Origin of the sequence: Rhodococcus sp. NyZ502, from assembly GCF_041464245.1 — a bacterium.
In the GTDB taxonomy this organism is placed as follows: Bacteria; Actinomycetota; Actinomycetes; order Mycobacteriales; family Mycobacteriaceae; genus Rhodococcus_F; species Rhodococcus_F qingshengii.
The window spans coordinates 5,830,630-6,061,315 of sequence record NZ_CP167155.1; the positions used below are offsets into that span (position 1 = coordinate 5,830,630).

The 230,686-nt window shown below is 62.3% G+C and carries 219 protein-coding genes and 5 pseudogenes (2 of these 224 running past the window's edge); 122 read left to right on the forward strand and 102 right to left on the reverse strand.

What is annotated here, in order from left to right; translation table 11 throughout:
- Positions 1-590, reverse strand: the 5' portion of a protein-coding gene (locus ACBG85_RS27010) for a GAP family protein (protein WP_007730384.1). Its footprint begins 70 nt before the window's first position; 590 of the gene's 660 nt are visible here — the first part of the coding sequence; it begins with the start codon at positions 588-590; the stop codon falls past the left edge of the window.
- A gap of 258 nt (positions 591-848) precedes the next feature.
- On the opposite strand from ACBG85_RS27010, the gene ACBG85_RS27015 reads away from it, so the two are divergent.
- A complete protein-coding gene (locus ACBG85_RS27015; protein ID WP_003943015.1) occupies positions 849-1,061 on the forward strand; it encodes a hypothetical protein in 213 nt (70 codons plus the stop codon).
- A gap of 95 nt (positions 1,062-1,156) precedes the next feature.
- On the opposite strand, the gene ACBG85_RS27020 is transcribed toward ACBG85_RS27015, so the two are convergent.
- Positions 1,157-1,573, reverse strand: a complete 417-nt coding sequence (locus ACBG85_RS27020) for a hypothetical protein (RefSeq protein ID WP_003943077.1) — start codon at positions 1,571-1,573, stop codon at positions 1,157-1,159.
- A gap of 145 nt (positions 1,574-1,718) precedes the next feature.
- Between ACBG85_RS27020 and ACBG85_RS27025 the strand changes: the two genes are divergently transcribed.
- Complete coding sequence (locus tag ACBG85_RS27025) at positions 1,719-2,192, forward strand: SRPBCC family protein (RefSeq protein WP_064688140.1); 474 nt, start codon at positions 1,719-1,721, stop codon at positions 2,190-2,192.
- Positions 2,193-2,246: 54 nt separating this feature from the next.
- Here ACBG85_RS27025 and ACBG85_RS27030 read toward each other — a convergent pair whose 3' ends face one another.
- On the reverse strand, positions 2,247-2,918 hold the full coding sequence (locus tag ACBG85_RS27030) for a cation transporter (RefSeq protein ID WP_207624041.1): 672 nt from the start codon (positions 2,916-2,918) through the stop codon (positions 2,247-2,249).
- The gene (locus ACBG85_RS27035) at positions 2,918-3,262 is read right to left on the reverse strand and encodes a helix-turn-helix transcriptional regulator (protein WP_007730375.1); all 345 of its coding nucleotides are present in this window, start codon (positions 3,260-3,262) and stop codon (positions 2,918-2,920) included. The genes ACBG85_RS27030 and ACBG85_RS27035 overlap by 1 nt, the downstream gene beginning before the upstream one ends.
- A 124-nt stretch (positions 3,263-3,386) precedes the next feature.
- On the opposite strand from ACBG85_RS27035, the gene ACBG85_RS27040 reads away from it, so the two are divergent.
- Positions 3,387-4,157 carry an acyl-[acyl-carrier-protein] thioesterase gene (locus ACBG85_RS27040; protein ID WP_003943026.1) on the forward strand — a complete coding sequence of 257 codons (771 nt, stop codon included), beginning with the start codon at positions 3,387-3,389 and terminating at the stop codon, positions 4,155-4,157.
- On the opposite strand, the gene ACBG85_RS27045 is transcribed toward ACBG85_RS27040, so the two are convergent.
- The gene (locus ACBG85_RS27045) at positions 4,148-4,744 is read right to left on the reverse strand and encodes a CHAP domain-containing protein (RefSeq protein WP_003943124.1); all 597 of its coding nucleotides are present in this window, start codon (positions 4,742-4,744) and stop codon (positions 4,148-4,150) included. The two genes, ACBG85_RS27040 and ACBG85_RS27045, sit on opposite strands and share 10 nt — an antisense overlap.
- Before the next feature lie 131 nt (positions 4,745-4,875).
- Between ACBG85_RS27045 and ACBG85_RS27050 the strand changes: the two genes are divergently transcribed.
- The 4 genes from ACBG85_RS27050 to ACBG85_RS27065 all read left to right on the forward strand — a co-directional run bounded on the left by ACBG85_RS27050 (position 4,876) and on the right by ACBG85_RS27065 (position 8,076).
- Entirely contained in the window at positions 4,876-5,391 is a 516-nt protein-coding gene (locus tag ACBG85_RS27050) for a toxin-antitoxin system HicB family antitoxin (protein ID WP_007730367.1), read from the forward strand.
- 65 nt (positions 5,392-5,456) lie between these two features.
- A complete protein-coding gene (locus tag ACBG85_RS27055; RefSeq protein ID WP_219467144.1) occupies positions 5,457-6,332 on the forward strand; it encodes a DUF4097 family beta strand repeat-containing protein in 876 nt (291 codons plus the stop codon).
- A gap of 14 nt (positions 6,333-6,346) precedes the next feature.
- Positions 6,347-7,288, forward strand: coding sequence for an ATP-binding cassette domain-containing protein (locus ACBG85_RS27060; protein WP_372025503.1), 942 nt, complete (start codon positions 6,347-6,349; stop codon positions 7,286-7,288).
- Positions 7,285-8,076: an ABC transporter permease gene (locus ACBG85_RS27065; protein ID WP_054780764.1), complete on the forward strand. Its 792-nt coding sequence runs from the start codon at positions 7,285-7,287 to the stop codon at positions 8,074-8,076. The genes ACBG85_RS27060 and ACBG85_RS27065 overlap by 4 nt, the downstream gene beginning before the upstream one ends.
- Here the strand turns inward: ACBG85_RS27065 and ACBG85_RS27070 are convergent.
- Both ACBG85_RS27070 and ACBG85_RS27075 read right to left on the reverse strand, forming a co-directional pair.
- Positions 8,031-8,825 (reverse strand): 2-phosphosulfolactate phosphatase, encoded by a 795-nt coding sequence (locus ACBG85_RS27070; protein ID WP_050655014.1) that lies wholly within the window; start codon positions 8,823-8,825, stop codon positions 8,031-8,033. The genes ACBG85_RS27065 and ACBG85_RS27070 overlap by 46 nt on opposite strands.
- 12 nt (positions 8,826-8,837) lie before the next feature.
- Positions 8,838-9,665, reverse strand: a complete 828-nt coding sequence (locus ACBG85_RS27075) for a transglutaminase domain-containing protein (RefSeq protein ID WP_372025505.1) — start codon at positions 9,663-9,665, stop codon at positions 8,838-8,840.
- Between the two features lie 88 nt (positions 9,666-9,753).
- Here ACBG85_RS27075 and ACBG85_RS27080 point away from each other — a divergent pair, with 88 nt between their 5' ends.
- Positions 9,754-10,767 (forward strand): ABC transporter substrate-binding protein, encoded by a 1,014-nt coding sequence (locus ACBG85_RS27080; protein WP_372025507.1) that lies wholly within the window; start codon positions 9,754-9,756, stop codon positions 10,765-10,767.
- On the opposite strand, the gene ACBG85_RS27085 is transcribed toward ACBG85_RS27080, so the two are convergent.
- Positions 10,742-12,034, reverse strand: a complete 1,293-nt coding sequence (locus tag ACBG85_RS27085; RefSeq protein WP_372025509.1) for an MFS transporter — start codon at positions 12,032-12,034, stop codon at positions 10,742-10,744. The two genes, ACBG85_RS27080 and ACBG85_RS27085, sit on opposite strands and share 26 nt — an antisense overlap.
- Before the next feature lie 132 nt (positions 12,035-12,166).
- Here ACBG85_RS27085 and ACBG85_RS27090 point away from each other — a divergent pair, with 132 nt between their 5' ends.
- The gene (locus ACBG85_RS27090; RefSeq protein ID WP_075834751.1) at positions 12,167-13,288 is read left to right on the forward strand and encodes an endonuclease/exonuclease/phosphatase family protein; all 1,122 of its coding nucleotides are present in this window, start codon (positions 12,167-12,169) and stop codon (positions 13,286-13,288) included.
- On the opposite strand, the gene ACBG85_RS27095 is transcribed toward ACBG85_RS27090, so the two are convergent.
- Positions 13,259-14,338: an alpha/beta fold hydrolase gene (locus ACBG85_RS27095; protein ID WP_054780762.1), complete on the reverse strand. Its 1,080-nt coding sequence runs from the start codon at positions 14,336-14,338 to the stop codon at positions 13,259-13,261. The genes ACBG85_RS27090 and ACBG85_RS27095 overlap by 30 nt on opposite strands.
- A 106-nt stretch (positions 14,339-14,444) precedes the next feature.
- On the opposite strand from ACBG85_RS27095, the gene ACBG85_RS27100 reads away from it, so the two are divergent.
- Complete coding sequence (locus ACBG85_RS27100; protein WP_207624043.1) at positions 14,445-15,047, forward strand: TetR/AcrR family transcriptional regulator; 603 nt, start codon at positions 14,445-14,447, stop codon at positions 15,045-15,047.
- Here the strand turns inward: ACBG85_RS27100 and pip are convergent.
- A complete protein-coding gene (pip, locus tag ACBG85_RS27105) occupies positions 15,035-15,994 on the reverse strand; it encodes a prolyl aminopeptidase (protein WP_007730337.1) in 960 nt (319 codons plus the stop codon). The genes ACBG85_RS27100 and pip overlap by 13 nt on opposite strands.
- Positions 15,995-16,095: 101 nt before the next feature.
- Here pip and ACBG85_RS27110 point away from each other — a divergent pair, with 101 nt between their 5' ends.
- The 10 genes from ACBG85_RS27110 (at position 16,096) to ACBG85_RS27155 (ending at position 31,661) form a co-directional block, all read left to right on the forward strand.
- Positions 16,096-16,554: a hypothetical protein gene (locus ACBG85_RS27110; protein WP_003942982.1), complete on the forward strand. Its 459-nt coding sequence runs from the start codon at positions 16,096-16,098 to the stop codon at positions 16,552-16,554.
- 4 nt (positions 16,555-16,558) lie between these two features.
- Entirely contained in the window at positions 16,559-17,155 is a 597-nt protein-coding gene (locus ACBG85_RS27115) for a hypothetical protein (protein WP_007730333.1), read from the forward strand.
- Positions 17,156-17,239: 84 nt separating this feature from the next.
- Entirely contained in the window at positions 17,240-17,854 is a 615-nt protein-coding gene (locus ACBG85_RS27120) for a TetR/AcrR family transcriptional regulator (protein ID WP_030536169.1), read from the forward strand.
- A 15-nt stretch (positions 17,855-17,869) separates the two neighbouring features.
- The gene (locus ACBG85_RS27125; protein WP_030536170.1) at positions 17,870-18,730 is read left to right on the forward strand and encodes a 3-hydroxyacyl-CoA dehydrogenase; all 861 of its coding nucleotides are present in this window, start codon (positions 17,870-17,872) and stop codon (positions 18,728-18,730) included.
- A gap of 184 nt (positions 18,731-18,914) precedes the next feature.
- A complete protein-coding gene (locus tag ACBG85_RS27130; RefSeq protein ID WP_063315495.1) occupies positions 18,915-19,958 on the forward strand; it encodes a ParB/Srx family N-terminal domain-containing protein in 1,044 nt (347 codons plus the stop codon).
- A 182-nt stretch (positions 19,959-20,140) separates the two neighbouring features.
- Positions 20,141-25,609, forward strand: a complete 5,469-nt coding sequence (locus tag ACBG85_RS27135) for a glutamate synthase-related protein (RefSeq protein ID WP_372025512.1) — start codon at positions 20,141-20,143, stop codon at positions 25,607-25,609.
- A gap of 31 nt (positions 25,610-25,640) precedes the next feature.
- Positions 25,641-27,413, forward strand: a complete 1,773-nt coding sequence (locus tag ACBG85_RS27140; RefSeq protein ID WP_372025514.1) for a sulfite reductase subunit alpha — start codon at positions 25,641-25,643, stop codon at positions 27,411-27,413.
- Positions 27,414-27,459: 46 nt separating this feature from the next.
- Positions 27,460-28,353: a hypothetical protein gene (locus ACBG85_RS27145; protein WP_372025516.1), complete on the forward strand. Its 894-nt coding sequence runs from the start codon at positions 27,460-27,462 to the stop codon at positions 28,351-28,353.
- A gap of 129 nt (positions 28,354-28,482) precedes the next feature.
- Positions 28,483-30,114: an ATP-binding cassette domain-containing protein gene (locus ACBG85_RS27150; protein ID WP_372025518.1), complete on the forward strand. Its 1,632-nt coding sequence runs from the start codon at positions 28,483-28,485 to the stop codon at positions 30,112-30,114.
- Positions 30,114-31,661: an ABC transporter ATP-binding protein gene (locus ACBG85_RS27155; RefSeq protein WP_063315491.1), complete on the forward strand. Its 1,548-nt coding sequence runs from the start codon at positions 30,114-30,116 to the stop codon at positions 31,659-31,661. The genes ACBG85_RS27150 and ACBG85_RS27155 overlap by 1 nt, the downstream gene beginning before the upstream one ends.
- An 11-nt stretch (positions 31,662-31,672) precedes the next feature.
- On the opposite strand, the gene ACBG85_RS27160 is transcribed toward ACBG85_RS27155, so the two are convergent.
- Both ACBG85_RS27160 and ACBG85_RS27165 read right to left on the reverse strand, forming a co-directional pair.
- Positions 31,673-32,260: a sugar O-acetyltransferase gene (locus ACBG85_RS27160; RefSeq protein WP_042451691.1), complete on the reverse strand. Its 588-nt coding sequence runs from the start codon at positions 32,258-32,260 to the stop codon at positions 31,673-31,675.
- Positions 32,261-32,362: 102 nt separating this feature from the next.
- Positions 32,363-33,520, reverse strand: coding sequence for an acetyl-CoA C-acetyltransferase (locus ACBG85_RS27165; RefSeq protein WP_030536178.1), 1,158 nt, complete (start codon positions 33,518-33,520; stop codon positions 32,363-32,365).
- Positions 33,521-34,174: 654 nt separating this feature from the next.
- Here ACBG85_RS27165 and ACBG85_RS27170 point away from each other — a divergent pair.
- Entirely contained in the window at positions 34,175-34,555 is a 381-nt protein-coding gene (locus ACBG85_RS27170; RefSeq protein ID WP_372027922.1) for a hypothetical protein, read from the forward strand.
- A 96-nt stretch (positions 34,556-34,651) separates the two neighbouring features.
- Here the strand turns inward: ACBG85_RS27170 and ACBG85_RS27175 are convergent, their stop codons facing one another.
- Both ACBG85_RS27175 and ACBG85_RS27180 read right to left on the reverse strand, forming a co-directional pair.
- Entirely contained in the window at positions 34,652-35,737 is a 1,086-nt protein-coding gene (locus ACBG85_RS27175; RefSeq protein ID WP_372025521.1) for an ABC transporter substrate-binding protein, read from the reverse strand.
- A 54-nt stretch (positions 35,738-35,791) separates the two neighbouring features.
- Positions 35,792-36,622 carry a siderophore-interacting protein gene (locus ACBG85_RS27180; RefSeq protein ID WP_007730297.1) on the reverse strand — a complete coding sequence of 277 codons (831 nt, stop codon included), beginning with the start codon at positions 36,620-36,622 and terminating at the stop codon, positions 35,792-35,794.
- Between the two features lie 172 nt (positions 36,623-36,794).
- Here ACBG85_RS27180 and ACBG85_RS27185 point away from each other — a divergent pair, with 172 nt between their 5' ends.
- From ACBG85_RS27185 to ACBG85_RS27195, 3 genes are all read left to right on the forward strand, one after another.
- A complete protein-coding gene (locus ACBG85_RS27185) occupies positions 36,795-38,378 on the forward strand; it encodes a helix-turn-helix domain-containing protein (protein WP_372025523.1) in 1,584 nt (527 codons plus the stop codon).
- Positions 38,379-38,535: 157 nt separating this feature from the next.
- Positions 38,536-39,651, forward strand: a complete 1,116-nt coding sequence (locus ACBG85_RS27190) for an agmatine/peptidylarginine deiminase (RefSeq protein WP_372025524.1) — start codon at positions 38,536-38,538, stop codon at positions 39,649-39,651.
- Positions 39,652-39,687: 36 nt separating this feature from the next.
- Positions 39,688-40,260, forward strand: coding sequence for a TetR/AcrR family transcriptional regulator (locus ACBG85_RS27195; protein WP_050654996.1), 573 nt, complete (start codon positions 39,688-39,690; stop codon positions 40,258-40,260).
- A 3-nt stretch (positions 40,261-40,263) separates the two neighbouring features.
- On the opposite strand, the gene ACBG85_RS27200 is transcribed toward ACBG85_RS27195, so the two are convergent.
- Positions 40,264-40,920: a TetR/AcrR family transcriptional regulator gene (locus tag ACBG85_RS27200; protein ID WP_372025526.1), complete on the reverse strand. Its 657-nt coding sequence runs from the start codon at positions 40,918-40,920 to the stop codon at positions 40,264-40,266.
- A 167-nt stretch (positions 40,921-41,087) separates the two neighbouring features.
- On the opposite strand from ACBG85_RS27200, the gene ACBG85_RS27205 reads away from it, so the two are divergent.
- Genes ACBG85_RS27205 through ACBG85_RS27230 form a run of 6 tightly spaced genes read left to right on the forward strand, consistent with a single transcriptional unit; the run spans position 41,088 to position 48,865 of the window.
- On the forward strand, positions 41,088-42,476 hold the full coding sequence (locus ACBG85_RS27205; RefSeq protein WP_372025528.1) for a flavin-containing monooxygenase: 1,389 nt from the start codon (positions 41,088-41,090) through the stop codon (positions 42,474-42,476).
- Positions 42,473-43,627 (forward strand): serine hydrolase domain-containing protein, encoded by a 1,155-nt coding sequence (locus tag ACBG85_RS27210; RefSeq protein WP_372025530.1) that lies wholly within the window; start codon positions 42,473-42,475, stop codon positions 43,625-43,627. The genes ACBG85_RS27205 and ACBG85_RS27210 overlap by 4 nt, the downstream gene beginning before the upstream one ends.
- Positions 43,624-44,664, forward strand: a complete 1,041-nt coding sequence (locus tag ACBG85_RS27215) for an NAD(P)-dependent alcohol dehydrogenase (protein WP_372025531.1) — start codon at positions 43,624-43,626, stop codon at positions 44,662-44,664. The genes ACBG85_RS27210 and ACBG85_RS27215 overlap by 4 nt, the downstream gene beginning before the upstream one ends.
- 19 nt (positions 44,665-44,683) lie before the next feature.
- Positions 44,684-46,345, forward strand: a complete 1,662-nt coding sequence (locus ACBG85_RS27220; protein ID WP_007730286.1) for a class I adenylate-forming enzyme family protein — start codon at positions 44,684-44,686, stop codon at positions 46,343-46,345.
- Positions 46,342-48,087: an amidohydrolase family protein gene (locus ACBG85_RS27225; protein WP_215516170.1), complete on the forward strand. Its 1,746-nt coding sequence runs from the start codon at positions 46,342-46,344 to the stop codon at positions 48,085-48,087. The genes ACBG85_RS27220 and ACBG85_RS27225 overlap by 4 nt, the downstream gene beginning before the upstream one ends.
- Positions 48,077-48,865 carry an SDR family NAD(P)-dependent oxidoreductase gene (locus ACBG85_RS27230; protein WP_054781717.1) on the forward strand — a complete coding sequence of 263 codons (789 nt, stop codon included), beginning with the start codon at positions 48,077-48,079 and terminating at the stop codon, positions 48,863-48,865. The genes ACBG85_RS27225 and ACBG85_RS27230 overlap by 11 nt, the downstream gene beginning before the upstream one ends.
- Before the next feature lies 1 nt (position 48,866).
- Here the strand turns inward: ACBG85_RS27230 and ACBG85_RS27235 are convergent, their stop codons facing one another.
- The 3 genes from ACBG85_RS27235 to ACBG85_RS27245 form a co-directional block, all read right to left on the reverse strand.
- A complete protein-coding gene (locus tag ACBG85_RS27235; protein WP_003943220.1) occupies positions 48,867-49,346 on the reverse strand; it encodes a carboxymuconolactone decarboxylase family protein in 480 nt (159 codons plus the stop codon).
- Positions 49,343-50,467, reverse strand: a complete 1,125-nt coding sequence (locus ACBG85_RS27240; protein ID WP_030536189.1) for a dihydrodipicolinate reductase — start codon at positions 50,465-50,467, stop codon at positions 49,343-49,345. The genes ACBG85_RS27235 and ACBG85_RS27240 overlap by 4 nt, the downstream gene beginning before the upstream one ends.
- 61 nt (positions 50,468-50,528) lie before the next feature.
- Positions 50,529-51,209 (reverse strand): NUDIX hydrolase, encoded by a 681-nt coding sequence (locus tag ACBG85_RS27245; RefSeq protein WP_058038404.1) that lies wholly within the window; start codon positions 51,207-51,209, stop codon positions 50,529-50,531.
- 78 nt (positions 51,210-51,287) lie between these two features.
- Here ACBG85_RS27245 and ACBG85_RS27250 point away from each other — a divergent pair, with 78 nt between their 5' ends.
- From ACBG85_RS27250 to ACBG85_RS27275, 6 genes are all read left to right on the forward strand, one after another.
- Complete coding sequence (locus ACBG85_RS27250) at positions 51,288-53,225, forward strand: O-acetyl-ADP-ribose deacetylase (protein ID WP_372025535.1); 1,938 nt, start codon at positions 51,288-51,290, stop codon at positions 53,223-53,225.
- Positions 53,226-53,493: 268 nt separating this feature from the next.
- The gene (locus ACBG85_RS27255; RefSeq protein WP_063315478.1) at positions 53,494-54,636 is read left to right on the forward strand and encodes an Ig-like domain-containing protein; all 1,143 of its coding nucleotides are present in this window, start codon (positions 53,494-53,496) and stop codon (positions 54,634-54,636) included.
- 29 nt (positions 54,637-54,665) lie between these two features.
- Positions 54,666-56,411 (forward strand): Ig-like domain-containing protein, encoded by a 1,746-nt coding sequence (locus ACBG85_RS27260; protein WP_372025537.1) that lies wholly within the window; start codon positions 54,666-54,668, stop codon positions 56,409-56,411.
- A 104-nt stretch (positions 56,412-56,515) separates the two neighbouring features.
- Positions 56,516-58,639 (forward strand): phosphocholine-specific phospholipase C, encoded by a 2,124-nt coding sequence (locus ACBG85_RS27265; protein WP_372025539.1) that lies wholly within the window; start codon positions 56,516-56,518, stop codon positions 58,637-58,639.
- Between the two features lie 80 nt (positions 58,640-58,719).
- On the forward strand, positions 58,720-60,189 hold the full coding sequence (locus ACBG85_RS27270) for a cellulase family glycosylhydrolase (protein ID WP_372025540.1): 1,470 nt from the start codon (positions 58,720-58,722) through the stop codon (positions 60,187-60,189).
- 83 nt (positions 60,190-60,272) lie between these two features.
- Positions 60,273-61,334 (forward strand): alpha/beta hydrolase, encoded by a 1,062-nt coding sequence (locus ACBG85_RS27275; RefSeq protein WP_372025542.1) that lies wholly within the window; start codon positions 60,273-60,275, stop codon positions 61,332-61,334.
- A gap of 8 nt (positions 61,335-61,342) precedes the next feature.
- Here the strand turns inward: ACBG85_RS27275 and ACBG85_RS27280 are convergent, their stop codons facing one another.
- Positions 61,343-61,669, reverse strand: a complete 327-nt coding sequence (locus ACBG85_RS27280; RefSeq protein WP_019745900.1) for a helix-turn-helix domain-containing protein — start codon at positions 61,667-61,669, stop codon at positions 61,343-61,345.
- A gap of 56 nt (positions 61,670-61,725) precedes the next feature.
- On the opposite strand from ACBG85_RS27280, the gene ACBG85_RS27285 reads away from it, so the two are divergent.
- The gene (locus ACBG85_RS27285; RefSeq protein WP_372025544.1) at positions 61,726-62,610 is read left to right on the forward strand and encodes an SDR family oxidoreductase; all 885 of its coding nucleotides are present in this window, start codon (positions 61,726-61,728) and stop codon (positions 62,608-62,610) included.
- 61 nt (positions 62,611-62,671) lie between these two features.
- Here ACBG85_RS27285 and ACBG85_RS27290 read toward each other — a convergent pair whose 3' ends face one another.
- Together ACBG85_RS27290 and ACBG85_RS27295 are read right to left on the reverse strand one after the other, a co-directional pair.
- Complete coding sequence (locus ACBG85_RS27290) at positions 62,672-62,800, reverse strand: hypothetical protein (RefSeq protein WP_003943237.1); 129 nt, start codon at positions 62,798-62,800, stop codon at positions 62,672-62,674.
- Positions 62,801-62,979: 179 nt separating this feature from the next.
- Complete coding sequence (locus ACBG85_RS27295) at positions 62,980-63,552, reverse strand: TetR/AcrR family transcriptional regulator (protein ID WP_218695656.1); 573 nt, start codon at positions 63,550-63,552, stop codon at positions 62,980-62,982.
- Between the two features lie 53 nt (positions 63,553-63,605).
- On the opposite strand from ACBG85_RS27295, the gene ACBG85_RS27300 reads away from it, so the two are divergent.
- Complete coding sequence (locus tag ACBG85_RS27300; RefSeq protein ID WP_007730272.1) at positions 63,606-64,043, forward strand: DUF2867 domain-containing protein; 438 nt, start codon at positions 63,606-63,608, stop codon at positions 64,041-64,043.
- On the opposite strand, the gene ACBG85_RS27305 is transcribed toward ACBG85_RS27300, so the two are convergent.
- Genes ACBG85_RS27305 through ACBG85_RS27315 form a run of 3 tightly spaced genes read right to left on the reverse strand, consistent with a single transcriptional unit; the run spans position 64,044 to position 67,942 of the window.
- Positions 64,044-65,669, reverse strand: coding sequence for a sodium:proton antiporter (locus ACBG85_RS27305; protein ID WP_054781195.1), 1,626 nt, complete (start codon positions 65,667-65,669; stop codon positions 64,044-64,046). It abuts the gene before it with no gap.
- Between the two features lie 39 nt (positions 65,670-65,708).
- Entirely contained in the window at positions 65,709-66,374 is a 666-nt protein-coding gene (locus ACBG85_RS27310; protein WP_054781194.1) for a YoaK family protein, read from the reverse strand.
- A gap of 14 nt (positions 66,375-66,388) precedes the next feature.
- On the reverse strand, positions 66,389-67,942 hold the full coding sequence (locus tag ACBG85_RS27315; protein WP_003942885.1) for an MBL fold metallo-hydrolase: 1,554 nt from the start codon (positions 67,940-67,942) through the stop codon (positions 66,389-66,391).
- A 244-nt stretch (positions 67,943-68,186) separates the two neighbouring features.
- Between ACBG85_RS27315 and ACBG85_RS27320 the strand changes: the two genes are divergently transcribed.
- The gene (locus ACBG85_RS27320) at positions 68,187-69,164 is read left to right on the forward strand and encodes an ABC transporter substrate-binding protein (RefSeq protein ID WP_003942949.1); all 978 of its coding nucleotides are present in this window, start codon (positions 68,187-68,189) and stop codon (positions 69,162-69,164) included.
- Between the two features lie 33 nt (positions 69,165-69,197).
- Here ACBG85_RS27320 and ACBG85_RS27325 read toward each other — a convergent pair whose 3' ends face one another.
- On the reverse strand, positions 69,198-69,683 hold the full coding sequence (locus tag ACBG85_RS27325; protein WP_042922885.1) for a hypothetical protein: 486 nt from the start codon (positions 69,681-69,683) through the stop codon (positions 69,198-69,200).
- 71 nt (positions 69,684-69,754) lie between these two features.
- A complete protein-coding gene (locus tag ACBG85_RS27330; protein WP_165638464.1) occupies positions 69,755-70,633 on the reverse strand; it encodes an alpha/beta fold hydrolase in 879 nt (292 codons plus the stop codon).
- Positions 70,634-70,747: 114 nt separating this feature from the next.
- On the opposite strand from ACBG85_RS27330, the gene ACBG85_RS27335 reads away from it, so the two are divergent.
- Positions 70,748-72,706, forward strand: a complete 1,959-nt coding sequence (locus ACBG85_RS27335) for a BTAD domain-containing putative transcriptional regulator (protein WP_333822053.1) — start codon at positions 70,748-70,750, stop codon at positions 72,704-72,706.
- A 4-nt stretch (positions 72,707-72,710) separates the two neighbouring features.
- Here ACBG85_RS27335 and ACBG85_RS27340 read toward each other — a convergent pair whose 3' ends face one another.
- The 4 genes from ACBG85_RS27340 to ACBG85_RS27355 all read right to left on the reverse strand — a co-directional run bounded on the left by ACBG85_RS27340 (position 72,711) and on the right by ACBG85_RS27355 (position 77,413).
- Positions 72,711-74,285, reverse strand: a complete 1,575-nt coding sequence (locus ACBG85_RS27340; RefSeq protein ID WP_372025549.1) for a carboxylesterase/lipase family protein — start codon at positions 74,283-74,285, stop codon at positions 72,711-72,713.
- 25 nt (positions 74,286-74,310) lie between these two features.
- Positions 74,311-74,988: a GAP family protein gene (locus ACBG85_RS27345; RefSeq protein WP_003942973.1), complete on the reverse strand. Its 678-nt coding sequence runs from the start codon at positions 74,986-74,988 to the stop codon at positions 74,311-74,313.
- A 74-nt stretch (positions 74,989-75,062) separates the two neighbouring features.
- Complete coding sequence (locus tag ACBG85_RS27350) at positions 75,063-76,757, reverse strand: two-component system, sensor protein (protein ID WP_372025551.1); 1,695 nt, start codon at positions 76,755-76,757, stop codon at positions 75,063-75,065.
- Positions 76,754-77,413 carry a response regulator gene (locus ACBG85_RS27355; protein ID WP_058038412.1) on the reverse strand — a complete coding sequence of 220 codons (660 nt, stop codon included), beginning with the start codon at positions 77,411-77,413 and terminating at the stop codon, positions 76,754-76,756. The genes ACBG85_RS27350 and ACBG85_RS27355 overlap by 4 nt, the downstream gene beginning before the upstream one ends.
- Positions 77,414-77,586: 173 nt before the next feature.
- Here ACBG85_RS27355 and ACBG85_RS27360 point away from each other — a divergent pair, with 173 nt between their 5' ends.
- From ACBG85_RS27360 to ACBG85_RS27370, 3 genes are all read left to right on the forward strand, one after another.
- On the forward strand, positions 77,587-79,032 hold the full coding sequence (locus tag ACBG85_RS27360) for an MFS transporter (protein ID WP_118605927.1): 1,446 nt from the start codon (positions 77,587-77,589) through the stop codon (positions 79,030-79,032).
- Between the two features lie 76 nt (positions 79,033-79,108).
- Positions 79,109-82,504, forward strand: coding sequence for a BTAD domain-containing putative transcriptional regulator (locus tag ACBG85_RS27365; RefSeq protein WP_372025554.1), 3,396 nt, complete (start codon positions 79,109-79,111; stop codon positions 82,502-82,504).
- Between the two features lie 118 nt (positions 82,505-82,622).
- Positions 82,623-84,008 (forward strand): FAD-binding oxidoreductase, encoded by a 1,386-nt coding sequence (locus tag ACBG85_RS27370; RefSeq protein ID WP_372025556.1) that lies wholly within the window; start codon positions 82,623-82,625, stop codon positions 84,006-84,008.
- Here the strand turns inward: ACBG85_RS27370 and ACBG85_RS27375 are convergent.
- Positions 83,989-85,317, reverse strand: coding sequence for a diacylglycerol kinase family protein (locus ACBG85_RS27375; protein WP_136471008.1), 1,329 nt, complete (start codon positions 85,315-85,317; stop codon positions 83,989-83,991). The genes ACBG85_RS27370 and ACBG85_RS27375 overlap by 20 nt on opposite strands.
- A 140-nt stretch (positions 85,318-85,457) precedes the next feature.
- On the opposite strand from ACBG85_RS27375, the gene ACBG85_RS27380 reads away from it, so the two are divergent.
- From ACBG85_RS27380 to ACBG85_RS27395, 4 genes are read left to right on the forward strand one after another with little or no spacing between them, the layout of a single operon-like run.
- Positions 85,458-85,892 carry a hypothetical protein gene (locus ACBG85_RS27380; protein ID WP_054781191.1) on the forward strand — a complete coding sequence of 145 codons (435 nt, stop codon included), beginning with the start codon at positions 85,458-85,460 and terminating at the stop codon, positions 85,890-85,892.
- Entirely contained in the window at positions 85,889-86,152 is a 264-nt protein-coding gene (locus ACBG85_RS27385; RefSeq protein ID WP_007730221.1) for a hypothetical protein, read from the forward strand. Before ACBG85_RS27380 ends, ACBG85_RS27385 begins: the two co-directional genes overlap by 4 nt.
- Positions 86,140-86,784, forward strand: a complete 645-nt coding sequence (locus ACBG85_RS27390) for a TetR/AcrR family transcriptional regulator (protein WP_054188290.1) — start codon at positions 86,140-86,142, stop codon at positions 86,782-86,784. The genes ACBG85_RS27385 and ACBG85_RS27390 overlap by 13 nt, the downstream gene beginning before the upstream one ends.
- A 10-nt stretch (positions 86,785-86,794) precedes the next feature.
- Entirely contained in the window at positions 86,795-87,430 is a 636-nt protein-coding gene (locus tag ACBG85_RS27395) for a DUF5701 family protein (RefSeq protein ID WP_372025559.1), read from the forward strand.
- Here ACBG85_RS27395 and ACBG85_RS27400 read toward each other — a convergent pair.
- Entirely contained in the window at positions 87,427-88,860 is a 1,434-nt protein-coding gene (locus ACBG85_RS27400; RefSeq protein WP_042451664.1) for an amidase, read from the reverse strand. The two genes, ACBG85_RS27395 and ACBG85_RS27400, sit on opposite strands and share 4 nt — an antisense overlap.
- 116 nt (positions 88,861-88,976) lie before the next feature.
- Between ACBG85_RS27400 and ACBG85_RS27405 the strand changes: the two genes are divergently transcribed.
- Genes ACBG85_RS27405 through ACBG85_RS27415 form a run of 3 tightly spaced genes read left to right on the forward strand, consistent with a single transcriptional unit; the run spans position 88,977 to position 91,776 of the window.
- Positions 88,977-89,561 carry a TetR/AcrR family transcriptional regulator gene (locus tag ACBG85_RS27405; protein WP_257230645.1) on the forward strand — a complete coding sequence of 195 codons (585 nt, stop codon included), beginning with the start codon at positions 88,977-88,979 and terminating at the stop codon, positions 89,559-89,561.
- Positions 89,558-90,412, forward strand: a complete 855-nt coding sequence (locus ACBG85_RS27410; RefSeq protein ID WP_042451668.1) for an alpha/beta fold hydrolase — start codon at positions 89,558-89,560, stop codon at positions 90,410-90,412. Before ACBG85_RS27405 ends, ACBG85_RS27410 begins: the two co-directional genes overlap by 4 nt.
- A gap of 59 nt (positions 90,413-90,471) precedes the next feature.
- Entirely contained in the window at positions 90,472-91,776 is a 1,305-nt protein-coding gene (locus tag ACBG85_RS27415; RefSeq protein ID WP_050654971.1) for an HNH endonuclease signature motif containing protein, read from the forward strand.
- An 81-nt stretch (positions 91,777-91,857) separates the two neighbouring features.
- Here the strand turns inward: ACBG85_RS27415 and ACBG85_RS27420 are convergent, their stop codons facing one another.
- The 4 genes from ACBG85_RS27420 to ACBG85_RS27435 all read right to left on the reverse strand — a co-directional run bounded on the left by ACBG85_RS27420 (position 91,858) and on the right by ACBG85_RS27435 (position 95,195).
- Positions 91,858-92,556: a type 1 glutamine amidotransferase domain-containing protein gene (locus tag ACBG85_RS27420; protein WP_030537402.1), complete on the reverse strand. Its 699-nt coding sequence runs from the start codon at positions 92,554-92,556 to the stop codon at positions 91,858-91,860.
- Between the two features lie 138 nt (positions 92,557-92,694).
- On the reverse strand, positions 92,695-94,128 hold the full coding sequence (locus ACBG85_RS27425; RefSeq protein ID WP_372025562.1) for a lipase family protein: 1,434 nt from the start codon (positions 94,126-94,128) through the stop codon (positions 92,695-92,697).
- A gap of 145 nt (positions 94,129-94,273) precedes the next feature.
- Positions 94,274-94,966 (reverse strand): TetR/AcrR family transcriptional regulator, encoded by a 693-nt coding sequence (locus ACBG85_RS27430; RefSeq protein ID WP_080712795.1) that lies wholly within the window; start codon positions 94,964-94,966, stop codon positions 94,274-94,276.
- 58 nt (positions 94,967-95,024) lie between these two features.
- Complete coding sequence (locus ACBG85_RS27435) at positions 95,025-95,195, reverse strand: hypothetical protein (protein WP_167398225.1); 171 nt, start codon at positions 95,193-95,195, stop codon at positions 95,025-95,027.
- A 154-nt stretch (positions 95,196-95,349) separates the two neighbouring features.
- On the opposite strand from ACBG85_RS27435, the gene ACBG85_RS27440 reads away from it, so the two are divergent.
- Positions 95,350-95,763 (forward strand): hypothetical protein, encoded by a 414-nt coding sequence (locus tag ACBG85_RS27440; RefSeq protein WP_042448201.1) that lies wholly within the window; start codon positions 95,350-95,352, stop codon positions 95,761-95,763.
- Between the two features lie 15 nt (positions 95,764-95,778).
- Here the strand turns inward: ACBG85_RS27440 and ACBG85_RS27445 are convergent, their stop codons facing one another.
- The 3 genes from ACBG85_RS27445 to ACBG85_RS27455 form a co-directional block, all read right to left on the reverse strand.
- Entirely contained in the window at positions 95,779-97,053 is a 1,275-nt protein-coding gene (locus ACBG85_RS27445; protein ID WP_042922905.1) for an RNA polymerase sigma factor, read from the reverse strand.
- 3 nt (positions 97,054-97,056) lie between these two features.
- Positions 97,057-97,485 (reverse strand): YciI family protein, encoded by a 429-nt coding sequence (locus ACBG85_RS27450; protein WP_007735729.1) that lies wholly within the window; start codon positions 97,483-97,485, stop codon positions 97,057-97,059.
- A gap of 161 nt (positions 97,486-97,646) precedes the next feature.
- The gene (locus ACBG85_RS27455) at positions 97,647-98,240 is read right to left on the reverse strand and encodes a hypothetical protein (RefSeq protein WP_372025564.1); all 594 of its coding nucleotides are present in this window, start codon (positions 98,238-98,240) and stop codon (positions 97,647-97,649) included.
- Positions 98,241-98,333: 93 nt separating this feature from the next.
- On the opposite strand from ACBG85_RS27455, the gene ACBG85_RS27460 reads away from it, so the two are divergent.
- Together ACBG85_RS27460 and ACBG85_RS27465 are read left to right on the forward strand one after the other, a co-directional pair.
- Positions 98,334-99,305 carry an alpha/beta hydrolase gene (locus ACBG85_RS27460; protein ID WP_065456498.1) on the forward strand — a complete coding sequence of 324 codons (972 nt, stop codon included), beginning with the start codon at positions 98,334-98,336 and terminating at the stop codon, positions 99,303-99,305.
- Between the two features lie 9 nt (positions 99,306-99,314).
- Positions 99,315-100,394: a helix-turn-helix domain-containing protein gene (locus tag ACBG85_RS27465; RefSeq protein WP_228232312.1), complete on the forward strand. Its 1,080-nt coding sequence runs from the start codon at positions 99,315-99,317 to the stop codon at positions 100,392-100,394.
- 22 nt (positions 100,395-100,416) lie between these two features.
- Here ACBG85_RS27465 and ACBG85_RS27470 read toward each other — a convergent pair whose 3' ends face one another.
- Positions 100,417-101,316 (reverse strand): LysR family transcriptional regulator, encoded by a 900-nt coding sequence (locus ACBG85_RS27470; protein WP_372025565.1) that lies wholly within the window; start codon positions 101,314-101,316, stop codon positions 100,417-100,419.
- A gap of 140 nt (positions 101,317-101,456) precedes the next feature.
- Between ACBG85_RS27470 and ACBG85_RS27475 the strand changes: the two genes are divergently transcribed.
- From ACBG85_RS27475 to ACBG85_RS27495, 5 genes are all read left to right on the forward strand, one after another.
- Positions 101,457-102,863 carry an FAD-binding oxidoreductase gene (locus ACBG85_RS27475; RefSeq protein ID WP_063315470.1) on the forward strand — a complete coding sequence of 469 codons (1,407 nt, stop codon included), beginning with the start codon at positions 101,457-101,459 and terminating at the stop codon, positions 102,861-102,863.
- Between the two features lie 14 nt (positions 102,864-102,877).
- Complete coding sequence (locus ACBG85_RS27480; RefSeq protein ID WP_372025567.1) at positions 102,878-103,519, forward strand: histidine phosphatase family protein; 642 nt, start codon at positions 102,878-102,880, stop codon at positions 103,517-103,519.
- Entirely contained in the window at positions 103,519-104,703 is a 1,185-nt protein-coding gene (locus ACBG85_RS27485) for a winged helix DNA-binding domain-containing protein (protein WP_054188303.1), read from the forward strand. The genes ACBG85_RS27480 and ACBG85_RS27485 overlap by 1 nt, the downstream gene beginning before the upstream one ends.
- Positions 104,704-104,836: 133 nt before the next feature.
- The gene (locus ACBG85_RS27490) at positions 104,837-106,312 is read left to right on the forward strand and encodes an aldehyde dehydrogenase (RefSeq protein ID WP_058038427.1); all 1,476 of its coding nucleotides are present in this window, start codon (positions 104,837-104,839) and stop codon (positions 106,310-106,312) included.
- The gene (locus ACBG85_RS27495; RefSeq protein WP_372025570.1) at positions 106,309-107,046 is read left to right on the forward strand and encodes an SDR family oxidoreductase; all 738 of its coding nucleotides are present in this window, start codon (positions 106,309-106,311) and stop codon (positions 107,044-107,046) included. Before ACBG85_RS27490 ends, ACBG85_RS27495 begins: the two co-directional genes overlap by 4 nt.
- Before the next feature lie 82 nt (positions 107,047-107,128).
- Here ACBG85_RS27495 and ACBG85_RS27500 read toward each other — a convergent pair whose 3' ends face one another.
- Positions 107,129-107,770, reverse strand: coding sequence for a TetR/AcrR family transcriptional regulator (locus tag ACBG85_RS27500; RefSeq protein WP_058038428.1), 642 nt, complete (start codon positions 107,768-107,770; stop codon positions 107,129-107,131).
- 293 nt (positions 107,771-108,063) lie between these two features.
- Here ACBG85_RS27500 and ACBG85_RS27505 point away from each other — a divergent pair, with 293 nt between their 5' ends.
- Complete coding sequence (locus tag ACBG85_RS27505; protein ID WP_058038488.1) at positions 108,064-109,413, forward strand: lipase family protein; 1,350 nt, start codon at positions 108,064-108,066, stop codon at positions 109,411-109,413.
- 17 nt (positions 109,414-109,430) lie between these two features.
- Here the strand turns inward: ACBG85_RS27505 and ACBG85_RS27510 are convergent, their stop codons facing one another.
- The 5 genes from ACBG85_RS27510 to fepB are packed head-to-tail and all read right to left on the reverse strand — an operon-like array spanning position 109,431 to position 114,261.
- Complete coding sequence (locus tag ACBG85_RS27510; RefSeq protein WP_064073396.1) at positions 109,431-110,273, reverse strand: siderophore-interacting protein; 843 nt, start codon at positions 110,271-110,273, stop codon at positions 109,431-109,433.
- Between the two features lie 21 nt (positions 110,274-110,294).
- Complete coding sequence (locus tag ACBG85_RS27515) at positions 110,295-111,119, reverse strand: ABC transporter ATP-binding protein (RefSeq protein WP_003943123.1); 825 nt, start codon at positions 111,117-111,119, stop codon at positions 110,295-110,297.
- 25 nt (positions 111,120-111,144) lie between these two features.
- Complete coding sequence (locus tag ACBG85_RS27520; protein WP_234552276.1) at positions 111,145-112,200, reverse strand: iron chelate uptake ABC transporter family permease subunit; 1,056 nt, start codon at positions 112,198-112,200, stop codon at positions 111,145-111,147.
- Entirely contained in the window at positions 112,197-113,243 is a 1,047-nt protein-coding gene (locus tag ACBG85_RS27525) for an iron ABC transporter permease (RefSeq protein WP_234552274.1), read from the reverse strand. The genes ACBG85_RS27520 and ACBG85_RS27525 overlap by 4 nt, the downstream gene beginning before the upstream one ends.
- Before the next feature lie 4 nt (positions 113,244-113,247).
- Positions 113,248-114,261 carry a Fe2+-enterobactin ABC transporter substrate-binding protein gene (fepB, locus tag ACBG85_RS27530; protein ID WP_030537421.1) on the reverse strand — a complete coding sequence of 338 codons (1,014 nt, stop codon included), beginning with the start codon at positions 114,259-114,261 and terminating at the stop codon, positions 113,248-113,250.
- A gap of 141 nt (positions 114,262-114,402) precedes the next feature.
- On the opposite strand from fepB, the gene ACBG85_RS27535 reads away from it, so the two are divergent.
- Positions 114,403-115,983: an AraC family transcriptional regulator gene (locus ACBG85_RS27535; RefSeq protein WP_202426641.1), complete on the forward strand. Its 1,581-nt coding sequence runs from the start codon at positions 114,403-114,405 to the stop codon at positions 115,981-115,983.
- On the opposite strand, the gene ACBG85_RS27540 is transcribed toward ACBG85_RS27535, so the two are convergent.
- Positions 115,971-116,348 (reverse strand): glyoxalase/bleomycin resistance/extradiol dioxygenase family protein, encoded by a 378-nt coding sequence (locus ACBG85_RS27540; RefSeq protein WP_030537422.1) that lies wholly within the window; start codon positions 116,346-116,348, stop codon positions 115,971-115,973. The two genes, ACBG85_RS27535 and ACBG85_RS27540, sit on opposite strands and share 13 nt — an antisense overlap.
- A 100-nt stretch (positions 116,349-116,448) precedes the next feature.
- Here ACBG85_RS27540 and ACBG85_RS27545 point away from each other — a divergent pair, with 100 nt between their 5' ends.
- The 3 genes from ACBG85_RS27545 to ACBG85_RS27555 all read left to right on the forward strand — a co-directional run bounded on the left by ACBG85_RS27545 (position 116,449) and on the right by ACBG85_RS27555 (position 118,059).
- Entirely contained in the window at positions 116,449-117,174 is a 726-nt protein-coding gene (locus tag ACBG85_RS27545) for a TetR/AcrR family transcriptional regulator (protein ID WP_007735703.1), read from the forward strand.
- The gene (locus tag ACBG85_RS27550; RefSeq protein WP_007735701.1) at positions 117,171-117,608 is read left to right on the forward strand and encodes a hypothetical protein; all 438 of its coding nucleotides are present in this window, start codon (positions 117,171-117,173) and stop codon (positions 117,606-117,608) included. Before ACBG85_RS27545 ends, ACBG85_RS27550 begins: the two co-directional genes overlap by 4 nt.
- A 214-nt stretch (positions 117,609-117,822) precedes the next feature.
- Positions 117,823-118,059: a hypothetical protein gene (locus ACBG85_RS27555; RefSeq protein WP_003942917.1), complete on the forward strand. Its 237-nt coding sequence runs from the start codon at positions 117,823-117,825 to the stop codon at positions 118,057-118,059.
- Between the two features lie 7 nt (positions 118,060-118,066).
- Here ACBG85_RS27555 and ACBG85_RS27560 read toward each other — a convergent pair whose 3' ends face one another.
- From ACBG85_RS27560 to ACBG85_RS27570, 3 genes are read right to left on the reverse strand one after another with little or no spacing between them, the layout of a single operon-like run.
- A complete protein-coding gene (locus ACBG85_RS27560; RefSeq protein WP_151098569.1) occupies positions 118,067-119,704 on the reverse strand; it encodes an AMP-binding protein in 1,638 nt (545 codons plus the stop codon).
- A 14-nt stretch (positions 119,705-119,718) separates the two neighbouring features.
- A complete protein-coding gene (locus ACBG85_RS27565) occupies positions 119,719-120,183 on the reverse strand; it encodes a MaoC/PaaZ C-terminal domain-containing protein (protein WP_003943225.1) in 465 nt (154 codons plus the stop codon).
- A 14-nt stretch (positions 120,184-120,197) separates the two neighbouring features.
- Positions 120,198-121,568: an MFS transporter gene (locus ACBG85_RS27570; protein WP_209448088.1), complete on the reverse strand. Its 1,371-nt coding sequence runs from the start codon at positions 121,566-121,568 to the stop codon at positions 120,198-120,200.
- Positions 121,569-121,787: 219 nt separating this feature from the next.
- On the opposite strand from ACBG85_RS27570, the gene ACBG85_RS27575 reads away from it, so the two are divergent.
- Both ACBG85_RS27575 and ACBG85_RS27580 read left to right on the forward strand, forming a co-directional pair.
- Positions 121,788-122,486: a TetR/AcrR family transcriptional regulator gene (locus ACBG85_RS27575; protein ID WP_225320187.1), complete on the forward strand. Its 699-nt coding sequence runs from the start codon at positions 121,788-121,790 to the stop codon at positions 122,484-122,486.
- A 39-nt stretch (positions 122,487-122,525) separates the two neighbouring features.
- Positions 122,526-123,383: a PHP domain-containing protein gene (locus ACBG85_RS27580; protein ID WP_372025573.1), complete on the forward strand. Its 858-nt coding sequence runs from the start codon at positions 122,526-122,528 to the stop codon at positions 123,381-123,383.
- Positions 123,384-123,681: 298 nt separating this feature from the next.
- Here the strand turns inward: ACBG85_RS27580 and ACBG85_RS27585 are convergent, their stop codons facing one another.
- On the reverse strand, positions 123,682-124,209 hold the full coding sequence (locus ACBG85_RS27585) for a CinA family protein (RefSeq protein WP_007735692.1): 528 nt from the start codon (positions 124,207-124,209) through the stop codon (positions 123,682-123,684).
- A 77-nt stretch (positions 124,210-124,286) separates the two neighbouring features.
- Positions 124,287-125,435 carry a glutamate--cysteine ligase gene (locus ACBG85_RS27590; protein ID WP_372025575.1) on the reverse strand — a complete coding sequence of 383 codons (1,149 nt, stop codon included), beginning with the start codon at positions 125,433-125,435 and terminating at the stop codon, positions 124,287-124,289.
- Positions 125,436-125,595: 160 nt separating this feature from the next.
- On the opposite strand from ACBG85_RS27590, the gene ACBG85_RS27595 reads away from it, so the two are divergent.
- On the forward strand, positions 125,596-125,901 hold the full coding sequence (locus ACBG85_RS27595; RefSeq protein ID WP_007735689.1) for a hypothetical protein: 306 nt from the start codon (positions 125,596-125,598) through the stop codon (positions 125,899-125,901).
- A gap of 57 nt (positions 125,902-125,958) precedes the next feature.
- Here ACBG85_RS27595 and ACBG85_RS27600 read toward each other — a convergent pair whose 3' ends face one another.
- The 4 genes from ACBG85_RS27600 to ACBG85_RS27615 all read right to left on the reverse strand — a co-directional run bounded on the left by ACBG85_RS27600 (position 125,959) and on the right by ACBG85_RS27615 (position 129,630).
- Entirely contained in the window at positions 125,959-126,228 is a 270-nt protein-coding gene (locus ACBG85_RS27600; RefSeq protein ID WP_118605858.1) for a Rho termination factor N-terminal domain-containing protein, read from the reverse strand.
- A gap of 87 nt (positions 126,229-126,315) precedes the next feature.
- Positions 126,316-128,484 carry a catalase gene (locus ACBG85_RS27605; RefSeq protein WP_003943216.1) on the reverse strand — a complete coding sequence of 723 codons (2,169 nt, stop codon included), beginning with the start codon at positions 128,482-128,484 and terminating at the stop codon, positions 126,316-126,318.
- A gap of 142 nt (positions 128,485-128,626) precedes the next feature.
- The gene (locus ACBG85_RS27610; RefSeq protein ID WP_003943084.1) at positions 128,627-128,863 is read right to left on the reverse strand and encodes a CsbD family protein; all 237 of its coding nucleotides are present in this window, start codon (positions 128,861-128,863) and stop codon (positions 128,627-128,629) included.
- Between the two features lie 302 nt (positions 128,864-129,165).
- Positions 129,166-129,630: a hypothetical protein gene (locus ACBG85_RS27615; RefSeq protein ID WP_372025577.1), complete on the reverse strand. Its 465-nt coding sequence runs from the start codon at positions 129,628-129,630 to the stop codon at positions 129,166-129,168.
- 281 nt (positions 129,631-129,911) lie between these two features.
- On the opposite strand from ACBG85_RS27615, the gene helR reads away from it, so the two are divergent.
- Entirely contained in the window at positions 129,912-132,134 is a 2,223-nt protein-coding gene (gene helR, locus ACBG85_RS27620) for an RNA polymerase recycling motor ATPase HelR (RefSeq protein WP_372025578.1), read from the forward strand.
- On the opposite strand, the gene ACBG85_RS27625 is transcribed toward helR, so the two are convergent.
- Positions 132,096-132,857 (reverse strand): IclR family transcriptional regulator, encoded by a 762-nt coding sequence (locus tag ACBG85_RS27625; protein WP_003942865.1) that lies wholly within the window; start codon positions 132,855-132,857, stop codon positions 132,096-132,098. The genes helR and ACBG85_RS27625 overlap by 39 nt on opposite strands.
- A 69-nt stretch (positions 132,858-132,926) precedes the next feature.
- Between ACBG85_RS27625 and ACBG85_RS27630 the strand changes: the two genes are divergently transcribed.
- The 5 genes from ACBG85_RS27630 (at position 132,927) to ACBG85_RS27650 (ending at position 137,068) form a co-directional block, all read left to right on the forward strand.
- The gene (locus ACBG85_RS27630; RefSeq protein WP_007735684.1) at positions 132,927-133,754 is read left to right on the forward strand and encodes a 2-keto-4-pentenoate hydratase; all 828 of its coding nucleotides are present in this window, start codon (positions 132,927-132,929) and stop codon (positions 133,752-133,754) included.
- Positions 133,751-134,695, forward strand: coding sequence for an acetaldehyde dehydrogenase (acetylating) (locus ACBG85_RS27635; RefSeq protein ID WP_003943168.1), 945 nt, complete (start codon positions 133,751-133,753; stop codon positions 134,693-134,695). The genes ACBG85_RS27630 and ACBG85_RS27635 overlap by 4 nt, the downstream gene beginning before the upstream one ends.
- Positions 134,692-135,720, forward strand: coding sequence for a 4-hydroxy-2-oxovalerate aldolase (gene dmpG, locus ACBG85_RS27640; protein WP_372025580.1), 1,029 nt, complete (start codon positions 134,692-134,694; stop codon positions 135,718-135,720). The genes ACBG85_RS27635 and dmpG overlap by 4 nt, the downstream gene beginning before the upstream one ends.
- 159 nt (positions 135,721-135,879) lie before the next feature.
- A complete protein-coding gene (locus ACBG85_RS27645) occupies positions 135,880-136,596 on the forward strand; it encodes an NUDIX domain-containing protein (RefSeq protein WP_217018062.1) in 717 nt (238 codons plus the stop codon).
- 19 nt (positions 136,597-136,615) lie between these two features.
- Positions 136,616-137,068, forward strand: coding sequence for a DUF6389 family protein (locus tag ACBG85_RS27650; protein WP_217018065.1), 453 nt, complete (start codon positions 136,616-136,618; stop codon positions 137,066-137,068).
- A 97-nt stretch (positions 137,069-137,165) separates the two neighbouring features.
- Here the strand turns inward: ACBG85_RS27650 and ACBG85_RS27655 are convergent, their stop codons facing one another.
- Entirely contained in the window at positions 137,166-137,660 is a 495-nt protein-coding gene (locus ACBG85_RS27655; protein WP_217018071.1) for a DinB family protein, read from the reverse strand.
- 133 nt (positions 137,661-137,793) lie between these two features.
- Positions 137,794-138,288: a hypothetical protein gene (locus ACBG85_RS27660; protein WP_217018072.1), complete on the reverse strand. Its 495-nt coding sequence runs from the start codon at positions 138,286-138,288 to the stop codon at positions 137,794-137,796.
- A gap of 108 nt (positions 138,289-138,396) precedes the next feature.
- Between ACBG85_RS27660 and ACBG85_RS27665 the strand changes: the two genes are divergently transcribed.
- On the forward strand, positions 138,397-138,753 hold the full coding sequence (locus tag ACBG85_RS27665) for a VOC family protein (protein WP_037130490.1): 357 nt from the start codon (positions 138,397-138,399) through the stop codon (positions 138,751-138,753).
- An 11-nt stretch (positions 138,754-138,764) separates the two neighbouring features.
- Here the strand turns inward: ACBG85_RS27665 and ACBG85_RS27670 are convergent, their stop codons facing one another.
- From ACBG85_RS27670 to ACBG85_RS27685, 4 genes are all read right to left on the reverse strand, one after another.
- Positions 138,765-139,799: a HEAT repeat domain-containing protein gene (locus ACBG85_RS27670; protein ID WP_372025582.1), complete on the reverse strand. Its 1,035-nt coding sequence runs from the start codon at positions 139,797-139,799 to the stop codon at positions 138,765-138,767.
- Positions 139,800-139,812: 13 nt separating this feature from the next.
- Positions 139,813-140,478: a HEAT repeat domain-containing protein gene (locus ACBG85_RS27675; protein WP_172827070.1), complete on the reverse strand. Its 666-nt coding sequence runs from the start codon at positions 140,476-140,478 to the stop codon at positions 139,813-139,815.
- A gap of 82 nt (positions 140,479-140,560) precedes the next feature.
- Complete coding sequence (locus ACBG85_RS27680; RefSeq protein WP_003943264.1) at positions 140,561-141,031, reverse strand: DUF2269 family protein; 471 nt, start codon at positions 141,029-141,031, stop codon at positions 140,561-140,563.
- A gap of 34 nt (positions 141,032-141,065) precedes the next feature.
- Entirely contained in the window at positions 141,066-141,740 is a 675-nt protein-coding gene (locus ACBG85_RS27685) for a DJ-1/PfpI family protein (RefSeq protein WP_081558639.1), read from the reverse strand.
- A 205-nt stretch (positions 141,741-141,945) separates the two neighbouring features.
- On the opposite strand from ACBG85_RS27685, the gene ACBG85_RS27690 reads away from it, so the two are divergent.
- Positions 141,946-142,890 carry a GlxA family transcriptional regulator gene (locus tag ACBG85_RS27690; RefSeq protein WP_372025584.1) on the forward strand — a complete coding sequence of 315 codons (945 nt, stop codon included), beginning with the start codon at positions 141,946-141,948 and terminating at the stop codon, positions 142,888-142,890.
- 8 nt (positions 142,891-142,898) lie between these two features.
- Here the strand turns inward: ACBG85_RS27690 and ACBG85_RS27695 are convergent, their stop codons facing one another.
- The gene (locus tag ACBG85_RS27695) at positions 142,899-144,014 is read right to left on the reverse strand and encodes an ABC transporter substrate-binding protein (RefSeq protein ID WP_230691780.1); all 1,116 of its coding nucleotides are present in this window, start codon (positions 144,012-144,014) and stop codon (positions 142,899-142,901) included.
- Between the two features lie 99 nt (positions 144,015-144,113).
- Entirely contained in the window at positions 144,114-144,785 is a 672-nt protein-coding gene (locus tag ACBG85_RS27700; protein ID WP_030537444.1) for a DNA alkylation repair protein, read from the reverse strand.
- A 146-nt stretch (positions 144,786-144,931) separates the two neighbouring features.
- On the opposite strand from ACBG85_RS27700, the gene ACBG85_RS27705 reads away from it, so the two are divergent.
- Together ACBG85_RS27705 and ACBG85_RS27710 are read left to right on the forward strand one after the other, a co-directional pair.
- On the forward strand, positions 144,932-146,278 hold the full coding sequence (locus ACBG85_RS27705; RefSeq protein ID WP_007735660.1) for an APC family permease: 1,347 nt from the start codon (positions 144,932-144,934) through the stop codon (positions 146,276-146,278).
- Positions 146,279-146,303: 25 nt separating this feature from the next.
- On the forward strand, positions 146,304-146,672 hold the full coding sequence (locus ACBG85_RS27710) for a hypothetical protein (protein WP_007735659.1): 369 nt from the start codon (positions 146,304-146,306) through the stop codon (positions 146,670-146,672).
- Positions 146,673-146,722: 50 nt separating this feature from the next.
- Here the strand turns inward: ACBG85_RS27710 and ACBG85_RS27715 are convergent, their stop codons facing one another.
- Together ACBG85_RS27715 and ACBG85_RS27720 are read right to left on the reverse strand one after the other, a co-directional pair.
- Positions 146,723-147,427 carry an SDR family oxidoreductase gene (locus ACBG85_RS27715; RefSeq protein WP_042448150.1) on the reverse strand — a complete coding sequence of 235 codons (705 nt, stop codon included), beginning with the start codon at positions 147,425-147,427 and terminating at the stop codon, positions 146,723-146,725.
- A gap of 108 nt (positions 147,428-147,535) precedes the next feature.
- Positions 147,536-148,870 carry an aminotransferase class I/II-fold pyridoxal phosphate-dependent enzyme gene (locus tag ACBG85_RS27720; RefSeq protein WP_231915169.1) on the reverse strand — a complete coding sequence of 445 codons (1,335 nt, stop codon included), beginning with the start codon at positions 148,868-148,870 and terminating at the stop codon, positions 147,536-147,538.
- 79 nt (positions 148,871-148,949) lie between these two features.
- Here ACBG85_RS27720 and ACBG85_RS27725 point away from each other — a divergent pair, with 79 nt between their 5' ends.
- Positions 148,950-149,576 (forward strand): FMN-binding negative transcriptional regulator, encoded by a 627-nt coding sequence (locus ACBG85_RS27725; protein ID WP_047889521.1) that lies wholly within the window; start codon positions 148,950-148,952, stop codon positions 149,574-149,576.
- Positions 149,577-149,615: 39 nt separating this feature from the next.
- On the opposite strand, the gene ACBG85_RS27730 is transcribed toward ACBG85_RS27725, so the two are convergent.
- Positions 149,616-150,512 (reverse strand): SDR family oxidoreductase, encoded by an 897-nt coding sequence (locus tag ACBG85_RS27730; protein ID WP_007735622.1) that lies wholly within the window; start codon positions 150,510-150,512, stop codon positions 149,616-149,618.
- Positions 150,513-150,795: 283 nt separating this feature from the next.
- Here ACBG85_RS27730 and ACBG85_RS27735 point away from each other — a divergent pair, with 283 nt between their 5' ends.
- Positions 150,796-151,761, forward strand: coding sequence for a hypothetical protein (locus ACBG85_RS27735; RefSeq protein WP_064074403.1), 966 nt, complete (start codon positions 150,796-150,798; stop codon positions 151,759-151,761).
- A gap of 94 nt (positions 151,762-151,855) precedes the next feature.
- Here the strand turns inward: ACBG85_RS27735 and ACBG85_RS27740 are convergent, their stop codons facing one another.
- Positions 151,856-152,464: a TetR/AcrR family transcriptional regulator gene (locus tag ACBG85_RS27740; protein WP_007735618.1), complete on the reverse strand. Its 609-nt coding sequence runs from the start codon at positions 152,462-152,464 to the stop codon at positions 151,856-151,858.
- 77 nt (positions 152,465-152,541) lie between these two features.
- Here ACBG85_RS27740 and ACBG85_RS27745 point away from each other — a divergent pair, with 77 nt between their 5' ends.
- Positions 152,542-153,225 (forward strand): SDR family oxidoreductase, encoded by a 684-nt coding sequence (locus ACBG85_RS27745; RefSeq protein ID WP_007735616.1) that lies wholly within the window; start codon positions 152,542-152,544, stop codon positions 153,223-153,225.
- Positions 153,226-153,250: 25 nt separating this feature from the next.
- Here ACBG85_RS27745 and ACBG85_RS27750 read toward each other — a convergent pair whose 3' ends face one another.
- The gene (locus ACBG85_RS27750) at positions 153,251-153,655 is read right to left on the reverse strand and encodes a DUF4259 domain-containing protein (RefSeq protein ID WP_372025588.1); all 405 of its coding nucleotides are present in this window, start codon (positions 153,653-153,655) and stop codon (positions 153,251-153,253) included.
- 109 nt (positions 153,656-153,764) lie between these two features.
- Positions 153,765-154,850 (reverse strand): sorbosone dehydrogenase family protein, encoded by a 1,086-nt coding sequence (locus ACBG85_RS27755; protein ID WP_064074402.1) that lies wholly within the window; start codon positions 154,848-154,850, stop codon positions 153,765-153,767.
- A 178-nt stretch (positions 154,851-155,028) separates the two neighbouring features.
- On the opposite strand from ACBG85_RS27755, the gene ACBG85_RS27760 reads away from it, so the two are divergent.
- The gene (locus tag ACBG85_RS27760; RefSeq protein ID WP_372025590.1) at positions 155,029-156,237 is read left to right on the forward strand and encodes an MFS transporter; all 1,209 of its coding nucleotides are present in this window, start codon (positions 155,029-155,031) and stop codon (positions 156,235-156,237) included.
- A gap of 27 nt (positions 156,238-156,264) precedes the next feature.
- Here the strand turns inward: ACBG85_RS27760 and ACBG85_RS27765 are convergent, their stop codons facing one another.
- Positions 156,265-157,161: a helix-turn-helix transcriptional regulator gene (locus ACBG85_RS27765; protein ID WP_372025592.1), complete on the reverse strand. Its 897-nt coding sequence runs from the start codon at positions 157,159-157,161 to the stop codon at positions 156,265-156,267.
- A gap of 134 nt (positions 157,162-157,295) precedes the next feature.
- Here ACBG85_RS27765 and ACBG85_RS27770 point away from each other — a divergent pair, with 134 nt between their 5' ends.
- From ACBG85_RS27770 to ACBG85_RS27780, 3 genes are all read left to right on the forward strand, one after another.
- The gene (locus ACBG85_RS27770; RefSeq protein ID WP_372025593.1) at positions 157,296-158,318 is read left to right on the forward strand and encodes a zinc-dependent alcohol dehydrogenase family protein; all 1,023 of its coding nucleotides are present in this window, start codon (positions 157,296-157,298) and stop codon (positions 158,316-158,318) included.
- Between the two features lie 397 nt (positions 158,319-158,715).
- Positions 158,716-160,551: an acyl-CoA dehydrogenase gene (locus tag ACBG85_RS27775; RefSeq protein WP_193594772.1), complete on the forward strand. Its 1,836-nt coding sequence runs from the start codon at positions 158,716-158,718 to the stop codon at positions 160,549-160,551.
- Between the two features lie 26 nt (positions 160,552-160,577).
- Positions 160,578-161,057 (forward strand): hypothetical protein, encoded by a 480-nt coding sequence (locus ACBG85_RS27780; RefSeq protein ID WP_372025595.1) that lies wholly within the window; start codon positions 160,578-160,580, stop codon positions 161,055-161,057.
- Positions 161,058-161,075: 18 nt separating this feature from the next.
- Here the strand turns inward: ACBG85_RS27780 and ACBG85_RS27785 are convergent, their stop codons facing one another.
- From ACBG85_RS27785 to ACBG85_RS27795, 3 genes are read right to left on the reverse strand one after another with little or no spacing between them, the layout of a single operon-like run.
- Positions 161,076-161,780, reverse strand: coding sequence for a hypothetical protein (locus ACBG85_RS27785; RefSeq protein WP_372025596.1), 705 nt, complete (start codon positions 161,778-161,780; stop codon positions 161,076-161,078).
- The gene (locus ACBG85_RS27790; protein ID WP_372025598.1) at positions 161,777-162,805 is read right to left on the reverse strand and encodes an NAD(P)H-dependent flavin oxidoreductase; all 1,029 of its coding nucleotides are present in this window, start codon (positions 162,803-162,805) and stop codon (positions 161,777-161,779) included. Before ACBG85_RS27790 ends, ACBG85_RS27785 begins: the two co-directional genes overlap by 4 nt.
- 45 nt (positions 162,806-162,850) lie before the next feature.
- A complete protein-coding gene (locus tag ACBG85_RS27795; RefSeq protein ID WP_372025600.1) occupies positions 162,851-164,053 on the reverse strand; it encodes a YbfB/YjiJ family MFS transporter in 1,203 nt (400 codons plus the stop codon).
- A 95-nt stretch (positions 164,054-164,148) separates the two neighbouring features.
- Here ACBG85_RS27795 and ACBG85_RS27800 point away from each other — a divergent pair, with 95 nt between their 5' ends.
- The 3 genes from ACBG85_RS27800 to ACBG85_RS27810 all read left to right on the forward strand — a co-directional run bounded on the left by ACBG85_RS27800 (position 164,149) and on the right by ACBG85_RS27810 (position 166,286).
- Positions 164,149-165,069, forward strand: coding sequence for a LysR family transcriptional regulator (locus tag ACBG85_RS27800; protein ID WP_166502836.1), 921 nt, complete (start codon positions 164,149-164,151; stop codon positions 165,067-165,069).
- Positions 165,066-165,752 carry a hypothetical protein gene (locus tag ACBG85_RS27805; protein WP_372025602.1) on the forward strand — a complete coding sequence of 229 codons (687 nt, stop codon included), beginning with the start codon at positions 165,066-165,068 and terminating at the stop codon, positions 165,750-165,752. Before ACBG85_RS27800 ends, ACBG85_RS27805 begins: the two co-directional genes overlap by 4 nt.
- Before the next feature lie 96 nt (positions 165,753-165,848).
- The gene (locus tag ACBG85_RS27810; protein ID WP_007735601.1) at positions 165,849-166,286 is read left to right on the forward strand and encodes an SRPBCC family protein; all 438 of its coding nucleotides are present in this window, start codon (positions 165,849-165,851) and stop codon (positions 166,284-166,286) included.
- Between the two features lie 21 nt (positions 166,287-166,307).
- On the opposite strand, the gene ACBG85_RS27815 is transcribed toward ACBG85_RS27810, so the two are convergent.
- Positions 166,308-166,772, reverse strand: coding sequence for a hypothetical protein (locus ACBG85_RS27815; RefSeq protein WP_030537166.1), 465 nt, complete (start codon positions 166,770-166,772; stop codon positions 166,308-166,310).
- Between the two features lie 141 nt (positions 166,773-166,913).
- Positions 166,914-167,540 (reverse strand): class I SAM-dependent methyltransferase, encoded by a 627-nt coding sequence (locus ACBG85_RS27820; protein ID WP_209910478.1) that lies wholly within the window; start codon positions 167,538-167,540, stop codon positions 166,914-166,916.
- A gap of 105 nt (positions 167,541-167,645) precedes the next feature.
- On the opposite strand from ACBG85_RS27820, the gene ACBG85_RS27825 reads away from it, so the two are divergent.
- Positions 167,646-167,894: a DUF3253 domain-containing protein gene (locus tag ACBG85_RS27825; RefSeq protein WP_328599594.1), complete on the forward strand. Its 249-nt coding sequence runs from the start codon at positions 167,646-167,648 to the stop codon at positions 167,892-167,894.
- Positions 167,895-167,936: 42 nt separating this feature from the next.
- On the opposite strand, the gene ACBG85_RS27830 is transcribed toward ACBG85_RS27825, so the two are convergent.
- From ACBG85_RS27830 to ACBG85_RS27855, 6 genes are all read right to left on the reverse strand, one after another.
- The gene (locus ACBG85_RS27830) at positions 167,937-168,803 is read right to left on the reverse strand and encodes an NmrA family NAD(P)-binding protein (RefSeq protein ID WP_372025604.1); all 867 of its coding nucleotides are present in this window, start codon (positions 168,801-168,803) and stop codon (positions 167,937-167,939) included.
- 54 nt (positions 168,804-168,857) lie between these two features.
- Positions 168,858-169,076, reverse strand: coding sequence for a hypothetical protein (locus ACBG85_RS27835; RefSeq protein ID WP_372025605.1), 219 nt, complete (start codon positions 169,074-169,076; stop codon positions 168,858-168,860).
- Positions 169,016-169,357 (reverse strand): hypothetical protein, encoded by a 342-nt coding sequence (locus ACBG85_RS27840; RefSeq protein WP_372025607.1) that lies wholly within the window; start codon positions 169,355-169,357, stop codon positions 169,016-169,018. Before ACBG85_RS27840 ends, ACBG85_RS27835 begins: the two co-directional genes overlap by 61 nt.
- A gap of 122 nt (positions 169,358-169,479) precedes the next feature.
- Entirely contained in the window at positions 169,480-169,998 is a 519-nt protein-coding gene (locus ACBG85_RS27845) for a MarR family winged helix-turn-helix transcriptional regulator (RefSeq protein ID WP_003943230.1), read from the reverse strand.
- A gap of 54 nt (positions 169,999-170,052) precedes the next feature.
- On the reverse strand, positions 170,053-171,513 hold the full coding sequence (locus ACBG85_RS27850; RefSeq protein WP_372025609.1) for an amidase: 1,461 nt from the start codon (positions 171,511-171,513) through the stop codon (positions 170,053-170,055).
- A 38-nt stretch (positions 171,514-171,551) separates the two neighbouring features.
- Positions 171,552-172,778, reverse strand: a complete 1,227-nt coding sequence (locus tag ACBG85_RS27855) for an MFS transporter (RefSeq protein ID WP_372025611.1) — start codon at positions 172,776-172,778, stop codon at positions 171,552-171,554.
- Positions 172,779-172,897: 119 nt separating this feature from the next.
- Here ACBG85_RS27855 and ACBG85_RS27860 point away from each other — a divergent pair, with 119 nt between their 5' ends.
- Positions 172,898-173,797: a LysR family transcriptional regulator gene (locus ACBG85_RS27860; RefSeq protein WP_007735591.1), complete on the forward strand. Its 900-nt coding sequence runs from the start codon at positions 172,898-172,900 to the stop codon at positions 173,795-173,797.
- Between the two features lie 67 nt (positions 173,798-173,864).
- On the forward strand, positions 173,865-174,353 hold the full coding sequence (locus ACBG85_RS27865; RefSeq protein ID WP_311094119.1) for a hypothetical protein: 489 nt from the start codon (positions 173,865-173,867) through the stop codon (positions 174,351-174,353).
- Between the two features lie 63 nt (positions 174,354-174,416).
- On the opposite strand, the gene ACBG85_RS27870 is transcribed toward ACBG85_RS27865, so the two are convergent.
- From ACBG85_RS27870 to ACBG85_RS27880, 3 genes are all read right to left on the reverse strand, one after another.
- Complete coding sequence (locus tag ACBG85_RS27870) at positions 174,417-175,277, reverse strand: acetylxylan esterase (protein WP_021346076.1); 861 nt, start codon at positions 175,275-175,277, stop codon at positions 174,417-174,419.
- 186 nt (positions 175,278-175,463) lie between these two features.
- Positions 175,464-176,390, reverse strand: coding sequence for a LysR family transcriptional regulator (locus tag ACBG85_RS27875; RefSeq protein WP_054188345.1), 927 nt, complete (start codon positions 176,388-176,390; stop codon positions 175,464-175,466).
- On the reverse strand, positions 176,387-177,277 hold the full coding sequence (locus ACBG85_RS27880; RefSeq protein ID WP_007735587.1) for a LysR family transcriptional regulator: 891 nt from the start codon (positions 177,275-177,277) through the stop codon (positions 176,387-176,389). The genes ACBG85_RS27875 and ACBG85_RS27880 overlap by 4 nt, the downstream gene beginning before the upstream one ends.
- A gap of 234 nt (positions 177,278-177,511) precedes the next feature.
- Here ACBG85_RS27880 and ACBG85_RS27885 point away from each other — a divergent pair, with 234 nt between their 5' ends.
- From ACBG85_RS27885 to ACBG85_RS27910, 6 genes are all read left to right on the forward strand, one after another.
- Positions 177,512-178,384, forward strand: a complete 873-nt coding sequence (locus ACBG85_RS27885) for an ABC transporter permease (RefSeq protein ID WP_007735586.1) — start codon at positions 177,512-177,514, stop codon at positions 178,382-178,384.
- 11 nt (positions 178,385-178,395) lie between these two features.
- The gene (locus tag ACBG85_RS27890; protein ID WP_037126877.1) at positions 178,396-179,169 is read left to right on the forward strand and encodes an ABC transporter ATP-binding protein; all 774 of its coding nucleotides are present in this window, start codon (positions 178,396-178,398) and stop codon (positions 179,167-179,169) included.
- 90 nt (positions 179,170-179,259) lie between these two features.
- Positions 179,260-180,216, forward strand: coding sequence for an ABC transporter substrate-binding protein (locus ACBG85_RS27895; RefSeq protein ID WP_219467264.1), 957 nt, complete (start codon positions 179,260-179,262; stop codon positions 180,214-180,216).
- A gap of 50 nt (positions 180,217-180,266) precedes the next feature.
- Positions 180,267-181,364 carry a hypothetical protein gene (locus ACBG85_RS27900; protein WP_372025614.1) on the forward strand — a complete coding sequence of 366 codons (1,098 nt, stop codon included), beginning with the start codon at positions 180,267-180,269 and terminating at the stop codon, positions 181,362-181,364.
- Positions 181,361-182,497, forward strand: a complete 1,137-nt coding sequence (locus tag ACBG85_RS27905) for a CaiB/BaiF CoA transferase family protein (RefSeq protein ID WP_372025615.1) — start codon at positions 181,361-181,363, stop codon at positions 182,495-182,497. The genes ACBG85_RS27900 and ACBG85_RS27905 overlap by 4 nt, the downstream gene beginning before the upstream one ends.
- Positions 182,498-182,577: 80 nt before the next feature.
- The gene (locus ACBG85_RS27910) at positions 182,578-183,561 is read left to right on the forward strand and encodes an NAD(P)H-dependent flavin oxidoreductase (protein WP_372025617.1); all 984 of its coding nucleotides are present in this window, start codon (positions 182,578-182,580) and stop codon (positions 183,559-183,561) included.
- Between the two features lie 1,003 nt (positions 183,562-184,564).
- Here the strand turns inward: ACBG85_RS27910 and ACBG85_RS27915 are convergent.
- Positions 184,565-185,257, reverse strand: a complete 693-nt coding sequence (locus ACBG85_RS27915; RefSeq protein ID WP_081558664.1) for a type 1 glutamine amidotransferase domain-containing protein — start codon at positions 185,255-185,257, stop codon at positions 184,565-184,567.
- 35 nt (positions 185,258-185,292) lie between these two features.
- Complete coding sequence (locus ACBG85_RS27920; RefSeq protein WP_058039359.1) at positions 185,293-185,868, reverse strand: TetR/AcrR family transcriptional regulator; 576 nt, start codon at positions 185,866-185,868, stop codon at positions 185,293-185,295.
- Between the two features lie 61 nt (positions 185,869-185,929).
- On the opposite strand from ACBG85_RS27920, the gene ACBG85_RS27925 reads away from it, so the two are divergent.
- The 7 genes from ACBG85_RS27925 (at position 185,930) to ACBG85_RS27955 (ending at position 193,564) form a co-directional block, all read left to right on the forward strand.
- Positions 185,930-187,222, forward strand: coding sequence for an NADH:flavin oxidoreductase/NADH oxidase family protein (locus tag ACBG85_RS27925; protein ID WP_058039358.1), 1,293 nt, complete (start codon positions 185,930-185,932; stop codon positions 187,220-187,222).
- A 125-nt stretch (positions 187,223-187,347) separates the two neighbouring features.
- Complete coding sequence (locus ACBG85_RS27930) at positions 187,348-188,259, forward strand: acetoacetate decarboxylase family protein (RefSeq protein WP_063316908.1); 912 nt, start codon at positions 187,348-187,350, stop codon at positions 188,257-188,259.
- Positions 188,260-188,297: 38 nt separating this feature from the next.
- A complete protein-coding gene (locus ACBG85_RS27935; protein ID WP_063316909.1) occupies positions 188,298-189,890 on the forward strand; it encodes a succinic semialdehyde dehydrogenase in 1,593 nt (530 codons plus the stop codon).
- A gap of 70 nt (positions 189,891-189,960) precedes the next feature.
- Positions 189,961-190,932, forward strand: a complete 972-nt coding sequence (locus ACBG85_RS27940; protein ID WP_063316933.1) for an NAD(P)H-quinone oxidoreductase — start codon at positions 189,961-189,963, stop codon at positions 190,930-190,932.
- A 95-nt stretch (positions 190,933-191,027) separates the two neighbouring features.
- Positions 191,028-191,465 carry a nitroreductase/quinone reductase family protein gene (locus ACBG85_RS27945; protein WP_054800725.1) on the forward strand — a complete coding sequence of 146 codons (438 nt, stop codon included), beginning with the start codon at positions 191,028-191,030 and terminating at the stop codon, positions 191,463-191,465.
- 68 nt (positions 191,466-191,533) lie between these two features.
- Positions 191,534-192,289, forward strand: a complete 756-nt coding sequence (locus ACBG85_RS27950) for an alpha/beta fold hydrolase (RefSeq protein WP_267933022.1) — start codon at positions 191,534-191,536, stop codon at positions 192,287-192,289.
- Positions 192,290-192,589: 300 nt separating this feature from the next.
- On the forward strand, positions 192,590-193,564 hold the full coding sequence (locus tag ACBG85_RS27955) for an alpha/beta hydrolase (protein WP_372025620.1): 975 nt from the start codon (positions 192,590-192,592) through the stop codon (positions 193,562-193,564).
- Positions 193,565-194,063: 499 nt separating this feature from the next.
- Here ACBG85_RS27955 and ACBG85_RS27960 read toward each other — a convergent pair whose 3' ends face one another.
- Positions 194,064-194,771, reverse strand: coding sequence for a DedA family protein (locus ACBG85_RS27960; protein ID WP_064074382.1), 708 nt, complete (start codon positions 194,769-194,771; stop codon positions 194,064-194,066).
- Positions 194,755-195,369, reverse strand: a complete 615-nt coding sequence (locus ACBG85_RS27965) for a class I SAM-dependent methyltransferase (RefSeq protein WP_064074416.1) — start codon at positions 195,367-195,369, stop codon at positions 194,755-194,757. The genes ACBG85_RS27960 and ACBG85_RS27965 overlap by 17 nt, the downstream gene beginning before the upstream one ends.
- A gap of 950 nt (positions 195,370-196,319) precedes the next feature.
- Between ACBG85_RS27965 and ACBG85_RS27970 the strand changes: the two genes are divergently transcribed.
- Complete coding sequence (locus tag ACBG85_RS27970) at positions 196,320-196,958, forward strand: cysteine hydrolase family protein (protein WP_372025622.1); 639 nt, start codon at positions 196,320-196,322, stop codon at positions 196,956-196,958.
- Here the strand turns inward: ACBG85_RS27970 and ACBG85_RS27975 are convergent.
- From ACBG85_RS27975 to ACBG85_RS27985, 3 genes and pseudogenes are all read right to left on the reverse strand, one after another.
- A pseudogene (locus tag ACBG85_RS27975) lies at positions 196,935-197,438 on the reverse strand (transposase); the annotation flags it as partial. The gene ACBG85_RS27970 and the pseudogene ACBG85_RS27975 sit on opposite strands and share 24 nt — an antisense overlap.
- Before the next feature lie 165 nt (positions 197,439-197,603).
- Positions 197,604-198,062, reverse strand: a pseudogene (locus ACBG85_RS27980) (IS110 family transposase); the annotation flags it as partial.
- A 270-nt stretch (positions 198,063-198,332) separates the two neighbouring features.
- Entirely contained in the window at positions 198,333-199,259 is a 927-nt protein-coding gene (locus tag ACBG85_RS27985) for a LacI family DNA-binding transcriptional regulator (protein WP_064074381.1), read from the reverse strand.
- 119 nt (positions 199,260-199,378) lie between these two features.
- Between ACBG85_RS27985 and ACBG85_RS27990 the strand changes: the two genes are divergently transcribed.
- Positions 199,379-200,824: an MFS transporter gene (locus tag ACBG85_RS27990; protein ID WP_197486166.1), complete on the forward strand. Its 1,446-nt coding sequence runs from the start codon at positions 199,379-199,381 to the stop codon at positions 200,822-200,824.
- Positions 200,825-202,291: 1,467 nt separating this feature from the next.
- Here the strand turns inward: ACBG85_RS27990 and ACBG85_RS27995 are convergent.
- Positions 202,292-202,588 (reverse strand): putative quinol monooxygenase, encoded by a 297-nt coding sequence (locus ACBG85_RS27995; RefSeq protein WP_020971354.1) that lies wholly within the window; start codon positions 202,586-202,588, stop codon positions 202,292-202,294.
- A 349-nt stretch (positions 202,589-202,937) separates the two neighbouring features.
- Between ACBG85_RS27995 and ACBG85_RS28000 the strand changes: the two genes are divergently transcribed.
- The 14 genes and pseudogenes from ACBG85_RS28000 to ACBG85_RS28065 all read left to right on the forward strand — a co-directional run bounded on the left by ACBG85_RS28000 (position 202,938) and on the right by ACBG85_RS28065 (position 217,140).
- The gene (locus tag ACBG85_RS28000) at positions 202,938-204,077 is read left to right on the forward strand and encodes a glutathione-independent formaldehyde dehydrogenase (protein ID WP_030537139.1); all 1,140 of its coding nucleotides are present in this window, start codon (positions 202,938-202,940) and stop codon (positions 204,075-204,077) included.
- Between the two features lie 85 nt (positions 204,078-204,162).
- Positions 204,163-204,294 (forward strand): annotated as a pseudogene (locus ACBG85_RS28005) (DJ-1/PfpI family protein); the annotation flags it as partial.
- Positions 204,291-204,704, forward strand: coding sequence for a heme-binding protein (locus ACBG85_RS28010; RefSeq protein WP_064074379.1), 414 nt, complete (start codon positions 204,291-204,293; stop codon positions 204,702-204,704). The pseudogene ACBG85_RS28005 and the gene ACBG85_RS28010, both read left to right, overlap by 4 nt.
- 1,054 nt (positions 204,705-205,758) lie before the next feature.
- Positions 205,759-207,632, forward strand: a pseudogene (gene dnaK, locus ACBG85_RS28015) (molecular chaperone DnaK).
- A gap of 8 nt (positions 207,633-207,640) precedes the next feature.
- Positions 207,641-208,165 (forward strand): nucleotide exchange factor GrpE, encoded by a 525-nt coding sequence (locus tag ACBG85_RS28020; protein WP_007735553.1) that lies wholly within the window; start codon positions 207,641-207,643, stop codon positions 208,163-208,165.
- Positions 208,166-208,171: 6 nt separating this feature from the next.
- Positions 208,172-209,077 carry a DnaJ C-terminal domain-containing protein gene (locus tag ACBG85_RS28025; RefSeq protein WP_007735552.1) on the forward strand — a complete coding sequence of 302 codons (906 nt, stop codon included), beginning with the start codon at positions 208,172-208,174 and terminating at the stop codon, positions 209,075-209,077.
- Positions 209,074-209,403, forward strand: a complete 330-nt coding sequence (locus ACBG85_RS28030; protein ID WP_020971358.1) for a chaperone modulator CbpM — start codon at positions 209,074-209,076, stop codon at positions 209,401-209,403. The genes ACBG85_RS28025 and ACBG85_RS28030 overlap by 4 nt, the downstream gene beginning before the upstream one ends.
- Positions 209,385-212,018, forward strand: coding sequence for an ATP-dependent chaperone ClpB (gene clpB, locus ACBG85_RS28035; RefSeq protein WP_054188357.1), 2,634 nt, complete (start codon positions 209,385-209,387; stop codon positions 212,016-212,018). Before ACBG85_RS28030 ends, clpB begins: the two co-directional genes overlap by 19 nt.
- Before the next feature lie 16 nt (positions 212,019-212,034).
- Positions 212,035-212,487, forward strand: coding sequence for a thioredoxin (gene trxA, locus ACBG85_RS28040; RefSeq protein ID WP_007735549.1), 453 nt, complete (start codon positions 212,035-212,037; stop codon positions 212,485-212,487).
- The gene (locus tag ACBG85_RS28045) at positions 212,484-212,750 is read left to right on the forward strand and encodes a UBP-type zinc finger domain-containing protein (RefSeq protein WP_007735548.1); all 267 of its coding nucleotides are present in this window, start codon (positions 212,484-212,486) and stop codon (positions 212,748-212,750) included. Before trxA ends, ACBG85_RS28045 begins: the two co-directional genes overlap by 4 nt.
- Positions 212,728-214,455 (forward strand): FAD-dependent oxidoreductase, encoded by a 1,728-nt coding sequence (locus ACBG85_RS28050; protein ID WP_081558672.1) that lies wholly within the window; start codon positions 212,728-212,730, stop codon positions 214,453-214,455. Before ACBG85_RS28045 ends, ACBG85_RS28050 begins: the two co-directional genes overlap by 23 nt.
- A gap of 13 nt (positions 214,456-214,468) precedes the next feature.
- Positions 214,469-214,909 (forward strand): DUF1931 family protein, encoded by a 441-nt coding sequence (locus tag ACBG85_RS28055; protein WP_024487875.1) that lies wholly within the window; start codon positions 214,469-214,471, stop codon positions 214,907-214,909.
- A 1,254-nt stretch (positions 214,910-216,163) separates the two neighbouring features.
- Positions 216,164-216,625, forward strand: coding sequence for an Hsp20/alpha crystallin family protein (locus ACBG85_RS28060; RefSeq protein ID WP_047272442.1), 462 nt, complete (start codon positions 216,164-216,166; stop codon positions 216,623-216,625).
- 164 nt (positions 216,626-216,789) lie between these two features.
- The gene (locus ACBG85_RS28065; RefSeq protein WP_039973505.1) at positions 216,790-217,140 is read left to right on the forward strand and encodes a hypothetical protein; all 351 of its coding nucleotides are present in this window, start codon (positions 216,790-216,792) and stop codon (positions 217,138-217,140) included.
- 98 nt (positions 217,141-217,238) lie between these two features.
- On the opposite strand, the gene dnaB is transcribed toward ACBG85_RS28065, so the two are convergent.
- From dnaB to rpsF, 5 genes are all read right to left on the reverse strand, one after another.
- Entirely contained in the window at positions 217,239-219,896 is a 2,658-nt protein-coding gene (gene dnaB / locus ACBG85_RS28070) for a replicative DNA helicase (protein ID WP_372025627.1), read from the reverse strand.
- Positions 219,897-220,404: 508 nt separating this feature from the next.
- Complete coding sequence (gene rplI, locus ACBG85_RS28075) at positions 220,405-220,860, reverse strand: 50S ribosomal protein L9 (RefSeq protein WP_007735531.1); 456 nt, start codon at positions 220,858-220,860, stop codon at positions 220,405-220,407.
- A gap of 18 nt (positions 220,861-220,878) precedes the next feature.
- Entirely contained in the window at positions 220,879-221,121 is a 243-nt protein-coding gene (gene rpsR / locus ACBG85_RS28080) for a 30S ribosomal protein S18 (RefSeq protein WP_003941245.1), read from the reverse strand.
- A gap of 39 nt (positions 221,122-221,160) precedes the next feature.
- Entirely contained in the window at positions 221,161-221,685 is a 525-nt protein-coding gene (locus ACBG85_RS28085; RefSeq protein ID WP_003941248.1) for a single-stranded DNA-binding protein, read from the reverse strand.
- A gap of 64 nt (positions 221,686-221,749) precedes the next feature.
- The gene (gene rpsF, locus ACBG85_RS28090; protein ID WP_003941237.1) at positions 221,750-222,037 is read right to left on the reverse strand and encodes a 30S ribosomal protein S6; all 288 of its coding nucleotides are present in this window, start codon (positions 222,035-222,037) and stop codon (positions 221,750-221,752) included.
- A gap of 210 nt (positions 222,038-222,247) precedes the next feature.
- Here rpsF and ACBG85_RS28095 point away from each other — a divergent pair, with 210 nt between their 5' ends.
- From ACBG85_RS28095 to ACBG85_RS28105, 3 genes are read left to right on the forward strand one after another with little or no spacing between them, the layout of a single operon-like run.
- A complete protein-coding gene (locus ACBG85_RS28095) occupies positions 222,248-223,603 on the forward strand; it encodes a glycosyltransferase family 87 protein (RefSeq protein WP_193594740.1) in 1,356 nt (451 codons plus the stop codon).
- Positions 223,603-224,187 (forward strand): GNAT family protein, encoded by a 585-nt coding sequence (locus ACBG85_RS28100; RefSeq protein ID WP_311094127.1) that lies wholly within the window; start codon positions 223,603-223,605, stop codon positions 224,185-224,187. The genes ACBG85_RS28095 and ACBG85_RS28100 overlap by 1 nt, the downstream gene beginning before the upstream one ends.
- Positions 224,188-224,232: 45 nt before the next feature.
- Entirely contained in the window at positions 224,233-225,012 is a 780-nt protein-coding gene (locus tag ACBG85_RS28105) for a DUF4190 domain-containing protein (RefSeq protein ID WP_372025630.1), read from the forward strand.
- Positions 225,013-225,018: 6 nt separating this feature from the next.
- Here the strand turns inward: ACBG85_RS28105 and ACBG85_RS28110 are convergent, their stop codons facing one another.
- A complete protein-coding gene (locus tag ACBG85_RS28110) occupies positions 225,019-227,136 on the reverse strand; it encodes a WD40 repeat domain-containing protein (protein ID WP_372027924.1) in 2,118 nt (705 codons plus the stop codon).
- 330 nt (positions 227,137-227,466) lie between these two features.
- Positions 227,467-228,966 (reverse strand): annotated as a pseudogene (locus ACBG85_RS28115) (helix-turn-helix domain-containing protein); the annotation flags it as partial.
- 81 nt (positions 228,967-229,047) lie between these two features.
- Here ACBG85_RS28115 and ACBG85_RS28120 point away from each other — a divergent pair.
- Positions 229,048-229,347 carry a LuxR C-terminal-related transcriptional regulator gene (locus tag ACBG85_RS28120; RefSeq protein ID WP_003941253.1) on the forward strand — a complete coding sequence of 100 codons (300 nt, stop codon included), beginning with the start codon at positions 229,048-229,050 and terminating at the stop codon, positions 229,345-229,347.
- A gap of 2 nt (positions 229,348-229,349) precedes the next feature.
- Here ACBG85_RS28120 and ACBG85_RS28125 read toward each other — a convergent pair whose 3' ends face one another.
- A protein-coding gene (locus ACBG85_RS28125; RefSeq protein ID WP_030537124.1) for a glycosyltransferase family 87 protein crosses the window boundary here: on the reverse strand, positions 229,350-230,686 show its 3' portion. 241 nt of this gene lie beyond the right edge of the window; only the last 1,337 of its 1,578 coding nucleotides appear in the window; its start codon lies off the right edge, out of view — the gene reads right to left on this strand; it ends in the stop codon at positions 229,350-229,352.

Below are 230,686 nucleotides of genomic sequence, written 5' to 3' on the forward strand. Positions count from 1 at the left end.
GCGTTGTTTTCCTGCAACCACACCTTCAGCTTGGCCAGCGGACCACGCAGTCGCTCCGCGGCAACGAGGTAGCCGATCACGGGCACGCACACTGTGCAGGCCGCGATGATCGTGAAAACCAGAATGGCGACAACAACTTCTCCGGAGCCCAATGACGCGGATCCGATCGAGATTCCGGCCGCGATACACATCATCAGATTCTTCGGATTGATCGCAGCCAGAGCGAAGCCCAAGCCGAGGCCTTTGACAGCGGTCATGTCATCGATGGCGTGCATCCACTTCGGGGTTTCGTGCTCGCCTCCGCGTCCGCGCCATTGCTTGACTCCGAACGCAAGAAGCAATACACCCAACGCCAGCTTGATCCACGACACTGTCGCTGACGGATCACCTTCGGAGTCACCGAGCTTGCTGGACAGAAGCACGAAGATCACGGTGGCGACGACGATTCCCAGTATCCAGCCCAGCGCGAACCCGACGCTCGTGCTGCCGGCACGCTTGGACAACAACATCAAGATTGCCGCGATGATCGGGATCGGCGATACCGCAACGCCGACCGCGAGGGGTAACAGATCCCCGATGACAGATCCCATGCCGACCTCTTCTCTCTCCCGGTCGACACTAGGGGTGGCGACTCTACGGAGCCTCACACAAAAGGGATGAACGGACCCGCGACGACATTCACCCGTAGGGGATGACGCCCCGAGCGCGTACGGGAGTAAGACTGGATCCCACGGATGCGGAGTCCTGGATCGGGCAGCGACGCCGATTGCACTTGACGACATGCGATTTCGAGGCTCGGAGCGCTGCCTTCTCGAACCTCATGGCCCTACGAAATGGAGCGGATACTGATGAATGCTCCCACTCGGTATCAATTCCTCATCGACGGCGAAGTGTCGGACCGCGTCAAGGCCGCATTTCCTGAACTCAGTGTCGCCAGTGCCGCCGGCGGGTTCACCAGTTTGTACGGACCCGTCGCGGACCACACGGCTATGCGGAGCATCATGGCCCGTCTCGATTCCCTCGGCCTGACCGTCGCCGAAATGCGTCGACTCCCAGACTGATCCGAGCCACACCCTGTCGAAATGTCCCACGCACGAGCGATGGTCCCGACCGAGTCGACTCGGTCGGGACCAACTGCTCTCGGGTTGTTCGGTGCCTAGACTCTGTCCCTGTCCCAGGTCGCGACCGCCCAGATCACAACGACATCGAGCGCGATGACCAGGATCGACCACAGTGGGTAATACGGCATCCACAAGAAGTTGGCGATGATCGAGAGCGACGCAATGACGATTGCCGCCGCCCTGGCCCACACTGCACCGGTGAAGAGGCCGAGGGCCACCACGATCCCGATGATGCCCAAGATGATGTGGATCCAACCCCACGTCGTGATGTCGAACTTGTACGTGTAGTTGATACCCACGACAAACAGATTGTTGTCGGCAACGGCCGCGATGCCCTGAAGCAGAGCGACAATGCCTGCGGTGAGCAGCAGAATTGCTGCTGCAAACGTCGTACCTACCGCGAAACCCTGCCGGACAGGGTGATTCGCGGGTTCCCGCGGTGGAGCAGTCATCAGCGTTCCTTTCGACAGAATGCACTTCCCTTACTCAGTCTCGAGGGGCTGGAAGGCGAAAACATCACCCGTCGCGGATGAACCGCAGGTCACCGACCCGTACCCGTTTGCCGGGATCGCAAACCAATGTTGGCAGACTGGCACTGTGCAACACACCGTAGTCGTGATCACCGATATCTATGCTCCACCGGCGGTGATCTTCGATCTCGAACTCGACATGGACGAACACTCGGCCTCGCTCCGCGCAACAGATGAGGTGGCAGTCCCGAGTACGGGTAGATCGACGCTGGGAGAGGGCGACGAGGTGTCGTTCACTGCTCGGCATCTCGGGTGGAGATTCTCGATGACAAGCCGGATCACGCAGTACAACCGTCCGTACTCGTTCACAGACGAGCAGGTCCGCGGCCCGTTTGCCGCAATGCGGCACGAGCATGTCTTCGACGTTCAGCCGGGTGGGTGGACGCGGATGCATGACCGCTTCACGGTTACGGCCCCCTTCGGGGCGCTCGGACACCTGGCGCTGAGGTTGGCTGTCGGCCCGTATCTGCGGCGCCTTCTCGAGCAACGCGCCGCGCACATCAAGGGCCGCGCAGAAGTCGGCACGCCTTTCATCGAGTGAACACCCGCTCTGACGCACCGCAGCGAGTGCTCACTCGACAAAACCTGTGTTCACTCAGCAGCAGTCGCACTCGTCACCGCTCTCGGGCACAGCCACAACCGGGCAGCACGGATCGCCCTTCCACGCGTTGATGCCTTCTTTCACCGCGATGACGGCGATGACCAGTGCAGCAATCGGATCCGCCCACGACCAGCCGAGTACCGAATTGAGCAGCAAACCGACCAGCAAGACCGCAGAAAGGTAGGTACAGAGGAGCGTCTGCTTCGAATCCGCGACCGCCGACAGCGAACCCAACTCCCGACCGGCTCGGCGTTGCGCATAGGACAGGGCCGGCATGATCGCCAAACTCACCGCAGCCAAGAGTATTCCGACGCTCGTGTGCTGAGCTTCCCCCAGACCGAACAGCGACCGAATCGCGTCGAACGAGACATACGCAGCGAGCCCGAAGAACGAGAATGCGATCACTCGCAGTGCCGCCTTCTCACGGCTCGTCGGATCCGGCGCCGAGAACTGCCAGGCAACAGCTGCCGCCGAGGACACTTCGATCACCGAATCGAGGCCGAAACCGAACAGTGCTGCGGACGACACCCGTGTGCCCTCCGCCAGCGCGATGATCGCTTCGACGACGTTGTAGCTGATCGTGATCGCCACGAAGATGCGAATTCTTCTCGACAAGAGCGCACGCCGGTAAGTCGAGAGCCCGACACCGTCAACGGGCGCAACCATCAGCAGCACCCCTCTGATTCGCTGTCCGGGCAGTACGACGGATCCACCGCGAGTACGACCCCGAGCAGGTCGTCGAGGGCCCGACCGATATGTACATCGGCGAGTTCGTATCTGGTCCGGCGCCCTTCCGGGACGGCCACCACCAAGCCACAACCGCGCAGGCACGCCAGATGGTTGGACAGCTTCTGCCTGGTCACAGCCAGCGTTTCAGCGAGGTCGGACGGATACCGCGGTGCGGTCTTCAGTTCGAGCAGTATCCGTGTCCGAGTCTCGTCGGACAGTGCATGCCCGAACCTCGCAAGCACCGCCACGTTGGTCACCACATCTACGCCCTCGATATCCATACGTGCGACAGTACATCGAAAACTGGATTCAGAAAACGATGAACTCCGATGGTTCAAGATCCCACCATCGGGTAACGCAAGCGTGAAGCCACCCAACCAAGCGAACACCGGGAGCCCACATCCGATGAACCGTACAAAAGTCGACGACCACGTAGCGATGGCCGAACTACCGACAACCGGAAGCATCTTCCAGGCCTCGTGGCCGGTGCGTACGGGTGACATCCACACCGACAAACAACTGCGCCTCGACGCGATCGCGCGCTACCTCCAAGACGCGGGCTTCGACAATCTCGTCGACCGCGGCGCCATGGATACACACCCGCTGTGGATGGTACGAAGAACGGTGATCGATGTACTCGAACCGGTCGTCTGGCCGGATCGAGTTCATCTGCAGCGCTGGTGTTCAGGCCTGTCGAACAAGTGGTGTTCGATGCGAGTTCGCATCAGATCCGATGGCGGCGGGTTGATCGAAACCGAGGCGTTCTGGATCAACATCGACCCGAAGACGGGAATGCCGGCATCCATCAGTGAGAAGTTCACCGCCGCCCTGGCATCAACGGCCGTGGACCAGCATCTTCACTGGCGTCGGTGGATCGACCCGACCCCGGACACGACGCCGTCAGCGGATACGCCGTTCCCGTTGCGCTCGAGCGATTTCGACCCCTTCGATCACGTGAACAACGCAATCTACTGGCAGCCCGTGGAAGATGCGCTGCCCGACAGATTACGAAGCGGGCCCTTTCGCGCGATCCTCGAGTACACCCAGCCCATCAAGAGAGGTGAGCAGGTGAGCGTGCGAACCGGCACGAACACGCTGCACATCGACGCAGGCGACGAGGCACGTGCGTCGGCGCGGTGGTTCGCCTTGTCTCCGAAGAGCAACGATCAGGGGTGAAGTTTTCCGAATCCCACGACGGCAGAGTCGGATTGCCAGTCCAGATCATGAACCCGCACCTTGCCGAACTCGTTGCCGCCAACCGTGATCGCAGAGTTGCCGTCCACTGCCACAACGATGTTGGTGTGCTGACCGACCCATCTCGAACTGTCGTAGATCACCACATCACCCACATTCGGGGTGTACCCGCTGCCGTTCTCGGCGTACGCGCCGATCCCTTGGTAATACTCCTGCAAGGTGTACACCCCCGGGATGCGCCAACTTCCGGAGTTCGGGTTGGACAACGGTCGACCCGCTTCCCTCATGATCCAGCTGACGAAGTCGGCGCACCACTCTTCGTCGATGCCGTCGGAATAGAAGGTGCCCGGACGGTCCTGCTCATGCTCGGATTGCAGTAGCTCGAGCACCCGACCTTGATCCGACGTGAGCGCACTCGCGTCCACCGCCGGGAACTCAGCCGTGTCCCAGGGCAGGTACCGCGATGGTGCGACCGCGACGACCACCACCCCAACCACGATCACGACGCCGAGCACCCCGGCAATCCAGAGCACGATGCGGCGTCGGCGGTTCGATTCGGCAGGACTCACCCCTACGAGTGTGCCAGCCTGCCGCGGACCGAATCGCCAACCACCCCGATGACCTGGCAATTCTCACCAAATTCACACGAATGTGCCACCAAACTATTGCGGTGGCACCAAAGTGGTGCCATAGTGATGCCATGGACTTGACACCGTACGTAGACAACCTTCGCCACGAACTCGCGGTGGCGGCCGAAGCAGGCGGAGAAGACGCAAAGGCACTCGCCGATCGTTTGACCGCACCGCTGGAATCAGCAGTGCGACTCACCCTTCTCGACGCATTGTCTGCGGCAGCCGCCGAGATCACGCGTGACCTCGCCCCGGGTTCGGTGGACCTGCGCCTGCGGGGACGCGAACCCGAATTCGTGGTGGCACCAGCCATCAGTGAACCGGTTCCAGCCCCCGTCGAAGAGGACCCGACTCCGGCACCGCGCCCCGTCACGGAGTCCGACGACGCCTCGATGACTCGAATCAACCTGCGGCTGGGGCAAGACCTCAAAGACCGGATCGAGGCGGCGGCCCGGGAAGCCGGTATCTCCGTCAACGCGTGGCTGGTTCGCTCGGCTGCAACGGCTCTGGAAGGCGGCGCGAACAGAAGCACTCCGAGACAGCGCACGTCCCAAGGTTCCGAAAGCTTCAGCGGCTGGGTGCACTGACACCGGCTTCATCTTTCGCACCACCCTCTTTCATCAACCGAGACAACCTCATCGGGAGTATCACCATGCCTACATTCAGCACACCTGACCCCATCACCTTGAACTTCGACGTGGCAGTCGCACACATCCGGATCACGGCGAGCAGCCGCAACGACACTGTCGTGGAAGTGTTGCCCAGCAACTCGTCTCGCGAGGTCGACGTTCGAGTCGCCGAACAAACACGCGTCGAATTCGCAGGTGGCCGGCTGCAGATCAAGACTCCGAAACAGCGCGGCCTCGGCATCTTCGGGAAGACAGGATCTGTGGACATCTCCGTTCAGCTTCCCTCCGGCTCGGAACTCGAAGGCACTGCCGCAGTTGCCAACCTCCGTAGCGAAGGCACTCTCGGACGATCACGGGTGAAGGTTTCCGCGGGCGATTGCACACTGGAAACCACCGGGCCGCTCAACGTCAGCACCGGGGCCGGCGCGATCATCGTCGAGCACGTGGCCGGTGACATCGACACGAGCACCGGGTCCGGAAGCATCCGCATCGGCCGCGTCGACGGCAACGCGGAGGTCAAGAACTCCAACGGCGACATCAACATCGGCACGATCACCGGCGCACTGAAGGCGAAGACCGCCAACGGCAGTGTCGCCGTCGAGCACGCCGAATCCGACGCGAGCGCCGCAACCGCCAACGGCGACATCCGTTTCGAGACCATCGAGAGTGGAGTCGTATCCGCCAAGACGGCCGCCGGGCGAATCCATATCGGCGTTCGATCCGGAACCGCCGCACGATTCGACGCTCATACGTCCTTCGGCCGCGTCGACAACCAGATGAATGCCACGCACGGACCGGCTTCGACCGAACGCCGGGTAGACGTCCGGGCGCACACCAGCTACGGCGACATCGTCATTCGACGTTCGGAGCCTCGAGAAGAATCCAACAAGAAGATCTAGCGAAAGGAACGCTGATGTCCCGTAAACCAGCCATCACCGCGACGGGCCTGAAGAAGGCCTACGACGACAAGACGGTACTGGACGGAATCGACATCTCCGTCGACCGCGGAACCGTCTTTGCGCTCCTCGGCCCCAACGGCGCCGGCAAGACCACCATCGTGGAAATTCTCTCGACCCTCGTTCCGGCAGACGGCGGCAACATCCGCATCGCCGGGTACAACCCTTCCGACGATCCCGACGCGGTGCGTTCGCGCATCGGCGTCACCGGGCAGTTCTCAGCGGTCGACGACTATCTGTCCGGTGAGGAAAACCTTCTCCTCATGGCCGACCTGCACCATCTCGGCAAGGGCGAACGTCGAACGCGCACTGAAGAACTCCTGAAGAAGTTCGATCTGATCGACTCCGCGGACAAGCTGGCGTCGACCTACTCGGGCGGCATGCGTCGACGGCTCGACCTGGCAATGACGTTGATCGGGCGGCCGGAGATCATCTTCCTGGACGAACCCACCACCGGTCTCGACCCCCGGAGCCGACGCACCATGTGGCAGATCATCCGGGAGTTGGTCGAGGGCGGTGTCACCATCTTCCTCACGACCCAGTACCTCGAGGAAGCTGATCAACTGGCCGACCACATCGCCGTCCTCGATCAGGGACGGATCGTCGCCCAAGGTACGGCAGCGGAACTCAAACGGCACATCCCCGGCGGCCACATTCGTCTTCACTTCTTCGACCGAGATCAGCTCGATTCTGCTGCAGCTGTTTTCGACGAATCATCACGTGACGATGCCGCCTATGTCCTCCAGGTCCCCAGCGACGGGGGTGTCCGCTCGCTGCGCTCTCTTCTCGACCAACTCGACGCTCACTCGATCGACGTCAAGGAACTCTCCGTGCACACACCCGACCTGGACGACGTGTTCCTGACTCTGACCGCCACCGAAAGGACCGACGCGCGATGACCACCATGACGCTTGCCTATCAGGACTCGAAAACCATGCTGCGTCGCAGCATTCGACACATCCTTCGATATCCGTCGATGACGGTGATGCTCGTCGGAATGCCAGTCGTTTTCCTACTGCTGTTCGTCTACGTGCTCGGCGGAACGCTCGGGAACGGCCTCGGCCCCGGCGGTGGCGGTCGAGCCGAGTACGTCAATTACGTTGCACCGGCGATCATTCTGATGACCGTGGCATCAGCGGCACAAGGTACTGCCATCTCCGTCGCAACCGATATGACCGCCGGGATCATTGCACGATTCCGAACGATGGCGATCACGCGCACGTCCGTCCTGACCGGTCACGTTCTCGGCAGCCTCCTTCAGACGATCGTGAGCCTCGTTGTCGTCATCGCCGTAGCGATAGCCGTCGGCTTCCGGCCCACTGCAGGCTTCGTGGAGTGGGCCGCGACGTTTGCACTCCTCGTCCTGGTCTCCATCGCCATGATCTGGTTGTCGGTCGCCTTCGGCCTCGTCAGCAAGAGTGTCGAGACGGCCAGCAACCTTCCAATGGTGTTGATCCTCTTGCCGTTCCTGGGAAGCGGCTTTGTCCCCACCGACTCGATGCCGACCGTGTTGCGATGGTTTGCCGAGTATCAGCCGTTCACTCCGATCATCGAGACTCTTCGAGGACTTCTTCTCGGCGAAGCCATCGGGAACAACGCGATACTCGCGATCGGATGGTGCGTCGCAATCACCTTCCTCTCCTACCTCTGGGCGCGGAGTTTGTTCAACCGACGCCCGGTGCGCTGACCTCGAAACACACGATCTTCGAGAACAGGTACGGTGTCGCTGTCGTCGAGTTCCGAGGCGATGGCGACGTCGTGTGGAAACCCCATGACGATCAACTCGCGCCCTGAGGCGCAGTCCCGTAACCGTTCCTCGTACGAATCCGACACCGCCGTCCAGGCAGTCGCCGCCATCTGCGCCTCGGGCGATGGGGACCCTTCCCAACCAGTCGCGGTCAACGCCGTGACAACCGCACCGGCGCCCCACAGATCCTCCACCGCCGGACGCAACTCTCCACCGGGCCACTTTTCACCGGACGCGACTATCGCAACCCTCGATCTCGAACCATGTTCGTGCACAATCCAATCCGCGACGGCGGAAGCGTTCCTCAACGAAGCGCCGACACACACCGCAACCTGAGATGCCAACGCAAACGCGATAGTCGACCCGTTCGGCGACGGCAGCACCAGCCGACTCGACACCTCGGCTTCGCGAATCGTCTTGGGAGACAGACTGATCTGACCCTCCGCGGCTACGCTCCGCCTCACCGCCAGGACCGCATCGGCATCACGCGCGTAATCGACCGCGCGCTCGTCGTTCCAGGAAAAGGGAAGTACGTCGATTCCCGCGTCGGCGGCAACGCTCAGCGTCGTCGTGAACGAGAGAACGTCTACCACCACTGCCACATCGACGCCGGCAGCAATCGCTTCGGCGCCGCGCAACCCCCAGTCGAATCGAAGTCCGTAATCGAGTTGGCGATGCTCCGGATTCATCGCACCAGCATCTCAGAAACGAATCAGCTTGTCCGGCACGCGCAAGTCATCGTGCTCGTACAGTGCTCGCACGGCAACGGGATCGTCGGCGGCGCACACCGCGGCGACATCGTCCAACAGTAGGTCGTAGTCGGCGCCTGTCTTTCCGTCGTAGGCGTCCGTCATACGACCCCACTCGTCCCACGGCAGAGTTTCGACCTTGTTCATCGCGGCGAGATCCTTCACAGCGTTGCCTCGGATCTCGGCCGGCCCCCAGTTCTCGGTGCCGTACACCCCGAACTGGGACGCGTCGATCTCGCCGCGTCGATATGCCAGCCACGCCTCACCACCACTGAGGAATTCTCCCGGCTGCAGGTTATGGGCGTGAGGAAGGACGTTTTGTCCGAGGATCTCGGAATCGATGCGGATCCACCGCTTGCCGGCGTCGTCCCAGTACTCGGTGATCCAGTGGTCCACGCCCTGTCCCGGTTGAAAGTAGGTGGCAAAACCACAGCGGACGCGAGCGGCAATTCCGCGATAGCGCAGAAACGCACAACTCAAAACAGCAAAGTGCCGACAGGTTCCGACGAGCCGCTTGTCGGGTTCTCGGGCGGAGGTCACCGGTGCCGGATCGAGCGCAAGCAGGCGTTGGAGCAGAACGCTTACCGGCCGGATTTGGTTTTCGTCGAATCGGTCGGCAGGCAGATTCAGCGACTGAGCATCGGTGGGTTGGACCACCAGGTACGGCACTACCCGGCATATTTTCACGGGGTCGGTGGAGAGCGACTCGAGGGCGAGCATGTCCACCCCGTCGATGCGGGTGAACGGTCCTGCTGATGTGTAGTCGAGAACCGCCGTCATGGGCGGAGGTTAACAAACACTGCCGACACAGCAACTCCACTATGGTTAGGGTCCCATAACCATGAAACCCGAGGTTGCCGTGAACCCTATGTTGAGCCGCCGTGCCATGCTGTCCGTCACCTTCGCAACAGCAGCCGGTTTCGCCCTTGCTGCCTGTGGCGACAGCGCGAAGGACGAATCCACTCCCGGCACCGAAGGTGCTCACGCCGAGGCCAACGCCTTCCCGGTGACGATCGACCACAAGTTCGGCTCCACCACCATCGAGCAGGCACCCAGCCGCATCGCAGCGGTCGGTATCGGCGACGCGGACGTTTTGCTTTCCCTCGGGCTGACGCCCGTCCTGGTCCCGGTGTGGAAGGGATCGACCGACGACGGAATCGGCGTCTGGGCCGACTCCGCAGTCCAGGGCGCCGAGCCGACGCCATTGGCCAACGCCACCACCGATTTCGACATCGAAACGATCGTGGCTGCAGCGCCTGACCTGATCATCGCCGTCAACAACGCGATCGACGAGGATCTGTACAAGCAGCTCAGCGCCATCGCGCCGACGGTGCTGCACGCCGCCGATCAGACGGATTGGGTTCTGCCCTGGCAGGAAGTCACGACCCGCATCGGTACGGCTGTGGGCGTTCCCGCGCAGGCAAAGAAGGCGGTCCAGGAAGTCGAAGACCTCATCGTTCGCACCCGCGCGGAGAACCCCCAGTTCGAAGGCAAGACAGCAGCTCTCGTCATTCGCTGGAGCGACGGAAATCTGCGAGCGTTCAGCCCCGAGGCAGCGCGGGCTCAGCTGCTCACGCAATTGGGATTCACGGCGCCTGCCGCACTGAAGGATCGGTTCGCGGGCAAGCTGAACTACGAGATCTCCGCCGAGAACTACGACCTCCTCGAGTGCGACTACCTGCTCTTCGACAACTACGAGAAGGCTCGCGCCGAGATGGAGTCGCAGCCGGCGTTCACCAATCTGAACGTGGTCGAGACCGGAGGCCTGATCAGCTTGGACCCCATCGTCAGTGACGCGGTGTCCATGCCGAACCCACTCACCATTCCGTTTGTGCTGGAAGATTTCGTCGCAAAGATCAATCAGACGATCGCTGGTCGATAACTTTCGTTCGGCCTGACCACACCCACAACACCACAGCCGACACGGCCACGCAGAGCGCAACGATCACCCATGGTGACGCCGGCGCTGCGTGGCCGTTGTCGACGAGGTCGTACACGAATCCGACTCCCACGGTTCCCAGGAGCGCGAGCAGACCGCCGATCGTGTTGAGCATGCCGAAGTGCGCTCCGAGGTTGCTTTCACGACCGAGGATCGCGATGGTGTCTCGCATCGGCGGCACCATCAACATCTGTCCCAGGTGCAGCAGCCCGATCCACACCGCCAGACCGACTATCTGCGTCGACGCCGAAGCTGCAGAGTCGACGCCGGTGACCAGCGGAACCAGGAACGACACCGAAATGAGCACAAGCCCGAAGGTGATCGCGCGCCGATGCCCGATGCGGTGGGCAACCGCGACCGTCGGTCCCTGCCCGACGATCACCAACACCGCCGCGCCCACGTAAAACCATCCCAGCGCCGACTGCGAACCGATTCCGCGCTCGAGCTGTTCCGGAAGCATCAGGTACAGCTGGCTGTACGCAACCAGCTGAAAACTGCAGAGCGTCGCGAAGAGCAGAAAGTTGTTGTTGGTCAGGACACTTCGCCAGACGTCGCGCAGCGTATAGGTCGACACCGGGCCGTCGTGGGCATCGCCCGGTCGGGGGAACCAGATGAAGAACCCGACCCACATGATCGCGAAGAGCAACGCGGCGCTCGACGCCATCCACGAGAACGGAAACATCAGGAGAGCAGCTCCCAGCGCCGGACCGATCACTGTTCCCAGGCGGCTGCACATCTGTTCCACTGCAAACAAATCGGTACGACGCATAACTCCGGCGGACTCGAGTTCGCGTCCGTACTCCGCGTTGGCCGACTCCACTGCGGGCGCGAAGAGCGCGGCAGCAAAGCCGACCAGGAGCACGCCGACGATCACGGCGCTCATGCTTTCTGCCAGACCGAGCATCAGAAAACCGACTACACGAACGGCTATGCCCAGCAGGATGATCGGACGCTTGCCGAACCTGTCGGCGAGGCTTCCACCGATGAAGAACATGCCCTGCTGACTGAACATCCGCAATCCGAGGACGAGGCCGACAATCCAGGCCGCAAATCCGAGGTCCTCCGAAAGGTGCACCGCCAGAAAGGGGACAACCAGATAGAACCCGATGTTGAACAGCACCATCGAGAGGAGGAGCAGCTTCACCACCGGCGGCAGGACACGAACCTTCGCGAAGGTCTTGTTACCGGGGAAACGCTCACTGAGTACCACGATCAGAAGACTATTGCCCGCACGGCGTTCTGTGGAAATCTGCCATTTTACAATTGGTTAACTGTCCGTTTAGGTAGCGATGGTAATCATCTTCCGGGGGTTCGAGCACACGACAACGAGAGCCGGGATTTGATGAATGGATTGACGCGCCGCCAGATGGTCAAGGCGATGGCGGTAGCCGCGGGCACAGTCACCGCGAGCGCATTTACATTGGGTGCCAATACCTCCGTCGCGGGGGCGAGCCCCGCGCAGGAGATCAAAGTGCTCTCCCTCAACACCTGGCACGGCGGAACCAAGATCAACGGTGGCCTGCAGCTGATCGCCGACATGATCATCTCGACACAGGCGTCGATAGTTCTCCTGTCGGAAGCCGGCACTGCGACAACTGCATTGGCCGACATGCTGACCAAATCAGGAACCACCTTCTACGGAGCAGCGTCCTCCGACGTGGGGATTCTCTCCAAGTTTCCGATCGAGGAAACAGCCGACCTGAACTCGATGATCAAGGCAGTCGTGACGGTCGACGGCAAACAAATCGCTGCTTACTCGGCACATCTGGCCTACACGTCCTACGCGACGTATCTACCGCGCGGATACGGCGCGGGTGTTCCCAAGCCCGGAGAGTTCTCCGAGTTCGGCTGGAACAAGATGCCGTCCGGTCCGGTCACGGACCCCGAGACGGTTCAGCGCGTGAACATCAATTCGGGACGACCCAAGGCAATTTCGACGTTCGTCGACGATGCGGCAAAAGAACGGGCCAAGGGCAGATCCGTCATCCTCGGTGGCGATTTCAACGAACCGTCGGCCCTGGATTGGACCGACGGCACGCGAAATCTGTTCGACCACAACGGTGTAGTCGTTCCTTGGGAATCCACCCGCCTGCTCGACCAAGCCGGATTCGTCGACGCTTACCGCAGTAAGTACCCGAACCCGGCCACACACCCGGGCTTCACCTGGCCGTCCGACAATCCCGACGTCGACACCTCACAGCTCACCTGGGCACCCGAGGCAGACGAACGCGATCGGATCGACTACATCTTCGCCGATCGCGCTTCCGACCTGAAGTTGGGATCTGTCGGGATCATCGGCCCGCGAAAGACGATCGTGCACAACAAAAGAGTGGAGGAGAACTCCCAGGACAACTTCATCGCTTCACCGACGCCGTGGCCGACCGATCACAAGGCCGTTCTTGCGACGTATCGTTTTGCCAGCTTCGGCGGCGGATCATCTACCGGTTCGTGGAGCGGTTCCTGACAGGGCATCTCGTAGCCAGTCGATCATCATCGGCGTCAACTCGGGCAGCTTGGTCACTGCGCAGTGCCCCGCATCCGGGATGACGTGTACCTGCGTGTTCGGGCGCTCCTCGAAGAGAGTGGTGTCCGAGAGCGGGATGTGAACGTCGTCGGCCCCGTTGACCACAAGCATCGGGGTCCGGCCGTCGTCGGCGGTCATCAAGACACTGCGATCGAAAGCACGCAGACCCTGTACCAGCGCCTCTTTGGTTGCCGGGGCATCGAAACCCAGTGCGTTTCCGACGATGTCGCCCATGCCGTAGACCAGGCGCTCGGCGTTCGCGGTCTCGAACGCGCCCTTGACCGGGGCGCCGATGTTGATCACCGCATCGACGGCGCCGGTCAACCCCGAGCGCACGGCGAAGTTGCCACCGAAGGAGACTCCCAGGTGCGCCACCTGCCCGTTGCCGAGAGCGCGAGCCGTCGATACGAGCCCGTCGATCACCTCGTCACCGAAAGCATCGAGAGGAACCGGTGATTCACCAGTTCCCGGCTGGTCGAAAGCGACAACAGTCACCCCGGCGTTCTTCGCGAACGCACTGACCAACGGATGCATGTCCATCTTCCAGCCGTCGACGCCGCCGCTGAGCAACAGGACGGGTGCATCCTCGTACCTCCCGTCCACGGAGAGAATGTGCACCGGTAGCTCGATCTCGCCGGATCGGTAGGGCAGGGACAGGATTCGACGCTCGAACTCGAGCCCGAATCCCGGTGCTGCCTTGACGTATTCGTCCACCTGATTCTGCAGGGCCCGGCGCCGCGAATCGTTGGCCAGGACGGGGAACTTGGCGATTCCGTAGATCATCGCCGCGAGTGAATGATTGCCGGCCGCGGAGTACTTTGCTGCCAACGCCGACCACTCGTACGACCAACCACCCGGCGCGTCGGCCCAGGTCGAGTGGATGGACGCGCGCAGTTCCTCGAGATCCGAGACGGGGAGCCCGAAGCTCAGAAACTGTCCTGTGCGCTCTTCGAAGAGGCCTCGGTGATCGACAGGAAATTCGTATGACATGGGAAAACACCCCTCAATTCATCTCTAATGCAACGATCAGTTGCATTAGCTCAGTGAACCACGTGCCTCCAGCTAACACAACACCTTGTTGCGATAAGGTTGACTCATGACTTCGACACCACAACGGCCCGGAGGGCGTAGTGCCAGGGTGCGCGAGGCCGTCCTGGCAGCCACGGCGGCCGAATTGTCCGAACGCGGATTCGCCGCGATGACCATCGAGGACATAGCCACCCGCTCCGGAGTCCACAAGACCACGATCTACCGGCGGTGGAGCACGCTGTCCCAGTTGGTGGCCGACGCGGCCGTCGAGGTATCGGCAACCACCGTCCCCATCCCGGATACCGGTTCCATCGAATCCGACCTGCGCGAGATGGCCAGATCGATAGTCGCACTGGTGACCAGCGAGTCAGGCGGCGCGTTGGTGGCTGCACTGTTCTCCGATGCGGTCCGCACGCCCGAGGTCGCGAGACTCAAGCGCGAGTTCTATTCCGCACGTTACGAACTGGCAGACATCGTCGTTCGCCGAGCAGTCGAGCGCGGGGAGATCTCCGAGCAGGTCTCGGCCGCTGATCTTCTGGCGGCCGTCGCCGCACCCATCTACTATCGCCTGCTGGTCGCCGATCTACCCGTCGACCAGTCGGTTGCCGATCGTGCTGCTGCCGGCGCGCTCGCTGCGGCCCGCGCCGGGGCACTCGATCAGGCCGAATGAGCCAGTGAATTCAGCGCTTCCACGATTGCCTCGTTGAATCCGCTGCCGCCATGCCCGGCGCCGTCGAGTACCACCAACTCACTACCCGGCCAACGCCGGTGGATCGCCCAGGCAGTGTCGAGTGGCCCGGAAATGTCATACCGTCCGTGCACGAGAATCGCGGGAATCTCAGCGAGACGGTCCATTCCGTCCAATATCTGATTCGGCGCCAGGAAGCAGTCGTTACCCCAGTAATGCGTAACCAGCCTGGTCATCACCCGGCGGAAGTCCGGATTCTGGTATCGAACACTCGGAGTCCACCCCGGCATCAGCGACACGTGCACGTCTTCCCAACGGCACCACTGCAACGCGGCATTCTCGCGCACAACAGGATCCGGATCGGCAAGCAGTCGCGCGTACGCCGCGGGGAGGTTTCCGTCACGCTCGTCCACCGGCAACGGCGCCACGAACTCTTCCCATTCACGCGGAAATACCCGGCCCATGGCACGGGTGATCCACTCGATTTCGACCCTCGTCCCGCCGGTGATCGCGCCCAGGGCCATCGCTTGCACCCGCGCGGGAAACGCCTGCGCGTACACCAGACCCAAACTCACGCCCCAGGAAAGTCCCGTCACGATCCATCGCTCGATACCGAGATGCTCACGAAGACGCTCGATGTCTTCCACAATGTGCGCCGTGGTGTTCACGGTCAGATCGACGTCCGGACTGCTCGCTAGCGGAAGACTGCGCCCACAGCCTCGCTGATCGAACAGAACTGCGCGAAAGACTTCGGGATCGAAGAAACGCCTGGCGCCGACAGTGCATCCCGAACCGGGACCGCCGTGGAGGTAGAGAACCGGAATGCCCGCAGGATTGCCGACTGTCTCCCAGTACAGACTCTGACCATCCGCCACTTCCAACAGACCGGACTCGTACGGTTCGACGGGCGGGTACAGGACAGCAGTCATAGGCGGTGATTCTTCCATCAAGCTGCCTACTCGAGTAGGCAGCACGCGGCCGAGCAATGGCCTAGCGTGGACGGGACACCACTGCGACGGGAGTACACCAGATGCGTGATGGGTTCAGGTTGCCGGGATACGGCGGCGCCGCAGTCTTCCTTCGCAGTCATGCGGTTCCCGCCACTGTCTTCGAATCCGACGTACCCACACTCGTTTTCGACGTCGGGCTGCTCAGCCCCGACCGCTTCAATCAGTATCTCAGCCGACATACGGACGACGGATTCGTCGAACGGCTGGCGGCGTTCTTCTTTCACGCGGCCGCAGACTTCCATCCCGAGAAATCGCTTCCGGCGTTCACCGACGAACGACTCGGGCTGATGATCTCGGTCTGTTCCAGCACCGATCGAGAGGTGGAACTCGACTTCTCACTCGCCGAAGATCCCGAATCGGAGGACACCGAACGCGACGAGATGACCTTCGAGACAAGCCGAGTCGTCCTCGCGACCTCGGCGCAGACGGTTTCTCGACTGACCGGTGGAGTAACCACCCACTTCGACGGGGAGTTGTAGAGACATGGGTTTTCTCTTCGAGGTTCTCGATTTTCCCGAAGGCAGTCGGATGACCGATCTGTGGAACAACACATGGGCTGAGCCGGCAATGGGCGAGGAGATTGCCTCCGGCCACTTCATTCATCTGGGCGACGATCAACACGTCGACGTGGAGACCGATTTTCTCAGTAGCCACCTACCGTTCAACGTGGCAGGCTTCGGTGGAGTCTTTCCCGACGGCAAACCTTGGATGTTCGTCATGCAGAAGGCGCCGGCGGACCTCGCGACCAGGCTTCGCGGCGAGGACGATCCGCACTCACTTCTGCGCGGATCACTCGACCGCGCCATGTCTTTCAACCCTGATGCACTGGTGGCCGAGGAATTGTCCTGGAGGCACGCCGATCTGGTGAAGGTGTACGAGGAAGAGGGAATCCCTGCGGTATCCGTCGCGGGTTGGTCGGTTGCGGATCTCCTGCGTGGCCTCTTGGCGCAGTGTTGCAACGTCGAACTTGCCGCCGTCGTCGCCGGATACCCAGAGTGCGCCTATCCCGAATCGGCGCATGCGTGCGAAGCGGACGTGTTCTCAGACGTGTTCGCCGGTTGGGTCAGCGGACTGCGGTGATGTGACGGAGGAGACTCCACCCTCCCGATATTTCGGAGTAGACTCATTTATGAGCGTGATCCGAAATGGAACGAGGTGAGCGGGATGACGAAGCCGGACCAAGAGCTGGGCCGTCGCGAACGCAACAAACTCGAGAAGCAGACACGCATCTTCGACGCCGCTGCCGAACTGTTCGCGGAAAAGGGCTACAGCGCAGTCACAACTCAAGAAATTGCCGACCGCGCCGATGTAGCCGGCGGCACTCTCTTTCGTTACGCCGCAAGCAAAGCCGAGTTGCTGCTCATGGTGTACAACGCGGAATACCGCAAGCAGATCGAATTGGGAGAAGAGCGTGAAGCCAAGTCGACCGGCACAGAAGATCGTGTGCTCGAGCTGGTTTCACCCCTGCTGATCGCAAGTCGCCGAAACGACGAGAACACCGGCATCTACCAACGCGAGGTGTTGTTCGGTGAGCCCAGCGAGTGTTTCCGGGCCGAAGGCCTGGAACTCTCGCAGCGCCTGCAAACGCGGATTGCGCAAATCTTGCACGAGGCACACCCCAACCACACCACCCGAACCACCACTGCAGCGCGAACGATTTCCAACGTGCTGCACTTCGAAATAGCCCGCGCGGCATTGGACCGGATCACGGCTGACGAACTCACGAACATCGTTGCCGCACAGGTCCGATTGACGCTTGCCGGACTACCCACCGAATAGGATTGAGGATCGAAAATGACTGAACTGAAGCAGATCACCGTTCTGGGTACCGGAGTTCTCGGCTCACAGATCGCCTATCAGACCGCCTATCACGGCTTCGACGTCGTCGCGTACGACATCAACGCCGAGGTCATCGAAAAGGCCAAGGCTCGGTTCGACTCGTTGGCCGCGGCCTACAAGGCCGAGAACGTCGAGGGTGCCAAGGAAGGCAAGGCTGACGAAGCGCTGCAACGTATTACGTACTCGTACGATCTAGGCGAAGCCGTCGCCAAGGCCGACCTGGTCATCGAGGCAATTCCCGAGGACATCGCCATCAAGCGCGACACCTACGAGAAGCTTGCCACGGTTGCTCCTGAGCACACGGTGTTCGCTACCAACTCCTCGACGCTGCTGCCGAGCGATCTCAAGGAGTTCACCGGCCGCCCCGAGAAGTTCCTCGCACTGCACTTCGCAAATCACGTGTGGGTCAACAACACTGCCGAGGTCATGGGCACCGAGTCCACCGACCCCGCCGTGTACCGCGAGGTCGTCGAGTTCGCGAAGAACATCGGCATGGTGCCGATCGAACTCAAGAAGGAGAAGGCGGGCTACGTACTCAACTCGCTCCTGGTCCCGCTCCTCAACGCGGCCTCCGACCTGCTGATCGACGGCATCGCCGATCCCGACATGGTCGACAAGACGTGGCGTATCGGCACCGGAGCCCCGTTCGGCCCCTTCCAGATCATGGACGTCGTCGGGTTGACCACCGTCTACAACATCTCCTCCCAGGGCGGCGAGAAGCAGCGCGAATTCGCCGACTACATCAAGAAGAACTACATCGACGAGGGCAAGCTCGGCGTTGCTGTCGGCGAGGGCTTCTACAACTACAAGGGCTGATCAATTGCAAGGCTGATCAACTGCAGGGCTGATCAACCAACAGGCTCACCGCGCGGTGGTTACGACGTGAATTCACGTGGTAGCCACCGCGCGGACGTCTGTTGTCAGTAAGTCCGAAACCACCCTGAGCGATTGTGACGCAAGCTTCTTCACGTGCGAACCCATCATCAGGAGAGATCCCCACATGCGTCGTTCCGCCATCTCGGCACTCACAACACTGGCACTGCTCGGCGCCGGAACATTGGTCAGCACTCCCGCTGTCGCCGCTCCCCTCGCGTGTGGCGGAATCTCCACCGGTTCGTTCTCAGGCTCCGCCGGCGGATCGGAGTACCTGTGCGCCAAGGAAGGTGATCTCCTGGACGTGCGCATCGGCGACGTTCACGCGACACAACCGTCACTCGGCTACGACGAGGTGTACTACAAGCTCGGGCGATACACGCTCGGAAAAGACACGATCAACAAGAAGTTCGACGACTGGTGTGAGGCGAACGGCCAGATCCAGGCCGCGACCGCTACTGCGGCGTCGACGCTGAAGGACCCGTCGTCCTTCACCTGCCAGATTCCAGTGGGTCAGGAAACCGTCGAGAGCATCGCGCCCATGAAGACCGTGGTCGTCGGACCCCGCGGCGATCTCTACCTGACCGACGGTCACCACACCCTCACGTCCTTCATCGAGACGGCCGACGGCGGTCCCGACCTTCACGTGAGACTGCGGGTTCTCGGCAACCTCAGCGGCTTGAGTGAAGGTGCCTTCTGGACCGAGATGGAGAAGAACAAGTGGGTCTGGTCGCGTGACGTCGACGGAAACCAGGTACCAGTCCAGGCTCTGCCGAAGAGCGTCGGCCTGGCCAACTTCGCCGACGACAAGTACCGCAGCTTGATGTACTTCTCCCGCGACATCGGATTCGCCGCAGGCACGATTCCGTTCCAGGAGTTCTACTGGGGCGCCTGGGTCCGCGACACCGCGCCCGTCGACCTCACCAACTGGAATCGCGATGATCTCTCCAGCTACCTGGGCACCGTGAAGTCGGTGACCAAAGCACAGACAGCGTTGACAGGCGATGCCGTCGTCGACAGCGGATTCACTGCCACCGATCTTGGCGTCCTGTCGGCCTGGAACGACGGCAAAGCCGAGTCCAAGGGCGAGTTCGCAAAGCTGTCCAAGCCGTACACAGACGACAAGCCGGGCAAGATCGCCTACGCACTTGCCTACAAAGCAACCCTCTGACCTGCTCAGATCCAAGTCACACCAAGCAGACTTGACTAAGGTAAGCCTCTACTCAGTAGTCTGAACCCATTCGGGTGCCGCTTCATCGAAGCAGCGACGCCCTGCCCTGACGGAATACATGCCGTCGTATCTGCCCGGTCGAACAATCTCCGGGCAACCAGGACAGGGAGAAGGTTGCTGCAGTGAGCACGTCCATCGTCGGTTTGTACGACCCCGCAGATGACAAGAGCAGTTGCGGGGTCGGGTTCATCACGCGCAAGGACGGCGTGCAGACCCACGATGTCCTGATCAAGGGCCGCGAAGCGCTCTGCTCGGTTCCGCACCGCGGCGGTATGTCCTCCGAGGGCGTCGGCGACGGCGGCGGCGTCTCGGTGGACCTCTCCCTCCGGTTCTTCCGCAAGGTAACCGGGCGCTCCGACCTTCGCGCCGGACGCTTCTGCGTCGGCAACTTCTTCCTTCCGGACGACGACGCCCAGCACGCTCGCGCTGCCGCCCTGGTCGAACGTGAACTTCTCGATCGCGGTTTCACCACTCTCGCAGTGCGCGACGTCCCGGTCGACAACTCGGCGATTCGGCCGGCCGCGATCGCGCATCAACTTCCGGTCAGGCAGTGGATTTTCGAGGTGCCCACTCCTCGCCCCGAGCCTGCGGTAGTCGATCGCCTCGTGCACGAAGCTCTGCTCGCCATCGAGGCAATCGCGTACAACACCCCTGCACTACGCGGGTTGTACCCACTCTCGCTCAGCGCGCGAACTCAGGTTCTCAAGGGTCGCTTGAACTCCGACGAAGTGATCCCGTACTTCCGCGACCTGGTCGACCCCGATCACGCCGTGCACACGATGTACTTCCATACGCGGTTCTCGACCAACACGGACCCGCATCCCACGATGGCGCAGCCGTTCCGGTTCATGGCTCACAACGGAGAACTGAACACGGACAAGAAGAATCGGCTCTCCGAAGCTGCTGTCGCCAGTGCAAAACGACGTGCGATCGTCCGTCCGCCCGGCCAGTCCGACAGTTGCCGACTCGATCAGACCCTGGAAGCACGCGTCATCGAGGACAGTGTCGACCTGGTGACGGCTGTGGTCTCGATGATGCCGCCGGCCTGGGAAAACGACACCACTCTCTCCCCCGCAGTGCGTGCGATGTTCGAGTACTTCTCGCTGTACGAGGAGAAGAACGACGGACCGGCAGCGCTGGTGTTCGGCGACGGCACCATCATCGGTGCGCGCCTGGATCGCCTCGGTCTGCGTCCACTACGCACGATCGAGACGCACGACTACGTGTGCGCATTCTCCGAAGCCGGACAGATCGCGTTCGCACCCGAGACGGTGATTCACCGTGGCCGCGTCGAGGCCGGCGGAATGTTGTACTTCGATCATCGCGATCGCCATACCTACACTGCCCGCGAAGCTCTGGAAAAGATTGCCGCTCAGCGCGACTACCAGTCGTTGCTGGAGCAATCGCGAATCCTGATCGAAGACATTCCCGCCGTGCCAGCGGAGAAAGTCAGCTCCCCGACCCGTTACAACGGCACCTTCGAGATACATCAGCGCTACATGGCGTACTCCCTGGATCAGGAAAGTTTCAAATTCCTGATGGATCCGATGCTCACGCACGGAGCCGAAAAGGTCTCCGCCATGGGTTACGGCAACGCCATCAACGCATTCAGCGACCGCGAAGGCGGCGTGGCTCGTTACTTTTCGCAGCGATTCGCCCAGGTCACCAACCCTCCCCTCGACAGCATCCGGGAAGCGGACGGTATGACTCTCAGGGTTGCATTGGGTGCGAAGATGTCCCCCGGACAGGGCAAGCAGATCGTCATCGCCTCGCCGATCCTCGGGCACCTGGACATGCTCAAGATCCGCGAACAGAACCACACTCCGCACCGCCGCTTCGAAATGCTCTACCCCGCCGAGGGTGACGCGCAGGCAATGGTCGACGCGATGACCGCGCTCGGCAACGCTGTTGTAGCCTTCGCGGCCGAACAGGGCGGAATCGCAGTCCTGACCGACCGCCACGTATCTCACGAGCGCGCAACACTTCCCGCGATCATGGTCGTCGGAGCATTGAACCAACGCCTCATCGACGCGGGCCTGCGATTGCGCGTCTCTCTCATCGTGGAGAGCGGCCAGATCGAGTCCTCACACCACGTTGCGGCCGCACTCGGTTTCGGCGCTTCCGCCGTCTACCCGCTGTCCGTTCAGTTGCGAGCCGAGGAGAAGTTCGCCGCTGACCCGGATGCCGCGTTCCGACGCTTCGCGAAGGCCGCCGAGAAGTCCCTGATGAAGACGATGGGACGCGTCGGTCTGTGCACCGTCGAAAGCTACATCGGCGGAGAATTTTTCGAACCCAACTTCCTCGATACGTCCGACCCTGTTCTGCGCCAGTGGTTCCCCAACATGAAGTCACCGGTGGGTGGCGTCGGTTTCGACACCGTCGCGGTGACCTCGAAGCAGTGGCACGAGCGTGCGAGCGCAGTCGGGGGCGAGAAGGATCTGCCACTGCTCGGCCTGTTCAAGGAGCGTGCAGACGGCGCAGGGCATTCGTTCGGTACCACCGCGGTCCGTAAGTACGTCGAACTCACCGAGGAGAAGATCGCGTTCGACAGTCCCTCCGGAACAGAACAATTCGAGGCTCTACGTCTACTGCCGCTCGGACGGCTCGACGACGCCTTCCGCCTCGACGCCGGGGCATACCGGGCGACGAGCTTCGACCGGTTGACCACCGAGCAGATCGACGACTTCGACATCACCGCCGGGTACCGGGACTTTTCCACTGTGATGGCTGCGGAACGATCGCGTCGTCCCGCCGCGTTGCGCGATGTCATCTCCGTGCCCGGTGATGTCACATTTGCGGTGACAACAGCCGAGTTCACCGACCAGATCAGCCGATTCTCGGTGCGCGGCAATAGGACGATCGTGATGCGTGGAATCCGGTGTGAATCTGCCGCGGACGGCCGGTACACACTTCGCCTAGACGGTCCACTGGCCGACGACACCGCTCGGGTGGTAGCACTCGGCGATGCTCTTTCCGTCGCCTTTGCCGACGACGTCACCATCGAGGCCACCGACCCGGATCTGGTGCTGAATGCAACCGGTATTGCGGCAGAGTTCCTGTCCAAGCTGAGGGTCGCACCGGCAGGTGTACCTCTCTCCGAGGTACAGAGTGCAAGCGACATCACCCCGAAGTTGGCGTCGGGTGCCATGAGCCATGGCGCACTGAACGCTCCGGCGCACGAAGCCGTCGCGCACGGCACGAACATGGTCGGTGCGATGTCCAACAGCGGCGAAGGCGGCGAACACCTTTCGCGCTACGACACGATTCGTGCATCGCGCATCAAGCAGTTTGCATCCGGACGCTTCGGAATCTGGGCGGGCTACCTCGCCGATCCGATGCTCGAAGAGATCGAGATCAAACTCGGCCAAGGCGCAAAACCCGGTGAGGGCGGGCAGCTTCCGGCCGCCAAGGTCACCGTCGACATCGCTGCCGCCCGCGGCGGAACGCCCGGGGTCGAACTGGTTTCGCCGCCGCCTCACCACGACACGTACTCCATCGAGGACCTCGCTCAGCTCATCCACGACTGCAAGGCAGCTCGCATTCGGGTGATCGTGAAGTTGGTGTCCTCGGAAGGAATCGGCACCATCGCCGTCGGTGTCGCCAAGGCCGGCGCCGACGTCATCAACGTCGCCGGAAATACCGGTGGCACCGGCGCCGCTTCGGTGACCAGCCTCAAGTACGCGGGCCGTGCGGCCGAGGTCGGTATCGCCGAGGTCCATCAAGCTCTGTGTGCCAACGGCCTTCGCCAGAAAGTCGTTCTGCGATGCTCGGGCGCGCATCAGACCGGCAGCGACATCATCACTTCCGCCCTACTCGGCGCAGACAGCTTCGAGTTCGGTACGTCGGCGCTGATGATGATGGGCTGCGTCATGGCCAAGAACTGCAACATCAAGTGCCCCGCCGGTCTGACCACCAACCCGGAACTGTTCGACGGCGATCCCCGCGCGATGGCGCAGTACCTTCTCAACATCGCTCACGAAACTCGGGAACTGCTCGCGAATCTGGGAATGCGATCCCTTCAGGAAGCGCGGGGTCGAACGGATCTCCTGCATCTGCTCGATCACCCGTCCATCGTCGGCAATCTGAAGCTGGACGCGATGTTCGAGTCCGCTCCGAACATCACCATCGACAATCCTGTGTACCTCGAACGTGAGTACGCGCTCGACGAGAAGATCATGGACGAGGTTCGTACGGTGTTCTTCAACCGTGGCGAGGCCTCGGTCGCCGTGTCCGGACCTGAATTCGCCGAAGGTGCACTGCACCTGGGTAACCGGAACAAGAGCGTCGGTGGTCAGTTGGCGATCGACCTCGAACGCGAGCTCAACTACGGAGCGCCCGGCCTTCTCGCTCCGGGAGTACTGACCGACGAGCGTGGGCGTCGCTACCTGGCGCCGGGCAGCGTGCGCGTCCTGACGACCGGATCTGCGGGCCTGTCGTTCGGCGCATTCTGCAACGACGGCATGCACCTGGAACACACCGGGACATGTAACGACGGCGTAGGAAAGAGCATGAGCGGCGGCGTGATTGCCGTGCGCAGCCCAGGCGGCGGCTCCAGTGACGCCGGTGGAAACGTGTTGATCGGCAACTTCGCGCTCTTCGGCGCCACCGGTGGACGAGTGTTCGTCGAAGGTGAAGCAGGCGATCGCTTCGCAGTTCGCAACTCCGGCGCCAGTGCTGTCGTAGAAGGTGTCGGAGACTTCGCCGGCGAGTACATGACTAACGGTGCTGTCGTGAATCTCGGCGAGTTCGGCAAGGGTGTCGGCAACGGCATGAGCGGCGGGTTCTTCTACCAGTACGACCCTCGCGGCGAACTGGCACTGCGAGCAAGTACGGATTCCGTACTGCTGGGTTCGATCACCGCTGCGACCGATCCTCTGGCCGCCGTCCACAACCACGCGGTACAACTCCTGCTCGAACTGCATGTGGAAGCAACGGGATCCGCGCTCGGAACCCGACTACTCGAGAACTGGGAAGTCGAACAGCACTCGTTCGTCTACGCCATGCCCAAGGCATTGATGCTTTACCAGGACAGCGATGCAATCCTGGCTGCGAAGTCGCACAAAGAGCTTCTCGAAGAATTGGCGTCCGCCATCGCAGCACGTCAGGTCCGCACGTTCAAACTCGCAGTGCGCGATGGGCGCCCTGCACTGAACGGAGCAGTCCCTGCCTACGGCGAGACCGATACGGCGACGATGTATGCGCTGCTCAGTGAGTACACCGTGCTTCACTTCGCGCAACAACTCGCCACCGCCCGCACGCCGGGTGCGTCCGGACCCGACGATCCAGCAGTGCAGAAGGCGGCCCGAAACCTGGTGCTGACCGAGGACTTCGCCCTCGTCCAGCACTTGGTCAAGTACTCGAAAGAGATTCTCGCCGGCTACGACGACGAACAGTTGGCTGCGTTGATTGCAGCCAAGCGCGTCGACGACTACAAACAGGCGCTGAGCCTGCGCAACGTGTTGGCCATGGACAGCCCGGCGACGTACGGGTGGATTCTGTTTCAAGACAACAAGAATCGGGACAAGCTCGGATCACTGCCGAACTTCGACGAACTGTTCGCTTCGCGCACGATCCCCGACCTGGTGTCCTGACCTCCTCCCCCGAACGTAGGTGAGCTTCAAAATGGAAATCCCGTACATCCCCGAATACGCACCGTTCAACGGCGACCAACGCGCGTGGCTTTCCGGATTCCTGGCCGGTCTACACTCACGAACTTTCATGCCCGGTCAAACCGGTGCTGCAACAGCGACAGTGGAGAGAACTGCCGGCGCAGCAGTGCACATCCTCTACGGAAGCCAGACCGGCAACGCGGAGTCCGTGGCCGAAGACGCGGCCGCAGCTGCTCGTGCCCACGGTCTCGAACCACTTGTCGCGAGTCTGGACACCGTGGATATCAATGCACTTTCCGCCATGCGCCGGGTGCTCGTCATCACCTCCACCTACGGCGAGGGCGAGATGCCCGACAACGCGCAGCTGTTCTGGGATGCAGTCGAATCCGAGAGCGCACCCAGATTGGACGGTCTCTACTTCGGCGTGCTCGCGCTCGGCGACACCAGCTACGACGGCTACTGCCAGTCGGGCAAGAACATCGACGCCCGCTTCGAAGCGCTCGGCGGGACCCGGGTTGTCGACCGCACCGATTGCGACGTCGACTACGAGGATCCGGCGGCCGAGTGGATCGTTCGGGCCGTCGCTGCGGTGGCCGGTGTCGACGGTGATGCGGGGGCCGCTGCCTCGCCGGTTGCGCCCGCTCAGACGAAGACCAAGTCCCAGTGGACTCGCAAGAACCCCTATCCTGCAACCGTCCTCGCCAACCGGCTGTTGTCCGGCGAGGACTCAGCCAAGGAAGTCCGCCACTTCACCTTTGCGCTCGGCGAGGACGGTCTGGACTACGAGGCCGGAGATGGATTGGGCATCCGCCCGATCAACGACCCCGCCCTCGTCGAGGCGATCATCCATCAGCTCGGTGTCAGCGGCGATTACGTGGTTACCGCGAAAGACGGCTCGTCCGCACCGTTGGACCAGGTGTTGACCAGCGACTACGAGATCTCGATTCCCTCGCGCGATTTGATCGAAGACATCGCCCGACGCAGCGGCGACGCCGAACTGCGGCACATTCTCGACACGGAAGATCGGGAAGCGCTCGATGCGTGGCTGTGGGGCAAGGACGTTCTCGATCTCCTCCAGTTGGACAACAGCATTCGCCTGAATCCCGAGGATCTGCTTACACTTCTTCGCCCGCTGCAACATCGGGTCTATTCGATCTCCTCCAGCCCGCTGGCCCACGACGGCACCGTGCATCTGACGGTAGCGAGTGTGCGCTACCGCTCGGGCGAGCGGGATCGCGGCGGCGTCTGCTCGACGTACCTGGCGGACCGCGTCGGCGAGGGAGATCGGGTCGGAGTTTTTGTCTCCAAGAACAATTCGTTCCGCCTACCCGCCGATGACGCTGTTCCCGTCGTGATGATCGGCCCCGGAACCGGCATCGCACCCTTCCGCGCTTTCCTGCACGAGCGTCGCGCGCGCAACGCGTCGGGGCAGAATTGGCTGTTCTTCGGCGATCAGCATCAGTCGAGCGACTTCATCTACGAGGACGAGTTGAACGGGCTGACCCGTGACGGTGTCCTGACTCGCCTCGATCTGGCCTTCTCGCGCGATCAGTCCGAGAAGATCTACGTCCAGACTCGTATGCGCGAGCAGGGCCGAGACTTGTTCGACTGGCTCGAAAACGGTGCGCACGTGTACGTCTGCGGCGACGCCACTCGGATGGCAAAGGACGTCGACGACGCATTGCACGAGGTCGTCGCCGAGCACGGTGGGTTGGATGCGGACGCCGCCGAGGATTACGTCAACAACCTCAAACGATCGAAGCGGTACCTAAGGGATGTCTACTGAGATGTGCCCGCACCGTGGCGAATGTCGTTGCGCAGCTTTGGCACGCATGTCGGACCTGGACGCACTGCTTGCGCGTCCGGGGTTCCGTGGTGGACTGATCGACACCGCACCTGACGTAGTCGGCAAAATGTTGCCGCTCTTGGACGACACGGTAGCAATCACCGTCGCAGGCCCGGTGGCTGTCAACGACTCGGGCAAGTACTCCGTTCCGACAGTTCCCGGCGATCCGTTGGTCTGCGCGCCCGGGCTCGTCGCTCTGCGTTTGAACGTTGCCTCCCTCGGCTCGGTGGTGACCACTGAAGCAGAGCAGCACATACCGCCGACGCTCCGCATGTTCGACATCCACGGATCAAGTTCACACACCACGTATTTGACCCCGGCCTCGGATCGTCTCGCCTTCGAAGCGATGCGAACTGCGCCGAGCACTGCGAGGGAAACAAGCCCTCCCATCCAGACATCGAATACGCCCGCATTCTGGGCCGAAGCCGATCAGCTGACACAGCTCGACTTCATCCTCGCGGACGGCGGCAGCGAACGTCGTAGTGGCCTGGTCGCTCTGGGCGCCCTCGGTTACCGGCGAGTCGATCCTCACCTCATGGCTGCCGGGATGGAGCACCTGTCCTACCACCAACTGCCCGTCACGACCGTCGTCGCCGGGAACGGATGCCTGCAGATCCACCGTGGTGACCTCGACGCCGCAGCCATGTTCGGCGGGACATTGACTCTAGCCTCGGACACCTGCCGGACGGTGATCGACCTGAATGGTGTCTCGGAGTGCTGGCTGACCCGCACCCACGGCGTTCACGGCCTGACCAGCTCGATCGAGATGTACGACTTCCGCCGCAAATGCGTGGCAGTCTTCACCCAAACGGGTCCAACCGAACCCGCAGTCATGGGCGTGTGGGAAGACGTCATGAGTTCCATCTCGGCCGCATCCTGACACCGACAGATGCTGGGCGAGTGTAAGAAATCGGCGTACGGCGATAACCATATGGAGCCATCGACCCCTAACCTTAGGTCTCGGTCATTTGTCGTGCCTGCACCCTGGCGCTGATTCAAGGAGTTATCCATGCCCCGCCCTCTCGTCGAACCGTCGCTGGTCCCGGCCTTGCGCCCGGCGCTGCCTGCATTGGCTGCCGGGGTCGTCGCGGCCGCAGCGTCGGGGGTCGCGATGCTCGGGGCGCTCTGGTGCGTCGTGCAACTCATCGGTGAACCGTCGATGAGCTGGGCCGGGTGGGCATGTGGGCTGTGGCTCACCGGGGTAACGCTCGCTGCCACGTCGTCGTGGCTCTCGCATCACGCCGAGTCACTCTTCGAGGCCAGGCTTCGACGCCAGCTCGCAGCCCACCTCGTTCGCCTACCGGCAAGCACGCTGTCCCGCTACAGCGGAGACGCACTGCGGAGGCTCGTTTCGGACGACATCTCGGCGCTGCACCATATGACTGCGCACCTACCGGCCGAGTTCGCCACACTCATCGTGGTCCCCGCGGTCACGATCGCGGCGTTGGTTGCCTCAGCCGGCCCCGTGGCGCTTCTCGCTCTGGCTCCCGGCATCGTGGCAGCTCTGTTCTACCTGGTCGTGATCCCCCGAATGGCCGCTCGGCACAGCGCCGAAAGTGCAGATGTCATGGGCGACATCGTGACTGCCGTGGACGACTATGCCCGCGGCATCCGCGTCTGCCGGATCTACGGCGCGCAGACCGGCGCTGCCGCCGACTATGCAGAATCGACAGCACGGTTCACCCGGGGAATGCAGGAGCGCGTTCGACTCGTGGCTACCCCTGCGGCCGTCGCCGTTGCCCTCATGCAGGCGACGGCGACGTTCGCGATCGCCTATGCCGTCGGATTCCACTGGGATGCAACGACGTTGGCCGCCACCATTCTCTTCAGCCTCGCAATCGTGACACCGGCCCTGCGGCTCGGGCACGGCCTCGACTACGTCGCTGCTGGACGCTCTGCTGCGGGCCGGCTCGCCGCTGCCCTGGACGAACCCACCCTCCCTGCCGGTGAAGCGCCAACCGTTCCGGCCTCGAGTCCCTCCGATCGACTGGAGATCGTCAACCTGACTGTCACGATCGCGGACCGCAGAGTCGTCGACGACGTCACGCATGCATTCCGCCCAGCCACGATCACTGCGATCACGGGACCGAGTGGAGCAGGCAAGACGACGCTCCTGAAAGCATTGGCCGGCTTCGAGATCCCGGAACTGGGTACCGTCCGCTACGCAGGTCGTAGCATCACCGCGATCGACGAGAACCTGCGGCCACAGTCCGTTCTGCTCACACCCCAGGGCGCAGACGTGTTACCTGCCACGGTGCGCGAGAACATCGCGCTGGCCGCCCCCGATGCAACGGACGCGGAATACACCGCCGCACTACGCCGGGCACAGATCGACGTCAGCCTCGACGCCCACGCCACTTCACTCTCCGGAGGAGAACGTCAGCGCGTCGGGCTTGCTCGGGTGTTCCTCTCGCCCGCAGCAGTACTGCTGCTCGACGAGCCGACCAGTGCACTCGACGATCGCACGGCCGCCGAACTGCTGAAGGAATTGCGACACCTCGCACATGACGAAGGAAAGACGATTGTGATCGTCACCCACGACCCCGCTCTTGCAGACGATGCCGACGATCGACTCGACCTCGGCGGTCGAAACGTGAACGACGCTGCCTCGCACAGTGCAGCCCTGACTGGAGCCGAATAATGAACAGCGCCAATGTAGCCCGACGACGCTTGATCACCATCGGACTCGGTTGGGTGTCCGTTGCTGTCCTCGAGGCGATCGCGTACACCACCCTCGCGCTCTCGATCGCTGATCACCGGTCGCCGGTTCTCGTCCTGGCCACGGCCACCATCGCTCTCTTCGTGACCGTCCTGGTCTCGCGGGGCGGTTACTTCACCGGGGCTCGACTCGTGGGCGATCTCTACGACGCTCTCGGCGACGCCTTCGCCCGTGCGAAACTGTCCTGGTTCACCGACGACAACCGGGCACTGCTCGCCACCGTCGCCGGGCGCGGAATCCCGTCGCTGATGAGTGTTCCCGCGCACCAACTTCAGACCTTCCTGGTTGCACCGCTGATCCCGCTGCTCCTGCTTCCTGGGATCGCGGTCGTCGCGGGGCCAGGCGTCATGCTGCTCGTCGGTGGACTGCTCGCCGTGTCGCTCGTCGCTCAGACGCTGGCCCAACGTGCGCTCAGCCGAGCGGACGAGCGCCGACACGAAGCCGAGCTCGCAGCAACTCAGTCGACACTCGAGCTCACCGACCACCTCGAATTACTGCGCACAGCAGCCGGTCCCACACGTTCCGTCGAACGAATCGAGCGAAGCTGGCGGAATCAGGAAGCCGCGCTTGCACGGACAAATCTCGCCGCGGCACCAGCGACATTCATCTCGGCGATCGCCACCATTGTGCCGCTGGCAGGTGCAGTGATTTTCCTCGCCGCCACCGGATTCGACGATCCCGCAGCCGCTCTCGCGCTTGTCATCCTCACCGCCCGCGCCGCTGCGCCGCTCGACGAACTCGCCCTGGCCGGAATCGGAGTCAACGAGCTGCGCGCAACGGTTCGCGACTACCGCACAGCGACTTCGGCTCCCGCACTGGCCGAGCCCGCACCCTGGGACGCCGCGCGCCCTGTTGGAACGGACATCGAGGTCGCCGGGGTAGATCACGCTCCGGTTCTGCGTGGCATCACCGCGGAGATCCCCGCGGGTGAGCGAGTTCTCGTCGCAGGACGCTCGGGTACGGGGAAGAGCACACTTCTCGGGCTGCTCATGCGCTTCGACGATCCGGACCAAGGCAGCGTCACTCTGGGCGGAGTTTCACTGCGCGACTTGCCCTACGACGACCTGGCGGCACACATCGGCTACGTGCCGCAGGACCCACTCGTGTTCTCGGGCACCCTCGGGGAGAACATCGGACTTGGAAGACCGGGCGCTACCGAAACCGAGATCGAGGACGCCGCCAGGCGCGCTGCCCTCGGCGCCGTTCTCGACCGCTCGACGCTCGGCATTCATCAGGACATCGGACACCAGGGTGCCGCTCTCTCCGGTGGCGAACGTCAGCGGGTGGCGATCGCTCGCGCCTTCCTCAAAGACGCTCCCGTCCTGGTTCTCGACGAAGCCACCTCGGCCCTCGACGAGGCCACCGAGCGCCGTATCGCCGGCGCCGTGCGGGAATTGGCGGCCACCGTCTTCGTCGTCACCCACCGCGACCCCGCCATCTGGGAGCCCACCCGCACGATCACCCTCTGACATCGCATGCCCTAGTGCTCGCGTTGCAGTCCCTCAACTTCGGCAGGTGTCCGACGGATAACCCTTGCCGGCGATCCAGCAGCAACGACGTGATCAGGAATGTCATGCAAGACCACACTTCCCGCGCCGATCACGGCGTTGTGACCGATCGAAACTCCTGCACCGACAGTGACTGAGGCGCCGAGCCACGTGTTCTCACCGATGACGATCGGAGCAGCCCGCTCCCATCCCTCGCGGCGCCGTCGATGATCATCGACAGGGTGCAACGCTGTCATCAGCTGGGCTCCAGGCCCGATCCTCACGTCCGCGCCGATTGTGATCAGCGCATCATCCATGAAGAACCCGTTCGCGTTGACGAATGCGTTGGCTCCGAGCCGAATGTTGTGTCCGTAGCTGCATTGGAACCGCGGCACCACCAAAGCTCCGTCACCTACCTCACCAAAAAGGCTGGCGAGAGCCCGTGAGCGGACAGCGTCGTCGTCCGCCGCAGCCCCATTGAACGAGTCGAGTCGACGCCAACACTCAAGCCGCCGTTCCCGCAGCTCGTCATCATCGAGATACCACTCACCACGAGCAAGACGATCCGCCTGTTCTCCCACACTCGGATCGTCGCACACCGCGCCACGGCACCCCTGTTGGGCGCGTTGCACCCGACAAAGCGCTACAACAGAAGGTTTTCCATGCCGCCCAATTTCGCGAGCTCAGCTCAGCCGCTCGATGATGGTGACGTTCGCGGTCCCACCACCCTCACACATGGTTTGGAGACCGTACCGTCCATCAATGCGGTCCAACTCGTGCAACATCGTGGCGAACAACTTGGTGCCAGTGGCCCCAAGGGGGTGGCCCAATGCGATTCCACCACCGTTGGGATTGACCCGGGAGGGATCTGCACCCGTCTCGATCAACCAGCTCAGAACTACCGAAGCGAATGCCTCGTTCATTTCTACGGTATCCATCTGGCCGATCGCCATGCCGGATTTCGCCAGTGCATACTTCGTCGCGGGTATCGGCGCCGAGAGCTGCAGCATCGGATCGTCGCCGCGCACGCTCATATGATGAATGCGCGCACGTGGCTTCAATCCATGAACCTCGAGCGCCTTCTCGGAGACAATCAGGGCCGCTGATGCGCCGTCACAGATCTGCGAAGCCACAGCAGCCGTCAGCAACGAGCCATCCCTCAATGCGGGCAGTGCAGCCATCTGCTCCATGGATGTCTCTCGTGGGCATTCGTCAACGACGCATTGGCCCAATGACACTGTCTCACGCTCGAATCGGCCGTCTGTGATGGCAGCACGGGCACGCTGATGCGATTGCAGTGCCCACTCCTCCATGTCTTCACGGCTGATACCCCATTTCTTGGCAATCAGGTCGGCGCCGACGAACTGTGAGATTTCGGCCTCACCGAATCGTGCTGCCCACCCCCGGGACTTACTGAAGGGCGTGTCGAATCCGTACTCGTTGCCGGCACGCATTGCCGCCGAGATAGGAATCGAGGACATGTTCTGCACACCGCCGACAAGCACCACATCTTGGGTCCCGCTCATGACCGCTTGCGCTGCGAAGTGGACGGCTTGCTGTGAAGATCCGCATTGTCTGTCGACTGTCGTTCCTGGGATGTCCAAGGGTAGGCCTGCTGAAAGCCAGGCGGTGCGGGCAATGTTGCCCGATTGCGGCCCGATAGCGTCGACACAACCGAAGATCACATCGTCGACGGCCATCGGGTCCAGTCGAGTGCGGTCGAGAATCGATGTGATCACGTGGGCCCCCATGTCCGCTGGGTGCTCTCCTGCGAGCGAGCCGTGCCGTTTACCCACCGGAGTGCGGAGCGCATCGACGACATAAGCCTGAGGTGCAACCATACGAACTCCTTCGAAATCGAGCTTTGTCGGGCTTTCGATGTCGCACACACTCTAGCGATCAAGCATTTGTTTGGTAGATGAAACGTGATTTCGAGACCCGCAGCTACCGACACAGGATTGGTCTCCGCACTTCTATCCAACGAAATCCACTGCTGTCGCAATCATTCGACAGTTAGAGGCTCGACCCCCAAACGCGGCTTGGCTGCCCACGCCGCAGACCCCTCACGCCAGCGTGAAACCGCGAAAGATGCGAGAACAGCTGCGGGAGTGCATCTTCGAGCGGAACGAGCGCATCATCCATATCCATTGCCTTCCCTGAGAAATCGTTCAGCCCGCCTTGCGAACAACACCAGCTTTGTCGAGCTACACCGCAAGCCGGCTGGCCGATGGCTGGAAAGTTAGTACTTTCGGTGGAGCCCAGCACGATTGGGCTATTCACCGCCCAATACAGGCTTCGTATACCGATACGCGTTGCAGGACAACGATTCTACAAACGCTCACGCACTCAGCGATTCATGAACCGCCGCTGGCTCGAAAACTGGATCCCCTTGCGGTAATTGCGCTCCGGGTAGAGCATGGGCACCACACCGTCTTCGATTACCGGAGGTTACCGTGACGAATCTCGTACGCCGACTATCTGCCTGCGTATCCATAGTGGCCGTATCGGTTCTCGCGCCCGCAACCGTTGCCTCCGCTGCGGTCACCGTTCCGTTCCAAATCAACCCGGCGCCGTTCGGGAACCCAAACGGCAGCTTCGACGCACCCCCTGTCCACTGTGTGGCGGTAGTCGGCGAACAACCTGGCACGGTGACGATCACCGGCGCCAAAGACGAGCGGTGGGGTTGCATGCTTTCGACGGAAGTGCGCTGGATGAACCTCTCGACAGGAGCCTCCGGCACCGGTCGGCTTTCTGGCGACAACCAAGGAACCCCGGGAGAGGCAACCCTGCAGACTGGAGCCGGGCAAGTTGCCGTCGCCATATTGCCTGCCGCCGGACCTGTCACCCCGGGTTTCGCAACCTTCTTCGTCCCATAGGCAACCCTCAAACCCGGGACACCTGCTGTACGAACGACCCGTCGCCACACAATCGTGTGGCGACGGGTGAGGGCTTTCCGTTCTCCAGTTGTACGCCTACAGCTTCGCGCTGATGAGCGGCACGATATGTTCAGCCGCCCAGATCGTTCCGATCGGGCCACCGCTCGTGATTGCCCACAGAACGTCGCCACCGTCGGCGGTGCGAGGAGGCAGAGCGACCCAACGACCGGAGGACACCGCTCCCAGCGCTTGGAAGAGCTTCCCGCCGGTCAGCTTGTCGAAATCCTCCTCGCTGCCGGCGGCACTGCGGCCGATCAGCAGGAAGTCCGCATCGATGTTCTCGAGAAGTTCCTCGCCGACAGTGCTTTGGGTGACGAACTCCTGTGCACGCGGGTTCTCGGCAAAACCGAGCTCGCCCAAGAAAGTTGCCGGAGCCGAATCGGGCGCTGAAAGGTACTGCAGCCCATTGCCGGTTCCGTAGAAGATCGCCCAGGTTGCGGTCAGGCCAGTGAGTTCAGGGTTCTCCTGACGCACCTTCGCAAAATACCGATCATGGTCCGCCACGATCTTTTCGGCTGCCTTCGAGAGGTCGAGTGTCTCGCCGAGTACGCGGATCGATTCCTTCCACGGCACGAGCATCCGCGACTTCGTGTCGGGGCTCGTCACCACCGGTGCGATGGAGGACAAACGTTCGTAGTAATCGCCCATCGACAAACCACCCAGGCCGTCGGCCCAGCCGACGGCGACGATGAGGTCAGGTTCGCTCGCGGCGATCGCTTCGACGGGAAGTGTGCCGCCCATCGCGAACTCGAAGGTGTCGAGATCCTCTGCGCCGTAAGGCAGCAAGTACGACTGGGAAGCCGACTCCTTGACCATCGACGAGGAGAGAACGGGTTTGACGCCGAGCGCGAGGAGCATTTCCGTGTCGACGGCATTGGGGACGATTGCGGCAACCCGCTCCGGGCGCTTCTCGAGAATACTTGTACCATATGGCGATTCCAGGGTCAGCGGGTAAGTAGTCGTTCCTTCCGCAGCGGGAAGGGCGTTCCCCTCCGAACCGGGAGTGGACGCCGTTTTCGAGTTTTCGGCCGAGGCCGAGCACCCGGACACAAGGAGCGCTGCGGCGAGCGCGGCCCCGATCAGTCCGATGATCCGTGATCGTCTGGTGCGCAGGACTGTCATTTCTGCCTTTCGGTGTTATCGAGCGCTTCGGTCTTACCGAGCGATGGAGCCGGGTCAGGAATCTGTGCGCACTGTGTCGCTGCGTTTCCAGTAGCCGGTGAAATCGATGTCGGTCTTCGCAATTCCTCGATCACGAATCAAATGACGCCGAAGCGAGCGAATCGTCGCCTGTTCGCCTGCAAGCCAAGCGAATACGCGTCCGTCAGGCCATTCGACAGCACTGACCGCGTCGAGCAACAAAGAAGTAGTGCCGGGCTCCGCCCCCTCGCGTGGCAACCACGTGACACTCACCCCGGGCAACTCGCGCACCGATTGAATGTGAGCCGAGTCCGCAATTTCGACGAACACATGCCCCCTGGCATCGGCAGGCAATTCCTCGAGCAGACGTGCGATCGCAGGTAGCGCCGTCTCGTCACCGACGACGAGCAGATACTCGCAATCTTCCGGGAGTCCCTGCGATACAGAGGGACCCGCGATGTGCATTCGGTCGCCAGGGCCGGCGTCGCGCGCCCAGGTGGTAGCAACTCCACCGCCGTGAACGACGAAATCGACGTCAAGTTCCCTTGTTCGCGGATCGTAACGGCGCACGGTGTACGCGCGGGCAAGTGGACGGCGTCCCGCTGCGAAAGTCACAGTGCCGTCGACTATCACCGGCAAGACCGGATCGGTTTCGCCAGGATAGGCGAACAACAATCGGAGGTCGTCGTCGAAGCCGGTGCTGACGAAGGCGGGCTCGGCAAAGCCGTCGGCGTTTGTGAAGGTGTCGAGCTGCGCTCCGGTGAGCGTCACTCTCCGCATGCCCGGCGTCACGTCTGTCACCCGACGTACCTCGAGTTCACGCAAGGTGACTGAGTACGCCGTTGTCGGACGGGTGTTTCGGGGCACGGAAAGACTCCTCGGAAGCGCACAGACGGGGGGGTCGACCCACGCTCGATCACGGCGGAAGGGCCATTGAATAAAGCTAGCCTCCCCTAATCGGTTACGGTTATCCGTGCGTGCCGACTTCTTACACTCATCGGTGGCTGCGTGAGAAAGCATCTGAATCGGGAGGGCATACGTGGGACCACGGTTGGTGTTCTCCGCGGGCGAAGTCCCCGAGATCCCCGCGTCCCGACTCTCCTTGATCGCGAATGCACGTGAGCCACTGCTCTTCTGGGTACACACCGGACACGCGGAACTACAGATTGGCGACCGCACCCGCAGCGTGACCGCTGGGGCGGCAACCTGGGTGCCCGCGGGAATCGCCTACAGCATCCGAGTCGACCCGGGAGCGGTCGCGTTTCCCATTCCGATGCCCGCTGCCGACCTGCCGCCCACGTTGAACCGGATCATCGATTTCGAGATCCCGGCAGCCTGGCAGGACTGGCTCGTCCACCAGTTCGCGCACAACTTGGGATTTCTGCGCGGTGGGGCGACTGTGGGGGCCGGACTACTCGAGCTTGTCGCGGGGGCCCATTCCAACGACGCCGACGCTTCGGTGTCGTACGCCCCACCGAATTTGCCACGCTCGGCCGAGACCCTCGAGATCGCTCGCACGCTTCTACGGACGCCAGCCGACGACACGGAGCTTTCCCAGTTCGCCCGGCAACTCAAGATCGGCGTCCGCACCCTGCAGCGCCGATTCACGGAGGAGACGGGGTTGCCTTTCGCGCGTTGGCGCACCTCGGCCCGGATCGCGGCAGCAATCGCATACCTGAACTCCGGCCGCGAAATCGGATGGACGGGTGGGCAGGTCGGATTCGCGACGCCCGCGGGATTCACCCGTGCCTTCCGTGAACACACCGGTGTGACACCCAGTGACTACACACGTGCAAACCAAGGCTCAGCGCCGATCCATGAGAACGAGACCTTGGCACAGAGCGTCGCACTCTTGTCCGAGGAAGGCGCCCACTCAGGCTCGGCGCCGATACCGCCGACGATTCCTGCAAGCGGAACGTGGGCCAGGGTCAACAACTTTCACGTCGTCGTCTGGATCTACCGAGGCTCCGCCCGGGTCACTTTCGGCGACCGAACCTGGAATCTGAGGCGGGGCGACGCGATGTGGCTTCCCGCGGGAGTACGCAACAGCGTCGAGATCGCGGAGGGTTCGCTTCTACTTCCGCTCGGATCCCAGCCTGGCGACTCTCCCGTCACTGCACCGCCGCCACGAGTGCTGCACTTCGCGCGCGAAGCGGAGGCGTATCTGTTGCACACGGTCGTTGCGAATTACACCCTTCTGCGCCCCGAAATCCATGACCCAGCGAGGATCTCGAGGCTGATCCGAAACAGCGCGGCGACGCGGACACCCGGCGGCCGAACCGATCCTGTCGAAACGATCCTTACCGCACTCCGCGCGGACCCCACCGATTCGCGCACGCTGCCGGAGTGGAGCGCTCGACTCGGCGTCGACGAGGGCCTGCTCCACAAACGCTTCGTAGCGGCCACCGGCCAGAGCTTCCCGCGCTGGCGCGGTCAGTTGCGGATGACCCTCGCCCGCGCTTATCTCCAGGAGGGCTTCTCGGCCGGAGAGACCGCCCGTCGACTCGGCTACGCGCACGCGTCCGGATTCACCAAGGTCTTCATCGGTGCCCACGGCATGTCGCCCCGGGACTACCAGCGCCGCGGATGGCGGGGAACGGTCGAAGGACTCATCGACTCGTGACCTTCCGACGGATGAGTCCTTCGATCCGTCGTGTCGCCCGCCGAAACGGTCTCGAACTGGCACTACTTCCTTGACTAAATTTTCAGTCAAGGTTTACGCTCCATGCAAGCAGGACGCGGACCGGGCGCGCACGCACACAGCACAAGGAGTCACCGCAATGCAAAGACGTCGGTTCATTCAGGCAGCCGCCGCTGCGCTCAGTGGCCTCTTTTTGGCAGGTTGCGGCGATTCCGACTCAGCCTCGGGCGGGAGCAATGGAGACGACGATCTTCGCGAGTGGGTGATGCCGGAAGAGGGTGATCCACATAAGCGCACCTGGATGGCGTTCGGTACCAGCGAAGCGATCTGGGGAGCAGCCCTCCTGCCCGAGGTCCAGCGCAACCTCGCGACGATCGCGCAGACCATCGCGCAGTTCGAGCCCGTCTCGATGCTTGTTCGTTCCGAGCAACTGGACTTGGCTCGCTCCCTCGTCGGCCCATCGGTCGAACTGATCGCCGCGCCTCTCGACGATCTCTGGATGCGCGACACCGGCCCCGTATTCGTGAAAGGCAACGGGACCAAAGCGGGTATCGATTTCAACTTCAACGGTTGGGGCGAGAAGCAGGATTTTGATCAGGACGGCCAGGTCGCAGCCTTCGTTGCCGCCCGTGCGGGAGTCGAATCATTGCCTACCGACCTGATCCTCGAAGGCGGCGGCATCGAGGTCGACGGCGAAGGCACAGCCATCATCACCGAAAGCTGTGTACTCAACAACAACCGCAACCCGGGATGGTCGAAGTCGGACGTCGAAGCCGAACTCGGCCCCCTGCTCGGTCTCGACAAGATCATCTGGCTACCGGGAATCGCCGGCAAGGACATCACGGACGGCCACACGGACTTCTACGCCCGTTTCGCACGCCCAGGTGTCGTGGTCGCAGGCCTCGACACAGACCCGGAGTCGTTCGACCACGACGTGACCGCACGTCACCTCGAGATTCTCCAGAACGCGACCGACGCACAGGGACGGAAGCTGGAAGTGGTGGTCCTCGAGGCGCCGGTCGCGATCAGGCCCGACTTCGAATCGGACGATTTCGCAGCCGGATATATCAACTTCTACGTATGCAATGGGGCGGTCATCGCACCCGAGTTCGGTGACCCCGAGGCCGACCAGGCCGCCAGAAGCGAATTGGAGCGCCTCTTCCCCGACCGCCGTGTCGTGCAGATCAACATCGACGCCATCGCCGCGGGTGGTGGCGGCATTCACTGCACCACCCAGCAGGAACCCGCGGACTAGAAACCTGTCCCGACCACCCTCGTAGAATTCGGACTCGTGTCGAACCGCCAAACGCAAATCTTGGAAGCAGCAGTCCGCGTCATTGCCCAACACGGCGTACGCGGGCTGAGGGTGGAGACGCTCGCTGCCGAGGCCGGAGTGTCGACGGCACTCATCTACTACCACTTCCAAAACCGCGCAGGTGTGCTGCGCCGGGCCCTCGATCACATCAACGATCGCGCCGCGCTGTACACCGAAAGCGCCTTCACGGAGACAGACCCTCGTGCGCAGCTCGAGCAGATGCTCCTGCTGGAGTTTCAGAATGCCCCGAAGATTCGAGAGAACAGCATCGCCTGGGGTGAACTCCGAGCAAGCGCAGTCTTCGCCGACGAGCTGCGCGAACCGCTACGCACCACGACGCAAGAGTGGGCCGACGACGTCGAATCTTTGATCCGCCAAGCGCAGGATGCCGGGCTCGCTGATCCGAAGGCAAGCCCGGCCGACGCCGCCGAGCGACTCACCGCCCTGGTCGAGGGTCTGAGTGAACGCTGGCTGAGCGGCTCGATCCCCATCGAACGAGCCCGAGAACTGCTCACCGGTGCGATCGGCGTGGAGATCGATCCGAGCTAGCCTCTACCGCTCGCCGACGCCCTTCGATTCCGGAGACAGAGCCGGGAACCAGATGTCGGTCAGAACTTCGGCCGCCTGCATCCGAGTCACGTCGATCGTCCCCTGCACGGCCCAGCGTGTGAAAAATCGCTCCAGCTGGCTCACAAGCAATTCGACGCGCAACCTCGCCTCGTCATGCTGTTCCACCGGCCACCGACCCAGATACTTGGGCATGGCATTCGGTAGTTCGGTCATACCGTCTCTCGCTGTCTCGCGGAACTCCGGTTCGAGTGCCACGGCCTCGTCCCAGGCCGGCAGCAGGCGTTTGTTCTCGTCGAACCAGTCGAAGGCACGCTCCAACCAAGCCGTGAATTCCCCGCGAGAGTTCGTGTCGAGGACCCGATCGAGATCGATGTAGAAAGCGAACGCACTCGCCGCCATCCCGGCCGCGCCGATCGTCTTGAGCATCTCCACTTTGCTGGCGAAATGCACGTAGAACGTGGCTCTACTGCATCCGACGACCGAGGCGATGTCATCGACCGTCACGGCCGCGTATCCCCGTTCCTCGAACAGAGTGCGTGCGGCGTCCACGAGTTTGGCCCGCGTCGCTCGTTTCTGCTCGTCGCGAAGGGTTCCCCGCCTGTTCTTCGGGCCATCGGTAGTCGTGCTCACGTCGCCCACCTTGCTCGCATTTCGACTTCCTGGCAAATCACCGACTCACCGTCATCAAAAAACATTGCGTCATTCATTGACACATCGTCAGCGAATGGCGCACTATGACTCAAGTCACTTCTCGGGCTTCGATTCTTCTTCGCGCACGCCCGAGACAGAACAGAAAGCGATGGCGAATGAGCCCCTCCCCCTTGCCGAGCGTGTGCATCATCGGCGCCGGGCCCACCGGAATCACGACGGCCAAGCGAATGAAGGAATTCGGAATACCCTTCGACTGCTACGAAGCGTCCGACGAGGTCGGCGGAAACTGGTACTACAAGAATCCCAACGGGATGTCGGCCTGCTACCAGAGCCTGCACATCGACACGTCGAAGTGGCGCTTGGCATTCGAGGACTTCCCGGTCTCTGCCGACCTTCCCGACTTCCCGCACCACTCCGAACTCTTCCAGTACTTCAAGGACTACGTCGAGCACTTCGGACTGCGTGAGTCGATCATCTTCAACACCAGTGTTGTTGCCGCAGAGCGTGATGCAAACGGACTGTGGACCATCACGCGCTCGGACGGCGAAGTCCGTACCTACGACGTCCTGATGGTCTGCAATGGTCACCACTGGGATCCCAACATCCCGGACTACCCCGGCGAGTTCGACGGCGTCCTCATGCACAGCCACAGCTACAACGACCCGTTCGATCCGATCGACATGCGCGGCAAGAAAGTAGTCGTGGTCGGAATGGGGAACTCCGGCTTGGACATTGCTTCCGAACTGGGGCAGAGATACCTCGCCGACAAGCTCATCGTCTCGGCGCGCCGCGGCGTGTGGGTGTTGCCGAAATACCTGGGCGGCGTGCCGGGAGACAAACTGATCACCCCGCCCTGGATGCCTCGGGGGCTGCGCCTGTTCCTGAGTCGTCGATTCCTCGGCAAGAACCTGGGAACCATGGAGGGCTACGGACTACCCAAGCCAGATCACCGCCCCTTCGAGGCACATCCGTCAGCCAGTGGCGAGTTCCTCGGACGCGCCGGGTCAGGCGACATCACCTTCAAGCCGGCGATCACCAAACTCGACGGAAAGCAGGTTCATTTCGCCGACGGCACCGCCGAGGACGTCGACGTGGTCATCTGCGCCACCGGCTACAACATCAGCTTCCCCTTCTTCAGTGATCCGAATCTGCTGCCGGACAGGGACAACCGATTCCCACTGTTCAAACGAATGATGAAGCCCGGAATCGACAACCTCTTCTTCATGGGACTCGCGCAGCCCATGCCGACGCTCGTCAACTTCGCCGAGCAGCAGAGCAAGCTCGTCGCGGCCTACCTCACCGGTAAATACCAACTGCCGTCTGCGAACGAGATGCAGGAGATCACCAAGGCCGACGAGGCGTACTTCCTCGCCCCCTATTACAAGTCGCCGCGGCACACCATCCAGCTCGAGTTCGATCCCTACGTCCGCAACATGAACAAGGAAATCGCCAAGGGCACCAAGCGTGCTGCGGCCTCCGGAAACAAGCTACCTGTTGCAGCGCGTGCAGCAGCACACGAACTCGAGAAGGCGGATCGCGCATGAGTCTGGTGAACGGTCACTGCGACAACGAGTTCGACGCCGTCCGCACCGCCTTCGAGGCTCAACTCGAATCCGGTGAAGAACTCGGCGGCTCCGTTGCCATCACCGTCGACGGAGAATCCGTGGTCGATCTCTGGGGCGGGTACGCCGACGAATCCCGTACCACTCCATGGGGCAGCGACACCATCGTCAACACGTTCTCCATCACCAAGACCATGACGGCCCTGTGTGCGCTCCTGCTGGTCGAACGCGGCCAATTGGACGTGTACCAGAAAGTTGCTCACTACTGGCCCGAATTTGCGGCAAACGGTAAGGAAGACATCGAAGTTCGCCACCTCCTGTCGCATACGTCTGGCGTCTCCGGTTGGGAGCGCCCGATCGAACTGACGGACATCTACGACCTCGAGGCGTCCACCGCTCGCCTCGCTACCCAGAAGCCTTGGTGGACCCCGGGTACGGCGTCGGGCTATCACGCGATCAACTACGGCCATCTCGTCGGTGAGGTCATTCGTCGCATCGACGGGCGAACTCTCGGCAGGTTCTTTGCCGAAGAGCTTTCCGGTCCACTGGGAGCCGACTTCCATATCGGCACGTCCGCAGAGCATTTCGGTCGAATCGCCACCATGGTTCCGCCGCCCGCGTTGGAGTTCGACCTGTCCACGCTCGACCAGGACAGCATCTTCATCAAGACCCTGACCTGCCCACTGCTCGACTACCCCGAGGTCAACACCGCACCCTGGCGGGAAGCCGAGATCGGCGCAGTCAACGGCCACGGCAACGCACGTTCTATCGCTCGGGTCCAATCCCTGATCTCGAACGGTGGTGTGCTCGACGGCCGGAAGCTGCTCTCGCAGAGCACCATCGACCTGATTTTCGAGATCCAAGCCGACGGTATCGATCTCGGGATCATGACACCACTCAAGTTCGGCATCGGCTACGGACTGCCACATCCGGTTACCGCGCCACTGATTCCCGACGGACGCGCCTGCTGGTGGGCAGGTATCGGCGGCTCGATGCTGGTCAACGATCTGGACCGACGGATGACCTTCGCCTACGTCATGAACAAGATGGCACCGGGTCTGATCGGATCCGACCGCAGCAACGCCTACCTGAGCGCCGCATACAACTCCGAGGTCAGCGAGGTCAGTTCATGAAGGCAGCCCAGCTCATGGGGCCCGGGCTCCTGGAAATCAACGACGTGCCGGTCCCGGAGATCGGTCCGTCGGAACTACTGATTCGGGTGGGCGCAGCGGGAATCTGCCACTCCGATCTCCATCTCCTGCACTTTCCGTACAAGATGCGCGAAGAACCGCTGACGATCGGCCACGAAATTGCCGGAACGATCGAAGCCGTCGGGAGTGGCGTCGACGGCCGTTCCGTCGGAGAGCGTGGCGTCGTCTACCTCTGTTGGTCATGTGGACAGTGCCGAGAATGCATGAGCAGCAACGAGAATACGTGCCTCGCCGCTGGACGCACCGCGATGCCGCCCTGCCCCGGGCTTGGTCCCGAAGGCGGGATGGCCGAGTACGTCAAGATCCCGGCTCGCTCATTCGTACCCATCGGAGACCTCGACTTCCTGCAGGCCGCACCTCTCGCCGATGCGGCACTGACGAGCTACCACGCCATTCGCGGTGCCCGCGAACATCTCCAGCCCGGTGCCACCGCCGTCGTGATCGGCGTCGGCGGACTCGGTCACGTTGCAGTACAGATACTTCGCGCAATCAGTGCCGTGCGCATCATCGCCGTCGATGTCGGACAGGATCAACTCGATCTCGCCAAACGTTGCGGCGCCGACATCACGCTCGAATCGGGACCGGACACCGCACAGCACATCCTCGACCTCACGTCGGCCAGAGGCGCAGAAGTCATCTTCGACTTCGTCGGTATCGACGCAACTGCACAGATGTCTGTTCAAGCGGTTGCGCCGAACGGCGCGTATCGCATGGTAGGTCTCGGAGGCGGAAACCCCGGAATCACTGCCGAAGCTGCCGGCGGACCAGGCTGGCCGTGGGGCGCATCGATCCGGAAGTCGTACGGCGGCACCAGAAACGACCTCGTCGATTCCATCGCCCTGGCACAGGCCGGTCTGGTAACGGTAGAAGTAGCCCGCTTCGACCTCGCTGATGCCCGCGACGCACTCGACCGTCTCGAACACGGCAAGGTCACCGGACGCGCAGTGCTCGTACCCTAATCTTCGAAAGGCACTTCACGTGACTACTTCCGCTGATACACAAGCATTCATCGCGTCCGTCATGGCCGGGCTGACCGGCCCCGGTGGTCCTTTCGAGATGCAAGTCGAGGATGTACTGGGCAGTTCGATGCCCGTCATGAAGAACCGCGACAAGGCACTCGGCGACGTGCTCGCTGCATCCTTCGACTACGGATCACGCGACTATCTGGTGACCAAGGACCGACGCTTCAGCTACCTCGAGCACGGCGAGGCCGTAGCAGCATTGGCGACGGCGCTGCGCGAGCGGTATGGCGTCCGCAAGGGTGATCGGGTCGGCATACTTGCTGCCAATACGCCGGAATGGGTGATGACCTTCTGGGCGGCTCAGTCCCTCGGTGCCATCGCCGTCGGATTCAACTCGTGGTGGGTGGCCCGCGAGGTGGCGTACGGCATCGATCACACCACCCCCACAGTGGTGATCGCCGACGCCAAACGCGCGCAGATTCTTTCCGAACTGAACACCGATGTTCCCGTACTCACGATGGAAGAAGATCTACCTACCTTGATGGAGAAGTATTCGGGATCGACACTGCCCCGTACTTCCGTCAACGAGGACGATCCGGCCGTCATCCTGTACACGAGCGGAACCAGCGGCCGCCCCAAGGGGGCTGTTCACAGTCACCGAAACGTGTTGGCCGTCATCGACTACCACCGCTACAGCGATCGCCTCGCTGCGGCGTTCACCGGCAAACCCAGCGACGGCCGACCGAGTGACTTGCGGTATCTGCTGACCGCGCCGCTGTTTCACATTGCAAGCCTGCATAACCTGGCGATCCCACGACTCGCGACGGGCGGAGCGGTGGTCATCCATCAGGGCGCCTTCGACGTCGACGAAGTCCTTTCCCTCGTCGAACGCGAGAAGGTCACAAACTGGGCGGTGGTCCCCACCATGGCAACCCGTCTCCTCGAGTACGGCAGTCTCGAGAAGTACGACCTGACCTCACTGAGCGCCTTTGCGCTCGCGTCTGCGCCGTCATCTCCGGCCTTGCAGGACCGACTGCGCGCACGCCTGCCTTTTGCGCAGCACACCTTGGTCGACAGCTACGGGCTCACCGAATCCTCCACCGGCATTTCAGTTGCCACACCACCGGAACTTGCCGCGTTCCCCGGAACTCTCGGCCGGCCGATCATCGGGGTGAGCGTGGAGGTGCGCGACCCCTTCGGTGTTGCAGTCCCCGACGGCGAGGAAGGTGAGATCTGTGCGCGCAGCGCCTATGTGATGTTGGGGTACTGGAACGACGAGACCGCGACTGCAGCCGCTATCGGTCCTGATCGATGGCTCCGAACCGGCGACTTCGGAGTGTTCGAGGACGGCCGGCTCCGCCTGACGGGTCGCCGATCCGACCTGATCCTGCGCGGCGGCGAGAACGTCTATCCTCTCGAAATCGAGCAGACCATCGACGAGCATCCCGCCGTACTCGAATGCGCTGTGATCGGCATTGATTCGGCAGACCTCGGCCAAGAAGTTGCAGCCGTCGTCGTTTTGCGGAGTGAGGGAGCCGCCGGCGAAGAAGAACTACGCGACTATGTCGCCGAACGACTGGCTTACTTCAAGGTGCCGGTGAAGTGGAAACTGAGCACAACTCCTCTGCCCCGCAACGCAACCGGAAAAACGATACGTGCAAAGGTGGTTCTCTCATGACCTACGACGCCGTGATCAACAACGGTCTGTGGTTCGACGGCACCGGGGCCAAACCAGCTGTCCGCAATCTGGGTATCCGCGATGGGTTGGTTACTGCCATCTCCCTCGATCCACTCGACGAAACCGACTGTCCCCGTGTAATCGACGCGAGGCGCAAGTGGGTGATCCCGGGCATCGTGGACATCCACACTCACTACGACGTCGAGATCCTCGAAGGCCCGGCGCTGAGCGAATCTCTCAGACACGGGGTCACGTCGATCTTTGTCGGATCGTGTTCCCTGTCCACCATTCACGCCAGCCCCTCCGACGCGGGTGATCTCTTCGGCAGAGTAGAGGCAATTCCGCGTAAGCACGTCGTCGACGCACTCAACCGTGCCAAGACCTGGAACTCTGCGAGCGAGTATGTTGCTGCACTAGAGGCGCTTCCGCTAGGTCCCAACATTGCAGCCTTCATCGGACACTCCGATATGCGGGCCGCCGAGATGGGACTGGATCGTGCTACCAGGAAGGACGTCCATCCCACAGACGCCGAACTCGCGTCGATGGAAGCACAGTTGACCGAAGCTCTCGACGCAGGATTCGTCGGGATGTCCAGTCAGCAATTGTTGTTCGACAAACTCGACGGCGAGACCTGCCGCTCACGCACGCTGCCGTCGACGTATGCAACCACGAAAGAACGACGCCGACTCAATGCGATCCTGCGCCGTCGGGGACGGGTATTTCAGGCCGGACCTGACCTCTCCAACCCGATGAGTACCGGAGCGATGGCGTTCTCCAGCGCGGGTATCTGGCGTAAGCGACTCAAGACGAGCATGCTTTCGGCGGCCGACATCAAGTCCAACAAGTTGGCCGTGGTGATACTCGGCCCACTGGCACACTTGGTCAATCGACTCGGCGGCGACCTGCGCTGGCAGCACCTGCCAGTTCCCTTCGAGGTATATGCCGACGGCATCGACCTGGTTGTCTTCGAGGAGTTCGGATCCGGCGCTGCAGCACTGCATCTGACCGACGAGATGGAACGCAACGTCCTCATGCAGAGCGAGGATTACCGTCGACAATTCCGCAAGGACTACGACCAGAAGTTCGGTGTCAAAGTTTGGCATCGCGATTTCTTCGACGCCGAGATCGTGTCCTGCCCCGACGAATCCCTGGTCGGCAAGAGCTTCGGGCAGGTCGGCGTCGAACGTGGCGGCCTCCACCCTGTCGATGCATTCCTGGATCTGGTCCTCGAACACGGCACGAAAGTGCGTTGGCGCACAACCATCTCGAACCACCGGCCGGAGGTTCTGGACAAGTTCGCCCAGGACAATGGTGTCCAACTCGGGTTCTCCGACGCCGGAGCGCATTTGCGCAACATGGCGTTCTACAACTTCGGCTTACGCCTACTACGACGTGTCTACGATGCCCAAAAGGTCGGCCGTCCGTTCATGACCGTCGAGGCAGCGGTGCATCGTCTCACCGGTGAACTCGCCGAGTGGTACGACGTCGATGCCGGGCACCTTCGATTAGGTGATCGCGCCGACCTGGTTGTGATCGATCCCGCTCATCTCGACGATTCGCTCGACACTTATGCGGAAAGCCCGGTTGTGGAGTACGACAACCTCTCCCGCATGGTCAATCGCAACGACCAGACCGTCACCGCAGTGTTCGTCGGCGGCGAGTACGTCTTCGGCGACGGAGAAGCAGCACCCGTTCTCGGCAACCGCCGAACCGGAAAGTTCTTGAAAGCAGGTGCCCATTAACACGTCCAGATTTGCCGGGAAAACAGCAGTCGTCACTGGAGCAGCATCAGGTATCGGTGCAGCCATCGCACTAAGGCTTATCGACGAAGGCGCACAGGTAGCTGGAATCGACATCGCTGCAGAGGGTTTGAAAGAGATAGCCTCCCAGCAGGGCGGGGCTTTCCTCGCCGTTCCCACTGACGTCACCAAGGAATCCGATGTTGCCGAGGCCCTTGCCGCGGCGGCGGCGGAATTCGGCGGTATCGATCTGGCTTTCAACGTTGCCGGTGCGTCGAGGGTGGGGCAGATCGTCGACCTCGAGGAGGCCGACTGGGATTTCACGATCGACCTGGTTCAGAAGGGCGTCTTCCTCTGCACCAAACATGAAGCGCGGCATATCCGAGAGCGCGGTCGCGGTGGTGCGATAGTCAACGTGTCCTCATTGAACGCGCACGTGCCGAGCCCCTACGGGAGTGCATACGCGACAGGCAAAGCCGGAGTCGAGATGTTCAGCAAGAATGCCGCGATCGAACTGGCTGCGTCGGGAATCCGGGTCAACGCAGTTCTGCCCGGCCTGGTCGACACGCCACTGGTCGCGCCGGTCATGAACTACGAACCCGCCCGCGACATGTTTCTCAGCCGAATCCCCATGTCCCGAGCGGCAACTCCCGACGAGATCGCGGGCCCCTGCCTCTATCTCGCCAGCGACGACGCCTCGTACATCACCGGAACCAGTCTGGTCGTCGACGGCGGCTGGGAGGTCTCGAACTACCCGGATCTGACGACGCTGGGCAACTAGTTCAGTTGCCGGGCAACACACATTGAGTATCGAGGCCGAGGACGTGGTTGAGCCTGCCGAAGGCCAACCACGATCCGAGGCACATGCTCAACTCGACGATTTCTCGCTGGGAGTAGTGAGCTGTCATGCGTTCCCAGAACTCGTCGTCGAGCCCGTGGTGGTCGAGGGCGTATCTCTCGGCGTATTCGGCAGCGAGGCGCGTCCTGTCGTCGAAGGCATCGGTGGTGCGCCAGTCGGTGACAGACTGATCGAACGTCGACTCCACAGTCTCGCCGTCACGCTCGGTGCGCCAGTCCTGACAGAAGATGCACCCGTTGATCTGAGCGATCCGAAGCCTGGCCGCCTCGAACTCGCGGAGTCCGAGAGTGCCGTCCGTGTAGACCTTTTGGGAGAACCCGGCGGCCGCGGGTCCGATGCCGGGGACCATCTCTCCCCACACGTAGCCGATCGGATTCTTGCCTTCGGGTATGTCGATATTCATGTGAGTACCTCCGAGTTTCGGGCACCGAGCTTGCCGACGCCGGGTGTGAGCGGAACGTCCAGCGCGTCGTAGAGACCGGGTTCAGCCTGACGTAGCCAGGGAATTGCGTTGACGAGACGTCCTACGGCCGTGGCATTTCCACCGGCCGCGCGATTTCCACCTTCATCGGTGGCTTCGACGTTGATCTCGATTCGTGGTCGTCCTTCGACGATCACCTTGTGCGCGCCGTCGCCGCCGTCGGGCGGGAGCGGCCAGTCGCGGGCACAAGACGGATGAATACGCGTGACGTGTTCGATCACGATCAGGGGTTCCCCGCCGACGATTCCCTGAACCTCGAATCGCAGTGCGCCTTGGGTGCCGGCCGCGAACTCCCCCATATGTTCGGTCGACACGGTTTCCTCGAGCGGGCGGCGCAGCAAGGTCTCGCGGATCTCGTCGAGTTCCACCCCGAGTGCCCGCGCGATGAGCCGAATCTGCCCGCCCCAGACCATGGTGGGTACGGTCGGCGCGACCATGGGAGGTTCGTAGTCCATCGGCTGACCCATCCCGATCAGGTAGCGGACAGAATCCGGCTGTTCGTAGGTCGTGTAGTCGAAGATTTCCTGACACCGGATCTGGTCGATTGTCCCCGCGAGCCCGCTGACGAGAATCGGCAGGATGTCGTTGCCCCAGCCTGGGTCGATACCGGAGACGAACAGAGCGCCGCCGCCCGCCTTGGCAGCAGCTTCGACGGGATCACGAAGTTCGGGAGGCGCAGATTTCGGGTCGTACAGCGCATATACCGACGGCGTGACCACCACAGCTCCGGCGGCCAGTGCCCGCGTGATGTCGGCAACCGCGTCGTCGGGCCGAATGTCGCCGGACGCCGCGTAGACCACCGCGCCGGGAGACGCTGCGAGCACGGCATCGGCGTCGTCGGTAGCCGCGACGCCCAGGTGCACTCCCAGATCGGCGAGGTCACCGGCGTCTCGCCCGACCTTCTCGGGGTTCGCAACGATGACGCCGACAAGTTCGAGGGCCGGATTGGCTGTCACAGCGCGAATCGATGCACGCCCGACGTTGCCGGTACCCCACACGACAGTCGGAATCTTGGACTCGGCTTCATTCGAAACTGCACCCATCAATCGGACATTACCCAGCTCAGCGCGTCAGGTCAGCAGAACTGCAAGAATTCGTTTCACTTCATCCGGTCAAAAATGCCATTGCCTGCGCAGTCAGTGCGCCGTCACCCCGCCTCCGGTACGTCTCGGCGGGTCGGCCGTTACCTGGTCTGCTCATCTCGCCGGTACTTTCGAGCGCGTCGAACACCTGCCGGCGGAAGCTGTCCTTCTGGAACGGACGATCGAAGATCACCTCGTAGAGTCCCCGAAGTTCGGCGACGGTGAACGTCCCGCCCGACAATCCGTCCGGATCCACGTACGACGCATACCTCGTGCGTAGGTCCGTGACCGCGAGTCGCACCATGTCGGCGTGATCGAATGCGAGTCCGCTCACTGCCTCGTCGTCGTACACATCGACGAGAAGCGCCGAATCGGGCAGTGCCGATTCCGGTAGGCAAGCCGTGTGTGCGACCGACAAAACCCATCCACGGTCGTCGCGGTCCGGTCGGTCGAAGATCGCCAACTGGTGGAAGCTCGTCTGGGCCAACTCTGCCTTGACCGACAGGGCACGATCGGCTGCGGCCGTGAGCAATTCGCGTTCGTGCAGAAATGTTCCCGGTAGCGCCAGCGCACCGAGACGGTGCCGAACCACCAGAACTTTCAGAGATCCACCGCTGTACGTCAGCACCGCGACGTCCACTGCCACAGACGGACGCGGATAGTCCGTCAATCCCTTACCGCTCGTGCCTGTCCATTTATTCACCCTTGCATGTTATCTCAAACATGATCTATGGTTAGCGCAAAGTTGATCAAACGATCATCGCGAACCGAAGAGGTGGCCATGAAACTCACCGCACAGCAGTCCGATCGAGCGGCCGGCGTTCTGCTCGGCACCGCAGCAGGAGACGCGCTCGGCGCCGGCTACGAATTCACCTACCCGAAGGCCGAGGTCACGATCGACATGATCGGTGGCGGCCCGTTCGACTGGGCGCCGGGAGAATGGACCGACGACGCCTCGATGGCAGTTGCGATCGCCGAGGTGGCCGCTACCGGAATCGACATCGGAAGCGCTGACGGTCTCGATGCCATTGCAGCACAGTTCATCCGGTGGTACGACTCGACGCCCGCGGACATCGGCAACCAGACGCGAGCAGTGTTGTCCGTCCGCTCCGAAAGCGCAGCGGCGATGGCGGATCGTGTGCGGGCGATCAGCGGCCGCAAAGCCGGCAACGGCTCGCTCATGCGGACTGCTCCCGTCGCCCTCTCCTACTTGGACGATGCAGAAGGTGCCAGGTCGGCAGCGCACCGGATCAGTTCACTCACGCACGACGACCCGCGTGCCGGACAGGCGTGCGAGTTGTGGACCCATGCCATCCGCCATGCCGTTGTCTCCGGCAACTTCGACGGTGTTCGCGGCTTCCTCTCCGTTGCCGATCAGGACGTCGCCGAATACTGGGGCCCGCTGCTCGATCAGGCCGAAACCGGGAACCCGCAGGACTTCTCCAAGAACGGTTGGGTGGTGCATGCACTTCAGACTGCTTGGTGGGCAATCACTTCCACGGACAATGGCGATGCTCGCCACCTCCAGTACGCATTGGAAGCAGCAGTAAGAGCCGGCGGGGACACCGACACGACGGCGGCCATCGCGGGTGGCCTCCTCGGCGCCCGCTGGGGAGCGTCGGCGGTTCCCGCCCGTTGGCGCCGAATCATGCATGGCTGGCCGGGATACCGTTCCTCCGATCTGATTCGCCTGGCAATAAAGACTGCTCGCGGCGGTACCGACGACAAGAACGGATGGCCGTCGACGGCAGAACTCGACTACTCGAGGTTTCGCGGAACCCACCACCTGACGACGCACCCGCACGACGACGGCGTCATGCTCGGCGGCGTCGATGCGGTGTCCACTGCAGACTACGACGCCGTGGTCAGCCTGTGCCGCATGGGAACACGACAGGTCGCCCCTGATCACGTCGAGTTCTGGTTGGTCGACGACGGTCACGATTCCAACGCCAACCTCGAGTTCGTTCTCGACGACGCAGCGCGCACCGTCCAGGCGTTGCGGGCCGAGGGAAAGCGCGTACTCCTCCATTGCGTTCAGGCGCACAGTCGCACGCCGTCGGTTGCAGCGCGATACTCGATGTTGATCGGACATGATCCCTACGACGTACGCTCGGCTATGCCGTGGGCTCGCCCGAAGCGTGAACTCTGGAACACGGCAGTCGGAAACGCGTCCGTCGGACACACAGCCGTCGGATACACAGGAGGATCCATGCCCGCTATTACAGTCGTCGAAGGTGACATCACGACGCTGACCGTCGACGCCATCGTCAATGCGGCCAACTCCAGGCTCCTCGGCGGCGGCGGTGTCGACGGCGCGATCCACCGTGCCGGGGGACCGGAGATCCTGAAGGCTTGCGAGGTATTGCGCAACACCAGCCTTCCCGACGGCCTGCCGGTGGGTGCGGCCGTAGCCACCACCGCCGGAAAGCTGCACGCCAAGGCCGTGATTCACACCGTCGGCCCGAGGTATTCGCGCTCCGAGGACCGTTCCGGTCTGCTTCGGTCGGCGTACACCCGCAGCCTCGCCGTGGCCGACTCGATCGGCGCCCGTACCGTCGCCTTTCCGTTGATCTCGGCAGGGGTCTACGGCTGGCCGAAGGAAGATGCCGTCCGACAGGCCGTTTCAGCGATTCGCGCGGCGAAGACCGAGGTCGAGACGGTCACACTGGTCGCATTCAACAAGGAGACGGCAGACCTGATGCGCCGCGCGATCGCCTGACCGTTACCGGGCCCACTTCACGCCACGTTAAAGCAGTGCAGAGCGGTCGGAGAAGTGGAGAAATTTCACCGGTTGGACGTTTGTCCAACAATTTGTCCGAATCGCATATTCTGCGGCTCGCTCTGTGTTCTACTCCTCTCCAGGGTTTGAGCTGGTGGTGAGCAAACGACGAGACGTATTCGATTCTCTGTCAGCTCGAGGCCGGTTCCCAGACCCGGCTTCAAGCCGAGAGCTCGATCTTGTCGAGCGCTACTCAAGGAGAATGTGAATGGTGTCGACGTTGATGCGCCGAGGAGTGGGGGTGGCCGCGTCGTTGACCGGATGCGTTGCCCTCGTGATCGGCGGAGCCGGAGCCTCGTCCGCCGCTGATGTGGACCTTCCGTTCACGGCATCGTGCCACGGGTGGCAGTTCCCCGGACCGATCACGCACAACGAGACGCGTGATTCCGGCGTCACGATCAGTGCGCCGGCCGTGGTCCCGCCGAACTCCACCTTCACATACCGCCTCGCGCCCAAGCCGATGACGGTCCCCAAGGACGGTTACGACCTCAGGTCCGTCGTGAACTGGACGCGTCTCAAGTTCGATTTCGACATCCCTGCAGGCACCTCCTACGTGGGGGCGCAGATCGTGGCCGGCACCAGCTCGAATCTGGGTGGGGTCGCCCCGACGATCACGCGGGTGAACGATGCCGGTTCACCCGATCCGAATGGGGCGCATCTTCGTATCTCCGGCAACAACATCACGGCGGGCAACGGACCCAACACCGACGACAACGGCGGCGGCGGAATCGAGGTCGGTGGAGGAAAGACGTTCCAGCTCCCGGCAGTCGACGTCACCGTCACGTCAGGGGCTGTGGGAACCCAGATCAAGCCCATGCTCCGCGTGTCCGACACCAACTCCGGTTCCTACGACAGTGCCGCCAACTACCTGACCTTCCTGCAACAGGAAACCCTGCTCGGCGGCGTCAAATACTGGCTGACCACCAATTGCTCACCACGCGACAATCGTTCGGCCGGATTGAACGCCGGCGGCCGGCCGCTCGCCGTGATCAACGTCGACTCCAGCCTCGCTCAGACACAGACGCGAATCGACGCACCCGGTAAAGCTGTCGTCGGTGACTCCGTGGAGTTGACGGCAACGGTCACTCCGTGGCCGTCGGGAGGAACAGTGCAGTTCCGCGACGGAGGGGTTGACCTCGGCGCTCCGGTGGCCGTCGTCAACGGCGTCGCGAAGGCCAACCGCACGATGACAACAGCGGGCGACCACAACATCACGGCGTACTACACGGGATCGGCCGGTTTCATGGAGTCGATGTCGGGCGCCGTGACGATCAACGTCGTCGAACCGTCCGAGCCCGAGCCTGGCACCGGTAGCCTCGGCAGCCTCGGCACCCCCGGATTCGGGTCGTGAAAACTGTGAACAGAAACCAGGATTCGACGATGAACTCGAAACTCCTACGCGGCTCTGCGATTGCAACCGTCTCGGTACTGGCCGGCGGCTTGTTCTCCATCGTCGGCGGCGGGATCGCCTCGGCTGCCCCCGAGACCAAGAGCGTGGCCTTCACAACTGCATGCCATGTGCGCGAGATGGACGGTGTGGCAAGCCCGATCACGTTCAACGAGACACTCGGCTCGGGAGTCACCATCACCGCGCCGACCACCGCGGCACCAGGTGAGACCGTCACCTACCGCGTGCAGCCGAACGAGATGAAGACAAACAGCGGCGGCCATGCCAGCCGTGGAGTCGTGCATTGGGCCCGGATCAAGTACGACTTCGACATCCCGTCCGGCGTCGAATTCGTGAGTTCCCAGCTTGTGGCGGACAGTGCGTACGGCCTCGGATCCGACAGTGCCACTCCGACAGTCACACGGATCGACGACGGCGGTAATCCATCGGCATCCGGTACGCACCTGCGTATCTCCGGATCGAATCGAACCACCGGAAACGGTCCGTCCTCCGCAGTTCGATCGAGTGACGGCATCATCGTCGGTGCCAACACCAAGTTCCGACTCCCCGCAGTCGACGTCACGGTCAAAGCTGGTGCGGCCGGTACCGAGATCAAGCCTTCGCTGAGGGTTTCCGATCCCGGTTCCGCCAACTACGACGACGACCGAAATGCGCTCACATTCGTCCAGCGCGAAAAGGATGTCTTCACAGTCAACTACTGGGAGCGCTACAACTGCTCCCCGCGGGACAACAGGAACTCCGGCCTCAACGCCGGTGGGCAGGCCCTGACCACCATCTACGTCAGCCAACCGACAACCACCACAATCCAGATGCCCGGCTCGATCCAAGCCAGCACACCGACCGAGCTTGTCGCAAAGGTGGATCCGGCTCCGGTCAACGGAAACGTGCAGTTCAGGGTGGACGGCGCCGACGTCGGTACACCGGTCACTCCGGGCGCCGACGGCACTGCCCGGCTACCGCATACCTTCTTCACCGCCGGAACCGCGCGGGTCTCCGCAACGTTCCAGGGAGTCAACGGATTCCAGAGTTCCAACTCGACCGAGGCAATGGTCACGGTGACTGCCGCACCTGTCGTCAAGCAGACCGACACTGCCGTGAACGTTCCTACCGATGCGAAGACGGGCATATCGGTGTCGCTGAGGGCGCAGGTCACGCCGACACCCGCCGGTGGCACTCTCCAGTTCAAGGACGGCGCTGCAGATATCGGCGCTCCGATCCCGGTGGGCGCTGACGGCAAAGCCACTCTGGAACATGCCTTCACCTCGGCTGGATCTCATGCCGTCTCGGCCTACTACTCCGGCGCAACAGGATTCATGCCGTCGATGGCATCCGCTCAAACGGTCACCGTGTCTGATCCCGCACCGTCCGATGTCACCACCTCGACCTCACTGGCAGCTCCCGCGACGACCAAGCAGAATGGCGCGGCAGAACTGTCCGCGACGGTCACCCCCAACCCCGGCGGGGGCTCGGTTCAGTTCTACGACGGCGACCAACCCATCGGACAGCCCGTTGTCGTCGGAGTCGATGGAGTGGCGCGACTGACGCACACTTTCGCATCGACGGGCGATCATCGGATCAAGGCGTCATACGCCGGGCGAAGTGGATTCACACAGTCCGCGTCGGACGAATCCGTCGTCAAGGTTTCTGCTGCGCCTGACGACGGCGGGAACGGCGGTTCGGGCAGCCTCGGTTCACTGGGCGGTCTCTTCGGTTCCTGATCGAATTCTTCTCGACGCTGTTGCCGCTGCACCGATTCGGAGCAGCGGCAGCAGCCTGTTGCGGCCGTGGTCATAGAACTGATTGATTTATCGATGGAGCACAAGTGTCCAGGAATTCTCTTTCTCGACGGTCGTTTCTCGCCGCCGGGGTCGGTGCAACTGCAGTCGCCGCTACTTCCCTTCTCCCGCCGTCGCTTCAGCGTGTACTGGCGACACCCGTCAACTCCGGCGGGCTCGATTCGATCGAGCATGTTGTCCTCGTCATGCAGGAGAACCGATCTTTCGATCACTACTACGGCGCACTGAGGGGTGTTCGCGGATTCGGGGATCCGAATGCGCTGCGTCTGCGCGGCGGCCACAGCGTCTTCGAACAACCCGGGCCTACCGGTCCTGTGCTCCCCTTCCCTATCCGCGATTCGGCTGCGGCGCAACGCATGGACACCCAGAACGTGACCGGACTCGACCACAGCTGGGCGGGCGGACATGCCGCACTCGCCGACGGCTGGCACGACGGTTGGATCGCGGCAAAAACCGGCACGACGATGGCCTACTACGACCGGCAAGACATTCCCTTTCACTACGAACTGGCGGACGCGTTCACGATCTGCGACGCCTACCACTGCTCCGTTCCGACGTCCACGAGCCCCAACCGGAACTATTGGGTCTCTGGATACACGGGATACGAGCCACTTTCGCCGAATCCAACCGAGTCGGTCCTGCCTTCGGATCCACCCGGTCCCGGGGGAAGAGCTGTAACCAACGCGGCCTACAACCCCTGGCACGCCGGTTACGGATGGACGACGGTCCCCGAGCGGTTGCAGTCCGCCGGCATTTCCTGGAAGACCTACCAGGAGTGGGACAACTTCGGAGACAACAACCTCGAATACTTCACCGCCTTCAAGAAAGTGGCGGCAGGGCTGCTTGGCCGGCCGAGCCTGCTCCCCTACGAAATCCAGACCTTGGCCGGGTTCTATCTCGCCCTGCCGTCGATGCCGGCGCCGGTCCAGGACGCAGCGGTACTGGCCCTCGCGAATGCCGCAGACCAACTGTCGCCTGCTGATCGCCAACTCTACGATCGCGCGCTGTACCGATCCCGGCCCGGCACACTGGCTGCCGAGTTCAGGAAAGACGTCGAGTCCGGTCGACTGCCGCAAGTCAGCTATCTCGTTCCGTCCGAGGTGGATTCGGAGCACCCATCGGGTTCGTCACCGGCAGCGAGCGCAACACTGCTCTATCAAGTACTCGACGCCATCGCGTCCGATCCGGATCTGTGGACGAAGACGGCCGTGATCGTCAACTTCGACGAGAACGACGGGTACTTCGACCATGTACCGCCACCTCGACCGCCGCGCTCGGTCGAAGCCGAATGGGTCGGTAATCAGCCGCTCGGTCTCGGCCCGCGGGTGCCGATGACGATCATCTCGCCGTGGACTGTTGGCGGTTTCGTTTGTTCACAAGTGTTCGACCACACGTCCGTCACGCAATTCCTGGAGAAGCGGTTCGGAATCACGCAGCCGGAAATCGACCCGTGGCGACGCACGGTGAGTGGCGACCTGACGTCGGCGTTCGACTTCGCCAACCCGCGTAGTCGACCGACGTTGGCGCGCCCGCAACCCACTCCGCCGCTGGAACCGCGGTGGACACCGACCCCGCCCACCGAACAGAGAATGCCTCTGCAGGAGAACGGCACTAGACCAGCACGGGCACTTCCCTATCAGCCCGACGCCTACACGACGGTGAACCCGGAAACCGGCTCGTTGGCGGTCCATCTGGCCAATACCGGCGCCGCATCAACGCACCTGGCCATGTACCCGTACGCAGGTGAGTTCGACGAGCCACGGCATTACGACGTCGTCGGCGAGGTCGACGACACCGTTGCGCTCAGTGATCGCGTCTACAGCCTGACCCTGTTGGGTCCCAACGGTTTCAGGCGCGAGTTCAGCGGAGCTACAGACAGTGCGGCAGCTTCGCTCGAGGTCTCGACAACTGTCGACGCAGGGACGCGCACGCTTGTACTGACGGCGACCAATTCCGGAAGTCGTGCACTGACGGTCAATGTGGACGGAAACCGACGCAAACTCGCTGCCGGTGCACACTCTCAGTGGACGGTGCGTTCGGTGGACGGCTGGTATCAGGCCACCGTGACGGTCGACGAAGATCCTGAATTCAAGCGCGTGCTCGTCGGACACATCGAAAACGGGCGGACCAGTGTAAGCCAACCGACGTGAATCGACACCGAGCGTTCAAGCCCAGGGCCGAATCCCCATTCGGACAGGTCAATCCATCCACACACCCAGAAGGAGTTTCCGTGCGTCGTATCCCGCTCTCAGCACTGATAGTCGCGGGCTCACTGATACTGGGCGGCGGAATTGCCGCGGCTCAGGGCAGCCTGCCCACGTCGGGGAGCGCCGATGGCACGTCGGTGCCACCGTCGTACCTGACCGACGACGCCGGGCGCTCCTTGATCCTGCGAGGGTTCAACACGGCGTCGAGCGCAAAAAGCGCACCCGACGGCATGCCGAAGTTCACCGAAGCCGATCTCGAGCGCGAACATGCCGACATGGGAACAAATTTCGTGCGTTTCCTGATCTCCTGGCGTTCGGTGGAGCCAGAGCCGGGACAGTACGACCAGAAATATCTGGACCGCGTCGAGGACCGGGTCAGCTGGTACGCCGAACGCGGGTACAAGGTCATGCTCGACATGCATCAGGACGTCTACTCCGGCGCGATCACACCAGAGGGCAACAGCGGCAACGGCGCCGGCAACATCGGCAACGGCGCACCGGCCTGGGCGACCTACATGGACGGCCTTCCGGTCAGCCCTCAAGACCGCTGGGAGCTGTACTACGTCCAACCCGGCGTGATGCGCGCATTCGACAACTTCTGGAACACCACCGGCCAACACCCCGAACTGGTCGAGCACTACGCGAACGCCTGGCAGGCGGTGGCCGAACGTTTTGCAGGCAATGACACCGTCGTGGCATACGACCTGATGAACGAGCCGTGGGGCGGTTCCCTCCAAGGCCCCGCCTTCGAAGGTGGGCCCCTCGCTGCCTTGTATCAGCGAACCACCAACGCCATCAGGGAAGTTGATCAGGACAGCTGGGTGTGTGTGGCCCCGCAGGCCGTCGGCGTCAACCAAGGTGTCCCCAGCGGGCTCACGAAGATCAACGACCCACGAGCCGGCGAACAGCGAATCGCCTACTGCCCACACCTGTACCCGCTGCCCCTCGACCTCGGTGACGGATACTCCGGCCTCTCACGCACACTCACCGACGCGACCATCGACACCTGGCGCGACAGCGTCGAACACATCGCAGGCAACGTACTCGGCGGCGTTCCGATCATTCTCGGCGAATTCGGGCTCGACACAACACTGCCCGGCGCAACCGACTACATCGACCGCGTCTACACGACCGCCCGAGACCTCGGCGCGGGTGTCTCCTACTGGTCCAGTGATCCAGGTCCTTGGGGCCCGTACCTGCCGGACGGATCGCAGACACTCCTCGTCGACACCCTGAACAAGCCGTATCCGCGTGCCGTCGCGGGCACACCCACCGAATGGTCCTCGACCGTTGACCGCCTTCAGCTGACGTTCACCCCGAACCCCGCGGTAACGGCACCGACCGAGATCTATCTACCCGAGAGCGGCTTTCCCGGCGGCGTCGACGTCGCGGGCGCCGACATCGTGAACTGGAACCCCCAAAGCCGGCTTCTCACAGTGGAAACCGCGGACGACGCGGGCCCCGTCACAGTCACGGTGACGCCGGCAAGCTGACCGCGAGCGCCGAGATTCCTGGATATTTGTCCGGTTCTTTCGTAACGTACAAGCGACGGGTGATCAGCCGACGGAAGGCGAGTATGTCCACGGAGAAGATGTCTGTCCAAGATCGTGTTGCGCGGGTGGTGCTCGATGTCGTCGGCGCCTTACCGACCGGCGCGCAGCGCATTCTCGGTGGCAAGCCGAAGGAGATCGACGGGCAGACTCTGCACCCCGAGATCCAGCTTGCGCTGAGATTGCTCTCAGCGGTCGAAGGTACGAGCTTCGAGCATCTTCCGGTCGAAGAGGGACGGGCTCAGATCGACGCCGAATCGCGACTGTTCGGCGGTACGCCCATCGACATCGAGACGGTACGTGACCTCGAGATCCCGGCCGGGGATCACGCGATTCCGGCTCGGCTGTATCGCCCGGCCGGAGTCTCAACGCCCGCTCCACTTTTGGTGTACTTCCACGGCGGCGGGTTCGTCCTCGGCAGCCTCGAGAGCGGCGACAGTGTGTGCCGCTTCCTGGCCCGCCACGGCGAGGTCAGTGTGTTGTCGGTGGACTACCGGTTAGCACCGGAGTTCCCGTTCCCCGCCGGGGTCGATGACGCCGTCGCCGCATTCCGGTACTGCGTCGAGCATGCCACAGATCTGGGTGCAGATCCGAAATCCATTGCGGTAGGCGGAGACAGCGCGGGTGGGAACTTGGCTGCCGTCGTCGCGCAGTCCACGACCGAAGACGACGTCAAACCAGTATTCCAACTGCTCTTCTTCCCCTGGGTGGACCTTTCGTCGAAGCGCCCTTCGCACAAGATGTTCGGCACCGACTTCTTTCTCACCGACGCCCAACTCGACTGGTATGCAGCCCATTACCTGTCGGGCGGCGCTTCGGCTCTCGACCCGCGAGTCTCACCGCTGCTCACTCCGGACCTGGCCGGCCTACCGCCCGCGTACGTTGCCGTCGCCGGTTTCGACCCACTACGCGACGAGGGTGAGGAATACGCGGACCGGCTGCGAGAGGCCGGAGTCCCGGTTGCACTCAGGCGTCACAGTGGATTGATCCATGCCTTCGTCAACACCACCGGTGTCGGCCATACCGGTCAAGATGCGATGTTCGAGGCCTGCGGCGCTCTGCGGGTTGGACTTTCGGGCCCGCGCTGAGGGCAGGGTCACGAAACGGGGAGTGCCAGATCCGCCCACTCGACCATCGCTTCGAGCACGGAGCGCAGTTCCATCCCCGTCGCGGTGAGTTCGTACTCCACTCGCGGCGGCACCTCGGCGTAGGCAGTCCGGGTCACCAGATCGAACTCCTCGAATCGCTTGAGCCTGGCGGAAAGTGTCCTGGGACTGATGCCGGGCAATGCGCGTCGTAGTTCCGTGAAGCGCATCGGGCCGTGCGTGAGCTCACGAACGATCAGCGTTGCCCACGGTCCGTCCAGAACCAGCAGAAAGCGCGCGACGCCGCACTCCGGAAGCACGTGACCTGATTCACTCATCGATTCCCCATTAGTTCACTTGAAGTAACTGGTTCCCAATCTGAACTATAGGCGTCATGACTTACACAGTGCATGGCGCCACCGGCGCACAGGGTTCTCCCGTTCTCGCGGGATTGGTCGCGGCTCTCGCCGGATCGACAGGTGCCGAAGTCCGAGCAATCACCCGCAACCCCGATCAGACGTTCGAGGGTGCGAACACCGTCGTCGCGGACAATGCGTCAGTCGACTCTCTCGCCGACGCTTATCGCGGGGTAGACGGGGTGTTCTTCCACCTGCCACTCGCCGGTGACACCGAGACGCTAGCTGGTTACGCCCACAACGTTCTGGCAGTAGCAAGAGTGACACGTCCTTCGCGGTTCGTGATCTCTACCAGCGGCACGGTGACCCGCGACGCTACTTCGCCGCTTGCCGGTCCCAACACACCCGTTCTCTCCGAGCTCGTCGACGGACTCCGCGCCGAAGGTATCGCGGTGACCGTCCTGACCCCGCGTTTGTTCCTCGAGAATCTTCTTCTGCCCACCGTGCTGTCGGGGGTGAAAGACGAAGGGGTCCTGCGTTACCCACTGCGTGCCGATCTCGCGGTCGCATGGAGTTCACATCTCGACGTCGCTGATGCAGCCGTTGCGGCCCTGACTCTCGACGTAGCACCGGACGCGGTCGACATCGGACAGATTCCGGCGATCACCGGCATCGAACTCGCCGAGGCATTCGCCGAACACTTCTCGCGCGCGGTAACTTTCGAAGCCGTGACGCCCGATGCCTTCGGTGCGTCGATTGCGCCGATCATCGGAGGGGGCGCAGCAGCCGGGGTTTCCCAGCTCTACACGGGACTCGAATCTGCCGACAGCGTCGCGTTCGACTCCGCGACGGGTTCTGCCGTTGCCTTGGGCATCGTCGCCCGCAGCACCCGGGCCTGGCTGGTAGATCTCGGAGTGAACTGACCGGAGCAACGCAATCGGCCGGCTCCGCGAAGTATGGCGTGGAGCCGGCCGATTTCCGGGGTTACCGGTGCGTGCGGGTCTTCAACTGGCGGTTCAGCTGCCGACTCCCGAAGTCCAGACCGGCACCGTCACTGGTGGCCAGCACGGTGAGTCCAGCGGCGACCAGCAACGAAATAAGCACAACGCTCATGGTGAGTCACCTTTCTTCCTGTCGTGAAACGGTTTTGCGCCTCCGGGAAATGTCGACATATCCGGCACCCCACTTCAGCTGACCTCAAAGTATCTGTAACTATGGGTTACGCGCAATGTGTGGTCCCTCACCTGAAAGCGCAGGGTGATGCGCAGATCACGCTGCGTTCGACGGCGGACTTACCTGGCCAGAACCATGTTCACGAACTCGTCGGCGAGCGCCTGAGCGTCCGCACCGCTGCCAGGAACCACATCGGGCGCACTGTGCACCAATTGCATCTGCCCCAGGTACATCGAATAGGCAAGTACGCCACGATGTTCCGCTTTCTGCCTGTCCATCCCCAGATCGACCAACAACGTCACGATGTAGGTAACTCGACGCTCGGTGACACGTCGAACCGCCGCCGAAACCAAAGGATGGCCGATCCCGGCAAGCAGTTCCAACTCCGCACGGCGACCGGCCAATCCGGTCGTGACCGAATCCACCAGACGACGCAACCTCACCTCCGCCGGTTCACCAGAGGACTCGACGGAGGAGATCAGTCTCTCGGTTGCCAAAACTTCCCACCGGCCGAGCGCAGCTTGCAGCAATTCGTCGCGGTTGGCGAAGTGCCAATAAAAGGAACCCTTGGTCGATCCGAGCGTGCGCGCCACCTTTTCCACTGCAACTGCATCAGGCCCATGGCTTGCCAGAGCCTGGAAAGCTGCATCGATCCACTGGTCGCGAGAGAGTCGGGCGCGGGCATTCGTCACCTCCGTACGGTACCGTATGGATAAGTTCCATACGGCACCGTACGGAGGACGAAATGACACTCGCTTTCAAGGCAATGCCTGCACCGGACTGGGCAGAAGCCACCACGATCACCATCCCGTCTGTTCCGACCCATACATCCGAGGAGTGGGCGCAGGCAGTCTTCGACGTCAGGAATGTCCCCGCACCCGTCCTCGCGATGTTCTGGCTCAGGGAGCGGATAGTCGGACTGCTCGGCATCGCCAAGGGACGCCCCGACACCTTTGCCGTCGACAAGATCGCCGACGGCGAGGCCCTCATCGAAGCGGACGAGAAACACCTACGATTCGTCGCCTCGGTTCAGGCCGACAACGACGCCGGCCTCCTGCACGTCGTCACCGCCGTGGAGCTGAAGAACCGCGCGGGCCGAATCTACTTCGCACCCGTTCAGGTACTGCACGGCGTGATCACGCGGGCAATGATGACGTCCGCTCGAAAGAGACTGTGCACGTGATCAACCGTCCGGACCGCCCTTGAGTTCGAGGCTGATCTGATCGGCATCCAGCGCGGCAAGTGCCGATCCGAGCATCCGTGCGTCGAACACGCCATCGTCACGTGCGTCGAGCAGTGCCTGACGCTGCGCGTCGATCACGTCGAGGCGGATCCTCTTCTTCGACCGACCCTCTGGCGGAACGACACTCGCAGCAGCATCTTCGAGGAGGTCGAGCAACCTGCGATGCTCGTCTAGTTCGGATTCGGTGAGATCCTGCGAGGCCGGACCGGTCGCCACTACGACGCGCTTCAACGTTCCTCCCTGAAGGATCAACGAGCCTGCTGCCACCAGGAACGCAACCAAGATCAGGAGCGATCGACTCGGGGTGTCTTCCGGCAGAGTCTGCGCTGCAGCCAGAGTGACCGCCCCGCGCATGCCGGCCCAGATGACGATCGTGCCTTCACGCCATCCCAACGGCGCAGCAAGGTAGTAGTCGATATCGGCAACCGTCCGCCGAACCCGAACCTTGAACCTTTCCATCTGATTCGCCGAAGGTGCCCGGCGCCTGCTGCGTCGTTCGTCTGGCGGGTAATCCTCGGGATTGTCGAGGCGATTCGCGATGTCGGAGAGTCTGGGTTTCATGCGTTCACGAAAATTCGCCCGCGCTTGGAGCGCTCGCAGGAGCGGGGCCACGTACAGAGCCCGCACCAAGATCGTGAGGAACAGTGCACCCGCCGCCACGAAGACCGCCGTGGATATGCCCTCGTGGTCGACCCGGACATCGTCGACTATCGACGAGAGTTCAAGGCCCATCACCAGGAAGATCGCACCTTCGAGAACCAATTCGACTGTGCGCCAGTTCTGGGAGTCGGACAACCGGTGTCGCGGTGACAGCTTCCGAGGAGCGTCGTAGCCGGTGACGAGCCCGGCCACGACGGCAGCAACCAATCCTGACGCACCCAACTCTTCGGCGGGGATCGCCGCCAGAAACGGCACCGTGAACGAGATGACCGTGTTGACCGTCGAATCGGTGACACGGGCGCGAACCATCAGGTTGACCTTGCCGACGACAACTCCGATGACCGCGGCCACGACGACGGCAAAAGCGAACTTGCCCAACACACTCCACAGCGACACCGATGCGGCGGCCCCGGCGATGGCAGTACGCAACAGAACCAGAGCGGTGGCGTCGTTGAGCAGGCTTTCGCCTTCGAGGATCGACACCACCCGCGGCGAGACCGGGAGTTTCTTGACGATGGACGTCGCGACGGCATCCGTCGGGCTCACGATCGCACCGAGTGCAATGCCCCACCAGATACCGAGTCCTGGTATCACCCAGGAGAAGAACACACCGAGAACAAGCGCACTCACGACCACGAGCAGAACGGAAAGCCCACCGATGGCACCGAACTCACGCCGAAACTCCATCGACGGCATCGAGACCGAGGCGGAGTACAGCAGTGGCGGAAGCACGCCTGCCAGAATCCATTCCGGGTCGATGTCCACTGCTGGGACAAATGGTAAGAGGCTGACAACGATCCCGGCCATCACCAGAATCAACGGTGCTGCGACTCCGATCCGCGCTCCGAGCGTCGAGGCCGCGACGATTCCGAGCAGACCGAGCACCACGATGATCAGAGCGTCCACTGCGTCCCCCTGTACCCCCGGATTTGTGTCTGGCTCTTTCTACACCTTTGCCGGAGACGGGGGCGAGACCCGCCACGCGACGGCGATCAGAACAACCGTGAACGCCGATGCGGGCCACAGAGCGTGAAGACCGATCCACCGATGAACGAGCGCACCGACCACCGCGCCCGCGATCAACCCGGCACACATCCCGAAGTGCTGCAGCCACGCCCACTTCGGGCCACCCAGAAAGGCTCCGGTCAGACGCTGGCCCATCTTGACCAGCGCACCGGTCATGTACGTGACACCGATCGTCACCTCGCCGTCGCGCTGGAACACCGAGTTGACGGCTCCCATCGCCAAGGCCATCGCCGAGATCGCGCCGGGAGTGACGTCGAGGCTGCTCATCACCGAACCGATGGCCAGCAGCCCGGCTACAACCGCGAGCACCGTGACCTTGCGGGCCCGGACCGAATAGCGCTCCGTGAAGTGGGTGACGACGGTTCCCAGCGCGATTCCCAGAAGGAAGAGCACGATGATGCCGCCGGCCACCCGCGCGGTCGACCACACCCCGTCGGCAAATGCGACGCTCGCCTGCGTCATGTTGCCGCTCATGAACGAAACGAAAGGCCCACCGAGCGTGATGAATCCGAGCGCGTCGACGTAACCGGCCAACCCGGCGAGCGCTGTCGCCAGGCCGATCAGCGACCTGCTGTATCCCGTCACCCGACGAGCTCGGTTCAGCTCAGCTTGCTGGTGCGCAGCTCGTGGCCCTTGGACGTCTTGCAGCGGCCGGTCTCGAGATCCCACTGCCAGCCGTGCAGATCGCAGGTGAGGTTGGTGCCGTCGACAACACCGAACTTCGACAGGTCAGCCTTGAGGTGGGGGCAACGACGCTGAATCTCGTACCCGCCCAACTCGATAGACGCGCTGTCGTCGTGGGCCTCGGCGAACCAGCCGTCGGCGTACGCGATGCGCTCGTCGGTGAGGCACTTGAAGAACGTGTAGAGGAATTCGTTGTACCCACCGATGCGCCACGCCGTGAAGCGTGTCGACAGGAAGATGGTGTTGACCCAGTCGGGCTCGTCGTCGCGCAGAACGGTGCGAACCAGTTCGGGAGCGATGCGGAAGCCGTAGCGGTACTTACCTTCTCCGTCGATGGGCTCACGAACGATCCGCTTCGGGAAGTCGAGGACGACCGTCTCCTCTCCCATCACGAGTCCGACGGGGTAGCCGATTCCGTCGCAGATCAGATCGGACTGAGCCATGATCGGCTCGAACTTGGCCTTGAGACCGTCGAGCAGCGGCTCGCCTTCGGCCGGAGCCCACGTGGCCTTCTGCGCGGCGATGACCGGTGCCATCTTCTGCGCCATCTTCTCGATGTACTCGGCCTTGTTGGAGAAGATCTTGTCGACGTCTGCGTCCGGGATGGGATGCGTCAGCGCGACCTTCTCGCTTCCGCGAAGTTCGACGGCCGAGCCGGGGATCATCAGCAGACCACGATCGTTGCCGTTGATGCGCATCTGCTCGAGGAACGTGATCTGGTCGGGGAAGATGTTTCCCTCGTCGCCGTGATCGTCGTTGAGGTAACGCAGGTCGTCGTCGAGGAAGACCGGCGGGCCGGCCGACGGGACAACCCAGGCAGCGTCGACCTGGGAGATGTAGTTGCGGCAGCGGTCCATGCCGCGCTGACGCTTCTGCTTGCCGAAGTTGCGCTTGGTGCCCTTCGGGATGTCGTAGACCATCGGGTACCAGATCGCGCCCGAGTACTGCAGCAGATGGATGTCGACCTTCCCGAAGGCGTCGGTCAGCGGGTCCAGATCGACGGGCCTGGCGTCGTTCATGTTGAAACAGGTGGTTTCCCCGTCCGAGACGACGAGGCCCGAGTCACCGATCGGACCGTCCGCGGGAGCGCGCAGAGCGATGATCATGATGTCGAGATCGCCCTTGGGACCGCTGACGGTGTGCTTGACGGAGTCTTCCGTCTCGAAGAACTTGTGGAAGCCGAGCTTCTCGAGTTCACGCTTGAGGTCCGGCACCGGGTAATCGGGGAGCAGGACTGTGGCGTCCTTGTTGACGTGCGCGATCAGATTCTTCGGATCGAAGTGGTCCTTGTGCAGGTGCGAGACGTAGAGGTAGTCGCAATTGCCCAGCGCGTCCCAGTCCAACTCTGTGTTGTCGGGGAACGGCACCCAGGACGCAAAATACGTCGGGGTCACCCATGGATCACACAGGATGGATCCGGCCTCGGTCTGGATGTGAAATCCTGCGTGGCCGACGCTGGTGATCTGCATTGCAACCTCCGAAATCGTACTGCTGGTCAACTCAGCATAGTCGGCGCGATCAGGGCCAAATCGCGATCGAGGAGGCGGCCGGTTGTGACGTCATGCACGTCAGAGGTCGAAAGTGGGTTGTGAATCAGACCTGCCGGTGACGCGGACAACACTCTCTGTGCTGGCGTGTTCGCCGTATTTCTTGGCGTTCGCGGGAGCTGTTTCAGCATTCCCGAAGACAGCCCCTAAGGCTAACCTAACAAGCATGACTCGACTCCTTTCTCCCTCCACGACCGATCGCGACTACTGGGCGATCGTGGACAACCTGACGCGACGCGGTTTCTTCGGCGTCGGCGCGGGCGTCGCTGCGGCCGCGTTTCTCGCCGCCTGCGGCAGCACGGAAAGTTCGACGCCCGAGAACGCGGAGACCTTCGAGTTCACGCGCGGCGACGAGAAGCTGATCATTCCGACGGACCCGCAGAACGTCGTTGCCCTCGACCCGCGGGACGGCCTCGAATTGTCGATCCTCGCCGGATACCCGGTGACCGCCTACCCGACCGGCGCAGCCGAACACCTACGCCGTGAGGTCCCGGATGCCACGGGTGTCGAGATCTTCGCCGAAGGTGCTTCCGATCCCAACTTCGAATACATCTCGACTCTCGGCGCCGACCTTCTCGTCCTCAGCGCCGGCTGGTGGGACACCGGGTCGTACGGCAACGACCGGATGCAGCAGATCGCACCGGTCCTGCCCGTCGGCAAGGACTTCACCCCGGAGTGGCGGAAGGTCATGTCGGACTTCCTCACCGGCATCGGGCGCAGCGATCGCGCCGAAGAAGTACTCGCCGAGTACGACGCCCATGTAGCTCAGGTCCGCCCGACCGTCGAACCGCTGATGGCCGGCAAGAAGGTTGCCTTCGTCGCCGCCGCGGAGGATCAGATCGCGTGGTTCCAGAACGATTTCCGCACCGCCGTCGCCGAGGACCTGGGATTCGAGGTGCTCCGTGAAGGCCCCGACCTTCGCGTGATGCTCGGATCGGAGCAGTTCAACCGTCTCGAAGAAGCCGACGTCATCTTCGCCTTGGATCGCAGCGCCTCCGGCAGCGTGTACACCTCGCCGACGTGGCAGCGTCTGCCCGCCGCGCAGGCTGGTCGAGTGATTCCCTTCGACTACTACAAGGCCGCGGGATACGCCTTGACCGCCAAGGTTCTCGTCGACGACTTGGCGGCCGGGGTCAAGCGGTAGAACCCGACCTTCGTCGACCCGACGGGGCCCCGATCATTCGGCACCGGCGGCTCGTCCTGTCACGCGGTCCCGAAACTCGCGGAACGCTTGGAAACCACCGGTGAGCGCCCGCGCCAGTTCCTCGGCGCTGTCGACCCAGACGACGTCCTCCAACTCGGAAACGTCGTCGGGCTCGTGATTGCGCTGGGGAACGAGAAACGTCGGGTCACCCTGAGGGTTGACGATCAGGAACCCAGCCGCCGCGCAGAGGTCGTAGACGAACGCGCACTCGGCAGGCGACAGCGTCGCGTGGAAGATTCCACCACTGAGTGGATCGCTCTGCTCGAGCGAGTCGAGATGAAGGTCGGAGAAGGCCCCGTCGATCGTCAATGCCCTGTCGTCACGGTCGACGATCTCGCCTCCGTACGGGCTCTCGACCACGCGCAGCCCGTGCTGATCGAGGAAAGCGGCGACCGCCGCCCGATCAACATCGAGTTGCACGTCCTTCGTCACCCGCATGAAGTGCAGCGAGAAACCCATCGATCCCCCTCGTCCATTCGCGACGCACGTGATGCGCTCGCCAGTACCTCGACAGCCGAGAAGCGTCAAAACTACCTCTCGAGTAGGGTCCGGATCGCCTCGACCACTTCGGCAGGCGCCTCTTCTGCCATGAAGTGACCTGCGGACAGCGTGCGGTGCTCGAGATCGGGCGCCCATGCTTTCCACAGGGCCTCGGCGTCGTAGCCGAGCATCGCGCCCCAGTCCTGCTGAATGACCGTGACGGGCATGTGCAGTTGGTTGCCCGCCTCCCGATCGGACTGATCGTGTTCGATGTCGATGCCTGCCGACGCCCGGTAATCGGCAACGATCGACGGCACCGCCTCCCGTGAGGCGCGCAGGTATTCCGCCCGCACGTCTACCGGAATCGCTTCGCGGTTCTGCGTCCACACGTCGAGAAAATACTCGAAGAACGCGTCGGCGCTGGCGCTGATCATCTGCTCGGGAAGACCAGGTGGCTGAGCCATGAGATAGAGATGGAACGCCACAGCAGCATTCGATCCATGCAGGATGTCCCACATATCCAGGGTGGGGAGCACGTCCAGCGAGCCGAGTTGCGTGATCACATCCGGATGATCCAGCCCCGCTCTGACGGCAACCAGTGCGCCACGATCGTGGCCGACGAGGGCGAACTTCTCGTGTCCCAATTTCCTCGCCACCTCGACGATGTCGGCAGCCATTGTTCGTTTGGAGTAGGTGTCCGGGTTTTCCTCGACCGGTTTGTCGCTGGCTCCGTATCCGCGGAGATCCGGGCAGATGACGGTGTGATCCGACGCCAAGGCAGTGGCTACGTGACGCCACATGAGGTGAGTCTGAGGGAAGCCGTGCAGAAGGACGAGTGGTGTTCCGCTTCCGCCGACCGCGACGTTGAGCCGCACTCCGTCTGCTGTGGAAATCTGCTGGTAGTCGAAGCCTGGAATGGTGATAGTCATCGATCGCTCTCGTTAGTCGGGGTGATGGCAGGTCGGGGTGATGGCAGGTCGGGGTGATGGCAATCAGCTTCGCCGCAGTCGATGAGCATTCGATGAGCGCGATAGCGTGGGGAAATGCGAGACCACACATTTGAAGCCCCGGCTTTCGGAGTGCTCGGACCCGTGGTCGCGTGGAACGAGTCTTCACACCAGATCGATCTGAAGGGTCCACGACACCGAGCGGTCCTCGCTCGTCTCGTCGTCGCCCGCGGACGTGTTGTTCCCGTGGACGTGATTGTCGACGACCTCTGGGTCGATCCTCCGTCCGGCGCTACCAGCGCAATACGTACGTTCGTTTCCGCTTTGAGGCGTGCGCTCGAACCGGATCGCGCGCCGCGAAAGAAGCCGAAAGTCATTGTCACCGAAGGGCCCGGTTACGCCTTTCATGCAGCACCCGACGCGGTCGACGCTTGGGAATTCGAAAGTCTGGTGCGAGAAGCCGCAGATTCGACGCCGGCGCAATCACTCGAACTGCTCCGAACCGCGCTGCAACTGTGGAGAGGGCCGGCCTACGCGGAGTTCGCCGACGAGCCTTGGGCCCGAACGGAGCGATCGCGCTTGGAGGAACTGCGTCTGACTGCCGTCGAACGCTTGGCATCCGCGCAGCTCGATCTCGGGCGAGCTGCCGAAGCGATTCCCGATCTGGATGCCCACGTGACGGAACACCCTTGGCGCGAGGAGGGTTGGCGACTACTCGCTCTGGCGCTGTACCGGTCCGATCGTCAAGGCGATGCTCTGGCAGTCCTACGTCGCGCACGGAAGTTACTCGCCGAAGAGTTGGGCATCGACCCTGGTCCACGACTGAACGACCTCGAGTCCGACATTCTCCGCCGGGAAACCCGCCTGGATCCTGCAGGGGCAGAACAGATCTTCAGTCAGGTTTCGGCAGCGTACGACCGGACCGTAGCGGCAGGATCGAAATCGAGATTGGAGTCAACCGTCGGCCTCCTCCGAAGTTTGGCAGTTGCGGGCGGAAGCGGACTCGAGACTGCCCGAAACCAACGACTGACAATCATCGGCGCCGCTGAACAATTGGACGACGTCGAACTCACCGCGCGGATCATCGGCAATTACGACGTGCCCGGGATCTGGACGCGATCCGACGATCCTCGGCAGGCTACGCAGATCGTCGAGGCCGCTCAGCGCACTCTCGATCGACTTCCGGGCGGCAACGAACCCGCTCGGGCGAGACTGTTGGCGACAATCGCACTCGAATCGCGCGGACTGCCCGGTCATCACGGTCTCGAATGTGCCCGTGCCGCAGTACAGATCGGTCGCGCTCTCGACGATCCAGGGCTCCTGGCCTTCGCTCTGAACGGATTGTTCATGCAGACGTTCTGGACTAACGGTCTGGCCTCCGAGCGCGACGACATCGGCCGTGAACTGGTCGACCTCGCCTTTCGACACGGCCTGGCTACCTTCGAGATCCTCGGCCATCTGATCCGCATGCAAGCCCTCAGCGCCCTTGGGCAATTCGATGCAGCCGAGCTACATTCCGAGACGGTTGATCGATTGGCCGGACGTCACGAACGCCCGTTGGCAGCGGTGTTCACCACCTGGTTTCGCGCTATGCGTACTGCCGCTGCCGGCGCGGAGGCCGCGCACTGCGAGAAGCTGTACGAAGCTGCGGCGGTCAATCTTTCCGATGCCGGCATGCCGGGTCTCGCGGACGGCATACTCCCTCTCGCAATTCTCGCCCTCCGCGTATGGCGGGGACTGCCGGCGATTTTCGACCCGACCACGCAGTGGGGCCCCTACGAACCCTGGGCCCGGCCACACCTGCTCATCGCACAGGGGCAGACGAACGAAGCAGCGAAGGCCGTCGAGGCATTGCCGGACCCGCCCGAAGACCTACTCTCCGAGGCACTGTGGTGCTTGACTGCCGCAGCGGCGACTGCAGTCGGCGACCGTCGAGTCAAGGAGCGTGCGCGAGCGGCGCTCCTACCTGCCGCCGCCGAAATAGCCGGCGCCGGAAGCGGAATGCTCACCGTGGGACCCGTCTCGCACTACCTGGCCGAATTGGAGCAGGGCTGAACCGTCAGGTGAATGCAATCACCGTCTCACCCCACGCCTCCCGGATCTCGCGGTCGAGATCAGCGACGACGGCATCGCGTTTGTCGATCAACAGTGTCGAGCGTGTGTCGGTGTCGTAAGTGGGCCACCCCGGGTCCGCACCCAGTTCGCGATCGTCCCCGGCGTCGTAATCGCCTGCAGCTCTGGCAAAGTCCAACCACCTCGCCTGCATGCGCTCAGAGACATGACGCGCCGCGCTCAAGCCACCCAACTTGTAGGTAATGTCTCGTGCCCCGTGGTTGATGTTGCCGAAGACGTAGGCAAGTTCGGTGCCGTGGGTCGCACCGATCTTCAGCGCCTTGAGCATCGGCGGCGCGTAGTCGAAGCGATACAACCACGTCGGCGCAACCTTGCTGTGCGCCTCGGCGATCCACAACGTAGGCAGCCGGAATCCGAAATCACGGGTCAAACCGAGACCGGCGCCCAGCTTGGACAGTCCCGAATACGCGCCTTCGATTTGAGAATGATCCGGTAGCTCGAGTCCTGGATGCTCGTCGGCGATCTCCGCGAACATCGACGTGATCACGACGGGATCGATCGGCATCAACGGCGACTTCATCATCCGGAAGAGCGAAGATTCGTCCTTGTTGGTTCCGATGATCAGCGGAATCGGGTGTGCATTGCCGTGACGGAACGCGCGCACCGGGTAGTCAGGGAGCAGATCACCGTCGACGATCGGCGCGAACGCCAAAGTGCCAGGCGTCTCCTGGGGGACGCGAGCAAACAGTTCGTCTGACGGCCCGATCAAGTCTTCGGCAGACGTGGACCGCAACAGACCCAGATCGATTCCGCCGCTGAAGATCTCGAGAAACAGCTTCGCGACGATCTCACCACGTTCACTACCGTACACCGAAGTGGCGGGCGAACTTTCGGCAATAGCGCGATGAAACAGGCCGCGAGCGGACGGGACGGTCATCAGCGTCGTCACCGCGCCGCCACCTGCCGACTCGCCGAACAACGTCACTTTGTCGGGATCGCCACCGAAAGCCGCGATGTTGCCTTGAACCCATTGCAGCGCTGCAATCATGTCGCGGAGAGCGACATTGGGCTCGAAGGTATGTTCACTCGAATTGAAGGACGAGAAATCGACGAAGCCGAACACACCGATGCGGTAGTTGATCGAGACGACGACAACGTCGCCGTTCTCAGCCAATGTGGTTGCGTCGAAAAGTGGTTGGCTGGACGCTCCGCGGAAATACGCTCCGCCGTGAATCCAGACCATCACCGGTTTACCCGGCGCATCAGAACCGACGGGGCCCGGTGCCCACACGTTGAGGAACAGGCAGTCTTCGTCCATCGGAACGTTCTCACCGAGCGGGATCATCGCGAGTCGACTTTGCGGCTCACACGGCCCGAATTCTGTTGCGTCCTGGACCTCGGTCCATGGCTTCGGCGGAACCGGCGCGCGAAATCGCAGCGGACCGACCGGAGGTGCCGCGTAACGAATCCCCTTCCAACTCGACACCGAGCCTTCCGTCGATCCTCGAACCGGCCCGTACGTTGTCTCGACTACCGGCGCTTCGCTGGGTGTGATCGTCATTCGATTTCTCCTCGAAAACAAGTTGCTACTTCGACAGGGCTTCGACAACGTGCGAGAGTTCCAATGCTGCCAGCATCAGGAACAAAACGGTCATGATTGCTGCATTGTGGCGGATCAGAGTGCTTTTGGTGGCGCTCAGTGCATCGGTCACCTTCGCCGAGGGCACGGCAGCCAATGCTGACAGCACGATCAAAGCGATGGACGCCGCTACCGCGAACAGAACGGAGTACGCGACCACTGATACCCAGCCGAGGTGCCCGCCACCGATGATCGAACCTGCCTTGAGTTCGAGCGGCAGGTTCTTCGCGTTGGGTACGGTCAACAACAGTCCCAGAACCGCAGCTTTGGCCGGTTGCATCGAGTCGATCTGTGCCAGCCACGACGGCATCGCCGGCTCGGCATCGTCTTTCGGACGGCCACGCCAACTCGAGTACGCGAGCGCCAGAAAACCGACAGTGAACACGACGGCGAACACCGTCTGGACGGTATGCGCGCTGCCACTGGACTTCGATTCCACTCCGGTGGTCGAGAGTGCCGTCGCTGCTGTAATCGCTGCCGCGGCCAGCACGATGCTCGCGGTGTACGCGAATGCATTTGCCTTCGCCCGAGTGGACAGCAGGATCGCGATGATCGCAACCAGAGGAATCGGGCTGATGACGACGCCGGTGGCGAGTGGGATGAGCTGCGCAGTAATCGATTCCATTTCTGCGACCGTACAAGCGGCCAATCCGGCCATTGGCGAAACGTTCGGCCTCCACGACATCGCCACTCACGGTGTCACAGAAGCACGGCTGTGAGGACCACACGGTCTTCCTCTTCGACAAGTTCGAGGGACGTTACCGTACCGGCGAGCGATTCAAGCCCGATCCCTGAGTCCCGTGCCACCGGCATCCGACCCGGCGAACTGATCCGCACTACTACCGCCCGAGCATCGGCGAGTGTCACCTCGAGGAAGACGGGCCCTCCTGCACCGTGTTTCACGGCGTTGGTCAGTCCCTCCGACAGGATCTCCACCACGCTGTCGAGCCGAGCGGAGCCGGAACCGATCACCGCCCAGACTTCGTCGTCGACGTGACTGACGACCGGAATTGCGTAGCGCCACACCGTGACAAGATCATCGATACGCTTTCGGGCATCGGAGTCAGCCGGCTGATCGGATGACGCAGACAGGTCGCTTTCCAAGCCGTCGAGAATGTGGGCAATGGTTGCCGCAACATCGACTGGGCGACCGGCAACGGCGCCCGAAGACCATGCGGCCGCTACGAGTTCGCCCTGCACCGACGAGTGCAACAACCTGGCCAGTCCGCGTCGGGTGTGCATGAGCTCGGCATGGATACGAGCTGCATCGAGCGCTTGCCGGCTCAGGGCGCTGCGGAGTTGACGCTCCTCGTCCTGACGCTGCGTATCCGCAGCCCTGATCAGACAGACGGACAGCGCAACCAACGGGTAGACGGCCATCGACGAGAGATAGAAAGTCGGGGTACGGCCGAACACCGTCAGGAGCAGCCACGTCGCGGTACTGCTGATCAACGCACTCGAGCAGTACACCGCAGAAAGAGTCGCGATCCGTCTCAGAGGGCCGTCTCCGCTGCTGACAACTCGGCGAGCGCACGCATTGCCACCGACGAAGAGCCAGAAACCGACGCCGAGCTGGACCGCCGTGAACGTCACGCCGTAAGTCGTGAGCAGGTAGACGGTCACCAGTGCCGTGTACGCGAACACCGGTACGTACAGTGGCGCCGGTTCAACGCTGCGTACGACGCCGATCAGTCGATCTCTCGCCGTCAGCCGCACAGTCGGCGTCGGTGATTCGATCGGGGGAATCTCCCGGAACAGTCGATGACTCATCGGGCGAACCACGTCGTCGGAGATTCGCTTCAAGAGAGCTGCTCCTCGCACTCCCTCGAGTTCCGTTTCAGCAACCGCGTGCATGACCGTCTCGATACTGCGCTCGAGCTCTCGCCGACACTGCGCACGGGTTTGGCCGAGGCGGAATCGATCCCGGGTCTGTTGGAGTTGGACGGCGGCCCCGGCAACCTTCAAACTCCGTTGCAGCGCGAGGCGGTCACGGAGAGCGCTTACCAGTACGGCGGTCAACGACAAGAAGACAACGCTGCACGCGACGTTGAGTGCCACCCGGACGAGCATCGGTCTGGGGTCGACGGGGAGTTCGAGCGCGCGGGTGATCGCGTCGAGGACGAACGGGCGGATCGCGCCGATCACTGCGAACAGGGCCAGGGCTGCGAGCTGCGATCGGTGTGCTGCAAGAACAGCCCTCGCCATCAGCAGCATCACCCCGACAACGCAGTGGGTCGCGAAGGCGCCGACTGCCATCACGCCTACTTCGCGCACCCCGGTACACAGGTAGTAGTTGGCCATCACGGTCACCGCGAACGGCAGCGTCAGAATCCAGGACCACTTGGTGACGATGTTCCGATCACCGAGTCGAAGCCACCACTCGCGCGGGTTCACACCGAGTCGGTCACTTCGGGCACACCGAAATGGCGGATGAAGATACTCGCAGCAAGCACTCGCGGATTGGTGGACGAATCGTGCGTCAATCCCAGGCTCTCGAGAGTGCGCGCGATGAGCTTCTCCACACCTCGGATCGAGGACCCACGATGCGCTGCGATTGCGCTGTTCGACCACCCGAGCGAGATGTAACGCAGAAGATCGAGCTGTGATCTGGTGAGGCTCGACAAGGCGGAGTCCGGATCACTCCCGAGCGCCGGTGGCTCGGTTTCCGTCAACGCGGCCTCCACTACGCCGATCAACTGATCCGCCGACTGGACAGCCGCCTTGTCCACGAACAGGGATTTCGGCGGCACACCCGCAGAACCTGGCGCTGTCGATGCGTTGGGGTAGTTCGTCAGGAACACGATCGCGCAATGCGGAGCCTTCACGGTGACGATGTTCGCGAGATCGACGCCGTTCGGCCGCACGCCAAGGTCGATGTCCGTGACCAAGAGGTCAGGATCGAATCCGTCGAACTCCGTGAGCGCTTCGACCGCCGATCCGGCCGTATGGACCACGAACCCGGCGTGTGTGAGCGTGTCACCGACGAGCGCACGCATCAGTGGTTGGTCTTCCACCACCAACACCCGTCGCACCCACTGGCTGGTCTCCATGACCAGAGATTAACCGTTGGGAGAGTGCGTATTCGACCGAGCAGGTGGTGACGGATTCCGAGTAACACGGCAGTTATCAACCATGCGGGTTCCAAGCATTTCGCCCGATATGTCCCAAGCGTCGGGGCGCAGGGTGTTCCGAGTCCACACCCCTTCGACCATCAGGACGGGCCATGACCGCACCGATCACCCCGAAGAACACCGCAGTAAGACGAGCCACTCTGCTGGCAGTATGCGTGAGCACCGCAATGCTCATGCTCGACATCGCCGTCGTCAACACCGCCCTGCCGTCGATCGCATCCGATCTCGATACCGGAGTCAGCGCCCTGCAATGGGTGATCGACGCGTACACGCTGGCATTGGCGACGGTCGTTCTCAGCGCCGGATCGTGGGCAGACCGACGGGGTCGACGCCATGTTTTCATCATCGGCATCCTGTGGTTCACCACGGCATCTCTGTTCTGCGCTCTGGCGCCGAACATCTGGGTGCTCGACCTCGCGCGGGCCGCTCAGGGTATCGGCGGTGCCGTACTCTTCGCCTGCTCACTTGCCTTGCTGGCGGACGTGTTCGAGAAGGGTCCCCAGCGCGCGACTGCTCTGGCTGCATACGGCGCCACGATCGGGGGCGCGTTTGCCGTCGGCCCACTGGTGGGCGGGTTGCTCACCGAGTTGTTGGATTGGCGCGCAATCTTTTTGATCAACGTTCCGATCGGGTTGATCACACTGGCGATGACGGTGCGGTGGGTTCCCGAGTCACGCGATCCTCGACCTCGCGGCGCGGACGTGCCCGGGCAGATTCTGGTGTCCACCGGCCTGGCAGCTCTGGTGTTCGGTTTGTTACGCGGTAACGAGGATGGGTGGTTCGAGCCGCAGCCGATGATCGCCGCGGTGATCGCCGCGGCCGCCATGATCGGTTTCTCCCTGCACGAGCTTCGTACCACCGAGCCCATGCTGCCCCCGCATCTGCTCGCCAATCGGGCCTTCGCCGGAGCGCAGATCGCAGCGTTCTCGATCTCCGCCTCCCTGTTCGCGGTGTTCGTCTACACGACCATCTACCTGCAGAACGTGCTGCATCTGTCTCCCGTGGACGCCGGCCTGGTGTATCTACCGGCGACGATAGCGATGTTCGTCGTCGCGGGCGCCACCGCGAAATTGGACGGGCGCATCCCCGTCTCGGTCTCGTTGACGTGCTCGCTTCTACTCGTCTCGGTGGGGCTGGTCATGATGACCGTCGTCGACGTGACCAGTTCGCCGTACGCGATACTTCCCGGATTTGTTGTCGCGTGCGTGGGGGCCGGGGTGTTCAACCCCGTCATGAGTGGGTTGGTTCTGGGCGAAAGCACTTCGAACCATTCCGGATTGGCCGCAGGGATCAACGACGCGTTCCGGCAGACCGGCATCGCAGTCGGGGTTGCCGTGCTCGGCGCCTTCCTTCCGGCGCAGTCGATGCTGCCCGGCGGACCACCGGACGACTTTGTCGGTGGACTTCGGTTGGCTCTGTTTGTCGCAGCCTTCATCGCAGCTCTCGGTGCGTTGGTCTGTGCGGCGACGCTGCGCACTACCAGCGTCAACCAGACTCTTTCCGAGGAATCCGAGCAGATGTTGACGAGAACTAGTTGACCGTTTTGTCCTGCATGTATGAATTTCGCTCCTTAGAATCGAACCGTCCTGCGTCCGCAGGTACGAGGGGAAACGGATGATCTATCGACTGCTCGGGCCGTTGGAGGTCGCACGGGGTCCGGCGACGAGCGACGTGATCGATCTGGGCCCTCGAAAACAACGAACGGTCCTTGCCGTTCTACTGCTCAACCGTGGTCGCGTCGTCTCCACCGACCGGCTGATCGATGCTCTCTGGCACGACGACGCACCGGCGAGTGCGATGGCAAGCATCCAGGCGTATATCTCCAACCTGCGCCGAGCGCTACGCGTCGAAACCGGTACGGCGTCACCGATAGTGCGTCAATCGCCGGGCTATGTCCTCGAGGTCGCTCCGGCAGACGTCGATCTGTCGGTGTTTCTCGACGACGCCGAAACGGCGCGACAACACGCTGAGAACGAACGGTGGCAGGAGGCTTTGACGACCGCTGACCGTGCCCTCGCCTCGGTCCGGGGGCAGCTTCTGGACGACCTGAACGACGCGCACTGGGTGGAGGTGGAAGCCGCAGCCTTCGAGGAAGTGCGGACCGAGTGCCGGGAGACCCGGATAACGGCGCTTCTGGCTCTGGGGCGCCTGGCACCCGCGCTGGTCGAAGCTGCTCAACTCTGTGGCGAGTACCCGTTCCGCGACCGGACCTGCTGGCTGCGAATGGTTGCCCTGCATCGGGCGGGCAGGTCACCGGAAGCCTTGGAACAGTTTCGATTACACGCGTCTCGGCTCGACGCCGAGCTGGGACTGGAGCCCGGCGGGGAGCTGACAGCATTGCAAGGCGCGATCCTGCGCCACGAACCCGGCCTGGCCGCCTGGCCGCGCACTCCGGGATGGACGGGGGCCGAACAAGTGTCGGTCCCGGCTTCTCCCCCAGCCGTAGCAGCGATGCCCGAGACGGATTCCTCACGCTTGTTCGTCGGGCGCGACGCTCAGACGATTGTCGCCGACAAGATGCTCGACGACGTTCGCCGTGGCTCACCTCGCTGGTTGATCTTGACCGGCCCCGCCGGCATCGGCAAGACACGATTCGCCGAGGAGTGTTCGTCGAGAACAACGTCCATTCGAGGAGCCACCGTCTGGGCACGTTGCCCGGAGGACGACGGAACGCCGCCGTGGTGGCCGATCCGCCGACTGGTTCGGGAACTCGGAGCCGACGCCGATTTCGTACTGACGCCGCCGACGGACATCGATCCGGACGAAGCGAGATTTGCCGTCTACGAACGGGTTCGCACCACCATCGAAGCTGCGGCGAAAGATGCACTGTTGACCGTCGTCATCGACGACATTCAATGGGCCGATCCCACGTCCCTTCGTTGCCTGACCTACCTGGTCGGCGCAATGACCAGTGCCAGAGTCTGGTTCGTGTCGACGCTCCGAGACTCGGAAGTCGGGCCGGCAGTGCGCAAGTTCGAAGAAGCCGTACTCCACGGCGAAGGAAACCGAACCATGATTGTGCCGGCGCTCGCGCAGGGCGAGGTTGCAACACTCGCAAGGTGCGTCTCCGGGGACTGGCTCGACGACGCGGAGGCGCGAACCCTGGCGGAACGAACCGGCGGCAACCCGCTGTTCGTCTCGGAGTACGCCAGGCTTCCCCGGAACGAGCGACTGGGCGACGGCATCCCCGTCGCCGTTCGATCTGTCCTCGGTCGACGGCTTGCCGCAGTGGAACCGGCAGTGTTGCACGCTCTTCGGGTTGCCGCAGTTATCGGCGACGCCATCGAGGTGTACACGCTGGCCGCAGCCACCCGTCTCGACGTCGACACTCTCGCCGACCATCTCGACGCGGCTGCTGATGAACGAATCATCGTCGCGGATTCGGCAAACGGCGGTTACGTCTTTGCTCACGGCCTTCTCCGAGACGAAGTCCTCGAAGCGATACCCACGCTTCGTCGCCAGCGGATACATGCCCGAGTTGCCGAAGTGCTCGAAAATTCCTCCGATCCGGACCGGCTGAGCCGCCGCGCGCAACATCTGATGTCGGCACTTCCCCTGGTCGATCCACTCGTCGTTCTGGAGGCATGCACGGCTGCAGCTCAGGATGCGACCGATCGGTGGAGTTCGGAGACCGCGGCCGAGTGGTGGGAGGCAGCTGTCCGCGCGTTCGACTTACTTCCGGTGTCCCAGCAATCCGCTGACGATCGGGACGACCTGCTGGTGGCCAGAGTCGAGGCCCTCGCCCGCGCAGGTCGAGGGCAGACAGTTCTCGACGTCGTCAATGCCGGTCTCCTCGAGGCTGTTCGGGAGGGGCGAACCTCCGCCGTCGGACGATTGGCAGGCGCATTACTTCGGGCCGCCGGTGCGTGGCCGTGGGTTTCCTACGGTACCGATCCGGGACCACTGCTCGAACGGCTCGCGGCGGTCGAGCCCTTGGTCGAGAACGACAGGTCAGCTCACGCACGGGTTCTTGCTGCGCTGGCGGTGGGAAGTTGCTACCACCCCGAAGCCGAGATCCCGAATCGATGGAGCGCCCGTGCTCTCGACATCGCCCGCGAACTCGACGATCCGGATGTGATCGCGGACGCGCTGCTCGGACGGATTCTGCTTTTCTCCGGAGTCGCGGTGCACAGCGCGGAGTCCATGCGCCTACTGCGCGAGCTTTTCGAACTGCCGCACCAACAATCGCGTGTCGACAGCGTCGTCGCACACGCCGTCGCGAGCATGACGGAGATGAATCTGGCCAATGTCGATGCTGCCGTCAAACACGTCAGGCAGGGGATCATCGGCTGCGAGCTACTGAGACTCCCGGTGGTTCGGGTCCAATTACGCTGGATGGAAGCAACTCTCGCCGAATGGTACGGAGACTTCGCGCAAGCCCGCCGGCAGTACGAGACGGCCAGGCAGATCCATCTGCAAACGGAGTTGTACACGGCTGGCAGCGCAGATCTGGCGTTCAACACTCTGGAATGGGAGCGAGGTGCGTTGGCCGAATCTGATCCCGGTGTCGTGGAACCTGATTCGTGGACCATCGCCATCGACGCCGCCCGAGGCGAGCGCGAGGCCACTTCCGACGGCATCAAGAAGTGGCTGATCAATCGCGGGCCACAGACGTGGACGACATTGGGACACCAGACACTACTTGCACGCGTCGTGGCAGATCTGGAACTGGTCGAATACGCCGACACCTTCATCGAACTTCTCTCGCCACACACCGGCTGCATCGCAACGGTGGGCCATGTCGGTGAACTGGGCTCGGTCGCCGAAGCCTCCGCTCGGCTGCACGCGCTTCTCGGTCACGTCGAGCAGGCATCGACTCTCCTGGATCAGGCCGAGAAGATCGCAACTGGCTCCGGTGGAGCACCAACACTGCTGCGCTGTCGACTGCTTCGGGCGCTGCTTCGAGAGCCGTCCGCCGAACGTGAACGGGAGCTGACGGAAGTGGCGGCCGAATCGGAGACACTCGGCATGCGGGGCGTAGCTGAACGAGCGCGATCGACATGGCCCTGAACTGCGAGAATGCGCTTGGATAAAACTTGGATCCGCTTGGGATACATACGTCAAGAACCACCCAAGCCTGTTCGGACATCCTTCCCTTGACCGAAAGACGGATGAGGAAAGGAAGACCATGAACCTTCAAACCCCCACGCTCGACGCCGCGGTCGAATCACTGCGCGCAGAGGTGACCGGCTCCGTTTCCCTGCCTGGCGAAACGGGATACGAGTTGGCGATTCCGTGGAATGCAGCGGTTCCCGTCGCGCCTGGCGCTGTGGTGGCAGTCGAGAGCGCGCAAGACATTGCCGCAACGGTGCGATTCGCGGCGAAGTTGGGTCTGCGCGTCGGTGTTCAGCGCACCGGCCACGGCGCGGTCCCTCTCGGCAGTGACGTTCTCCTCGTCCACACCGGCAGGCTCACGGAGTGCGTCGTCGACCCCGAAAACCGCACTGCCCGAATCGGCGCGGGCTTGATCTGGCAGGACGTCATCGACGCTGCCGCACCCCACGGCTTGGCGCCACTGGCAGGTTCTTCACCCACTGTCGGAGTCGCCGGCTTCCTCACCGGCGCCGGCATCGGCCCGTTGGTGCGCACGTACGGGCTGTCGTCGGATCACGTTCGTTCGTTCGACATCGTCACCGGCAGTGGCGAACTCATTCATGTCACCCCCGACGAACATGCCGAATTGTTCTGGGGACTGCGCGGCGGCAAGGCCACACTGGGCATTGTCACAGCCATCGAGATCGACCTACTACCGGTCACCCACTTCTACGGCGGTGCACTCTATTTCGACGGCGCAGATGCAAGTGCGGTCGCGCACGCCTGGCTGGACTGGGGCGCCGACCTGCCTGAGCACAGCTCGACCTCTCTTGCCTTTCTGCAACTTCCACCCCTTCCACAGGTTCCGCCACTGCTGGCCGGCAGGCTCACCGTCGCGGTCAGATTCGCAAGTCTTGCCGAGGAATCCGATGCCAAGTCACTGATCGACCGAATCCGTTCAATCGCAACACCCTTGATCGACGCAGTCGGTGTGCTGCCTTATGCCGCCCTCGGGGCAGTGCACGCCGATCCCGTCGACCCGATGCCGACGCACGAATCCACGGCATTGACCAACGAGCTGTCACACGAGGCCGTCGACGCACTGCTCGCCGCTGCCGGCCCCGGATCCGGTTCACCCCAAACCGTCGTCGAATTACGTCTCCTCGGGGGCGCCCTCGCACTGGAACCTGAGCACCGCAGCGCCTTCTGCCATCGTGACGCTGCCTTCTCGCTGTTCACCGTCGGAGTTCTTGCCCCACCGATGGTCGACGCGGTAGTCCCGCACGCCGAGACTCTCGGACGAACGATGGCGCCATGGACGAACGGGCATGCACTGCCCAACTTCGCGCCGAGCGTCGACCCGGAGAAGATCGCCCGCACCTACGACGAGGACACCGCTCACTGGCTGAGCGCTTTGGCGGACACGCATGATCCACAGGGAGTTCTGGCCGTCGGTCAGGTCATGCGCCGGATCTCCTGAACTTCGCCAACTCTCGCAACCGGACCAGATCCCAGGCGTGCCGGGGGCGACGGATACCCGGTCGATCTCGGGGGACTCTGACCCTCAGCGCCTGCGGACTGACCGTGCATCTGACCGGAGTTGGCATCACCAGCGCCTCGCCGTCGACGCCGACCGGAATCTCGTCGGTGTCGGCGTCGACGATCACCTCGAATCCGGTGCCCTGAGCCAGACCGTGTTGATGCGCCCGATGGAGCAACCCGATGGCCTGACGGGCACTGCTGACGGAGATCGCGACGATTCCGAGAGTGCCCCTGTCCAATCGCGGCCGATGACCGAGCCCCGCCAGGTCGTTCATCTCGTACGGGCCGTTGCTGACCAGCACAGCCTGTGGACCCACCGCGGACACGCTCGGGGAGCGCGCGGTCAGCACCGCTCCGGCACGTCCGGCGAGGAGATCCGGGAGCATCTGCAAGAAGGTGCTGGTCTTGGCATCGCGGTACTCCGGACTCTGGACTACCTCGGCGTACGCCCCGAACGATGCGTTGTTGACGAAAGTTCGACCGCCGACATTTCCCAGATCCACCGTGACCTCGACGCCGTCGACGAGCGCGTCGAGGCACCGAGATGGATCCTCGAGATCGAGCCCCAGATCCGCGGCGAAGTGGTTGCGCGTTCCCGCGCTGACGACGAGGAAGGGCAGGTCGTGTTCGGCCGCGACAGCAGCAACCAGTGCCTGTGTTCCGTCGCCACCGGCAACACCGAGTAGGTCGGCGCCGTCCGCGACCGCCTGCCTGGCCAAGGCCGTCACGTCGATCTTCTCGGGCCCCTCGAGCAGTGCGACCGTGGCCCCCAGTTCCTCGGCCTTGCGTTTCAAGTCGAACTTCTCGACCTTGCCACCACCGGAGTTCGGGTTCATCACGAAGAACGGCTTGACGGGCGGCGGTGCCGGTCGCTCGACAACCGGCAATTCCTTCTCCTCCCCCGCCAAGGCGGTGCGAGCGCAGATACCGGCTACCACGAACAACCCGATCGCGAGCAGCACCACCCACAGGAGTCGTTCTCGGACCAGGAACGTGAGCACCACGATCGGGGTCAGTACCACCACCGCCAACGAGATCCAGCGGAGGAATCCGCGGGTGGTCAGAAACCAGTACACGGCCACGACGCACACGACCACCCCACCGATCCCCAGGATCAGCATGGTCAAGGCTTTCAGTCCGGCGAAGATCAGGAGCACCGCGACTGCAAGAACCAGGGCCGCGAAGGCTGCGCGCGCCAACCAACTCTGTTTCGACGAGGGCCGATCCGTGTGGGCAGAGGTCGTCATCGAGCCACCTCCCCGCGATTGTCATTTCGGCCGGTACTTCGACGCTATCCCTTCGAAGCAGGCCAGTCACCTACCGGCAAGAATCTCGCGATCGCGCACTGCTACTTTATGACGACACCTCGTCATAAAAAGGAGTAACCGTGACAACACCGACGTCCGAAGCGTGGGAATCCGCCGAAGGAACCCTGCCCGGCATTCGGAAAGCCGGACTCCACGGACTGCGTTGGACGGCCTGGTTGGCCGGCGCGACAGGTCTCGCACAGTTGGTGTCGATCGGGCTGAACTTCACCGACACTGTCAGCGGAATCGTTCCGGCCACGTACCCGCCTGTAGATGTGGCGTGCAGCGTCGTCGCGCTCGTTCTTCTGGTCGGCCTGCTCGTCGGCCGCCCCAACGGTCCCGCGATGTTGTCGAGTCTCGCCCTCCTCATGGCCATGCTGATGGCGCCCACCCTTCACAAACATGCACCCGAGTCGCTCTGGCTGGCGGCGGCACACGCCGTCTCGGTCGTCGCCGTCATCACGCTGTCCGTGATGACTTCGCGGTTCTCCAGTGCCGAGTTGGATCGGTCGTGACACCGGATTCACCCCTCTCGCTTGCAGCTGAGGAATGGATCACTGATCTCACTACCGCGGAGATGGAGCGATTGCGCAAACGCACGACGCTCACACTCGCCGAAGAGCAAGAGGTCTGCCGATCCGTACGCTCGATCGCGCAGCAGATGATGCTCGCACCCGTCTCGATGTGGCAAGGTGATCCGCGCCTTGTTGCGGACCTGTTCGACCTCCCCGTGACCGTGAATCAGACCCAGGAGGATCGACCATGCCGAAGTTGACCGGTGGTGCGACAACCGCTGAGCACAAAATCGCCACCCGAGAAGCCATGTTGGACGCGTTCATTCGCGAACTTCACGAGCAGGGCTGGCAGAACGTGAAGCTGCAGACGGTGGCCCAGGCGGCCGGCGTCTCGCGGACAGCGGTGTACAACTACTTCCCCGACAAATCCGCGTTACTGCTCGCCTGGTCCACCCGCGAGATGGATAGATTCCTACTCCTGGCCGAGCGTGAACTCGCGGACCGCGAGAATCCTGTGGACCGACTCGAAATCCTCGTCAAACTGACACTCGTCGAGTTCTCACTGCAACGATTCACAGGAATCGCGTTGGTCGAATTGTTGTCAGCGCAGGATCGCGAAAGTTTCCTCGAACATATTGTCCCGCTGTCGGTTCTGGTCGAACAGCTCGTCCAGGAAGGTGTCGACGCCGGTGTCTTTGTCGATTCCGATGCTGCCGCATCCGCGCAACTCATCCTCGCCTGCGTGGAAAGCCGACGCCCGATGCTCATGGCCGGCGACCGAGTGGACGCCGTCGTAGCGACCACCGTCCCGTTCATCATGCGCGCGTTGGGCGTTGCGTGGCCGACTTCCCTCGCGGCCGAACCCTCCGATCGCTCTGCTCACGATCGGTAGGATCGCAGATATGCATTTCGACCTCCCGCCCATCGATCAGCAGGCCGAGCGATTGATCGAACTCGGTGTTCACGAGATGGCCGGACTTTCTGCCGGCGATGTCAGGGAGGCCGCAACCGGGCACGGTGATGTCGGACTACTCACCGTGCACGAAAAACTGGATCCGGCTTCAGTTCTGACTCCGCTGCTCGAGCTCGAGAACAAGCGCGGATTCATAGTCGTCGACATGGCGGACGTCGATTTGTTCGCCCCCACCGAGCAGGCAACGCTGCCCGAAAGCTCATTACATCTGCTCAGTGGAGTCGACCGCGGGGATCACCTGGCCAACTGGAGCCCGGACGAAGCATTGCCCGCAATCGTCGACGCACACCGTACGCCGCTGACGCTTACCGAAGGCATCCACTGGCTGTTGCAGCGCCCCGACATTCTCGAACGCGGAAAGTGTTTCATGACCATCGGCTCCCGACTGCGCAAACCTGACGGATCCTTCGACACCAGAACTCCCGCCGTGTGGATCAGCAACGGAACCGGTCGCGACGGCAAAGACAACCGCAACGCCCCGAAAGTCGGGTGGTGCTGGTGGGGTAACCGCCACACGTGGTTGGGGTTCGCATCGGCGAGCGACCGGGTACCGCTCCCGAACTAGAGCACGGTTGCGCGGTCGAATCGGTACCGATCCTTCCACGGCATCTCGGCCTCGAGCATTGCAGCGGCAGAGAGTAATTCCGCGTCGCAACCCCATTTCGCCGAGATCATCACGCCGAGTGGAACGCCGTCTTCCGTCCAACCGAGTGGCAGACTGATCGACGGGAAACCGGTTGCATTGGCGACGACGGTGTTTCCGGTGAAAGCGACCATGTCGATCAGTTCGGTCGCGGGGTCTTCGTCGTTGCGCAACTCCCCGATCGCAAGCGGCGGCTTCGTCACAGTCGGAGTGACGACAAGGTCGGCGTCGGCGTAGTCGAGACTCCATCGTCGCGCCCAGGCCTGAACAATTCCGATTGCCGCGGCCAGCTCACCCGAACGCACCTCGTTTGCTTGAACTCGCAAGTGTTGCACTATCGGACGCAGAAGGTGTTCGTACTCCTCCGGGATCGGCTTGGTTCCCGCCAAAGACGAGAACATCTTGACGAAAGCATCGATGAAAATGTCATCGCGAGCCTGCGGTCGCTCGAACACGTTGTGGCCCAGACCCTCCAGCACAGACCCAACCTTCGATACAGCAGCCGAGAGCTGCGCATCCACGGCTCCGCCGGAGACCGATCCGTGAGCAAGAGCGACGGTCAAGGGGCGAGCCCGAACTCCCCCGGCCTGTACGACGAACTCTTCGAACGACTTCGGCCGAGGCGGGTGGATAGTTCCGGCGCCGGGTCGCGTCGCCAGAACGTCCAGCAGCGCAGCGGTATCGCGAACTGTCCGGGCGATCGGCCCCTTGCTCGCAAATCCGAAGTTGTCATGCCCCGCCACGCCCATCGTGATCAAACCGCGGCTCGGCTTGAGGCCGACGACTCCGCACGTACTTGCCGGCGAACGCAACGAACCGGCGGTGTCACTTCCCTGTGCAAACGGCACCAGACCAGCGCCGACGGCGGCAGCAGCGCCGCCACTGCTGCCGGCGGCACTCCGCGTGCGATCGAACGGGCTGCGAGCAGGCGGAGCGACTTCCGGCTCGGTGTAACAGGCTGCCCCGAACTCGGGCACCGTCGTCTTACCGATGTCGATCAACCCACCTTCTCGGATCGCCTCGACGATCTCGTCGTCAGCGTCCGGCACGAAGTCGCGAAACAGCGCCGATCCGAAGGTCGTGCGAATGCCGCGCGTTGCGTCGAGGTCTTTGATTGCCGTCGGAACGCCGAACAGACGCGGAAGGGGCCCGGCGTCCCGCTCGTCCAACCTGCGCTGCGCTTGTTCGGCGAGGGCGACAGCGTGCTCCCCGGCGATCGTCGTGAAGGCGCCGACGTCATCGGCAGTGGTCGCACGGTCGACGAAGTACCTGGTGACTTCGGGAATCGAGACCTGCTTGGCGGCGATCACACCGGCAAGTTCGACGGCGGACAGTTGATGGAGATCGGTCATCGGGCAGCGCTCCTTGGAGGTCGATGGACACTTGTAATTTCGATACGCGTATCGCTATTGTTGTCAGCATGGTATCCGAATCCACCAACTCTGCAAGGGCTGGTCGACCAAAAGCATTGAGTCACAGACAGATTCTTGATGCCGCGGCAGAGATCGCCGATACGGACGGCCTGGATGCGGTGTCATTTCGAGTGCTCGCCGAACGACTCGGCATATCGCCGATGTCCGTCCACCGCACAACCGGCGGTATCGACGCCTTGAGGCGAGATCTGATCTCGACTCTCGTAGGCGAAGCCGTCTCGTCGATCGACTGGCCGACCGACTGGCGCGGGGTTGCCCGCACGTTCGCCTACGGCCTCCACGATCTCCTGATGCGCCATCCCCTGGTCCTGGAAGCCCATCGGCAGGCATCACTGGAAGCACCCGGGGCCGACGATACCGCCCACCGAGTCGTGAGCGCCCTTTCCTTGGCCGGCCTCGAGGACGAGCAGGCCACGTACGCATACGGCGCGCTGCATGATTTCGTCACCGGACACGTCGCAATTCAATTGGGACGCGGCGCTTTCGACAGCGCACCTGCCGATCGACGCGAGGCATCGGTGTTCGCACTTCATCACGATCCCACCCGAAGGTTCGAGTTCGGAGTCGCCCTCATCCTGGACGGTATGGCGTCGATCGCGCAGCAAGGAACCACATCATGACGAGCAGCGTGACCACAACCGAAATTCGCGACGCGTCGGGGCGTCGTATCGCATTCTGCGAGTACGGCGATCCGACTGGCCACCCGGTAGTCGTGGCCCACGGATCACCTGGCAGCCGATACGAAGGGCTCTCACTCCACAACGCGTCTTCGACGGCAGGCATACGGCTGATAGTCCCCGATCGACCTGGCTTCGGACGCACGGATCCGTACACGGACAAGGGATTTCATTCCTGGGACGACGACTTCGTCACCCTGGTCGATCACCTCGAGTTGGGCTCGGCCACACTGATGGGTTTCTCCGGAGGCGGCGGTTACGCGCTCGCAGTCGCTGCAGCCGTTCCCGAACGAGTCTCGAAACTGGTGCTGGCGTGCGCCATGATCCCCGGGGCACCGCGAAATACTTTGCGACGCAGAATAAAACTGGTATCTGCGTTGTACTTTGCCGCCAACTGGGCTCCCCGTGTGGCCGGCGCAATACTCGCAGGAACCGGAGTGTTCTCCAAGCTACGCAGCGACTCAGTCTCGATCTGGCCGGCCGCCGATCAGGCCGTCATGACCGACGAGGTACATCGCCCCGCTCTCCAGTTGGATTCATCCGAAGGGATCGCACAGGGCGGATCCGCAGGGGTTGTCGACTTGGCTCGGTATCGCCACGAGATGCCTGGACTCTTCCAATCGATCTCGGTACCAACGGTTTTCCTACACGGAACCGACGACGGAAACGTACCCATCGAAGTAGCCCGCTGGGCACACTCGTTGATTCCCGACTCTCGCTTCGAAGAGATCAACGGAGGCGGCCATCTGTTCGTCGTCGCGGACCCCACTCCACTCCTTCGCGCCCTCGCCTAATTCCCTATTGACTCGAACGCGTGTTCGAGTATGATTTGGGGAGGGGATCGGGGGATTCAATGAGTGTCTTGTTGTCGGACGTGGTTTCGGGTTCTGCGGTGGGGTTACGTGGACGTCTGTGGCAGTTGTCGGCTGCTGAGTTACGTGCGGCTGCGGTGTCGGCGAGCGCGGAGATTCTTCGTCTCGAGGCTGTGCGGGTGGCAGTGGTCGACGAACTCTCGATGCGCCCGGATGATCAGGTGATTGCCAGCCGCGGTGTGGGGTCCTGGTTGGCGGCTAACACGATGCTGCAGGTTCGGGACGGGAAGAAGATCGCCGCATTGGGTGCAGCTTTGCGGCCGTTTCCGGCGGTGGCTGCTCGGTTCGATGGCGGGGATTGCTCCTTCGAGCACGCCGTGTTGATCGTGGCGTTCTGTGAATCACCACCGAAAGGCATGCCGGAGGAGGCGCTACCGAAGTGCATCGATTTGTTGCTCGCTGCTGCGTCGGGTGTGGAGGCGACGACGACGAAAGTGCGGAACGTGATCGCGACCTTGGAGCGGTTGTTCGAATCGGATGAGATTCCGCCCGCCGAAGATGTCGATCTCAATGAGTTGCGGATCGCGTCGACGCTCAATGGTCGGGTGGTGATGCGCGGTGATTTCGATGCCCTCACCGGGGAAATGCTGTTGTCTGCGTTGTCGAATCTGACGATGCCGACCCCGGCACCGGACGGGACTCCCGATGCTCGGTCGGCGGCGAAACGGACCGCGGACGGGTTCACCGAACTGATCCGGCGTTATCTCGATTGCGCCAAGACTGGTACCGATGGTGGTCAGCGTCCGCATGTGAATGTGCACATCAATGCTCGGGATCTGGCGGAGCACCGGGACTGCGCCGCAACACCCTCCATGGCTGATGGTGAAGAGTCTCTGTCGGATCTTGATGTCGGGCACATGCCCTGGCTCGGGCCACTGTCCGTGTCGCAAACCAGACTCCTCGGGTGTGATTGTTTCCTCTCCACCGTGCTGCTCGACGATCACGGCACGCCCTTGGATGCGAAACCCGGAAAACGATTGGTCACCCCCGAACAGCGAGTGGCGTTGATCGCCCGAGACAGAGGCTGCGCGTTCCCGGGCTGCACATGTGTACCGGCCTGGACGGATGCGCACCATATCCGGCACTGGGCCAACGGCGGCCCGACGGTGATGAACAACCTGGTCCTGCTGTGCCGTTCGCACCACCGGTTGATGCACCGGAAATCAGGGTTCGTCGGGAAGTGGGCGATTCGGATCGGTGTCGACAACAAACCGTGGTTCATCCCGCCACCCTCGATCGACCCCGGACAGCAACCCAGGCCGGCGAACACCACCTTCAAAACCTGAGAGGTCAAACCTCTTTGGCGACAACAGAACACGGACCAGCGCCGCATCGAGGAGACCTCGATGCGGCGCCAAAAAACATGCTCAGCCCAAGTCGGCGACAATCCGCTCGGCGAGAGGCCGTGACGACGCCGGATTCTGACCGGTGTAGAGCTTGCGGTCCACCACGACATAAGGCGACCACGCCTCAGCCTTCGAGAATTTGCCGCCCAATTCGCGTAGGCGAGTTTCGAGCAGCCACGGAGCCTTGTCCGCCAGACCAGCCTGCGTCTCCTCTTCGTTGGTGAACGCGGTCAGCTGATAGCCGTCGAACAGCCAGCTTCCATCGGGTCTCTGGGCCGGCAGGAGTGCCGCCGGCGCGTGACAGACCGCCGAGACCACCTTGTCCGCGTCCAAGAAGTTCACGAGAAGCTCACCGAAGGATGCCGACACCGCAAGATCCTCCATCGGTCCATGTCCACCCGGTACAAAGACCACGTCGTAATCGGCAGCATCGGCGTTCTCCAAAATCTCCGGCGAATCGAGCACCGGCTGCAGATCGGCGATGTACTTGCGCATACGGTCGGCGCCTTCTTGCCCGCCGTTCACCTCGGGCGCCAGACTTCCCTCGTCCACAACGGGAGCTTTACCGCCAGGCGTCGCGATCACGATCTCGTAGCCGGCGTCGACGAAAACGCGATGCGCCTCGACCAGTTCTTCCGCCCAGTACCCGGTCGGGTGGGGTGTTCCGTCCTTCAGCGTCCAGTGATCTGCAGAAGTGACCGCAAACAACAGCTTTGTCATCGCGCAACCTTTCGTCGGTAAAGGAACCCATTGGTGACAAGACACCATCTTCAAGGCCCGATCAATGAAATAACGTCCAGTCAGTGCAACACGCTGCCCTTGTGAGAATTCCTCACCACCGCAGAATCACGTCACCCGTCAGGTCCCGATCGGCTTGCCGAACAGTCCTGCGACGAGTTCACCGACCGCATCCACCCAGACTGGCCAGGTCCTCTGATCAAGCGCCATGGATCCAGCGTCGAAGGTGCTGCATCCCTGCTGAGCAGGCACACCAGCGAACCGATCACGAAGCCACAGTAGAGCACTCGGCAATGCGACGACTTCCATGCTGACGTGCTCACTGAAGTGGTCTCTGGTGTAAACGACACTCGCAGAAGGATCTTGGCAATAGGTATCGACAAGTTTGTTCACCGGGCCAACAGGCACCAACCAGTCGGGATTCGACTGATAAATGTACATCGGCACGTCAGGAACCGACTTACCCATGGCAGCTCGGGAGAGCGCAGCTCTCACCGTGGGGTGTTGGACGGGATCTCCCGGGACATCGAGGAAGCCCTTGATGTTGAGGAAGGGCACTGCAGCTGACGTCCAGAGCATGCACAGGTTGTCCTTGGCAGCGAAAAGCGCTCGGCCGGCAGGGTTTATGTGCTGATCGATGAAGCCTGCAAGTTCAGGATCTTCTCGGCTCACTCCGATTACACCGGCAGCGACGATCCCGGCCCCTAGAGCGTTGTTGGCATTGTCGAGCAAAGCGCCGAGATCCGCGGCAACACCACCTTCGGCGACTCCGACGATATTCAGTTCCGGCGCGTACGCCTGCCGTATTTCAGCTGCGTGACCAGTAGGAATCGATCCACCCGAGTAGCCGAGCAGCCCTTCGCGAGTTGACCGCCCTTGTAGCTCCATGGGTTCGAAGTTCTCAGCAGCACGGATACCGTCGAGCGTGATCCGGGCCGCGACGGGGCCGGAGGCGAAGGAAGAATTGGGTCCCTGATGATCGGGCACCGACAATGCCCAACCCTGCGCCAGTGCCGCCTGCACTTCGAGGAATTGAGCCCCACCGGTCGCAGCGCCCGTCACCAGCCACGGCAACGCGCCTTGCTGCATGACATACGAAGGTGCGCAGTAGTTTCCGAGTGAATCCTCTGCCATCTGAAAGGACAGCAGCGGGCGCGGGCCTCCATCGCGAGTGTCGCCACGCGGCTTGATCACTGTGGTGACAGCAGGAATCGCCTCGCCCGCAGCATTATTGGATCGATACGAGATCTGCCACGCATCCACGTTGGTCGGAATCAGGTTGAGAGTACCGAGATTCACCGCACGAGCGGCGATGATCTCACCCGGTTCCCTGGATTCGACGACCTCGACAGGCGGTTCATAGAAGGCCTGGTCCAGTTCAGGCAAAGGCGGTGCGACCGCAGGCGGCAGGGCAGGCTGGACCTGAATTTGGGCGGGAACACCTTCGTCCGGTGCCGCTGAGGCAGGTGCCGAAAGTCCGATCTGCCCGATTACTGCAATCACGGCAATTGCGAGGCCCCCGCGTTTTCGGTCAGTTGTCCAGCGTCGTCCCATACCAATTCCTCCCCGGAAAAGCACAGATTGCCTTGTGTTGCCGCAGTTCTCATCACGAGCACACAAGTTAGATGCGAGTGTCTAACACATTGAGGACGAGAGTAGAGCGTTGTGGGCCGGATTACAATCCCCTGGTGTTCGTGACCTATTCGTCGGTGCGAAGGGGCGCGTCGTCGATCAACGCATTCAAGAGCACCGTCATCAGATCGACCAGTACCGACACGGGAGGACGAGGCTCCGCAGTGCTCCACTGGTGCACCAGCGCGGTAAGCGCGCCGATGAAAGCGGTGGACGCCCACCGGTAACCACCCGGCGGTTCGTAATCTTCGCCCACGATCCCTTTGATGATCGACTCGAAAAATGTTGCCCAGACCGAACGTTGGTCCACACGATGCTTTTCCACCCGGGGACTGACACCTACGACGTCGATGAAGGCAACGTGTGCGCGTCGTGGGTCACTTCCGACCGACTCGACGAAGGCGGCCATGGCCGTCGCTGCCTTGTCACGGAGATTGACCGAAGGCTCTGCATCGAGTGCGTCGACCATTGCAATTCTGGCGTCGAGTTGAATCTGGTCATACAGCGCGAGGAGTAGATCCTCGCGACTACCGAACTCGTCGTAGAACTGCCTTCTGGCCAGACTCGCGGACGCGCAGATATCCGCCACCGAACTTCCGGCATACCCCTGGTCTGCAAACACACTGAGAGCAGCATTCAAAAAGAGGGAACGGCGTTCGGCCTTCCGAGCCGCGACCGACCTTCCGCCGTAGTTTCTGTCTGTTTCAGCGATTGCCACGTCTGCCAGAGTATGCGGCATCGCGCCGCACACAAAACGCATCTGACCTGCTGCGAAGTTCCTTCACCACCACTACCGGCGCATCGGCACTGCAGCACGATCAGGCCAATACGAAGGCCACGGCAAAAAGTGTCCAGGCGGCAGCGAGAACCGTTGACGCCGCAGTAACTGCCCCGGTCACGGCAGGTCGAGTGCTGCGTTTGCGCGCGGCGATGATCCCGACCGTCATCAAAGTCAACGCCACCAGGAACGACAAAACCACGATTTTCACCAGCAACCCCTTCGACGACGGTCAACAGAACCGGAGACCATTTAGATAGTACACAAATAGATCGTGCATTAATTAAACTCAAAGTCCGTCAGGGGACTCTTGACAGAATTCAACAGCGCCTGTCAGGCTAGTCCTGACGAAAGGAGAACTTCTCATGGAAGACCTGATCGAACGCGCCCTGACTGCGAAGATCGAGACCGCCGCGATCACCACGGTCAACGCCGCGATCACCGAGGCCGGCACTCAGGCAGACAAGATTGTCGGAACAGATCCTTTACCTGGCAGCCCTGGGTGGGAGGCAGAACAGGACACCGACATCCCGGCGCAGCGTCAGATGGCGTGGCAGTTGGCCTGTTTCCGGATTCAGCTCGCCGCAGGTATCGATTCGACGGCAAGCGTCATGAGCCTGCGTAGATTCGGCGCAACATGGTCAACCATCGGCCGCGCTGCCGGAATGACCCGTCAGTCCGCGCATGAACGGTGGGGTCGACGTGTATCGGACATGCTCGATCCCTACGGAGTCGGGATGCCGCCCATGGTGCCCAATGATGATCCGACTCAGCCCTGACTAACAATCGCGTGACTACCGATCCGGCAGCAGCGCATCGGCTTTCGCGACCAGCACAGCGCGCTCACGCTCGTTCCCGGCCAGCCGAGCCGCTTCGAGGAGTTCGGTTCTAGCCTCCTCGGATCGGCCGAGCTGACTGAGCAGCTCCCCCCGAACGCTGGGAAGCAGGTGGTAGTCGGCCAGTTCACCTGAAGCGACAAGCTTGTCGACGAATTCGAGCGCAGGGCCAGGACCGTATGCCATGGATACCGCCGCCGCATGATTGAGGTCGACCACGGGCGATGGCGCCAGTTGTGCCAGAGCCTCGTAGAGGATGACTATCTTCTTCCAATCGGTGTCTTCGAAAGTTGCTGCTCGCGCATGACATTCGGCAATCGCCGCCTGCAGGCCGTACGGGCCTCGTCCACGCCCGACGGCGTCAGCTCGTTCCAGCGCGGCAAGCCCACGCGAGATCTGTAGGCGATCCCACCTCGTCCGATCCTGGTCAGCCAGCAGGATGGGTTCACCGGTCGAGGTTGTCCGAGCGCCGAATCTCGAGGCTGTCAGCTCCATCAAAGCGACAAGGCCGTGTACCTCGGACTCCCTGGGGACCAATTCGGCGAGTATTCGCGCGAGCCGCAGAGCCTCAGCACTGAGCTCCGCCCGCATCCACTCGTCCCCGGAACTGGCTGCATAGCCTTCGTTGAACACCAGGTACAGCACTCCGAGGACCGCGCTCAATCTGCTCGAAAACTCTTCTCGCCCTGGAACTTCGAAAACCGCTTTCGAGGCGGTCAGCGCCTTCTTCGCGCGGACTATCCGCTGCTGCACCGTCGCCGTCGGTGTGAGGAACGCTTTCGCAATCTCTTCCGTGGTCAAACCGCCCACCACCCGAAGCGTCAACGCCACCTGCGCTTTTCGATTCAACACGGGATGGCAGGCGATGAACATCAGGCGAAGGACATCGTCGTCGATGCGGTCCGGATCCCAGCTGACGTCGTCGAAATGTGAAGCGTCGTTCTCGAGTTCACGCGCAAAGTGGGCGTAGCGCTCGTCCAACCTCTCACGTCGTCGCCACCCGTCGATCGCTCGTCGTGTCGCCACAGATGTCAGCCAGGCAGCGGGGTTTCTCGGAACCCCCGTCGCGGGCCACTGCTCGACGGCTTCGAGCAGAGCCTGCGCGGCCAGATCCTCGGCGAGATCAAGATCTCCGACGGTGCGAGTCAACGTGGCGACAATCTTCGCGGATTCGATACGCCAGACCGCGTCGACAGCCTTTCTCGTTTCTTCTCGCACCGCCTCGTCGGTCATGGTTCAGCCTGCGACCGGACGATCGGTACCGAGCTCTTCACGCCAGCCGGCCTCTTTCTGGATGTACTCGTTGTCCTGATCGAAGTCCGACATCTCGCTCACGCGGCGTACCTCGAGCTTGCTTCCCGGCCCGAGCGGGCAGCGCTTCGCCCATTCCAAGGCTTCGTCTTTGGTCGACGTCTGAATGATCCAGAATCCCGAGAACAACTCCTTCGTCTCCCCGTACGGGCCGTCGGAGACCAGCGGAGGATCGGACTCGAAATCGACGATGAATCCCTCCTCCATCGCCAGTCCCTCACCGGCCAGCAAGACACCTGCCTTGATCAGGGACTCGTTGTACTGCCCCATCGCGGCGATGATCTCGTCGAAGTCCATGTCCTTGGATGCTTCGATGGCCTCATCGGTGGAACGCATGATCAGCATGTACTTCATGAGAATCTCCTTCGTTCGTGGACCGCTCTGTTCGGTCCCTCTGCTTACACGTCGAACGGCGCACTCACCGATCGACAAACTTCCGCAACAATTTTTCCGAGTACATAACCGCCGGTCGCGATACGCTGCCCACGGTATCGGCGGACGGGCCGTCGGGCCGGTCAGAAGTCGAGAAATCCCGGTACAACTTCGCGAACGAGCCCGGTCGCGTCAGAGCTCCCGTAGAAATACACCGACCCGTAACCGAATAGGTACTCCTCTACGAAATCGGGGTGGGACTCAGCAACCACCGGCCACCCCTCTTCGTTGATCTGGAACAGGAAGCTGTGTCCATCTGCCTCGACGGCATCGGCGTAGGACGGTTCGTTCTGAATGAGCACCGGTTGCGGAGCTATCAACACCAACGGCATCACCTCGTCGTCCGAGGGAATCCTGATCAACGCCGCGCTGCCAAGGCCCGCATGGCTGCCCGCCGATTCCGCACTTCGTGACGACGAGGGGTGCAGGACTGCCCTAACCCCGATGTCCGGGTATTCGAGGTCGTCGTCGCCGATGGAGAAACCTCGACGGATGAAGATCGAAAGCTCTCGCGCGCCGAGCCACGGCGCCGTGTGTGCCTCGAGCGTCAGAAGGTACTCGTGCGAATGCAGAATCGCCTGACCAGCGAAAACCTGCGGAGGTCGTCCACCAATCCGTGCCCCACTTTTCGAATCGCTCGAACCCACCCCGAGATGTACCCTGTCCACCGGCGTCATCCTAGGGAGATCCGACGGGTGTCGGAGGGAGACTCTCCGATTTCCTACAATCCGCTGGTGACGTAGGCCACAATCAGGCTCGATGATGGGTGCATGACAACATTCCCGACTCTCGACCCCGAACTCGCCGCGGCACTCACCATGCTCCCGAAGGTGGACTTCGCTGACCTCCCCAACGCACGGGCCACCTACGACGCTCTGGTCGGCACCATGTTGGCCGACCTGTCATTCGACGGAGTCTCGCTTCGTGAACTGTCGGCACCCGGCCTGGACGGCGATCCGGAGGTCACGATTCGTTTCTTCACCCCGGACAACACTGCCGGCCCTGTCCCCGTTCTGCTCTGGATCCATGGCGGCGGATTCGCAATCGGCACCGCAGAATCCAGCGATCCATTTTGCGTCGAGGTGGCGCGGGAACTCGGATTCGCCGTTGCGAACGTGGAGTACCGCCTCGCCCCCGAAACCCCCTTCCCCGGCCCCGTCGACGACTGCTACGCCGCACTCCTCTACATCCACGCCCATGCCGAGGAGCTGGGGGTCGATCCACGCCGCATCGCAGTGGGAGGGCAGAGCGCAGGCGGTGGACTGGCCGCAGGCACTGTCCTCAAAGCCCGTGACGAGGGCGTTGTGCCCGTGGCCTTCCAATTCCTCGAAATCCCTGAACTCGACGACCGCCTGGCGACGGTCTCGATGACGAACTTCGTCGACACCCCCTTGTGGCACCGCCCTAACGCCATCCTGTCGTGGAAGTACTATCTCGGCGGGTCGTATTCCGGTCCCGAAGATCCTGACGTGTCCATTTACGCTGCGCCGTCCCGGGCTACCGACCTCACCGGTCTGCCGCCGACCTACCTGTCCACCATGGAACTCGACCCGCTCCGCGACGAAGGAATCGAATACGCCCTTCGGCTGCTGCAAGCGGGAGTCAGCGTCGAATTGCACTCCTTCCCCGGAACCTTTCACGGGTCGGCACTGGTCGCGACCGCCGCGGTCAGCGAAAGAGGTGCCGCCGAAGCCCTCACTGCGCTCAGGAGAGGGTTGCGTTCGCTCTCGCCGGTCTCGTAGCGTTGCGAGATGCAAGGACTGATGTACCGGCTTGCCGAGCTCGATGCAGACTCGGCAGGCCTGGTACGTGTCATCGATTACTTCGACGCCCTCGTGCGGCACGGCTCCGACACCGCGTCTTTGCTTCGTGCGAGCGCGCAGTTGGCGGACTGCGTCGTGGGTATCGAGATCGTCGAGCGCGGCAGAAGCAAGAAGAATTTGCGCCGTTGCGATCCGCGCGGCCGATGGTCACCCGATCCTCAGCTCCCACCGAGCATGACCAGAAACATTGCCGTAGACGACGAGGTTCTCGGAACGGTATGGATCGAACGACCCGGGGCCAGCTTGCCACTCGACGAAATGCTCGTCGACCGGATGGCCCTGACCGCAGCGATAATTCTGCAACCGCGACGCCTGCCTACCGAAGCCGAGCACACTCGAAATCTGTTGTTCCCGATGGATGAACTCGCGGTGCTCACCTCCTGCGCCGGTCTCGGTATCGCACCCCAAACCCCAGTCCGTGTAATGGCAACCAAGGCAGTCTCAGACACGGCCGACGGCACTGCACACCTTGTCATTTCGCCAGATTGCACACCTGGCAAAGCCACTGGGATAGCAGCTGACGGCGAGCATCTGAATCTCGTGACGGGTTCGTTCGCACCCACACCCGAGCTGTCCGAGGCCGCGCTGTCGTCATACATTCGCGCCGGAATATCTTTGACTGCTCCCGCTTCCGAAGTGAGCACAATACTGAGCACTGCACGATTCGCTCGAGCACAGGCGTCGGCAACAACACCGATCGTGAACGCCGACGATCTCGGCGCCCTCAACCTCTTGGCGCCGGGACCACACATCGATCACTCGCGAATACCGGATCTGGTTCGTGCCGAAGAGATCGGCGATACCAAACAGGGGTTAGAACTACTCGAAACCTTGAGGTCATACCTGCAGTCCGGAACCTTGAGGGCCGCAGCAGATTCCATGCATCTTCACCACAGCAGCGTCGCGCACCGATTGGCGAAACTGTCCCAGCACGTCGGATTCCACGTCGATTCCATCGAGAACCGAGCACGCGCAACGGCCATGATGCTGGTCCTCGATGGCGGATAGGACCCACCGCGCATCACAGGTACTACGCAGTGGTTGACGATCTTTCGCGTTCAGCGAGCGCAACAAACGGCGCAAGCGCCGGATTCGGATTATCCGGCCGGTAGGTCACTGCCACGTCGAGAGTTGGTTGCTCACCGGCGATCTCACATAGATGGACACCCGGGATGCGGAGCATCCGCGCTCTGCCCTGGGGGATCGGCGCAATACCCACCCCGTCCGAGACGGCATGCAGCACCTGCTCGTCGTCGGCCTCGAATCGAACGATGTTGGGCGCCCCGTTTGGCCAAAGTTGTTCGAGCGTACGCAAATACATCCCCGGGGCGTTGGCCTCCGGCCAGAACACAACGGGGACGTCCACCAGATCTCCGAGTTCGAGCGTCGCTCGATCTCCGAACGGATGATCCACGGGAACAGCGACCAGGATAGGTTCGGTATCGAGGACGATCAGGGGAAGTTCTCGATCGTCCTCATCGAGCGGCGGGCGAACAACCGCGATGTCGACGGCTCCGGTTCGGACGAGGTCGACAGTCTGCGCCGAAGTGCCACGATGAACGACAACTTCGACGCCCGGGTAGAGCCTTCGATAGGTGCTGACCAGATCCGCGACTGCGCCGCCCGCCCACGAACGGGTGTACGCGATGCGCAGTTCTCCGTCCACACCGCGCGCGGCCAACCGAATTCGTTCGACAGCCCGGTCCGCACACCCGATCAAAAAGCGCGCCTCTCGTACCGCCACCTTGCCGGCTTCCGTGAAGGTGAACTGCGGACCCCGACGATCCACCAGCGGAACTCCGAGTTCGCGCTCGAGAACCTTGATCTGTTGACTGAGGGCCGATTGCGCGACGTGGACGTTCGCAGCGGCTCGAGTGAAGCTCCCATGATCCGACAGAGCGATCAGATAACGGGCACGCTGCAGGTTCATACGGCGATTATAAGAAAAACAGATGGTGGTGTCACTACTTGGTCTTGGACACGGCATCACCTGAGGTCGGAGGATCGAGTTCACGTTGATCCACCGTCTGTCTCCCGAAAATTGTCACCCGAACGATCACAAGGTTGCACATGAATCCCCGAGCACTCACTGAACCTGCAACAGACGCGAGGCTTATCGACGCCCTCGCAGAGATCGTCGGCCACACGCATCTGCTTACCGATCCCGAACTGATCGAGGGCTACACACGTGACTGGACGGGACGTTGGATCGGCGACGCGATCGCGGTCATCCGCCCCGGCAACACCTCCGAAGTGTCTGCGGTTCTTCGAGCATGCTTCGACGCGGGGGTTCCCGTCACACCGCAAGGCGGCAACACCGGACTGGTCGGTGGTGGAATCGCCTCGGCTGGGTCCGTGGTGCTGAGTACCAGGCGTCTGGAAACGATCGAAGCCGTCGACCCCATCGGTCGGACAATCGCAGCCGGCGCCGGCGTGACCGTTGCTCGCGCCGACCTGGCCGCATCTGCACACGGTCTCCGCTTCGGAATCGATTTGGCATCAAAGGAATCCGCAACACTCGGCGGCATCGTCGCAACCAACGCCGGTGGGACGCGCATGGTCCGATACGGAAATACACGCGCACAGATACTCGGTATCGAAGCCGTGCTCGCGGACGGTTCGGTACTGAGTAGATGGACTCCACTCGTCAAAGACAATGTCGGATACGATATTCCAGGACTTCTTGCCGGCAGCGAGGGAACGCTCGCAGTCATCACCAAGGTCCTGATGAAGCTGGTCACCCCGGCGACCGACACCCAGGTCGTGCTCGCGGGTGTGCGCGACGTCGATCAAGCGCTTCATTTGTGTAATCGCGTGCGTCAGAGCGGATTGACCGTCGAAGCCGCCGAAATCATGACTGACGACGGCATCTCCCTCGTCTGCGCACACACCGATGCCCGTCGCCCGTTCGGCACCCCTTCACCGATGTACACACTCATCGAGGTGTCATCACCGCGCGAAACGGAAGAGTCGCTCCTCGAAGTACTCTCCGACTCTGCCGACCTCATCGAGGACGCGACGGTCGAGCCTGGGCCGGCTCGAAAACTGTGGACTCTGCGGGAAAGCCATACCGAAAGCATCAGCGCGTCGTCGACGACGCCGGTAGTCAAGCTCGACATCTCCGTCCCCTTGTCCGTGATGGGAATGTTCATCGACAACCTCCGAGAAAGCCTGGCACAACGATTCCCCCTCGTGCGGCCAATCCTGTTCGGGCACTTCGCCGACGGAAACATTCATGTGAACCTTCTGGATGCCGAGCCGAGGGTCGCACACGAACTGACCGATATGGTGTTCCGACTCGTCGCCGCCCACCATGGAAGCATCAGCGCCGAGCACGGGATAGGCCGCGCGAAGTCGCCGTGGATATCGCTGGGGCGCACTGAAACCGACATCGCCGCAATGCAGTTGATCAAATCGTCCTGGGATCCCCGTGGAATCCTCAACCCTGGAATACTGTTGCCGGAAAAAGTCGGGTAAGCAAAAGGGGTCTCATGCAGGATCTTTACGTCGTCACTCATCCTCATGCCGAACACACAGCGCAGGACGTAGTCGGCGGTTGGCACAATTCGGTTCTCACCCCCGCTGGTCGGCGCGATGCAGGTTTGATCGCCGAAGCACTGAAACGACGACGCACCGGAACTTCGCGCGCGGTCCGCATCACCTCGTCCGACCTCGAACGGTGCACCGAGACATCCACGATCATCGCCCGGACACTCGATGCTCTGGCGACAACAGACACTCGATTGCGCGAAATCAGCTTCGGAGAAGCCGAAGGACGCCCGAACTCGTGGCTGGCCCAGCGGCAGGTCCCGGCCCCTGACAACAACCGCCTCGATCACCGTGGCCCCGTTGCCGGTGCCGAGACCCGCCGCGACATCGCAGCAAGGGTTCACGAATGCATGCGCGAACTGATGGACGATCTCGATCACGATCACATCGTCGTAACCCACGGCTTTGCACACACATTCGTCGTCTCCGCCTGGCTACAGATTCCCGTCGAAGCCGCAGGATTTGCGACCTTCGCGACCACCCCGGGTGCAATCACACATCTCCGACACGACGACTACTGGCGCAACCGAACCCTCGTGCAACTAGCTGATACGACGCACCTGGACTGTGGCACGATGGCCTGATGCGCCATGTCTCCGACGACGAACGCCGTGCTCGCATAGGAGTACGTCATGCGCTGGAGCCAATGTTTCACGTCGATTCGCCGGAAGCTGCCACGCGGGCGATGACGGTACTGCACGCCACCGAGTCAGCGACGGTCTATCTGTCTTGCTGGGCGAGGGTTCGGTCCGTGGACGCCGCCGACGTCGACCGCGCCCTGTACGACCAACGCAGTCTCGTGAAGCAATTGGCAATGCGCCGCACACTCTTCACCTTTCCCCGCGACTTGCTGCCGGCCGCGTGGTCGAGTGCGTCCGCCCGCGTCGCGAACACCGAGCGGGCACGAATGGCCAAGGATGTCGTCAAGGCCGGACTCGCCGTCGACGGCAACGACTGGCTCGATCGCGCACGGACGGAAGTGCTGAAGTTGCTCACCGATAGGCCTGAAGGGCTTTCAGCGGTAGAGATTCGTCAGGCCGTGCCGATGATAGACGTCAAGGTCGAGGGTTCGGCAGGTGAAATCTGGTCGGCACCCAGGGTTCTCACGCATCTCGGGGCGACCGCAGACATCATGCGCGGCACCAACACCGCCCGCTTCCCCGTCTCACGCCCACTGTGGACTCTCACTCGACACTGGCTCGACGACGCCCCCGTCGATCTCGAATCTGCAGACGGCTATCGAGAAATAGTCCGCCGTTGGCTCTACACCTTCGGACCGGGCACGGAAGACGACATCGTCTGGTGGCTGGGCTCGACGAAGACGGTCGTCCGGGCCGCCCTCGCCGAACTCGACGCCGTTGCAGTCTCACTCGACGGAGGCGACACCGGCTGGTTGCTACCCGATGACGTCGCCACGGTGCCTGATCCAGGTCCTTGGGTGGCACTCCTACCGGTGCTCGACCCGACGATCATGGGGTGGAAGAACCGTGACTTCTACCTCGGCCCGCACCGCAACCAACTCTTCGACACCCGCGGTAATGCCGGCACCACCGCTTGGGTCGACGGTCGCGTCGTAGGGTGCTGGATCCAAGACGAAACCGGTGTGGTGCACGTCCGATTGCTCGAGACCGTGTCAGCGTCTGCGCGACGTTCTCTCGATGCCGAGGCGGCGCGCCTCACCGAGTGGCTGGGCGGCGTCAGAATCGGCACGGGGTACGTCTCACGGGCTATGAAGCAGGCGGCTGAAATTGCTGGAGCCACGCCTTGACTATGTGACCAGAACACTGTTCTAGCTGGTCTTTCTGCTAACGCCATCCATACGCGGCAAGGCAACCATCGACAAGTGTACGAAACGTACAGTACACTTCGAACTTCACCGATTGACCGATCTAGGAGGATCCATGGAAGGTCAAGCAGTTCGTGAATACGGTGCGTACATCGATGGAGCGTTCCGAGCCATCGGCACATCCACCTTCGAGGCGCGTGACGCCGCTTCCGGCGCTCTACTCGCCACACTGTCCCGATGCGGGGCAGAAGAAATCAATGATGCGGTCGAAGCCGCCAGGCGGGCATTTCCTGCATGGGCGAACCTGACCACTGAAGAACGATCCGCAAAAATCTTGCAGTTTGCCGCGCTCGTGGAGGATCGAACCGAAGAGCTTGCCCAACTCGAGTGCAGGGATACCGGGCGGCATATCAGGGAGATGCGAGAGGACTATCGAGCCGCCGTCTCACACCTGCGATACTTTGCGTCAATCTCGTTGGCCCACCATGGCTTCGGCCGCGAGTTGGCATCGGGATACCTGGTCGCGAAGCGAGTGCCATTGGGCGTATGTGGACAGATCATTCCCTGGAATGATCCCGTGGTGATGACGGCATTCAAGATCGCGCCGGCTCTCGCAGCCGGAAACACCGTCGTACTCAAACCTGATGAAAATGCCTGTGTTTCAGTCATGGAGCTGGCCAGGATCGCCGCCGACGTGTTTCCCGCAGGCGTTTTCAATGTTGTCCCTGGTCTTGGCGAGGAAGCCGGCGCAGCCTTGATAGACCATCCGAAGGTCAGCAAACTCGCTTTCACCGGAAGCACCGAAGTCGGCCGACTCGTGGCACACGCCGCAGCATCCCGGCTGATCTCGACCACTCTCGAACTCGGCGGCAAGAGTCCCAGCATCGTGTTTCCTGATATCGAGGACATCGATGCAGTGGTCGCCGATGCCACCGCGGGTGTCCTCATGTGCAACGGCCAATCCTGCCTGGCCGGAACACGTCTCTTCATCCACGAGGATATCTATGACGCCTTCGTGGAAAAACTCGTCGCAGGATTCCGATCATTGCGAGTCGGGCCACCACTCGAGGAGGACACCGAACTGAGTGGATTAATCCACAAGGAACATGCCGATCGTGTGATCTCGATGATCAATTCCGGAATCGAAGAAGGCGCACAAGTACTTACCGGCGGCAACCGAACAGTAGTGCCGGGATTCGAAGCCGGAAACTTCGTCGAACCGACAATTCTGGAGGTCACGAACTCGATGCGAATTGCGCAGGACGAAATCTTCGGGCCTGTTTTGTGCGTCCTCAAGTGGAACAATTACGAGCAAGTGATCACAGAAGCCAACGACACTCCATACGGACTCGCTGCTGGGATCTATACCTCGAACCTGAAGAACGCCATGGAAACCGCGGACCGTCTCGATGCGGGCTGCGTCTGGATCAATCAGTACTTCAATCTGGGAGGCGGCGTCCCCTTCGGCGGATTCAAGGAAAGCGGTCTCGGGCGAGAGTTCTGCCTCGAGACGCTCAACGAATACACCCAACTCAAATCCATCACTGTCGCCACGTCGACGCCCACGACAAACCAAGGAAACACACATTGAATATCTCGGGAAATACCATCTTCATTGCCGGCGGAACCACCGGTATCGGGCTCGCACTTGCAGTGGCATTGCAGAACGAGGGGAACAAGGTAATTATCGGTGGACGGCGATCCACTCTGCTGCAAGAGATCTCGAGCAAGCATCCGAAGATCAGTACCGTCGTCATCGACGTAGACGACCCGAAATCCATTCGAACGGCGTATGAATCCGTAACGGAGGACTTTCCCGATCTGAACGTCCTTGTGACGATGTCGGGAATCATGTACCCGGAGGACCTGAAGAACCCGGACTTCCTCGACGTCGCCGAACGAACGATCACGACGAACCTACTCGGGACTATTCGACTGGTCGGCCAGTTCATTCCGCATCTGTTGACGAAGCCGACCGCCACCATCGTCACTGTGTCATCCGCCGTCGGCTTCGTCCCACTTCCCATCACGCCCACGTACAACGCCACGAAAGCTGCCGTTCATCTCTTCACCGAGAGCATGCGCGTTCAACTCGCCGATACTTCGATCCAGTGCATCGAACTCATCCCACCGGGCGTCCGCACCACACTGATGAACCAGGAGAACTCGGAATCGGCTCTACCCCTTGATGATTACATCGAAGAAACCATTGCTCTACTGAAAGCTGACGACAACGCCACAGAGATTGTGGTCGAAGCGGCCAAGCCACTTCGTCATGCCGAGATCAACGGTGAGTACCAGAACGTGCTGAAAATGCTCAGCTGACAGTGCCGAGTTGACACACATCGCGCAACGCTGGAGAGGGCAGTACCCTCTCCAGCACAAAGGATTTCAGCGAATATCCCCTTTAGACACCGTTCCGGAGTCCACGAACTGCATGATCGATGATCGAGCGCACCGTGTTGTCGTCGATACTCGCGTGCCCCACCAACATCCGGTAGATCAAGGGACCGAAGAAGAGATCGATCGCTTCCTCGATCTCGATGTCGTCGCGGAAGTATCCGGACTCAACACATCGTCGAATCAGTTCGGCGAAGCCGCGACGACGTTCGTCGAGGAAGAAGGTACGGAAGTATGCAGCCGTCGTTGGGTCGTTGGCACACGCGCCGACAAGTTCGGCAAAGATCGACCCGAGTGGACCTCGGTAGAACCTTCCGATGTCCTCGAGGTAATCGTTCAAATCGTCTTGCGCACTGTCGGTCTCCGGAAACGTCAAGTGCCGGGCCATGAGCACACCGAACGCTTCAGCGGCGATCGCCTGCCGCGACGGCCAGTGCCGATACAGCGTGACTTTGCTGACGCCCGATTGCTCGGAGATCGCATCGATGGTCGCCGCCTTCATTCCCCCGGATTTCAGAAGCGCTTCCGCTGACCGAAGGGCCTTCTCGTGGGCCGCCTCGCTACGTGCACCGCTCGGAGGAGTGAGCAGTCCAGCCTGGGCGCCGGCCGAGTCTCGAAACACGCCGTCATCGGGAGCGCGCTTACCCATGTCCACTCCTTCGTCCTTCAATACCGTGCAGCACAGAACATTTCCCGGAATCGGACAACCCGGAACAGCCCAAGGCAGCAGCTCGTCGCGACAGCTACTAGTCGTATCGTACACATGGCATCCTGAGCAGAATTAGCAAGGCCACTTCAAAGATCTCAATCACATTGCGTCCATGCATGATTCAAACAACCGGCGCAAGCCTCTCGTTTATTACTCAAAAGTAAGATAACGTGTGGTCGTCATCACACCAGCCCGTCAAGTACCGAGAGACATACGAAACCGAAGGGTCGATCGTGGCATCAAAGATTCTCTTTCAGGGAGCGGTGGCGCTGACAGCCATTGCACTCACAGGCATCACAGCACCTACTGTCGCCGCGCAACCGTCGGCGGATTCCTTCTATCAGTACGACGGTTCGGCACCGCTGTCGTCGTATCAGCCTGGGGCCGTGCTCAAAACGAGAACCTTGCCCTATCACGTCGTCAACATTCCTACCCCGTTGCAAGCCGTACAGGTGTTGTACCGGTCGACCGACGCTCTCGGCCGGCCGTCTGCGAATGTCACATCGATTCTTCGACCACCCAATGCCCAGCCGGACAAAGTTGTCTCGTTCCAGTCTGCCTACGATTCGCTGAACCCGGAAGACGGACCGTCACGAGCAATCGCGGGGGACACCCCGATCGGCAGCCTTACCGTCAGCGGGCGCAATGTCGCCTTCGGCGGGACTCTCGCTTCCGGCGAAGCCGTCATGTTCGGTCCTCTACTGGCGCTGGGCTACACCGTCGTCATTCCCGACACCGAGGGCCCGAACGCGGACTTCGCGGCAGGACCCGAATACGGAATGATGACTCTCGACTCCCTCCGTGCCGCTCGCAACACATCCGAGACAGGTATTTCCGACTCAGCCGAGATCGGTCTGATGGGATACTCGGGCGGAGCAATCGCCACCAACTGGGCGTCCATCCTCGCGCCGGACTACGCCCCGGACATCAACGAGGACCTGATCGGCGCCGCCCAGGGTGGTCTGTTGGTCAACCCGGCAAACAACCTCCGGTACGCAAACGGAAGCATCGGTTGGGCAGGCGTTGTCGGGATGGCGGTCGTCGGACTTGCCCGTGCCTACGACATAGATTTCGACCCGTATCTCGGCGATCGCGGACGCGAACTCCTACCTCGGATCGAGGATGCCTCGATCGGGAACGTCATCCTGCAGTACCCGGGGGTGACCTGGCAGGACCTTGCCAAACCAGAGTATGCGAACCCCAACTCGGTGCCCGAGTACGTCGACGTGGCCAACAAGATCAACATGGGCAACGCGCCGATACCCACCATCCCGATGTTCATCGCTCAAGCCGCAAACGGAGCCCTCGAGGGCACCCAGCCAGGTGGACCGGGCGTCGGCCCTGGCGACGGAGTCATGGTTGCCGGGGACGTCCGCTCACTCGCCACTCGCTATTGCGACGCAGGTTTGTCCATCCAGTACGACCAGTACGACACCATCAGTCACGTTCCGGGTGGCGCGCTGTGGCTCCCCGGCGCCATCACCTGGCTCAACGACCGTTTCAACGGAAATCAGTTGCCGAACAACTGCTCGAACATCGCACCGGGCAATTCCCTGGCGCCGGAAGAACACGCGGTGGGCTGACGAATCCAACAGTCGCATCAGATACCGATTGCCAGATCGTCGATGTCTGCGAGCGTGCCGCCGTTTTCGAGGATGCTCGTGTAGTTCCGAAGTCGGTTCTGATCTATCTCGGTAGTGCTGACCCCTCGCTTCCAGTACCCGAAGACAACTACATCGTCCTTCGCCAGGCCGACTGTCTTGCGGAAATGCGCTCGAATGGCTCGCATCTCGTCCCGTTCCCCGGCACCCCACACCGCGTAGTCTCCTGGGTTATCGAGTTCGACGGCGTACTCGGCGAGGCCATCTTCGACATGGTGCAGCTCGAGGCCGGGGATCACGGGCAGTTCCGCGAAAGCCTCGGCGTCACCGGTGGCGACCCAGCCGACGCCGGTCAGTCCCTCGGGCCACTGAAGCAGAATCGAATAGAGGGCAGGTATCGCGGTGTCGTCGGCGAACAGTGCGACGCGGCGATCAGCGATCTCGGGAACGAGGAAGTGCGGGCGAGGACCGGTGAGTGAGAACGTGTCACCCACACGACGGTCGTCGGCCCAGCGCATCATAGGGCTGGTGTGGCCGTGCAGCACTACGTCGAAGGTCATCGAACTGCTCGGCGCGTTGCAGGTGCGCACCGTGTAGACGCGAGAGACGTCGCCGTACTGCGGACCGAGCTGGATGCGAAATGCGACGTTGGGCCGCAACCAATTCGGGTCGTCCGCCGACGAAGTCAACTGGACGGCGATGCGCAAGATGCTCTCGGTCGGCCGTTCGACGCGTTCGACGACGGCAACCACGTCGTTGAGACCGCGGTCGTGGTCTTCTCCGCGTGGCGCCTTTGCCGACGCAGACGTTTCAGTTTCTTCAGGTCGAGATGCGGTAGTCATTGATATCTCCTGATCGGTGGTTCAGTTGTGGACGGGTAGTTGACTGACAGGTCTTCGATCACGCGGAACAACAAGTGGCCGTCCGGTTTCCGGGTCTTCGAGAACCAGCGCCTCGAGGTCGAAGACTTCGCGCAGTAACTCAGGGGTGAAGACGTCCGAGGCACTGCCCTGCATGACAATTTTTCCGGACCGCATGGCAACTACGTGCGTGGCATATCTGGCCGCGAGGTTCAGGTCGTGCAGGACCGCGACCAATGTTCGACCGGACTGGTGGAGTTGGGAACAGAGGTCGAGAACCTCGATCTGGTGGGCGATGTCGAGAAAGGTGGTCGGTTCGTCGAGCAACAACACCGGGGTGCGCTGCGCAAGCGTCATGGCGATCCATACCCGCTGACGTTGTCCCCCACTCAGCTCGTCCACCAATTGGTCTGCTGCATATCGCATTCCGACTTCATTCAGGGCCTCGGAGACAACATGCTCGTCTTCGGGTGACCACTGGCGCAGCATGCTCTGATACGGATATCGGCCGCGGGATACGAGGTCTGCGACACTGATCGCTCCAGGCGAGAGCGGGGACTGTGGCAACAGGGCGATTCGCCGGGCGACTTCTTTGGTTCGATAGGACCGAATATCGTTACCGTCGAGCACAACACGACCCGATCGAGGTGTGAGCATTCTGCCGAGCGCACGCAACAATGTCGACTTGCCACACCCGTTCGGTCCGACGACGACTGTGAACCCTCCATCGGGGATCTCGAGACTCAACTCGTCCACGATGGTTCGATCGGCGTACCGTAGTTCGATCTTCTCGGCGCGCAGCCGCGATGTTGGGGTGGCAGTAGTCATGAATCTCTTTCGTAGCGAGTTTTTTTCAGGCCTGACGAGCGAGCAGCCAGATCAGATAGGCACCACCGAGCAGACTGGTGACAAGACCGACCGGAGTGCGGAGACCGACCTCGACCGCTTGCGCGATCAAGTCGGCGCCCGCCAGCAGAACTGCGCCGAGCAGGAAGGAAGTCGCGACAAGAACACCGCTGCGCCGTGCCAACCGTCGTGCGATCTGGGGAGCGGCGAGCGCCACAAATGCGATGGGGCCGGTGGCCGCGGTCGCCGCGCCGGTGAGCGCGACCGCAAGCAGAATGCCGGCAAATCGGTATCGCTCCACGGAGATCCCGAGCGAGGACGCTGCGTCGTCGCCCATCTCCATCATGGTGACGCGCCGGGACACCACGACGAGAGCAGGAACGAGAACACCGGCGGCGATCGCAACACTGACCGCGTGTGGCCAACCGCGCCCGGTCAGCGAGCCGGCCGTCCACTGCTGCACAACGGTGGCGTCGTCGATATCCGCACGCACCACCAGGAACGACATCACGGCGCTCAGCATCGCGCCCACGCCGATACCGACCAGGACAAGTCGAAGACCGCCGCTGACGCCGTCTTTGCGTGCCAGCGCGTACACCAGAAGCGCCGTCAGCATGCCGCCGAGAACAGCGGCGCCCGCGGTCTGCAGTACCCCGCCTCCGAAGAAGACGATCTGAACCACGGCTGCAGTCGCAGCGCCGGTGGTGAAACCGATGATGTCCGGCGATCCGAGAACATTGCGCGAAAGCGTCTGGAAAACCGCGCCGGCCACACCGAGGCTTCCGCCCACGCCGATCGCCGTGATCAGCCGCGGCAGCCTGCGATTCTGGACGGACCGAACCGCCGCTGGGGCGCCTTCGCCGTGCAGGGCACGCCATACTTCGCCCAAGGACAGATCCAGGGTTCCATACATCAGCGCGACAAACGAGAGCGCCGCCAATGCCGCACTGATTGTCACGGTTACGAACAGCACTCGCGGAACTATCCGCCACGAGTACGACCCGATTCGAACCACCCAACCGCGGAACAGCGGTGGAACCGGCTGTGCTGCAATCGCATTCACAGCGACGCCACCCGCCGCGAGCGCACGAGCGCAACAAACAAGGGGCCACCGAGCACCGCCACGGCGATCCCCGTCTGCAGATCTCCCGGCGCTGTGGCAACGCGACCGAGAACGTCGGCCAAGAGCAGAAATGCCGGGGCGACAACGAGCACGCACGGCAGAAGAAATCGCAGATCCGGCCCGACGACACCGCGCACGATGTGCGGTGCAGCCAGGCCCACGAATCCGAGCGGTCCAGCCGCCGCAGTGGCGGCCCCTGCCAGCAGGATGACTGCGACAGCGGATCCGACCCGTGCGGGTCCGGTGCTGGCACCGAGCCCTTTGGCGACATCCTCGCCGAGCGCGATTGCGTTGAGTGGACGAATCAGCAACAACGACAACATGATACCGACGATGACGAAGGGCAGAACAGTGACAATCACGTCTCCGCCGCGGCCTTGCAACGAACCCACTGCCCAAAATCGGAACTGATTGAATGCGGCCTCGTTACTGATGAGAACCATGCTGGTGAGAGCCGTGATCGCCGTCGCAACAGCGGCACCGGCAAGCGCCATGCGCGCTGGGGTCGCGGCGCTGCGATGCGCCGACCCCAACATGTACACACCGACCGAGGCAACGGCCGCGCCGACAAGCGCGAACCACAGATAGCCGCCGACCGAAGTCACCCCCAGACAGGCAATCGCAATCACGACTGCTGCTGATGCTCCGGCGTTCACACCGAGTAGTCCCGGATCGGCCAGAGGGTTGCGGGTGATCGACTGCATCAGCGCGCCGGCCAGTCCGAGCGCGGCCCCGACCACAAGCCCGAGAATTGTTCGAGGCAAACGTGATTCGATCACAATCAGGTGCTCGTTGTTACCGGCGTCGTAGGAAAGAACTGCATCGAGGACAGTGGAGACGGGGATGTTGCGTGAGCCGATGACGAGTCCGCCGACGGATGCCAGCACGATTACAACGATGGAGACGAGGACCAACAACCCCGCACGCGCGGCCGTCCCGGACCGCAGTGGCGCTTCGGTCCGGGACTGCACAGAAACACCCACGCGGTCATCCACCGAACGTGGACACCAGCGACTCGACCGTCTGCTTTGCACTGAAGTAGTCGAGACGGAAGGCTGCCGTTCCCATCGCGTATACCCGATCACCCTTGACCGCAGGTTGATTCGCAAGGAGCGGGTCGGCCGCGAGTTGCTTCTCCACGTCCTTGGGCCCCATCGAGACGGCAAACAGCGTCTGCGCCCCGTCTAGTGCGGCAGACATGTTTTCGGAGCTGACGATCGCGACGCCGGAGGCACCCCGCTTGTCCGGAGCGACAAACTGCTCGGCGGGCTCGGCATAGGTGAAGCCGAGCGAGGCCAGCAGATTGCCCTGCGGGCTGTCGGCTCGGAACGTCCAGACACCGTCGGCACCCATGTAGACCAGTGCCGTCACCGGCTGCTCGGGAAGTTTGATCTTCGCGGCTTGGGTGGTGACCCAGCTGTCGTATTCGTCGACGGTTTTGGCGGCCTCGCTCTCGAGTCCGGTGACAGTCCCGAGCTGATCAGCGAGCTCCTCCCAGGAGCTGGCGCCGTAGTCGAGAAGAACAGTGGGTGCGATGTCGCTCAGCTGTGAGTAGGCATCGAGTGTCGAGTCGCCGCCGTTAGCGGAGCCGATGATCAGATCGGGCTCGAAGGTCTCGATCGCGTCGAGGTCCAGCTCGAGATTTCGGTAGAGCACCGCGACGCCACGATCAGCCGCCACGCCCGACCACTGGGAGAAAAACCCCTGGTCATCGGTCATTCCCGACGGCGTTGTCGCCGCACTCGCGACCACCGGCGCTCCGATCGCAAGCAGCGTGCCGGTCAACGACGGCGAGGTGGACACGATCCGAGTCGGCTTTGCAGTGATCTCGGTACTACGGCCGCCGTGATCGACGGTGCGCGGCCAGCCCTCGGTGGCCCCGGAGGTTTCCTGGGTGCCCTCGGTTCCGGTGTCACTACCTGACGAATTCGAGCAGCCGGCAAGAGCGAGGGCGACGACCGCGGCGAGTACTGCCGCCGCCGGGCGTAGAGATCTGCGCATGAGTATGTGGCTTTCTGAAGATACGAGAGTGCGCCGCTGCGAACACAGTCGGCAGAGGTAAAGTTAGCCATACTTAAGTCGCAAGGGTTGTCCAGGAGCGCCAACGTGTTACCACTATCGGGAAGGTCGGACGCAATCGACTTGGGGCCGATCCGCGCCTGCCGCACCGAGCCAAGCATCGGCCGCTCACCGCTGTTGTTCTGGGTTCTCGCAGGTAGTGGACGCGTCAGGACCGGATCGACCGTCTACGAGGTGCCGGCGGGCGAGTTGTTGTGGATCCCGGCGGGCGTGCGATATTCGATGGAGACGGACTCGGATTCCGTCGCGTTTCCCATCCTGCTTCCGCCCTCGAACGGCGTCAGCGCCGGGCCGGCTACCGTGACGCGTCTGCGCGTTCCGCCCGGATGGGAAGACAGACTGATCCACGAGTTCGTTCACAACCTGGGCTATCTGCGCGGCGACGCTGCACACCCGTCGTCCTTGTTCGAAATGATTACCCGGGCCGACGACGGGGCCACCTCGCTGCCGCAATTGCCGCAATCACGGGAAGCGTTCGAGATCGCGCACGCCCTGTTGCGAACACCTGGCACCGACGACACCGAGGCACAATTCGCGAAGCGTGCCGGGATCAGCATTCGAACGCTCCAGCGGTACTTCGTGGAAGAAACCGGCCTCACCTTCACGCGCTGGCGGCTACGAGCTCGGATCACCGCGTCATTGGAGTACCTGAAGCAGGACCGCGAGATCGGTTGGATTGCAAACGAAGTCGGCTTCGAAACGGGCAGCGGATTCACGCGTGCGTTCCGGGCCCAGATGGGAGAGAGCCCGAGTGACTATCGCCGCCGGGCCCTCTCCGGTCCAACCGATCGCAGCGTGGACACCGACAACGATCAAGCATTGGTCCGCATGCTCGCAGAGCCCAGGCAGCCCGGGGAAACAGCGCCGCCGATACCGGCCAATGCGACGTGGCCGCGCGTCAACGGCGCCCACGTCGCCGTGTGGGTCTACCGAGGCCAAGCCCGGGTGGACGTCGCGGACCGCAGCTGGGAACTGCGCACCGGAGAGGCCATGATTCTTCCTGCAGGCGTCCTCAATACCGTCACGGTTCCGACTGGTTCACTGCTTCTGCCGCTCGGCTTCCGTTCCTCGAACGGGTCGACCGTATCTGCCGACGCCCTCGAGACCGTGCAGTTCTCCCCCGCTGACGAGTTGGCATTGCTGCACACTTTCGTCGCCGCATACACGCCCTTGCGCCCGCGCGGCCACGACAGCGCCACGGCATTCGACATCATCGCCACCGGCCCTCTTGCACAACCGGTTTCGAACACCTCGCCCGCCGATTCGATTGCCACACGACTGGCAGCGACGATCGCCGCCCGCCCGGCCGACCCTCGCACTCTGGACGAGTGGGCGCAAGAGTTCGGTACCGACGCGGCCAGGCTGCGCCGGGAGTTCCGTATCGAAACCGGCACCACGTATCCGCAGTGGCGATCGCTTTCACGGATGACCCAGGCACGCACCCAACTCCAACTCGGGGTTGCACCCGGCACGGTGTCGAGGAACCTGGGTTACGCGCACCTGCCCGCATTCAGCCGAGCGTTTCGCACTGCGCACGGGATCTCACCGCAGCGCTTCCAAGCCCAGTCCGTCGAACGCGCCCTCTGGTTACGTTCTGTGCCGCGCGCCGCGGAGCCGAGCGCTCGGGTTCTTCACACCCACTGAACGAGTTGCCACACGATTCCGTTGGCGTCGACGAACTGGCAGTAACGCTCACCCCACGGTTCCGTCTCCGGTTCGGTGACGACGGAGGCACCTTCAGCAGCGATGCGGGCGAACTCGGCGTCGACATCGTCGACCACGAATGCAATGAGCAAGCCTTGACCGGCCGGACCTGCGACGAAGTCGGGCTTGAACGTCCCGAGCCCGGTGCGCAGGAAGACCACGTTGACCCCGGCATCCGGATGATTCAGGGAAACGAAGCCGTCATCGGCCATGGCCTCGGTGAAACCGAAATGGGTTTTCGCGAAGTCTGCCGATGCGTCGGTGTCGGCGACGTTCAAGGACAGAGCAGTGCTGGTGATTTTCATCGTGGGCCTCCCATGATCGATAAACCTTATGCAGTGCATACAGTATGCACCGTATAAGGTATACCACCGTTGAGGTATTCCCGATTTCTGGAGACGACTGATGGCACGCGAATTGATCGACCTGCTCTGGCGCGATCACCCCCTCGCGCCGAAGGGTGGTACCCGCGGCCCGCGAGCGAAGGTCACCACCTCACAGGCGGTCGACGTCGCGATCTCCGTCGCGAATACCGACGGCCTCGACGCCGTGACGGTCCGCCGATTGGCCGCCGAACTCGGAATCTCGGGCATGGCGGTGTACACCCACGTCGGATCCCGCGACGATCTGCTGGTGCTCATGGTCGACGCCGTACACGGACACAGCCCACTCCTGCCGTACGGGAACATGACCTGGCGCCAACGTGTGCGTCGGGTCGCCGAGGAAGAACTTGCCCTCTATACGGAGCATTGGTGGCTCCTGGACATCTCCGATCAGCGCTCCGCGTTGGGTCCGGGAACTATCGCGAAGTACGACCACGAACTTCACGCCTTCGACGGCACGGGACTGAGCGACATCGACCGGGACTCCGCCCTGACATTTGTCGCCGACTTCGCCCGATCCTCGGCGCAAGCGCGGCGCCCTGACCCCCGAGCAGCCGACATGGCCGAGGTGTGGTCGTCCTGGAACCAGCGTCTGGCTGCTTATCTCGGCGACGACTTCCCGCTGGCGCAGCGAGTCGGAGGGGCGGCCGGCGAGGCCAAGAACTCCCCGTACAGCCCCGAGGCGGCCTGGGAGTTCGGGCTGGACCGGGTACTGGACGCCCTGGACGGCCTCATTCACATCGAATGACATTCCTGCAATTCGTGGGAGACAATGTGTCCGTGCAGCGTTTCGGTTGGTCTCGACGGTCCGACGGCGACCCTTCGGTGTTCGAACCGCGAGAGCTGTTGCACGCCTACGAGAATCGATCGACTCGAGAGGTACGAGATTCCGGCGAGCTTCTCATCGAGATTCCGCTGAGCGACGCGAGCATCGTCGAGATCACCGTTCTTGATGCCTCTGCGGGCTGGATCGACTCCCGCGTGCGAGGACTCTGCAGTTCCCTGGACAAGATCGACCGCCGGGCTCAACGCGTACTTCGAGGGGGATTCAGCATCGGCTGGATCGAACTCGAATCGGAGCGCCACGGCGTCATCGACTACTGGGAAAACGGGGTCAACAACGAATACCCCATCTCCATCGTGTGGAATGGAAACTCCTGGGAAGAAGCGGCAACCACCTAGCCTCGAAATCAGCGGAATACATCCGCGAAGACGGGGTAGACGAGTACATACCAGCGGCACATCGACTCAACTCCAGGCGTGGTGGACAATGTTTCTCAGCGACCAGTCAATTCGTCACCACACCCGCCGTTTCGGAGCAGCTCTGTCGCCTTCACACAAGTGGCCTCCGCCCACCGAAACACAGCGCATCGCACGCTGGAGTGAGCGGTCTGAGATGCTCGGCGCGCTGTCGGTACTCCTGTTCTGGGCTTTCGGCTTCGGCATCCTGCTGGGCGTCGGCGCGATCACAACAGGAATCTTCGCGCTCCGACGTCACCCGAAGAAGTCTGGCGGGCATCTGCTCTCGAATGCCCGCCAGCTGCCATGGGATGCAATAGTCGGCCTCTTCACCGGATTCATCGGTCTGGCACTGAGCGGCTGGTTCTTCGTGGTGGTCCTACCCAACATGTAGCCCTCTGCTAGCCGAGTCCGTTCGCGGAGGTGGCCAGCGCTCGGAGTTCACGTCGGAGGATCTTGCCGGTAGTGGTGAGCGGCAAGCTGTCGATGAACGTGATCTCCCTCGGGTACTGGTAGAAAGCAAGGCGACTTTTCACGTGGGTCTGCAACTCCTGACGGAGCTCCTCCGAGGAGTTCGACCCCTCGGACAGTACGACAAAAGCGTGAACCGCTTCGCCGCGCAACGGATCCGGAACACCGATGACACCTGCCATGGCTACCTCGTCGTGCGAGAGCAGGCACTCTTCGATCTCTCCGGGGCCGATTCGGTACCCCGCGGACGAAATGACGTCATCGGCACGTCCCTGGTACCAGAAGTTCCCGGCGTCATCAGTCCGACCCAGATCACCGGTGTGAATCCAACCGTCGTACACCTTTTCATCGGTCTTCGACGGCTGGTTCCAATATCCGAGGAACTGTCCGGGGTTGCCTGCCTTCACACAGATCTCGCCTACCTCACCAATCTCGACCGGCTCGCCGAGTGGATCGAGGAGGGTGACTTCGAAGCCGGGGAAGGCGCGGCCCATCGAACCGCTGGCGGGACTCCACTTCGACCGCGACGTGCCGATGGTCAGATTCATTTCCGTCTGCCCGTAGAACTCGTTGACAGCTACGCCGAGAGTGCTCGCAACCCAGGCTTGCAGCGCGTCACCGAGTGCCTCACCACCGGTTCCCAATGCCCGCAACTGAATACCACGCGCAGCAGTCTTGTCGACGCCGATGCTTCGCATCTGCTTGAGGGCAGTGGGAGGAATGAAGGCGCCCGTCACCTTGTGACGGCTCAGAATCTCGACCGCACGCGAAGGCGTGAATTTGTCGGGCGTCGCAACTACGGGGCACCCCAACGCAAGTGCGGGGAACAGTACGTCGAACAAACCACCGATCCAGGCCCAGTCTGCCGGCGTCCAGAAGACGTCTCCCAGCTGCGGAGCATTGTCGAACGCCGTCCGCATACCGGGCATGTGCGCCAGGAGAATTCGGTGCCCGTGGAGCGCGCCTTTCGGATTCCCGGTCGTCCCTGAGGTGTAGATGATGATGGCATGTGAATCGGGGCCCGTGGCTACCAGTTCACTACTTTCTGCGGCATCGTCGACGAGGCTGTGGAAATCGAGGATTTGCACGGGCGTCGAATCGGAGAGCCGATCGAGCCTTCCGACCACGATTACGGCTTCGAGACCCGGCATCTCACCGATTCCGTCGGCAACTCTTTCATAGCAGTCCTTCTCGACCACAAGAACTTTCGCGCCGGAGTCACGCATCCGATGTACTAACGCATCCGATCCGAACTTGACCGAAAGTGGAACGGTGACCATTCCGGATCGGAAGGCGCCCAGATGTGTCGCCAGAACCTCGATTCCCTGTGGGACCATCACACCGACGCGATCGCCTGAGACCAGGCCGAGATCCGCGAGCACGGTCGCGAACTTTCGGCTCATCGTGGCGACTTCACCGAATGTGTACCGCGCCCAGTGCCCACCGGTGTCTACGACGAGGGCCAGATCATCGGGATTCTGTACATCGACACATGCGTGCGCAATGTTGAAGTGCTCTGGCACAGCCCATTCGAAGTGTTCTGCTTCGAGGTCCTGCCACCATGACATATGCCGCCGAGAACTCACCGAGCACCCACTTCGAGGTCGAGGGAATGGGTCTCGCCTACCAGGAATGAGAATTCGCCGGAGAAGACAAGGTCTCCGTCTTGGTTGACGAGTGAGCCTTTCGACGTCACGATCGCGGTCTCACCGTCCGAGCGAGGGCGCACCGACAGCACTTCCGACACCGCATGCACCGAGTCGCCGAGGTAAGTCGGCCGGTGGAATCTGACCTGATCGAGCCCGTAGAAGCACTGCAGGTAACGGGGGTCCAACTCCACCAGACCGAGCAAGGTGGACAACATGAGGGCACCGTGGGCGATCTGGCGACCGAAGCGCGTCTGCTGCGCGTAGTCGGGGTCGAGGTGAAGGGGATGGCGGTCCCAGGTGAGGTCGGCGAAACTTCGCACATAGTCTTCGGTGACGACCCGCGGGTCCGTCACCGCAATGTCTCCGACAGAGATCTCTTCGAAACTCTTTGTGATCATTGAAGTTTCCTCTATTAGTTGACAACCGTGGAGCGTTGATCGACCGGCGGCAGATACGCCCCGTTGTCATCGATGTACATGTCGCGACTTCCTTCGTCGAGGTCGGTGTCACGGACGAAGTAGACGCTGATCAGCGAAATAACAGACAGGGCAGCGATATACACAGCGACCGCAAGCGATCCACCGGTTGCGCGAACCAACATGGCGGCAACCATCGGCGCGATTGCACCACCCAAGAGCACCCCGATCTGAAAAGCGATGGACGCTGCGCTGTACCGCACCCGTGCGTCGAACAGTTCCGCGATGAACGTCGCCTGCGGCCCGTACGAGATGCTGAGCATGAATGCGCCGACTGCCAATGCGCCGGTGGTGATCCAGAAGTTGCCGGTATCTATCGCGGCGAATGCAACGAAGACCCACACTCCCATGCCGGTGATGCCGACCATCAGGATCCGGCGTCGGCCGAATTTTTCGGACAGTTGACCGAAGATCGGAATGAAGATGACTGCAACGAGCGCGGACACCATGACCGCTCCGAGCATGAGGTTTCCGGACAGCAGATCGAACTGATCGGCGTAGGTCAGGCTGTAGGTGTTGAGGATGTAGAAGTAAGCGCCCGTGCTGATCATCGAACCTGCGGCAAGAATGATTTGACGAGGGTAGTTCTTGAACGCGTCGACCATCGGAATCTTGACCGCAGTGTTCTGCTGCTTCACGCGAGCGAATGCGGGAGTCTCTTCCAACGCGGTGCGAATGTAAAGCCCGACGGCGACCAACGCGATACTCAGCAGGAAGGGAATTCTCCACCCCCACACCAGGAATTGGTCCCCGGTGAGCGCCTTGGTGCCGAACATGACGGCCGTCGCCAGCAGAAGGCCAGCAGGCACACCGACCTGCGGCATACTGCCGTAGAAGCCGCGGCGGTTCTTGGGTGCGTATTCCACAGCAGTCAGAACTGCACCGCCCCACTCACCCCCGACGCCGAAGCCCTGAATCAGTCTCAGCAATACGAGAAGAATCGGGGCCCACACACCGATCTGGGCGGAGGTCGGAAGGACGCCGACCAGGAACGTCGCTGCTCCCATCAAGAGAAGTGCGAGCACCAAGACCTTCTTGCGTCCGATGCGGTCGCCGAAGTGGCCCATCACAACACCGCCGAGTGGCCGCGCCAGGAAGCCGACCGCGAAGGTGGCGAAGGAAAGAATTGTCGCCAGCGCGGGGTCTGCGTCCGAAAAGAACAGCGGCGCAAAGACCAACGCGGCGGAGGCGCCGTAGATCTGAAAGTCGTACCACTCGATCGTGGTGCCGACCAGAACCGATCCGGCCACACGCCGCAGGGCAGGCCTGTCGACAGTTGCGGGAGATGGGGGATTCGCGTCGTTCATGTCATTGCTCCTTGTATGGAGTGCCCTGTTAGCTCTCGCACCGAGAGGGAGGCTCGACAAGGAGACTATGCAGTGATCCAGGGCACAGTCAAGCTTTTTTCAATCGATCGATTGATTAGTTGAGATGCAATTTGCCAGTACACAAACAGCTATCAATCGACTGATTGACAGCCGGTCGATTTCGGCGGCGATGCTAGCATGATTGGGCAACCAACCGAAATGAGGATCATGGACCTGGGGCGCGTTCAACGGGCGGCAGTCACGCTGTTCGCGACGAAAGGATTCGCCGCCACCGGCATTCGTGAGCTCGGAGCCGAAGCCGGCATCAACTCGGCAACGCTCTACCACTACGTCGGCAGCAAAGAGTCACTGTTGGCCTCGATCATTCGGTCTTGCCTCGACGAGCTGACGCAGTCGGGAGAGCGGGCAATGCGCCGAAGCGCCGATCCCGTAGTCCAGCTCGCCGGCCTGGTGTCGTCACACGTCGGCATTACCGCCGTCAACCAACTGACTGCCCGCGTCGCCGAGTACGAGATGCGCGGGTTGACCGGAGACAACCGCATCGAGTTGCAGACCCTGCGCGACGAGTACGAGCAACTTTTCGGACAGATCCTCGAACGCGGACAACGCGTGGGCGCCTTCGACATCGAAGATCTGGCATTGAGCCGACTCGCGATACTCGAGATGTGTACCGGGGTCGCGCATTGGTACCGGCCCGGTGGGCGTCTCGAGTTGGAAGATGTCCAGCGATTCTTCGTCAGCACCACGTGCAAGCTTCTGTCGGTTCCGTCCGACGAACTGCACGGTGTGGAGTTCATTCACGACGTCCGAAAGCTGGACAGCGAGCCCGAGACTCAGTCCTCCGAGATCTGGGGAACCACTGCACAGAGCGAATTCGCGCGACAGTCCGAGCTTTAACCGCCCCCCCGAAACTCCCGGCTCTGGTACGAACTGAACATGCAACTACCCGCGGACAGTCATGTTCACAGCGAGTGGTCGTGGGACACCGGTGGACCGCTGTCGCACGCATCCGGACGAATGCAACAGACTTGCGCGCGTGCCCAAGCCCAAGCAATCGGATTGCCGGCGTTGGTGTTCACCGAGCATCTCGACTTCGATGCTCGGTGGCGCACAACCGCCGCAGATCTGATGCCCCATCAACATCACCTGCTGAGCACCGACGGCTATGTCCGCGCACCGATCCTGGACGTCGACGGCTATCTCGACAGCATCGAACGATGCCGACACCGTTTTCCTGAATTGCGGATACTCACCGGCGTCGAGTTCGGACAACCGCACCTGCACGAAGCGCAGGCGTCGCACCTCCTTGATCTCGGTGTCATCGACCGGGTATTGGGTTCCTTGCACACGCTCGAAGTCGGCGACGATCGGAGTGAACCGAACACTCTGTTTCGAACGTGGAGCGCCGACGAAGTCATGTGGGCATACCTCGATGAGATCCCGCGTATGGTGGCTGACTCTCGGACCTTCGAGGTGTTCACCCATATCGACTACGCGGTGCGTGCATGGCCGATCGAAAGTGCCGGACCTTTCGATCCCCGTCGATTCGAAGAGGGATTCCGAAATGCGATGCGCGCCATCGCCGACAGCGACCGGATCCTCGAGATGAACACCCGTCGGCTGTTGCCCTGGATACCCCAATGGTGGAGCGAAGAGGGAGGTAAAGCGGTGACATTCGGCAGCGATGCACATGTGCCCGAAGCTCTGGCAGCCAATTTTCCGGAAGCGACCGCGATGCTCGCGCACTACGGATTCCGTCCGGGTCAACGTCCCGAAGAGTATTGGACCCGCTGATCCGCCTGATTCCCAGACCGATATTTCCGTGAGCTCGGGTTGTCGGAGACGGATCAACCCGCAATAGTCGATGTATGGATCGGTACAAAATCACGATGCCCGACGGCTCTTCGACCGAGGAACCTTTCAATTCCGACAAGGAAGCAATCACTTGCGCAGTGGATGCGAACCGAGGAGTCAGCAAGAACCTCGTAGTCGAAAAATACACGGCCGACGGTCATCTGGTTCCAACCGCGCAGGCGCCTGCGAAACACACAGGTCGTCACAAGAAGAACCGTTCGAAGAGTTGAAAACTCGACTAGTTCACAACTCTCGAACTCGGCGTGTGGCGACCGGATGCGTGACGCAGAAGTAGTTGGATCGCGTGCTCGACAGTTGCACCGAGGACAGCTTCGGGGTCGCCCGAGAAAACCTGCTTCTCCGTTTCGGCGGTCCCATGGTCGACGACTCCGAACCACACAGTTCCGGGTCGAACGTTCTCCTGGGTATCAGGGCCGGCTTCACCGGTGACGGCCAGCGCCAGCGACGCACCCATCAGAGTGGCGGTGCTGTGCGCCATGACCCTGGCTGCCTCTTCGCAGACCACTGGCCCGTCCGGAACATGAAGTACGGAATGTTTCACCTCGCGGGTGTACGCGACGATCCCACCACAAAACCACGATCCGGCGTCCGGCGCCTTTCCCAGATGTGCGGCGATGTTCCCGGCAGTCAACGATTCCGCCGTCGCCACCGACAGACCGTGTTCCTCTACTGCCGCAGCCAATTGCCTGCACATATCGTCGAGATCCTTGTCCGACGGAAGCTCGGGTCGTGGATCGCCATTCATATGTTCCTCCTCCTGCAGTCCGATCGGTGACTTCGACAAGACATTGAAAGTTCTCGAATGCCCATTCCAACCGTGCCTTACAGCTCACTGCCCCCTTGCGAACTGCACCCTTCGAAAGTGCGTCGAGCGCACTCCTCGATCACATCAGCTACACGTGACCGACGCGTGAGTTCACGGCGCTGCACGATCGCCCCGTTTCCGTTACTGAACACCTTGTCCAAGGAGGCCGTGACCTGCTCGAATTCTCCGAATGCAGTCAACGCAGGTTCGACGTGATCCACCAATTGCCGAACCGCCTGGTGTGCAGTCAGCAAGCGCACGGATTCCACGTCCAGCGACCTCCCGTCGAGTCCGTCACGCGCCGCCCGCCAGCAAGCCGCGCGGAGTAGCTCGTGATCGACAGCAGGCGCTGCTTCACCTTTCGTGATCGCGGCGGATGCGGTACCGACGAGTGCCTGCACCAGTGTGGCCAGAGTCATCGTCTCCTCCACGGTGGCGGGCACGTCGCTGATCCGAATCTCCACGGTGGGAAGGTGATCCGACATGCGCACATCCCAATAGACCATGTGTGGATCGAGAATGACCCCTGTCTCCAGCATTGCTGCAACAGCATCTTCGTAGTGCGCCACGGACTCGAAGTAGGGCGGCGGACCCGAACTGGGCCATCGGCCGAACAGAACGTAACGCCAACTCGCATAACCGGTATCGCGACCGGCGCTGATCGGAGAGTTCGCCGTCAGTGCCAACAAGGTCGGTAACCATGGGCGCAGATGGTTGATGATCTGGACCGATCGTTCTCGATCTTCCACACCGACATGAATGTGGCAACCACACATCACACCTTCGGTGATCGCTCCGAATTGACCGGCCATTCGCTGGTATCGCGACGTTTGAGTGATCTCGTCTACCGGCGGATCGTAGAACGGCGTCCCGACTGCGATGAGTTGACAACCCACACGGGCAGCGGCGTCGGCGGTGACGGCACGCGACTCACAGAGTTGATCACGAAGATCACGAATATGGTTTCCGATAGACGTGGACGTCTCCACCTGACAGCGCGTGAGTTCGAGTTGCAGCGAGATACCGAGTTCCCGCCCGGCGGCAGCAACCTCGGAGTTGCGCAGAGTGGGATGTCCAGTCTGCGGATCGCAGAGCAAGAACTCCTCTTCGACACCGAGAGTCGGTGTACCTACCGAGAATATGTCGGGAGTCGGCTTCGCGTTCATAGGGCTTCCTCGCACCGGTTTTCATCCACATCCGATACTTCGAGCGTACGACCTTCTACCCCTTTCGGCACTACTCCAACCGTTTCATCCAGTGGCCGATCGGGTAGTTGCCCTGTGAACCGACGACGAGCGAAGAATCGCAAGTCTTCATGAGCTCAGGATGGAGTGTGCCGTGACAAACGCGAGCGAAAGTTCACCGGTAGATGACGAACACACAAATCGATCGCACGTAGGGGAGGCAATCAGCGACGGTCGCAACTATCCCGGATACCTGCTGATCGGACTGGGCCTGGCAACACTCGGATTGACCTTGGTGGCAGCAGGTTACGGATTTCGTGGTTGGGCAGTCATTGCCGGCGTCGTGTGCGTGGTGTCCTTCATCGTCGGAACACTGGCCATCTTGATGGAACACCGACGGGTCAAACGACTGGAAGGTCAGGAACTCTTCGATCAAGAAGGGCACTGAACCGACCGCTCGAGTCGTATTCTGCACAAGCAGAATACGACTCGAGCAGAACACAGCTCAGTGAGTGCGGAGTTGCTCGATCAGCTCACCCTTGTTCAGCTTCGAATAGCCGTGCAGATCGAGTTCCTCGGCACGTTTCTTCAGCTCGTCGACTGTCCACTCCTCGTACGGCGAGGATTGTCCGCCGGACTTGGCGACATTCGACCGCCCTCGATTGGCGGCCGCATTGGAGATTCGGGCCGCCTTCTCCTTGGAATCGCCCTTCTCGCGTAGCTCTTCGTAGAGTTCTTGATCCTTGAGTTGAGGTTGTGAGTCCTTGCGAGCCACTGTTTCGTCCCTTCACTCGTCTTCACTCCGACGGTGTGGCCGAACTGGCAATTCGGCCACACCGCAGGTTCGAACGTACGTCGGCACTCAGGATGTAGGCGGCACCTCGAAACGCCCCCACACGCGGTGCGTCTTCAGAAGCTGAGCCAGCGAGGCGAGCGCTCCTTCCGCGTCTGCATCGACGACGACTCCCAATGCAGACTCGTCGATACCGGCCGCAGCCAGCGCACTCATGCTCTCTCCCCAACCACCAATTGCCTTGCTGTGACGATACATTTCGTTCAGCAGAGTCTCCACCCGTGGATCCAACTTGCCCTCGCCGATCCGAGAAACGTCGCCGCTCAGCAGGATTGCATCGAATTCGATCGAACGAGCTGTGAGGTACGTTCGCTGCACCGTCACCGCGTCGTCACCGTCCCCGATGGTTCCGCCGTGCGGTCCGAGGATCAGCGGCACCATGCCGGCGTCGAAGATCTTGTCTCGAACGGCGACAACCGTTTCGAGATCGGAGTTCTCATCGACCAGTAGTGCGATGATCCTTCCGTCTACCGGCCATTCCGCACCAACCTGGGACAGTGCAGGGCTGAGCTCCGGATCACTCAACGGCTCGGTCGGTTCGGGAACCGGAAGGCCAAGCCCCCCTGCGACGATCGACACGAGACCCGCGTCGATATTCGCCAAGATGCCCAGATTCCGGGTCTTGATGTTCTCCTCGTAGCACTTACCCAATTCGAAGGTATACGCCTGCGCGACGTGCTCCTGCTCGACAGGGGAGAGACTGCGATAGAAGAGTCGAGCTTGCGAGAAGTGATCGTCGAACGATGCCGGCGCCTGCCTCACCTTTCGCCCTGAAACTTCTTCGGGCACCTCGATATAGGCCGCACTCTCCGCCGAGGCCAAGAACGGGCACCCACCGTCCAACGAATTGGGATGGTACGGCGCAACTCCGGTATGTACACCGTCCTGATGAAAGCCGTCGCGAAGCATGTCGTTGACAGGCGCGTGAGGCCGGTTGATCGGGATCTGATCGAAATTGGGGCCACCGAGTCGCGTGATCTGGGTGTCGAGGTACGAGAACAAACGTGCCTGCAGGAGACGATCGTTGGTGATGTCGACACCCGGAACCAAGTGACCCGGATGGAATGCAACCTGCTCGGTCTCGGCGAAGAAGTTCGTCGGATTGGCGTCGAGTGTCATCGTTCCGATGACCTGAACCGGCGCGAGTTCTTCGGGCACGATCTTGGTGGGATCCAATAGATCTATGCCTTCGAACATTTCGTCCTCGGTATCAGGGAACACCTGCACGCCCAGATCCCAGGACGGATATGCGCCCGCCTCGATGGCGTCGGCAAGATCGCGTCGATGGAAATCCGGATCCACACCGCCGGCGATCTGCGCTTCCTCCCACACGAGTGAATGCACTCCGGCGGCCGGCTTCCAGTGGAATTTCACCAGATTCGTCTCGCCGTCGGCATTCACGAGCCTGAACGTGTGAATACCGAAGCCCTCCATCATGCGATAGGAGCGCGGGATGCCGCGATCGGACATGTTCCACAATGTGTGCGCCGTGGCCTCCGTGTGCAGCGACACGAAATCCCAGAATGTGTCGTGCGCGCTCTGCGCCTGCGGGATCTCGCGGTCCGGGTGGGGCTTCGCGGCATGGATGATGTCCGGGAATTTGATGCCGTCCTGGATGAAGAACACCGGGATGTTGTTGCCCACCAGGTCGAAGACACCTTCGTCGGTGTAGAACTTGGTGGCGAAACCGCGTGTGTCGCGTACGGTGTCCGCCGAACCTCGTGAACCCAGCACCGTCGAGAACCGCACGAACACCGGGGTTCGAGCACCGGAAGCGAACACCGATGCTTTACAGATGTTTTCGGCCGCGCCATTCGCCAGGAACGTTCCGTGTGCAGCCGCCCCGCGGGCGTGGACGACGCGCTCCGGAATTCGCTCGTGATCGAAGTGTGTGATCTTCTCACGCAGGTGGTGGTCTTGAAGAAGAGTCGGGCCGCGCTCGCCGGCAGTGAGTGAGTGGTCGGTCTCGTAGAGACGTGTACCGGTTGCGGTGGTGAGGTACTCCCCCCGCTGGCCGCGACCGTTTCCCTTCACCTTCTCCTCGGCACCCGCGACGGTACGCACCTCCGGCTGCCGCTGGTCATCCTTGGGCGGCAACGGCTGTCGAGGCTTGACCGGCTCTTTCAGGTCCGGCGCTTTCGGGGCCGGTGCACCTGGGACGGACTGAGATGAAGGCATCGAACAGCTCCTCTTGATCGTCATGCTGGGCGCAAGAATCTTGTTACGCCTTATGTAAGTAGAGATTTCAAACTGAACGCGGAGCCACGACTCACCCCCGGCTGGGATCAATCCCAGGCCGAGGGTGACGAGTGCGTCAGGGCTATTGCTCGGACTTCTGTCGCGCTTCGTCCGCGGCCGCTTCTGCGCGAGCCTTCTCGGCTTCTGCCTCTTTCTTCGCGACTTCTCGCTGGCTTTCGGCCTTGTCCTGCTGGGCGCGGCCCTCTCGGGTCAAACTGTCGTTTCCGGAAACCGCACCCACGGCTTCCTTGGCCTTACCCTTGACGTCCTCTACGACGCCTTTGATTCCCTCGCTGGGACCGCTCTTGTCATCTGGCACGTTGACCCTCCAATACGTTTCGGATTGTTGCTCCGGGATCCCACACAGGTAGGAATCCCCCACAGAAGGCCCTACCCCGTCGAAATTCGCATAAACATCCGTGCACCGACACGCCGCAACGCGTACAAGAAGCGGCCACCGAGGGGAGTGCCGTTCACTCTCGTGTGTTATTCAGTGCTCATGAGCCAGTTACAGACCGATCCCCCCGTGGGCGGAACGCTGTCCACGATTCGCGCGCTTGCGCCCAACCTGGCTCCGAGCGAGCGATGCGTCTCGAACATCTCAAATAGCAAACAGCATTCTCAGAAACTGTTTACCGGGCACAGGAATTGGCGGGACTCGTTCCAGAAGGGGAAGAGGTCGGTGGTGGTGGCCGTGGGGTGGTCGATCTCGGCGAGAGTGTAGAAATCGAGAATCGTCCGCCCGGCGGTTGCGCTGACCTCGCATGCCTGCAAGCTCAGTTTCGCCTCCGCCACGAAGCCGATACTGCGGGCGAAAGGTCCGAGGGTCCCGGCATTGACAAAACCCTCGAGGTTTTGTCCCCACTGGTTGTAGTCCGACTGCAAAGCAAAGCTGCATGTTTCACCGAACAACTCGGTGCAGGTTGTCGGCTTCCCACCGATCGTGTGAACCGTATCGGCGAGCTCGTGCGAAGTACCTTCGCGCGGTGATCCGGAAAGGAGAAGCAAGACGGCGACGGCCAAGGCAACCACCAGAAATATGCTCGCGGCCGTTGCCAGTATCGCCTTCACAATCCCTCGATCCACGTAAGTTCATGAGGGGAACCGTTTTTGGAACACCGGTCACTGGATTTGTACCCGTGGCACTCGGGGTCCAAACATCGACCAGGCTGGGAGTCGTGCATCAGGCTGGGGGGTCGCGAGGGGATCTGTGGGAAAAAGCCGAGGGAGGATCGACACTCCCTTCCACTATCAATGTATATCGCACCGGGGGCCTTGCGGCAAGGCCCGGGTAGTGCCGCAGAATGGCTCTTCCGATCCCGCACGACCCACTACGGGATCGGAACAGCCAGCGGAAGTGAGGGCACGTGCCAACCCAGGGATACGAAGAAGAACTGCGATCCGAGCGGAACTATGTGGAGGCGCTCTACGCACGCCTCGATGCGGAGCGCGCCCGAGTCAAGGGCAGGTACAGCACCGCTCTGCGCGGAAACGGCGAAGCACTCATGGAACGCGATGCAGAGGTGCGCGCGCTCGCCAAAGAGGTGAAGAGGCTGGACGTAGCCGACAACGGCCTGTGCTTCGGCCGGTTGGACTCGCTGTCGGGTGAGACTTCGTACATCGGCCGAATCGGCCTTCTCGATGCGGACAACGACTACGAACCGGTGCTGCTCGATTGGCGGGCGCCGGCGTCTCGCCCGTTCTACGTTGCCACCGCTGCAAACCCGGAGAACATGCGTCGACGCCGTCAGTTCCACACACGCAGTCGACACGTGGTCGATTTCACCGACGAGGTACTCGGGCGCCCTGACGGCGCAGAACACAACACCCACAGCGATTCCGCCTTGCTCGCAGCAGTCAATGCACCCCGCGGTGAGGGAATGCGGGACATCGTGGCCACGATCCAGGCCGAGCAGGACGACATCGTCCGACTCGAACACCCCGGGGTGCTGGTGATCGAAGGTGGCCCCGGTACCGGGAAAACCGTCGTCGCCTTGCACCGCGTCGCCTACCTGCTCTACACGCAGCGAGAGCGAATGGAACGTCACGGCGTTCTCGTGGTCGGGCCGAACCCGGCGTTCCTGAACCACATCGGCCGCGTACTGCCCTCACTGGGCGAGTCCGACGTGGTGTTCATGGCCACCGGTGATCTCGTTCCCGGTCTACGCGTCACCGCCGAGGACACTCCGGAGGCCGCTGGGCTCAAAGGCTCGCTGAAGATCCTGGACGTTCTCGGCGCAGCGATTGCCGATCACCAACGATTGCCCGAGAACCCACTGTTGATCGAATTGGCGGACGTCACAGTGCGAATCGACGCCGAAACTGCGGAATGGGCCCGAGAAGAAGCTCGTTCGAGCGGACTCCCCCACAACGACGCTCGCACTGTGTTCACCGAAATCGTCACCTGGGCACTGACCGAGCGGGCGATAGCGCGGATCGGCAAGGGATGGTTGACACGCAGTGACCGTGAAGCCTGGGAACAAGTGCGCGCAGATCTGACCGCAGAGTTGGCGGAGAATGACGCGTTTGCCGCCGCACTCGACGCACTCTGGCCGATCCTGACACCGAAAGAGCTACTGACACAGCTGTTTACTTCGCCGGAACGCCTACGCAAGGCAGGCGCAGACGAGACACTGTTGCGCCGAGAGGGCGATGCCTGGACGGTATCCGACGTTCCGCTTCTCGACGAATTGGTGGACATGCTCGGCCGGGACAAGCCCGTCGACCAGAGTGCCGAACGTGAACGCCGCGACGAGGCTGCGTATGCAGCGGGCGTGCTGGACATGATGATCAGTCGTGAAGACTTGATGGACGACGAGGATCATCTCCTCGCCCAGGACATGCTGTACGCCGAGGACCTGGCGGATCGTTTCGTCGAACGCGATACCCGGGAGCTCGCCGAACGCGCTGCTGCTGACCGAGACTGGACGTACAGGCATATCGTGGTCGACGAGGCACAAGAGCTGTCCGAGATGGACTGGCGAGTCCTGATGCGCCGCTGCCCGGACCGGTCTTTCACGGTGGTAGGTGATCTCGCGCAACGACGTTCACCCGCAGGTGCTCGCTCGTGGGCGACGATGATGGAGCCGTACGTCCCCGGCCGCTGGATCTACCGATCCCTGTCGGTGAACTATCGCACCCCCGCCGAGATCATGAGCGTCGCCGCCGCCTTGCTCGCCGAGTTCGCGCCAGACGTCCAGCCACCCGAGTCCGTCCGCGCCTGCGGGGTCCAACCGTGGTCCAAGCGAATCTCCGCCGACGAACTAGCCTCCGCCATCGACGAATTCAATCAGGACGAGGCCGGACGCGAGGGTACGAGCGTCGTCATCGGACCTGCGAGTGTGCCCGGCGCTGTGCCGGTTTCGGAAACGAAGGGCCTCGAGTTCGATGCCGTGCTCGTCGTGGAACCGGAGCGAATCATCGCCGACGGCCCACGCGGTGCGTCTGAACTCTATGTCGCCCTCACCCGCGCGACCCAACGTCTCGGCGTCTTACACGAGGGGCCATTGCCGCACGCATTGACCGGGCTCGTCCGGGTCGGGACGGCCAGATCACCGCAATCGTTCGCGGCGAGCGATCGTGCTGTGTAGGCCTTCGGCAGCAGCGCGCACGTAGGACACCTGGCTCTCGGGGACGAAGCGACTGGTGGGACCGGTGACACTGATGGCCGCGACGGGTTTGTCATTGGTTCCGAATACCGGCGCCGCAACGCACGCGAGACCCGGCGCTGATTCCTCGCGCTCGAACGCAATACCGGTCTCGACCACTCGGTTCAATTGAGTATTGAGAATGCCGGGCGCAACAATTGTGTGCGGGGTTCGGCGCGTCATCGGTTCCGACAACACTTCGCGGCGAAATTCGTTGTCGGAGAATGCAAGGAGCGCCTTTCCGATTGCGGTGCAATACAGCGGTATCCGGCCGCCGGTCCGAGACGGGGAGTTGGCTTGTCGATGGCCGCCGATCTTCGCGACGTATACGACGTCGTGGCCGTCACGGACCCCCAGGTGGACTGTCTCGTGGGTCCGCTCGTACAGGTCCTGGAGGAACGGCATCGCCATCTCCAGGAGGCTACGTTCGAGAGAGGCGAGCATGCCGAGTTCGAAGAGGCCGCCGCTGAGCCGGTAGCCACCGTCGATACGGTCGAGTAGCCGGTTCGCGACCAGTTCGTTGGCCAGGCGGTGCACCGTCGCCTTGTGCAGGCCCGTCCGCTGGACCAGGGTGGCCAGAGGCAACACGTGGTCGTCGGCCCGGAAGGCGCGCAGGATCGTCACCGCCTTGCCGAGCACGGTGTCGAGGTTTGCGCTGCCAGTCACCTCCCCAGCGTATCGCTGAGTGAGACAGTTCCCTGGCGCAATCTCGGTGCCGCGGCGAAAGTAGTGGCCATGAGCCAGCCCACGAATACCAGTACAGCTAGCGAGACCGACATCGCAGCTGCTGCGGACCGCCTCGCAGCCGCCATCGCGAGCGGCACTCCCTGCGCGCCCGTGCGCGATCTGATCGGCGCCGACGACCTCGTCGCCGCCTATGCCGTCCAGCGCCGCGTCGACGAAATCCGTCGGCAGGCGGGGGCCGTGGTCGTAGGCCGCAAGATCGGCCTGACCTCGGTGGCAGTCCAGCAGCAGCTCGGTGTCGACCAGCCCGACCTCGGCGTGCTGTACGCCGACATGGAGTTCCCCGCCGGCGGCGCCATCCCCATGAGCCGTTTGATCCAGCCCAAGGTCGAAGCGGAAGTTGCCTTCGTGCTCGGTGCCGACCTCGTGGACGGACCGCTGGACAGTGCGCAGGTGCGCGGTGCGATCGACTACGCCGTCGCCGCGATCGAGATCTGCGACAGCCGCATCGAGTCGTGGGACATCAAGTTCGGTGACACCGTCGCTGACAATGCGTCCTCGGGCGTGTACGTCCTGGGAACCGAACGACGCACCCTCGACGAGGTGGAACCCGCCGGCGTCGTCATGTCGATGTCCGTCGACGGCACCGAGGTGTCCACCGGCGTCGGAACCGCCTGCCTGGGCGATCCGATCGAAGCCGTCGTCTGGCTCGCCCGCACTGCACGTGAGTTGGGGCAGCCGCTGACCGCAGGGCAGGTGATCCTGTCCGGCGCTCTCGGCCCCATGGCACCGGTCACCGCAGGCAACGTAGTCACCGTGACCGTCTCCGGGCTCGGTTCCGTCACCACCAGTTTCTCCAGCGAAGAGGACAACGCATGAGCAAGGTCAAGGTCGCGATCATCGGATCGGGCAACATCGGCACGGATCTGATGATCAAGGTGCTGCGCAACTCCGACTACCTGGAGATGGGCGCGATGGTCGGTATCGACCCCGCGTCCGACGGCCTCGCTCGCGCGGCGCGTCTGAACGTGCCGATCACGGCAGAAGGCGTCGAAGGCCTTGTCGGTCTGCCGAACTTCGACGAGATCGAGATCGTCTTCGACGCCACCTCGGCAAAGGCTCACGTGGCCAACAACGCGCGGCTAGCTCCCCTCGGCAAGCGCATGATCGACCTGACGCCTGCCGCGATCGGACCGTACGTCGTACCGGCTGTCAACGCGGACGAGCACTTGGACGCACCCAACGTCAACATGGTGACGTGTGGCGGCCAGGCCACCATCCCGATGGTTGCCGCTGTTTCTCGGGTCGTCCCGGTGGCGTACGCGGAGATCGTCGCATCCATCGCCTCCAAGTCGGCCGGTCCCGGAACGCGCGCCAACATCGACGAGTTCACCGAGACCACGTCCGAGGCGATCGTGGCAGTCGGCGGCGCTCGTCGCGGCAAGGCCATCATCATCCTCAACCCCGCTGAGCCGCCGCTCATCATGCGCGACACGGTCTTCTGCCTCGTCGACGCACCGGACCCGGCTGTTCACGACGAGATCCGTCAGTCGATCGAGAAGATGGTCGGCGACGTGTCCGCGTATGTCCCCGGCTACCGGCTCAAGCAGGAAGTCCAGATCACCGAGATCCCGGCCGACCAGCCCGTCGAGACGTTGCTCGTCGACGGCAATCGCCCCACCCACCAGGTGTCGGTGTTCCTCGAGGTCGAGGGCGCGGCACACTACCTGCCTGCGTACGCCGGCAATCTCGACATCATGACGTCCGCCGGAATGCAGATCGCGGAGCGCATCGCCCAGCAGAAGGAAGCAACCAAGTGAGCAACCGCAAGATCTTCGTCCAGGACGTCACCCTTCGTGACGGCATGCACGCTGTCCGCCACCGCATTTCGCCCACCGACGTCAAGCGGATCGTCACAGCTCTCGACGCTGCCGGCGTCGACGCGATCGAAGTAGCACACGGTGACGGCCTCGCCGGCGGCTCGCTCAACTACGGCCCCGGCTCGAACACCGACTGGGAATGGATCGAAGCAGCGGCCGAGGTACTCGAGCACGCTCGTCTCACCACGCTGCTACTTCCGGGTGTCGGCACGATCAGTGAACTCAAGCATGCCTACGACCTCGGTGTGCGCTCGGTTCGCGTTGCCACGCACTGCACCGAGGCCGACGTCTCCGCGCAGCACATCGAAACCGCCCGCGAGATCGGCATGGACGTCTCGGGCTTCCTGATGATGAGCCACATGGCGCCTGCCGAGGAACTGGCCAAGCAGGCCAAGTTGATGGAATCGTATGGCGCGCACTGCGTCTACGTCACCGACTCGGGTGGACGTCTGGTGATGAACGACGTCGCGGATCGTGTTCGTGCATACCGCGACATCCTCGACGAGTGCACCGAAATCGGTATCCACGCCCATGAGAATCTCTCACTCTCGGTTGCCAATTCCGTTGTCGCAGTGCAGAACGGCGTTACCCGCGTCGATGCTTCGCTTGCCGGTCACGGCGCCGGTGCCGGCAACTGCCCCCTCGAGGCCTTCATCGCCGTCGCCAACATCGAGGAGTGGGAGCACGGCTGCGACCTGTTCGCCCTGCAGGATGCCGCCGACGACATCGTCCGACCGCTGCAGGACCGGCCGGTCCGCGTCGATCGCGAAACCCTCACTCTCGGCTACGCCGGCGTGTACTCGAGCTTCCTGCGCCACGCCGAAGCTGCGTCGGAGCGCTACGGAATCGACGTTCGCACACTGCTGCTCGAAGCTGGACGCCGCCGTCTGGTGGGTGGTCAGGAGGACATGATCGTCGACATCGCGCTCACCCTCGCAGCGCAGGCGACAAAGGAAGCAGTCTGACGCGCTGCCGAGTTCGCTGACACCCGAGTCCCGCTCCCGTCTCCGGACGGGGGCGGGACTTCTCAGTTGGACTGAGAGTTTCCGCCGCGACGCCGCTCAACTCTGAAGCTGTTGTTGCCCAATAACGGCGAGGTGCCGATCTTCGCTACGGTGGATGACATGACCGAACCTGACAGCGACAGGCAGATACACCCGTCTGCAACGGCGGGTTGTGCCGGCGTCGACATTCCGGACAGCCGGGGTCGCACCGGCCTCGACCGAACAGGTCTCGGGCTGCACGGTAATCCGAACGTCGAGGTCGAACGAGTCGAGGTCACCTCAGACGGTTGGCATGTGTTGCGTCGCAGCACCTTCACGTACCGGCGACGGGACGGCACTGTCGAGACACAGCAACGAGAAACCTACGACCGTGGGAACGGCGCGACGATCTTGCTGTACGACCCCGAACGGCGCACCGTCCTGTTGACGAAGCAATTCCGCTTTCCCGCCTACGTCAACGCACACCCCGACGGAATGTTGATCGAGACCGCAGCCGGTTTGCTCGATGCCGACACGCCGGAAGTAGCCATTCGGCGAGAGACGAGCGAAGAGCTCGGCGTCGCGATCGGTGAGGTGCAGCATCTGTTCGATCTGTACATGAGCCCCGGATCCGTCACCGAGAGAGTGCATTTCTACGCCGGCCGATACAGCCCGGCGGACAGAACCGGCAGTGGTGGCGGGGTGCCAGACGAAGGCGAGGACATCGAAGTCCTGGAGTTGCCGTTCGACACGGCACTCGGCATGATCTCCGGCGGAGAAATCGTCGACGGTAAGACGGTCATTCTTCTTCAATGGGCGGCCATGTCGGGGGCACTGACTTCGAAGTCGATTGCCTGAATTTCTATATCCTGTGCCGATGGAACCTGCTGAGTACAGCGACGCGCTGAGGTCTGTCCTCGATACCGTGTCGGCGGTAGTGAGCGATCGACTGGCTGCGATTCACCACGCGGCAACCCCGCGCACCGAAGGGATCGTCATCGATGTCTCGGTCGATCAGGACGGCGAGGGAACATTCGGCGTCTGGGCACGATTCGAGGGTCCAGACGCATTCAGCCTGAATCAGAAAATCGGTTATGAGAGAGAGCTATTCGGCGTGATCTGGGGCGAGGAAGGCTGGGAACCGCCGGTTCCGCATCGACCGCGAAAGTGGTCACGTGTGGAACTCGAGAAAGTTGTCGTCGGTGTCGTGGCCAAATGGATCGACGGGCTCATTCCCTCGGCCGCCACCGGACTAGCTTGGGAAGTAACGACTCCCGACGGAACTGTCGACGCTGTACCAGTGGGCGGTCGTGGACATCTGCCTCGATGAAGCGCGGAAGCTGTGGGCGGGATGGAAGACCTCACCGCCACGGTTGTCGTCCAGGATCTGCCACTTGTACCGACGGATTCTATCCACTGTTGCGATGTCACCGGCCGGTCGCACCGTCGATCAGTTCGCGGAGGATGTCAGCGTGCCCGGCATGGCGCCCGGTCTCTTCGATCATGTGCACGAGCGCCCAGCGGACACTGGGAGCGGGTCGTTTCGCCCCCGGTCGCGGGATGGGCGCGGCAAGATCTGTGCATCCGTCGAGAACTGCGTTGGCACGCTCGACCGTCTCGCGATAGCGACTGACGACACCGTCCACGCTGTCTTCCGATGACGGCTGAAACGTCGCTTTCCAATCCGTCACGTTTTCTGCGAGAAACATCGATCGTTCGACAAAGGTCAAGTGAGTGACCAGCCCGAGCAAGGTTGTCCCAGACGGAACAATTGTGGTGCGCACCTGAGGTTCCGGAGCACCCTCGACCTTGGCAGCGATCGAATCACGCAAGTAGTCGAGAAACGCGCGTAGCGTATCGACCTCGCTGTTTCCGGACCGGGGCGGTGGGGCATCACGGCGGTGGCGACGCGACGTTGCCATAGTGGTTCTCCTTACTCGGTGAAGAACGACATAGAGGCTTCATTCCTGGGTGGGCAGAACCGATCCTTCCGAATTCACTCCGATCCCGCATCAAATTTTGCCGTTGCGGCAAAGGCAGGCTTCATCGCCGGTATCACCGCGCCGAATGCAGGTCGTGCACAAGTTGGGGCCTCCGCAACTTGCCGACCTCGAAAGGCCACCGCCGCAGCGGGTAGGCGAGACGAGCCACGAAGTAGTTGGCGTACTCGGCGACGCCGAAAGCCCACACCGCCACGACGCCCACGGCCGCGCCGGAGTGATCTGGTAGCCAGATGACAACGCCGAGAAGAGCTATCGCCAACAAGAGAACATCGAGGACCCGAAACACGCGGTAGAGCGCTGCGAGGCGGACCGGCATCGGTGCCTGCTCGACCCAGCCTCGCGCAAGCAGCCAGTAGACACCTGCTTGTACGAGTATCACAAGCAGTGGGGCCAGCGCCGACCACAACGCAGCGGAGTCTTTCGGGCATTCGAGCCGAGGCATCACGACGCCGACAGCCACAGCGGCAAATACGGCCGCGGCCGCCAGTTCGCCGAGGCCGAGGCTCAGGTACCTGCGTCGCAAACTCTTTCGCCGTTGATCTACCACGCAAGAAACCCTATCCGCCGATCACTCCGCAGCGGGTGCGCAGCAGCTGCAGGGCTTTGCCTAAGATCGATCGAAAGGCAGTCACGTGTAAAGAGGTTGTGGTGTGTGATGGTGCGATTGGCCATGGTTACGTTCGATGCAACGGATGCCCGATCACTTGCCACCTGGTGGTCGGAGCGATTCGGCGAGGCGAGTACCGATGGTGACGAAGATTTCCTGACGGTGACGGCCCCGGACCTCCCACTCACTCTCGGTTTCCAACGGATCGATCAGGCTCGCAGCCAAAGGAATACGGTTCACCTCGACTTCGACCTCGAACCGCAGGATCCTCCGCGGGACGAGGTCGTCGCGACGTTTGTCGCGGCAGGAGCAGCCCACATCGAGCGCCATGAGTCGGGCGGATCAATTTGGGACGTGTTGGCGGATCCGGCGGGAAACCTTTTCTGCGTGGGTGATCCGCACTAGCTGCGCCGTTGTCAGTCCCCGATACGCGGTCGTTCGCGTCGGCGTGGTCCACGGTCCCGCATCGCGAGGATCGCCGCTGCCGTGGACGCGACCGTCTTGTCGTCGTCGCGTGTCAGCCGGGCGAGCGCTTCCCGGGCCGCCGCGCCGGGAATCTCAGCGAGTGCCTGCGTGATTCGCAACCTCGTCGGGGCGTCGTCAGTGCCGTCGAGTCTTGCCTGCCCGGCATCGACGACCTCACCGCTTGTCGGTGAGTGCTCCGCGAGAAGACCGAGCACCTCTCCGGCCTCGACGTCGCGTCGCCCGTCGGCGACCATCTCGAGGAGAGCGGGCATCGAGACGGCCTCTCCGCGAGATCCGAGGGTGAGAGCGGCATCAGCGCGGACTATCGCGTCCGAATCATCGAGAGCTCGCTTCAGCGCCCGAGTTGCTTCCTCGGTGTGGATCCCGGAGATGGCCGACGTCGCGCGGCGTCGAACCTCGACGTCCTCCGATTCGAGCCCCTTCGTGAGACCTGCAAGGCCCGCACCTTCGGTCCTCGCCAACGCCCACTGCAACGCTCCGGCCACGTTGGCATCCTTCTCCGACAGGATGGCCTCGACGAGTGCGTCGACGGGCAACGCCGCATTCAGCTCCTGCGACAGGATCGCTTGCTGACGATGGGCAGCGAACTCGGATTCGAGTGCACGCAACAGTGAGACCATGCGTAGGACGTCGTCCCACTCCGAAGGGGCGCTGGCATCGACCCTTTCGAGTTTGGTCAGCAATTCCTCCTCCGCCGCGATCCGTTGCCGAGTGTGTTGCATGAGTTCACCCACCAAATCGGCCGGCGCGAAGTCGGGTTCGTCCAGTGCACGCTTGGCCTCGTTCAACGAGAGCCCCAACGTCCTCAAGCTCTCGACGTGGAAGAGTCGACGGATGTCGTCGGCGGAGTACTCCCGGTAACCGCTGGACGTGCGGCCCGTCGGCTTCACCAGTCCCAAGGTGTCGTAGTGACGCAGCATCCGCGTGCTGACACCACAACGCCGCGAGACCTCGCCGATCAACATCCGTCTCCCCTTCCTACGCGTCCGGGCCGATTGCCGCGACGCGCTTCGCCAACTCGTGAGAGAGTGCGAACCCACCGTCGGGGTCGTGCCAGAGTTGCTTTGTAGCATCAGCATGCGCCCGGACACGCGGATTCGGGCTCATACCGGCCGCGTCGAGCACCGGTAGTACAGCCTCGCCGAGTCCTGTCAGAGCTCGACTGAGACTGAGCTGCATCTGCAGTTCACCCCGCCCGAGTTCGGTCGCCAGATCCGCTGCGAGTGCACCCTCGACTCCTGCCGGCACGAGTGCCACTGCGGCGCGCCACGCACTGCGCGCGACCTCGTCGTCCTGGTCGTGCACCAGCGCAGAGACCTCGGGCCACGCGATCGGATCGCCGATCTTGGACAAGGTGTGGAGCGCCTGACTGCGGGCTTGCGAACCATCGGACCCGAGCTCACGGATCAGCCTCGGCACAGTAATTTCGGCCGGCAAGCGGCACAATGCCCAGGTCAGCATGTCGCGGACGAAGAAGTCCGGCTCGACGGCGCACCGATCGATCAGGGCATCCGTCAGCTCAGGGTCCGGGCGCGTGCCGACAGCGAGCGCGGCGCGCAGCCGAACCGAGGGATCAGCCGCGGCCAATGCGTCGACGAGGTGAGCATTCTGTCCACCATGGTTGGTTGTGTTCACGACAACCACCTCCTTCGTCGACCATTGGAGTCCTTGTCACTGTGTCAAGGTCAAGCGTCGCTGTCTCCGACACGGGAAATATCGCCTCGGATCACACGCCGGTTGTCGATCCTGGCCGAAAGATCATCAGCACGACGACAACGACCCAGAGCAGATTGAAGATCCCCGTCGCTGTGCCCAGTCGACGGGTGAGCCGCGTTGCGACATCCACAACGGACCCGGTTCCTTCGATCGCCGCCATTGTCAGCCGTTGGGCGGGAAGCACGACCGCGGTGAGTATCACGGCGGCAACGACGGTGAGTGCGATCGAGGTGAGGATCCACAGGTCACCGAGCACTCCGAGATTGACGGCGGTGGCGACACCGAGCATCGGAACGACAACGCCGATCGTGGCATACACCCGAACGATGCGATGCAGCATGCCCGTCGTCGCAACACTGGCGCTGTCCGGATCGGCGAGCGCGGCGCGGCTCGCCACCGGGAACATACTCGCCGCCACCGCGACGGGGCCGATGGCAAGAATGGCCGCAATCACGTGGAGGGACAGCAGGATTCCGGTCATGGGATTTCTCGCGTTTCGGTACGCACAAGCGTATTCACGCAGCGTCCGGGGCGAAGGTGATTACAGGCTCGGCGCCATTGGCCGACCACACCGTTCCACGACGCTCGTAGTCGAAGAGCGCTTCGACCTCGAGACTTATCCGGGGCCCGAGGCATCGTTCCAACAGGTACAGGCCAAGGTCGAGACCGGATGTCACACCGCCGGCGGTGATCAGGTCACCGTCGTCGACGATTCGCGCCTGGATCGGAATAACGCCGCCGGCCGCCAGTGCGTCCACGGCAAGATGGTGCGTCACGGCGCGGCGCCCTTCGAGAAGCCCCGCCATCGCCAGCGCCAAAGATCCTCCACAGACGGTCGCAACAAGAACACCAGGATCGTCAAGTGCACGCCGCATCATGACAGGCAGTTCGGTTTCCGTTGTGGCCGCGAGTCTTTCCGGCAAACTGGTGCCCGGCTGGTCCGCATCGGGTTCAAAGAGACCCGATGCTCCGGGAACGATAATCAGATCCGCGTGTTCGACATCGAGGGTTGCAGTGGCGGTCATAGCGAGTTCACCACTTCCACTCAGGACGGTCCGAGGCCCCTCCGCACTGACGAGTTCGACACTCAACGCCCCACCGCTGGCGAGACCCCCGGCGTAGAGCACCTCGTACGGACCCACGACATCCATGGGATCGAATCCGTCGAACAACACGATCTGCGCGTGCACTGCAACCTCCGATTTTGTGCGACGCGCTCCTGTGCGCGTCGCTGTTCCTACGACAGTAGGAGGAAGTTGACCCCTGCGGCGACGGCTGAAAGCCAACCTTCGACGGCTTTCAGCCAACCTCACATATTCTGTGAAATACCAGTTGAGAGGATATTTCACGACACGAGATCACAGAATCTCGCGCCACATACGCTACGTTTCAGACATGCATGACGTTGCAGTTCTCGCGTTGCCCGGAGTGGTGCCGATGGACCTGGCAGCACCCCTCGAAGTCTTCGGACGATGCAGGCTTCCCTCAGGCGCACCGGCCTACCGGACCGCCGTGTGCGCGCTCACCGAGGAGGTGGAGACCGGAACGTTCACGATGCGCGTACCGCACGGACTGTCACGTCTCGCCCAGGCCAGCACGATCATCATCCCGGGCACCGCCGATCTCGATGTGCCGATCGACGCCGAGATCATCGACGCCCTCAGATCAGCCGCAGATCGCGGCACACGCATCGCATCACTGTGCGTCGGCGCATTCACGCTCGCCGACACCGGCTTGCTCGACGGACTTCGCGCGACGACGCACTGGGCGGCCGCCGCAGAGTTGGCGCGTCGGCACCCGGCTGTCGACGTCGATGCTGCCGTTCTCTACGTCGACAACGGGCACATCTTGACTTCGGCGGGCGCTGCGGCCGCACTCGACCTCTGTCTGTATATGGTGCGTCAGGACTACGGGTCTGCCGTCGCCGCCGACACGGCACGTCTGAGCGTGATGCCGCTCGAACGTGCCGGAGGGCAAGCACAATTCATCGTCCACGAGCCTCCCGTACCCAGCGGGACAACCCTTCGTCCACTGCTGAACTGGATGGAAGAGAATCTCGGGGAGCAGCTCGACATCACGACAATCGCGGCCAAGGCAACGATGAGCACCCGCACGCTCAACCGCCGCTTCCAGGAACAGATCGGTACAACGCCGTTGCAGTGGCTCCATCACGCGCGGCTCCGCCAAGCGCAATTTCTGCTCGAGACTACCGACCACTCGTTCGAACGTGTTGCGGGACAAGTCGGATTCAATGCCGTCACCACGTTCCGCGAACGCTTCCGAGACCTGGTCGGCACCAGCCCACAGCGGTACCGGACACAGTTTCGAACTTCCCGCTAGCGGGCCGGTCAGCCCTTGACGTTGCCGGCAGCGGTGTTCAGAACTGTGGCGACGTCGTCGAGGATGTACGGGATGGTCAGGACCGTCAGTCCGCCGAACGCGAAGTTCTTGTCGACGCTGAAGTCCTTGGTGGATGCCGTACGCCCATCGACGATCACCGGCTGAGCTGCCACCAGTGGCTCGGCGAGGAACGCGTTCAGAGAGTCCTTGTCGTAGGCCACCACGAACAGCACGTCAGACGCAATCAGCGGCGCCTGCTCGGTGCTCAGCTCGAAGTACACGGCCTCGGGATCCTTGGCGGGATCGGCCTGCTGGATCGTCGGCTCGTTCTTCAGACCCAGCTGCTCGAGGAACTCGACACGCACGTCGGCGTTCTTACTCACCGCGAAGGTGCTCGGACTGTTCGGGAGTCCGATGGTGACGGTCTTACCTTGCAACGCAGGGTTCTTCGCAGCCGTCGCGCTGATCGCGGCGTTGGTCTTGTCGATGAGCGTGCCGGCCTCGGCCTGTTTACCCAGCGCCTGACCAGCGATGGTCACCTGGTCCTGCCACGACGCGGTCCACGGCTCGTCCTGGAAGGAAACCACCGGCGCGATCTTCGACAGTGCGTCGAATTCCTGCTGAGTGAGCCCGGAGTACGGGGCGAAGATGAGATCTGGTTCAGCCTTGGCGAACTGCTCGACAGGTGCTTCGCCCGTTCCGTCACCCGACAACAAGATCGGCTGCTCGCCACCGAGTTTGTCGAGTGCCTCGGCGTCCCACTTCAGAATGCCCTGCGCGTCGGCCCCGTACTGAGGTCCGGAGAAAGTGGGCATCGCGACCGGGACGACACCGAGCGCCAGGAGGGCGTCCTGATTGGACCATCCCCAGGTTGCGACCCGCCTGGGCTCCTCCTTGATCTCGGCCGTGCCGAGGGCCGACGTGATCGTCACCGGGAACGCGGCGTCGACTGCGGATGAAGTCCGGGTGCTGTCTTTGTCGTCGGTGCTGTCTTTGTCGCCGTTGCTGCTGCAGGCCGCCATTCCGGCCGCCAGCCCGCACGCCGCCACGACGGCTACCATCCGGCGGACACGGCTGCCACCACTTCGTCGCTCTGACAGCCCTCGTCCCAAAATTCTCGCCACGCCAGGACCTCCCGGTCGATCGACCTGCTCAGACACCCCGAGCGGGTGACGGCGCCTAACGTAGCACGAAGGTAACCCTATCCTCAGTTGTCGTGCGCTCTACTTTGCCCTCTGTCGTCGCACCATCTCCGCGATCCAGATGGGCGCAAACGGCGAGGTGCAGTTCGGTGGAGTCGGGTAATCCTCGAGCACCCGCAGTCGCTCACCGATCTCGATTGCCCGGGCGCGGTACTCGGCATGTTCGATCCCGATCTGAGCCAGGCAGTGATTCATCGCCCATTGCAGGCGGTCAGGAGCATCCTTCATCTCCGCCTCGATGACGTCGAGTAGCCCTGAAAGGTCAAGTCCCTCGGGCTTCTTCGCGACACGTTCGGTGGTCAGAGCCCACCCGGCGCTAGCGACCACAGGATCAGGGTCAGCGGTCCAGGCCACCCGCAACTCCTCGGCATGCGGGTTCTTCTTCACCACGTAATTGACGAGCCAGTCCTGCACCTTCGGAGTGCGGGCCTCTCGCAACATGACATCCAACTCGTCACGCTCGAACGCCTTCGGGCGGCAGATCAAAAGGGCCAACAATCGCGCCGCGGTATCGCCCGTCGCCCAAAGCTGTTGTGCGAGTTCCTGCTGAGTCTTCAATCGCTTCGCAACAGCGCGCAGTTTTGTGAGGTTCACACCGTGATCGTCACCGTGCTTCTCGTTCACCGCACGCGCCTTCGGATCTTCGAGAGCAGCCAACTCGTCCATCACCGCGGCAACCGTCGTTTCGGCCACTTCGTCCTCCAGTCACTACTTCTGCGATTCCCCTACAAGCAAAGCACGGGAAGGCGGGCGACCTACGTTTGAAACCTCGGCCAATGGGTACATGACTGCTCCTGAGGTGGCGGCACGTCACCATGAAGACAGGATGAACCTTGCACATGCGACGCGCCGCGAGGGCCGAGAACGTGGACGAAACCGCACGCCGCGACGAAGGCGGCGGTACGAACACTCTGACCCGGGCGATAACCGGCCCACTCCTTTTCGTGTTCATCCTCGGAGATGTTCTGGGCGCCGGTATCTACGCGTTGGTGGGCGTCATCGCCGGTGAAGTTGGTGGAGCCGTCTGGGTACCACTGCTCGTAGCGCTCGTCATGGCATTGCTGACAGCAACGTCGTATGCCGAACTGGTCACCAAATATCCGCGAGCGGGCGGCGCAGCCGTCTTCGCCCAACGGGCGTATCGGAAACCACTGATCTCGTTCCTTGTCGGCTTCTCGATGCTGGCGGCCGGCGTAACCAGTGCGGCGGGACTCGCCCTCGCATTCTCGGGCGACTATCTCAAAGCCTTCATCGACGTCCCAACCGTTCCAGCGGCGCTCGTCTTCCTGCTCCTGGTGGGACTTCTCAATGCCAGAGGCATCAAGGAGTCGATGCGCGCCAACGTCGTCATGACAGTCGTGGAGGTCACCGGGCTCGTCCTCGTTGTCGTCCTCGCTTGCATAGTTCTCGGGCGCGGCGACGGAACCCTGAGCCGCGTCGTGGAGTTCGACGACAGCCGATCGCCTGCACTCGCGGTGCTGGCTGCGGCGCTCCTCGCGTACTACTCTTTTGTCGGCTTCGAAACGTCCGCGAACGTCGCCGAAGAAGTGAAGAACGTGAGCAAGGTCTACCCACGCGCACTGTTCGGAGCATTACTGACAGCCGGCGCCGCCTATGTCCTTGTCGGCCTGGCTGTCTCGGTGGTCCTGCCCGCCGACGAACTTGCCGCATCCTCCGGGCCACTGCTGGAAGTTGTGTCAGCTGCCGACGTCGGCGTTCCGCCTCGCCTGTTCAGCCTGATCGCGTTGGTCGCCGTCGCCAACGGCGCACTGCTGACAATGATCATGGCGAGCAGGCTGACATACGGGATGGCATCGGAAGGCTTGCTCCCGAGCGTCTTCGCTCGGGTACTGCCGCAGCGACGGACCCCCTGGGTGGCGATTATCGCGACCACCGCCGTCGCCATGGCTCTCTGCGTCACCGGATCGCTGTCAGCCCTGGCGGAGACGGTGGTACTCCTGCTGCTTTTCGTATTCATCAGCACCAACATCGCCGTCCTGGTTCTGCGCCGTGACGCAGTGCAACACAAACACTTCCGAACGCCGATCATCTTCCCGATCCTCGCTCTCGGTACGTGCGTTGCGTTGCTCACCCAGCAGAGCGCTGCGACGTGGTTACGCGCATCATTACTCTTGGCCGTCGGAGTAGTGCTGTACGCCCTCTCCCACCGCCGATCCACGAAGTGAGGTGCGATGTACAGGAGCCGGTGTGATGACCGACAGTTCTGACGCGTCAGATGTAATTCAGCGTCGAGAGCGAAAGATCAACAGGCGAACCCTGACGTACGGCGTGTCAGTCGTTCTGGCTACCGCGGTTTTGGTTATCGCGATCGTGTGGTTGGGCTCCCGGCGGGGCGAATGCTTCGGTACCGACACCTTGCTGTGCTCACAGAAGGATCGCCGACTGGCGGTCTTCGTCCCGAGCCTGATGTTGCTGCTCGGGACCGTGGGCGCGTTCTTGCGAGCCTCCCTGCGATTGCACCGCCTGCGGCGCCTCTACATTCGGCCGTACATGGCGTGGGCCTTGGCGGGCCTCACCCTGACGTATCTGACCGGAGCTTACTTCTTGATCGGGGTTTAGATTCTCTGAATACGTCTGTTCAGCAACCAGATTGAGTCGACAGCCGCAAATCAGAATCGCGGATCGTCGATCGCAGTGAGGACTACTTCCCGCACTGACGTCGAAGACGACAAACTCGAGATCGAGCGCACCGTATCCACAACGTCATGTACCGGGACCAGAGATCCCTCTCCCCTGGCGGCAGCGACGTCTCGGGGCACGTCGAGTCCGTCTTCTGTATTGAGATATCCGAGATGAAGGACAGTCACTGCGAGTCTGTCCTTCCGGTAGCCCTCTCTCAACGCGTCGGCAATGCCGTTGATCGCGAACTTCGATGCACCGAACGCAACCTCCGGCCTACCGCTTCGCGGGAGTCCCGAGGTGGACCCGGTCAAGATGATCCGAGGTCGAGGACGGCCGATCATTCTCGGGATCAGGCGCTTGAGCAGGAGAATTGTGGCCGTGATGTTGGCGTTGATCATTTCGAGCATTTCGACATCGGATTGATCTGTGAACGCATAATCGGAAGTGAAGGCATCCCCTTCCCAAATTCCGACGTTGCAGATCAGGGTATCTACACCACCGACAAGCTCCTGATCGATCGAATTCGCTGCCGTAACAGGATCGGTCAGGTCGGCTTCGATCCACTCGGAGACGTCGAACCCGTCAGGACGCCGACGCGATATGCCGAGAACTTCGTCGCCATCGCTCCTCAGACCCTCGATCAAAGCACGACCAAGACCTCGGCTCGCACCGACAACAACCGCCCTCGCCACAATTACACCCTTCGTCGTCGCTCGAACCGATCCTATCGATCCAGCCGTCGCCGGTAGTTTCGTCGAGAAGCGAGAGACTCAGATTCGCACCGTAGTGCAGCTGGACAACTACGGGCTCGCCAATATTTCAGCCAGGGCACTGGCGAACTCGCGTGCTTGGTCAGAGGTGATGGTGGAGGCGGTCACACGAAGTGCCCGGTGGCACTGACCCGGCGTCGCCGAGAACTGACTTCCGTCCCGCACGAGCCAGCCAGACTCGGCGAGTCGCTCGACAATCGGTTCGGAATCCCGATCCAGCGGAACCCAGACATTGAGTCCGTCGAAAGTGTCAGGAACCTCGATATCATGTTCTGACAGTGCAGATTTCAGAAGGGTTCGGCGGCGCTCGTAGACAGCGCGAGCATTGGCGAGGCCGTCGATCACCGTCGGATCACTCAGCAGTTCAGCACTCAAGCGCTGCTGCAGGTGACTGACCCAGTTGGCGCCCGACCGGAGATGAGTGCTCAGCCGAATGCCGGTGTCGAGGTCCGAGGCGACCACTGCCACGCGCAGGTCGGGCCCGAGAAATTTCGACACGGAACGAACAAGCGCCCACCGCGTCGTGCTCATCGGAGCGAGCCGACAGTACCGATTGCTGGACACGGCAGAGAAGTGATCGTCCTCGATTACCAGAACGTGAGGGAACTCGGCCAGGATGCTTCCGAGAATCGCCGCTCGGTCGGCGCTCATGCTGACCCCGGTGGGGTTGTGCGCACGAGGGGTGCAAATAATCGCGCGCACACCACTTTCGAGAGCACGCAGCAGCCCTTGCGGGGTAATACCCGAAGTGTCGATGTCCATCGGTACCGCTCGGAAGCTGTTGGCTTTGAGCGTTCCGATGCTCGCCAGGAAGCACGGATCCTCGATCGCGACGGCGTCACCTCGGGTCAAATGAGCGGTCAACAGTCGCTCGACCGCGTCAACGGCACCGTTGGTGATGGTGATCGAACACGGCCTTGGAACCTCGTCCTCGATCGAGGAACGTGCCCAGGAATCGAGTAGAGGCTCGGTGGCTGCGGCGCCGTACAACCGGGGCGTGTAAGTGGTCCGGTCCAACGAGGCTCTGAGATCAGGCAGCAATGCCGGATCAGGATTTCCGCTGGCGAGATCCACGCTGCCAGGAAGAGCGATACCGCCTTCTCCTTCCAGGGACGGTATGGCTCGCACGAAGCTGCCGCGCCGGCCCTGTGTCTCCACAACTCCCGCCGCCACGAGCAAGCGATAGGCTCCGGCAACTGTGTTCCGGTGAACCTCGAGATCGTCGGCCAAGGCCCGTATGGGCGGCAACGCATCCCCTGGAGCCAGTACCCCAGCACTGATGAGATTGCGGATGCCCTCGGAAATCTCGCCCGCTGTCCCGCGGACGACATAGAGCCTCACCTGGTCCGCCACAGTGCTGGTCACAGGCTCACTCTATTAGCACATGACAAAACCTCCACGCTGTGACACATTGTCACATGACAAAAAATCTGCGAGGAGACACATGATACTGCCCGGACAATTCCGCCTCTCGGACGACGCGGTCGCCGACTCTCTCCGCGCCGGTGGATTCGGACACCTGGTCACACCGGGCCCCGAGACCCTCGAAGTCACGTCGATGCCACTGCTGTACAACGCCGAAGGAAACGTGTTGGAGGGGCATCTCGCCCGGACGAATCCGCATTGGCGATACACCGGGACATCGGAGTCTCTGGTGATCCTCCCCGGCGCCGACGCCTACGTGAGCCCCGAGTTCTACCCGAGCAAGAGCGTCCACGGGAAGGTTGTCCCGACGTGGAACTACGAAGTTCTCTACGTCTACGGCCAACTGGTTGCGCACGACGACGAGCAGTGGCTGCGTGCTCATGTCACCGCACTGACAGCTCGACATGAATCCGGCCGTGAGAACGAATGGAAGGTCACCGACGCGCCGCCGCAGTTCGTCGATGCGCAGCTGCGAGGGATTGTGGGGATCGAACTGCACGTGGCCCGTGTCTACGGAAAAGCGAAGTTGAACCAAAACCGTTCCCCCGCTGATCGCTCCGGCGTCATCCGGGGTCTGGAGAAGGGCTCATTCTCCGAACGAGAGACCGCCGCAGCGATGGTCGCCGCCGGCCTCGACAACGGTTGACCGTTACGCCGTCGTCGTACGCCTTGTCTAGTCGCACATTCAGGTGAGCGGTTTTCCACCCGTCACGCCGATGACTTCCCCAGTGGTGTAACTGGATTCGCCAGAGGCGAGAAATACATAGGCGGGAGCAAGCTCGGCCGGCTGACCTGCGCGCCCGAGCGGAACGTCGTCCCCGAACGTCTCGAACTTCTCCTTGGGCATCGTCGCCGGAATCAGTGGCGTCCAAATCGGTCCAGGTGCAACGGCATTGACCCTGATTCCCTTCCGTGCGACATCGGCGGCCAGCCCCTTGGTGAAGTCGATGATGCCCGCCTTTGTCGTGGCGTAATCGAGCAGCTCGGGCGACGGGGACGCACCTTGGATGGACGAGGTATTCACGATCGTCGATCCGGGCTCCATCTGCGCGATCGCTGCTTTGGAGAGCCAGAATAGTGCGTAGAGGTTGGTTTTCATCACACGGTCGAATTGTTCGGTGGTGATATCGGCGATGCCGCCCATCTGCACCATCTGAAACGCGGCGTTGTTCACCAAGATGTCCAGTCCGCCGAGTTCACGCACCGCGGTTTCGACCAAAGCAGAACAGTGTTCCTCGCTTCGGAGATCTCCCGGCACCGAGACGGCTTTGCGACCTGCCTCCTCGACCCAGCGAGCGGTTTCCCGAGCGTCCTGTTCTTCCTCGTCGAGATAACTCAGGACAACGTCCGCGCCTTCTCTGGCAAATGCAATCGCGACCGCACGTCCGATGCCCGAATCTGCTCCGGTGACAATCGCACGCCTTCCTTCGAGTCGACCGCTTCCTCGATAGGTGTTTTCACCGTGGTCGGGAGGAGAAATCATGTCTGCGGTGAGACCGGGGTGTGCGATCTCCGCCTGCCGCTCACGCACAGGAGCGGGGAACCGCGTGGTCGGGTCCTGCATTGCGTACTGGTCCGGCATATCGATACTCCTCAGGTGACGCAGTTTCTCGTGGGCTTCTGGATGGATGCACTGCACATGCCTCCTTCCCACCGAATAGAAATCGAAACCTCGGGGTGGCCGGGATCTCACTCGTCCTGGCGCCGACGATCTCGGTGCGTCGACCCCACTTGTTCGTTGTGGTTACTACGCGGTAGGTCGGGGTAGCCCGCGTAGCGGCGGTGGCTCCGCGACCCGCGGAGCACTCGTCGAGCAGAAGCTGAACATCACGTAAAGCACGCACCGACGAAGGGACGACCCCGATATGAGCAACTCCGAAACCACGTCCGCCTTGATCACCCAGTTACGCATCCTCCTCGGTCTGACGCACACCGAGATCCAGGTCGCCGAAACGCGCGTCGCACAGGCCAGAACCGAGGCTGTTCGACGCGAATTGACGGAAAACGCAGAGAACGGCCGTGAAAGGGCGAGTTCCATAGAGTCCACTGTTCGCGATCTGGGGGGCGTGCCGGAATTGGTCGGTCCGTTCCTCGGACGCGCGACAGCCGGAGTGAAAGCGATGGTCGAACAGGCTCAGCCCTTCGACGAAGCGGTATTGGGAGACCTTGCGCTCGAACATCAACTCCTCGACCGCTCCCGCTACCTCAAGGCCCTGGCCACTGCCGGCGGCGATCAGACCGTCGCGGCGTTGGCCGACCGCCTCATCACTGCACACTCCGCGACCGTGGACTGGCTCACGACTGTCTTGGCCGAAGAGGCACTCGGTGGACCGGCAGCTTTGCGCCGCACACCGATGCAAGCTGCCACCGGCGCGGCGATACGGCTGGTCAACGTTCCGGTCTCCTGGTCGACCCGCAGTCTCGACCGTGCCATCGACGCTGTTCGCACCTCACCGCCGGTACTGGGTGAGCTGATCAGCTGGGGCGCATATGCCGGTGACGTGACTGTGAAAACACTCTCGGCCAGTAGGGATGCGGCCATCGCCACGGCTGAGAAGGTCACTCGCCGAGAAGGTGCTGACGGTGCCGCCGACGTCTTCCGTTCGGTACGGAAGTCGAGTGGGCTACTCGACCCCACTGAACTTCCCATCGAAGACTTCGACGAACTCAACGTCACCCAAGCCGTCTCCGCCGTGAAGGAACTGACCGACGCCGCACAGGTGCGGGACATCGTTGCGTACGAGGAAGCGCACAAGAACCGACACGGCGTCGTATCCGCTGCCCAGGCAAGACTCGCAGCGATCGCCCAGGAAGTCGTCGGAATCAACTAGAGCGTTCAATCGACATATCGAGAGTCCGACTCTCGGAACCGCGAGCACTGGACCTCGTGAAAACGGGATTCGCGGCCAGGGGCACCCGAGACCGTCAAGAAGATGACAGCGGCTCTCGAAGCCCTCTGATCAGTTCGACGCGCGCGGAATCGAGAATTTCCTCGGAGAGCGGGGAACCCTTGGTAGCTCGCGAAAGAACCAGTGCACCGAGCATGGTGGAGAGCCGGAGGAGACCGACAGCTTCGTCGTCGGCAAGAGCTGCGGCAAAATCCCCCACTCCCTCCGTGTAAACCCGACGGGCCTCGCTGTCTGCAGGCTCGCGCGCCATGTCGGCGGCGAGCGCAGCAGCGGGGCATCCGTCTGCCGGGTTGTCGCGATGCGCCACCGAGAGATAGGTATCGATCAAAGCTTTTCGGGCGGAGTCACGTTGCCCTGCATGCTCTTCGAGTCCCGCAGAGTGCAGCTGAGCCAGTTCCTTGAAGGCGTGGGTGGTCGCTTCGTCGATGAGAGCGTCCTTGGACGCGAACTGCTTGTAGAAGCCACCGTGGGTCAGCCCCGACGCCTTCATCAGGTCGGCGACGCTGAGGTGAGTGCCCTTCTCTCGGAACAGTCGGGCTGCGGTTTCCACGACGCGCCGACGGTTCTCTTCCGCTTGTTGCTGCGATACGCGGCCCATCACAACGCCTTCCAGTTTGGATTTCACTTGACATCTATCCTAGCCGACACTTAGATTTGATTCATAATCTAAATGTCACGAGCAATCACAACACTGGGAGAATCATGGACCTGAACAAGACGGTTGCGGTCGTCACAGGAGCCAATCGCGGGCTCGGACGCCATCTGGCTGCGGGACTCGTCGAGCGCGGCGCAAAGGTGTACGCGGCTGCGCGCAATCCGGAAACTGTCGATCTACCCGGCGTCATCCCCCTGAGGTTGGACGTGACGGACGCCGAATCGATAACCGCCGCCGCGCAAATCGCATCGGATGTGACCTTGCTGGTCAACAACGCAGGTATCTCTACCTCGGCGCCCTTGATCGGGGGCGACATCGATGACATTCGACGAGAGATGGACGTCAACTTCTACGGCCCGCTCGCCGTGACCCGGGCGTTTGCTCCCGTCATCGAAAACAACGACGGCGGAACAATACTCAACGTTCTGTCGGTGCTGTCCTGGTTCCATCCAGCCGCGCTCGGGTCTTACGCGTCGTCGAAAGCAGCGGCCTGGGCGATGACCGACGCCGTTCGAGAAGAACTTGCGCCGCGCAAAATCTCCGTATCGGCACTGCATGTCGCATACATGGATACCGACATGGCCGCTGGCGTACCCGCCGAACAGAAGATCGATCCTGCCGACGTCGCCGCGCAAGCACTGGACGGTATCGAAAGCGGGCTCGCCGAGATCCTCGCTGACGACACCACCCGGTACGTCAAGGGGAGTCTGTCCTCGTCGAACTCCGAGTAAGCAAGGGACTGCAGACGAGTGACGCTTACCCCACCGTTTTGAGGCTGGCCAATCTGCTCAGGATCGGCGCCCGCCAAGCTGCGAGGTCTTCCGGACCGTTCTCTTCCCACAACTCGTACAACTCCGAAGTGTCACTGTCGGAAACGGCACGCTCGAGTGCGGCGAGGACCCAACTCTTCGGCTCCGGGCTCAAGGTGCTGACGTCCCCGGCGGCGTCAATTCCATCCAGCTGCACAGGCTTCGGCGCAACGCCGTGCGCAACCGCAAGAATCTCGGCGACGGCGATTGCTGTTTGAGCATCATCGGCATCGAGATAACCGCCATCGGGGTGGCTAGCGTAATCGTCGATGTCGTAGTCACCCGCCTGTACTGCGCTGAGCAGGTCGCCCGCTACGTCGTTGTCGAAAGGTCCTGAACCCCAAGTCCCCATGCTGTCTCTCCGATCCGTACCCGGCGCACCTGTCGTAAAGATATTAGTGAATCACAGGCTTCGGCCAGGACCCTCGGGCTGGAAGTACTGCGTTCGCCGGAAATCGACATCAGCGCAACGGCACGCGAAGGATGCGGTCATCACCGCGGTTGGGGTCGCCGCGTCCGTCGGTGTTGTTCGTCAGTATCCACAGCGACCCGTCCGGTGCGACTACAACGTCACGGAGGCGCCCGTATTCGTCGACGAACTGCTCGTCGGCGGTCGCGGGGTCAGCCAACGGCACCGTGCGGAGTCGCTCACCACGAAGATTGGCGATGTAGATCGTGCCGTCGTGGATGGCGATTCCGCTGGGGCTGGCGTCGTCAGGTGACCATTGTTGGAGCGGGTCGATGAATCCGTCTTCACCCACAATCCCTTCGACCTCGGGCCACCCGTAGTTTCCGCCTGCTTCGATCCGGTTGAGTTCGTCCCAGGTGTCCTGCCCGAACTCGCTGGCGTACATCGTGCCGTCCTCGGTCCAGGCAATGCCCTGGGAGTTGCGGTGGCCGTAGCTGTAGACAAACGAGTTCGGAAATGGATTATCTAGCGGCACATCGCCATCCGGAGTCATTCGAAGGATTTTCCCGGACATCGAGTCGAGGTCCTGAGCTCTGTCTCGACTACCGGCATCACCGACGGTCACGTACAGCATCCCGTCCGGGCCGAACGCGATGCGACCACCGTTGTGGTAGTTGGCCGAAGCGAGCCCGTCGAGAATCGTCTCGGCCGGCCCGAGCGCGAATTCCCCCGGAGCACCGATGATGTCGAAGCGTTCGATCCTGTTCTCCCCGTTCGCGGTGAAGTACGCGTACAGGCGGTTTTCACGTGCTGCGATCCCTAGTAAACCACCCTCACCTCTGGGGCTGACGCCGTCGACGACTCCCACCTCGCGGCTGTTTCCGCCGGCGTCGAGTTCGAGGATTCGCGCGCTGTCGCGCTCACTGACAAGTGGTGTATCGCCGTGGAATGCCATCGACCAGGGCGCGTCCAAGCCGTCGGCGACGGTCTCGGGTTCACCGAAGGCCGCGGCGGGCGCCGATCGTGTTGTCGTGCTTGCCTGCGGACCGGGCCCTTCAGGATCCTCGCTACCGCAGGCAGTCAGGAAGGCCGAAAGGAGCACTGCGGCGCCAAGCCCTCGGATCTGTCGTCGTGTCATGGGCGCGCCTCCCGGGTTCAGGCAGTCTTTGCGCCGACGGTAGCGCGCAATCGGCCACACCGGGAGTCCCTTCGAGTACCCCCAACAACCGGGACTCCCTCGCAGGCGACAGGCGTGATGCCCTGGACGGGTGCGCCACGGCATGCGCGTCGTCAACAGAAAGAGAACTGACCACCTCATGATTTCCGCCCCGACCGTCGAAGAAACCGGCCGCCTGCCGCTCGTGATCTACGTGCTGGCCGTCGGAGTTTTCTTGATGGGTACAACCGAATTCGTCGTCGCCGGCATTCTTCCCGAGATCGCGGGTGACCTCGGTACGTCGATCGCGAACGTCGGCCTGATGATCACCGTCTTCGCGATCGGAATGATCGTCGGCACGCCGGCGATGGCGATCTTGACACTCAGGGTTCCCCGACGCGTGACCTTGAGCTCGGCCCTGATTGTTTTCGCGATCGGACACGTCATCGTCGCGCTCTCGTCCAACTTCGGACTCATTCTCGGCGCCCGCTTCCTCACAGCCGTGGCGACGGGCGCCTTCTGGGCAGTCGCTGCAGTGGTCGGAGCAAAAGCGGCAGGCCCGGCGTCTTCCTCGCGCGCGCTCGGCATCGTCTTGGGCGGAGGCATGCTCGCGAACGTCATCGGTGTTCCGCTCGGCGCTCTGGCCGGTCAGACCATCGGGTGGCGTGGTCCTTTCTGGGCCCTCGCCGCCCTCGCACTCGCCGCCGCGGCCGTCGTCCACCGATTGGTACCCGCCGACACCGAATCCGGTGCGGTGCCGTCCTGGCGAGCGGAGATCGCGAGCCTACGGGACGGACGCATCTGGCTCGTTCTGTCCGGTTGCGCCGTCGTGTGCGGGTCGTCGCTGGCGGCGTACAGCTTCATCTCTCCGCTGTTGACCGAGAACACGGGACTTGCTGCGTCGGCAGTGCCGCTAGTGCTTGTCGGCTACGGACTCGGTGCGTTCGTCGGCTCCAATCTCGGCGGTCGACTCGGTGCGAAGCATCAGTACGGGGTCTTGTTCGTCTCGGCAGCGATGACGTTTCTCGTGCTCGGGGCGCTCTGCCTCTTCTCGCACAACGTGATCGTGACGGTGTTTCTCGTAGTCATGCTGGGACTATTCGGCATGTCGACCAATCCCATCCTGATCGGGATGGCTGTGCGTTATGCCGATCAGGCGCCGACGATGGCTTCTGCTCTCAGCACCTCGTCATTCAATCTGGGCACGGCGGTCGGCTCCTGGATCGCCGGGTTTGCGTTCGCCTCGAGTCTCGGTGCCACTGGGCCGGTGTTGGTAGGCACCGGCGTTGCCGCTCTCTACTTTCTGCCGCTGATGATCCTGTTGCGCAAGGAACGCACGAAGCGCACCGCCGTCGAAGTCGTCAACTGACGACCCGATCAACCGTCGCGCAGTTCGTCAGCCGTCCGTCAGCGACCGCTCCGACACGTGAGGCGAAGAGTCCGCATTCTCACTGGCTGCCAACGAGGCGAGTAACTGCATCCGTTCCGCGGACGGCGATCCCGGCTCTGCGGTGTAGATCGTGAGCGTCAACCCCGGCTCGGCGGCCATCTCCAAACCTTCGAAGGCAAGCGTCAGCTCCCCCACGGCGGAGTGGTGAAAAGTCTTGAATCCGGTGCCGTGATGGCGGACGTCGTGCGCGCCCCACCGACGCCGGAATTCCTCACTCCGAGTGCTGAGTTCACCGATCAGATCGTGCAATTCCTTGTTGTGAGGATCTCGCCCGGCCTCGGTTCGCAGAATCGAGACGGTCACCTCGGCAAACGCGTTCCAGTCCGGACAAAACTCGAAAGCCCTTTCGTCGAGGAACGTGAAGCGCGCGATGTTCGGGGGCTGCCCCGGCATGTCGTACAGGTCCTTGTAAAACGCACGCGCGAGTGGGCTGACAGCAAGAAGATCCATGCGACCGTTCCGCACGAAAGCGGGTCCCGCGGTGACTGCATCAAGCGCCCACTGCAGGCTCTGATGGGGCTTCCAGCCCTTCGCATTTCGCCGACGCGGGGGCCTGGCTACCGGGCTTGCCGCGTGCGCGAGATCAAAAAGGTGGGCGCGCTCGGCGTCGTCGAGTCGTAGGGCCTTCGCGATACTGTCGAGTACACCCGGCGATGCGCCGCTGATCGCTCCGCGCTCGAGCCTCGTGTAGTACTCGACGCTCACGCCGGCGAGGGTTGCCACTTCACTTCGACGTAGACCGTCCACGCGGCGGTTCGATCCGGCCGGAAGTCCAACTTGTTCGGGCGTGACTCGGGCGCGCCGCGAGGTCAGGAATTCGCGTACTTGCGCTCGATCGTCCATGCCATCGAGCCTAAGTCAGTGACCGGTAGCGAGGGAGTCCCTCGCAGTACCACTATCGCGTGGGACTCCCGCACGCCGCCAAATCATGATCAGGTTGAAGTGACACGAGAAAACCGATGGTGAGGAGTCACGTCATGCGCGCTGTCGTCATGCATGCCCCCGGCGACGTCCGGGTCGAAGAGATCGAAGCGCCGGTGATCGTCGAACCGACCGACGCGATCATTCGCGTTACAGCCACCTGCGTCTGCGGTTCCGACCTCTGGCCGTACCGCGGCATCGAAGAGCTGAATGGCCCGACGCCGATGGGACACGAATACGTGGGCGTCGTCGAACAGGTCGGCCCCGACGTCAACGACATCGAAGTTGGGGACTTCGTCGTGGGCTCGTTCGTCGCGTCGGACAACACCTGCGAAATCTGCGAGGCCGGCTTTCAGTCTCGCTGTATCCACCAGGTCATGATGGGCTCGGTCGGCACCCAATCCGAATACGCTCGCATCCCGCTCGCGGACGGCACCCTCGTCCCTGTCCACGGAGAGCCGACCGAGCGGCAGGCCCGCAGCCTCCTTGCAGCCTCCGACGTACTCGGCACCGGTTGGTTCGCCGCGGTAGCTGCGGAAGCCGGACCTGGCAAAACGGTCGCCATCGTCGGCGACGGCGCAGTCGGACTTTTGGCGATCCTCGCTGCCAGACAACTCGGCGCCGAGCGGATCATTGCCATGTCACGTCACGCCGACCGGCAGGCACTCGCCACACAATTCGGCGCCACCGACATCGTCGAAGAGCGGGGCGACGCGGGCATCGCGAAGATCAAGGAACTCACCGGCGGCTACGGCGCCCACTCGACCGTCGAAGCCGTAGGCACCCAAGAATCGATGATGCAGGCTATCGGAGCTACCCGCCCCGGCGGACATGTCGGCTACGTCGGGGTATCCCACGGCGTCGAACTCGACGGCATGAACCTGTTCTTCGCGACGGTGAGCCTGCTCGGCGGTCCCGCGCCGGTCAGGCGATTCCTACCCGAACTGATCGAGCTCATCATGACCGACCAGATCGACCCAGGCATCGTCTTCGACCTCACTCTCCCGTTGGAGGACGCCGCCGCCGGCTACCAGGCGATGGACGAGCGGCGCGCCACCAAAGTGCTACTCACCCTCTGACCGATACCAAAGGCTCACGAGTCAGAACTGGGCTCTCCACGCCGATCGAGGAACGTCTCGGCTACCAACGAGAGGCGCTCTTGGTTTACCGAGCAGCATGTTCACTGATCACAGCGAATGCGTATGACGCCGAAGGTGAGGATGGGTACTTCTATTGGTGCGCAGCCGCTTTGATCCAAGAGGATGCTACGCGACTGATATGCACCCCCACCAGCGGAAACCGATTGTACGAGTGAATGTTTCAATGAGAGCGACTCGGCGCTACTTTGTAGCAACGAAACTCGTCTCTACCTACGGTTGCGTACTGAATTCCTTGTGGGGCAGGCTTTCTTGTGTACTGCTGACGAGCCGTATCTGCTGACGAACCGTATTGCTGACGAACCAAGGTCGGAGAACAATGGGTCACTACAAAAGCAACGTGCGTGATATCGAGTTCAATCTGTTCGAGGTACTCGGGATCGGCGAACTGCTGGATGCCGGCGCTTACGGGGACCTCGACACCGACACTGTGCGCAACATTCTTGCGGAAGTATCGAGGCTGGCAGAAGGCCCGGTCGCCGCGTCCTTCGCCGACGCGGATCGAAACCCTGTCGAATTCGACGCACCCAATCACGCCGTTGTGGTCCCGGAACCTCTACGCAAGACGGTCGAGGCGGTGAACGAGGCCGGTTGGTCGCGACTCGGCCTACCCGAAGGCATGGGTGGTGTTCCTGCTCCGGCGCCGTTGGTCTGGGCGATCGGCGAAATGTTGGTCGCGGCAAACGGATCCGCAAGCTTTTTCAACATGGGTCCACTGATGGCGAGCGTGCTCTACACCATCGGAAACGAACAGCAAAAACACTGGGCCAAAGAAGGATTCGAACGCGGATGGGCCGGAACGATGGTGCTCACCGAACCAGACGCCGGATCCGATGTAGGCGCAGGCCGAACAAAGGCAATCGCACAGGACGACGGCACCTGGCACATCGAGGGCGTCAAGCGGTTCATCTCCGGCGGCGACGTCGGAGACACGGCCGAGAACCTCTTCCACTTGGTGCTTGCCCGGCCCGAGGGCGCCGGTCCAGGAACCAAAGGTTTGAGCCTGTTCTACGTTCCGAAGTCCCACTTCAACTCGGACACACTTGAACTGGGAGAGCGCAACGGTGTCTACGTCACCGGCGTCGAGCACAAGATGGGCCTCAAGTCTTCCCCAACTTGCGAGCTCACCTTCGGAGCGACGGACGTTCCTGCCGTCGGCTGGCTCGTGGGTGATGTCCACAACGGTATCGCCCAGATGTTCCAGGTCATCGAGAATGCTCGAATGATGGTGGGCACCAAGGCTACCGGAACACTGTCCACCGGCTATCTCAACGCCCTCGAGTACGCAAAAGAACGAATTCAAGGTGCAGACCTTACCGAGCTGACAAACAAAACCGCGCCCCGCGTGGCCATTACGCACCACCCCGACGTCCGACGCAGCCTGGCGATGCAGAAGGCCTACGCCGAAGGCCTCCGAGCGGTCTACCTCTACACCGCTGCACACCAGAATGCCGATGTCGCCGAGTTGGTTTCGGGGGCGGATGCCGAACTGGCGGCGCGGGTCAACGATCTGCTGCTGCCGATCGTCAAGGGCGTCGGCTCCGAGAAGGCCTACGAACTGCTCACCGAGAGCCTGCAGACCCTGGGCGGCTCCGGTTATCTTCAGGACTACCCCATCGAGCAGTACATCCGCGATGCCAAGATCGACACCCTGTACGAGGGCACCACGGCAATCCAGGCGCAGGACTTCTTCTTTCGAAAGATCGCACGCGACCGCGGCGTTGCGCTCGCTCACGTAGCCGGTCGCATACGAGAGTTCATCGACAGTGAGGCCGGGAACGGTCGACTCAAGGCCGAGCGAGTCCTACTCGAGACCGCCTTGACCGACGTGCAGGAGATGGCCGGGACGCTCACCGGGTATCTGATGGCTTCCCAGGACCAACCCTCCGAGTTGTACAAGATAGGCCTCGGCTCGGTGCGCTTTCTGTACGCGGTAGGCGACCTGCTCATCGGATGGCGCCTGTTGGTGCAAGCGGAAGTCGCGTTGGCAGCCTTGGACCGTGACGCGTCGGCAAAGGACCGGTCGTTCTATCGGGGCAAGGTGGTCATCGCGTCATACTTCGCCAAGAACATCCTGCCCGTCCTGGCGTCGACCAAAGAAATCCTGGGTTCCCTCGACAACGAGATCATGGAACTCGAGGAAGACGCATTCTGACAACGTGCCATAGTGAAGGCATGTATATGCCCGACTTCGACTACGTGGGGGTCTGGAGCTTTCCGATCATGGGGCCGGATGCACTAGACGACGCTCCCGCCAACGTCGTCGAGGCGTGCCAGGCTGTCGGCAAGGATCTGCAATGCCGCTGGCACGGCCCTGATACGTACATGCAGAACTGCGTGTGGACGGTCTCGTTGCTCGATGACGGCCACTGCCACCTCGCGCTCGACGCTGGACCACGGCCAAAGTACAAGAGTGCAGGAACCAGCCCGTTGAGGGGCTTCGGGTTTGGCGGGCCGCACACCGAACAGCCTGTACAAGAGTTGACGGCCCTGATCGCCGGCGAAGTCCAGGACGAGCTGGCCGGCGGATTTCCCTTTGTGCACTGGCCCATCGAAAAGGACCGATTCTTGATGCCGACATTGCGTGCCGGACGCGCGGTATGGGTGGTTCGTAGCTCGGATCGCATTGTCGCCGAGATCGGCGAACTCTGCCCGAGATGAGAATGCTTGCTGCGTGATTCAAACGTGGTCGTGAACCGGCGACGGAATCTTGTTGGAACGATAAGAGTCTGCGCTCCGGTTCGGCCGCCAGAGACGCCAGTGCTTCGCGGACAGCCGGAACGGGAGATGGTCTTGTAGGTGACGAGCACCGGACGACAACCGTTCGTCTGCAGGCAGGTTGAGCCACAGGGACAGTGACGATGTCGCGTTGCCGAGGGTTGCGCGTATGCCTGAGTCACCCAGAGTCTGGCCGTATCCATCCACGGCAAAACGGCCGAACGCGTCAGGGGTGATGTCGGGGTACGGCGCGCGGGTGTCCGGGTCGATCAGGCGTACGGGCGCACTGTAGGTCAGTGCCGCCAAAGAACGTCCGTGGGTTGTGACCGCATCGGAACCAACGAGGGCATCGAGCGCTTCGTTGACAGAACCAGGTGGGACGTTCCATTCGGTATGGGTTTGCGCTTTGTAGCGGGGCCCACCGAAGATCCCGGTGGCAAGCTCTGTCAATTGCGCGGTCGGCGCGGGTGGCCCGCCCTGGCGGATCTCTAATGTCCACGACGGCAACGACACTGGTTCGGTGCAGGCTTCCAGAAATGTCTGCAGGCGTTGAAATGCCACGTCGGGGCGCTTGACTCGAAGCGAGTGTGCACCACCGGCGGACCTGGGCAGCCCGTCGTATGTCACTACCTCGGGCAATGTGATGTTCGGTGTCCGCGCCGTCACAGGTTAGCCAATCGCGAAAGCACTACCCCGGCTGGTTCCTCCGTCGCGTGGCGATAGCCAGTACCGGCCCACAGGTGCATTCGCTCGGGATCTGCCTGCGCAACAGCGGCTTTGCGCATCGGGTTGGTCAGGTGATGGATGGCCGGGTACCCGATGGGCGCTTGTGCGTCGTAGCGATCGATGAACTCGTTCCGAAGCGCCCGTGCAGGACGTCCCGTGAAAGCTCTTGTGACGACCGTGTTCCCGCGGGACGTGTCGGCCAGAGCTGCCTTGTGCGGAGCCGAGGCACCACTCTCCTCGGTGCGCAGCAGCACAGTACCGACCACTGCCGCGTCCGCTCCGGCACGTAAGGCAGCAGCGACGTCGGCGGAGGTCGCCAGTCCACCGGCCGCCAATAGCGGAACCGACGTGCGGTGACGGATCTGAGCGATCAATTCGGTGATCGGTGTTTCTGCCGGAACCTGCAGGGGGGTGAGCGTTCCGGAGTGGCCGCCGGCAGCCGACGATTGCACGACAAGCAGATCGGCACCGGCGTCGACGGCAAGGAGCGCCTCTGCCTCCGAAGTCACTGTGAGGACGACAAGTGAACCGGCAGCGCGCAGCGCCTTGATGACGCCCGGTGCGGGAAAGCCGAAGGTGAAGCTGACCACCGGAACCGGGCTGGCCAGGAGCAGATCGATCTTGTCCGCGAAATAGTCGTCGTCTTCGACCGGCTCACCGTCAGCCAGTGTGATGCCGTAGCGATCCGCCTCGACCTGGATCGCCCTGGCATAGGCACGGTAGGCATCGACATCGACAGGCACCGGGTTGGGCGCAAAGACGTTGACACCGAACGACACTCCCTCGGTGCGCACGGCGTCGATCTGTTCGGACAGAGCCTGAGGCGTCTTGTACCCGGCGGCGAGGAAGCCGAGACCGCCTGCGCGAGAGGCAGCAGCAACAAGTGCCGGTGTGGAAGCGCCGCCGGCCATGGGCGCTGCGATGACAGGGACCTTCAGGTCGAGATCGGTTGTGAGTGCGCTCATTCGAACATCTCCAGTCCTACGTCGGATAGTGCTCCGGCCGTTTCGTCATCTGACATCAAAAACTACCTCCTCAGTCGAGGTGGCCGTCCGAGGGTCCGCATCGAGATCGGAAGGGAATCGGAACCGCAAAACCGCGGCGGCCACTGCCGCGCCCAGAACGACGGCCGCACCCAACAGCAGAGCGTCGCGATACCCGTCTCGCAGCAACGGAGTGACAACGAGTGGGCCGAGAATCTGACCGACGCTGTATCCAGCGGTCAGCAACGCCACGGCGCGTGGGAACTGCAGGTGCGCGCCGATTGCCAACACAATTGACCCGACACCAAGGAAGGTGACACCGAACAGGAAAGCTGAAATCAGTGCGGGGCCGACGCCTCCGATCACAGCAGGAAGCGCTATGCCCACCGCCTGAATCAACAGGGCAACGAGAAGCAGCGTCGGCCTCGACCAACGCAGGCTGAGCCAAGCCCACAGGGCGCATGACGGAAATGCGGCCAACCCGACCACTATCCAGGCACCGCTGCCCACCCATTGCGGAGCGGCCAGATCTATTGCGGCAACTAGGAACGTGCCCGCGATGATGTAGCCGATGCCTTCCAGGAAGTAACTGATGAACAAGGCAGTGAACCCGCGATGGGAACTGGGAGTTCCCGGCGCGTCCGGCGTGATGATCGGACGCGGTTCCGGCGTCAATCCCCAGGCTGCGACCGCACACACCACTGCAAGGGCCGCAGATGCCAGCCAGGCTGTACTCCAGGTACCGATGACGCGGACGACGAACACGAGGACCCCGGACAGGGCGATACCCAGCCCAACTCCGCCGAATCCCCATCCGGCCAGGAATTGGGACTGCCCCCGAAGGTGCGCGTGCAAAGCGCTGACGGCGATCATGAATACGAGGGCACTGGCAATGCCTGCGATGAGCCGCAGGGCGAACCAGATGGATCCGTCGTGGGTAGTGGGCATGAGCGCCAAAGTCGCGATGAGGACCACCAACGACGTACGCATCACCGCTGCCGAGCGCACCACGCCGGGAATGAGGATTCCCGCGAGCGCGCCGATCAGGTACCCGATGTAGTTGGCCGTCGCCAGGGTGGCGCCGAGCGAGGCGGACAGACCGGCCTGCGTGTGCATCAACGGCAGAATCGGTGTGTAGACGAATCGACCGATTCCCATGCTCGCCGCCAGCGCAGCGGCAGCTTGGACAGCGTGCGCTCGCGAGGAGACGCCGTTGCGGATTGTGGTCATGGTCTTATCGTGTGCCCCGGCCGCGCCGGACCGCCACGACCGCTTTGCTCCTGACTGATAGGCGCAACCTCCCACCGCACGTAGCATGAAGGATCGTGGAGCTGCGTCAGCTGAGATACTTCGAGGTCGTCGCCGAGGAACTGCACTTCGGCCGAGCCGCGGCAAGACTACTGATCGCCGGGCCGTCATTGTCGCAGCAGATCATGGCACTCGAGCGCGACCTCGGCGTCAAGCTGTTCGTCCGCGACCGCCGTTCCGTCGCTCTGACGCCAGCCGGCGCGGCCTTGCTCCCTGATGTCCGTGTGCTACTCGAGAATGCCGAGAATCTGCGGTGCCGCGCGGAGCGTCTGTCCGGAGCAGAGCCCGTCCGGATCGGCTACGTCAATTGGCTCCCCACGGATCTGATCGCGCGCACTTCAGGGGTCGCGCAACTGCACGTCGACGCCTGGGTGGTGCCATCACACGCACAGGCCGCGCGGGTAGCGGACGGCAGCCTCGACCTGGCGATCGCCTGGGTGCGGAAAACCGATGTCGCCCAACATGCTCTGAGCGCGAAACTGCTCGGTGCGGATCGGCTCTACGCGGTCTCCACCGGAGAGGACACCACACCGGTGCGGGCACGCGACGTCGTCGTACTCGTCGACGACGACACCACCTCCTGGTATTCGTGGAACGTCTTCGCCGAAGAATTCGCTCGCGATACCGGCGCACAGATCCTGCGCATCAACGACGGTGGTATCACCGGTCCGGCATTCTTCGATCACGTCCGTGCCGTCGGCCGTCCGGTCGTCAACTCGCCCAAAGGGCAGACCATCACGTTGCCAAGCGATCTCACTGCACGTCCGGTGATCGACCCCGCGGCGATCTGGACGTGGTCACTCCTGTGCCGCGAGAACGAAACGCGCCCTGCAGTTCTCGCGGCCGTCGACGCTCTCACCCGCGGCGTCACTGATCTCGAAATCCACGAAGACGGGATATGGCTACCCATGGACGATCCTTACCGGAGGACTCGATGACACGACGCGCTATTCGAGTTTTCTGGGGACGACGGCCGGAATCGGTGCAGGCCGTGGCCTCCCGGTGGCGTCGGACGTTGGAGCAAGTCGAGTTCCTGTTGCCCGAGTCGGTCGACGGGTCGTGGCAACAGATCCATTCCGCTGGACCTGCTACTGCCGTGACCGTCGACCAGTTGGCACAGGCCCTCGAGAACGCGCAGGCCGCCGAAGACTGGTCGGATCGTCTGGGAATCGGATTGAGGCTCGTAGCCAGTGGAGGGTCCGAATGGGGGCTCGAACTCTCCGGCTTGGCGGGCGGCGAACCGGAAATCGTCCTACAGTCGATGATTCTCGCTGTCAGCGCGCCGGACGCCGCCGAAGTTCCTGAGACAGAACTACTTCGGATGCTCGCCGCGGTGTGGGAACCGGACTTCGGAGACGTCACCGACGACAACATCCTCGATGCTCTCGAAGACGAGTCCGACTATCGCGTCGGAGATCCCGTGATCGGCCGCTTCGGCTACCTCTCGGCCGCTCGCGCTGACGCGATCCCGGATGACCTGGCCGTAGACGTTACCGCGTTACCCGGCGGCGTGTTGCTGCAGATCAGGGCCGGCGATGGGGTCGTTTTGGCTTACGAGCGCCTGCGCGAGACCGGCGCACTCGATCCGCTTCCACGTCCACTGGACCGCGCAGTCTTCTGAAGGCGGTTACCGTTCGTCGAGTTTGGGTAGCCCGGGCGTCGGAACGAAGTCTCGCCTCGGCACTACCGCCGAAAAATGAACCGAAAGGCCCACCGCATGGTTGACGTCACCCGCAAATTCACCGCCGAGGTACCGATCGAAAAGGCTGCGGCGTTTCTCCGCGACTTCGCCAATGCGCCGACGTGGGATCCGGGCACCGAGAGTTGCACGCAGATCTCCGACGGTCCTGTCGGCGTCGGAACCCAATGGCACAACGTGTCGAAGCTGTTCGGCGTCACCACGGAACTGACGTACACGCTGGTGACCGACGAGCTGAATCACGTTGTTCTCGAAGGAAAGAACAAGACTGCCACCAGTACCGACGACATCACCTTGACTTCGGTGGGTCCGAACTCGACCGAGATCGAATATCACGCGAACGTCGAGTTCAACGGTGCCGCCAAGATTGCGTCGCCTCTCCTGAAGGCGGGATTCGAAGCCAAAGTGGCACCGGAGACGGTGAAGAAGATGACGGAAGCCCTCGAAGCGCTCTGACCGTCCGTCAGGTTCTTCTCACTATGGGTTGCCGCCGCTCGCGCCACCGTTGCGAGCTTCGATGGCGTCGATGGACTTCGTGAACGACTTTCCCAGCACTTGGGTGCCGACGAGTCCGAGTACCGACGCCAGGAGCTTTCCCTTGAGGTTCTTGCCGTCCCGGACCACGACGGCGTCGACATCGGTCAGACCCGTCGGTTGCCGGGTCAGCGTGTAGGTATGGCTCGACGCCCCGCCCCACAGGTTGGAGTCCGTGGTTGTCATCACGACGCGGTGCGGGTCGGTCCAGTCGTAGTGCAGACGCTCCCAAATACCACTGGAGCCCTCGGTGACATCAGCATCGTGGGGTCCTTGTTGGTGCACTTTCAGGTAGCTGTCCGCACTGCGGCCGAAGATTTCCTCACGGCCCGGGCCGAAGTCGGTCAGGCCGGCAAGGACCTGTTCGGGCGTCGCAGTGGTCGTCTTGTGAAGATGGATCGTGGTCATGGCGCCTTCTTTCAACTGTGGATGATCCGGTGCTGAAAAAGCCGGGAAGTGACTCATCCAGCACACCACTCACACGAAATGAATGAAAGAGAATTGCTCGCCCTGTCTCGATCCGCTGTCTCGATCCGCTGTCTCGATCCGCTATTCGACGCCGCGCCGGCTGGCAGTGATTGCGCCGTGCGGCCTGTAGCCGCTCCCCGTCCGGGTATGGGTCTCGATCACGTCGAAACCCGCTGTGACCAGCACCTCGGCAAGTTCGGTCACCGGCCATCGATAACCAGTCGTCGCGGCATGATCAAAAGGCTCTACCGTTGTGCCTTCGAAGAAGCCCACCAGCAACCCACCACCTGGGCGGATCACGCGCGCGAATTCAGCGAGCGGTGCCTCGATATCTTGCGGGTGATGGTGAATGAGCGAGTACCAGGACAGCACGCCGCCCAGTGAATTCGTTTTCGCGTCCAATGCCTCGAAGCCCCCGACCTCGAAGGAAAGATCCGGGTATCGGGTGCGGGCTCGTTCGACGAACTCGGGCACGAGATCGATCCCGCTCACAGCCAGCCCGCTCTGGGCCAGGAAGTCTGTCCACTGCCCCGGCCCGCACCCGGCGTCGAGCACGGGGCCGGTCAAAGTGGCAGCCCAGCTGGTCACCAGGGCCCGATCAGATACGTGCGTCGAATCCATCGAGCCGAAGAGGTCCGTGTACTCCTGGGATCTGGCCGAATACGACTCTCGGACTACGTCGCGGCGCGTTGCACTCGAATTCTCCACGCCGTCAATGATTATCGATGTGCACCATTCCTTCGCCACAACTCGCCGAACCGAAGGTTCATACTCTGTTGAAGGCCTACGGTCACGTCCGGAAACTGAGGTCATATGGTGGAAGAGAAAGAACTGGCGGCGAAGATCCGCGAACTACTCAGTGCCCGATCGGCCGAGTCGAGCATCTGCCCCTCCGACGTGGCCCGCGCAGCGGCACCCGACAATTGGCGTCCGCTGATGGAATCCGTCCGAGAGGCTGCCCGCCACATGGTGGCCGACGGCGAAGTGCAGATCACCCAGGGCGGCGAAGTCGTCGACCCGGAATCCGTACGAGGTCCGATCAGGATTCGGTGGGCTCGTTGATCAACCGCATGACTGCTGGCGGCACTGCTCTCGCAGCGTGTATCAGCGGAAACGGTCCAGATGCTCACGCAGGAACGCATCCAGGGTTCGTGGCTCACGCCCCAGGACACGTGCCACCGTGTCGGTGGGTGACTCCGGGCGCGAGACGGCAAGTTGCTGGATCTCCAGAATGTGCTCGGCCAGCCACGGAGGCATGTGGGCATGATCGACGAGGTTTTGCCGAAGTTCGTGCGGTGGCAGGTCGATATATTGGACGGGGCGATCGAGCATGCGGGTCAGAGAATCGGCGATGCCGCCGTAGCCGACTGCCTCGCTGCCCGTCAGGACGTAGGTGCCGCCGGCGAGGTCGGCGCGTGTGAGCACGGCCGCGGCGACGTCACCGATATCTCGGCAGTCGATCCAGTTGCACGGCGCGTCCCGCATCGCGCCCAGAATCACCCCTTGCGCAGCCACCGCCGGAGCCAGGAGCAACAGATTCTGCATGAACGCATAAGGGCGGAGCAGAGTGTGGCGGATCCCGGATGCACGCAGGTGTTCGCCGACGGCATGGTGGCCGCGGGAGAGAGCGATGGGGGAGTCGGCCGCGGCGGCGGGGTCGGAGATCTTGACGATGTGTTCGACGCCGCTCTCGGCGGCGATGTCGATCACACGCGTCTCGAGCTCGACCTGTTCGAGGCCGTTGGCCATGGCGAGGAAGAGTTGTTCGGCCCCTTCGAAAGCCGTCCGTAGCGAAGTTGGGTCTGAGGCATCGGCCGTCACTACTTCGACCAAACCGTCGGCCAAGTCGCCGAGGTGGGCGCGCAGCCTGTCCGGGTCGCGGGACAGCGCTCGGCTCGGCACACCCGAGGATGCGAGACTGTGTAGCAACGCGCCGCCTGTGGTTCCGGACGCTCCCATGATGACGATCATCGTGTTCCTCTCGGTCTTCCCCGGGAAGCCGGGATCTTTGACATGTGTTGTCGGTCAGGGATTCTGACGGCGCCATCGCCAGCTCACGATGACGGCAGCGACCGCGGCAGATATCGGCAGATCGAATTGCAGGCGAGCAAGCCAAGCGGCATCGACGATGCTCGTGTGTGCTGGTAGCCAACGGGAGGCGAACCACCCGACGAGACCAGCAATCACAGCGGCTCCGACGGCAAGAATTGCCGCCACATGACGCGAGGCAGGGCCGTGGTCCACGGCCGTGACCTCCCGCGACGCTGCAGCCAGGAGCCGATCAGCAACGCCACCACTGCCGACGTGCCCGCAATGGACGTAAATGCCGCCATCGTGAGGCCCGATTGGCCGGATGCGACTCCGCCCGCACCCGCCATCAGCGCAGGGGCAAGGTAGGCGACCAGCACCTCTCTCCACAGGGTGAAAGGTCGTGCGGCGCGACGATCGGCAACCGGGTCGAGTCGATTGGAATCGGTTATCTCCTTTTTGTTTTCGCGACGGATCGGCGGGGTGAGTCCGGACATGAAGGAGACCAACTTTCCGTTTATAATTAGGTGGCTAACTATTTGGGCATGGAAGGAGAAGCCTCTGTCGAGAATTGACGACGATTCGAAATCGCTACGCGAATGCCTGGAATCCCAGCCGACTACTCCGCAGTCAGCGCACCGATACCGCGAACGACCCGCGAGAGCAGATCCAGAAAAACCGCACGCTCGTCGACAGTGAGCTCGTCGACCATTTCCTCGAGACGAGCAAAGTGTTCGGGCGCCATGTCACGTAAACGCTGAGCGCCGCGAGCAGTCAGGACGACCACCGCACCACGCCCGTCCTCCGCGGACGGACGTCGAGCGACCAAACCCTCCTGCTCGAGCCCATCGACCAAGCCGGTGACCGTGGCCCGCGAGACGCCGAGATCAGCCGCCAGACGTGAGGGAGATTTCTCCCCGTCGTGGTCTTCCAGATCCGCAAGCAGTCGGTAACGGCCGGTCGACAGCCCATACCTCGCGAAGTGAACCTCAGTCGCTCGACCGAGCCGCGCGCCCGCCGAGATCAACCGCACCGCAACCAGCACCGCCTGCGGATCGGACCCGAGGCCGTAATGCTCCAACTGCCGCCGCGCCTGATCCAAAGTGGGTGAGTCGTGATCGGTTCCGTCCACTGCCATGCAACTAATATGGCACCTAACTACATTCTGGTCAACCCTCCACCAGAGCTAGCTTCAAACGCCGAACAATACCTGCGGGGCCGCATGGCAGTCCGGGTGATTGCCGGGATACGGCAGGACCTTCTCGAGGGCGATCCCAATCGCAAAGGCCGTCTGGTCGTCGTACGGTCGCGTAACTATCTGTGTGCCCGTGGGGATTCCGTTCCGAGCGAAACCGGTGGGGATTGTCAGCACCGGGCAGCTACTCAGGATGTTGAAGGTGATGGCCGGCACAGCCTCGAGGTAGAACTCCAATTCTGTTCCAGCCACATTGATTCCGTGCCCCACGTAGTCGTCGCCGGCAAGAAAGCCCTCCGTCGCCACTGCCGGAGTGATCAACGCGTCATAGGTGTCGAACAGGGATCCGATCGACGAATACAGTTCGACTTCGATCGCGAGTCCGTCGTGGAAAGTCGCGTCACCACGGGTGCGGCGTGCCCATCGCGCGAATTCCTTCGCGTACTCCGTGACTTTGTCGGGGTGCGCGGACGCTTCGGCGGAGATCGATGCACCGAACACGTGATCGTAGTGAATGGCGGCCGCACGCATGATTGCAGCGCGTGACAGGTCGACTTCGATGATCTCCGCGCGTGCGCCCAGCGCAGTGAGGGTGTCCACCAACTTGGCGGTGTTGGCGGCAGCGTCCGGATCAACCGGCCAGTCACCCAACGCGGGAATCACGGCAATACGCATTCCTGTCAACGAATGCGTTGCGAGGCCGGGCAGCGGCGATGCCGGCACATGCGAGGCAATGTCAGTGGAGCTCGGTCCCGCGATGACCGACTGCAGTGTGAGGCAATCACTTACGGTGCGAGCCATCGGACCGCAGTGGCAGTAGCGATCGAGATTGAAGGGCGGATCAACGGGGACACGGCCGTGCGGTGGCTTGAACCCGACAATTCCGTTGAGTGACGACGGAGTTCGGATCGAACCTGCAACATCGGAACCGGTAGCCAAGTGCGTCATCCCCGTGGCAAGTGCGACTGCCGATCCACCGGAAGACCCGCCGGAGGAGTATTTCGTGTTCCACGGATTGCGAGTGACGCCCCACAACTCGGACTGTGTGAACGCGGCCGAGGAGAATTCGGGCGCCGTCGATCGCGCGTGGACGATCGCACCGGCGTCGATGATTCGCTGCACGAAAGTGGAAGTGTGAGTGGCGATCACATCCTCATAGACCTTGGACCCTTGAGTCCAAGGTTGTCCTTGCACCGGTTCATCCTCTTTCACCACAACGGGAACACCGGCGAGCGGAAGGCTGACATCCGAGCCGCGGGCGTAGTGGCGTTCCGCTGACTTCGCTTGTGCTCGTGCAGTATCGAAGAAAGTGTGTCCCAATGCGTTCAAGGTCGGGTTGAGCGCCTCGATACGTTCGATGGTGGACTCGAGCACGTCCACCGGAGAAAGCGATTTGTCCCGATAGCGTTCGAGCATCTCGGCCACATCCATGAATGCCGAAACGGGTGTCTGGTGCATATCTGTTGTCCTGCCCCTATAAAGGTTTGTGTGGGCGACTAGTTTGTCAGTTCGCGCTTTGCCACGACGGGACTGCGGAATGTCGCGAGCAGCATTGCCAGAGTTGCGATTCCCGCGGCTGTCCAGAAGACCGTTTCGGAACCGGAGTGGTCGTGAATGCGTCCGCCCGCGAACGCACCGAGCGCGATGCTTGCATTGAAGACTGCAACCCACAGAGCAGAAGCGGCCTCGCGGTGAACGGGAGCTGCTTGTGCAATCCATGTTTGAGTACTCACCGATGCACCACCGTAGAAGAGGCCCCAAGCCGCCATGAGCAGAGCAGCTGCGATCAAGGTGGTAGCCGAGATCGGAAACAGGGCGAGTGTGACCGCTATTCCCACGCTGAGGCTGACGACCACCGCCTTCGGGGACTTTGCAGCGGACGGCCCGGCGATGAAGTTGCCGACGACACCGAATGCACCGTAGATCAGGAGCATTGTGCCGACCTGCGAAGCGTTCAACCCCGCGAAGAACTCCAGCCCCGGACGCACATAGGTGTACGCCGCGAAATGAGCGGTGACGATGAGCGCGGTAATCGCGAATCCGACCCGGACTCCTGGGTTCCGAAAGGCCGCCACGAGACTCCCGAGCGACAAGGCCCGATCAGCTGGCATCGTGGGTAGGACAGCGATCATGGCGATCGCGATCAGCGTCGCCGCGCAGCTGAGAGTCCAGAACGCCACGCTCCATCCGGCGACTGCCCCGATATACGTCCCAGCAGGGACACCGAGAACTGAGGCAACAGCGATTCCGCTGAAGATGATCGTGGTCGCCAACCCGACGGATCTGGTCTCCACCAACCTGGGAGCCAGGCTTGCGGCGAGCGCCCAGACTCCACCCATGCTCACGCCTAGAAGGACGCGAGCCACAGCGAGGACAACGAAGCTCGGAGCAAGGGCCGTGAGGGCGTTCGCCGCTGCGACTAACAGCATCAAGACGATGAGCGTCGACCGACGATCGAAGCGCCGGGTCACGATGGGCACAAACGGGGCAGTGGCCGCTGCCACCAATCCGGTAATGGCCAGTGAGAGCCCGATGGTCCCTTCGCTTTCCGCCAGGTCAGCACCGATCGGGGTGAGTAGCCCTACCGGCATCATCTCTGCCGCGACAACGATGAAGGTGGACGCTGCGATCAGGGCGACCGCAGCCCAGTGGTTCTCGATGGCGTGTGCGTGGGTTGAGGACGTGGGCGCGGGGCTGTTCTGCCCGGGCGCGGAATGTGGCATGTAACCAGAGAAGCTCCTGCACGCCGATGGATCAACGGCGAATCGCTCATCCAACCATTAGCTCAATTCATCGATGAGCCATGATGGAGTGGTCGAATGAGTCCAGGGTCGGAGTGAAAATGTCGGAGCCCCCGATGCGTGAGATCGAGTGCTTCCTCGTTCTCGCTGAAGAACTGCACTTCGGTCGCACCGGCGAGCGGCTGTTCATCTCCCAGAGCCGAGTGAGTCAGCTGATCAGCGCGTTGGAGCGTCGTATCGGCACCAGCCTGGTGGCGCGCACCAGTCGCCGCGTGCACCTGACTGAATTCGGTGCCGATTTTCTTGCGTCGTTGGCTCCCGCGCATCGTGCGCTTGTCGGAGTAATCGAGGACGCTCAGTCAAGAGCACGGAACATGCCGGCGCCGCTTCGGGTGGGTTTCCAAGGAGCAATTTACGATTCGATCGCGGCTGCTGTCTCTCGTTTCGAAATACAACATCCGCAAACATGCGTGACCATCAAAGAATTACCCCTGGGTGATCCGTTCAGTGATGTACTCGCCGGGCGAATCGATGCGGCAGTGGCCCTTCTCCCCGTAGATGAGCCGGAACTGACAACCGGGCTCGTCTTTTCTCGACAGCCCCAGACCCTCGCCGTCTCAGTCCATCACCCGTTCAGCGAACTGGGCGTGATCGACGCCGAGCAGTTGGCGCAGATCTGCCTGGTACCCATCACCGGCCCCGCCCCCGACTATTGGCAGCGTGTGAATTCCCCGAGCACGACGCCGGGCGGAGCCACGATTCCCACGCAGGGTGGGGCGAGCACCGTTCAGGAAGGCCTGTCGCAGGTCGCATTCAGTCAGGTCGGCCTCATCCTCTGCGCTGCGACCGCTGCATACAGCCAGCGCTCGGACATCACATTCGTACCGATCAACGGATTACCCGAATCTGCTTTGGGTCTCGTGTGGCGTACCGATCTCGAAAGCCCACGACTTCGCGCTTTCGCGAAAGCGATCGAGGAAGCGCACACCTGTCCCTCCTGACGTCGATCAGTAAGTCGCGGAAGGAGTCCGGGGCATTGAGATGCATCGTGTGTGAGATGATCGCGCCATGTCTGCGATCACCGACTACTTCACCGCGCGCACGGATGAGCATGCCACCTCTGCCCTCGCGGGACTCGTCGACTTGGAACCAGAGGTGATGGAGGCGAACGCAGCTTCTCGCCCGCGGGTCCAGTTGGCTGCGAGTGGGACTCCAGTTCTGCAGGCGAAAGGCGTCGATCCAGTTGTCGCGCTCGGCCGACTGGAAGCAGCCCTCACCGCTCGCCCCTACGACGAAGTTGCAAAAGGTCGACGCTGCGGGAAACTCGTCGCGATGAGCGACGACGGCGACACCCTCGTGCTCACGGTTACCGACGAATTACGCGATGCACTAGCGGAATTGAACGCTGACGGTGTCGCCGCCGCTGCGGCGGCCTGGGCAATCGACGAGACGAGTGAACCGTCGGAGGACTCAGTGCCGTTCCTGACCGCCTTCGCCGAACTAGCGACCAGAGCTGTGGCTCAGGGCGAACGGATGTACGGCTACGTCGTCATCTGAGCTTCGCAACTCCGCCGACCTGATTGGAAGGCTGTTCGTCTTCGACAACTCCGGATCTGACCGTCACCCCGGGATCTGCATGGCCAGATCGTTGCGGTCAAAATCGGAGAACTGCTGGGTGTCAGTGCAGTATCCACAGCTCGCTCCGAAGAACTCGGTGCGAGCGTTCGGATCGTCAAGTAGCCAGTACCGCAGCCACGCCGTGCTCGGCCCGCGCATATCGCCGCCGTTGATCGCCGTACCGAAGTGCGTGGCGCCGCGCAGTTCCAGATACTCGGCAGGCACGTGGTCTGCGTCCTCGTACATCGCCCGCACGATCGCCGGCCAAACGATTGCGTCGGCCTGGCCGGCCAGATAGAGAACCGGCTCGTCGATGAGATCGACATCATTGAGCGGGCCTGGTTGGATCGCGACGGCAGTGTCGACGCGGTCGTCGATCGCCGCGTTGATCGCCGCAGACCCGCCCTGCGAGTGCCCCACCGCACCAATGTGTTCCAGGTCGACTTTGCCGTAGAAGACACTCGACGGGCTGGCCGCTTTGTCCGCGATGAGGTCGATTCCCGACCGCATGGTGATGGCGAAGTTGCTTGCCGGTGTATTGGCGGCGACCACGATGAATCCGTGGCTGGCGTAGTGGCGCAGCAAAGAGGTGTACGCACCGGGGAGCACACCGGTCCCGTTCCCCCAGATCACAACAGGGTGCTTCTCGCCGCGCGCGCCGAGCTGGCGCGGGTAGTACAGAGTGTGCACCAGCCCGATCGAGACGTTCGGCGTGTACGGCCCTGCACTCGCCCAATCGTGCCCGACGCTCGGGATGCCGGGCGCATCGGCAGCCGCTGTTCCGGTTGCGCCCGTGAGTCCTAGCGTCGCGCACAACGCAACCGCCGCTGCAGCATTCACGAAATGTTTCAGAGACTTTCGCATGAAAGTCAACCTTTCGAAGTTGATCCGGAGTGACGTGTATTACATATTCACGGGAAGGCAACCCGTCGGCTTTGTTTCAGGAAACGGACTATCCCAGAAGTGTTGTGTCTGTGGACAAAATCATCGTTCTCGGTGGATGCCCGGGCGACGCGAATACCCAGAGCGCAAGGTCGAGATCGCCTCGGCCTACGGCTTCCGCGCGGATTGCTCGGCACACAGCCGTAGGAAATGTTCGACGATCTGCGTGTTCTGGCCGTCCCTTGCCACGGCTGCGATCTTCCGTGGGGGCAGTTCGAATATCTCGCCCACAGTGCACCCGCGTTCGGATGCTCGCTCGGCACTGGAGAGTTCGAGGATGACAGCACCGATCCCTTCGTACGCGAAATCCGCGAAGGCATCGCGGTGCTGTGACCTCATCACGAATGCGTGGTCGATTCGCGGTTCGATCGACCGCAGATGGCGATAGACATCGGAAGTTTCGAACCGTGGTGCGACAACCAAGCCGATGCGCATGAGATCTTCGCCGATGAATACCCCGTCCACCGGTGACGGGGTACCGGGCGGGCAGACGAGCCGCAACTTGTGGTCCGGAAGGCGCACCGTGCGCGTCCCGGGAACACCGGTGGGCGGCGACTCCATTATTGCCACGTCAGCGGTGCCTGCCATGACCGGGTGAATCGCATCGGCCACGGATGACCCAGGCGGATCCGAGATAGTGATCCTCAGGTTCGGCACCTCCGTGCGCAGCGCTCCGAGCAGTACCGCTGCGGGATCGTCCGCAAGGCTCGCTGTCGTGGCAACACTGAGGCGGGGGACTGCTGGCAGTAAGGACTCGCTGTCGACCACTAATCGGTCGAGCGCGGCCAGCGCTTCGCGTGCTGGATCGATGAGATTCCGTCCGCGCGCCGTCAGCGTCGCGCCGGTCCGGCCTCGATTGAAAAGCCGTCCTCCGACGCGTCTTTCGAGCCGCGCAATTGATTGAGAGACGCTCGATGTTCCCGTGAACTGATTTGCCGCTGCCGCCGTGATACTGCCGTGTTCGACGACGGCAAGGAAGTCTTGTAGCTGCCGCGGATCGATTCGCGGGGTGGCGGACTCTCCGAACTTGCTCATCCGGCGTTCCCCATTCCACCTTCGTCACGTAATCGGCTGGTCGTCTCGATAAACGCTTGTGCCGCAGGCGATGGCGTCGAACCGTGGAACATCCAGATATCACGAGTGAGCGGGGGCCGAGTACGACACAGCACCACACCTTCTCCGACTGTATCGGCGACAGATTCGGGAAGGAAAGCGACGCCGACTCCCGCGCGTACAAGTGGGATCATCGAAGCCACAGAGATAGTCTCCGCAACCACCGCCTCGTCCACAGTGCCTTCGCCCAGGCGTTCCGCCAACAGTCGCCGAGTGACATCGTCACGCGGGCTGGTGATCAATCCGATTCGCAACAGATCCGTCAACGCCGCTGCCCCCTCGCCTTCACTTCGTGCGGCGGGCACCAGCGCAACGATTTGTTGCCGGCCGAGAAGGATACGTTCAACGCCCTCGTCGAACACCTCGTCCACCCCGAGGCCGATATCAGCCTGACCCGAGGCGACCACCGTTCCGATTCCGTCGGTGTCGTTGCTGAGCATCGTCACCGCAACGTTCGGAAACTTTCTTTTGAACGCACCCAGGGCCGTGGCCGCTGGATCACGCGCCAATGTTCGCGGACACACGACCGTCAGCCGACCCCGCTGCACGACGTTCAATGGATGCAAAGCGTGATCCAAATCCCGGTATGCCCGAAGTACTTGGGCCGCCGGACCTGTGAGATCGCGTCCAGCGTCGGTCAGGGTGACTCCCCGCGAGCCACGGCGGACGAGCGTCAGGCCGCACTCTTTCTCCATCCTGGCCAGAGCCTCCGAGATCGTCGGCTGGCTGACCCCCAGTCCGCGAGCCGCAGCGGAAATGCTGCCCCGATCAGCAAGGGCGAGAAAGTATTCCAGATGACGCCGGTCCATTCGGGGTTCCCTTCTCCTGGCAGTCCTCGCGCGCGCCCGATTTTGCGCCCGTCAGACATAGGGAAACCCTATGGCATACCTCTCGAATGTGGCGTAGACGGGAAGAAGAATCCCGTGATCTGCTTCACATATGAACGCAGTGAGCAACAACCCGGGGAGCTTCGACCAGAGGCACCCGTCTGCTTTTGTCGAGCACCTATCGCCGCCTGCGAGCACAACGGAGGAGGCGCCGAAATGACCGAAACCATCACCGCAAGTTCGCCATCCGGTGCTACGTCGCTCCGTTCCGTGAGGCGGGCGCGCTCTGAGCCGAAGCCCGCTCGACAGCGTCGATCCGGTACGCGACTCACCATCGGGGTACGACTGGCCCAGGTCGCGCTGCTTCTGGTCCTACTCGGAGCGTGGCAGCTCGTCGCATCGCAAGGTTGGATCGAGCCAGTTCTGGCCAAAACGCCAGGCGAGGCCTGGGCCTACTTCACCGCAGCGGTGCAGTCGGGCGAGATTTCGTCGAACTTGCGTGCCACGATGACTGCCGTCGTGATCGCGTGGATCCTCGCTAGCGCAGTCGGGGTGGCGGTCGGACTCTCTCTCGGACTGCTTCCGACCCTCGAACGCATCATGAGTCCGTTCCTGGATGCGGCGAATGCCATGCCACGTCTTGCGCTGGCGCCTCTGCTTATCGTCATCTTCGGGATCACGATGACGGCGAAGGTCGCTCTCGCGTTCACACTCGTCTTCTTCATCGTCTGCTCGAGTGCACGAGCCGGTGTGAAGTCGGTGGACGACGAATGGCTCCGACTTTCCACTGTCCTGAATGCCAGTAAGACACAGGTGTTCTGGCACATCCTCCTCCCCGTCGCAACACCTGGCATTTTTGCCGGTCTTCGGTTGGGGCTGATCTATTCGCTACTTGGCGTTGTCGGTTCGGAACTGATCTCGTCACGGGACGGGCTGGGCCAGCTTGTGTCGATCTACTCGGCCCAGTTCCGGATGGAAGCGGTCTACGCGATCCTCATACTTCTCGCAATCGTCGCAGTCGTCCTCAACCAGGTAATGAACTTCGCCGAGCGCTACCTCCTTCGGTGGCAGCCGCCGGCTCGACGATGACAGGAATCATCATGGATACCAACGTGATTACACCCGCAGTCCAACTCGACGGACTGACGATATCCTTCCCCTCACCCGACGGGTCGACGAAAACTGTGGTCGACAATCTCGACCTCACCATCCCTCGCGGACAGTTCGTGAGCTTGGTCGGCAGGAGCGGTTGCGGAAAGACCACTCTGCTCAACGCGCTCGCTGGATTGGTGGACGCGACGGAAGGCAAAACCGAGGTCCTCGGCACAACACCATTCGACGCTCGTTCCCGGATGGGCTTCATGATGGCCCGAGATGCGCTGTTCCCGTGGCGAACAGCGCAGAAGAACGTGGAGTACGGTCTCGAATTGAGGGGAGTACCCAAGGCGGAGAGACGAACTCAATCCGCGCGCTGGCTTGCGGCCGTTCAAATGTCCGAGGCGTCACGGCTGTGGACTTGGCAACTCTCCCAAGGGATGCGCCAGCGTGTCGCGTTGGCCCGAACGTGGGCACTGGATCCGGACATCTTGTTGATGGACGAACCCTTTGCCGCCCTCGATGCGCAAACCCGCGTCGAAGTACAGCGAGAATTCCTCGAGCTTTGGCAATCCCAGGTAGGCCGGACGGTCATCTTCGTAACCCACGACCTCGGCGAAGCCATCTGTCTCTCCGACCGCGTTCTGCTGCTCGGGGCCGGCCGGGTGATCGACGACGTCTCCATTGACATCGAACGCCCCCGCGAACTCGAAACCCTCACCGCCGAACCTCGATACATCGAAATCTTCAACCGGCTGCGTGGTCAGCTCGACCACTGATGTGCCCAGCCAACTCAGCTTGATTACTGATGTGCCCAGCCAACTCAGCTTGATTTCTGATGCGCCCAGCCATCAAGGAACAGGAATCCCATGAAACTTCGACCTTTTGTCGGCACAGTCATTGCAGCGGCCCTACTGCTTTCCGCGTGTGGAGGGGGAGGGCGTCCGAACGACGGTAGCGTCGCCATCGGGGTCTACCCTGCGAGTGCTTTGTCCCTGCCTGTCTACGTCGCTGTCCAACAAGGAATGTTCGACAAGGAAGGCCTCCACGTCGAGCTCATCGACGGAAAGAACGGGCCCGAACTCATCAGCGGTCTCATCGGCGGCACAACCGATCTCGCGGTCGGTGCACCCGGAACCGTCGTGCCGGCCATAGAGCAAGGGCAGAGTCTGCGGCCACTGTCCCCGTACGGGTCGATCGATCTTGCGATCGCCGTGACGAAAGACAGCGGCATCACCACCATCGAGGATTTGCCCGGCAAGCGGATCGCCATACCGTCACGTGGCGGCGCGGCCGAGCAATTCGTCAATCAGCTTCTCGCAGAGAGAAACATCGACGCCTCCACGGTGCAATTCATCGCAGCGGCACCCACCGCGAGTCAGATACCACTCGCACGAAAGGGCGACATAGATGCCGCCGTTCTCACCGCTGCCAGCCAGGCCGTATTCGATGCTCAAGGAATTCCGATGACGGCGATTACAGAAGTAGACCCGGTGGGCTCTGACGGCGTGAGTTCATACGGCCTGGGCACGGTGCTCGTCACGACAGCCACATTCGCTGAATCCGATGCTGCTGCCCCCGTGTGTGCGGCGCTCGAGGCCGCAGCAGGGTGGATAGCCGATCCCGCGAACGAGCAAGCAGGAGCTCAACTTCTCACCGAGCGAATGAATGTTCCTGCTGACAAAGCCAACCAGGTGTGGGCTTCGCAGAAGACCCTCTGGCCGGTCGAGATTTCAGCCGACCGATGGACCCAGAACGTCAGATGGGTGAACAACCAGACCTCGGGCAAGTCCGACGCAGACGTCCCTTTCGACCCCCTCTGCTGACCAACGCCCCATACACAATCCAGTTCGTCTACTACGAAAGAGAAGAAACGATGACACAACTCGCTGACCAGTCAACACAATCCGAGTCCCAGCACGATCGCCGGCAGCTCACCAAGGCTTGGTCTGCAGTCACCGACAGCCTTGCGACATTCGGTTCGACAGCTGCCGCTACCGGATCGCTGCTGGACAGCGCCGAAGGTGTACGGCACGCACTTCGCCTGTTCGGATATCTCGCCGAGATGAACATCGAGCGCCAAGACGTGCTCCGGCCTGAACTCTTCACCCTGATGTCACCGATGCGAAAGTTCTGGGGAGACGGCATCGACGTCGACTACTGGACTGCGATGATCGACCCCAACGAGACATATCGCATTCACGGTAACCGTGGCACAGTGCCCTACGTCGCCGTCCTCGCCAATCGTGTGGGCGCGTCTGGGACCGACAGGGTCGCCGACAACATCGTCATCGACGACAAGGTGTGTGACGCGGACGGCAACTTCGAGATCTTCGTCGCACAAGAGCTGGAGGGGCGCAGCGGCATTCGGCTGGATGAGCGCTGCTTCGACGTAGTAGTTCGTGTGTATCACAAGACGCGTAACGCGGAGATCGATCCTGTTCTCCACATCGAGCGCCTCGGTCCGCCGCCTGGTGCACGCCCCGATCTCGACACGGCGTGGCTGACCCAGCGCCTCACGAAACTTGCTCGTGGCATGGACGTGAGCCTTCGACGCAGTCTTCAGCTCATCGAAACACTCAGTCAGTCTCCCAACGAGATTCGCGTGACCTCGGAGCAGCGAGGGTGGGGAGACTTCTACGGCACCAGCTCCAACCAATACGTTGCCGGCTGGTGGTCACTGAAAGACGCTACTGCCGTGGACATTACGTTCACCATCCCCGACTGCACCTACTTCGGAGTGATGCTGTACAACCACTGGTTCGAGTCCTTCGAGTACCGCGACCACACCGTCAACCTCAACGACGCACACTTCGAGCGCAATGACGATGGAACCGTGACGATCCGAATCGGGGGAGTAGAAGGCGACAGAAACCGACTGAACCCCTGCAACCACACCGAAGGCATCTTGTTGGCGCGCTGCCTGGAGCCCGCTGAGGATGTCACTTCGCCTCATGTGGAGATCATTCGATGACCGACGAAGTAGACCTGCCGTTGGCAGGTGTCCGAGTAGTGGAGATCGGTCAACTGATCGCAATACCCAGCGCCGGGCAGCAGTTGTCCGATCTCGGCGCCGAGGTCATCAAGCTCGAGCCTCCAGGTGGTGAACCGGCCCGACAAATCGACGCCGACTACGCGCGCGGCATCTTCTACGGGTACAACCGTGGAAAGCGTTCAATCTGCCTCGACCTCAAAGACTCCGCCGATCTGCAGCGAGCTCGGGATCTGATCGCGTCGAGCGACATCTTGCTGCACAATCTTCGCCCGGGAACCCTCGATCGATTGGGATTCTCCTCTGCCGAACTCCAACGCCTGCGACCGGAAATCATCGCCGTCTCGGTGAGCGGGTACGGGGCGGAAGGCCCGTCCGCTACCCGCGCCGGGCTCGACATCGCCGCGCAAGCGGAGAGTGGACTGATGTCGGTGACGGGCGAGGCGGATGGCCCACCACAACGCGTGGGCGCACCGGTCATAGACCATGCAACGAGCTATGTCGTCGCGCAGGCGGCACTGGCAGCGCTACTTCGACGTGAGCGCACCGGCAAAGGATCGTCCGTCCGAGTCTCCCTGCTGGACGTCGCAATCCACTTGCAGACCGCCAACTGGATCGAGTGGCAGGTATCCGGAAAGCCCATGATTCGCAAAGGGAACGGACAACCAAGCGTCGCACCGGCAGCAGACGTCTTTCGCGCCGCCGACGGCGAGCTGGTGATCAGCGGATACCAACCGCGCGCATGGATCGAACTGTGCAAGGCGATCGACCTACCCGAGTTGGCCGACGACCCGAGGTTCACCACCAACGCGCTGCGCGTGGAAAACCGTGTTGACCTCGTCGCCACGATCGAGAAGCAGCTGTGCCACCGTAGCGCCGCGGAAGCGGTTGAGCATCTCACTGCGGCCGGAGTGGTTGCCGCACTTGTGCGTGACTACGACCAGGTGATCCGCGCCGACGACGTGGTTGCGAACCGTACCTTCATCCCCGGCACCAACGAACGTGGCGAACAATACTTGACGCCTGCCATGCCCTATCGCGCCGAACCTCCGATGGCACGAACTGAACTTTCACAGGTTCCGGCCTTGAACGAGTGGACAACATCGACGCGCTGAATGCGCCGTTCGGGTCGAAATTGACTTTGCACCAACGTAACTGACAAACAGATAGCCATGCACCATCGAGGAGATGTCCAGTGCTGACCACCGCATTTACCGAGACGTTCGGAGTTCGCCACCCAATCGTGCAGGGCGGCATGCAATGGGTGGGGAGAGCAGAACTCGTAGCGGCAGTTGCAAACGCCGGCGCGCTCGGCATGCTCACTGCCCTGACACAGCCGACACCTGACGATCTTGCCCGAGAAATATCCCGAACGCGCGAGCTCACCGATCAACCTTTCGGGGTCAACCTCACAATCCTCCCGACGATCACACCTCCGCCCTACGATGAGTATCGCAACGTGATCATCGACTGCGGAGTGAAAGTCGTCGAGACAGCTGGATCGTCTCCCGCGCCCCATCTGCCGCACTTTCACGGCGCAGGCATCAAGGTTCTCCACAAGTGCACCAGCGTCCGCCACGCGGTCAAAGCCCAGGCCCTCGGTGTCGACGGCATCAGCATCGACGGGTTCGAATGTGCCGGGCATCCAGGGGAAGACGACGTACCGGGTCTCGTCCTTATCGCTGCAGCAGCAGAGCGGATCAGCATTCCCATGATCGCGTCCGGTGGATTTGCCGACGCGCGAGGATTGGTGGCCGCCCTGGCGCTTGGCGCCGACGGCATCAACATGGGCACTCGGTTCATGTGTACCGAGGAGTCCCCGATTCACCACAACATCAAGCAGGCGATAGTCGCTGCCTCGGAGGTCGACACGGAACTGATTTTCAGGTCACTGCGCAATACCGCTCGCGTAGCACGCAACAGCATCAGCCGAGAAGTTGTCGAAATCCTCTCCAGTGGTGGCAAATTCGAAGACGTTCGACATCTTGTGGCCGGTGCGCGGGGCCGAGCGGTGTTCGACAGCGGCGACCAGGAGGCTGGCATCTGGACGGCTGGCACTGTGCAAGGATTGATTCACGACATCCCCACAGTGGGTGAATTGGTGGAACGAATTGTCACAGAGGCCGAAGCACTGATTGCCGGACGGCTTACCGGCCTCCTGGATCCTCTCAGCGCCTGACTACGTCCGAACCCACTGGGCGCTACCGTCGGCCAGTTCTTCGCGAATGCCCCTGCCGTTGCGCTCGTCGACCCGCGTGCCGCCGATACCTCGTCCTCGATGCGTCGTGCGGTGACGGGGAGCTCTTCCAGATCGCCTCGCGGCTCGCCATCGCCGCTCGATCGTTTCGGGTGCATCCCGACGATCATTGACGCCAGGACGAGGAAAGGAGGTGTACTCCGAATTGCTTGCGGTCATCAGAGTGACAACCGCAAGGATTTCGATCGGCACCGAGCACGACCTACTCAATGTTGTGTCCATGGTGCTACCAACCCTGTTGTCACCCGCGCCATTGCGATCAACGCACTGTTGCCAGAGTTCCAATAGTTCTTGTGCACATCCAGATTCGGTATGAGTCGGCCAGCACGCGCATAACATCACCGTCGGTCCGAAGTAGCTTCCCCACGCCACGCCGACACTTCTTGGCTTCGACTGAGTACCACCCAGCGTGGTCCGAGAACATGTTGGCCAATCGGGAGGCGACGGTGACCATCGGAAGTGAAAAGATTTCTGTGAACACAACCCTGTTGACAGGGAAAGAGGCGGAGAGCGCCTTCGAACGGTTCGTCGAGTACAACCCTACGTGATCGGTGTACAAGACATGCGCGGCATGAAATCTTTCTGTGTTCGCTCTCGAACGGCGCCAAACCTGATTCCCCGCAACAAGAACAACCCTTTACTCCCGCTCGACCGGTATCGACTGTCCGGACTCAGGGACCGCGGGCGCGTACCTGGGCCCGTTCCCTAGCGGTGGGTCGGGGTTACCACCGAACCACCGACGAAACCGTTGTTATAACTGTCCCAAAGATCCCACAAGGTCTGCAACCCTGTCAGTCAGGGCGATTTGGCAGCGGCGCAACCGAGACCGTGCACGTCGGGCCGGGCAGCTAGTCGTCATCTGCGTTGAGCACACAATCTCGACGTCCCTCTGTTCGGTCCAGGACGGTCGCTATCGACAGCTCCGCTAGGCCTTCAGCAGGAGGTCTGCAATTTTCTCTGCGGTTTCCTTTGCGGATCCTGGGTTCTGGCCGGTGACGAGGTTTCCGTCGACGACTGCGTAGGACACGAAGGGCAGTTTCGCCTTTTCGTACAGTGCGCCACGCGCTTTGGCTTTTTCCTCGGCGTTGTAGGGTACGAGTTTGTCGACGCGGGCGAGTTTTTCCTCGCGCCAGGCGAATCCGGTGAGTTTGCGGCCGGCGATGAGGTAGCTGCCGTCGGACAGTGTGGTGTCGAGAAGTCCGCAGTACCCGTGGCACACCGACGACACGATCCCGCCGCGTTCGAAGATTTCCCGGGTGATGCGTTGCAAACCTTCGCTACCGGGAAAGTCGTACATGACTGCATGCCCGCCGGTGAAGAAGATCGCATCGTAGTCAGCGGAGTCAACCTGTTCGGGGCTGGCGGTGGAGTCGAGTAGCGCCATCCGAGCAGGGTTGGACCGCCATGCCTTTGCGCTCTTGTCGTAGTTCGGGAACTTGAGCGATCGCGGTTCCAAGGGCACCGCTCCGCCCTCGGGGCTGACTAAAGTCTGCTCGAAACCGTGGTCGTCGAAAACCTGCCAGGCATGACTGAGCTCGGACAGCCACAACCCGGTCTTATGAGACGGATCGTCGTAGTGGCCGACGTTGGTGACTACGTTCAAGATTCGCTTGGTCATCGAACTCTTCTCTCGATCGCTTTGGTCAGTGGATCTCACCCTTGTACCGCCAGAATCGCAGCAAAAGCTGCTCGCACCCGATCTGCAGCCTCACCGGCCGTGGCCGTCGACATTTTGCCGTCGAGATGCAGACAAGCCAAACCGTGCGCCAATGCCCATGCCGCCGACGCCAACGCCTCGGAATCCGCATCCGGAAAGACAAGCGTCATCCCCATCTGCATCAACAGATGAATCTCTCCAGCCGCTTGCACGCGCTCGTCGTTACCCGTGTCGCACTCGTTGCCGAACATCAACCGGAAGAGCGCCGGTCGCCGCAGCGCGAACTCGACGTAGGCGACTGCGAATTCGGCAAGATCCGCCGACGTCGACGGTAGCTCGCGGCCGTCTGTCAGGTCCGCCTTCAGATCGCGCAACCCTTGCGCGGCGAGAGCAGATTCGAGCGCTTCACGATCAGCGAAATGTCGGTACGGCGCAGTCGCCGACACACCGACCTCGCGCGCGATCGCGCGCATCGAAAACGGCTCACCTGCCTCGAGCATGCGCATCGCCGACGCCAGCAGCGAGGCCTTCAGATCACCGTGATGGTAGCCACCCTTGACTGATGTTGACACCGTTAACTTTCCTTTCTACGCTCATGTGAGCAATGTAAACATACCGCATTCAGGAGCGCCGATGCCATTCACCGACCCTGCACCCGACAAGTTGGAGACTGACAGCACAGTCTCTCCGGTCTTCGCCCCGTTCACTCTTCCCAGTGGGGCGACACTCCCCAACCGGATGGTCAAGGCAGCCATGGAGGAGAACATGGCCGCAGCTGGACAGCTCCCCGGCAAAGAGCTGTTCGAGCTGTACCACCGCTGGAGCCGAGGAGGGGTGGGAACGATCATCACCGGCAACGTCATGGTTCACGCGGAGGCGCTGACCGGGCCGGCCGGCGTCGTTCTCGACGCACAATCCCCAATCGGGCCGTTCCGCGAATGGGCGGATGCCGCACAGGGCGGAGGTGCGAAAGTGTGGATGCAGATCAATCACCCCGGTCGGCAGATTCAAGCCGACATGCCCGGTGTCGCATGGTCTCCGTCGGCCACTCGCGTCGAACTCGGCAAGAACAGCAAGCGATTTGCGCATCCCCAGGCCATGACCGCACGGCAGATAAACGACACCGTCAACCGTTTCGCAACAGCAGCACGTCGCGCAGAGGAAGCTGGTTTCGACGGCGTGGAAATCCATGCCGCACACGGCTATCTGCTCTCGCAGTTTCTCTCTCCGTTGGTCAATCAGCGCACCGACGAATGGGGCGGCACCCTAGAGAACCGAGCGCGATTGCTTCTCGACATCGTCCGCACAGTGCGCAGGGTTGTCGACCCGACGTTCACGGTTGCCGTCAAACTCAATTCCGCGGATTTCCAGCGCGGAGGATTCGACTCCGACGACGCAGCGCAAGTGATCGCCATGCTCGCACCACTCGGTGTCGACGTCGTCGAACTGTCCGGAGGGAGCTACGAAGCACCGGCCATGACCGGCCAAGGCCCGGACGATCGCACCCTCGCTCGGGAGGCCTACTTTCTGACTCTTGCAGAGGAACTGGCCGAGGCCAGCCCGGTGCCGTTGATGTTGACCGGCGGTGTGGTTCGGCGACCTGTTGCCGAGCAGGTCCTGGCGAGCGGTGTGGATTTGGTCGGCATGGGCAGTGCGTTGGCGATCGATCCCGATCTGCCGAATCGGTGGCGCCTCGATGCCGCAGCCTCCGTCGAATTAGCCCCGGTGACCATCAAGGACAAGGCCATGGCGTCGGCGGCGAGCATGGCTCGCGTGCGACAGCAGCTTCGACGATTAGGCCGAGGCAAGTCCACGCGGCCGACGGCCAGCCCTGTGGTCGCACTATTGAAAGAGCAGCTGCTGCAGCGCCGCGCGCTCCGGCGGTATCGCCGCTGGTTACAGCACCGCACCCCCTCGATCGGGTAATGCGGACAGTTTCCCGTCATTTCGGCGGCGAACCCAGACAGTGTTGACAGTGCTTACATTCACCCTTAGCCTGATGTAAGCAATGTAAACATTGAATGGTCGACAGAACGAACGGAAGCATGAAAATGACGAACACAGCGACAACCGTCAAGGTCGATCTGGGCGGCCGGACCGTCGAAATCCCGAAGGACGGCCTGTTCGACCGCTACCGGATGGATGTGCCGCTCGACAAGGTCGCCGCCGACCCGCGGGTCCCGAGTGTCGACTTCTTCCGCACGCTTCCGAAAACGCAGGTCCAATCGCCGATCGGCACGACAAGGACGCCGAACTTCTACTACGCGATGTCCTCCGCGCGTTTGACCATGGTGGCCCCGAGCAGGGCGATCCGTAAGCGGATCCCAAAGGAGCTGGCGCCGCTGGAAATCGCACCCGGGTTCGGGTTGGTGTCAGTGATGGCGTTCCGCTACGACGTGTGCGACATCGATTTCTACACCGAGGCGGCTGTGGGTGTGGCGGTTCGCCCGGCGCGCCACGGCGGACTTACCACGGCCGCTGCCGATCTGGTTGCCGCCCTCGGTGACGATCACCTGCACTCCTATGTGCTCTCACTTCCGGTCAACACCGACATCGCCCAGGTGCGCGGCCATGACGGGTACGGGTTCCCCAAGTGGGTCACCGATCTCGATGTCGGCATCGACCACGCACGCACCACGGCCCGCATCGCCAACGCGGACGGCGGCGTCGACATCGCCTTCTCCGCCCCCACCCCGGAGCAGAAGACGTTCGAAACGGGCACGAACGTCTCCACCCTCACCTCGTACACGAAGCGAGACGGATCCTGGCACTCGACCCTCAACCAAACCAACGTCCTCGCCAGCGGAACGTCGTTGTTTCCTCGCGGATTCGATCTGACTCTCGGCGAGGGCAGGATGTCCGACGACCTACGCGCACTCCGGCCCATCCGCACGATCAGATTCGATGCCACCACCTCGGCTCAGGCCGCTCTGCACATGCCGGTCCCGGTCTCGGTTCGCTGACACCTCGTATCGACCGAACATTTCAGGAGTACACCGACATGACCGCAACGACCTACACCTCCACAGATCCCCGCGCGGCGCTGCCCGCCACACTGACCACAGGATTACTCGAACGGCTGACAGAACGAGTTACGGCCTCGCCCGGCGCTCCCCGCTCGATCACCACTGCCCCGTACACCGGTTCACCACTCGCAGACTTCCCGGTCTCGGCCCCGGCTGACGTCGACGAAGCATTCGTTCGTGCCCGCCGCGCCCAGGCGAGATGGGCAGCGACTTCCGTAGCGGAGCGTGCCAGCGTGTTACTGCGTTTCCATGATCTGGTCCTGAAGAATCAGAACACCGGGCTCGACCTGATGCAGGCTGAGAACGGCAAGACTCGTCGCGATGCGTACCTCGAGATCGCCGACGCTGCCATCGCCGCCCGCTACTACGGCCGCACCGGACCGAAAGTTCTTGAACCCGAACGTCGCCGGGGGGCTCTGCCCTTTCTCACCCGCACGTCCGAGCTGCACCACCCGAAAGGGGTGGTGGCGATCATCTCGCCATGGAACTATCCACTGTCGATGGCGGCGACGGACGCCATCGCCGCACTGATGGCCGGAAATGCTGTGGTGCAGAAGCCCGACACCCAGACCGCGCTGACCGCCTTGTGGGCCATGGACCTGATGTACCAAGCGGGCCTACCGGCCGATGTGTGGCAGATGGTGATCGGCCGAGGCAGTTCGATCGGGGACCCACTCTTGGCGAACGCGGACTACATCATGTTCACAGGGTCCACGGCGACCGGTCGAGACATCGCCCGCGGCGCGGGCCAGCGGCTGATCGGGGCGTCACTCGAACTGGGCGGCAAGAACGCGATGCTCGTCCTCGACGACGCAGATCTCGATCGGGCAGCCGAAGGGGCCGTGCGCGCTGCGTTCCCGTCGGCAGGACAATTGTGCGTCTCGGTGGAGCGCCTGTATGTCGCCGAGTCCGTACACGACGAGTTCGTTGCCAAGTTCGTTCAGCGAACCTCTGCCTTGACCATCGGAGCCTCCTACGACTACGGGGTCGACGTCGGGAGTCTCACCACCGACAAACAACTGAAGACAGTGTCGGCTCATGTCGACGACGCCGTCGCGAAGGGCGCACGCCTTCTGGCCGGAGGGAAGCCACGTCCAGACCTGGGGCCGCTGTTCTACGAGCCGACCATCCTCGCCGACGTCACACCAGAGATGACGTTGCACACGGACGAGACGTTCGGTCCGGTCGTCTCGATCTACGCCGTCGCCGATGACGACGAGGCAGTTGCACGGGCAAACGACACCGTCTACGGACTCAACAGCAGCGTGTGGGGTCGCGACGCCACCCGCGCCCGCTCAGTCGCTGCCCGATTGCGTTCGGGGACCGTGAACATCAACGACGCCTTCGCCGCGGCGTGGGGCAGCATCGACTCGCCGATGGGCGGAATGGGCGATTCCGGCCTCGGGCGTCGGCACGGTATCGACGGCATCCTCAAATACACCGAAGCCCAAACCATCGCCCACCAGTCGCGATTCGGTTTCTACCCACCAGCGGGAATCCCCTGGAACGCGTGGGCACCCGTGGTGAACGCCGCGCTACGCATCTGGAAAACCATCGGCGCACGCTGACAAACACCGCCTGCCAACCGATTTCGACTACCACCACAGGAGAGGCAAGATGAGCACCGTCACCCCCACCATGCGAGCGATCGTCGTCGACGAGAAGAAGAACCTCGTCGTAGAGGAAGTACCGACCCCAACGCCCGCACCTGGCGAGGTCCTGATTCGCGTTGCCGCCGCCGGTATCAACCGCGGTGACGTGATGCAGCGGCAGGGACTCTATCCGCCACCGCAGGGTATCAGCGACATCATGGGTCTCGAAATCTCCGGCACCGTCGTCGCCCTTGGTCCCGGCGTCGACGGTCCGGCACTGGGCCACGAAGTGTGTGCCCTGATCGCCGGAGGCGGGTACGCAGAATACGCAGTAGTCCCCGCATCTCAGTTACTACCTGTACCCGCAGGCGTGACTCTGATCGATTCCGCTGCTCTGCCCGAGGTGGCGAGCACCGTCTGGTCCACGATCGTCACCGACGCAGGCCTGCAAGCCGGCGATCTGCTTCTCGTCCACGGCGGCGGCAGCGGAATCGGAACCCATGCCATTCAGGTGGCCAAGGCGCTGGGGGCGCGCGTCGCGGTCACCGTCGGATCAGAGGCCAAGGCGCAGCGCTGCCGAGACCTCGGTGCCGACATCGTGCTCAACTACCGAGATCAGGACTTCGCAGCCGAACTGGCGGGCCAGGTAGACGTCATCCTCGACATCATGGGTGGGAGCTACCTCAGCCGCAACATCGACGCCCTCGCTGTCGGAGGTCGGCTGGTGATCATCGGCATGCAGGGAGGCTTCACCGGTGAGGCGAACGTCGGTGCACTCATCGGTAAACGTGCGCGAATCATCGGCCTCAACGTGCGCAACCGCCCGCTGACTGGCCCCGGCTCGAAGGCGGAGATCGTTGCGGCCGTCGCCACTGACGAGTGGCCGTTGATCGAACAAGGGCTTATTCGACCGATCATTTCGGCAAAGCTACCCCTGGCCGATGCAGACGAGGGGCAGGCGTTGCTCGAATCGAAAGACTCGGTGGGAAAAGTCCTTCTCCTGCCGCAGAGTTCGTGACAGATCTCAACCGACTGGAGCGAATGACCCCTCACAGGGCACCCACCGCGCACGCACACAGAATCACCCTCACCACCTTCATGAAGGGATGAGAAATGTCGAACACCGACACCGTCAAAGACCTCGGCGCCAAGCTGATGAACGGTGCGCACAAAATCGTGCTCACCGTCAGTGGAGGGCGACTGCTGTCCAAACCCTTCGGAATGCCGGTCGTCGAGCTGCACACGATCGGACGCTCGTCAGGACTCCCGCGGTCGTGTTACCTGACAACCCCTGTCCGAGAAAAGGACTGGATCGTGCTCGTCGCGTCGAAAGGCGGCGACGACCGCGATCCGGACTGGTATAAAAACCTCCAGGCCCACCCCGACGCCGAACTCGTCATGGACGGAGAACGCTTCGCGGTACACACACGCACCGCGTCCGCAGAAGAACGAGCCGCACTGTGGACCAAAGTCGTTGCTGCCTATAAAGGCTACGCCGACTACCAACGACGAACACAGCGCGAAATACCACTGGTGATCTGCCAACTGTGAGAAACGAACACCACGCAGCACAAGACGAAGGCCCACCTCGTCCGTTGTGCACTCCGATTCGTCACCGCTTGCACAGCTCGAGCGCTCCCCTTGTCCTGATCGCGCCCGCGATGGCAATAGGGTCGCACTTCTACGAACCGCTGGTCGCAGAGTTCGCACGGCACGGGTGGGAGGCCCATGCTATTCGACGACGAGGATCCGAACGCGGCGAGCCCCGCGCCGACCGCAGACACGATTGGTCCTACCAGGACGAAATCGACGACATCGAGGACGCAATTACCTGTGCGCGGAGGGATCATCCCGAGCAGCCAATCCTGTTGCTCGGGCACAGTCTCGGCGGTCAACTCGTCGCCGGACACCAACTGAACCACCCGGCGGTCGAGGCAATGGTCACCGTAGCTGCTGCGCTCCCCCACCATCGAACCTACCGATTCTGCGGGCTACACGTCTTGCTCATGGGCGCAGTAGCCGTCCCGCTGCTCACCACACTGTTCGGCTACGTACCGACACCGGCTTTCGGCGGCCCCGGCGCTCGCACGTTGATGCGGCAATGGGCCCGCACGGTCATCACAGGCAACCCACCGTACAAAGCCGATCGGCCGATCGCGACGCCCGCTCTCGTCATCAGTTTCGCATCGGACGCCATGGCCCCACCACGATCGGTGGACATCTTCGCGGAGAAACTGTTCGAAACACGCGCGGTGACACGATGGCAGTACGAGCACGACGACGTCTTGCCCGGTGCGAGCAACGATCACGTCAGATGGGTCCGGGGAAGTTCACAGGTGGTCGCACGCATCGTTGCCTGGTGGGAGAAGCCATGACGGTCGCCTCCGACACGCGCGAACATCGATCCATTGACGACCCGACAGGCAATATGTTTAGGTCATGTGAGAGGTGCACACATTCAACCGAACGTCGATCGCTCGTCGGCAGTGCGGGGTCGAAGTAGCGACTACTACCCGATGCAACTGGAGCACGAAACTACTTGCTATGCAGCGGGTTTGCGTACTTCTGCCAGGTACCCTCCCTTCGAATGTACCGGCACTTCTTGACCGAGTTTTCGAAAGACCAACCATCGCCTGCTTCGTCCCATCGTTCCCCCACCCGAGAGGCCAGCTGACATGTCCGAACTACCACCACCGCTCACTCCGTACCTCGAACCGGCAGCGAAGGAGCTGTGCGAGGCCACCGACCCCCACCCCCGAATCTACGAAGTGCCACCCGAAGAAGGACGAAAGATACTGCGGGACCTACAAAGTGGCGACGGCGTCGCACGACCCGACGTCGACGAAGAGTGGGTGGACGTCGATGCAGGCCAATGGGGAACGGTCCGCACTCGCATCATTCGACCGAAAGGCGCTACCGGACCACTGCCGGTGGTGTTCTACATCCACGGCGCCGGATGGGTTTTCGGAGACGACAAGACACACGATCGACTGTTTCGCGAACTCGCGGTAGGCGCCGACGCTGCCGGAGTATTTCCCGTCTACGACCGCGCGCCCGAAGCCCAGTACCCGACCCAAGTCGAACAGAACTACGCGGTTGGGCAGTGGATACTCGAGCACGGAGCCGAGCACGGCCTGGACTCTACCCGCATCGCGGTGACCGGGGAGTCCGTCGGCGGATGCATGTCTGCGGTCTTTGCACTCATGAACAAAGAACGTGGAGGTATCGACCTCAAGGCACAGGTGTTGCTCTACCCAGTCACCAACGCGGACTTCGATACTCCGTCCTACCTGCAGTTCGCCGAAGGCTACTACCTCACCCGCGACGGCATGAAATGGTTCTGGGACGCCTACACCTCCGACCCCGCGAAGCGCGCAGAAGTGCACGCCTCGCCGCTACAGGCTTCCCTCGAGGACCTCGCCGGACTCCCGACCACGTTGGTCATCACCGACGAAGCCGATGTCCTTCGGGACGAAGGAGAGCAGTACGCGAATAAGCTCCGAGAGGCAGGTGTCGACGTGACATCGGTGCGCGTGGCCGGAATGGTTCACGATTTCCTATTGCTCGACAGCCTCCGAAACACCCGCGCTGCCAATGTTGCACGGACCCTCGCCGTGGACGCACTCCGTGCCGCACTGCACGGCAGCTGACACAAGTCCGAGCCACGACAGGTAGGCGACAGCGGCGGCACGGAATTAGATCAGTTTCCAAGAGAAACCAACCCCCACCTGTACGGATGAGGTGCCAACTGCACTGCACACCGCGCTAATAGATGTTGCTGCCAAGCCGGCATCAGGGGCGGACGACAGGCACTTATCGTCTCGAACAGACCGTGGCCGGATCCTTTACGCGGGTTGTCTCGCGGGTGGTGCGGCGGAGCACGCGCTCTCCCCATCGAATGAGCGAGGGGATGGACAACGGCGAGCGGGAGACGAGGCATCCTGGGGGATGCCGAACGCGGCCAACGCTTTCGCTACGATTGCCCCAAGCGCAGCGTCATCTCGGCGTGAGGTCGAATGCGGTGGGCCACCGATACTGCTCGCCCGTCTCCCCAGACGTGGGCGCGCACGGCCCATCAGGTCGGACACCTAACCCCAACCTGATGGGCCACCTAGCTCCAAGTCGCGAGATCGGCCGCCGGTGACCGGGTCATCCGTTGTCAGTCGGGCCTGTCCGCGCTGTCAACTTCGGCGGCGTCCCCGCTCCATCCCTTGGGGGCCGGCGCCGGAGTACGGTCGCCCACACCGACACGACGAGCAGAACCACCGCCAACACCACCAGACCGACCACACTGACCCTGGTCGCTATGCGCTCGTAGGTCGCTCCGGCCACCGCCCCGACCGACATCCACGTGCACACCCACAGCACCGCTGACGGAACCTGCGCGAGGGCAAACCTTCGATAGCTCATCCCAGCCGATCCCACCAACCGTGGTGTCACGGTGCGGACGCCGGCGAACCACTGACACAACACGATCGCCAAGGCACCCCTCCGCTTCACCAGGGCCAGCGCCCGTAGTTCGATCGACCGTGACCAGGAGCTGGATCGGCTGAAATGTTTGTCCACAACAGATTTGAGACTGCGACGAATGTTTCCGGATGTTCGAGTGCTGCGGGCGTATCGACCTTTGGCGTAGGCAAGGTGGCCTCCGCCGATCTCGCAGACAATCGCCACGACACAAGCTGCGACCGGGTGAACGGTGCCCGAACTGCCGAGATAGCCGAGCGCTAGGACCGCGGTCACGCCGGGAAGGACGACGCCGATCAGAGTGCCCACTTCCGCCGTGATCAGGACTGAACTGATCACCAACAGCCAGACCGGAGGTAGGCCGGTCAGAAAGTCAGAGGGAAATCGCACGAGACATCGACTGCCCGCATCGGTACACCACCGCGGGCGGCGCATTACGCCACACCACTGGGCTTCGCACGACCTCAGTGAACTTCCCGCGCAACGCAATTCGAAAATCCCGGGCTCTCGGCAGCCAATGGGCGTGGGGATAGGCCAGAACACTCACGTGTCCGTCACGGATCAGGACCTCCGCGATCTGACCGAGAATCGCGCACTGTCTTTCTCCATCGATGAGCGACCACGGGAGGGCGCAGACGATCGCGTCGACGCGATCCACTCCGACGGCGTCCAACAGTCCGGTCAGATCGCAAGCGTCGCCCCAGATCGTCTCGACGCGCGGCCTCGTGCGCCGCAGATGCGCCGCCAAATCGCCGTCAACCTCCACCGCAATATGACGACCACCTGTGGGCAACCGCGCGGAGATGGCATCGGAGACCGATCCGGTACCGGGGCCCAACTCCACGACCACCGGCGCACCCTCGTTCGGTACCACCGCTGCCAGTTCCGCCGCGACCGGCACCGAACTGGGTGCGATCGCGCCGATGGTAAACGGCTTCCGGAGAACGGCTTTCGCGAATTGCCAATTGTTGTTCTGGTTCGATGTCATCGCGTCAACGATCCTCAGAACAATGCGCTCCCACATCGTCCCTCGGGGCTGAATTTCACTAGATTCTCTCGGGGCTTACACCTAAGGGCCGATACCTAAGGGATCGGATCGCCAACTCGGGGCATCGCATAAGGGTCGCAACGGAATTTATCAACGCCTTCAGGCTGACGACGAACATCATCTGCCTCTCGTTGTAATCCACTCGCTCGCAGCCAGGGCCCTACAAGTCGTGACATATGTTCTGCACGTGACGCATTCGGACGCTCCGGAAATGCGGCCGCGATCACGAACCACCCCCACGGCGGAACCCGGGTGATCACCCACTCTCGCCGAGCAAGACAGACCCCGACTGATCCGCCAAACATCGCCCCCAACTCTCCCGCTATCGGCACTGGGCAGTTCCAATCGGCCATCACATCGTGCTGCGACATTACTTCAACGATGGAAAATGCCTCCCATTTCCAGTCGCGCACGAATCGCGGCTACATCGTCCTCAGCGGAAACGAGCGACAGATCGAAGTCGGCCAACGCATTAATCGCGCCTCCACCCATCGTGGCCTTGTTCCTGGTCGTCGTAGTGTGACCGTATGCATTTCCTCCGTGTAGTGCCGCCGTCCGGTCGATCTTTCCCGCGCCGCTTGATATCGGTCTCGGCACGGTTCTACGGTGCACGTGCCGAGTAGCCCTGGCAGCTCGACAACGACAGCGACCGTCGGGTCACGTGCTCGACGCGAACGCGATCGACAACCCATAGGCCACCCCTGCCCCTTTCTCTGCCCCGACCGGGGGTGCCCTATGTCTGGTCAATCCTGATGTGGATCAGGTGATCGGAGGACGCTGCGCCGCTGGGTGAGGGTCGCTGCGGTAGTGCGTGCGATCAGTCGTTTACGCTGGCTGCCTGATCAATCGACGGAATGAGCCTGGCTGAGATCCTCGCAGGAGGGGCATACATGACGGACTACATCACGCCGAGATGGGACCGTTCTGCACTGGTCGTCATCGACCTGCAACGCGACTTTCTCGACGACGGGCAAGCAGCGATCCAGGGCACGACGGGCGTCGTGCCGAACGTCGCGTCGCTGGTGAAGGCCTTCCGGCGTGCCGGACGTCCTGTAGTCCACGTAGTTCGCTTGTACGCACCAGGGAGTTCGGATGTCGACCTATTGCGGCGCCACGTGATCGAAGCGGGTGCCGAGGTGGCCGCGCCGGAAACGGTCGGATCGCAAGTCGCGGAAGGTGTTCTCCCGCAGGGGTTCCGATTGGACACGGAATTGCTTCTCGCAGGAAAGACACAGACCGTCGGCCCGTGCGAGATCGTGCTGTTCAAGCCACGATGGAGTGCATTTCATCGCACCGACCTGGAGTCGCTCCTGCGCCGACAGGATTGTGACACTGTTGTCGTGGCCGGATGCAATTTGCCGAACTGCCCGCGACCGACTCTGTTCGACGCGAGCGAACGAGACTTTCGGACGGTGCTGGTCACCGATGCCGTGTCGCAGACGAGTTCCGAGCGGCTGACCGATCTCGAAAGTATCGGCGTCAACCTTAATACGACGACCGACGTCCTAGCGTCGTTGCTCGCGAGATAAGGGCGCGCGTTCCAGCGATTTCGTATCGGACTGGTGCGGGTAGAGGGTCTTGTTCTTGAGCATGGCGCAGACGACGTCACAGCGGCGTCTGATCAGGCAAATCAAGGCTGCATTGTGTTCTTGCCGTCGGCGCGTTTTCGGTCGTAATAGATGCAGTGGCCGGGTCGTGGCGTACAGCGAAAGCCGAGAGGAACGGCGCGCGCTTGAGTTTGCGGTTACCTGACCGGGCGGGCGTTCTCCGCGGATCGAGATCCCAGACCGGTGGGTCGCAGGTGCGATTCCGGCGTAGGCGGCCAGGTGGCCAGCGGAGGCGAATGCTGATCCATTGCCTACTTCGAGCAGGATCCTTACGCCGGTCCTGACTCCCACCCCCTGCACGGAGGTCAGGACCCGGGAAAGAGAGTGGTCATCGAGCATCCTCTCCACGTCGTCGCCGATGGAATTGCGTTGCTGAAGAACCTCTTTCAATGAACACGCAAGTTTCGAGCGCCCATACGCGACGCATGTTTGGTGGCGATCGCGGCCAGTTTGCAGGAGCCCGCTGCGCATATGCCCGGCCGGGCCGCCGCAGCGAGACAGGATCTCCAACACCGCCCGATGGGTGATCCGTGGGCCCAGCACTCGTTCGAGAGCTGGGCGAATGCCTGTCAACAGCCTTCGGATTCGGTTGCTGATTCGAGTGGCTTCGCCGGCCAGGTCGTCATCGAAACCGGCGAGCACGCCGAGTTCGGTGCGGGTGTCATCTCCGGTGTCGACTCTGCACAGGGTGTGCGGCACCGTTCGGGCACTGTCGGCGCTGATGAACGCGTCACAGGCATCGGTTTTGGCCTGGCCGGGATACAGATCGGCTATCCGGCGCGTCGACAGCCCCGGTGGGTAGGCCACCTGATGAACGCACCCGCAGGCCACTGCGACCGGCCAATGCGCCGATGGTGTTGGGCTGATCGACCACGATCAAGATCGGTCCGTGCGTGGCACGTTGGTCGAACACACCCGTAATCGGGTTTCGTCGTTGGGCAGGGCTTCGTCGTACAGACGCGCCCCTTGGTTGTCGAGGCCTACAGCGTGGTGGTCAGATTTGCCCACGTCAAGGCCGAAACGCACGGCCTAACTCGTGTCCATCGAGCAGTCCTTCGTCCGGACCTACCGCTCGCCGATCTGCGCTGTGACTGATTGCCCAGCCCGATCGGACGCTCACAAACGAACTTTGGCGACGTACCCAAACTTCTGCTCGGCGTCAGTTGCTGTGATAGGACCTTGCGCATGCCAGCCTGAGCGACCACCACGATCAGCGCCACCGGTACCACGGCCGGTATCCGCCAGAGCACGGCAGTGGATCATGCTCGCCGCAGAGCGATACCCGACTCCGGAACCTCACGCTGTCGCTCTCACAATGACCCGCCCGGGAATGAGATCTACGTCCGAGATATCGATCCCGAGGGCACCGCGTGCTGCGAGACGCCCGTGGGCTTCGGCGTCGGTGTGGACGGTTGTCAGTGGTGGGGTCGCGAGTGCCCCGTATTCGGTGGCGTCGAACCCGATGACAGCCAGGTCGCGAGGCGCTGTGAGTTTCAGATCTCTCATGGCTGCCAGAGTTCGCAGCGCGACGTCGTCGTCGAAAGCCGCGACCGCTGTCACCGTGGGGTTGGACGCGCGAAACTCCTGCAGTGCATCGGTTCCGGCGTCCCTCGGTGACGGCATCGTGAAGGATGTGAGCGGTGCCAAGTCGAGCGCTGCAGCGGACTCGCGTGCGAACCGTAGACGGACGTCACGCAGGTCGGTGCCATGACTGGGCAGTGCCATAGCGATGTTGGTGTGGCCGCGGCTGGCCAGGTGGTTGATCTGTAGCGCAGAAGTCGCGGCCAGACCTCCTGTCCAACTGCCGTCGTCGCGTTCGTTGCCGTTCAGATATGCCTCCCCGAATGTCAGGACGGCCCGCGGTGTTATCGCGTCGACAACCTGCCGGGTCGATTCCGCGGAGGAGGGCCCGAATTTGACAAGCAGAACGTGCTGGTGGGCGGCGAGTTCGTCGTCGAGGCCGCGAATGTAGCTACGTGAATAGTTGCTCTCTCGTCCGATTGCGATGTTGAGGACGACGATGCGCGACGACCCCTCGCGGAGAGCGCGAGCGGTCCCGTGTGGCACGTAGCCGAGGTCGCGCGCGGCTTGCTGGACGCGCTCCCGCGTGGCGATCGGGATGGTCTGCTTCGGATTGTTGTTGAGCACGAAACTCACAGTGGTCACAGATACCCCACTGGCCGCAGCGACGTCACGCAAGGTCGTCCGCGTCGTACTTCGCATTTCCAGCTCCTATCGGCAGCCCTCACTGTATCGGTCTGCGGCCGACCCATCTGTTACCTTTTCACTATATCGATTTACTATATCGATTTAGTGCACATTCGAGAAGGAGTCACACCCCAATGTCGTCATCCATCACCGAGCATGCGGAAGACATGCCTGGGACTATCGACGAGCACCGCAGCCGGGAAATGACCATCGGTCTCGCCGTGCTTGGCGTGTTCGTCACGTACGTCCCGATCACTGCTGTCGCCGTTGCGCTCACCACTATCGGCAACGCCACGGGTGCCAGTACCTCAGACCTCCAATGGGTCTCCGACTCCTACGTCATTCCCATGGCCGCCGCAGTCCTGTCAGCCGGAGTCTTCGGCGACCTCTACGGACGGCGACGCATCTACCTCATCGGTATGCTGCTGACGATCCTCGGAGCTGCCATCGCGGGAGTCGCGGGAACCTTGGCCGACGTCTCGACTATTCACCTCCTGTGGGCCGGGCAAGCCGTATCCGGGCTGGGCGCAGGTATGTTGCTGCCCACCACGCTCGCGCTCATCGGGCACGCTGTACCCAACCCTCGCGAGCGTGGCAAGTTCATCGGACTCTGGGCTACCGGAATGATGCTTGGCCTCGCACTCGGGCCACTGGTGGCCGGCGGCATCCTGGAGTTCGCAGAGTGGGGATGGATCTTCGCTCCGACTGCGGTTCTGGCGGCCGGAGCGGGCATGTTCGCGATCGCCAAACTGCCTGAATCCCAGTCACCCAAAGGTCGTCACCTGGACTGGCCCGGACAGATCTCGGCGACGATCGCGATCGCTTCCTCGATCTACGGCATCATCGAGGGTGGCGCCAGCGGGTGGACCTCACCTCACGCGATAATCGGCCTCGGGGTTGCAGCGGTTGCCTTCGCTACATTCGTGATCATCGAACTCCGTGCCACCACGCCGCTGATGAATTTAGCGCTGTTCCGTGCGCCCACGTTCTCGGCAGCGGGCTTCTCAGCGTTCATCGCACTGTTCTCGATTGTCGGCAGCATGTTCCTTCTCAGCCTCTTCCTTGGGTCCGTTCAGCAGCTCTCGCCGCTCGAAATAGGCTGGCGGCTACTGTTTGTCACCGGCATCGGCGCCCTGATCAACCCTCTTGTGGGCTTGACGATGCATCGGTTCAATGCAATGACACTCCTTGCGGGCGGACTGGCTTTGGCTGCGGTAGGAATGCTGCTCCTGACCGTAGTCGACGAGTCGACCGGGTTTGCCGACCTCGCGTGGCGCCTTGCGATTTACGGCTTTTCCGTTGCTGTCATGATGACCTCGGTATCAACGGCAGCAATCAACGCTGTGCCTTGGCACCTCGCAGGCATGGCTGCAGCCGCGAATACCGCCATGAGGCAGTACGGCGGGGCACTCGGACCGGCCGTTCTCGGTGCCGTCTTCGCGATCCGGGTCAATGGCGGCGCCAATCCGGCGGCCGCGTTTCATACCGCATTGATCCTGACAGCAGTCTTACTGGCCATCGCTGCCACCGGCTGTTTAGTCGCTTCCCGCAGTTCCGCCAATCCCACGAACCATCTCTGAGGGTTCTGCCCGGACCGGCGCTCCACATTTACCCGACGTGGAGCGCCGGCCCACCATGCAGGAGAGATAACGCGGCTCGGGACTCAGGGCCCAGCAGACGCGTCGAACACGAAAAAACGGCCTGAAACCAACCCCTTCACACAGAGTGTCGAGTGTCCGCCAAGAACACGAAAGTGCCACGGCAGGTCGAACTCATCGGAATCGGCCTTTCACGTAGTACCCACGGGTGGTGCAAGGAGGAAAGCGATTTCAAACCGCCGGGATCGGACGACCGCGCACATCCTCGCCGTCAACCGGATCCGGGGCAGAGACGAGGGCCTGGACATCGGCACAGACTTTAATCCTCCACCGCGAGCGGACGAAAACCATGGGTACCACAGCTGCCAGCTACGCCGCACCTTCCGACAACCCTGGCAGCGAACCCACAGGTAACCATCGCCATGGTTCGACGACAACGAATGTGACCGCGACTTCCCCTAGCCTTCCAAGCACCCCTGAGGGCACCACTCACCCGAACACATTTGCCCGCAAAGATCGTCCATGTCGTATCCAAGCTCAGCTGTCGCTGATGTAACGAAACAAACACTGACGCTTTGCGACAACGACATCATGATGTGTTCGGCAACACACCAATCCGTAAACAACCAAAGAGAACGACGAAAATATCACGACTGCAACAATATTCAGCCCACCGAAATCGGAGCTCACACCGCTCCGACGCCAACCCCGCATGGACGTGTCATCACCGCCTTTCAAACCTGAAACAGCCATCCGAAATCCAATCCTTCGCTTAGGGTTTCGATGCGCTCAACAAGAACACGAACGAACTGCGGCAGGTCGAACTCATCGGTTTCGCCGCCGGGTATGATGACGTACTCGATCGCAAGTGGTCTCATCCTGGCCGGACCGATCGCCGGGTGGATCGACAGTTCACTGGCGACCGGCCGTGTAGTGGGGAGTCTTCACCTTCCCGATCGAAATCGGGCTTGCAGTCAGTACCTATGAATGACGCTGGGAAGAAAGCGATTCCGGGCCATCGGCATCGCAGCGACTGCAGAAATTTTCGCCGTCAACCGCATCCGGGACCTCAACGAGGGCCTCTGCCATCGTCTACGACCATCTTTTCCAACAGGACTAGCACCAATCGTCCTTGCTCGATGATCCGTGGTGCTCCACTAAGCCCTCCTCCAAGAACAAGGAGTCCTACTTCACTCCAGGCAGGTCACTTCAAACTCGAAACACTTTGCAATAAAACGAGTTTGAACTGCTCTTCCTACACGGGTAGCGAGTTGGCTCGACTGAGTGCCCTGCTCGTGATCTACCGATACCTGGGCCGAAGCGAGCGACGGACAGTACGCCACAGCCGCACACGCCGGCAAAGCTACCGTGATTCGGGTATGGCTGTGGCACAACTGTATTCACAACCGAATGTGACCGCCATCGACAAGACATTTTCCAGTCGGCTGTTCAGACTTTTTCAGCGAGAACGTCGAGGTAGCTGATTTCGGGCGGCGCAGCGAAGAGTTCGTCGGCGCGTTCGCCGAGGGCCTTGCCGACCGGACCATTGAGATGTGTCTCGCGGGCAGCTTGGTCCGGGAATGCGTCGATGATGCCGAACGACGAGGGCCCGAACCGCACCGCGAACCAGGGTTTCGTGCCGGGCTCCTGCTCGACGAGCGGCAGTGCCGATCGGAGGAATTCCTCGACCGCTTCTTCCTTGCCGGGCTTCGCTTCAAGTCGGACCAGCAGCGCCTTGGTGGCCATATCGGATCTCCTCTTCGAGGTGGTGAACACTGTCAAGCATCACACCATCCATCGGTTAATGGAAGGTACCCAGACCCACCGTTCGAGGAAACCGATCCCAACCCCTAGCGATCGTAGAGCCGAAGGAGGAGACTCCATGGTGAGGGAATGCGATACCTGGATGCAGCCGCAGTTGCGTCGATGGCAGGAAAAATGTTGGTGCGCCGACATTTTGGTGCGGTCTTCACTTCTGCGCGCCGTGGACCTTCCCCGAACAGCACGATTCATTCGGTCGGTCGCTCACGCGTGGACGCCTGCGGCCGACGAGATCAACCGGAAAGCCGCAGCTACAAGACAAGGGAGTGCCGCGATGAAAGCGCTTGTATACGACGGGCCTCGAGAGGTCCACGTCAAGGACGTGCCCGATGCGCGGATCGAGAATCCGACAGATGTGCTGGTGAAGATCACGAGCACCAACATCTGCGGGTCGGATCTACACATGTACGAAGGCCGCACCGATCTGGAGCCCGGAATGGTCCTCGGTCACGAAAACTTGGGCATCGTCGCCGAAGTCGGCAATGCAGTGGTCAAAGTATCGCCAGGGGATCGAGTGTGCTTGCCGTTCAACATCGGCTGCGGCTTCTGCCGAAACTGCGAGGAAGGGTTGACCGCATTCTGCCTGACGGTGCACCCCGATCCGACGATGGCCGGCGCTGCATTCGGTTTCGCGGGGATGGGCCCGTTCTGGGGCGGACAGGCGGAATATCTGCGAGTGCCGTTCGGCGACTTCAACTGTCTGCGACTGCCCGAGGATGCCCAGGACAAGGAAACCGACTACGTGATGCTGTCGGACATCTTTCCCACCGGATGGCATTGCACCCGCCTGGCCGACATGCAACCCGGCGATTCGATGGTGGTCTACGGCGCTGGCCCAGTCGGTTTGATGGCCGCGTATTCGGCGATGATCCAGGGAGCGAGCAAGGTGATGATCGTCGACCGCCACCCCGACCGGCTACGCCTGGCCGAAGAGATCGGCGTCGTCCCCATCGACGACTCGAAGGGCGACCCCGTCGAGCAGGTCCTCGAGCAAACCAACGGGAAAGGCGCAGACAAGGGGTGCGAGTGCGTCGGCTATCAGGCACACGACCCGCAAGGCCACGAGGACGCCGCCATGACGATGAACCGGCTCGTGGATTCGGTGCGCTTCACCGGCCACATCGGGGTGGTCGGCATCTTCCTTCCCCAGGACCAGAACGGCCCCGACGAACTCGAGCGCAACGGCAAGATCGCCTTCGACATGGGCAAATTCTGGTTCAAGGGCCAGAAGATCGGCACCGGACAAGCGAACGTCAAACACTACAACCGGCAACTGCGCGACCTCATCCACGAAGACCGGGCAAAGCCCTCCTGGATCATCTCCCACGAACTCCCGCTCGCCGAAGCCGAATCCGGCTACCAGCACTTCGACGCTCGCGACGACGGCTGGACCAAAGTCGTCCTGCATCCCTGACACGGCCAGAACCGAGAGGAGCACAACGATGCCAATGCCACTGCAGGGCAAGCAGATAGCGATACCGACTGCCGACGGGGCCGGAGGAGTAGAAGTCGTAGACGAACAGGTCGCGATCGACGGGAACCTGATCTCGAGCCGCTCGCCCGACGACCTTCCTGCGTTCCGTCAGGCCATCGTCGAGCAGCTCGCGAAGCTCGGGGCAGGTGCGTCATGACCGTGAACCAGACCTCGGTGTCCCTCGACGATGCGCAGCGGGTCATCGCCGCAGGACAGGCCAAAGCCACCGAGATCGAGTCGCCGTCGAACATTGCGGTGGTCGATGCCGGCGGCAACCTCGTGGCTCACGTGCGAATGGACGGTGCCTGGATCGCCAGCATCGACATCTCGATCAACAAGGCGTTCACCGCGCGGGCATTAGACGTCTCGACCGAGGACCTCGCGGCCAACGCGGGCCCGGGCGAGCAGTTCTACGGGATACACGCCTCCAACGCCGGGCGCATCATGATCTTCACCGGCGGTGTGCCTCTGCGGCACAACGGCCAGGTCGTGGGCGCTGTCGGCGTCAGCGGCGGCACCGGGGAGCAGGACAAGACCGTCGCCGAGGCGGCCGTGGCGGCGCTGTGAGCGGTGGACTGCGTCGTCAGGTCAGAGAACGCATCGACAGGGCAACGTCGAACATTCCGACGTTGCTTTAAAGCTAGTCGCGGCCCCGCGACTGCGACTGGACCGAAGTCGTCCCGCATCCTTGACGCGGCCAGGACCGAGACAAACATAACGACGAGCGGACGTGCACATCCGCGCGCCGTGTCAGGGGCAAACCGAGCCCTCGGCCGAATGATGCCGCAAGGAATAGACGATAATTACGCAAGTCCAGCGATATCGGTGTCCGAAAAATGTTGATTTGCAATAAATTCCGCCTGAGCGGTCTGTTGACCAGCCACAGAACGGGACGTTTAACCGTGCAGCACGCGGGTGTGCGCCACCTACTCGCAACCAATCGGAACCGGCCAGTAGTGGCTCATTACCTTTCTGTCACAAGGAGATTCGATAGAACTACAATGAATCTCGTCCGGGTTCAACGGAGCTGCTGTTCACTGACTGTGACGATCTTTCGCAAAGGGAGTTCTCCTTTTGCATGCGCCGCGGTAGTGTGGACGTACCGCAGTAGCGGCCGACACTCGAGTTTTCGTGTCGAAGCCGATACTCGGAGTTTCATGCGATGGCCGCTTCGATCGGGTTCCGGCGGGCATCTTCGATCAAGGGCAGGTGTGGTCGCCACTGCCCCGTTGCGCCCCGCCCATCAGGCGAATGTTGTTGACGCCCTTTAGGTGGACGAAAAGACTCATCATGGCTGGGCGGTTCGTGAGCTCAACCGGTTGACCGGCGGTCGGGCCCTGTCAGTACACACAGGCCCGGCGAACCCCACAACATCAACGCTGAGGGGCGTGATGTCAAAGCACAGTGGCGGAAACCCTTACCCTCGGCCGCTCTCGAGCCTCACGCCCGCCATCCACGGATTGGTGTCGGGCGCCGTTATCGGTGCCCTGCTCGGTCTCCGTGACTTCACCCAATCCACTCGCCAAAACCAGGGAACTACGAAGCCCTTGCCGACATCGAGCGAAGTTGCGGGCGGAATCGCACTTGCTCAACGGCCGGGCCGATCGAAAGGAATTGAGTCATGACAACTGCTGTAGGCATCGACTTGGGCACAACCAACTCGGTCATCGCAAGCTGGCAAGGCGGCGAGCCGGTGGTGATCTCCAATGTGGAGGGAGCACGGACGACGCCTTCGGTGGTGGCGTTCACCGAGAACGGTGAGCGTCTGGTGGGCCAGCTTGCCCGACGGCAGGCGATCTTGAATCCGAAGGGCACGATCTACTCGGCGAAACGCTTCATCGGACGCCATTACGACGAGATCTCCGAGGAAGCCAAAGCGGTCAGCTTCGACGTCGTAGCGGGTGACAACGGTGAGGCCCGCTTCGACGTGCGCGGCAAGAAATACGCACCAGAGGAGATCAGCGCTCTATGCTGCGCAAGCTCGTCGACGACGCGAGCAAGTTCCTCGGCGAGAAGGTGAAGGAAGCGGTCATCACCGTTCCTGCCTACTTCAACGACGCGCAACGAAACGCCACCAAGGACGCCGGCCGTATCGCAGGCCTCGAGGTTTTGCGGATTATCAACGAACCGACCGCTGCGGCACTCGCGTACGGCATGGACAAACAGACCCACGAAACCGTACTGGTCTTCGACCTCGGCGGCGGAACCTTCGATGTGAGCCTGCTGGACGTCGGAGAGGGGGTAGTCGAGGTTCGTTCCACGGCCGGCGACTCTCACTTGGGCGGCGACGACTTCGATCGACGCGTGGTGGACTACCTCGCCGACGAATTCCAGCGCGCGGAGAACATCGATCTGCGTAAGGATGCGCAGGCGTTGCAACGACTGTTCGAAGCCGCGGAGAAGGCAAAGGTTGAGCTGTCCTCGGTGACCCAGGCCCAGGTAAACCTGCCTTTCGTTACCGCTGACGCGAATGGTCCCAAACATCTCACCACTACGATCATGCGATCGAAGTTCGATGATTTGACTGCCGATCTGGTGGAACGGTGCCTCGGCCCGGTGAAGCAGGCCATGAGTGACGCCAAGGTCGCCGCCAACGACATCGACGAAGTGATACTGGTCGGCGGTTCGACACGTATCCCGGCTGTACAGGCGCTGGTTCGCCGGCTGACCGGCGGCAAGGACCCCCACATGGGCGTCAACCCGGACGAGGTCGTTGCCCTCGGAGCCGCAGTCCAGGCAGGCGTGCTCAAAGGCGAGGTTTCCGATGTGTTGTTACTCGATGTCACCCCACTGTCCCTCGGCGTCGAGACGCAGGGCGGGGTGATGACGAAGATCATCGAGCGGAACACGACGATCCCGGCACGGCGCAGCGAAGTGTTCTCCACGGCGGAAGACAATCAGTCCGCCGTGGACGTCGTGGTGTTGCAGGGCGAACGCGAACGTGCGGCCGACAACCGGGTGCTGGGCCGGTTCCGGCTGGAAGACATCCGCCCCGCGCCACGTGGCGAGGCCCAGGTGGAAGTCATTTTCGACATCGACGCCAACGGCATCCTGAACGTCACCGCTCGCGACAAGGATACCGGCAAGGAACAGAGCATCACGATCAGTGAACAGGGCAACCTTGATCAGGGTGAGGTCGAGCGCATGTTGGCGGAGGCCGAACGGAACCGGGGTGAGGACGAGGCGCTGCGCAAGGCGGTCGACGCGCGCAACGGGCTCGATTCGGTTGCGTATCAAGTGGAGCGGCGACTCGCCGAACTCGGTGACAGTGCCCCGCCGCATGAGAAGGCGCGGGCCGAGATGCTGGTTGCCGACGCCCGAAAGGCCGTGCAGGACGGCGCTTCACCCGCGGAGGTTCAGCCACTCACCTCGGAGCTGCAACAGCTGCTCTACGGACTTGTGCCGGACCAGTCGGACGACGGCCAAGCAGGCGGCGCTGATGCTGCGTCGTCGGATGACGGCGACGTGATCGACGCCGAATTCGATCGAAGCTGAGGCGCACGATGGAAATGTCTGCAGATCATTCGACGACTGAGCCGACTACCAACAGCGCCGACACGGATCAAAGCAAGACCGAGTCCGATCGCGCCGAGACGGCAGACGAGCTGTCTCAACTCGAGGACCGTTGGCGCAGGGCCGTCGCAGATCTGGACAACCTGCGCAAGCGATACGCCAAAGATCTGGACCGTGAACGCGCCGCGGAAGTAGCGAAGGTTTCGGCGGCGTGGCTGCCGATACTGGACAACTTGGAGCTTGCGCTTGCACACGCAGGCAGCGATCCGCAGGCCGTCGTCGAAGGTGTGAAGGCGATCCGGGACCAGGCGGTACAGGTGCTCTCACGACTCGGCTTCGAGCGCCACGACGAGGCCGGTGTGCCGTTCTCCCCGGAACTCCACGAAGTGGTCAGTGTGGTAACCCGACCCGACCTGCCGTCCGGGACCGTGGTCGAGGTCTTGCGCCCGGGTTATGGAGAGGACGGGCGACAGTTGCGGCCCGCCGCGGTGGTCGTCAGCCGCCCAGAGGGGTGAGCACCGATGGCCCGTGACTACTACGAAGTACTCGGCGTACCGAAGGGCGCCGGCACCGACGAAATTCAGCAGGCGTACCGCAAGCTGGCCCGCAAGTACCACCCCGATGTGAACAAGGATCCCACTGCGGAGGACAGGTTCAAGGAGGTCAACGAGGCCTATCAGGTGTTGTCCGACCCGGACACCCGGAAACGCTATGACCGATTCGGTGACGACTTCCGGCATGTACCCGAGGATTACGACGAACGGGTGCGGGCAAACGCCGCCGGGTACGGCGGTGGCGGGAGACGGGTGCACTTCGGCCACGGTGTCGGTGGTGAGGGTGCCGTCGACTTCGAAGACCTCTTCGGGCAGATGTTCGGCGGAGGCGGTGGGTTCGGACCGATTCCCGGCGCCGATCAGGAGGCCGAACTCGAACTGGCGCTGGAAGAGGCCTATCAGGGCGGAAAACGCACTCTCAGACTGGACGGACGGCAGTATGACGTCGACATTCCAGCCGGCGTCCTGGACGGCCAGCGAATCCGGTTGGCCGGGCAAGGAGGCCGAGGCAACGGTGACGCGCCGCCTGGGGATCTGTACCTCGTGGTGCGGATCAAACCGCATTCACGGTTCCGCGTGCAGGGTCGGGACATCTACGTCGATCTGCCCGTATCGCCATGGGAGGCGGTTCTCGGGTCGACAGTCGTCGTTCCCACACCGGGCGGAGAGGCGAAAGTCAAAGTGGTGCCTGGCTCTTCGACTGGTAGGAAGCTGCGCCTGCGCGGAGAGGGAATGCCGAATCCGCGCGGTGCCAACGGCAACCTCTACGCCGAAATCAAGGTGATGGTTCCGTCGAAACCGACAGCACGTGAACGCGAACTGTTCGAGCAGTTGGGCGCCGAATCGAACTTCAATCCGAGGAAAGAGACATGAGCACCTCAACGCCGATCACTCAGTACGTATTGGTTCGCCGTACCGGATTGTCGCCGGACGCCTTCGCCGAACGTACTGGCCTGCACCCGGATCTGGCACGAAAACTCGTGGCTCTCGGACTGCTCGACGCCCACCGCTACGCCGGCGGAGAGATGTCGTTCGACCCATCCGAAGTGACCCACGCCGCACGCATCCAACGACTGCGGACGGGTCTGGGTCTCAACTACTCGGCAATCGGGCTCGTGCTCGATCTGCTGGATCGAATCGAAAGACTCGAAACAGCGGCCCGCAGAAGGAGGACATCCTCATGGACACCGGCAGCTTGACCGAAAAGTCACGAGAAGCCTTGCAGGAAGCCCAGAATGTTGCGACCAGAATGGGCCACACCGAAGTCGACGGAGAGCACCTGCTGCTCGCATTGGTCGATCAGCAGGATGGGTTGGTGCCCCGACTGCTCGAACAGGCCGGCGCGAATGTCGAAGCACTTCGATCCGATCTGGATCGTGAACTGTCGCGTAGGCCGAAGGTCAGCGGCCCCGGCGCGACCCCCGGTCAGGTGATGATCACCCAGCGTCTGGCCAAGCTGCTCGATGCCGCAGAGCGGGAGGCGAAGAGACTCAAGGATTCCTACGTGTCGGTGGAGCATCTTGTGATGGCCCTCTCCGAGGAAGGATCGGCCAGCGCGGCCGGGCGGGTCCTCGCCAGTCACGGGGTCACACGGGACGCCTTCCTCACAGCGCTGACGAAGGTGCGCGGCAATCAGCGTGTCACGTCGGCAACCCCGGAGGGGGCGTACGAGGCATTGGAGAAGTACGGGCGCGACCTCGTCTCCGAGGGACGGGCAGGCAAACTCGATCCGGTCATCGGCCGGGATGCCGAGATACGCAGGGTAACTCAGATCTTGAGCCGGAAAACGAAGAACAACCCGGTGCTGATCGGCGACCCCGGTGTAGGTAAGACTGCGATTGTCGAGGGTCTCGCCCAGCGGATCGTCCGCGGCGACGTGCCCGAGGGCCTACGCGACAAGACGATCTTCTCGCTCGACATGGGTTCTCTGGTGGCCGGTGCGAAGTACCGCGGCGAGTTCGAGGAGCGACTGCAGGCCGTGCTGTCCGAGGTGAAGGCTGCCGAGGGGCGCATCCTGTTGTTCGTCGACGAGTTGCATACCGTGGTCGGAGCGGGCTCGGTCGGCGGCGAGGGGTCTCTCGATGCCGGCAACATGCTCAAACCGATGCTCGCACGCGGCGAACTGCACATGATCGGTGCCACCACTCTCGACGAGTATCGCAAGCACATCGAATCCGATGCGGCACTGGAGCGTCGATTCCAGACCGTTCTCGTCGACGAGCCCAGTGCCGAGGATGCGATCTCGATTCTGCGCGGACTTCGAGAACGCCTCGAGGTGTTCCATGGCGTGAAAATTCAAGACGGTGCATTGGTGGCCGCCGTGACCCTCTCGCACCGGTACATCACCGACCGCTTCCTTCCGGACAAGGCGATCGATCTCGTAGACGAGGCATGCGCTCGGCTCCGCACCGAAATCGATTCGATGCCTGCCGAACTCGACGAGCTCACCCGGAAGGTGACCCGTCTGGAGATCGAAGAGGCCGCACTGTCCAAGGAAACGGACGCGGCCAGCAAAGCGCGCCTCGAAGAATTGCGCAAGGAGCTGGCCGACCTGCGGGCCGAGGCAGACGCCCGGCACGCTCAATGGGAGGCGGAGCGGCAGGCGATCCGGCGGGTGCAAGAACTGCGAGGAGATTTGGAACGGTTGCGCGTCGAGGCCGAGGCCGCCGAACGCAACTACGACCTCAATCGGGCAGCCGAGTTGCGATACGGCGAGATCACCGAGCTCGAACGCCGGCTCGAGGCGGCGGAGGAGCAACTGGCCACCAGACAAGGCCGAAATCCGTTGCTGCGTGAAGTGGTCACCGAAGACGAGATCGCAGAGATCGTGGCCGCATGGACGGGTATCCCGGTCGCCCGGCTGCAAGAAGGTGAGCGGGAGAAGTTGTTGAAGCTCGACGAGATCCTGCACGAGCGGGTCGTCGGTCAGGACGAGGCGGTGCAACTGGTCGCGGACGCTGTGATCCGGGCGAGGTCCGGTATCCGTGATCCTCGTCGACCGATCGGTTCGTTCATTTTCCTGGGCCCGACGGGCGTCGGAAAGACCGAGCTTGCAAAGACATTGGCCAGCGCCCTATTCGACAGTGAAGACAACATGGTGCGCCTCGATATGAGCGAGTACCAGGAACGGCACACGGTGAGTCGGCTCATCGGTGCACCTCCCGGATACGTCGGGTACGACGAAGGTGGCCAGCTCACCGAGGCGGTGCGGCGTAAGCCGTACTCCGTGGTGCTCTTCGACGAGATCGAGAAGGCCCACGCCGACGTCTTCAATACCCTGCTGCAGGTGCTCGACGACGGCCGGATCACCGATTCTCAAGGGAGGCAAGTCGATTTCCGGAACACGGTGATCATCATGACCTCCAACATCGGATCCCAGCATCTCCTCGACGGGGTCACAGCCGACGGCGAAATCAAGCCGGACGCCAGGGAACGGGTGATGGCAGAACTGCGCGGGCATTTCCGCCCCGAATTCCTCAACCGGGTCGACGACATCGTGCTGTTCTCCCCACTCACCCTGCCCCAGATCGAGTACATAGTGGAACTGCAACTCACCGACCTTCGAAACAGGTTGTCGGAGAGACAGATACACCTGGAAATCACGCCGGAGGCACGCCGACTGATCGCCGAACACGGGTTCGACCCTGTCTACGGTGCGCGGCCGCTGCGCCGATACATCGCACACGAGGTCGAAACCAAGATCGGCCGTGCACTGTTGCGCGGCGAGATCAAACCGGACGGCACCATCAGCGTCACGGTGGACGGCGGCGAGCTTGCCGTCGCGTATGCCGAACCCGCCTTCGCGGCGGCCTGAGAAGAGGTAACTGGTCATGGGATCCGAAAAGGTGAAGTGCCCGAACTGCGGCAAGACCAACAACATCCCGGCAGCAGGGGAAGGAAAACCTCGCTGCGGCAACTGCCACGAGCCGCTGCCCTGGATCGCCGCGGCGGGAGACGGTGACTTCGCGGAGATCGTCGAAAAATCGTCGGTGCCTGTGCTCGTGGATCTGTGGGCGACGTGGTGCGGCCCGTGTCGCATGGTCAGCCCCGCGCTCGAGCAGCTCGCCAGAGAACACGCCGGCCAGATCAAGCTGGTCAAGGTCGACGTCGATGCTGCACCCCGGACGGCTGAACGATTCACCGTCCGCGCCGTGCCGACTCTGCTGGTGATGGACCGGGGTGAGGTTCTCGCTCGCCAGTCGGGCGCAGCTCCGGTCCCCCAGCTGCGCACGTGGCTCGATCAGGCGCTCTCGGAAAATGCCGGCGAGGAGGCGAAGTCATGAGTCCTGTCCATGCGGACCCACATGTAACCGCGATCCGGGCCGTGGTGCCCCGTACCCCGCAAGGCTGCGAGGAATGTCTTCGCCTCGGCACCCCGTGGGTGCATCTGAGGCTGTGCCTGACGTGCGGACACGTCGGTTGCTGCGACTCTTCGCCGGGCAGGCACGCGAGTGCTCACGCTCACGCCATCGGGCATCCGATCGTCCAGTCGATGGAGCCCGGCGAGGATTGGCGGTGGTGTTATGTCGACCAGAACTTCGTCTGAGGGCGCCTCACCCATCGGGTACAGCCCGCCGGTCGACGACGAGACCCCGGACGAGGAGGGCGCCTTCCCGCGGCTGACGGACGACCAGGTCGCAAAGCTCGAGGTCGGTGGCTCGCGTCGACCGGTTCACGCCGGCGAGGTGCTGATCCGAGAAGGCGCGCCTGACAACGATTTCGTCGTCGTCCTTTCCGGAAAGATCGCAGTCGTCGACGAAGGCGACGCGAACGGCGAGCGCCGGATACTGCGCGTGCACGGTCCTGGGCGTTTCCTGGGCGAGCTCGGACTCCTGGAAGGTCAGGTGGCGTTCTTCACCGCCGAAGCGATCGAGGACGGCGAGATACTCGTCGTCCCGGCCGAGCAGGTACGCGAGCTGATTGCCCACGATCCCGTGCTCAGCGATTTGATCCTGCGCGCCTACCTTGTGCGTCGGCACTTGCTGATCGGGCTCGGCTCCGGATTCCGGATAATCGGCTCCTGCTTCTCCCCGGATACGTTGCGACTTCGTGAGTTCGCGATGCGAAATCGTCTGCCCCACAAGTGGTTCGACTTGGAACAGGACGAACGAGTGGAGCAGCTGCTACGCAGCCTGAACGTCGCACCCGAGGACACACCCGTCGTGATCTGGCACGGCGAGAAGGTGCTGCGCAATCCGACGAATGCGGAACTCGCACGCGTCGTCGGGCTTCCTGTCCCGGCACCCGTCGCGGACGCAGCCAAGGACGTCTACAACCTCGTCGTCGTGGGTGCCGGACCGGCCGGCCTGGCCGCATCGGTGTACGGCGCCTCGGACGGGTTGAACACGGTGACGTTGGAGCGGATCGCTGCGGGCGGCCAAGCCAGTACCTCATCCCGGATCGAGAATTATCTGGGATTCCCCGCCGGGGTCTCCGGCTCCGAATTGGCCGAGCGAGCCGTGCTCCAGGCCGGGAAGTTCGGCGCCCGAATCCTGGTGTCGGCAGAAGTGACCGGTTTGGGATCCGAGGCCGGGAACCACGTGCTCCGACTGGCGGACGGCGGGTCGGTGCACGCCCGGGCCGTTGTGCTCGCCGCCGGGGCGCGGTACCGCAAGTTGGCCGTTCAGGGGATCGAGGCGCTGGAAGGAACAAGCGTGTACTACGCCGCAACGCATCAGGAAGCACGGATATGCGGCACCGACCCGATAGCCATCGTCGGTGGCGGCAACTCCGCCGGCCAGGCCGCCGTCTTCCTCGCCGAGCACGTCTCACAGGTGCACCTGCTCATCCGCGGCGATGACCTCGGGAAGAGCATGTCCCGATACCTGGTCGACCAGATCGAACACCATCCGCGGGTCACCGTGCACCGGCACACCGAGATTCGTGCGGTCCACGGCGAGAAATACCTCGAAGCAATTGCGGTCGAGGACAATCGCACCGGCGACCAGGACACGATTCGGGTGCGCGCCCTGTTCGTCTTCATCGGGGCAGTACCGCACACAGGGTGGCTTGCCGACGCGATCGCACTCGACGACCACGGCTTCGTCCTCACCGGTGTGGACGCGATCCACGCACGAGCGGACGGCAGCCTGCCAATCAACGGCGGCCTGTCCAGGACGCTCGAAACCAGCCTGCCCGGCCTGTTTGCGGCGGGCGACATCCGCCGCGGTTCGGTGAAACGAGTCGCATCCGCCGTCGGTGAAGGAGCGATGGCCGTACGCCAAATCCATGAATACTTCGAAAGGAGCTGACGACATGCCAGTAATGGGCACCGTGAAATTCCAGCGGTTCTTCAGGGCAGCGGCCGGACTGCAGGTCGACCGGAACGATCTCAAGCGCTATACCGATTTCATCGACGACAAGATCTACGACGTGATCCTGATCGGGAAAGCCTCCGCGAAAGCAAACTTGCGCGACGTGATCGAACCGTGGGACCTGCCGATCACCAAGGGATTACAGGAGAGCATCCACCGGTTCGAAAAACTCGACGAGGAGATCGAACTTCAACCGCTGCTCGATCAGCTCACGGCCCGCCCGCCCTTGGACGTGGCCCTCTCAGAGGAGACAGAGCAACGACTGCCGCTGATCGCAGGAGGGTTGAGCGTAGCGCTGGCGCAAACTTTCGCCACGGTCGAACCGGACCGCAAGAACCCCGGCACAGCCCAATGGACAGTCGCCTTCGACATCTTCCACCTACTTCTGTGATTACCACCCGTCCCGGCTGACAGCGCGTCTGAGTTCGAATATGCTGTCCGGCTGCGAAAATACCGGTGCGATTCAGAACTGCCTGTCAGTTGGCGTCGACGACGGAGGATTTCCGGCGAGAGGTGCGGTTTCCGCGCTCGATTCTCGAGCAGCGAGAACTCCAGTGAGGGACTCGATTACAGCCCTCAGATCTTCTGCCGTGAGCGAGTTCGGCTTACACGCCGAACCTCTGACACCGGTAATCCGCGTGGCCAGGCGGCGAGCAGAACTTGTCGATCGGCGATCACTCCTTCGGCTCATCTGAGAACCTTTCGTCTTCACTTTCTCGATCCCCGCATCGGGCGGGCCCTGAGCACTTCTGGGCGCGCACAGCTCAAGGCCCGGCAAGGAGACCAGCGAGGGTGATATGGCCTTGCCTTGACGAACACCCGCCCGATTGTTTGCCCCCTCGAACGGAACGGGTGCCCCCGACCCGACGAAGGTTATTGCGCACTGCTTGTAGACGACAGGGTCGAAAGTCCCAGTTCCATTGTGATGAGCAAGCTTTGACGGTGGCCGAAGTGTTCTCCCTTACAGCCGGTTCGGTGTGTGCACGAACACGGACATCGTTCGCAGCGACTCCGACGAACGAGCACCCGCGATGTTCGATGCCCGATCCACCCGCAAACATCGGGAAAAGACCTATTTTGCAAAAGCATTCGGAACAGACGTCTGCAAACCAAATACCAGGAACGGGCCACCTTTCCAGGCACCGCGGCTACTGCGCCGCTAGCGTGACGACCAAGATGTTCACCTTGCCATGCAAACGGCCATGTCACTTCTTGGCATCGAAGGCGACTGAACATGATTTATACCGATCGCACTGTTTATGGTTGAAGATGTGCGGACGACATGAACGTCGACTTCGCACGGATAGTGGGTCATCGGTGTTGTGTGCTCAATGCCGACGTCGGTCATACGCCCCGACTCGCACACGCAGAGTCGGGGCTCCGGCGGATCCGTTGCCGCACCGCCGCTACTGACGAAGTGCCGTACCGCGCCGCCCGCTTCGAATCGAGGCCGAAGGCGGCCACCGCTTTTGTCGGGACCAGGCAAAGCAGCGATCTTCAGGGACCGGAACACTTCCCCAAAGCTTCTGGCACTCTCGGTTGCAGAGTGCTAATTCGTGTGGTTATCATGTTCTCGCACAGTAAGTTCGGTCAACCGCCACAGTGGCGGTGACCTTTCTTTTCACGACATGGGAGGTGTGTTGCTGTGCTTCGTTTCGATCCTTTCACCGACATCGACGCGATCACCAAGTCCGTACTCGCCGCGGGAACCGGCAACGGACGCAGTCCACGGTTCATGCCGATGGACCTCTACAAGGTCGAGGACCAGTACGTCCTGCACGCCGATCTTCCGGGCGTCGACCCAGGATCAGTGGGCGTCCACATCGACGGCTCGACCCTGACGTTGACCGCGCACCGCACCGCCCTCTCCGAAGAGGGTGTGAGCTGGCTGGCGAGTGAGCGTTTCGCTGGAACATACAAACGGCAGCTGTCCATCAGCGACGACATCGACGCCCAACAGATCGAGGCCTCGTACGACAACGGCGTGTTGACGGTGACGTTGCCGATCGCAGAGAAGGCGAAACCGCGGCGGATCGAGGTCTCCTCCGGACCACCCTCCCGAACCGATAACGCCGGATCGACAACACAGGTGCAGATCGAAGCCTGATCCGCCTGGCCCGAACACCGCTTTGATGGTGGGGTGACTCCCGAGGACACGCGATGGGTTCTCGGGCCTCACCCACCATCGTTTCGATCTCCCACTGCACACCCGTGGCGCACACCGGTACATCCACCACACGAAAGAATCAGCGCGAGAACCCTTTAGCTGCCATGACTGCATCCACTATCCCCCCGCACGAACAATCCGACAACACCGACAACACCGAATCCCGCGCGCACACTCCACCCGATTGGTGGGATCACCACCGTCCGATCACCAGCGATGAATACAGCGACATGGCGTTGATGCTCGGTGCACTCTCGATACTGACGTTCTGGATGTTCGGCCTCGGCATCCTCCTCGGTGCCGCCGCCATCGGAACCGCCCTGGCAGCGCGCCGACCCGACACCCCCGGACGCGATCTGGGCGACAACACCGCCGGCGTGGTCGGGATCCTCACCGGCATTGCCGGAATCGCCTTCGGCGCCGTCTTCCTCACTGCAGCACTACCCCACCTGTAGAAAAACCGAATTTTGCACTAGTGGAATCGAATTGGTGCTTGTAGCAGGATCTCACAAGATCTGAAATCCGTCCCACCTTCAGGCGATGGCGGCAGCCACTATCCCCGGGCCATGTCCACAAACTTGGACAGGTGAAGCTGGTGCGCCACAGTGATTGTCGCGGTCGGGCCGTTACGGTGCTTACCCAGAATCAGGTCGGCTTCACCGCCACGGGGATCGTCTCGCTCGGTCGCGTCGGGGCGGTACAGCAGAATCACCATGTCGGCGTCCTGCTCGAGCGATCCGGACTCACGAAGGTCGGCGACCTGCGGACGCTTGTCGGTTCGCTGCTCGGGACCACGGTTGAGCTGACAGATCGCGACAACCGGAACTTCGAGCTCCTTCGCCAAAAGCTTTAGGCTACGGGAGAATTCGGAGACTTCCTGCTGACGGGACTCGACCTTTTTACCCGAGCTCATCAGCTGGAGGTAGTCGATGACGATCAGGCGAATATCGTGTTTCTGCTTGAGCCGCCGCGCTTTTGCGCGGATTTCCATCATGGTGAGGTTGGGGGAGTCGTCGATGAATAGCGGCGCCTCACTGATCTCACTCATGCGACGCGCGAGCTTGGTCCAGTCGTCGTCGGTCATCTTTCCGGAGCGCATGTCGCCGAGCTTGATCTTTGCCTCTGCGGACAGCAGACGCATGACGATCTCGGTTTTGCTCATTTCCAACGAGAACATGACGCTGGCCATGCCGTGCGTGATGGAGCAGGAACGCAGGAAATCCATTCCGAGCGTGGAATTGTGCGTCGGGACCATCGAATGACCGGCCAGGTACATGTGGTCGGCGTTGTCGACCTCGACGCAGCGAACCGGAACACTCGCAATTGGTCGAACATCGACAATGTAGCGCGATCCGCTGCGCGCAGTGCTTTTACTCGCTCGACACTCCTTGTGCAGCATCGCTTTCCGCGTAAGACCGAACACTTCGTCATCAGTCGAGAAGGTCAAGGTGAATGCAGTCGACGAAGCCTCGGTGCGACCGTTGACTCGCTTTGTGCTCATTTGGCAGCGATAGCCAAGACTGACCACTAATTCCTGGGCATCGCGGACGAGGCGCTCGTTGGTTACCGAAAACTGAACGGAGCCACCGGCAGTCACAGTTCCATCAGTGTCGAGAAGCCCCGCAAGAACCGCACGACGCTGCGCCTCGGACCCACGGAGATACTGGACAGGGATGTGCTTGTTGCCCAGAACACCGATCGTACGTAGGCGTCCTTGAACCGTGCCGTACTCATTGCGGCACTTCTGGCACAGTCGCAGCCCGATCGAAGGTCCACCACAGTGTGAACAGGTTGGCGCAGGTACAGGGTCAGACATGAAACGTGCTTTGCCGCCGCATGATTGACCGCACGTTCGCACCTGACTGGTGAACGGCACGAAGCTCTTTCCGCACACAACGCAATCGCGCGGAGCGACGGGATCTTCCGGGGCTAATTTAAGGCTGTAGCGCAAATGCGCCGACTTGGACGGAACTGCAACCAGGCCTTCGGCCTCGATCAACATGATGATCTCGGGATCAGCAGTGGTGAATTGTGCGCAGGCAGTAGAACCGTCACCCAGCCAAGCGCCAAGTGTGTAGGGCGGGACAAGGAGATCCTGCGTTGGTAGGTCGAGCGGCTTGGCATTCACGACAGAGTGATTAACGCGGCCATCCGCCGTTGCGCATCGCACCGTCGATGCGATCTCCGCCGTGGTTCGGACCTCGGCGAATGTCTTTTGATTCTTATAGCGGTTGTAACCTGTCTTGGCGTTCTGCGCTGAACGGCGCGAAGCACGCGTCTCCGTCAACCACTGATGCTGCTCGTCGGCCACCAACACTGTTCCATCGGAAAACTCGACCTCGTAGCAAGGACGGTCAACCATCACGTCGGTAGCGGCAACAACCCGCGTCGGCTTGCCGTGGTTGTCGATCAACAGATCGCCGACAGCAACGTCACCCATCGTGGTCCAGCCACTAGGCGTCGCGAGGGGAGTATCGAGGGCAAGCGCCTTGCCCACACCAGGACGGGCCGCGACGATAATCATCTGACCAGCGTGAAGGCCGTTGGTGATCTCGTCGAGATCCTTGAATCCGGTGGGCACACCGAGGGAAATTCCGCCGCGGCTGGCGATGGAGTCGATCTCGTCCATCGTGGGCTGGAGGAGCTCGGTGAGGGGTACGAAGTCCTCGGTGGTTCGACGCTCGGTGACCTCGAAGATCTCGGCCTGCGCGCGGTCGACAACCTCGGCCACGTCCTGGCCCTCGGTGCCGGCGTAGCCGTACTGGACGATGCGAGTACCGGCGTCGACCAGACGACGCAGCACGGACTTCTCGGCCACGATCTCGGCATAGAAGGCGGCGTTGGCGGCTGTGGGCACTGTCTGGGTCAGCGTCACCAGGTAGGCAGCACCACCGATACGGCGGAGCTCACCTCGACGGTCGAGCTCGGCGGAGACCGTCACCGGGTCGGCGGGCTCGCCACGGCTGTAGAGGTCCAGGATCACGTCGTAGACGGACTGGTGGGCGGGCCGGTAGAAGTCACCCGGACGCAGTACCTCGAGGACGTCAGCGATGGCGTCCTTGCTCAGCAGCATGCCGCCGAGCACCGACTGCTCGGCAGTCATGTCCTGAGGTGGCTGGCGTCCGAACTCCTGGTCGGGCTCGGCCTCGGGAGGGCCCGGGTAGTCCGGCCCTGAGAAGTCGGAAGGTCCTCGATCATCTACAACAGCCACAAGCGAGACCTTCCCGTAAAACACTCGACGACACTGCCAGAAACCGCAGCGCCCTCATCATTTGTACCTGCCCCCACCGACATCCCCTAGCCGCATTCGGCCGGGCTGTAGATAGACGCCGAGATGACGTTAGGGACTAGTAGGTCCGCATACAAACCGGACTGTGGATAAACCTGTGGATGCTTTGTGGAAACTCCCGCCCCACGGTGTGCACCGCCTGTGGAGCATTTGGGGACTACTTTGCTTAGTAACTACAAAAGACCAGGTAGATGGCTATCCACAATTTCACAAGCCTGTTGATGAAAATAGTTTTTCCACAGTCGGCGCGTCGGCGTGTCGGGCGTGTTGCCTCGCCCGATTCGTCACTGATCACCAAGTCGAACATCACAGTGTGAGAGTTATCCCCAGGTCCGATTCGGGACGCTGCCAGGCGGCACACCGCACCCCGAAACAAAACGTCGGGCCCCACACACCGAAGTGTGCGGGGCCCGACGAGACGAACAGTCGACTATGCGCCGACGACGTTCAGGTTGAACTTGGCAACCACATCGGGGTGCAGGTTCACGACCACGGCGTGCTTGCCCGTGTTCTTGATGTGAGCCTTCGGCAACACGATGGAGCGCTTGTCGACAACCGGTCCACCGGCAGCCTTGATCGCAGCAGCGACGTCAGCGACGGTAACCGAACCGAAGAGCTTGCCCGAGCCACCGGCGGTCTTGACCGTCAGCGTTACGGACTCGAGGCCCTCGATAGCTGCCTTGAGCTCCTTGGCGTGATCCAGGCCGCGCACAGCGCGCGCTTCCTGTGCACGACGGATGCCCTCGACCTGCTTCTCGGCGCCACGGGTGGCGACGATTGCCAGTCCGCGGGGGAGCAGGTAGTTACGGCCGTAGCCGTCCTTGACCTCCACGGTGTCGCCAGGCGCACCGAGGTTGTCCACGTCAGCGGTGAGGATGAGCTTCATGTTCTTTCCTCCCTTTCCTTAGCGAGCCACGGTGGCGTAAGGCAGCAGTGCTACCTCACGTGAGTTCTTGACGGCAATGGCAACGTCGCGCTGGTGCTGGACGCAATTGCCGGTGACACGGCGAGCACGGATCTTTCCGCGATCGCTGACGTACTTACGAAGCAACGTCGTGTCCTTGTAGTTGATCTGCGTGTTCTTCTCTTTGCAGAAGGTGCAGACCTTCTTCTTCATAACCTTGTCGCGCAAGGGCGGCTTCGGCATGTCTTTGCTCTTTTCTGGATGTTCCTGATCAGGTACGGATCAGAAGGGCGGTTCGTCGCTGCCCGCACCACCGAAGGAGCCCGAAGCCTGAGGCGCACTGCCCCAAGGATCGTCTCCACCCGAAGGTGCAGCGCTCGGACGTCCGCCACCCGATCCGCCGGAGGAACCGCCGAAGTTGCCGCCTCCACCGCCGCCACCACGGTTGGCCTTGTTGACCTTTGCCGTGGCGTACTTCAGTGAAGGACCGATTTCATCGACTTCGAGCTCGACGACAGTTCGCTTTTCGCCCTCGCGAGTTTCGTACGAACGCTGCTTGAGCCGGCCGCTCACGATTACTCGTGAACCACGGGTCAAGCTCTCCGCGACGTTCTCGGCTGCTTCGCGCCAGATGTTGCAACGCATGAACAGCGCATCGCCGTCTTTCCATTCATTGGAATTACGGTCGAAGGTGCGGGGCGTGGAAGCAACCGTGAAGTTTGCAACCGCGGCACCCGCCGGGGTGAAACGAAGTTCAGGATCAGCCGTCAGGTTTCCGATGACGGTGATGATGGTGTCGCCAGCCATGTGGTTCCTCCTGCATTGATGTAAGACCGTTGGGCGCGAGAGTAGAGCTCGCTACCGACAGTAATTACTTGTTGTGGCGCAGAACCTTCGTGCGCAGAACCGACTCGTTCAGACCGAGCTGACGATCGAGCTCAGCGACGGTGGCGGGAGTGGCGTTGATGTCGATCACCGCGTAGATACCTTCAGCATGCTTCAGGATCTCGTAGGCGAGACGACGCTTACCCCAGACATCGACCTTGTCGATCGTGCCGCCGTGCTGGCGCACAACATTGAGGAACGTATCCAGTGAAGGAGCGACAGTGCGCTCGTCCAGGCTGGGGTCAAGGATGACCATCAATTCGTAATGACGCATAAGACCTCATCACCTCCTGTGGACTAAGTGAAAACGGCCACGGACTATCCGTGGCAGGAGGGTCGTTGCGTCAGCAACCCTCGTAGGTTACACGAGGGGCCTTGACCAGGGAAATCGTCCCAGCCCTCCGGGAAGACCGCCAGGTCGATGCGCGACGCGTGGCGCAGACGCATCACCCCGCGAGCCACTGCGCCCCCTAGGGTGAGAATCATGCGAACAGACCGCAAGACCCCGGCGTCGATCCTGGCGTTGGTCGTCGGATTGTGCGGGCTGACGATGGCGCTGGGCTATTTCAACAAGGCCAGATGCGGCGGTGCACCGTTCGCGCCCGACGGCCGAAGCCTGAACTTCGACGTCAACAAGAACATCGACGTCTGCTACTCCGACATTCAGTTGCTCTGGCTCGGACGAGGTATCGATCAGCATCTGTTCCCCTTCGTCACCGGAGGGATAACGCCCGAAGGATTCCTGACCGGCGGAACCGTCGAATACCCGGTGCTCAGCGGAATTCTGATGTGGCTGGGCGGTATCGGCTCACACACCGACACCGATTTCCTTCTGCACTCGGCCCTGATCCTGGCTCCTTTCGGACTGCTCACGGCGTGGATGCTCGGCAAGATGAGCGGCGCGTACGCGCTCGTGTGGTCGGCGACTCCGCCCCTGGTTCTGTACGCATTCCACAACTGGGAGCTCCCGGTGGTGGCCACCAGCGTCGGCGCGATCTTCCTGATGACGTTCGAGCGGATCCCGCTGCGAACTCGCGCGGTTCTGGCGGCCGTCATCCTGGCGATCGGTTTCTGTTTGAAGCTGTACCCGGGAATGTTCGTGCTGCCGCTCATGGCCTACGTGCTTCTACGCGGCACCGAAGGCAAGCGCTACGACGTTCGTGGGGCGCTGATGACGGCGGGCGCGGCGATCGTCACCGTCGTCCTCGTCAACCTGCCGTTCGCCCTCATTTCCTACGAAGGCTGGCGCGCGTCGTTCAGCTTCCAGGAGAAGCGAAGCGCGGACATCACCACCAACTCGGTGTGGTTCTGGGGTTTGCGCCCGTTCTACGGTTTCGGAGTTCGCGAGCTCAACGCCGACTACGACGCACTGGTGAGCATCCTGTCTCCGGTGATGATCCTGTTGTCATTCGCGCTCGCGATGTATCTGGGTTGGCGCCGCTACGTCCGCGACGGCTACTTTCCGTGGATTGCAGTCAGTGCCGCGATGCTGTGCGGATTCGTGTTGCTGCACAAGGTCAATTCACCGCAGTACACACTGTGGATCCTGCCTTTCCTCGTACTGTTCAAGATCCGGTGGTTCTGGATCGTCGCCTATCTGATCGCCGACGCAGCGTTGGGTATCGGCATCTTCCGGTACTTCTACCAACTGGACATGAATCTCGATCCGAGCAAGTACGAAGCCGTCGTCCAGGCGAGCGTGTGGGGCCACGTCATCCTGCTCGCCGTGTTCTTCTTCCTGTTCCTGCGAGTCCCGTTGCGGTATCCGCTTGCCGGTGGGACCGATCCGATTGCCAACTCCGACAACAACCTTCCGACTCACTCACGGGAGCACGCCTGATGACTGCATCATGGTTCGAATCACCGACGCTGACCGGTGATCGTGTCCGACTCGAACCCCTGGGCGTCGCGCACACCGACGCTCTGCTCGCTGCTGCCGACGACCCGGCGATCTTTCGTTGGACCGCATCGCCCATCACCGATCGGGAACAGGCACAGAAGTACATCGCTGCAGCAACCGACGACCCTAATCGGATCGCCTTTGCGCAGGTGAACATCGCGACGAACGCCGTGGTCGGCACTACGTCCATGTACCAGATCGACCCGGTAAACCGCAGTCTTGCAATCGGGTACACGTGGTTGTCGCGATCGGTTCAGGGAACCGGGATCAATCCCGAATCGAAGCTGCTCCTGCTTCGTCACGCCTTCGACCAGCTCGAAGCCGTACGCGTCGAGTGGCACACGGACGAGTTCAACGAACAGTCCAGGGCCGCGATCGAAAAGCTCGGCGCTCAGTTCGAGGGCCTGCTGCGCAAGCACCGACGCCGTGTCGACGGCAGCTGGCGTACAACAGCGCTGTTCGCGATGACCGACGACGATTGGCCGACCATCGCACCTCAGCTCGAGACACGTACCCGAAACTAGCGATCACCTGCACTCTTCGGCCAAGTCCATGCCAAGATTCACCTCATGAGCGATCAGGGTGGGTACGGGTACCAGAGCAATCAGAATTGGCAACCGTCTCCGTACGGGCAGCCCGATCCGTACGGCAGGCGGCCGACGAACACACTCGCGGTGCTCGCCCTCGTCTTCGCGTTCCTCATCGCGCCGTTGGGGATCGTCTTCGGTCACATCGCTCGCGGCCAGATCAAACGGACCGGCGAAGAAGGCGACGGACTCGCCCTTGCCGGACTGATCATCGGCTACATCTTCACCGCACTCGGCATCTTGGCCGTGATCGTGTGGATCGCGTTCTTCGGGCTGCTCGCCGCCGCTTTCGGCAACGCCGCCAATGAAGCGAGTTCGCGGAGTCTCACCTATACGACGCCGTACTCGTACTCCACGACCACGACTCGGGCGCCGAATGCACCCACCACAGCGCCGAAAACGACGACGCCCCCACGCGTCACGACCTCGATCGGACCAGCGCCGACCGTCTCGGGCACCAACCGTCAGGGCTTCATCTCCGGCGGCCCCAGTTGCAACTCCACCAATCCTGCCGTCGCCATCGCCGTCACGACCGGATCACGAATCGTCATCTGCGAAACCGGAGTCGGGCGTTACTACTACAAGGGTCAACGGCTGAGCGACGGCGCCACCATCGAACTCGACGATCCGACGCCCACCGGCAACGGATTCACCGTCACCAACAAGGACGTGACGTACAAGCTCACCTCCGCCGGACTGGTGATCACCGGCAGCGGAGGCGAGCTGGGTCGGGAACCGGCGCTCGAGTTCTGGATGAACTGAAGCGCGTCAGCCGGCACACGGATCCTGATAGGGAACACCGGGCAGGTACCGCTCCCATTCGGCTTCCGTGATGGGAGATCCTGCGGTGCGGCACAATCGATCAACGACGCCGTCGGGGTCGATTCCCCACAAGCGAACGGTCTTGTCCGACCCGCTACCCGCGATCATGTCACTCTCGCCGGCGAACTGAGCGTCGTTGACGCGACCCGGGTAGGCGGACAGCGTCGCAAATCGTGTTGACCGCGAGGGCGTCTCGATATCCCAGAGCCAGACGGTTCCGTCGCCGACACCGGCAGCGAGCCGATCACCGGCGCGGTTGAACGAGATCGAATAGATTGCGCCCTCGGGGCCGACGAGACGAGCGAGTTCCTCGGGTGCCGACGGTGTGCGTACGTCCCACACGGCGACACCGTGATCCGCACTTCCAGCGGCCAACAGCGTTCCGTCGGCGCTGAAAGACACTGCTAATGCGTAGCTTTCGAATCCACCCACCGTCGCCGCCACCCGGGGCGACGCTGCGTTCGACACGTCCCACAGATCCACTTCGTTCTTGGCGTTCGCGATCGCCAAGATCTCGGTACCTGGCTGAAAGGCCATCATCTGCGGGTAGGAGCCGACATCGGTCAACGACAACAGTTTCGGAGCCGACGGGTCGGAAACGTCGACCAACGCAATACTGTTGTCGTCCTGCGAGGACACCGCCAGCAGATCTCCGGCGGGATTCAGTGCGACAACCGCCACGATGCCCTTCACATATACCGCAGGCTCGCCGTAGATACGTGGCGACGCCGGATCAGTCAGGTCCCAAAGATATGCACCGCCGCCGCCGGTGCCGCTCACAGCCAGGTTCCCGTCTGCCGACACCGCCGACGCACCGCTGAAAGTGTCGGCCCCTTGCGGTTTCAACTCCGGCATCACCGCGGGGCGATCGAGATCCTCGGTGTTCCAAGCCAACATCGCGCCACCCCTGGCACCGACGCCGGCCACCAGACGCGAGCCGTCCGCGGCAAAGGGACTGGTGAAGATCGTGTCCCGAGCTCCCGCCCAGACCGGACCCGGAAGAGCCCACACGCGAGTCACACCGTTGAGTCCCCCGGCGACCAGATTGCGGCCGTCATCGCTGTAGTCGACTGTGGTCACCGCCCCACTGTCCGGAAGTGTTTCGATCAATGCCCCGGTTCGGGGGTCCCACACGCGCACGGAGTTGTCGGAACTTCCTGCGGCAAGACGTGTTCCGTCTTTGCCGTAGTTCAGTTCGTTGACGTAGCTGGAAAATCCCGTCAGTGCCTGCAGGGGAGTGGGGCGCGCCGGATCGCTCATGTCCCACCGAACCACCTCCCTGCCAGTGGTTCCCGCCGCGAGCTCACGTCCGTCCGGGCTGAAGGCAACGCCGAGGTAGTGGACGGTGGTGCCGTTGGGCTCGGTCGCGAAGATCGGCGCCGATTCCTCACCCCACTTCGCGACGTCCCACACGCGCAGAGTCGCTTGACGCCCGCCCGCCACGAGGAAACGTCCGTCGGGGCTGAACGTAGCGGTGACAATGCCGTCAGCTGGGTGCGGAAGTGCAGGCAAAGCAATGGCATTCGTGGAGGTGTCGATGTTCCATCGCAGGACGTCGGGCGTCGAGGTACCGGCGACCAGCTTGGTTCCGTCCGGGCTGAACTCCATGTCCTGCACTACGCGTTCACCGTCGACGGGAAGTGTTCCACGGACCGGATTCTTCGGGTCCGACACATCCCAGAGTGCAGCGCCGCCGGCACCACCGGTCGCAAGGAGCCGTCCGTCCGGGCTGTAGGCGACGGCAAAGAGGGCCGTGCCCTCCGAGACTCCGAGGAACTCCGCCTGCGGAACAGCTGAGGCCACACCGTCCACCATCGGATAAAGCCTGACTTTTCCGTCCGAACCACCCACCGCCACAACAGTTCCAGCTGGGTTGATCCGGGCCTTCATCGCGCCGGGCGGTCCGATGATGCGAGTAGCCGAATGAACGCCCGACGCATCCAGCAATGCCGAGCGGGCTTCGGTCGTTTCGTTGACCGCAAATGCCGCCAGAGCAAGCTGCGACGCCAGCGACGGATCCCGCTCACGCATCCTGATCGACTCGGTGGCCACCTGACGCGACATCGCCTCGTCGCGCGCAGTATCTGCTTGGACACGTTGACGATTGGCGCCGATACCGGCGACGGTGGCAACCACCGCCAACACCAGAGCGATCACCGACGCGGCTGCCAGCGAAGTCACGAGCCGTCGTAGCACGCGTGTACGTCGGCGATCGGCAAATTCCTGCTGATCACGATGCTCGATGCTCGCGGCGAGGTACTCCCGCTCGGTGGCATTGAGGTCGGCGGCGCGGGTCCGACTCGGTTCCAGTGGGAGCCCGAGTTCGCCCGAACGCAGCCATTCTTCCGTCAGATGAAGACGTGCGGGTCCGAGCAGCGCGCCGGGGTCGCGTCCACTGTCTTCCCACACCTGCGCCGCGTAGGTGAACCGGCGATGCACCGCCAGGCCGGCGCGGTCCGAGTCGATCCAATCGCGAAGCCGACTCCACGCGGACAGCAAGACCTCGTGCGAAACCTCGACGGTCTCCTCGTCGACGGTGAGAAGGCGGCGTAAGGCGAACCGGTCGATGACGGTATTCACGTCGTCGACGTCGTCACCGAGGAAGAGTTCGGTGCGCGGTGCCCGCCGACGCGTCTGCGTCACTTCGTCGACGTTGACCAATCGCAGGAAGATCCTGCGCGCCAACTGCTGCTGCCTCTCTGTGAGCTCGCCGTACACTTCCTCCGCGCTTTGCTGGACGGCTCCGGCAATCCCGTCGGTGGCGTAGTAATCCGAGACGGTCAGCGTCTTACGCGTCGACCGTTGCCAGGTCCCCAGCAGTGCGTGCGACAACAATGGCAAAGCTCCGGGGTCGCTGGCCGTGCGCGAGCCGCGTGGTGTCAGCTCGGAGACCAGAACCTGAACCAACTCGCTCTGCACGGTCATCCCGGCCTTGACCGCCGGCTCGACGATCACTTCGCGCAACTACTCTTCGGTCAGCGGCCCGACCACCATCGGCGAGTCGTCGAGCAGTGGCACCAAAAGCGGTTCCTTCGCCGCGAGCCCGTAGAAGTCGGCACGCATGCCGATGACGACAATGGTGTTCTCACCGAGTTCCGCGAGAGTCTGCAGTATTTCCTCGCGACGATCACCGTCGCACTGCGTCCACAGTTCCTCGAACTGGTCGAGGATCAAGACGGTTGGTTCGTCGGAAATCGACGACGGAATTCCTCCCGTACCCGGCTGCAGGGTTTCCACCCGCCAACCGTCGAACCGTGGATCGTCCCCGGCGATCTTGGGGGCGAGCCCGGCCCGCAGCAACGACGACTTACCCGATCCGGAGGCACCGATCACCATGAACTGACGGCGACCATCACCTCGTATCGCCGACGCCACCCGCTCGACCAAGTTGGCAGTGAGTTCGTCTCGACCGAAGAACCACTCGGCATCCTCCTGCCGGAACGACTCGAGACCTCGATACGGAACGGTGGCGTCGCCGCGTCGTCTGGCCGTCAGCTGTCTCACTCGTTGCACCGCACTGATCCAGCGCTCCCGCTCATCCTCGGAATCGACGCCGCAGGCCTCGAGGAGCGCGAAAAACATCGGGGTACTCGCCGGCGTCGGCAGGTGTTGGCCGGCAAACCATCCGCTGACGGTTCCGTGCAAACCACCCGAACGCTCGACGGCTTCGCGGACCGTCAGTCCGGCTGCGTTCCGCAGTGCAGTGAGCGTCTCAGCAAACTGCCCACGCGACTCGATCCGGGCGGGATCGACCTGATTGTGCGTACCGGCTTCCGCCTTCGAGTTCATAGCGACGCACACTATCGGAGCAGGTAGGGGATTTGTCCGTTGTATGGACTCTGTATCGAGAGAGTTGCACCCGTTCCACTGAGACACCTCGATCGAAATACTCATCTCAGTCGCACCCTGAGCCAGCAGCCCTTCTGCAAATACGGCAGTCGACGCCCATCCCCTCCGTCGAAAGGCGCTACTCGCATGTCTTCAATCGGCATTTCTCCGAAGATCGAGGCAAACGTGTCCCGAGTCGGCAACCCCAAGCACGGCAAGCACAAGCCGAAGCTGAGCGTCCGCGAGATCGAAGTACTTCTTGCCTGGCTACGTTCGGATTCCAAGTCCGAGGTCGCCGAGACACTCGGCCTACGCGTCTGCACCGTCAACACACACATCACTCGGATCCGCACGAAGTACAGCGACGTCGGGCGGCCGGCTCCCACGAAGGCAGCATTGTTTGCCCGCGCGGTCCAGGACGGGTACACCACCCTCGACGAGTGGTGACCTCAGACCGTGACGGGTTCCGGTTCCTTCGCCTTGGACGGCTTCAGCCAACCGGGTAGCCAGGCAGGTTGTTTGTCCGGTGCTTGATCGAGAACACCGCCCGCCGGATCGTCGATGAACCCGTACCGCACGAGATCCTCCGACGGCCGGTAGATCTGCCGGAGCACCAGCGCGCACAGAACGAGTACCGCGATGTCCCGGATCACGACGGTTCCGGTGAACCACTGCTCGGGCAGCCCCTTGTTGGACACACCGAGGTAATACATCATTCGTGGAACCCAGACCAGGGCGTCGATGGTCATCCACGCGAGCAGGAGTCTGCGGTGCGGCAAGGCCAACACGGCCAGCGGCACCAGCCACAGAGAATACTGCGGGCTCCACACCTTGTTCGTGAGCAGGAAGCCCGCCACCAACAGGAAGCACAGCTGCGCAACTCGCGGACGACGCTGCGCCGTCAGGGCGACGTATCCGACACCGATGCAGACGGCCACGAACAAAAGCAGAGAGACGGCGTTGAGATTCGACGGTGACTCACCCTGTGCGAGAGGACCGTCGAGGCCCTTCCACGACGTGAACGACGCGATCACGTTGTAGAGCGAATCCGGATCGGCCCCGCGTTCGGAGTTGAGCCGGAAGAATTCGTACCAACCATGGGGGTACAGCGCGGCAATGGGCAGGTTCACCGCAAGCCATGCCGCGACCGCGCTGAGAGCGGTCACCAGCCAGTCCCTCGTCTTGCCCGCGCGCAGACACAGGACCAATAGCGGTCCCAGTAGGAGCAGCGGGTAGAGCTTCGCAGCGCCGCCCAGGCCGAGCAGGATTCCCGCGAGCACGGGCCGCTTACGTGCCCATGCCAACAACCCACCCGCCGCGAACGCCGTCGCCAGAGGATCGAAGTTCGTGAACACGTGCACGATCACCAACGGGGAACACGCGATGAGAGCGCCGTCCCACACTCGTCGTCCGGCCAGCAGGGTGCTCGCCCACACGGTGACCAGCCACGCCAACGCCAACCCGAACGCCACGACGTTGAAATAGAGCGCCACCTGAATCGCGCCCGGCAGCCAGGTGATCGAATCCCACGCCTTCGCGACTTTCATTGCGCCGTACTGATAGAGCCCCGAGATGACCGGATACTCCATGTACCGCATCTGGATCGAACCGTCGCCGCGTACTTCTTCCCACGACGTCTTGTACGGGAATGCTCCCTGATCGAGGCGCTCGGCTCCGTACAGCGGAACGGTATCGGAGTAACACATCGCCACGTACTGACGGCTGCCACTCCAGTCGAGGCCGACCTGCCCGCTCTCGCCGACCGGCGCCTGCTGAATACAGCCCG

Coding starts and splice junctions, on each gene's coding strand:
- ACBG85_RS27015 (WP_003943015.1), top strand. CDS start 849: ATGAATGCTCCCACTCGGTATCAATTCCTCATCGACGGCGAAGTGTCG.
- ACBG85_RS27020 (WP_003943077.1), bottom strand. CDS start 1,573: ATGACTGCTCCACCGCGGGAACCCGCGAATCACCCTGTCCGGCAGGGT.
- ACBG85_RS27030 (WP_207624041.1), bottom strand. CDS start 2,918: ATGGTTGCGCCCGTTGACGGTGTCGGGCTCTCGACTTACCGGCGTGCG.
- ACBG85_RS27035 (WP_007730375.1), bottom strand. CDS start 3,262: ATGGATATCGAGGGCGTAGATGTGGTGACCAACGTGGCGGTGCTTGCG.
- ACBG85_RS27040 (WP_003943026.1), top strand. CDS start 3,387: ATGAACCGTACAAAAGTCGACGACCACGTAGCGATGGCCGAACTACCG.
- ACBG85_RS27050 (WP_007730367.1), top strand. CDS start 4,876: ATGGACTTGACACCGTACGTAGACAACCTTCGCCACGAACTCGCGGTG.
- ACBG85_RS27055 (WP_219467144.1), top strand. CDS start 5,457: ATGCCTACATTCAGCACACCTGACCCCATCACCTTGAACTTCGACGTG.
- ACBG85_RS27060 (WP_372025503.1), top strand. CDS start 6,347: ATGTCCCGTAAACCAGCCATCACCGCGACGGGCCTGAAGAAGGCCTAC.
- ACBG85_RS27065 (WP_054780764.1), top strand. CDS start 7,285: ATGACCACCATGACGCTTGCCTATCAGGACTCGAAAACCATGCTGCGT.
- ACBG85_RS27070 (WP_050655014.1), bottom strand. CDS start 8,825: ATGAATCCGGAGCATCGCCAACTCGATTACGGACTTCGATTCGACTGG.
- ACBG85_RS27075 (WP_372025505.1), bottom strand. CDS start 9,665: ATGACGGCGGTTCTCGACTACACATCAGCAGGACCGTTCACCCGCATC.
- ACBG85_RS27080 (WP_372025507.1), top strand. CDS start 9,754: ATGTTGAGCCGCCGTGCCATGCTGTCCGTCACCTTCGCAACAGCAGCC.
- ACBG85_RS27090 (WP_075834751.1), top strand. CDS start 12,167: ATGAATGGATTGACGCGCCGCCAGATGGTCAAGGCGATGGCGGTAGCC.
- ACBG85_RS27095 (WP_054780762.1), bottom strand. CDS start 14,338: ATGTCATACGAATTTCCTGTCGATCACCGAGGCCTCTTCGAAGAGCGC.
- ACBG85_RS27100 (WP_207624043.1), top strand. CDS start 14,445: ATGACTTCGACACCACAACGGCCCGGAGGGCGTAGTGCCAGGGTGCGC.
- pip (WP_007730337.1), bottom strand. CDS start 15,994: ATGACTGCTGTCCTGTACCCGCCCGTCGAACCGTACGAGTCCGGTCTG.
- ACBG85_RS27110 (WP_003942982.1), top strand. CDS start 16,096: ATGCGTGATGGGTTCAGGTTGCCGGGATACGGCGGCGCCGCAGTCTTC.
- ACBG85_RS27115 (WP_007730333.1), top strand. CDS start 16,559: ATGGGTTTTCTCTTCGAGGTTCTCGATTTTCCCGAAGGCAGTCGGATG.
- ACBG85_RS27120 (WP_030536169.1), top strand. CDS start 17,240: ATGACGAAGCCGGACCAAGAGCTGGGCCGTCGCGAACGCAACAAACTC.
- ACBG85_RS27125 (WP_030536170.1), top strand. CDS start 17,870: ATGACTGAACTGAAGCAGATCACCGTTCTGGGTACCGGAGTTCTCGGC.
- ACBG85_RS27130 (WP_063315495.1), top strand. CDS start 18,915: ATGCGTCGTTCCGCCATCTCGGCACTCACAACACTGGCACTGCTCGGC.
- ACBG85_RS27140 (WP_372025514.1), top strand. CDS start 25,641: ATGGAAATCCCGTACATCCCCGAATACGCACCGTTCAACGGCGACCAA.
- ACBG85_RS27145 (WP_372025516.1), top strand. CDS start 27,460: ATGTCGGACCTGGACGCACTGCTTGCGCGTCCGGGGTTCCGTGGTGGA.
- ACBG85_RS27150 (WP_372025518.1), top strand. CDS start 28,483: ATGCCCCGCCCTCTCGTCGAACCGTCGCTGGTCCCGGCCTTGCGCCCG.
- ACBG85_RS27155 (WP_063315491.1), top strand. CDS start 30,114: ATGAACAGCGCCAATGTAGCCCGACGACGCTTGATCACCATCGGACTC.
- ACBG85_RS27165 (WP_030536178.1), bottom strand. CDS start 33,520: ATGGTTGCACCTCAGGCTTATGTCGTCGATGCGCTCCGCACTCCGGTG.
- ACBG85_RS27175 (WP_372025521.1), bottom strand. CDS start 35,737: ATGACAGTCCTGCGCACCAGACGATCACGGATCATCGGACTGATCGGG.
- ACBG85_RS27190 (WP_372025524.1), top strand. CDS start 38,536: ATGCAAAGACGTCGGTTCATTCAGGCAGCCGCCGCTGCGCTCAGTGGC.
- ACBG85_RS27205 (WP_372025528.1), top strand. CDS start 41,088: ATGAGCCCCTCCCCCTTGCCGAGCGTGTGCATCATCGGCGCCGGGCCC.
- ACBG85_RS27210 (WP_372025530.1), top strand. CDS start 42,473: ATGAGTCTGGTGAACGGTCACTGCGACAACGAGTTCGACGCCGTCCGC.
- ACBG85_RS27215 (WP_372025531.1), top strand. CDS start 43,624: ATGAAGGCAGCCCAGCTCATGGGGCCCGGGCTCCTGGAAATCAACGAC.
- ACBG85_RS27225 (WP_215516170.1), top strand. CDS start 46,342: ATGACCTACGACGCCGTGATCAACAACGGTCTGTGGTTCGACGGCACC.
- ACBG85_RS27235 (WP_003943220.1), bottom strand. CDS start 49,346: ATGAATATCGACATACCCGAAGGCAAGAATCCGATCGGCTACGTGTGG.
- ACBG85_RS27240 (WP_030536189.1), bottom strand. CDS start 50,467: ATGGGTGCAGTTTCGAATGAAGCCGAGTCCAAGATTCCGACTGTCGTG.
- ACBG85_RS27250 (WP_372025535.1), top strand. CDS start 51,288: ATGAAACTCACCGCACAGCAGTCCGATCGAGCGGCCGGCGTTCTGCTC.
- ACBG85_RS27255 (WP_063315478.1), top strand. CDS start 53,494: ATGGTGTCGACGTTGATGCGCCGAGGAGTGGGGGTGGCCGCGTCGTTG.
- ACBG85_RS27260 (WP_372025537.1), top strand. CDS start 54,666: ATGAACTCGAAACTCCTACGCGGCTCTGCGATTGCAACCGTCTCGGTA.
- ACBG85_RS27275 (WP_372025542.1), top strand. CDS start 60,273: ATGTCCACGGAGAAGATGTCTGTCCAAGATCGTGTTGCGCGGGTGGTG.
- ACBG85_RS27280 (WP_019745900.1), bottom strand. CDS start 61,669: ATGAGTGAATCAGGTCACGTGCTTCCGGAGTGCGGCGTCGCGCGCTTT.
- ACBG85_RS27285 (WP_372025544.1), top strand. CDS start 61,726: ATGACTTACACAGTGCATGGCGCCACCGGCGCACAGGGTTCTCCCGTT.
- ACBG85_RS27290 (WP_003943237.1), bottom strand. CDS start 62,800: ATGAGCGTTGTGCTTATTTCGTTGCTGGTCGCCGCTGGACTCACCGTG.
- ACBG85_RS27300 (WP_007730272.1), top strand. CDS start 63,606: ATGACACTCGCTTTCAAGGCAATGCCTGCACCGGACTGGGCAGAAGCC.
- ACBG85_RS27315 (WP_003942885.1), bottom strand. CDS start 67,942: ATGCAGATCACCAGCGTCGGCCACGCAGGATTTCACATCCAGACCGAG.
- ACBG85_RS27320 (WP_003942949.1), top strand. CDS start 68,187: ATGACTCGACTCCTTTCTCCCTCCACGACCGATCGCGACTACTGGGCG.
- ACBG85_RS27325 (WP_042922885.1), bottom strand. CDS start 69,683: ATGGGTTTCTCGCTGCACTTCATGCGGGTGACGAAGGACGTGCAACTC.
- ACBG85_RS27330 (WP_165638464.1), bottom strand. CDS start 70,633: ATGACTATCACCATTCCAGGCTTCGACTACCAGCAGATTTCCACAGCA.
- ACBG85_RS27335 (WP_333822053.1), top strand. CDS start 70,748: ATGCGAGACCACACATTTGAAGCCCCGGCTTTCGGAGTGCTCGGACCC.
- ACBG85_RS27340 (WP_372025549.1), bottom strand. CDS start 74,285: ATGACGATCACACCCAGCGAAGCGCCGGTAGTCGAGACAACGTACGGG.
- ACBG85_RS27345 (WP_003942973.1), bottom strand. CDS start 74,988: ATGGAATCGATTACTGCGCAGCTCATCCCACTCGCCACCGGCGTCGTC.
- ACBG85_RS27355 (WP_058038412.1), bottom strand. CDS start 77,413: ATGGAGACCAGCCAGTGGGTGCGACGGGTGTTGGTGGTGGAAGACCAA.
- ACBG85_RS27360 (WP_118605927.1), top strand. CDS start 77,587: ATGACCGCACCGATCACCCCGAAGAACACCGCAGTAAGACGAGCCACT.
- ACBG85_RS27365 (WP_372025554.1), top strand. CDS start 79,109: ATGATCTATCGACTGCTCGGGCCGTTGGAGGTCGCACGGGGTCCGGCG.
- ACBG85_RS27370 (WP_372025556.1), top strand. CDS start 82,623: ATGAACCTTCAAACCCCCACGCTCGACGCCGCGGTCGAATCACTGCGC.
- ACBG85_RS27375 (WP_136471008.1), bottom strand. CDS start 85,317: ATGACGACCTCTGCCCACACGGATCGGCCCTCGTCGAAACAGAGTTGG.
- ACBG85_RS27390 (WP_054188290.1), top strand. CDS start 86,140: ATGCCGAAGTTGACCGGTGGTGCGACAACCGCTGAGCACAAAATCGCC.
- ACBG85_RS27395 (WP_372025559.1), top strand. CDS start 86,795: ATGCATTTCGACCTCCCGCCCATCGATCAGCAGGCCGAGCGATTGATC.
- ACBG85_RS27400 (WP_042451664.1), bottom strand. CDS start 88,860: ATGACCGATCTCCATCAACTGTCCGCCGTCGAACTTGCCGGTGTGATC.
- ACBG85_RS27410 (WP_042451668.1), top strand. CDS start 89,558: ATGACGAGCAGCGTGACCACAACCGAAATTCGCGACGCGTCGGGGCGT.
- ACBG85_RS27415 (WP_050654971.1), top strand. CDS start 90,472: ATGAGTGTCTTGTTGTCGGACGTGGTTTCGGGTTCTGCGGTGGGGTTA.
- ACBG85_RS27420 (WP_030537402.1), bottom strand. CDS start 92,556: ATGACAAAGCTGTTGTTTGCGGTCACTTCTGCAGATCACTGGACGCTG.
- ACBG85_RS27425 (WP_372025562.1), bottom strand. CDS start 94,128: ATGGGACGACGCTGGACAACTGACCGAAAACGCGGGGGCCTCGCAATT.
- ACBG85_RS27430 (WP_080712795.1), bottom strand. CDS start 94,966: ATGCGTTTTGTGTGCGGCGCGATGCCGCATACTCTGGCAGACGTGGCA.
- ACBG85_RS27440 (WP_042448201.1), top strand. CDS start 95,350: ATGGAAGACCTGATCGAACGCGCCCTGACTGCGAAGATCGAGACCGCC.
- ACBG85_RS27445 (WP_042922905.1), bottom strand. CDS start 97,053: ATGACCGACGAGGCGGTGCGAGAAGAAACGAGAAAGGCTGTCGACGCG.
- ACBG85_RS27450 (WP_007735729.1), bottom strand. CDS start 97,485: ATGAAGTACATGCTGATCATGCGTTCCACCGATGAGGCCATCGAAGCA.
- ACBG85_RS27455 (WP_372025564.1), bottom strand. CDS start 98,240: ATGACGCCGGTGGACAGGGTACATCTCGGGGTGGGTTCGAGCGATTCG.
- ACBG85_RS27460 (WP_065456498.1), top strand. CDS start 98,334: ATGACAACATTCCCGACTCTCGACCCCGAACTCGCCGCGGCACTCACC.
- ACBG85_RS27465 (WP_228232312.1), top strand. CDS start 99,315: ATGCAAGGACTGATGTACCGGCTTGCCGAGCTCGATGCAGACTCGGCA.
- ACBG85_RS27470 (WP_372025565.1), bottom strand. CDS start 101,316: ATGAACCTGCAGCGTGCCCGTTATCTGATCGCTCTGTCGGATCATGGG.
- ACBG85_RS27475 (WP_063315470.1), top strand. CDS start 101,457: ATGAATCCCCGAGCACTCACTGAACCTGCAACAGACGCGAGGCTTATC.
- ACBG85_RS27480 (WP_372025567.1), top strand. CDS start 102,878: ATGCAGGATCTTTACGTCGTCACTCATCCTCATGCCGAACACACAGCG.
- ACBG85_RS27485 (WP_054188303.1), top strand. CDS start 103,519: ATGCGCCATGTCTCCGACGACGAACGCCGTGCTCGCATAGGAGTACGT.
- ACBG85_RS27490 (WP_058038427.1), top strand. CDS start 104,837: ATGGAAGGTCAAGCAGTTCGTGAATACGGTGCGTACATCGATGGAGCG.
- ACBG85_RS27500 (WP_058038428.1), bottom strand. CDS start 107,770: ATGGGTAAGCGCGCTCCCGATGACGGCGTGTTTCGAGACTCGGCCGGC.
- ACBG85_RS27510 (WP_064073396.1), bottom strand. CDS start 110,273: ATGACTACCGCATCTCGACCTGAAGAAACTGAAACGTCTGCGTCGGCA.
- ACBG85_RS27515 (WP_003943123.1), bottom strand. CDS start 111,119: ATGACTACTGCCACCCCAACATCGCGGCTGCGCGCCGAGAAGATCGAA.
- fepB (WP_030537421.1), bottom strand. CDS start 114,261: ATGCGCAGATCTCTACGCCCGGCGGCGGCAGTACTCGCCGCGGTCGTC.
- ACBG85_RS27540 (WP_030537422.1), bottom strand. CDS start 116,348: ATGAAAATCACCAGCACTGCTCTGTCCTTGAACGTCGCCGACACCGAC.
- ACBG85_RS27545 (WP_007735703.1), top strand. CDS start 116,449: ATGGCACGCGAATTGATCGACCTGCTCTGGCGCGATCACCCCCTCGCG.
- ACBG85_RS27550 (WP_007735701.1), top strand. CDS start 117,171: ATGACATTCCTGCAATTCGTGGGAGACAATGTGTCCGTGCAGCGTTTC.
- ACBG85_RS27555 (WP_003942917.1), top strand. CDS start 117,823: ATGCTCGGCGCGCTGTCGGTACTCCTGTTCTGGGCTTTCGGCTTCGGC.
- ACBG85_RS27560 (WP_151098569.1), bottom strand. CDS start 119,704: ATGTCATGGTGGCAGGACCTCGAAGCAGAACACTTCGAATGGGCTGTG.
- ACBG85_RS27565 (WP_003943225.1), bottom strand. CDS start 120,183: ATGATCACAAAGAGTTTCGAAGAGATCTCTGTCGGAGACATTGCGGTG.
- ACBG85_RS27570 (WP_209448088.1), bottom strand. CDS start 121,568: ATGAACGACGCGAATCCCCCATCTCCCGCAACTGTCGACAGGCCTGCC.
- ACBG85_RS27575 (WP_225320187.1), top strand. CDS start 121,788: ATGAGGATCATGGACCTGGGGCGCGTTCAACGGGCGGCAGTCACGCTG.
- ACBG85_RS27580 (WP_372025573.1), top strand. CDS start 122,526: ATGCAACTACCCGCGGACAGTCATGTTCACAGCGAGTGGTCGTGGGAC.
- ACBG85_RS27585 (WP_007735692.1), bottom strand. CDS start 124,209: ATGAATGGCGATCCACGACCCGAGCTTCCGTCGGACAAGGATCTCGAC.
- ACBG85_RS27590 (WP_372025575.1), bottom strand. CDS start 125,435: ATGAACGCGAAGCCGACTCCCGACATATTCTCGGTAGGTACACCGACT.
- ACBG85_RS27595 (WP_007735689.1), top strand. CDS start 125,596: ATGGAGTGTGCCGTGACAAACGCGAGCGAAAGTTCACCGGTAGATGAC.
- ACBG85_RS27605 (WP_003943216.1), bottom strand. CDS start 128,484: ATGCCTTCATCTCAGTCCGTCCCAGGTGCACCGGCCCCGAAAGCGCCG.
- ACBG85_RS27630 (WP_007735684.1), top strand. CDS start 132,927: ATGAGCCAGCCCACGAATACCAGTACAGCTAGCGAGACCGACATCGCA.
- ACBG85_RS27635 (WP_003943168.1), top strand. CDS start 133,751: ATGAGCAAGGTCAAGGTCGCGATCATCGGATCGGGCAACATCGGCACG.
- ACBG85_RS27645 (WP_217018062.1), top strand. CDS start 135,880: ATGACCGAACCTGACAGCGACAGGCAGATACACCCGTCTGCAACGGCG.
- ACBG85_RS27650 (WP_217018065.1), top strand. CDS start 136,616: ATGGAACCTGCTGAGTACAGCGACGCGCTGAGGTCTGTCCTCGATACC.
- ACBG85_RS27655 (WP_217018071.1), bottom strand. CDS start 137,660: ATGGCAACGTCGCGTCGCCACCGCCGTGATGCCCCACCGCCCCGGTCC.
- ACBG85_RS27665 (WP_037130490.1), top strand. CDS start 138,397: ATGGTGCGATTGGCCATGGTTACGTTCGATGCAACGGATGCCCGATCA.
- ACBG85_RS27670 (WP_372025582.1), bottom strand. CDS start 139,799: ATGTTGATCGGCGAGGTCTCGCGGCGTTGTGGTGTCAGCACGCGGATG.
- ACBG85_RS27680 (WP_003943264.1), bottom strand. CDS start 141,031: ATGACCGGAATCCTGCTGTCCCTCCACGTGATTGCGGCCATTCTTGCC.
- ACBG85_RS27690 (WP_372025584.1), top strand. CDS start 141,946: ATGCATGACGTTGCAGTTCTCGCGTTGCCCGGAGTGGTGCCGATGGAC.
- ACBG85_RS27705 (WP_007735660.1), top strand. CDS start 144,932: ATGCGACGCGCCGCGAGGGCCGAGAACGTGGACGAAACCGCACGCCGC.
- ACBG85_RS27710 (WP_007735659.1), top strand. CDS start 146,304: ATGACCGACAGTTCTGACGCGTCAGATGTAATTCAGCGTCGAGAGCGA.
- ACBG85_RS27725 (WP_047889521.1), top strand. CDS start 148,950: ATGATACTGCCCGGACAATTCCGCCTCTCGGACGACGCGGTCGCCGAC.
- ACBG85_RS27730 (WP_007735622.1), bottom strand. CDS start 150,512: ATGCCGGACCAGTACGCAATGCAGGACCCGACCACGCGGTTCCCCGCT.
- ACBG85_RS27735 (WP_064074403.1), top strand. CDS start 150,796: ATGAGCAACTCCGAAACCACGTCCGCCTTGATCACCCAGTTACGCATC.
- ACBG85_RS27745 (WP_007735616.1), top strand. CDS start 152,542: ATGGACCTGAACAAGACGGTTGCGGTCGTCACAGGAGCCAATCGCGGG.
- ACBG85_RS27750 (WP_372025588.1), bottom strand. CDS start 153,655: ATGGGGACTTGGGGTTCAGGACCTTTCGACAACGACGTAGCGGGCGAC.
- ACBG85_RS27755 (WP_064074402.1), bottom strand. CDS start 154,850: ATGACACGACGACAGATCCGAGGGCTTGGCGCCGCAGTGCTCCTTTCG.
- ACBG85_RS27760 (WP_372025590.1), top strand. CDS start 155,029: ATGATTTCCGCCCCGACCGTCGAAGAAACCGGCCGCCTGCCGCTCGTG.
- ACBG85_RS27765 (WP_372025592.1), bottom strand. CDS start 157,161: ATGGACGATCGAGCGCAAGTACGCGAATTCCTGACCTCGCGGCGCGCC.
- ACBG85_RS27770 (WP_372025593.1), top strand. CDS start 157,296: ATGCGCGCTGTCGTCATGCATGCCCCCGGCGACGTCCGGGTCGAAGAG.
- ACBG85_RS27775 (WP_193594772.1), top strand. CDS start 158,716: ATGGGTCACTACAAAAGCAACGTGCGTGATATCGAGTTCAATCTGTTC.
- ACBG85_RS27780 (WP_372025595.1), top strand. CDS start 160,578: ATGCCCGACTTCGACTACGTGGGGGTCTGGAGCTTTCCGATCATGGGG.
- ACBG85_RS27790 (WP_372025598.1), bottom strand. CDS start 162,805: ATGAGCGCACTCACAACCGATCTCGACCTGAAGGTCCCTGTCATCGCA.
- ACBG85_RS27795 (WP_372025600.1), bottom strand. CDS start 164,053: ATGACCACAATCCGCAACGGCGTCTCCTCGCGAGCGCACGCTGTCCAA.
- ACBG85_RS27805 (WP_372025602.1), top strand. CDS start 165,066: ATGACACGACGCGCTATTCGAGTTTTCTGGGGACGACGGCCGGAATCG.
- ACBG85_RS27810 (WP_007735601.1), top strand. CDS start 165,849: ATGGTTGACGTCACCCGCAAATTCACCGCCGAGGTACCGATCGAAAAG.
- ACBG85_RS27815 (WP_030537166.1), bottom strand. CDS start 166,772: ATGACCACGATCCATCTTCACAAGACGACCACTGCGACGCCCGAACAG.
- ACBG85_RS27825 (WP_328599594.1), top strand. CDS start 167,646: ATGGTGGAAGAGAAAGAACTGGCGGCGAAGATCCGCGAACTACTCAGT.
- ACBG85_RS27830 (WP_372025604.1), bottom strand. CDS start 168,803: ATGATCGTCATCATGGGAGCGTCCGGAACCACAGGCGGCGCGTTGCTA.
- ACBG85_RS27840 (WP_372025607.1), bottom strand. CDS start 169,357: ATGTCCGGACTCACCCCGCCGATCCGTCGCGAAAACAAAAAGGAGATA.
- ACBG85_RS27845 (WP_003943230.1), bottom strand. CDS start 169,998: ATGGCAGTGGACGGAACCGATCACGACTCACCCACTTTGGATCAGGCG.
- ACBG85_RS27850 (WP_372025609.1), bottom strand. CDS start 171,513: ATGCACCAGACACCCGTTTCGGCATTCATGGATGTGGCCGAGATGCTC.
- ACBG85_RS27855 (WP_372025611.1), bottom strand. CDS start 172,778: ATGCCACATTCCGCGCCCGGGCAGAACAGCCCCGCGCCCACGTCCTCA.
- ACBG85_RS27860 (WP_007735591.1), top strand. CDS start 172,898: ATGTCGGAGCCCCCGATGCGTGAGATCGAGTGCTTCCTCGTTCTCGCT.
- ACBG85_RS27865 (WP_311094119.1), top strand. CDS start 173,865: ATGTCTGCGATCACCGACTACTTCACCGCGCGCACGGATGAGCATGCC.
- ACBG85_RS27870 (WP_021346076.1), bottom strand. CDS start 175,277: ATGCGAAAGTCTCTGAAACATTTCGTGAATGCTGCAGCGGCGGTTGCG.
- ACBG85_RS27875 (WP_054188345.1), bottom strand. CDS start 176,390: ATGAGCAAGTTCGGAGAGTCCGCCACCCCGCGAATCGATCCGCGGCAG.
- ACBG85_RS27880 (WP_007735587.1), bottom strand. CDS start 177,277: ATGGACCGGCGTCATCTGGAATACTTTCTCGCCCTTGCTGATCGGGGC.
- ACBG85_RS27885 (WP_007735586.1), top strand. CDS start 177,512: ATGACCGAAACCATCACCGCAAGTTCGCCATCCGGTGCTACGTCGCTC.
- ACBG85_RS27890 (WP_037126877.1), top strand. CDS start 178,396: ATGGATACCAACGTGATTACACCCGCAGTCCAACTCGACGGACTGACG.
- ACBG85_RS27895 (WP_219467264.1), top strand. CDS start 179,260: ATGAAACTTCGACCTTTTGTCGGCACAGTCATTGCAGCGGCCCTACTG.
- ACBG85_RS27900 (WP_372025614.1), top strand. CDS start 180,267: ATGACACAACTCGCTGACCAGTCAACACAATCCGAGTCCCAGCACGAT.
- ACBG85_RS27905 (WP_372025615.1), top strand. CDS start 181,361: ATGACCGACGAAGTAGACCTGCCGTTGGCAGGTGTCCGAGTAGTGGAG.
- ACBG85_RS27915 (WP_081558664.1), bottom strand. CDS start 185,257: ATGACCAAGCGAATCTTGAACGTAGTCACCAACGTCGGCCACTACGAC.
- ACBG85_RS27925 (WP_058039358.1), top strand. CDS start 185,930: ATGCCATTCACCGACCCTGCACCCGACAAGTTGGAGACTGACAGCACA.
- ACBG85_RS27930 (WP_063316908.1), top strand. CDS start 187,348: ATGACGAACACAGCGACAACCGTCAAGGTCGATCTGGGCGGCCGGACC.
- ACBG85_RS27935 (WP_063316909.1), top strand. CDS start 188,298: ATGACCGCAACGACCTACACCTCCACAGATCCCCGCGCGGCGCTGCCC.
- ACBG85_RS27940 (WP_063316933.1), top strand. CDS start 189,961: ATGCGAGCGATCGTCGTCGACGAGAAGAAGAACCTCGTCGTAGAGGAA.
- ACBG85_RS27945 (WP_054800725.1), top strand. CDS start 191,028: ATGTCGAACACCGACACCGTCAAAGACCTCGGCGCCAAGCTGATGAAC.
- ACBG85_RS27955 (WP_372025620.1), top strand. CDS start 192,590: ATGTCCGAACTACCACCACCGCTCACTCCGTACCTCGAACCGGCAGCG.
- ACBG85_RS27965 (WP_064074416.1), bottom strand. CDS start 195,369: ATGACATCGAACCAGAACAACAATTGGCAATTCGCGAAAGCCGTTCTC.
- ACBG85_RS27970 (WP_372025622.1), top strand. CDS start 196,320: ATGACGGACTACATCACGCCGAGATGGGACCGTTCTGCACTGGTCGTC.
- ACBG85_RS27985 (WP_064074381.1), bottom strand. CDS start 199,259: ATGCGAAGTACGACGCGGACGACCTTGCGTGACGTCGCTGCGGCCAGT.
- ACBG85_RS27990 (WP_197486166.1), top strand. CDS start 199,379: ATGTCGTCATCCATCACCGAGCATGCGGAAGACATGCCTGGGACTATC.
- ACBG85_RS27995 (WP_020971354.1), bottom strand. CDS start 202,588: ATGGCCACCAAGGCGCTGCTGGTCCGACTTGAAGCGAAGCCCGGCAAG.
- ACBG85_RS28000 (WP_030537139.1), top strand. CDS start 202,938: ATGAAAGCGCTTGTATACGACGGGCCTCGAGAGGTCCACGTCAAGGAC.
- ACBG85_RS28010 (WP_064074379.1), top strand. CDS start 204,291: ATGACCGTGAACCAGACCTCGGTGTCCCTCGACGATGCGCAGCGGGTC.
- ACBG85_RS28020 (WP_007735553.1), top strand. CDS start 207,641: ATGGAAATGTCTGCAGATCATTCGACGACTGAGCCGACTACCAACAGC.
- ACBG85_RS28025 (WP_007735552.1), top strand. CDS start 208,172: ATGGCCCGTGACTACTACGAAGTACTCGGCGTACCGAAGGGCGCCGGC.
- ACBG85_RS28030 (WP_020971358.1), top strand. CDS start 209,074: ATGAGCACCTCAACGCCGATCACTCAGTACGTATTGGTTCGCCGTACC.
- clpB (WP_054188357.1), top strand. CDS start 209,385: ATGGACACCGGCAGCTTGACCGAAAAGTCACGAGAAGCCTTGCAGGAA.
- trxA (WP_007735549.1), top strand. CDS start 212,035: ATGGGATCCGAAAAGGTGAAGTGCCCGAACTGCGGCAAGACCAACAAC.
- ACBG85_RS28045 (WP_007735548.1), top strand. CDS start 212,484: ATGAGTCCTGTCCATGCGGACCCACATGTAACCGCGATCCGGGCCGTG.
- ACBG85_RS28050 (WP_081558672.1), top strand. CDS start 212,728: ATGTCGACCAGAACTTCGTCTGAGGGCGCCTCACCCATCGGGTACAGC.
- ACBG85_RS28055 (WP_024487875.1), top strand. CDS start 214,469: ATGGGCACCGTGAAATTCCAGCGGTTCTTCAGGGCAGCGGCCGGACTG.
- ACBG85_RS28065 (WP_039973505.1), top strand. CDS start 216,790: ATGACTGCATCCACTATCCCCCCGCACGAACAATCCGACAACACCGAC.
- rplI (WP_007735531.1), bottom strand. CDS start 220,860: ATGAAGCTCATCCTCACCGCTGACGTGGACAACCTCGGTGCGCCTGGC.
- rpsR (WP_003941245.1), bottom strand. CDS start 221,121: ATGCCGAAGCCGCCCTTGCGCGACAAGGTTATGAAGAAGAAGGTCTGC.
- ACBG85_RS28085 (WP_003941248.1), bottom strand. CDS start 221,685: ATGGCTGGCGACACCATCATCACCGTCATCGGAAACCTGACGGCTGAT.
- rpsF (WP_003941237.1), bottom strand. CDS start 222,037: ATGCGTCATTACGAATTGATGGTCATCCTTGACCCCAGCCTGGACGAG.
- ACBG85_RS28095 (WP_193594740.1), top strand. CDS start 222,248: ATGCGAACAGACCGCAAGACCCCGGCGTCGATCCTGGCGTTGGTCGTC.
- ACBG85_RS28100 (WP_311094127.1), top strand. CDS start 223,603: ATGACTGCATCATGGTTCGAATCACCGACGCTGACCGGTGATCGTGTC.
- ACBG85_RS28105 (WP_372025630.1), top strand. CDS start 224,233: ATGAGCGATCAGGGTGGGTACGGGTACCAGAGCAATCAGAATTGGCAA.
- ACBG85_RS28110 (WP_372027924.1), bottom strand. CDS start 227,136: ATGTCGCGTCAGGTGGCCACCGAGTCGATCAGGATGCGTGAGCGGGAT.
- ACBG85_RS28120 (WP_003941253.1), top strand. CDS start 229,048: ATGTCTTCAATCGGCATTTCTCCGAAGATCGAGGCAAACGTGTCCCGA.